The 230,005-nt window shown below is 65.5% G+C and carries 207 protein-coding genes (2 of these 207 only partly in view); 90 read left to right on the top strand and 117 right to left on the bottom strand.

What is annotated here, in order from left to right; genetic code table 11:
- The 4 genes from ACQR1X_RS06530 to ACQR1X_RS06515 form a co-directional block, all read right to left on the bottom strand.
- Positions 1–789: the 5' portion of an ABC transporter permease gene (locus tag ACQR1X_RS06530; protein ID WP_316177308.1), read on the bottom strand. It extends 171 nt beyond the left edge of the window; 789 of the gene's 960 nt are visible here — the first part of the coding sequence; it begins with the start codon at positions 787–789; its stop codon lies off the left edge, out of view.
- 40 nt (positions 790–829) lie between these two features.
- Positions 830–2,623, bottom strand: coding sequence for a peptide ABC transporter substrate-binding protein (locus tag ACQR1X_RS06525; RefSeq protein WP_434846219.1), 1,794 nt, complete (start codon positions 2,621–2,623; stop codon positions 830–832).
- A gap of 247 nt (positions 2,624–2,870) precedes the next feature.
- The gene (locus ACQR1X_RS06520; protein WP_434838594.1) at positions 2,871–4,664 is read right to left on the bottom strand and encodes a peptide ABC transporter substrate-binding protein; all 1,794 of its coding nucleotides are present in this window, start codon (positions 4,662–4,664) and stop codon (positions 2,871–2,873) included.
- Positions 4,665–4,783: 119 nt separating this feature from the next.
- Entirely contained in the window at positions 4,784–5,041 is a 258-nt protein-coding gene (locus ACQR1X_RS06515) for a DUF7662 domain-containing protein (RefSeq protein WP_316177305.1), read from the bottom strand.
- A 142-nt stretch (positions 5,042–5,183) separates the two neighbouring features.
- Here ACQR1X_RS06515 and ACQR1X_RS06510 point away from each other — a divergent pair, with 142 nt between their 5' ends.
- Positions 5,184–6,692: a sensor domain-containing diguanylate cyclase gene (locus ACQR1X_RS06510; protein WP_434898529.1), complete on the top strand. Its 1,509-nt coding sequence runs from the start codon at positions 5,184–5,186 to the stop codon at positions 6,690–6,692.
- 46 nt (positions 6,693–6,738) lie between these two features.
- Here ACQR1X_RS06510 and galU read toward each other — a convergent pair whose 3' ends face one another.
- On the bottom strand, positions 6,739–7,620 hold the full coding sequence (galU, locus tag ACQR1X_RS06505) for a UTP--glucose-1-phosphate uridylyltransferase GalU (protein ID WP_315804753.1): 882 nt from the start codon (positions 7,618–7,620) through the stop codon (positions 6,739–6,741).
- A 218-nt stretch (positions 7,621–7,838) separates the two neighbouring features.
- Here galU and ACQR1X_RS06500 point away from each other — a divergent pair, with 218 nt between their 5' ends.
- Complete coding sequence (locus ACQR1X_RS06500) at positions 7,839–9,233, top strand: lytic murein transglycosylase (protein WP_434898528.1); 1,395 nt, start codon at positions 7,839–7,841, stop codon at positions 9,231–9,233.
- A gap of 139 nt (positions 9,234–9,372) precedes the next feature.
- Positions 9,373–11,115, top strand: coding sequence for a DUF459 domain-containing protein (locus ACQR1X_RS06495; RefSeq protein WP_316177302.1), 1,743 nt, complete (start codon positions 9,373–9,375; stop codon positions 11,113–11,115).
- Between the two features lie 130 nt (positions 11,116–11,245).
- Here the strand turns inward: ACQR1X_RS06495 and ACQR1X_RS06490 are convergent, their stop codons facing one another.
- From ACQR1X_RS06490 to ACQR1X_RS06480, 3 genes are all read right to left on the bottom strand, one after another.
- Positions 11,246–11,617, bottom strand: coding sequence for a CsbD family protein (locus tag ACQR1X_RS06490; RefSeq protein ID WP_315804750.1), 372 nt, complete (start codon positions 11,615–11,617; stop codon positions 11,246–11,248).
- 74 nt (positions 11,618–11,691) lie between these two features.
- Positions 11,692–12,426: an SDR family NAD(P)-dependent oxidoreductase gene (locus ACQR1X_RS06485; RefSeq protein WP_434898527.1), complete on the bottom strand. Its 735-nt coding sequence runs from the start codon at positions 12,424–12,426 to the stop codon at positions 11,692–11,694.
- A gap of 121 nt (positions 12,427–12,547) precedes the next feature.
- On the bottom strand, positions 12,548–13,690 hold the full coding sequence (locus ACQR1X_RS06480) for a PQQ-dependent sugar dehydrogenase (protein ID WP_434898526.1): 1,143 nt from the start codon (positions 13,688–13,690) through the stop codon (positions 12,548–12,550).
- 136 nt (positions 13,691–13,826) lie between these two features.
- Here ACQR1X_RS06480 and ACQR1X_RS06475 point away from each other — a divergent pair, with 136 nt between their 5' ends.
- Both ACQR1X_RS06475 and ACQR1X_RS06470 read left to right on the top strand, forming a co-directional pair.
- Positions 13,827–14,606, top strand: coding sequence for an SDR family NAD(P)-dependent oxidoreductase (locus ACQR1X_RS06475; RefSeq protein ID WP_434846222.1), 780 nt, complete (start codon positions 13,827–13,829; stop codon positions 14,604–14,606).
- Between the two features lie 133 nt (positions 14,607–14,739).
- Positions 14,740–15,627: a TauD/TfdA dioxygenase family protein gene (locus tag ACQR1X_RS06470; protein WP_434898525.1), complete on the top strand. Its 888-nt coding sequence runs from the start codon at positions 14,740–14,742 to the stop codon at positions 15,625–15,627.
- Positions 15,628–15,808: 181 nt separating this feature from the next.
- Here ACQR1X_RS06470 and ACQR1X_RS06465 read toward each other — a convergent pair whose 3' ends face one another.
- Complete coding sequence (locus tag ACQR1X_RS06465; RefSeq protein ID WP_315713870.1) at positions 15,809–16,459, bottom strand: YqgE/AlgH family protein; 651 nt, start codon at positions 16,457–16,459, stop codon at positions 15,809–15,811.
- Between the two features lie 136 nt (positions 16,460–16,595).
- On the opposite strand from ACQR1X_RS06465, the gene ACQR1X_RS06460 reads away from it, so the two are divergent.
- From ACQR1X_RS06460 to ACQR1X_RS06450, 3 genes are all read left to right on the top strand, one after another.
- The gene (locus ACQR1X_RS06460; RefSeq protein WP_434838588.1) at positions 16,596–17,435 is read left to right on the top strand and encodes a protein-disulfide reductase DsbD domain-containing protein; all 840 of its coding nucleotides are present in this window, start codon (positions 16,596–16,598) and stop codon (positions 17,433–17,435) included.
- A 111-nt stretch (positions 17,436–17,546) separates the two neighbouring features.
- Positions 17,547–18,923, top strand: a complete 1,377-nt coding sequence (locus ACQR1X_RS06455) for a lipopolysaccharide biosynthesis protein (RefSeq protein WP_434898524.1) — start codon at positions 17,547–17,549, stop codon at positions 18,921–18,923.
- A 164-nt stretch (positions 18,924–19,087) separates the two neighbouring features.
- Entirely contained in the window at positions 19,088–19,747 is a 660-nt protein-coding gene (locus tag ACQR1X_RS06450; RefSeq protein ID WP_315804743.1) for a L,D-transpeptidase, read from the top strand.
- A 15-nt stretch (positions 19,748–19,762) separates the two neighbouring features.
- On the opposite strand, the gene ACQR1X_RS06445 is transcribed toward ACQR1X_RS06450, so the two are convergent.
- From ACQR1X_RS06445 to ACQR1X_RS06410, 8 genes are all read right to left on the bottom strand, one after another.
- Positions 19,763–20,014, bottom strand: a complete 252-nt coding sequence (locus tag ACQR1X_RS06445) for a SemiSWEET transporter (RefSeq protein WP_006614646.1) — start codon at positions 20,012–20,014, stop codon at positions 19,763–19,765.
- A 112-nt stretch (positions 20,015–20,126) separates the two neighbouring features.
- On the bottom strand, positions 20,127–20,918 hold the full coding sequence (locus tag ACQR1X_RS06440) for a 3-hydroxybutyrate dehydrogenase (RefSeq protein WP_315804742.1): 792 nt from the start codon (positions 20,916–20,918) through the stop codon (positions 20,127–20,129).
- 4 nt (positions 20,919–20,922) lie between these two features.
- On the bottom strand, positions 20,923–22,098 hold the full coding sequence (locus ACQR1X_RS06435; protein WP_315804741.1) for a patatin-like phospholipase family protein: 1,176 nt from the start codon (positions 22,096–22,098) through the stop codon (positions 20,923–20,925).
- A 145-nt stretch (positions 22,099–22,243) separates the two neighbouring features.
- Positions 22,244–22,759, bottom strand: a complete 516-nt coding sequence (locus ACQR1X_RS06430) for a CAP domain-containing protein (protein WP_315804740.1) — start codon at positions 22,757–22,759, stop codon at positions 22,244–22,246.
- A 445-nt stretch (positions 22,760–23,204) separates the two neighbouring features.
- A complete protein-coding gene (locus ACQR1X_RS06425) occupies positions 23,205–24,242 on the bottom strand; it encodes a sulfate/molybdate ABC transporter ATP-binding protein (protein ID WP_315804739.1) in 1,038 nt (345 codons plus the stop codon).
- Positions 24,232–25,140 carry a sulfate ABC transporter permease subunit CysW gene (gene cysW / locus ACQR1X_RS06420; protein WP_315804738.1) on the bottom strand — a complete coding sequence of 303 codons (909 nt, stop codon included), beginning with the start codon at positions 25,138–25,140 and terminating at the stop codon, positions 24,232–24,234. Before cysW ends, ACQR1X_RS06425 begins: the two co-directional genes overlap by 11 nt.
- A gap of 8 nt (positions 25,141–25,148) precedes the next feature.
- Complete coding sequence (gene cysT, locus ACQR1X_RS06415) at positions 25,149–25,985, bottom strand: sulfate ABC transporter permease subunit CysT (RefSeq protein ID WP_315804737.1); 837 nt, start codon at positions 25,983–25,985, stop codon at positions 25,149–25,151.
- Positions 25,986–26,192: 207 nt separating this feature from the next.
- Positions 26,193–27,182 (bottom strand): sulfate ABC transporter substrate-binding protein, encoded by a 990-nt coding sequence (locus ACQR1X_RS06410; protein WP_434838584.1) that lies wholly within the window; start codon positions 27,180–27,182, stop codon positions 26,193–26,195.
- A 152-nt stretch (positions 27,183–27,334) separates the two neighbouring features.
- On the opposite strand from ACQR1X_RS06410, the gene ACQR1X_RS06405 reads away from it, so the two are divergent.
- Positions 27,335–28,072, top strand: a complete 738-nt coding sequence (locus ACQR1X_RS06405; RefSeq protein ID WP_316177281.1) for a hypothetical protein — start codon at positions 27,335–27,337, stop codon at positions 28,070–28,072.
- On the opposite strand, the gene ACQR1X_RS06400 is transcribed toward ACQR1X_RS06405, so the two are convergent.
- From ACQR1X_RS06400 to cysG, 5 genes are read right to left on the bottom strand one after another with little or no spacing between them, the layout of a single operon-like run.
- Positions 28,069–28,794 carry a phosphoadenylyl-sulfate reductase gene (locus ACQR1X_RS06400; protein ID WP_316177279.1) on the bottom strand — a complete coding sequence of 242 codons (726 nt, stop codon included), beginning with the start codon at positions 28,792–28,794 and terminating at the stop codon, positions 28,069–28,071. The genes ACQR1X_RS06405 and ACQR1X_RS06400 overlap by 4 nt on opposite strands.
- Positions 28,791–29,309: a DUF934 domain-containing protein gene (locus tag ACQR1X_RS06395; RefSeq protein ID WP_315804733.1), complete on the bottom strand. Its 519-nt coding sequence runs from the start codon at positions 29,307–29,309 to the stop codon at positions 28,791–28,793. The genes ACQR1X_RS06400 and ACQR1X_RS06395 overlap by 4 nt, the downstream gene beginning before the upstream one ends.
- Positions 29,296–30,951 (bottom strand): nitrite/sulfite reductase, encoded by a 1,656-nt coding sequence (locus ACQR1X_RS06390; protein WP_316177275.1) that lies wholly within the window; start codon positions 30,949–30,951, stop codon positions 29,296–29,298. Before ACQR1X_RS06390 ends, ACQR1X_RS06395 begins: the two co-directional genes overlap by 14 nt.
- Positions 30,952–30,961: 10 nt before the next feature.
- Positions 30,962–31,276 (bottom strand): DUF2849 domain-containing protein, encoded by a 315-nt coding sequence (locus tag ACQR1X_RS06385; RefSeq protein ID WP_434886766.1) that lies wholly within the window; start codon positions 31,274–31,276, stop codon positions 30,962–30,964.
- A complete protein-coding gene (gene cysG / locus ACQR1X_RS06380) occupies positions 31,277–32,707 on the bottom strand; it encodes a siroheme synthase CysG (protein ID WP_434846226.1) in 1,431 nt (476 codons plus the stop codon).
- 204 nt (positions 32,708–32,911) lie between these two features.
- Here cysG and cysD point away from each other — a divergent pair, with 204 nt between their 5' ends.
- Together cysD and cysC are read left to right on the top strand one after the other, a co-directional pair.
- The gene (cysD, locus tag ACQR1X_RS06375) at positions 32,912–33,736 is read left to right on the top strand and encodes a sulfate adenylyltransferase subunit CysD (RefSeq protein ID WP_316216480.1); all 825 of its coding nucleotides are present in this window, start codon (positions 32,912–32,914) and stop codon (positions 33,734–33,736) included.
- 15 nt (positions 33,737–33,751) lie between these two features.
- On the top strand, positions 33,752–35,668 hold the full coding sequence (cysC, locus tag ACQR1X_RS06370; RefSeq protein ID WP_316216479.1) for an adenylyl-sulfate kinase: 1,917 nt from the start codon (positions 33,752–33,754) through the stop codon (positions 35,666–35,668).
- A gap of 27 nt (positions 35,669–35,695) precedes the next feature.
- On the opposite strand, the gene ACQR1X_RS06365 is transcribed toward cysC, so the two are convergent.
- Positions 35,696–36,685 carry a cytochrome c peroxidase gene (locus tag ACQR1X_RS06365; RefSeq protein WP_434898523.1) on the bottom strand — a complete coding sequence of 330 codons (990 nt, stop codon included), beginning with the start codon at positions 36,683–36,685 and terminating at the stop codon, positions 35,696–35,698.
- A gap of 382 nt (positions 36,686–37,067) precedes the next feature.
- Between ACQR1X_RS06365 and ACQR1X_RS06360 the strand changes: the two genes are divergently transcribed.
- The 4 genes from ACQR1X_RS06360 (at position 37,068) to ACQR1X_RS06345 (ending at position 39,400) form a co-directional block, all read left to right on the top strand.
- Positions 37,068–37,796 (top strand): MgtC/SapB family protein, encoded by a 729-nt coding sequence (locus ACQR1X_RS06360; RefSeq protein ID WP_315804727.1) that lies wholly within the window; start codon positions 37,068–37,070, stop codon positions 37,794–37,796.
- Positions 37,797–38,059: 263 nt separating this feature from the next.
- On the top strand, positions 38,060–38,383 hold the full coding sequence (locus tag ACQR1X_RS06355; RefSeq protein WP_434898522.1) for an NTF2 fold immunity protein: 324 nt from the start codon (positions 38,060–38,062) through the stop codon (positions 38,381–38,383).
- A gap of 18 nt (positions 38,384–38,401) precedes the next feature.
- A complete protein-coding gene (locus ACQR1X_RS06350) occupies positions 38,402–38,662 on the top strand; it encodes a hypothetical protein (protein ID WP_434898521.1) in 261 nt (86 codons plus the stop codon).
- 282 nt (positions 38,663–38,944) lie between these two features.
- A complete protein-coding gene (locus tag ACQR1X_RS06345; protein ID WP_434898520.1) occupies positions 38,945–39,400 on the top strand; it encodes a hypothetical protein in 456 nt (151 codons plus the stop codon).
- 160 nt (positions 39,401–39,560) lie between these two features.
- Here the strand turns inward: ACQR1X_RS06345 and ACQR1X_RS06340 are convergent, their stop codons facing one another.
- Positions 39,561–39,914, bottom strand: coding sequence for a hypothetical protein (locus ACQR1X_RS06340; RefSeq protein WP_316216472.1), 354 nt, complete (start codon positions 39,912–39,914; stop codon positions 39,561–39,563).
- Positions 39,915–40,953: 1,039 nt separating this feature from the next.
- On the opposite strand from ACQR1X_RS06340, the gene ACQR1X_RS06335 reads away from it, so the two are divergent.
- Positions 40,954–43,116 (top strand): malate synthase G, encoded by a 2,163-nt coding sequence (locus ACQR1X_RS06335; protein WP_434898519.1) that lies wholly within the window; start codon positions 40,954–40,956, stop codon positions 43,114–43,116.
- A gap of 64 nt (positions 43,117–43,180) precedes the next feature.
- Here the strand turns inward: ACQR1X_RS06335 and ACQR1X_RS06330 are convergent, their stop codons facing one another.
- Positions 43,181–43,336 (bottom strand): Thivi_2564 family membrane protein, encoded by a 156-nt coding sequence (locus tag ACQR1X_RS06330; protein ID WP_315804721.1) that lies wholly within the window; start codon positions 43,334–43,336, stop codon positions 43,181–43,183.
- Between the two features lie 175 nt (positions 43,337–43,511).
- Here ACQR1X_RS06330 and ACQR1X_RS06325 point away from each other — a divergent pair, with 175 nt between their 5' ends.
- On the top strand, positions 43,512–45,605 hold the full coding sequence (locus tag ACQR1X_RS06325; protein ID WP_434898518.1) for a methyl-accepting chemotaxis protein: 2,094 nt from the start codon (positions 43,512–43,514) through the stop codon (positions 45,603–45,605).
- Positions 45,606–45,618: 13 nt separating this feature from the next.
- Here the strand turns inward: ACQR1X_RS06325 and ACQR1X_RS06320 are convergent, their stop codons facing one another.
- Positions 45,619–46,278 carry a DUF2865 domain-containing protein gene (locus ACQR1X_RS06320; protein WP_316177259.1) on the bottom strand — a complete coding sequence of 220 codons (660 nt, stop codon included), beginning with the start codon at positions 46,276–46,278 and terminating at the stop codon, positions 45,619–45,621.
- A 15-nt stretch (positions 46,279–46,293) separates the two neighbouring features.
- Complete coding sequence (locus tag ACQR1X_RS06315; protein ID WP_316216469.1) at positions 46,294–47,046, bottom strand: L,D-transpeptidase; 753 nt, start codon at positions 47,044–47,046, stop codon at positions 46,294–46,296.
- Positions 47,047–47,269: 223 nt separating this feature from the next.
- Between ACQR1X_RS06315 and ACQR1X_RS06310 the strand changes: the two genes are divergently transcribed.
- The 3 genes from ACQR1X_RS06310 (at position 47,270) to ACQR1X_RS06300 (ending at position 49,387) form a co-directional block, all read left to right on the top strand.
- On the top strand, positions 47,270–48,388 hold the full coding sequence (locus tag ACQR1X_RS06310; protein WP_315804717.1) for an AI-2E family transporter: 1,119 nt from the start codon (positions 47,270–47,272) through the stop codon (positions 48,386–48,388).
- Positions 48,389–48,468: 80 nt separating this feature from the next.
- The gene (locus ACQR1X_RS06305; RefSeq protein WP_316238171.1) at positions 48,469–48,840 is read left to right on the top strand and encodes a DUF883 family protein; all 372 of its coding nucleotides are present in this window, start codon (positions 48,469–48,471) and stop codon (positions 48,838–48,840) included.
- Positions 48,841–48,943: 103 nt separating this feature from the next.
- Positions 48,944–49,387, top strand: a complete 444-nt coding sequence (locus tag ACQR1X_RS06300) for a hypothetical protein (protein WP_434898517.1) — start codon at positions 48,944–48,946, stop codon at positions 49,385–49,387.
- Positions 49,388–49,444: 57 nt separating this feature from the next.
- Here ACQR1X_RS06300 and ACQR1X_RS06295 read toward each other — a convergent pair whose 3' ends face one another.
- The gene (locus ACQR1X_RS06295; protein WP_316238172.1) at positions 49,445–49,885 is read right to left on the bottom strand and encodes a hypothetical protein; all 441 of its coding nucleotides are present in this window, start codon (positions 49,883–49,885) and stop codon (positions 49,445–49,447) included.
- A gap of 200 nt (positions 49,886–50,085) precedes the next feature.
- Between ACQR1X_RS06295 and ACQR1X_RS06290 the strand changes: the two genes are divergently transcribed.
- Complete coding sequence (locus ACQR1X_RS06290) at positions 50,086–50,715, top strand: energy transducer TonB family protein (protein WP_434898516.1); 630 nt, start codon at positions 50,086–50,088, stop codon at positions 50,713–50,715.
- Between the two features lie 81 nt (positions 50,716–50,796).
- Here the strand turns inward: ACQR1X_RS06290 and ACQR1X_RS06285 are convergent, their stop codons facing one another.
- The gene (locus ACQR1X_RS06285) at positions 50,797–51,600 is read right to left on the bottom strand and encodes a response regulator (RefSeq protein ID WP_315713838.1); all 804 of its coding nucleotides are present in this window, start codon (positions 51,598–51,600) and stop codon (positions 50,797–50,799) included.
- 195 nt (positions 51,601–51,795) lie between these two features.
- On the opposite strand from ACQR1X_RS06285, the gene ACQR1X_RS06280 reads away from it, so the two are divergent.
- Positions 51,796–52,032, top strand: a complete 237-nt coding sequence (locus tag ACQR1X_RS06280) for a NepR family anti-sigma factor (RefSeq protein ID WP_315713837.1) — start codon at positions 51,796–51,798, stop codon at positions 52,030–52,032.
- The gene (locus tag ACQR1X_RS06275) at positions 52,033–52,581 is read left to right on the top strand and encodes a sigma-70 family RNA polymerase sigma factor (protein ID WP_006612137.1); all 549 of its coding nucleotides are present in this window, start codon (positions 52,033–52,035) and stop codon (positions 52,579–52,581) included.
- Positions 52,582–52,707: 126 nt separating this feature from the next.
- Here the strand turns inward: ACQR1X_RS06275 and ACQR1X_RS06270 are convergent, their stop codons facing one another.
- From ACQR1X_RS06270 to urtA, 15 genes are all read right to left on the bottom strand, one after another.
- Complete coding sequence (locus ACQR1X_RS06270) at positions 52,708–54,363, bottom strand: CHASE domain-containing protein (RefSeq protein ID WP_315804712.1); 1,656 nt, start codon at positions 54,361–54,363, stop codon at positions 52,708–52,710.
- Positions 54,364–54,656: 293 nt separating this feature from the next.
- A complete protein-coding gene (gene ureG, locus ACQR1X_RS06265) occupies positions 54,657–55,280 on the bottom strand; it encodes an urease accessory protein UreG (RefSeq protein WP_315804711.1) in 624 nt (207 codons plus the stop codon).
- 69 nt (positions 55,281–55,349) lie between these two features.
- Positions 55,350–56,072: an urease accessory protein UreF gene (locus tag ACQR1X_RS06260; protein ID WP_434898605.1), complete on the bottom strand. Its 723-nt coding sequence runs from the start codon at positions 56,070–56,072 to the stop codon at positions 55,350–55,352.
- The gene (locus ACQR1X_RS06255) at positions 56,059–56,670 is read right to left on the bottom strand and encodes an urease accessory protein UreE (RefSeq protein ID WP_315804710.1); all 612 of its coding nucleotides are present in this window, start codon (positions 56,668–56,670) and stop codon (positions 56,059–56,061) included. The genes ACQR1X_RS06260 and ACQR1X_RS06255 overlap by 14 nt, the downstream gene beginning before the upstream one ends.
- Positions 56,671–56,712: 42 nt before the next feature.
- A complete protein-coding gene (locus ACQR1X_RS06250) occupies positions 56,713–57,012 on the bottom strand; it encodes a putative quinol monooxygenase (RefSeq protein ID WP_172243535.1) in 300 nt (99 codons plus the stop codon).
- 47 nt (positions 57,013–57,059) lie between these two features.
- Complete coding sequence (ureC, locus tag ACQR1X_RS06245; protein ID WP_434898515.1) at positions 57,060–58,775, bottom strand: urease subunit alpha; 1,716 nt, start codon at positions 58,773–58,775, stop codon at positions 57,060–57,062.
- Positions 58,776–58,829: 54 nt separating this feature from the next.
- Complete coding sequence (locus ACQR1X_RS06240) at positions 58,830–59,369, bottom strand: HD domain-containing protein (RefSeq protein WP_315804708.1); 540 nt, start codon at positions 59,367–59,369, stop codon at positions 58,830–58,832.
- Between the two features lie 3 nt (positions 59,370–59,372).
- On the bottom strand, positions 59,373–59,678 hold the full coding sequence (locus tag ACQR1X_RS06235; protein ID WP_315804707.1) for an urease subunit beta: 306 nt from the start codon (positions 59,676–59,678) through the stop codon (positions 59,373–59,375).
- A gap of 131 nt (positions 59,679–59,809) precedes the next feature.
- On the bottom strand, positions 59,810–60,112 hold the full coding sequence (locus tag ACQR1X_RS06230; RefSeq protein WP_015669637.1) for an urease subunit gamma: 303 nt from the start codon (positions 60,110–60,112) through the stop codon (positions 59,810–59,812).
- 48 nt (positions 60,113–60,160) lie between these two features.
- Positions 60,161–60,997: an urease accessory protein UreD gene (locus ACQR1X_RS06225; RefSeq protein WP_434898514.1), complete on the bottom strand. Its 837-nt coding sequence runs from the start codon at positions 60,995–60,997 to the stop codon at positions 60,161–60,163.
- A 58-nt stretch (positions 60,998–61,055) separates the two neighbouring features.
- Positions 61,056–61,751 carry an urea ABC transporter ATP-binding subunit UrtE gene (gene urtE, locus ACQR1X_RS06220; protein ID WP_008964718.1) on the bottom strand — a complete coding sequence of 232 codons (696 nt, stop codon included), beginning with the start codon at positions 61,749–61,751 and terminating at the stop codon, positions 61,056–61,058.
- Positions 61,752–61,754: 3 nt separating this feature from the next.
- On the bottom strand, positions 61,755–62,516 hold the full coding sequence (urtD, locus tag ACQR1X_RS06215) for an urea ABC transporter ATP-binding protein UrtD (protein WP_315804704.1): 762 nt from the start codon (positions 62,514–62,516) through the stop codon (positions 61,755–61,757).
- 4 nt (positions 62,517–62,520) lie between these two features.
- Positions 62,521–63,684 carry an urea ABC transporter permease subunit UrtC gene (gene urtC, locus ACQR1X_RS06210; RefSeq protein ID WP_315804703.1) on the bottom strand — a complete coding sequence of 388 codons (1,164 nt, stop codon included), beginning with the start codon at positions 63,682–63,684 and terminating at the stop codon, positions 62,521–62,523.
- Positions 63,681–65,294: an urea ABC transporter permease subunit UrtB gene (gene urtB, locus ACQR1X_RS06205; RefSeq protein ID WP_409997975.1), complete on the bottom strand. Its 1,614-nt coding sequence runs from the start codon at positions 65,292–65,294 to the stop codon at positions 63,681–63,683. Before urtB ends, urtC begins: the two co-directional genes overlap by 4 nt.
- An 88-nt stretch (positions 65,295–65,382) precedes the next feature.
- Entirely contained in the window at positions 65,383–66,705 is a 1,323-nt protein-coding gene (urtA, locus tag ACQR1X_RS06200; protein WP_315804702.1) for an urea ABC transporter substrate-binding protein, read from the bottom strand.
- A 508-nt stretch (positions 66,706–67,213) separates the two neighbouring features.
- On the opposite strand from urtA, the gene ACQR1X_RS06195 reads away from it, so the two are divergent.
- From ACQR1X_RS06195 to ACQR1X_RS06185, 3 genes are all read left to right on the top strand, one after another.
- Positions 67,214–68,623: a DEAD/DEAH box helicase gene (locus tag ACQR1X_RS06195; RefSeq protein ID WP_316238217.1), complete on the top strand. Its 1,410-nt coding sequence runs from the start codon at positions 67,214–67,216 to the stop codon at positions 68,621–68,623.
- Between the two features lie 24 nt (positions 68,624–68,647).
- Positions 68,648–68,938, top strand: a complete 291-nt coding sequence (infA, locus tag ACQR1X_RS06190) for a translation initiation factor IF-1 (RefSeq protein WP_315804701.1) — start codon at positions 68,648–68,650, stop codon at positions 68,936–68,938.
- A gap of 301 nt (positions 68,939–69,239) precedes the next feature.
- Complete coding sequence (locus ACQR1X_RS06185) at positions 69,240–69,452, top strand: cold-shock protein (protein ID WP_006612155.1); 213 nt, start codon at positions 69,240–69,242, stop codon at positions 69,450–69,452.
- 172 nt (positions 69,453–69,624) lie between these two features.
- On the opposite strand, the gene ACQR1X_RS06180 is transcribed toward ACQR1X_RS06185, so the two are convergent.
- From ACQR1X_RS06180 to ACQR1X_RS06165, 4 genes are all read right to left on the bottom strand, one after another.
- Positions 69,625–70,185: a TadE/TadG family type IV pilus assembly protein gene (locus ACQR1X_RS06180; RefSeq protein WP_315804700.1), complete on the bottom strand. Its 561-nt coding sequence runs from the start codon at positions 70,183–70,185 to the stop codon at positions 69,625–69,627.
- 68 nt (positions 70,186–70,253) lie between these two features.
- Positions 70,254–70,799 carry a TadE/TadG family type IV pilus assembly protein gene (locus ACQR1X_RS06175; RefSeq protein WP_315804699.1) on the bottom strand — a complete coding sequence of 182 codons (546 nt, stop codon included), beginning with the start codon at positions 70,797–70,799 and terminating at the stop codon, positions 70,254–70,256.
- A gap of 534 nt (positions 70,800–71,333) precedes the next feature.
- On the bottom strand, positions 71,334–71,834 hold the full coding sequence (locus ACQR1X_RS06170) for a pilus assembly protein N-terminal domain-containing protein (RefSeq protein ID WP_315804698.1): 501 nt from the start codon (positions 71,832–71,834) through the stop codon (positions 71,334–71,336).
- Positions 71,835–71,968: 134 nt separating this feature from the next.
- Positions 71,969–72,796 (bottom strand): sterol desaturase family protein, encoded by an 828-nt coding sequence (locus ACQR1X_RS06165; protein ID WP_315804697.1) that lies wholly within the window; start codon positions 72,794–72,796, stop codon positions 71,969–71,971.
- Between the two features lie 451 nt (positions 72,797–73,247).
- On the opposite strand from ACQR1X_RS06165, the gene ACQR1X_RS06160 reads away from it, so the two are divergent.
- The 10 genes from ACQR1X_RS06160 (at position 73,248) to ACQR1X_RS06115 (ending at position 83,497) form a co-directional block, all read left to right on the top strand.
- A complete protein-coding gene (locus tag ACQR1X_RS06160; protein ID WP_231317342.1) occupies positions 73,248–73,412 on the top strand; it encodes a Flp family type IVb pilin in 165 nt (54 codons plus the stop codon).
- A 326-nt stretch (positions 73,413–73,738) separates the two neighbouring features.
- Positions 73,739–74,263 (top strand): A24 family peptidase, encoded by a 525-nt coding sequence (locus ACQR1X_RS06155; protein WP_434898513.1) that lies wholly within the window; start codon positions 73,739–73,741, stop codon positions 74,261–74,263.
- A gap of 126 nt (positions 74,264–74,389) precedes the next feature.
- Positions 74,390–75,190, top strand: coding sequence for a Flp pilus assembly protein CpaB (gene cpaB / locus ACQR1X_RS06150; RefSeq protein WP_315713815.1), 801 nt, complete (start codon positions 74,390–74,392; stop codon positions 75,188–75,190).
- A gap of 17 nt (positions 75,191–75,207) precedes the next feature.
- Positions 75,208–76,689: a type II and III secretion system protein family protein gene (locus ACQR1X_RS06145; RefSeq protein WP_315804839.1), complete on the top strand. Its 1,482-nt coding sequence runs from the start codon at positions 75,208–75,210 to the stop codon at positions 76,687–76,689.
- Positions 76,690–76,711: 22 nt separating this feature from the next.
- Entirely contained in the window at positions 76,712–77,452 is a 741-nt protein-coding gene (locus ACQR1X_RS06140) for a CpaD family pilus assembly protein (protein ID WP_316177233.1), read from the top strand.
- A complete protein-coding gene (locus ACQR1X_RS06135; RefSeq protein WP_315804695.1) occupies positions 77,449–78,717 on the top strand; it encodes an AAA family ATPase in 1,269 nt (422 codons plus the stop codon). Before ACQR1X_RS06140 ends, ACQR1X_RS06135 begins: the two co-directional genes overlap by 4 nt.
- Positions 78,718–78,738: 21 nt before the next feature.
- Positions 78,739–80,202 (top strand): CpaF family protein, encoded by a 1,464-nt coding sequence (locus ACQR1X_RS06130; RefSeq protein ID WP_316177231.1) that lies wholly within the window; start codon positions 78,739–78,741, stop codon positions 80,200–80,202.
- An 11-nt stretch (positions 80,203–80,213) separates the two neighbouring features.
- Positions 80,214–81,188: a type II secretion system F family protein gene (locus ACQR1X_RS06125; protein ID WP_315804693.1), complete on the top strand. Its 975-nt coding sequence runs from the start codon at positions 80,214–80,216 to the stop codon at positions 81,186–81,188.
- A gap of 8 nt (positions 81,189–81,196) precedes the next feature.
- A complete protein-coding gene (locus tag ACQR1X_RS06120) occupies positions 81,197–82,171 on the top strand; it encodes a type II secretion system F family protein (RefSeq protein WP_315753445.1) in 975 nt (324 codons plus the stop codon).
- 84 nt (positions 82,172–82,255) lie between these two features.
- The gene (locus ACQR1X_RS06115) at positions 82,256–83,497 is read left to right on the top strand and encodes a Zn-dependent hydrolase (RefSeq protein WP_434898512.1); all 1,242 of its coding nucleotides are present in this window, start codon (positions 82,256–82,258) and stop codon (positions 83,495–83,497) included.
- A 25-nt stretch (positions 83,498–83,522) separates the two neighbouring features.
- Here ACQR1X_RS06115 and ACQR1X_RS06110 read toward each other — a convergent pair whose 3' ends face one another.
- Entirely contained in the window at positions 83,523–84,329 is an 807-nt protein-coding gene (locus ACQR1X_RS06110) for a tetratricopeptide repeat protein (RefSeq protein WP_315804691.1), read from the bottom strand.
- A 193-nt stretch (positions 84,330–84,522) separates the two neighbouring features.
- On the opposite strand from ACQR1X_RS06110, the gene ACQR1X_RS06105 reads away from it, so the two are divergent.
- From ACQR1X_RS06105 to ACQR1X_RS06095, 3 genes are all read left to right on the top strand, one after another.
- A complete protein-coding gene (locus tag ACQR1X_RS06105; RefSeq protein WP_434898511.1) occupies positions 84,523–85,905 on the top strand; it encodes a leucyl aminopeptidase family protein in 1,383 nt (460 codons plus the stop codon).
- Positions 85,898–86,737 (top strand): NlpC/P60 family protein, encoded by an 840-nt coding sequence (locus ACQR1X_RS06100; RefSeq protein ID WP_434898510.1) that lies wholly within the window; start codon positions 85,898–85,900, stop codon positions 86,735–86,737. Before ACQR1X_RS06105 ends, ACQR1X_RS06100 begins: the two co-directional genes overlap by 8 nt.
- A gap of 1,100 nt (positions 86,738–87,837) precedes the next feature.
- The gene (locus tag ACQR1X_RS06095; protein WP_316238183.1) at positions 87,838–88,854 is read left to right on the top strand and encodes a DUF4268 domain-containing protein; all 1,017 of its coding nucleotides are present in this window, start codon (positions 87,838–87,840) and stop codon (positions 88,852–88,854) included.
- A gap of 219 nt (positions 88,855–89,073) precedes the next feature.
- Here the strand turns inward: ACQR1X_RS06095 and ACQR1X_RS06090 are convergent, their stop codons facing one another.
- From ACQR1X_RS06090 to ACQR1X_RS06065, 6 genes are all read right to left on the bottom strand, one after another.
- A complete protein-coding gene (locus tag ACQR1X_RS06090; RefSeq protein WP_315805768.1) occupies positions 89,074–90,711 on the bottom strand; it encodes an ABC transporter ATP-binding protein in 1,638 nt (545 codons plus the stop codon).
- Positions 90,712–90,716: 5 nt separating this feature from the next.
- Entirely contained in the window at positions 90,717–91,895 is a 1,179-nt protein-coding gene (locus ACQR1X_RS06085) for an ABC transporter permease (RefSeq protein ID WP_315805767.1), read from the bottom strand.
- The gene (locus tag ACQR1X_RS06080) at positions 91,895–93,007 is read right to left on the bottom strand and encodes a microcin C ABC transporter permease YejB (protein WP_315805766.1); all 1,113 of its coding nucleotides are present in this window, start codon (positions 93,005–93,007) and stop codon (positions 91,895–91,897) included. The genes ACQR1X_RS06085 and ACQR1X_RS06080 overlap by 1 nt, the downstream gene beginning before the upstream one ends.
- 3 nt (positions 93,008–93,010) lie before the next feature.
- Entirely contained in the window at positions 93,011–94,888 is a 1,878-nt protein-coding gene (locus ACQR1X_RS06075; protein WP_434898509.1) for an extracellular solute-binding protein, read from the bottom strand.
- Positions 94,885–96,729 (bottom strand): extracellular solute-binding protein, encoded by a 1,845-nt coding sequence (locus ACQR1X_RS06070; protein ID WP_434898604.1) that lies wholly within the window; start codon positions 96,727–96,729, stop codon positions 94,885–94,887. Before ACQR1X_RS06070 ends, ACQR1X_RS06075 begins: the two co-directional genes overlap by 4 nt.
- 373 nt (positions 96,730–97,102) lie before the next feature.
- Entirely contained in the window at positions 97,103–97,651 is a 549-nt protein-coding gene (locus tag ACQR1X_RS06065) for a c-type cytochrome (protein ID WP_316177215.1), read from the bottom strand.
- Positions 97,652–97,901: 250 nt separating this feature from the next.
- Here ACQR1X_RS06065 and ACQR1X_RS06060 point away from each other — a divergent pair, with 250 nt between their 5' ends.
- Both ACQR1X_RS06060 and ACQR1X_RS06055 read left to right on the top strand, forming a co-directional pair.
- Complete coding sequence (locus tag ACQR1X_RS06060; protein WP_315805763.1) at positions 97,902–98,642, top strand: 3-deoxy-manno-octulosonate cytidylyltransferase; 741 nt, start codon at positions 97,902–97,904, stop codon at positions 98,640–98,642.
- Between the two features lie 33 nt (positions 98,643–98,675).
- The gene (locus ACQR1X_RS06055; RefSeq protein ID WP_315805762.1) at positions 98,676–99,536 is read left to right on the top strand and encodes a prephenate dehydratase; all 861 of its coding nucleotides are present in this window, start codon (positions 98,676–98,678) and stop codon (positions 99,534–99,536) included.
- Between the two features lie 7 nt (positions 99,537–99,543).
- Here ACQR1X_RS06055 and ACQR1X_RS06050 read toward each other — a convergent pair whose 3' ends face one another.
- On the bottom strand, positions 99,544–100,434 hold the full coding sequence (locus ACQR1X_RS06050; RefSeq protein WP_434898508.1) for a LysR family transcriptional regulator: 891 nt from the start codon (positions 100,432–100,434) through the stop codon (positions 99,544–99,546).
- Positions 100,435–100,536: 102 nt separating this feature from the next.
- Between ACQR1X_RS06050 and ACQR1X_RS06045 the strand changes: the two genes are divergently transcribed.
- Together ACQR1X_RS06045 and ACQR1X_RS06040 are read left to right on the top strand one after the other, a co-directional pair.
- Positions 100,537–101,406, top strand: coding sequence for an SDR family oxidoreductase (locus tag ACQR1X_RS06045; RefSeq protein WP_434894971.1), 870 nt, complete (start codon positions 100,537–100,539; stop codon positions 101,404–101,406).
- Positions 101,407–101,474: 68 nt separating this feature from the next.
- On the top strand, positions 101,475–102,140 hold the full coding sequence (locus ACQR1X_RS06040; protein ID WP_315805759.1) for an NAD(P)-dependent oxidoreductase: 666 nt from the start codon (positions 101,475–101,477) through the stop codon (positions 102,138–102,140).
- Positions 102,141–102,157: 17 nt separating this feature from the next.
- On the opposite strand, the gene ACQR1X_RS06035 is transcribed toward ACQR1X_RS06040, so the two are convergent.
- Positions 102,158–103,177 (bottom strand): LLM class flavin-dependent oxidoreductase, encoded by a 1,020-nt coding sequence (locus tag ACQR1X_RS06035; protein ID WP_315805758.1) that lies wholly within the window; start codon positions 103,175–103,177, stop codon positions 102,158–102,160.
- A gap of 372 nt (positions 103,178–103,549) precedes the next feature.
- Between ACQR1X_RS06035 and metF the strand changes: the two genes are divergently transcribed.
- The 5 genes from metF (at position 103,550) to ACQR1X_RS06010 (ending at position 111,542) form a co-directional block, all read left to right on the top strand.
- Positions 103,550–104,467, top strand: coding sequence for a methylenetetrahydrofolate reductase [NAD(P)H] (gene metF, locus ACQR1X_RS06030; protein ID WP_315805757.1), 918 nt, complete (start codon positions 103,550–103,552; stop codon positions 104,465–104,467).
- Positions 104,467–108,336, top strand: a complete 3,870-nt coding sequence (metH, locus tag ACQR1X_RS06025) for a methionine synthase (protein ID WP_434894970.1) — start codon at positions 104,467–104,469, stop codon at positions 108,334–108,336. The genes metF and metH overlap by 1 nt, the downstream gene beginning before the upstream one ends.
- Before the next feature lie 337 nt (positions 108,337–108,673).
- On the top strand, positions 108,674–109,807 hold the full coding sequence (locus ACQR1X_RS06020; RefSeq protein ID WP_434898507.1) for an ABC transporter permease: 1,134 nt from the start codon (positions 108,674–108,676) through the stop codon (positions 109,805–109,807).
- A complete protein-coding gene (locus ACQR1X_RS06015; RefSeq protein ID WP_315805754.1) occupies positions 109,804–110,523 on the top strand; it encodes an ABC transporter ATP-binding protein in 720 nt (239 codons plus the stop codon). Before ACQR1X_RS06020 ends, ACQR1X_RS06015 begins: the two co-directional genes overlap by 4 nt.
- Complete coding sequence (locus ACQR1X_RS06010) at positions 110,520–111,542, top strand: HlyD family secretion protein (RefSeq protein ID WP_434898506.1); 1,023 nt, start codon at positions 110,520–110,522, stop codon at positions 111,540–111,542. Before ACQR1X_RS06015 ends, ACQR1X_RS06010 begins: the two co-directional genes overlap by 4 nt.
- 255 nt (positions 111,543–111,797) lie before the next feature.
- On the opposite strand, the gene ACQR1X_RS06005 is transcribed toward ACQR1X_RS06010, so the two are convergent.
- The 9 genes from ACQR1X_RS06005 to ACQR1X_RS05965 all read right to left on the bottom strand — a co-directional run bounded on the left by ACQR1X_RS06005 (position 111,798) and on the right by ACQR1X_RS05965 (position 123,860).
- On the bottom strand, positions 111,798–112,430 hold the full coding sequence (locus tag ACQR1X_RS06005) for a glutathione S-transferase family protein (RefSeq protein WP_434894968.1): 633 nt from the start codon (positions 112,428–112,430) through the stop codon (positions 111,798–111,800).
- A 60-nt stretch (positions 112,431–112,490) separates the two neighbouring features.
- The gene (locus tag ACQR1X_RS06000) at positions 112,491–113,084 is read right to left on the bottom strand and encodes a GNAT family N-acetyltransferase (protein ID WP_315805751.1); all 594 of its coding nucleotides are present in this window, start codon (positions 113,082–113,084) and stop codon (positions 112,491–112,493) included.
- 9 nt (positions 113,085–113,093) lie between these two features.
- Positions 113,094–114,596: a glycerol kinase GlpK gene (gene glpK / locus ACQR1X_RS05995; protein WP_315805750.1), complete on the bottom strand. Its 1,503-nt coding sequence runs from the start codon at positions 114,594–114,596 to the stop codon at positions 113,094–113,096.
- A gap of 355 nt (positions 114,597–114,951) precedes the next feature.
- Positions 114,952–115,725 (bottom strand): SDR family NAD(P)-dependent oxidoreductase, encoded by a 774-nt coding sequence (locus tag ACQR1X_RS05990; RefSeq protein WP_315805749.1) that lies wholly within the window; start codon positions 115,723–115,725, stop codon positions 114,952–114,954.
- A 253-nt stretch (positions 115,726–115,978) separates the two neighbouring features.
- Positions 115,979–117,121: a pimeloyl-CoA dehydrogenase small subunit gene (gene pimD / locus ACQR1X_RS05985; RefSeq protein WP_434898505.1), complete on the bottom strand. Its 1,143-nt coding sequence runs from the start codon at positions 117,119–117,121 to the stop codon at positions 115,979–115,981.
- Positions 117,122–117,266: 145 nt separating this feature from the next.
- Complete coding sequence (pimC, locus tag ACQR1X_RS05980; protein WP_434898504.1) at positions 117,267–118,457, bottom strand: pimeloyl-CoA dehydrogenase large subunit; 1,191 nt, start codon at positions 118,455–118,457, stop codon at positions 117,267–117,269.
- Between the two features lie 262 nt (positions 118,458–118,719).
- On the bottom strand, positions 118,720–119,907 hold the full coding sequence (locus ACQR1X_RS05975; protein ID WP_315805746.1) for an acetyl-CoA C-acyltransferase: 1,188 nt from the start codon (positions 119,905–119,907) through the stop codon (positions 118,720–118,722).
- Positions 119,908–119,926: 19 nt separating this feature from the next.
- Positions 119,927–121,591: a dicarboxylate--CoA ligase PimA gene (gene pimA / locus ACQR1X_RS05970; protein ID WP_434890306.1), complete on the bottom strand. Its 1,665-nt coding sequence runs from the start codon at positions 121,589–121,591 to the stop codon at positions 119,927–119,929.
- A 175-nt stretch (positions 121,592–121,766) separates the two neighbouring features.
- The gene (locus ACQR1X_RS05965; protein ID WP_315805744.1) at positions 121,767–123,860 is read right to left on the bottom strand and encodes a 3-hydroxyacyl-CoA dehydrogenase NAD-binding domain-containing protein; all 2,094 of its coding nucleotides are present in this window, start codon (positions 123,858–123,860) and stop codon (positions 121,767–121,769) included.
- Positions 123,861–124,073: 213 nt separating this feature from the next.
- On the opposite strand from ACQR1X_RS05965, the gene ACQR1X_RS05960 reads away from it, so the two are divergent.
- From ACQR1X_RS05960 to ACQR1X_RS05920, 9 genes are all read left to right on the top strand, one after another.
- Entirely contained in the window at positions 124,074–124,970 is an 897-nt protein-coding gene (locus tag ACQR1X_RS05960; protein WP_315805743.1) for an IclR family transcriptional regulator, read from the top strand.
- A 66-nt stretch (positions 124,971–125,036) separates the two neighbouring features.
- Entirely contained in the window at positions 125,037–125,834 is a 798-nt protein-coding gene (locus ACQR1X_RS05955; RefSeq protein WP_316177188.1) for an ABC transporter ATP-binding protein, read from the top strand.
- Entirely contained in the window at positions 125,831–126,544 is a 714-nt protein-coding gene (locus ACQR1X_RS05950) for an ABC transporter ATP-binding protein (protein ID WP_315805741.1), read from the top strand. The genes ACQR1X_RS05955 and ACQR1X_RS05950 overlap by 4 nt, the downstream gene beginning before the upstream one ends.
- Positions 126,545–126,557: 13 nt before the next feature.
- Positions 126,558–127,436, top strand: coding sequence for a branched-chain amino acid ABC transporter permease (locus tag ACQR1X_RS05945; RefSeq protein ID WP_315805740.1), 879 nt, complete (start codon positions 126,558–126,560; stop codon positions 127,434–127,436).
- 2 nt (positions 127,437–127,438) lie between these two features.
- The gene (locus ACQR1X_RS05940; protein WP_315805739.1) at positions 127,439–128,455 is read left to right on the top strand and encodes a branched-chain amino acid ABC transporter permease; all 1,017 of its coding nucleotides are present in this window, start codon (positions 127,439–127,441) and stop codon (positions 128,453–128,455) included.
- A gap of 10 nt (positions 128,456–128,465) precedes the next feature.
- Positions 128,466–129,689: an ABC transporter substrate-binding protein gene (locus ACQR1X_RS05935; RefSeq protein ID WP_315805738.1), complete on the top strand. Its 1,224-nt coding sequence runs from the start codon at positions 128,466–128,468 to the stop codon at positions 129,687–129,689.
- 313 nt (positions 129,690–130,002) lie between these two features.
- A complete protein-coding gene (locus tag ACQR1X_RS05930; protein WP_315805737.1) occupies positions 130,003–131,226 on the top strand; it encodes an ABC transporter substrate-binding protein in 1,224 nt (407 codons plus the stop codon).
- 249 nt (positions 131,227–131,475) lie between these two features.
- Positions 131,476–132,699 (top strand): ABC transporter substrate-binding protein, encoded by a 1,224-nt coding sequence (locus ACQR1X_RS05925; RefSeq protein WP_315805736.1) that lies wholly within the window; start codon positions 131,476–131,478, stop codon positions 132,697–132,699.
- Between the two features lie 28 nt (positions 132,700–132,727).
- A complete protein-coding gene (locus ACQR1X_RS05920; protein WP_315805735.1) occupies positions 132,728–134,008 on the top strand; it encodes a glycerate kinase type-2 family protein in 1,281 nt (426 codons plus the stop codon).
- Positions 134,009–134,026: 18 nt separating this feature from the next.
- Here the strand turns inward: ACQR1X_RS05920 and ACQR1X_RS05915 are convergent, their stop codons facing one another.
- A complete protein-coding gene (locus ACQR1X_RS05915) occupies positions 134,027–134,533 on the bottom strand; it encodes a MarR family winged helix-turn-helix transcriptional regulator (protein WP_315713766.1) in 507 nt (168 codons plus the stop codon).
- A 196-nt stretch (positions 134,534–134,729) separates the two neighbouring features.
- Here ACQR1X_RS05915 and ACQR1X_RS05910 point away from each other — a divergent pair, with 196 nt between their 5' ends.
- From ACQR1X_RS05910 to ACQR1X_RS05900, 3 genes are read left to right on the top strand one after another with little or no spacing between them, the layout of a single operon-like run.
- Positions 134,730–135,770: a branched-chain amino acid ABC transporter permease gene (locus tag ACQR1X_RS05910; RefSeq protein WP_315805734.1), complete on the top strand. Its 1,041-nt coding sequence runs from the start codon at positions 134,730–134,732 to the stop codon at positions 135,768–135,770.
- 3 nt (positions 135,771–135,773) lie between these two features.
- A complete protein-coding gene (locus ACQR1X_RS05905; protein ID WP_316177175.1) occupies positions 135,774–137,543 on the top strand; it encodes a branched-chain amino acid ABC transporter ATP-binding protein/permease in 1,770 nt (589 codons plus the stop codon).
- The gene (locus ACQR1X_RS05900; RefSeq protein ID WP_316216437.1) at positions 137,540–138,265 is read left to right on the top strand and encodes an ABC transporter ATP-binding protein; all 726 of its coding nucleotides are present in this window, start codon (positions 137,540–137,542) and stop codon (positions 138,263–138,265) included. The genes ACQR1X_RS05905 and ACQR1X_RS05900 overlap by 4 nt, the downstream gene beginning before the upstream one ends.
- 29 nt (positions 138,266–138,294) lie before the next feature.
- On the opposite strand, the gene ACQR1X_RS05895 is transcribed toward ACQR1X_RS05900, so the two are convergent.
- The 6 genes from ACQR1X_RS05895 to ACQR1X_RS05870 form a co-directional block, all read right to left on the bottom strand.
- On the bottom strand, positions 138,295–139,101 hold the full coding sequence (locus ACQR1X_RS05895) for a shikimate dehydrogenase family protein (protein WP_434898503.1): 807 nt from the start codon (positions 139,099–139,101) through the stop codon (positions 138,295–138,297).
- A gap of 99 nt (positions 139,102–139,200) precedes the next feature.
- Positions 139,201–140,346, bottom strand: coding sequence for an ABC transporter substrate-binding protein (locus ACQR1X_RS05890; protein ID WP_315805730.1), 1,146 nt, complete (start codon positions 140,344–140,346; stop codon positions 139,201–139,203).
- Positions 140,347–140,561: 215 nt separating this feature from the next.
- On the bottom strand, positions 140,562–140,981 hold the full coding sequence (locus tag ACQR1X_RS05885) for an acyl-CoA thioesterase (protein ID WP_434898502.1): 420 nt from the start codon (positions 140,979–140,981) through the stop codon (positions 140,562–140,564).
- 209 nt (positions 140,982–141,190) lie between these two features.
- Entirely contained in the window at positions 141,191–141,955 is a 765-nt protein-coding gene (locus ACQR1X_RS05880) for an SDR family NAD(P)-dependent oxidoreductase (protein WP_434846259.1), read from the bottom strand.
- Between the two features lie 26 nt (positions 141,956–141,981).
- The gene (locus ACQR1X_RS05875; protein ID WP_434898501.1) at positions 141,982–143,883 is read right to left on the bottom strand and encodes a feruloyl-CoA synthase; all 1,902 of its coding nucleotides are present in this window, start codon (positions 143,881–143,883) and stop codon (positions 141,982–141,984) included.
- Between the two features lies 1 nt (position 143,884).
- Complete coding sequence (locus ACQR1X_RS05870) at positions 143,885–144,688, bottom strand: crotonase/enoyl-CoA hydratase family protein (RefSeq protein WP_434898500.1); 804 nt, start codon at positions 144,686–144,688, stop codon at positions 143,885–143,887.
- A gap of 923 nt (positions 144,689–145,611) precedes the next feature.
- Between ACQR1X_RS05870 and ACQR1X_RS05865 the strand changes: the two genes are divergently transcribed.
- Positions 145,612–145,938, top strand: a complete 327-nt coding sequence (locus ACQR1X_RS05865; RefSeq protein ID WP_315805725.1) for a hypothetical protein — start codon at positions 145,612–145,614, stop codon at positions 145,936–145,938.
- Positions 145,939–146,148: 210 nt separating this feature from the next.
- On the opposite strand, the gene ACQR1X_RS05860 is transcribed toward ACQR1X_RS05865, so the two are convergent.
- The 4 genes from ACQR1X_RS05860 to ACQR1X_RS05845 all read right to left on the bottom strand — a co-directional run bounded on the left by ACQR1X_RS05860 (position 146,149) and on the right by ACQR1X_RS05845 (position 149,627).
- A complete protein-coding gene (locus tag ACQR1X_RS05860) occupies positions 146,149–146,628 on the bottom strand; it encodes a DUF3237 domain-containing protein (protein WP_434898499.1) in 480 nt (159 codons plus the stop codon).
- On the bottom strand, positions 146,628–147,947 hold the full coding sequence (locus ACQR1X_RS05855; RefSeq protein WP_315805176.1) for a TRAP transporter large permease: 1,320 nt from the start codon (positions 147,945–147,947) through the stop codon (positions 146,628–146,630). Before ACQR1X_RS05855 ends, ACQR1X_RS05860 begins: the two co-directional genes overlap by 1 nt.
- A gap of 6 nt (positions 147,948–147,953) precedes the next feature.
- Positions 147,954–148,463: a TRAP transporter small permease gene (locus tag ACQR1X_RS05850; RefSeq protein WP_315805177.1), complete on the bottom strand. Its 510-nt coding sequence runs from the start codon at positions 148,461–148,463 to the stop codon at positions 147,954–147,956.
- A 144-nt stretch (positions 148,464–148,607) separates the two neighbouring features.
- Complete coding sequence (locus tag ACQR1X_RS05845; RefSeq protein WP_434898498.1) at positions 148,608–149,627, bottom strand: TRAP transporter substrate-binding protein; 1,020 nt, start codon at positions 149,625–149,627, stop codon at positions 148,608–148,610.
- Positions 149,628–150,034: 407 nt separating this feature from the next.
- Between ACQR1X_RS05845 and ACQR1X_RS05840 the strand changes: the two genes are divergently transcribed.
- Positions 150,035–150,448, top strand: coding sequence for a PaaI family thioesterase (locus tag ACQR1X_RS05840; protein WP_434898497.1), 414 nt, complete (start codon positions 150,035–150,037; stop codon positions 150,446–150,448).
- A 5-nt stretch (positions 150,449–150,453) separates the two neighbouring features.
- Here ACQR1X_RS05840 and ACQR1X_RS05835 read toward each other — a convergent pair whose 3' ends face one another.
- Positions 150,454–151,338, bottom strand: coding sequence for a LysR family transcriptional regulator (locus tag ACQR1X_RS05835; protein ID WP_434898496.1), 885 nt, complete (start codon positions 151,336–151,338; stop codon positions 150,454–150,456).
- Between the two features lie 120 nt (positions 151,339–151,458).
- On the opposite strand from ACQR1X_RS05835, the gene ACQR1X_RS05830 reads away from it, so the two are divergent.
- Positions 151,459–152,082: a pyridoxamine 5'-phosphate oxidase family protein gene (locus ACQR1X_RS05830; RefSeq protein WP_434863940.1), complete on the top strand. Its 624-nt coding sequence runs from the start codon at positions 151,459–151,461 to the stop codon at positions 152,080–152,082.
- A 190-nt stretch (positions 152,083–152,272) separates the two neighbouring features.
- Here the strand turns inward: ACQR1X_RS05830 and ACQR1X_RS05825 are convergent, their stop codons facing one another.
- Positions 152,273–153,001, bottom strand: coding sequence for a glutathione S-transferase family protein (locus ACQR1X_RS05825; protein ID WP_316182870.1), 729 nt, complete (start codon positions 152,999–153,001; stop codon positions 152,273–152,275).
- Between the two features lie 219 nt (positions 153,002–153,220).
- Here ACQR1X_RS05825 and ACQR1X_RS05820 point away from each other — a divergent pair, with 219 nt between their 5' ends.
- Together ACQR1X_RS05820 and ACQR1X_RS05815 are read left to right on the top strand one after the other, a co-directional pair.
- Positions 153,221–153,919, top strand: a complete 699-nt coding sequence (locus ACQR1X_RS05820; protein ID WP_315713748.1) for a helix-turn-helix transcriptional regulator — start codon at positions 153,221–153,223, stop codon at positions 153,917–153,919.
- Positions 153,912–154,232 (top strand): YkgJ family cysteine cluster protein, encoded by a 321-nt coding sequence (locus ACQR1X_RS05815; protein WP_434848588.1) that lies wholly within the window; start codon positions 153,912–153,914, stop codon positions 154,230–154,232. Before ACQR1X_RS05820 ends, ACQR1X_RS05815 begins: the two co-directional genes overlap by 8 nt.
- 24 nt (positions 154,233–154,256) lie before the next feature.
- Here the strand turns inward: ACQR1X_RS05815 and ACQR1X_RS05810 are convergent, their stop codons facing one another.
- The 4 genes from ACQR1X_RS05810 to ACQR1X_RS05795 form a co-directional block, all read right to left on the bottom strand.
- Entirely contained in the window at positions 154,257–154,649 is a 393-nt protein-coding gene (locus ACQR1X_RS05810) for a hypothetical protein (RefSeq protein ID WP_434898495.1), read from the bottom strand.
- 139 nt (positions 154,650–154,788) lie between these two features.
- A complete protein-coding gene (locus ACQR1X_RS05805; protein ID WP_315805268.1) occupies positions 154,789–155,139 on the bottom strand; it encodes a DUF3307 domain-containing protein in 351 nt (116 codons plus the stop codon).
- Positions 155,140–155,456: 317 nt separating this feature from the next.
- Positions 155,457–156,338, bottom strand: coding sequence for a DUF6537 domain-containing protein (locus tag ACQR1X_RS05800; protein ID WP_315805184.1), 882 nt, complete (start codon positions 156,336–156,338; stop codon positions 155,457–155,459).
- 20 nt (positions 156,339–156,358) lie between these two features.
- Positions 156,359–157,027 (bottom strand): Crp/Fnr family transcriptional regulator, encoded by a 669-nt coding sequence (locus tag ACQR1X_RS05795; protein ID WP_315713745.1) that lies wholly within the window; start codon positions 157,025–157,027, stop codon positions 156,359–156,361.
- A gap of 293 nt (positions 157,028–157,320) precedes the next feature.
- Here ACQR1X_RS05795 and ACQR1X_RS05790 point away from each other — a divergent pair, with 293 nt between their 5' ends.
- The 4 genes from ACQR1X_RS05790 to ACQR1X_RS05775 all read left to right on the top strand — a co-directional run bounded on the left by ACQR1X_RS05790 (position 157,321) and on the right by ACQR1X_RS05775 (position 160,883).
- The gene (locus ACQR1X_RS05790; protein WP_316182868.1) at positions 157,321–158,433 is read left to right on the top strand and encodes an ion transporter; all 1,113 of its coding nucleotides are present in this window, start codon (positions 157,321–157,323) and stop codon (positions 158,431–158,433) included.
- Complete coding sequence (locus ACQR1X_RS05785; protein ID WP_434898494.1) at positions 158,430–159,224, top strand: enoyl-CoA hydratase/isomerase family protein; 795 nt, start codon at positions 158,430–158,432, stop codon at positions 159,222–159,224. The genes ACQR1X_RS05790 and ACQR1X_RS05785 overlap by 4 nt, the downstream gene beginning before the upstream one ends.
- Positions 159,225–159,382: 158 nt before the next feature.
- Positions 159,383–160,117 carry a helix-turn-helix transcriptional regulator gene (locus ACQR1X_RS05780; RefSeq protein WP_316182866.1) on the top strand — a complete coding sequence of 245 codons (735 nt, stop codon included), beginning with the start codon at positions 159,383–159,385 and terminating at the stop codon, positions 160,115–160,117.
- Between the two features lie 82 nt (positions 160,118–160,199).
- Positions 160,200–160,883, top strand: a complete 684-nt coding sequence (locus tag ACQR1X_RS05775; protein ID WP_434898493.1) for an acyl-homoserine-lactone synthase — start codon at positions 160,200–160,202, stop codon at positions 160,881–160,883.
- Positions 160,884–161,519: 636 nt separating this feature from the next.
- Here the strand turns inward: ACQR1X_RS05775 and ACQR1X_RS05770 are convergent.
- The 8 genes from ACQR1X_RS05770 to ACQR1X_RS05735 all read right to left on the bottom strand — a co-directional run bounded on the left by ACQR1X_RS05770 (position 161,520) and on the right by ACQR1X_RS05735 (position 170,733).
- The gene (locus tag ACQR1X_RS05770; RefSeq protein WP_315805269.1) at positions 161,520–162,167 is read right to left on the bottom strand and encodes a nitroreductase; all 648 of its coding nucleotides are present in this window, start codon (positions 162,165–162,167) and stop codon (positions 161,520–161,522) included.
- Between the two features lie 184 nt (positions 162,168–162,351).
- A complete protein-coding gene (locus ACQR1X_RS05765; RefSeq protein WP_316216421.1) occupies positions 162,352–163,599 on the bottom strand; it encodes an acyl-CoA dehydrogenase in 1,248 nt (415 codons plus the stop codon).
- A gap of 122 nt (positions 163,600–163,721) precedes the next feature.
- Complete coding sequence (locus ACQR1X_RS05760) at positions 163,722–164,966, bottom strand: acyl-CoA dehydrogenase (protein WP_434898492.1); 1,245 nt, start codon at positions 164,964–164,966, stop codon at positions 163,722–163,724.
- Positions 164,967–165,088: 122 nt separating this feature from the next.
- On the bottom strand, positions 165,089–166,216 hold the full coding sequence (locus ACQR1X_RS05755; RefSeq protein WP_434892708.1) for an acyl-CoA dehydrogenase family protein: 1,128 nt from the start codon (positions 166,214–166,216) through the stop codon (positions 165,089–165,091).
- 135 nt (positions 166,217–166,351) lie between these two features.
- Entirely contained in the window at positions 166,352–168,220 is a 1,869-nt protein-coding gene (locus tag ACQR1X_RS05750) for an AMP-binding protein (RefSeq protein WP_434898491.1), read from the bottom strand.
- A gap of 41 nt (positions 168,221–168,261) precedes the next feature.
- Entirely contained in the window at positions 168,262–169,068 is an 807-nt protein-coding gene (locus ACQR1X_RS05745; RefSeq protein WP_434898490.1) for an enoyl-CoA hydratase/isomerase family protein, read from the bottom strand.
- A gap of 156 nt (positions 169,069–169,224) precedes the next feature.
- Complete coding sequence (locus tag ACQR1X_RS05740) at positions 169,225–169,983, bottom strand: SDR family NAD(P)-dependent oxidoreductase (RefSeq protein ID WP_315805194.1); 759 nt, start codon at positions 169,981–169,983, stop codon at positions 169,225–169,227.
- Positions 169,984–170,073: 90 nt separating this feature from the next.
- A complete protein-coding gene (locus tag ACQR1X_RS05735) occupies positions 170,074–170,733 on the bottom strand; it encodes a TetR family transcriptional regulator (RefSeq protein ID WP_315805195.1) in 660 nt (219 codons plus the stop codon).
- A 138-nt stretch (positions 170,734–170,871) separates the two neighbouring features.
- Here ACQR1X_RS05735 and ACQR1X_RS05730 point away from each other — a divergent pair, with 138 nt between their 5' ends.
- The 4 genes from ACQR1X_RS05730 (at position 170,872) to ACQR1X_RS05715 (ending at position 175,536) form a co-directional block, all read left to right on the top strand.
- The gene (locus tag ACQR1X_RS05730; protein WP_315805196.1) at positions 170,872–172,044 is read left to right on the top strand and encodes an acetyl-CoA C-acetyltransferase; all 1,173 of its coding nucleotides are present in this window, start codon (positions 170,872–170,874) and stop codon (positions 172,042–172,044) included.
- 170 nt (positions 172,045–172,214) lie between these two features.
- Positions 172,215–173,753 carry an acyl-CoA synthetase gene (locus ACQR1X_RS05725; protein ID WP_434898489.1) on the top strand — a complete coding sequence of 513 codons (1,539 nt, stop codon included), beginning with the start codon at positions 172,215–172,217 and terminating at the stop codon, positions 173,751–173,753.
- A gap of 230 nt (positions 173,754–173,983) precedes the next feature.
- Complete coding sequence (locus tag ACQR1X_RS05720) at positions 173,984–175,054, top strand: alpha/beta fold hydrolase (RefSeq protein WP_434898603.1); 1,071 nt, start codon at positions 173,984–173,986, stop codon at positions 175,052–175,054.
- A gap of 95 nt (positions 175,055–175,149) precedes the next feature.
- Positions 175,150–175,536, top strand: coding sequence for a hypothetical protein (locus ACQR1X_RS05715; protein WP_316216414.1), 387 nt, complete (start codon positions 175,150–175,152; stop codon positions 175,534–175,536).
- A gap of 73 nt (positions 175,537–175,609) precedes the next feature.
- Here the strand turns inward: ACQR1X_RS05715 and ACQR1X_RS05710 are convergent, their stop codons facing one another.
- Entirely contained in the window at positions 175,610–176,332 is a 723-nt protein-coding gene (locus tag ACQR1X_RS05710) for a hypothetical protein (protein ID WP_434838541.1), read from the bottom strand.
- Positions 176,333–176,533: 201 nt separating this feature from the next.
- Between ACQR1X_RS05710 and mbfA the strand changes: the two genes are divergently transcribed.
- The 3 genes from mbfA to ACQR1X_RS05695 all read left to right on the top strand — a co-directional run bounded on the left by mbfA (position 176,534) and on the right by ACQR1X_RS05695 (position 179,666).
- Entirely contained in the window at positions 176,534–177,505 is a 972-nt protein-coding gene (gene mbfA / locus ACQR1X_RS05705) for an iron exporter MbfA (protein ID WP_315805200.1), read from the top strand.
- Positions 177,506–177,582: 77 nt separating this feature from the next.
- The gene (locus ACQR1X_RS05700; RefSeq protein WP_315805201.1) at positions 177,583–178,113 is read left to right on the top strand and encodes a cytochrome b; all 531 of its coding nucleotides are present in this window, start codon (positions 177,583–177,585) and stop codon (positions 178,111–178,113) included.
- A gap of 83 nt (positions 178,114–178,196) precedes the next feature.
- The gene (locus ACQR1X_RS05695; RefSeq protein WP_434898488.1) at positions 178,197–179,666 is read left to right on the top strand and encodes an amidase; all 1,470 of its coding nucleotides are present in this window, start codon (positions 178,197–178,199) and stop codon (positions 179,664–179,666) included.
- A gap of 184 nt (positions 179,667–179,850) precedes the next feature.
- Here the strand turns inward: ACQR1X_RS05695 and ACQR1X_RS05690 are convergent, their stop codons facing one another.
- Both ACQR1X_RS05690 and ACQR1X_RS05685 read right to left on the bottom strand, forming a co-directional pair.
- Complete coding sequence (locus ACQR1X_RS05690; protein WP_434898487.1) at positions 179,851–180,939, bottom strand: Zn-dependent alcohol dehydrogenase; 1,089 nt, start codon at positions 180,937–180,939, stop codon at positions 179,851–179,853.
- Between the two features lie 220 nt (positions 180,940–181,159).
- Positions 181,160–182,944, bottom strand: a complete 1,785-nt coding sequence (locus ACQR1X_RS05685) for an acyl-CoA dehydrogenase family protein (RefSeq protein WP_434898486.1) — start codon at positions 182,942–182,944, stop codon at positions 181,160–181,162.
- 110 nt (positions 182,945–183,054) lie between these two features.
- Here ACQR1X_RS05685 and ACQR1X_RS05680 point away from each other — a divergent pair, with 110 nt between their 5' ends.
- Entirely contained in the window at positions 183,055–184,074 is a 1,020-nt protein-coding gene (locus ACQR1X_RS05680) for a glutathione S-transferase family protein (protein WP_434898485.1), read from the top strand.
- A 95-nt stretch (positions 184,075–184,169) separates the two neighbouring features.
- Positions 184,170–184,871 carry an SDR family NAD(P)-dependent oxidoreductase gene (locus tag ACQR1X_RS05675; protein WP_434898484.1) on the top strand — a complete coding sequence of 234 codons (702 nt, stop codon included), beginning with the start codon at positions 184,170–184,172 and terminating at the stop codon, positions 184,869–184,871.
- A gap of 254 nt (positions 184,872–185,125) precedes the next feature.
- Here ACQR1X_RS05675 and ACQR1X_RS05670 read toward each other — a convergent pair whose 3' ends face one another.
- Together ACQR1X_RS05670 and ACQR1X_RS05665 are read right to left on the bottom strand one after the other, a co-directional pair.
- Positions 185,126–185,722 (bottom strand): GNAT family N-acetyltransferase, encoded by a 597-nt coding sequence (locus ACQR1X_RS05670; protein WP_434898483.1) that lies wholly within the window; start codon positions 185,720–185,722, stop codon positions 185,126–185,128.
- 77 nt (positions 185,723–185,799) lie between these two features.
- On the bottom strand, positions 185,800–186,003 hold the full coding sequence (locus ACQR1X_RS05665; protein WP_434898482.1) for a DUF1127 domain-containing protein: 204 nt from the start codon (positions 186,001–186,003) through the stop codon (positions 185,800–185,802).
- Positions 186,004–186,116: 113 nt separating this feature from the next.
- Between ACQR1X_RS05665 and ACQR1X_RS05660 the strand changes: the two genes are divergently transcribed.
- The 3 genes from ACQR1X_RS05660 (at position 186,117) to ACQR1X_RS05650 (ending at position 189,037) form a co-directional block, all read left to right on the top strand.
- A complete protein-coding gene (locus ACQR1X_RS05660) occupies positions 186,117–187,037 on the top strand; it encodes a transcriptional regulator GcvA (protein ID WP_316239415.1) in 921 nt (306 codons plus the stop codon).
- 119 nt (positions 187,038–187,156) lie between these two features.
- Positions 187,157–188,467: an MFS transporter gene (locus ACQR1X_RS05655; RefSeq protein ID WP_434898481.1), complete on the top strand. Its 1,311-nt coding sequence runs from the start codon at positions 187,157–187,159 to the stop codon at positions 188,465–188,467.
- Between the two features lie 87 nt (positions 188,468–188,554).
- On the top strand, positions 188,555–189,037 hold the full coding sequence (locus ACQR1X_RS05650) for a CinA family protein (RefSeq protein ID WP_315805211.1): 483 nt from the start codon (positions 188,555–188,557) through the stop codon (positions 189,035–189,037).
- 211 nt (positions 189,038–189,248) lie between these two features.
- Here the strand turns inward: ACQR1X_RS05650 and ACQR1X_RS05645 are convergent, their stop codons facing one another.
- The 10 genes from ACQR1X_RS05645 to ACQR1X_RS05600 form a co-directional block, all read right to left on the bottom strand.
- Positions 189,249–190,589: an HlyD family type I secretion periplasmic adaptor subunit gene (locus ACQR1X_RS05645; RefSeq protein ID WP_315805212.1), complete on the bottom strand. Its 1,341-nt coding sequence runs from the start codon at positions 190,587–190,589 to the stop codon at positions 189,249–189,251.
- Positions 190,586–192,328 carry a type I secretion system permease/ATPase gene (locus ACQR1X_RS05640; protein ID WP_434898480.1) on the bottom strand — a complete coding sequence of 581 codons (1,743 nt, stop codon included), beginning with the start codon at positions 192,326–192,328 and terminating at the stop codon, positions 190,586–190,588. The genes ACQR1X_RS05645 and ACQR1X_RS05640 overlap by 4 nt, the downstream gene beginning before the upstream one ends.
- A 194-nt stretch (positions 192,329–192,522) precedes the next feature.
- Complete coding sequence (locus tag ACQR1X_RS05635) at positions 192,523–192,792, bottom strand: GlsB/YeaQ/YmgE family stress response membrane protein (protein ID WP_316182845.1); 270 nt, start codon at positions 192,790–192,792, stop codon at positions 192,523–192,525.
- 124 nt (positions 192,793–192,916) lie between these two features.
- Positions 192,917–193,900: an ABC transporter ATP-binding protein gene (locus tag ACQR1X_RS05630; RefSeq protein WP_315805215.1), complete on the bottom strand. Its 984-nt coding sequence runs from the start codon at positions 193,898–193,900 to the stop codon at positions 192,917–192,919.
- Positions 193,901–194,135: 235 nt separating this feature from the next.
- Complete coding sequence (locus ACQR1X_RS05625; protein ID WP_434898479.1) at positions 194,136–195,548, bottom strand: amidase; 1,413 nt, start codon at positions 195,546–195,548, stop codon at positions 194,136–194,138.
- Positions 195,545–195,742 carry a hypothetical protein gene (locus tag ACQR1X_RS05620; protein WP_434898478.1) on the bottom strand — a complete coding sequence of 66 codons (198 nt, stop codon included), beginning with the start codon at positions 195,740–195,742 and terminating at the stop codon, positions 195,545–195,547. Before ACQR1X_RS05620 ends, ACQR1X_RS05625 begins: the two co-directional genes overlap by 4 nt.
- A gap of 29 nt (positions 195,743–195,771) precedes the next feature.
- Positions 195,772–196,821, bottom strand: a complete 1,050-nt coding sequence (locus tag ACQR1X_RS05615) for an ABC transporter ATP-binding protein (RefSeq protein ID WP_434898477.1) — start codon at positions 196,819–196,821, stop codon at positions 195,772–195,774.
- 223 nt (positions 196,822–197,044) lie between these two features.
- Complete coding sequence (locus tag ACQR1X_RS05610) at positions 197,045–197,947, bottom strand: ABC transporter permease (protein WP_315805219.1); 903 nt, start codon at positions 197,945–197,947, stop codon at positions 197,045–197,047.
- Positions 197,948–197,949: 2 nt separating this feature from the next.
- Complete coding sequence (locus ACQR1X_RS05605; protein ID WP_315805220.1) at positions 197,950–198,903, bottom strand: ABC transporter permease; 954 nt, start codon at positions 198,901–198,903, stop codon at positions 197,950–197,952.
- Between the two features lie 129 nt (positions 198,904–199,032).
- Complete coding sequence (locus ACQR1X_RS05600) at positions 199,033–200,652, bottom strand: ABC transporter substrate-binding protein (RefSeq protein WP_434898476.1); 1,620 nt, start codon at positions 200,650–200,652, stop codon at positions 199,033–199,035.
- A 247-nt stretch (positions 200,653–200,899) separates the two neighbouring features.
- On the opposite strand from ACQR1X_RS05600, the gene ACQR1X_RS05595 reads away from it, so the two are divergent.
- Positions 200,900–202,495 carry an ABC transporter substrate-binding protein gene (locus ACQR1X_RS05595; RefSeq protein ID WP_434898475.1) on the top strand — a complete coding sequence of 532 codons (1,596 nt, stop codon included), beginning with the start codon at positions 200,900–200,902 and terminating at the stop codon, positions 202,493–202,495.
- A gap of 82 nt (positions 202,496–202,577) precedes the next feature.
- Here ACQR1X_RS05595 and ACQR1X_RS05590 read toward each other — a convergent pair whose 3' ends face one another.
- A complete protein-coding gene (locus ACQR1X_RS05590; protein WP_434873501.1) occupies positions 202,578–203,633 on the bottom strand; it encodes a hypothetical protein in 1,056 nt (351 codons plus the stop codon).
- A gap of 45 nt (positions 203,634–203,678) precedes the next feature.
- On the opposite strand from ACQR1X_RS05590, the gene ACQR1X_RS05585 reads away from it, so the two are divergent.
- Positions 203,679–204,074, top strand: a complete 396-nt coding sequence (locus tag ACQR1X_RS05585) for a hypothetical protein (RefSeq protein ID WP_315805224.1) — start codon at positions 203,679–203,681, stop codon at positions 204,072–204,074.
- Positions 204,075–204,133: 59 nt separating this feature from the next.
- On the opposite strand, the gene ACQR1X_RS05580 is transcribed toward ACQR1X_RS05585, so the two are convergent.
- Entirely contained in the window at positions 204,134–206,359 is a 2,226-nt protein-coding gene (locus ACQR1X_RS05580) for a CHASE2 domain-containing protein (protein WP_315805225.1), read from the bottom strand.
- Between the two features lie 47 nt (positions 206,360–206,406).
- Entirely contained in the window at positions 206,407–212,718 is a 6,312-nt protein-coding gene (locus ACQR1X_RS05575) for an Npun_F0296 family exosortase-dependent surface protein (protein ID WP_434898474.1), read from the bottom strand.
- Positions 212,719–213,324: 606 nt separating this feature from the next.
- Between ACQR1X_RS05575 and ACQR1X_RS05570 the strand changes: the two genes are divergently transcribed.
- From ACQR1X_RS05570 to ACQR1X_RS05560, 3 genes are all read left to right on the top strand, one after another.
- On the top strand, positions 213,325–214,080 hold the full coding sequence (locus ACQR1X_RS05570; RefSeq protein WP_434838532.1) for a transglutaminase-like cysteine peptidase: 756 nt from the start codon (positions 213,325–213,327) through the stop codon (positions 214,078–214,080).
- Positions 214,081–214,225: 145 nt separating this feature from the next.
- Entirely contained in the window at positions 214,226–214,975 is a 750-nt protein-coding gene (locus ACQR1X_RS05565) for an ABC transporter ATP-binding protein (protein ID WP_316182836.1), read from the top strand.
- Positions 214,972–216,498: a permease gene (locus ACQR1X_RS05560; RefSeq protein ID WP_316216684.1), complete on the top strand. Its 1,527-nt coding sequence runs from the start codon at positions 214,972–214,974 to the stop codon at positions 216,496–216,498. The genes ACQR1X_RS05565 and ACQR1X_RS05560 overlap by 4 nt, the downstream gene beginning before the upstream one ends.
- Positions 216,499–216,503: 5 nt before the next feature.
- On the opposite strand, the gene ACQR1X_RS05555 is transcribed toward ACQR1X_RS05560, so the two are convergent.
- Positions 216,504–217,409 (bottom strand): alpha/beta fold hydrolase, encoded by a 906-nt coding sequence (locus ACQR1X_RS05555; RefSeq protein WP_316182835.1) that lies wholly within the window; start codon positions 217,407–217,409, stop codon positions 216,504–216,506.
- 107 nt (positions 217,410–217,516) lie between these two features.
- On the opposite strand from ACQR1X_RS05555, the gene ACQR1X_RS05550 reads away from it, so the two are divergent.
- Positions 217,517–218,335, top strand: a complete 819-nt coding sequence (locus tag ACQR1X_RS05550; protein WP_316239427.1) for an MBL fold metallo-hydrolase — start codon at positions 217,517–217,519, stop codon at positions 218,333–218,335.
- Here ACQR1X_RS05550 and ACQR1X_RS05545 read toward each other — a convergent pair.
- Entirely contained in the window at positions 218,332–218,784 is a 453-nt protein-coding gene (locus tag ACQR1X_RS05545) for a cupin domain-containing protein (protein ID WP_316182833.1), read from the bottom strand. The genes ACQR1X_RS05550 and ACQR1X_RS05545 overlap by 4 nt on opposite strands.
- Positions 218,785–219,111: 327 nt before the next feature.
- On the opposite strand from ACQR1X_RS05545, the gene ACQR1X_RS05540 reads away from it, so the two are divergent.
- On the top strand, positions 219,112–219,576 hold the full coding sequence (locus tag ACQR1X_RS05540) for a DUF4399 domain-containing protein (protein WP_434892726.1): 465 nt from the start codon (positions 219,112–219,114) through the stop codon (positions 219,574–219,576).
- Between the two features lie 104 nt (positions 219,577–219,680).
- Here the strand turns inward: ACQR1X_RS05540 and ACQR1X_RS05535 are convergent, their stop codons facing one another.
- Positions 219,681–220,937, bottom strand: coding sequence for an aminopeptidase (locus ACQR1X_RS05535; RefSeq protein ID WP_434838529.1), 1,257 nt, complete (start codon positions 220,935–220,937; stop codon positions 219,681–219,683).
- 1,102 nt (positions 220,938–222,039) lie between these two features.
- A complete protein-coding gene (locus ACQR1X_RS05530; RefSeq protein ID WP_315805234.1) occupies positions 222,040–222,435 on the bottom strand; it encodes a GFA family protein in 396 nt (131 codons plus the stop codon).
- Between the two features lie 342 nt (positions 222,436–222,777).
- On the opposite strand from ACQR1X_RS05530, the gene ACQR1X_RS05525 reads away from it, so the two are divergent.
- Positions 222,778–223,344 (top strand): hypothetical protein, encoded by a 567-nt coding sequence (locus ACQR1X_RS05525; RefSeq protein WP_434892727.1) that lies wholly within the window; start codon positions 222,778–222,780, stop codon positions 223,342–223,344.
- 60 nt (positions 223,345–223,404) lie between these two features.
- On the opposite strand, the gene ACQR1X_RS05520 is transcribed toward ACQR1X_RS05525, so the two are convergent.
- From ACQR1X_RS05520 to ACQR1X_RS05505, 4 genes are read right to left on the bottom strand one after another with little or no spacing between them, the layout of a single operon-like run.
- Entirely contained in the window at positions 223,405–226,572 is a 3,168-nt protein-coding gene (locus ACQR1X_RS05520; RefSeq protein ID WP_434892728.1) for an efflux RND transporter permease subunit, read from the bottom strand.
- Positions 226,565–227,551 carry a divalent metal ion exporter adaptor subunit IhpB gene (ihpB, locus tag ACQR1X_RS05515; protein WP_434863992.1) on the bottom strand — a complete coding sequence of 329 codons (987 nt, stop codon included), beginning with the start codon at positions 227,549–227,551 and terminating at the stop codon, positions 226,565–226,567. The genes ACQR1X_RS05520 and ihpB overlap by 8 nt, the downstream gene beginning before the upstream one ends.
- Positions 227,548–228,816, bottom strand: coding sequence for a divalent metal ion exporter subunit IhpA (ihpA, locus tag ACQR1X_RS05510; protein ID WP_434892729.1), 1,269 nt, complete (start codon positions 228,814–228,816; stop codon positions 227,548–227,550). Before ihpA ends, ihpB begins: the two co-directional genes overlap by 4 nt.
- A gap of 58 nt (positions 228,817–228,874) precedes the next feature.
- Positions 228,875–229,297: a hypothetical protein gene (locus ACQR1X_RS05505; protein WP_434892730.1), complete on the bottom strand. Its 423-nt coding sequence runs from the start codon at positions 229,295–229,297 to the stop codon at positions 228,875–228,877.
- Between the two features lie 252 nt (positions 229,298–229,549).
- Between ACQR1X_RS05505 and ACQR1X_RS05500 the strand changes: the two genes are divergently transcribed.
- A protein-coding gene (locus ACQR1X_RS05500; RefSeq protein WP_434898473.1) for an amidase crosses the window boundary here: on the top strand, positions 229,550–230,005 show its start. It continues 1,020 nt past the right edge of the window; only the first 456 of its 1,476 coding nucleotides appear in the window; the start codon lies at positions 229,550–229,552; the stop codon falls past the right edge of the window.

Here is a 230,005-nt window from a genome sequence, read left to right as displayed (position 1 = left end):
CTCGGTAACGATGGCGCCGCCGAACACAGTCGGCATCTGCAGCGCCACCAGCGTCACCACCGGAATCAGCGCGTTGCGCACCACGTGCTTGACAATGACCTTGCTCTCGTCGAGCCCCTTGGAGCGCGCCGTCGTGACGTAATCGAGCTTGATGACGTCGAGCACGGCCGAACGCACGTAGCGCGTATACGACGCGGCCTGGTAGAGGCCGAGCACGGTAACCGGCATCACCGCCTGCTTGAAGTTTTCCCACCACCACATCCAGCCCGTGGCCTGGATGTCGGCACGATAGACGAATGGCAGCCAGCCGAGATTGACGCTGAAGATCAGGATCAGCAGCAGCCCGGTAAAAAAGGTCGGCAGCGAGAAGCCGATGAAGGCGAAGGTGTTGGCGATCTGGTCGAAGATCGAATAGGGCCGGCGTGCTGCAAGCACGCCGACCGGAATCGCCACGATCAGCGCGAGGAGCTGAGCGGTTCCGACCACGTAGAGCGTAGCCGGAATGCGCTGCAGGATCAGTGTGTCGACGTTGACGCGGCTGGCGAAGGAGAAGCCCCAGTCGCCATGCATCATCGCAATCAGCCAGTGGAAGTAGCGCACCATGATCGGGTCATCCATGCCGAACTTGACGCGCAGGGCCTCGCGGACCTCCGGGGGAATGTTCGGATTGCTCGCGAGCTCGCCGAACGGATCGCCCGGTGCGAGCGCCAGCAGCACGAACAGGATGACGCTGATGCCGAGCAGGCTCGGCACCGCGACGATGAGGCGCCTGAGGAGGTAGTTTCCCATCGCTCAGCCTCTCAGATGTCTAATCATGCTGGTGGCGCAATCAGGTCTCGCGATACCAGTTGGCGATCTGCCAGAGATCGTTGTCCCAACCGCTCTTGTTGGCGACCATCCCGTTCTTCAACCCGATGCAGTTGCGGCGATTGATCTCGGGCAGGATGTAATTGTCCTGAACGACGAGATCGTTGAGCTTGATGAACAGCGCCGCGCGCTTGACCGGGTCGAGCTCGCTCGAGGCCTGCTTGTAGGTCTCGTCATATTCCTTGTTCTGCCAGCGCGAGACATTGCGGCCCTGCCACTTGTTCTCCTTGTTCGAGACCTCCCACGAGGTGAACTGGTTCATGAAGAACTGCGGATCCGCCTGCGGCATGGTGGTCTGGTACATCTCCATGTCGCAGTAGAAATGGGTGTAGGTGTCGGGATTGGCCGCGTCGGAGGAGAAGAACACCGACGCGACGACCGATTTCAGCTCGACCTCGATGCCCGCCTTCTGAAAAGCCTGCTTGATGATCGCCTGGTTCTTCTGGCGCGGCGCGTTGATCGACGTCTGGAATACCAGCTTGATCGGCTTGCCATCCTTTTCGCGAATGCCGGACGAGTTCTTCTTCCAGCCCGCCTCCTCCAGGATCTGATTGGCCTTGTCGATGTTGAACTCGAACTTGTTGTTCGGCGAGCGGAAGCGCTCGGGATTGTTGAGGAAGTTCGGCGTCGCGACGCCAGCGCGCCCGTAGATGAACTTCTGCACCGAGGCGCGATCGATCAACAGGTTGATCGCCTTGCGCACGGCCGGATCGGAGAACACCGGATGCTTGGTCTTGATGCTCGCGCGCTCGCCGTCGACCTCGGTCCAGGGATCGGTGACGTTGAGCGCGATATATTCAATGTGACCGGTCACCGTGAGCTGCGCCTTGCCCTGGCCGCCGGCCTCCAGCTTGGTCAGGATCTCGTCCTCGACCTGGAGATTGTAGGCGTAGTCGTATTCACCGGTCTGCAGCACCGCGCGTGCCGCCGACACCGCGTCGCCGCCGCCCTTGACCTCGACCGTGTCGAAATAGGGCCGGTTTTCCTGATGATAATCGGGGTTGCGCTTGGCGGAGATGGAATCGCCGGGCTTGAAATCGACGTAGACGTACGGGCCGGTGCCCACCGGCTTCAGATTTGCCGGCGCCTCACGCGACTTGCCGCCGATATAGTCGGCGAACAGATGCTTCGGAATCACCGGACCGTAGGCTGCGACGAAGGCATCCGCCCAGAACGGCGTCGGCTGCTTGAACGTCAGCTTGACAGTATGGTCGTCGATCTTCTCTGCCGATTTGATACCCCGGTAGCTGCCGATCGAAACCGCAGCGGTGTCGGGATTGACGGAATATTCCCAGTTGAAGATCACGTCGTCTGCGGTGAACGGCTTGCCGTCGTGCCATTTCACGCCCTGCTTCAGCTTCCAGGTGACCGACAGGCCGTCGGCGCCGAGCAGGCCGTTCTCCTTGCTCGGAATCTCGGCCGCGAGAATCGGCACGAGATTGCCGTCGGCGTCCCAGCCGGCGAGCGGCTCGTAGAACAGCCGGCAGGCCTCCTGATCCTTGGTGCCGTTGGCGAAGTGCGGGTTGAGCAAAGTCGGCGCCTGCCAGAACAGCAGCTTGAGCGGGCCGCCGCCGCCGGCCTTGGTCGGCTTGTATGCGATCGGCTCGGCGGCCATCGCAACGCCGGAATGGGCGAGCATCGCGCCGGCCATCGGCGCGGTCAGCCCCACGGCAATCATCCGCTGCACAAATTCGCGCCGTGACAGGCGTCCTGCTTTGACATCAGCGATCTGGCTACGGAGGTCACGCTCGTTCATTCATCGACTCCAAGGTGGTGCTGAATGCCAAAAAACGCGTCCCCGTCATGCATCGATCGGGAACTGCACAAAATTGGATCAGCCTTCGAAGCGACTGTCAAAGCAGAATCCGGGCCAATTCCGCAATAAAGAATGGATCGATTGTCGCACTTCGCAGATGCGGGAAGAATGACTGCCAGGGCATCCCGGAAAATGGAACTACGTCGTCAACGACGGTCGCCCCGCACCGGGACGCCGTAAGGAGTGCTCAGCTCTCGCGATACCAGTTGGGCAGCTGCCAGAGGTCGTTGTCCCACCCCGAGGAATGGGTTTGCAGACCCTTGCGGATGCCGCTGACGCGCGGACGATTGAGCTCCGGCAGCACGTGACGACCGGCGCAGACCGTGTCGTTGAGCTTGATGTAGAGCGCCGCACGCTTCACCGGATCGAGCTCGCGCGTGAGCTCGTTGTAGAGATCGTCATACTCCTTGCTCTGCCAGCGCGAGATGTTGCGACCCTGCCATTTGTTGGCCTTGCTCGCCACTTCCCACGACACGTACTGAGTCATGAAGGCCTGCGGCTCGGGCGACGACATCGTGATCATCAGCATTTCCATGTCGCAATAGAAGTGCGTGTAGGTGTCGGGATTGGCGACGTCGCTGGAGAAGAACACCGAACCCACCACCGACTTCAGCTCGAGCTCGATGCCGGCCTTCTGGCAGGCCTGTTTGACGATCGCCTGGTTCTTTTGCCGCGGCCCGTTGGTGGAGGTCTGGAAGACGAGCTTCAGCGGCTTGCCGTCCTTCTCCCGAATCCCGCTCGTCCCCTTCTTCCAGCCGGCGTTCTCCAGGATCTCGTTCGCCTTGTCGATGTTGAACTCGAAGCGCGTGTTGGGCGAGCGATAGCGCGCGGGATTGTTGACGCAGTTCGCCGTGGCGATGCCGCCGCGGCCATAGACGAATTTCTGGATCGATGCGCGATCGATCAGGAGGTTGATGGCCTCGCGCACCGCCGGGTCCGAGAACAGCGGGTGCTTGGTCTTGAGGCTCGACCGCTCGCCGTCGACCTCGACATTGGGATCGGTGGCATTGAGCAGGATGAATTCGAGATTGCCGGTCGGCACGATCTCGGCGACCCCGGTCCCGCCGGTCTCCAGCTTGACGAGGATCTCGTCCTCGACCTGCAGATTCCAGGCGTAGTCATATTCGCCGGTCTGCAGCACGGCGCGTGCCGCCGATACCGCGTCGCCGCCGCCCTTGATCTCGAGCGTGTCGAAATGCGGCCGGTTCGGAACGTGGTAGTCGGGATTGAGCCTGCCGGTCAGGATGTCGCCCGGCTTGAAGTCGACGAACAGATAGGCACCGGTTCCGACCGGCTTGAGATTGTTCGGCGCCTCGCGCGACTTGGCGCCGATGTAGTCGCTGAACAGATGCTTCGGAATGATGGCACCCCGGCCGCCGACGAACGGCGTGAACCATTGCGGCGTCGGCCGGCTGAACACGAGGCGAACGGTGTGGTCGTCAAACTTCTCGATCGTCTTGAGGTCCCTGTAGTCGCCGATGGTGACTGCGGACGTCTCGGTATTGGTGGCATATTGCCAGTTGAAGATCACATCGTCCGCAGTGAACGGCTGGCCGTCGTGCCACTTCACGCCCTGCTTGAGCTTCCAGATGACCCAGGTGCCGTCGGCCGCGACGGTGCCGTTGGCCACGCTGGGAATCTCGCTCGCCAGCACCGGGACGAGATTGCCGTCGGCGTCCCAGCCGGCCAGCGGCTCGTAGAAGGCGCGCGCGGATTCCTGATCCTTGGAGCCGATGGCAAAATGCGGATTGAGCAGGGTTGGCGCCTGCCAGAACAGGAGCTTCAGCGCGCCGCCGCCACCCGCCTTGGTCGGCTTGTAGGGGAATTCCTGCGCCGCCATTGCCACTCCCGAATGCGCCAGCATCATGCCGGCCAGCGGCGCCGTCAGTCCGGCCGCCAGCATCCGCTGCACGAAGTCACGGCGCGATAGCCGCCCGTCCTTGACCGCGGCGATCTCGTGGCGCAGGTCCTGCTCGTTCATGTCCGTCTCTCCAGATCCTCGGTCACAATGCGGGCTCGATCGCGCTCTGAAAGCTCAACCACACTGCAGCACCGCCCGGAAAGCAGGATGTAGGCCAATTGCGCGGACACTGATGCAGCTCAGCGCTCCGGCTTCAGCTTGCGGAAGCGGACGCCCTTGCCATCGGGCAGCCGGGTCGCGACATAGCCTGCCGCCAGGCAGGCCTCGCGCTGCGGCATCTTCTCCTGCGGACTCCGCAGGCTGTCCCACCACGAGGCGCGCTGCGCGGCGCGCGGCAGGCCGTCGCCGATCAGCTCCTCGATCTCCTCGAGGCTGAGCACCAGTTCGGGGCGGGTCTGCCGCTTGAGATAGTCTCGAAGCGCATCATAGTCCGGCAAGTCTCGACTCCCTCATACCAGCGCGTGTGCGGCCGCCTTGACGACAGGCGCGGCGAACGCAACGGCTCGTTAACCTAACATGCGTTACTTCGGCCTGATCCGTCAGTCTACGGACGGGGTTTCACGGGGACGGGACGAACCGATGCGCTGGACACGCCGAACGGGCCGGGCGACGCAGCCTTGGCGGCTCTCGGCGCGCACGCTGATCACCTGGTCCATCTCGACCATCATCGGTTTCTCCGCCATCTGCGCCAGCGTCATGATCGACCTGCGCCGGAGCGAGGAGGTCCGCGCCCGGCAGGCGCTGGAGAACATGGCCGCAAGCATCGGCGCCGACATCAGCCGCAACGTCGAGCTCTACGATCTCTCGCTGCGGGCCGTGGCCAGCAACATGTTGCTGCCCGAAATCAACGAGGTCAGCAAGCCGGTCCGCCAATTGATCCTGTTCGACCGTTCGTCCACCGCGAAGAATTTCGGCACCATCCAGGTGTTCGATGCCCGCGGACGGCTGTCGCTCGAATCGTCGACGCTCGACCCGCTGCCGGAGGACCGCAGCGACGCCGATTTCTTCCAGGTGCATCGCGACGGGCCCGACACCGGGCTCTATGTCGGGCGGCCCGCCCAGCATCATGGCCAATATTCCATCGTTCTCAGTCGCCGCATCTCGACGCCGGACGGACGCTTCGCCGGCGTCGTCGCCGGCTCGATCCGCCTCGGCTATTTCCGCGACCTGTTCGCGCGGCTCACGCTCGGAACGGGCGACAACATCACCGTGCTCCGGCGCGACGGCACCGTCATCGTCGGCGCGCCATTCGATCCTGCCGCGATCGGACGCAACCTGGCGCGGGCGCCGGCCGTGACCCGCGCGCTCACCGAGCCGGCCGGCTGGTCGAGCAGCCATGGCGCGCTCGACGATCTGCCGCGGCTCCTGGTCTGGCGCAACGGCACCGAGCCGCTGGTCGTGATCGCCAGCAAGTCGTGGGACAGCGTCTTCGCCTATTGGCGCAACGAAGCTGCGCAGATCGGCGCGATGATGCTGGCGCTGATCGTGTTCGTCCTGGCCGCGACGCAGGTCGCCGCGCGCGAGATTCAGCTCAGGGCGAAGGTCGAATCCAGGCTGGAGCAGCTTGCCACCACGGATCCACTGACCGGCCTGAAGAATCGGCGCAAGTTCGACGAGACCATCGAGCTCGAATGGCGGCGGGCGCAGCGCGCCGGCGCGCCGCTGGGGCTCTTGATGATCGATGCCGATCACTTCAAGAGCTACAACGACACCCACGGGCACCAGGCCGGCGACCAGGTGCTGGTCGGCATTGCCGTGTGCATTTCCGATTCGGTGCGGCGCGCCGGCGATTGCGCCGCGCGCTATGGCGGCGAGGAGTTCGCGGTGCTGCTGCCGGGGACCTCGGAAGCGGATGCGCTGCGCGTCGCGGAGACGATCCGCAGCAAGGTCAAGCTGTGGGCGGGAGAGGCGTGCACCACCTCGATCAGCATCGGTGCCGCCAGTGTCACGCCGTCGCGCGACACGGATTGGACCGGCCTGCTCAATGCCGCCGACCGCGCCCTCTACATGGCCAAGGCCGCGGGCCGCAACCGCTGCGCCAGCGCAGCGGTGCATAACCCGTCACCCGCGGCCTCGCTGGCGGCGTGATGCCACCAACTGTCTCGAAGGCGCGGCATTTCTCGTCGGCTTGGCCTCAGCCCTTGCCGTCGAGATAGCGCTTCATGTCCTCGCGCAGGCCATCGCGCAGGTCGGGCCGCGCCATGGCGAAGGCGATGTTGGCCTTCAGGAAGCCGGACTTCGAGCCGCAATCGTGCCGCTCGCCGTCGAAATCCACGCCGTAGAATTTCTGCGTCTTGGACAACCCGATCATCGCGTCGGTGAGCTGGATCTCGCCGCCGGCGCCGCGCTCCTGCGTCGCCAGGATCTTGAAGATCTCCGGCTGCAGGATGTAGCGGCCGGTGATCGAGAAGTTCGACGGCGCGGTGCCCTTGGCCGGCTTCTCGACCATGCCGTCGACCTCGAAGATCTTGCCGTCACGCTTGCCGACGCCGCAGATGCCGTATTGATGGGTCTGGTCGGCCGGCACCTCCTGCACCGCGAGCACATTGCTCTTCTCGGGCAGCTTGTTCGCGGCGGCGATCATCTGCGCCAGGCACCCCGGCGCGTTCAGCACCAGTTCGTCCGGCAGCACCACCGCGAACGGCTCGTCGCCGACGATGTCGCGCGCGCACCACACGGCATGGCCGAGCCCGAGCGGGGCCTGCTGGCGGGTGAAGCTGACGGCTCCAGCCTCCGGCTGGTCGCGCGCCAGGATTTCCATCTCGGTCTTCTTGCCGCGCGCCGCGAGCGTCGCGTCGAGCTCGTACATGCGGTCGAAATGATCCTCGATCGCGGTCTTGTTTCGCCCGGTCACGAACACGAAATGCTCGATGCCCGCCTCCTTGGCTTCATCGAAGACGTATTGGATGAGCGGCTTGTCGACGATCGTCAGCATTTCCTTCGGCATCGCCTTGGTGGCGGGAAGGACGCGGGTGCCGAGACCGGCGACCGGAAAAACGGCTTTGCGGATCTTCATGGGGATGACTAGACCTTGTGGCGATATGAATGCGAAATCGATCGCATTTTAGGTAGCTCGTTTGCAGCCGAGAACAAAGGCGGATGTTGGTCCGGTGTTCCGCTCGACATGGACCGAACGGCTAAATTTCGCTGCGGAAATCGTTAACCTTGTTAATCTCCCGTTAAGCAGGACCGGGCCTCGTGGAGGCCGATCTTCCATGCGATCTGGATCGAGACATGATGCGACGGAACGTGATGCTGACAGCTCTGAAGGCGGGTGCCGGCGCGGCGGTTCTGGTCACGGCGTTGACGGTGGTGTCCGGTTCCGCTGTCGCGCAATCCGGCGGCGGGCCGCTGAACTTTCTCGACGGCCTGTTCACGGGCACCTTGACCAAGGGCAACCCCGCCCCCAACCAGCCCCCTGCCGCCGGCGGGCCGCAGCCGTGGAGCGGCGAGGACGGCGCCTCCGGCCATCCGCTGATGACGGCGGCGGCGATCCGCGAGGCCGCCGGCAATTTCGACAATTGCGTCGCCGGCATGTGGCCAGATGCCGCAAGGCGCAACATCACGCAGGACAATTTCCAGCGCTTTACCGCCGGCCTGTCGCCGGACCTGCGCATCATGGACCTGCTCGACGCGCAGCCCGAATTCACCAAATCGATCTGGGACTATCTCGACATCCTGGTGAACGACAACCGGCTGGCGAAGGGCCGCGAGGTGCTGGCGAAGTACAAGCCGCAGTTCGATGCGGCCGAGCGCGCCTACGGCGTCGACCGTTACATCGTCGCTTCGATCTGGGGCATCGAGTCCAACTACTCGACCCAGATCGGTGACCGCAGCGTGCTGCAGTCGACCGCGACGCTCGCCTGCATCGGCCGCCGCCAGGCCTATTTCAAGGATGAGTTCCTCTCCGCCCTGGAAATCCTCAATCGCGGCGATCTGCGCCCCGAGCAGCTGCGCGGCTCCTGGGCAGGCGCCTTCGGCCCGACCCAGTTCATGCCGACCGCGTTCAAGCGCTTCGCCGTCGATGCCGATGGTGACGGCCGCCGCGACGTCGTCGACAATCCGGCCGACCTGATCGCCTCGACCGCCAACAATCTGAAGAAGGACGGCTGGCAGAGCGGCCAGAGCTGGGGCTACGAGGTCGTGGTGCCCCAGGGCTTCAACTACATGCTCGCCGACCGCGCCAAGAGCATGAGCTTCCGCCAGTGGGAACAGCTCGGCCTGCGACGGGCCAATGGTCAGCCGTTCCCGGCTAGCGCCGAAAAGGCCTATCTGCTGGCGCCGGCCGGCGCCCAGGGCCCCGGCTTCCTGATGCTGCAGAACTTCCGCGTCATCATGAAATACAACCCTGCGGAAGCCTACGCGCTGGCGATCGGACACTTCGCTGACCGCCTGCGCGGCGCGCCGCCGTTCGTTCAGGCCTGGCCGCGCGAGGAGCGAACGCTGTCGCGCGGCGAACGGCTCGAGCTGCAGCAATTGCTCGCCGAGCGCGGATTTTACCGCGGAACGCCGGACGGCCAGTTCGGTGGCCAGACGCGCGAGGCGCTGCGGAACTTCCAGGCCTCGATCGGGGCGCCGGCGGACGGATTTGCCACCTCGGACGTGCTCGAACGGCTGCGGGCGCGCTGATCGCAGCCCAATCTGCCCTGCCGGTAACCTTCTGGGGTGATTACCGGCGCCGTCAACACCATCCGGTGAATGCCCGTTTGCGGCCTGATTCGCGTCCTATTATATGGATCGTCACGATCACGCCGCGCGACGGGTGCGCATGTCAAAGCTGAAGTCCATCCTCAAGCTGTTGAACGAGCCCGGCCCGCTGGTCGTGCTGGCGGTCGTCATCGCCATGCTCGTCGGCATCGCCGGCCCCGCCTCGGCCCAGTTCTTCAACTTCAACCCGTTCGCTTCGCCCCGCCCGGCCCCGCGCGGCGGTGGAGGTGGCGGAGGCTGGTTCGGCGGCGACTTCTTCGCTCCGTTCCCGCAGCAACAGCCCAAGCGGGTGATCCAGGACTATTCCAAGGCGCCGCCGCCGGAAAAGCGTGACGGCGCGCCGGACCGCTACGTGCTGGTGCTGGGCGACGCCATGGCCGACTGGCTCGCCTATGGCCTGGAAGAGGCCTATGCCGAGCAGCCCGACATGGGCGTGACCCGCAGGATCAGGACCACGTCGGGCCTCATCAAGTACCAGCCCAGGGGCGAGCCGGCCGACTGGGCCGCCGCCGCCAAGGGCATCCTGGCGACCGAGCGCGCCGACGCCATCGTCATCATGCTCGGCCTCAACGACCGCATCTCGCTGCGCGAGCCTGCGGTGGAGAAGACCGAGAAGCCGGACGACAAGAAGGGCGACAAGGCCAAGAAGGATGCCAAGGCCAAGCCCGGCGAGACAAAGCCCGGTGAGGCCAAGCCGGGCGAAGCCAAGCCGGACGGCAAGGCCGACACTGCGGCCAAGCCCGACGACAAGGCTGCCGATACCGATCTGCCGCAGGACGAGGTCGACAACGACACGCCCGCGGTCGCGGCACCGGAGAAGGCCGCCCGCTCGCCGGGCGGCCTCTATGAGTTCCGGGACGAGCGCTGGGTCGAGCTGTATGCGAAGAAGATCGAGGAGATGATCGCGATCGCCAAGAGCAAGGGCGTGCCCGTGCTCTGGGTCGGCCTGCCCGCGGTTCGCGGTCCCAAGGGCACCGCGGACACGCTGTTCCTCGACTCGCTGTATCGCGATGCCGCCGGCAAGGCCGGCATCACCTATGTCGATGTCTGGGACGGCTTCGTCGACGAGTCCGGCCGCTTCCTGCAGAAGGGCCCGGACTTCGAGGGCCAGATCCGCCAGTTGCGCTCCTATGACGGCGTCTATTTCACCAAGCCGGGCGCGCGCAAGCTCGCCCACTATGCCGAGCGAGAGATCAACCGGCTGCTCGCGGCCCGTTCTGCGCCGCTCGAGCTGCCAAACGAGCCGGCGACGCCGGACGCCAATGCCGTGCCCGGCCAGCCGGCGCCGCGGCCGGTCGCCGGCCCGATCCTGCCGCTGGTGGCGTCATCCGTCGGCACCGACCAGTTGCTGGGCGGCCCCGGCTCCCGACCTGCGGCGGTCGACGCGCTGGCGGCCCGAACCCTGGTCAAGGGCGAGGCCCTGAGCCCGCCGGCCGGCCGCGCCGACGATTTCGTCTGGCCCCGCCGCGAGGTCGGCCGCGAACAGGCCAAGGAGCCGCCGAAGGAGCTGACCCGGCCCGAAGCGCCGATGGCAGCGACCACGCCGGCGGAAGCAACGCCGGCCGCGCCGACACCGGCGCCACCGAGACAGAAGCGGCTGACCGCGCCGACGGCCCCCGGCCAGCAGCCGCCAGCCCAGGCACAGCAGCCGAATCAGCCAGGTCAGGGCGTCCGTGAATTCTTCGGCTTCGGCGCGCCGCAGCAGCCGGCACGGCCCCCTGCCGCGCGCAATCCGAACGTGCCGCCGCGGCCGCCAGCATCGGTCGGCCGCTCGGCGGCAGCGCTGGAGTCCCAGGGACGCTGATCGTGGCCGCGCCTGAGCGCCAGGGGTGATCGACGCGATCGTCCGAAACGAAATGCCCACAACAAGATCGGCCCGCATTCGCGGCGAATGCGGGCCGATTGTCATCTGATCGTCAGGGGGACTTACGGATTCAGTAGCGCCAGCGCTGCGGCGGCTGCGGCCGACTCGGCGAGCGCATCAGCATCGCCAGCAGGAAGCCGATGCCGCCGGCGACCAGGAGCGCGCCCATCGGATTGTCCTGAACCCGCTTGGTCAGGGCCTGCGTGCCGTCACGCAGCGTCTCGGAGCCGTTACCGAATTTATCCTTGGCGAAATCCATCGCCGCATCGCCGGCCTCGCGCGCCGCGTCCTTGGCCTGGCCATACATGTTCTGCACGACGCCCGCGGCCTCGCGTGCACGGCCCGAGGCCTGCGTGCTCTTGTCGCCCAACATCTCGCCGACGCCGCCCTCGATCTTGCCTGCGACATCCTTGGCCGTACCGGTCAGCCGATCCTGATCCATTGCCGCTCTCCTTCTCTGCACTGTGCGGGATTGCTGGCCTGCTAACCGGCCAGCGCGGCGCAGGTTCCGAACGACTACAAAATCAGGCCGCCGTCGACGACGAGGGTCTGGCCGATGATGTAGGACGACAGTGGCGAGGCCAGGAACAGCGCCGCACCGGCCATGTCCTGCGGCGTCCCCAGCCGCCGCAGCGGGATGCGCTGCAGCGCGCCCTCGAGGCGCTTCGGATTGGCGGTCGTCACTTTGGTCATCTTGGTGTCGACGAGCCCGGGCGCGATCCCGTTGACGCGGATGCCGTCTTCCGCCCACGCCTCAGCCAGGGTTCGCGTCAATCCCATCGCGCCGGTCTTCGAGGCGTTGTAGGCCGGATTGCCCATGGTCGAATGATAGGCCGCAGTCGACGAGACGGTGATGAGCGCGCCCCTGGCATCGCGCAGCAGGCCGTGAAATTTCGTCGCACAGGCCATCAGGCTGATGAGGTTGACCTCGACCACCTTGCGGAAGCCCTCCATGGCGAATTCGCCGCGGCGGTACAACACCGCGCCCTGCGCCAGCACCAGCACATCGAGCCGATCGAGCCGCGGCGCGAAGCTTTCGATCGCGCCGGGATCGCTCACATCGAGCTGATGGTAGTTCACCCCTGCGAGATCGGAGCCCTCTCCTTCGGCATAATCGGCGGCGCTCGCCCGCGTGCCGCTGATGTCGACGCGCGCGCCCTGCGCGCGAAACGCCTGCGCGATGCCGTTGCCGATGCCGCTCGATCCGCCGATCACCAGCACCGAACGTCCCGTGAAATCGAGTGCGTTCATCTCCCCACTCCTTCCATTGTTGTTTGTCGGATGGTGTGGGGATCGGCGCAGGCCCTGTCAACGGCATCGCGGCTGTGGCGACACCGGCATCGGCACCTTTCGCATCAATGCTGCTGCGCAGCTAATTCATCGGCGTCAGCCGCAGCAGGCGGCCGGGCGAATCGTCCTCGATCACCCAGACAGCGCCATCCGGCGCCACGGCGACATCTCGGATACGCTCGCCCATGTCCCAGCGCTCGGCCTCGTCAGGCTGACCATCGGGCCGGAAGGCAACGCGGACCAGCGCCTGCGCCCGCAAGCCTCCAATCAATGCCGATCCCTTCCATTGCGGAAACATCGGACCATCATAGAAGACGAGGCCGGCCGGCGCGATCACGGGATCCCAATACAGCGGCGGCGGCGCGAGGTCGGGCCGCGTCGCATGCCGCGGGATCGGCGTGCCGTCGTAGTTGTCGCCGTTGGACACCAGCGGCCAGCCGTAGTTCTTGCCCGGCTCGATCAGGTTCAGCTCGTCGCCGCCGCGCGGTCCCATCTCGTGCAGCCAGAGCTTGCCATCTGATGCGAAGGCGAGCCCGTACGGATTGCGGTGGCCGCTGGTCCACGTCTGGGCCGGCACGCCCTTGTCCTCGGCCATGGGATTGTCCGACGGAGTCGCGCCGTCGAGATTGAGCCTGAGCACTTTTCCGCGCGCCTGCCGTGGATCCTGCGCGCTGTTCGGCTGCATGCGGTCGCCGATGGTCAGGAACAGATGCGTTCCCGACGGATCGAACGCGATGATGCCGCCGGGCTGGCCGCCGCCGCCGGCCGGCGTCTGGCGCCAAATGACGACGGGGTCGGTCAGCGCGGCGTTGTCGTTCGCGAGCGACAGCACGGCGCGGGTCAGCACGAGCCGGCTGCCCTCGCTGCCCGGCTCGGTGTAGGTGAGATAGATCTGCGAGCTCGTCGCGAAGCTCGGCGACACCGCGATGTCGAGGAGGCCGTTCTGTCCGCGCGCCGCGACCGCAGGCACGTTGCCGATCTGGATCTTCTTCCCATCCTGCGTGACGAGAAAGATCCGGCCGGGCTTCTCCGTGATCAGCATCCGCCCGTCGGGCAGGAAGGCGATGGCCCAGGGCGTATCGAACTCGGCGACGGCGCGCGCCTCGAACGGCCGCACCGCGCTTGCCTTGCGATCGCCGGCGTTGATGCTCTCGGCTCGCGCAGCCGCGGTCGCAACGAGTCCCATCACCAATGCCAAGCGCATGAAGGTCGTGGAGAGCACCATGATCACTCCGGTTTGTTGTTCCGCGTCGTCAGCAACGAGAATTCGGCCATGCTGGATCGGTGCCTATCGAATGCGTCCGATCAGTGATAATCCCGACGGCGAGCATGCGATGCGCATTTTTCCGTGAGCCGCAAATATGCACCAGCACAGGCAACTCAGCCGCTCGGTCAAGGGATTGATCGTCCTGATCACCGGCGCAGCGTCGGGGATGGGGCGCGCGACCGCGCGCGTGTTCGCCGATGAAGGCGCCAGGGTCGCAGTCACCGATGTCGATGAGGACGGGGCCCGCGCCGTGGCGGCGGATATCCTGGCCGGCGGCGGAACGGCGCGTGGCTGGAGGCTCGACCTCGCCGACCGCGACGCCATCAGCGCCGTCGTCGGCGACGCTGCCGCGCATTTCGGCGGACTCGACATCGTCGTCAACAATGCCGGCATCTCGGTGCGCGTCGCGATCGACGACGAAGCCTACGACGAGGCCTGGGCCAGAGGGCTTGCCATCATGCTGACGGCGCAGCAGCGCGTCATCCGTGCCGCGCTGCCACATCTGCGCCGCTCGAACAGCCCGCGCATCGTCAACATCGCCTCGACCGAGGCGCTCGGCGCAACTGCGCTGCACAGCGCCTATTCGGCTGCAAAGGCCGGGGTGACCGGATTGACGCGCGCGCTCGCGGTCGAGCTCGGCCGCGATGGCATCACCGTCAACTGCATCTGTCCGGGACCGATCACGACCGCCATGACCGCGCGCATTCCGGACGAGCAAAAGGCGGTCTATGCGCGGCGCCGCACCGCGCTTGGCCGCTATGGTGACCCCGAAGAAGTGGCGCACATGACCTTGAGCCTGAGCCTGCCGGCCGCCTCGTTCCTCACCGGAGCGGTGATCCCGGTGGATGGCGGGCTGATGGCCCGCAATGCGTGATGTCTGCCGCCCCGGCATGACAGCCGTGCACGCGGCGCTCCGCGCCTTGCGTTGACTTCGCACATCGCCGGCGTAGCCTCCATCAGAAGAAGCGGACAGGAGTCCGCCCTCATGAGGACGCGAGGAGGACACCATGGCAATCGCCATCCGACAGCTGCACCCGCATTTCGTCGGCGAAGTGTCCGGTATCGATCTGCGCAAGCCTCTCGCCGGGGACGACGTCGCGCAGCTGCAGGCCGCGATCGATCACTACGCCGTTCTCGTATTTCATGATCAGGACCTCACCGACGCGCAGCAGCTCGGCTTTGCGCTCAGCTTCGGCGAGCGCGAGCAGGCGCGCGGCGGCACCGTCACCAAGAAGGAAGACTACCGCCTAACCACTGGCCTCAACGACGTCTCCAATCTCGGCAAGGATGGCAAGCCGCTGCCACCGGACCATCGCACGCATCTGTTCAATCTCGGCAACTGCCTGTGGCACTCCGACAGCTCGTTCCGGCCGATCCCAGCGAAATACTCGATTCTCTCCGCGCGCATCGTGAACCCGAAGGGCGGCAACACCGAATTCGCCGACATGCGCGCCGCCTATGACGCGCTCGACCAGGAGACCAGGGACGAGATCGAGGATCTCGTCTGCGAACATTCGCTGATGTATTCGCGCGGCGCGCTCGGCTTCCTCGACTACACGGACGAGGAGAAGGAGATGTTCAAGCCGGTCAGGCAGCGGCTTGTCCGCACTCATCCTGCCCATGGCCGCAAGTCGCTCTATCTGTCATCGCATGCCGGCGCCGTCATCGGCATGAGCATGCCGGAGGGCCGGCTGCTGCTGCGCGACCTCACCGAGCATGCCACGCAGCCCGAGTTCGTCTATGCGCACAAATGGGCGCCGCACGACCTGATCATGTGGGACAATCGCCAGACCATGCACCGCGTGCGCCGCTACGATCAGTCGCAACCGCGCGACATGCGCCGCGCCACGGTGGCCGGCACCGAACCGACGGTCGCGCAGCAGGCGGCGGAGTAGAGTTGGCTTCAGCGGCCTGGACACATCGTCATTGCGAGGAGCGGAGCGACGAAGCAATCCAGAATCCGCCCGCGGCCCTGGATTGCTTCGCTGCGCTCGCAATGACGGTGGAGGCAGAACGCCCCATCAGATTTTTATATGATCCGAGCGAGCGGCTGGGACTCCAACCGGACGATAACGCCTATGCATGCCCGGCGGCGTTGGACAGCATGCCGGGATCGATGCCGATCTTGCGCAGCGCGAGATCGTATTTGGCGTCGACATTGTCGCCGAAGATCAGCTCAGGATCGGCGTCGCAATGCAGCCAGCCATTGTCCTGGATCTCTTCCTCCAGCTGGCCGGCGCGCCAGCCGGCATAGCCGAGCGCGAGGATCGCGTGCTTTGGACCGTCGCCCTTGGCGATCGCCTTGAGGATGTCGATGGTCGTCGTCAGGCAGACGCCGTCGTTGATCTTCAAGGTCGCGTTGGCGATGAAGTAGTCGCTCGAATGCAGCACGAAGCCGCGGCCGGTATCGACAGGGCCGCCGCTCAGCACCTTCATCGTCTCGGCGCTGTCGGGCAGGCTGATCTGATCGCTCTTCTCGATGATATTCAGTTGCATCAGGAGCTGAGGGAAGTCGATGCTGCCCGCCGGCCGGTTCACCATGATACCCATGGCGCCCTCGGCCGAGTGCGCGCAGAGATAGATCACCGAGCGCTCGAACCGGGAATCGCCCATCACGGGCATTGCAACCAGCAGCTGGCCGTCGAGGTAACCACCGTGAGAGGTGTGATCCCCGATCCCCGTCACTTTGCGGCGAATGTCGCCCAGCCTTTTTGCCTCAGGATTCATCCGCAAGGACTCTCATGATCACCGATATCCTGATATTGGGATGCGCATCTGTCAATCAAGGTTCAGGTCCTCGCGAGGAAATCTGCTCACAAGCATTTCAATGGTTTGCGCCCGAACCGCACTCTAAAGACGTCTCATGTCCGCCTTGGTTCCTCACCACTCTGCCACACTGCTGGTCGCGACCGTCGTATCATCCTGCCTTGCGTTCGGCGCGCAGGCGCAGGATTCCTCGCCCTGGCAGCGCGACAGCCACTCCGCGGTGCGCCTGCTCGCGGGCTCGCGCAGCGGTCCGGTCATGCTGGGCGGCATCGCCCTTGCGCTGCAGCCGGGATGGAAGACCTATTGGCGGACGCCCGGCGATTCCGGCGTGCCGCCACGGTTCGACTTTTCCAAGTCGGAGAACGTCGAAGCGGTGACGGTTCTGTGGCCCGCGCCGACAAAGTTCGATGACGGCGCCGGTGGACACTCGCTCGGCTATCATGATCAGGTCGTGCTGCCGCTGCGCATCGTCGCCAAGAACCCCGACAAGCCGATGACCCTGCGCGCCGACATCAGCTACGCGGTTTGCGAGAAGATATGCATTCCCGTCGAGGCAAAGGCCGAGCTCGCCTTCACCAGCGTCGCCAGCACCGAAGATACGACGCTCTCGGCGGCCCTCGACACGGTGCCGAAGCCGGCCACTGTCGGCGATGCCAATCCCTTGACGATCCGCGACGTCAAGCGCGACGGCCAGAAGGACGTCGTCGTCGACGTCGCCGTCGCCGATCCGCGCAGCGTCCAGCTCTATGTCGAGGGTCCGACGCCCGACTGGGCGCTGCCGATCCCGACCGTGCGCGACAGCGGCATGCCGGGCATCAAGCGCTTCGCCTTCGAGCTCGACGGCGTTCCGCCGGGCGTGAAGCCGGACGGCGCGGCGCTGAAATTCACGCTGGTCGGCCCCGACAAGTCCTACGAGTTCAATTTCACTCTGCCGTGACGGCTGGTGCGCCGCGCGACCGACGCGGCGCCGGTCCAACTCAATCTTAACGTTGCGTTGATAGGGAGGACCATCGCCGCCATCCGCGCGGCCGTGGAGCCGGACCCCGCCGTGGCCGTGATGGATGCCCGCAACGCCCCCGCATCGACCGGCCTCGCGGCCCGCCTGAAGGCGCGCTTGGCCGCGCTCGGCGGCAGCGGCGAGGCATCGCTGACGCGCCGCCTGGCCGGCACCATCTTCCTGATCCGCGTGCTCAGCGCCGGCCTCGCCTATCTCAGCCAGATCCTGCTCGCGCGCTGGATGGGCGGCTCGGACTACGGCACCTACGTCTATGTCTGGACCTGGGTGCTGCTGCTCGGCAGCATGCTCGATGTCGGCATCGCCTCCTCGGCGCAGAAGATCATTCCGGACTACCGCACCTCGGGCCAGCAGGCGCTGCTGCGCGGCTTCCTCTCCGGCGGACGCTGGCTGACCTTGGCGACCTCCACGGCTGCCGCGCTGCTGCTCGCCGGCCTGGTCGCGCTGCTGTCGCCCTGGATCGACGCCGGCGAGCGCATGCCGCTCTATATCGGCTGTCTCACCCTGCCCGCCTTCGTCGTCGCCAACACCCAGGACGGCATCGCCCGCTCGCACGACTGGATGACGCTCGGGCTGATGCCGCAATTCATCATCCGCCAGACGCTGATCATCGGCTTCACCGCCGGCGCCGTCGTGCTCGGTCTCGATCTCGGCGCCACCGCGGCGATGGCCGCGAGCGCGGCCGCGGTGTGGCTCGCGATGCTCGGCCAGATGCTGGTGCTGAACGACAGGCTCCGCCTCCACATCGAACCGGGACCGAAGCAATATGATCTGCGCGGCTGGCTCGCGATCTCGCTGCCGATCCTCCTGGTCGAGAGCTTCTATCTGCTGCTGTCCTACACCGACGTGCTGGTGCTGCAGCAGTTCCGCTCTTCCGAGGAGGTCGGCATCTATTTCGCGGTGGTGAAGACGCTCGCGCTGGTGTCGTTCATCCACTACGCGATGTCGGCGACGACGGCGCATCGCTTCGCCGAATATCACGCGCTCGGCGACAAGGTGCGGCTGTCGGCCTATGTCGCGCATGCCATCAAGTGGACGTTCTGGCCGTCGCTCGCGGCGACGCTGGTGCTGCTCGCGCTCGGCAAGCCGCTGCTGTTTCTGTTCGGCGCGCAGTTCACCGCCGGCTACGACATCATGTTCATCGCCGCGATCGGCCTCGTCGTGCGCGCCGCGATCGGGCCGGTCGAGCGGCTCTTGAACATGCTGGGCCAGCAGCGCGCCTGCGCCATGGCCTATGCGGCGGCCTTCGTCATGAACCTCGTGCTCTGCATTCTGCTGGTGCCGCAGTTCGGCGGCCACGGCGCCGCGGCGGCGACCTCGCTGTCGCTGGCCTTCGAGACCGTGCTGCTGTTCCGGATCGTCAAGCAGCGGTTGGGGCTGCATGTCCTCGCCTTCGGCAAGGCATCTTGAGGAAACCATGTTGACGCATCTGTTGCGTCATCTTGTCCTCGTCTTGTCGGAACTGCGAGCGCAGCGCGCCGCGCGCGACGATCACGCAAGTGTTGGGTGCAACGCCTTGATATTGGCGCGATCCTCCAGGCACATGATTTGATCGCGCGCTGGGGGAGAATGAGATGTCGAGACTGGGGGTCGCACTCTCGCTGGCCGGAACCGTGATGCTGGCCGGCTGCATGGAAGCGACGCTGTCGCCGACGTCGGACGCGGCGTTGACGCCGCGCGACCGCCAGTTGCTGTCGCGCGCGCCTTATGCCGAGGCGCAGATCCCGCAACAGTTCCAGCGGCACATCGTCGACTACACAAGGCAGGAGCAGCCGGGCACGATCGTCGTCGATACCGATGCGCGCTTCCTGTACTACGTCCTGCCGGACCGCAAAGCGATCCGCTACGGCGTCGCCGTCGGCGAGGAGGCGATGGCATTCTCCGGCGTCGCCACGGTCGGCAAGCTCGCCGAATGGCCGGACTGGGTTCCGACCGCCGACATCCAGGCGCGCCTCGGGCCGTATCCCAAGCGCGTCGCCGGCGGCCCGGCGAATCCGCTTGGCGCCCGCGCGATCTATCTGTACGAGGGCAACAAGGACACCCTGTACCGCATCCACGGCACCAACCAGCCCGAATATATCGGCCAGGCGATCTCGTCGGGCTGCATCCGCATGACCAACACCGACGTCGCCGACCTCTACACCCACGTCCAGCTCGGCTCGACCGTGGTCGTGCTGCCTCCGGGCCAGAGCGTCGCCTCCACCACACCGAACGTCTTCGCGCGCCGTAGCTGATCGGCTGGCGTCCCGCTAGCCGTAGCGCAGCTTCAAGCCGAGGATCGCCGCCACCAGGCCGAGCGTGATGGCGTTGGCGACGACCAGCGGCAGATCGCTGATCAGCGCGCCGTACAGCAGCCACATCGAGTTGCCGGTGGTCTGCAGCACGAACATGCCCATCGAGATGTCATGGGTCGAGCGCGAGCGCCAGGCCTTGATGACCTGCGGCAGGAACGAGCATGTGGTGCAGGTGGCGGCGCCGAGGCCGATGATGGTGGTCAGCAAGGTGAGGTCCGTGGGCGTGCGTCCAAGAGAAGCACGCTTGTAGAACGGACCGCGCCGAAGCGAAACCCGCCTCGGCGCGAAACTGGCGCTTTGTCCGGCGCTTGCGCGGCGATCAAGCCGCGGTCCAGCCGCCGTCGATCGACAGATTGGTGCCGGTGATCTGAGCCGCATCGTCACCGCACAGGAACAGCGCCAGCGCCGCGACCTGCTCGGATGTCACGAACTCCTTGGTCGGCTGCGCCGCCAGCAGCACGTCGTTGATGACCTGCTCCTTGGTGAGGTTGCGCGCTTTCATCGTGTCCGGAATCTGCTTCTCGACCAGCGGCGTCCACACATAGCCCGGCGAGATGCAGTTGCAGGTGATCTTGAAGGTCGCGAGCTCGAGCGCCACGGTCTTGGTCAGGCCGGCAATGCCGTGCTTGGCCGAGACATAGGCCGACTTGAACGGCGAGGCGACCAGCGAGTGCGCGGACGCCGTGTTGATGATGCGGCCCCAGCCGCGCTTCTTCATGCCGGGCACCGCGGCGCGGATGCCGTAGAACGCCGAGGAGAGGTTGATCGCGATGATCTGCTCCCACTTCTCCGGCGGGAAGTCCTCGACCGGCGAGACGAACTGGATGCCGGCATTGTTGACGAGGATGTCGACCGCGCCGAACGTGGTCTCGCCGAGCGCGATCATGCCGGCGATCTCGGCCGGCTTGCTCATGTCCGCCGGCGAGTGCACGGCCTTGACCTTGTAGTCGCTCTCGATCGCCGCCCGCTCCTTCTCGATATCGGCAGGCGCGCCGAAGCCGTTGAGCACGATGTTGGCGCCGGCGGAGGCGAAGGCGCGTGCATAGGCCAGCCCGATGCCGCTGGTCGAGCCGGTCACGACCGCGGTCTTGCCCTTCAGGTTCGTCGTCATTGCTTCACTCCTTCTTGGCGGCAGCGGGACTGCCGTCCTGCGTGAGATCGTAGGTGACCATGGTCTCGCCGGACTGCGGCCGCTGCAGCCAGTCCTTGTGGCGCATCGACTGGTGGACGTCGCGCACGCCCGCCTCCCAATGCTCGACCATCGCGACATGGGAGAAGTCGTAGTCCTTCGATGAGCTCTCGTAGCTCTTGCTGCGATAGATCAGGTGCACCACCGTCACCGTGTTCTCCTGCGCCGCCTTGCACAGGATCTCGAGCGACGGATCGTTGCGCAGCTCGTCCGGCAGCCGGGCGTAGAGCTCGCGCAGCGCCTTGCGCGTGTTGTGGATCATGCGGTTCTTGTCGGTGTTCATCCGCGTCCGGCTGGAATAGCGAATGTCCTTCTCGCGCTCCGCGGCCTCCAGCAGCGTTCGCGGCAGATCGCCGCGCGCGGAGAACAGATCGACCTGGAAGATCAGGAGATCGCGATCGGTCTCCATGTCGAGCACGTAGTCGAGCGGCGTGTTGGAGGCGATGCCGCCATCCCAATAGTGCTCGCCATCGATCTCGACCGGCGGGAAGCCGGGCGGCAGCGCGCCCGACGCCATGATGTGCTCGGGCCCGATCCGCTTGCCCCGCTTGCTGAATTCGACATTGTCGAAATAGGTGAAATTGCCGGTGGTGACGCCGACGGCGCCGACGGAGAGCCGCGTCTTCAGATCGTTGATGCGGTCGAAATCCACCAGCCGCTCCAGGGTCCGCTTCAGCGGCGCGGTGTCGTAATAGCTGACCGACTGCGGCGTGCCCGACGGCCACAGCGGCGCCGGCGGAAAGCGCGGCGTGAAGAAGCCGGGCACGCCGAAGGCCGCGATCAGCCCGGCGCTGACTTCGTTGAAGGCCGAGCGGTGATGATCACCATTGAGCAGCGGCTTCCACGGCACCGGCGACGACACCATCTCCCAGAATTCCTTGAGACGGCCGATGCGTTTCTCGCGGTCGTTGCCGGCGATGATCGCGGCATTGATGGCGCCGATCGAGATACCGGCAACCCATTCCGGTTCGAAATCAAAATGGCACAGCGCCTGATAGGCGCCGGCCTGATAGGAGCCAAGCGCGCCACCGCCCTGCAGGACGAGCACGCGTTGCGATTCGGCTGGAGTTGCAGGCAGCGGGGGAAATGGATGTTGCGTCATCACTGCGGTCATTAGCAAAGCAAGGCGCCACCGTGGCGTCACTTCGCGGTGACGTCAATCCACCCCCAGGGATAGCACCCTGCACCGGGACGCGTGTCGGCGTCGAGCGAGCCTCCGCTGCACAGGCCCGGAGCGGGCCTGCCCGTTATGACGGCTTCTTGCCGTCCGGCGCGGCGAGGATCATGGTCCAGAACACCTTGTACTTGGTGTTCGGAGCATAGCTCGCGGCGATGCCTATTTTTGTGACACCGCTCTTGAGCATGTTGGCGCGGTGGGGCGGCGAGTCGCGCCAGCCGGAAAACGCTTCCGCCAGCGTGTGATAGCCGGCCGACACGTTCTCGACCGCGACGGTGGCGTCGTAGCCCGCGCCGTTCAGCCGCTTGGCCAGCGGGGCGCGCACGTCATGATCGAGCTTGTTCTTGTCGGCCATCGCCTGCGACTGCGACTCCGCCAGCCGCATCAGCTCGGGATCGACCTCGACCGTGCCGAGCCCGTTGTTCTGGCGGTATTGCGAGATCATCGTCGCGGCAGCGACAGCATCGAGCTTGGCGCCTGCGACCGCCATGTCGGCATACATCGTCGGCGCCTGCACGACCGGCGTCTCGGCCGCGCAGCCGGCGAGCAGGAATGCCAAGGAGAAAGCGAGTGCCCGATGCTTCAATGAACCAGTCCCTATGCCGATACGAGAGGCGGGTTGTTGCACATCAACCGTGGCTGAAAGGTGAATCGGCGGTAAGTTCCGTCGGTACAATTGCGGCCATTCCGGCCGGTTACGGTTCGTTGACCATAAGAGCGGCGCGGTCAAGCCTGCCGGGTGGGACAAAGCCTCTTTAGCCCTGCCAATCGTGTGACGAGCAAGGCGCCCCAAAGCCGGTGTCGTCCCGGCCTCCGCGCCGGGACCCATAACCCCAGGGAGTGGTTCGAGGCAGGCGGGACGACCAGCCGTTTCTAGCCGCGACATCACCCGGTATGGGTCCCGGCGTTCGCCGGGACGACAGCGGAGGCTACGGCGCGCAGCTGCGCCAATTAGGACGTTGCCGGGCTTCCTGTTTGGCCGACTGTCTTGGACCAACTACCTATAGTCGGGGGCTGAGCTCAGCGTGTCGTCACCCGCCCGCAAAAATCCGATAGTGCCGTGGCTTCAATCCGACCCGTTCGCCGATGCGGAGGTCGCGGTCGCGTGGCGCGTCGATCTCGATGGTGGATCCCTCCGTCAGCGCGATCTCGGCGCGCTGCACCGGGCCGAAGCTGCGGACGTGGGTCACGGCACCATGCAGCGTGCCGCTGTCAGCCGGACCGATCAGCATGTCGTGACGACGCACGAACAGAGTGGACGCGCCCGCGGCATCGCCAGGCGCAGCAATGTCCAGCGGCCGTCCGTTCAGATGCACGGCGCCGCCGGTGATCTCCACCGGCAGCATGATCGACTCGCCGATGAAGCCGTGGACGAAGGCGGTCGCCGGCGCGTCATAGACGTCGCTCGGCGAGCCGACCTGCTCGATGCGGCCCTTGTCCATCACCACCACGCGGTGCGCGACCTCGAGCGCCTCCTCCTGGTCGTGGGTGACGAAGATCGAGGTGACGTTGATGGAGTGATGCAGGGTGCGCAGCCATTGCCGCAGCTCCTTGCGTACCTTGGCATCGAGCGCGCCGAACGGCTCGTCGAGCAGGAGGATGCGCGGCTCGATCGCGAGCGCGCGCGCCAATGCGATGCGCTGGCGCTGGCCGCCGGAGAGCTGGCTCGGATAGCGGTCGGCGAGCCAGTCGAGCTGGACGAGATCGAGCAGCTCCTTCACGCGCGCGCGGATCTCGGCCTCGCTCTTGCGGATGCGGCGCGGCTGCACGCGCAGGCCGAAGGCGACGTTCTCGAACACGTTCATGTGCCGGAACAGCGCGTAGTGCTGAAACACGAAGCCGACGTGGCGCTCGCGCGCGCCGCGATCGAGCGCGCTCTCTCCGTCGAACAGGATCTCGCCGGAGTCGGGCCATTCCAGCCCCGCGATGATGCGCAGCAGGGTCGTCTTGCCCGATCCGGACGGTCCGAGCAGCGCCAGCAATTCGCCGTCAGCGACCTTGAGATCGACGCCGTCGAGCGCCTTGAAGGTGCCGAACGTCTTGACGACACCCCTGACTTCAATGGTCACGCGGACCTCCCTCATCGAGTTGCCGTTCGAGGACGGTTTTGACGACCAGCGTGATCAGCGCGAGCATCGCCAGCAGCGAGGCGATCGCGAACGAGGCGACCATCTGGTATTCGTTGTAGAGGATCTCGACCAGCAGCGGCATCGTGTTGGTCTCGCCGCGGATGTGGCCGGACACGACCGAGACGGCGCCGAACTCGCCCATCGCACGTGCGTTGCAGAGAAGCACGCCGTACAGCACGCCCCATTTGATGTTCGGTAAGGTGACGCGGAAGAAGGTCTGCAGGCCGGACGCGCCGAGCGAGACCGCCGCCTCCTCTTCCTGCGTGCCCTGCTCCTGCATCAGCGGAATCAGCGCGCGAGCGACGAACGGGAACGTCACGAACACGGTCGCGAGCGCGATGCCGGGAAAGGCGAACAGGATCTGCAGGCCATGGCGCTGCATCCATGGACCGAAGAAACCCTGCGCGCCGAACAACAGCACGAACACGAGGCCCGAGATCACCGGGCTCACCGAGAACGGCAGATCGATCAGGGTGATCAGGAACGTCTTGCCCGGGAAGTCGAACTTGGCGATCGCCCAGGCGGCGCACAGGCCGAACACGAGATTGGTCCCGACCGAGACCAGCGCCACCAGCAGGGTGAGGCGGATCGCGTCCCACGCCTCGGCATCGGCGAGCGCGCTGAAATAGGCCGCGATGCCCTTGCCGAACGCTTCCACGAACACGACGATCAGCGGCAGCACCACGAACACCGACAGGAACGCCAATGCCAGCGTCGTGATGACGATGCGGACCAGGCGCGGCTCGGTACGCGGATCGGGTCGGCCGGCCTGCGCGACGCGCCGGCTGGTCGCGGACGATGCCACGGACGGCGCCTGCAGGGTCATCTCCACGCTCATGTCGGGTCCTAGTTCAAGGGCGCCCGGCTCTGCGCCCAGCGCTGCAACCGGTTCACGGCAAAGATGATCAGGAACGCCACGACGAGCATCACCACCGCGATCGCGGTGGCATCGGCGTAGCGGAATTCGGACAGCCGGATCACGATCAGCAGCGGCGCGATCTCGGAGACGTTCGGCAGATTGCCGGCGATGAAGATCACCGATCCGTACTCGCCGACCGCGCGCGCAAAGGCGAGTGCGAAGCCAGTGAGCAGCGCCGGCGTCAAGCTCGGCAGGATCACGCGGGCCACGATCTGCCAGCGCCCGGCGCCGAGGCTCGCCGCCGCCTCCTCGATCTCCGGATCGAGATCGATCAGCACCGGCTGCACGGTGCGGACGACAAAGGGGATGCCGATGAAGATCATCGCAACGAAGATGCCGAGCGGCGTGAACGCCACCTTGATGCCCATTGCGGCGAGCGGCGCGCCGAGCCAGCCCTTCTGGGTGAACAGCGCCGTCAGCGCCACGCCCGCCACAGCGGTCGGCAGCGCAAAGGGAACGTCGACGATCGCGTCGAACAGGCGGCGCCCCGGAAAGCGGTAGCGCACCAGCGCCCACACGACGATGGTGCCCATCACCAGGTTCACGCAGGCCGCGGCGAAGGCGAGCCCGAACGAGATCTTGAGCGCGCTCAAGGTGCGCCGGCTGGTGACGATGCCCCAGAACTGGTCGAGGCTGAGATCAGTCGAGCGGACGAACAGTCCCGCCAGAGGAATCAGAACGATCAGCGACAGCCAGGTCAGCGTCAGTCCCATGGTGAGACCAAAGCCCGGCAAGGTGCTGCGGCGTGGTGCAAGTACGTTCAAAAAAAGGCCTGGTCCGTTGATGATCAGTGTCGATAGTCGGTGTCCGCCCGCGGCCCCCCGTCTCGTCTTGTCGATCGAGACCGGGGACAGCGTCTCACGCGCAATGTCGCAGATCGCCGCAACACCAGCTCACTGCCTTCGTTTTTTCTGCCTTGCCGTCGAGGCCGTAGCAGACCGGCGGTCACCAACTCGTTCCCTATGATTCGATCAATTCTTGTAGATTTGATCGAAGATCCCGCCTTCCGCAAAGTGTTCCTTCTGAGCCTTGGTCCAGCCGCCGAACACCTCGTCGATGGTGAACAGCTCGACCTTGGCAAAGTCAGCCTCATGCTTCTTCGCGACCTCAGGATCGCGCGGACGGTAGGAGTTGCGTGCGGCAATTTCCTGACCTTCCTTTGTATACCAGTATTTCAGGTAGGATTCAGCCACACTTCGCGTGCCCTTCTTGTCGGCCACCGAGTCGACCACCGCAACTGGCGGTTCGGCCAGGATGGAGAGCTGCGGCGCGACGATCTCGAACTTGTCCTTGCCGAACTCACGCAGGGCCAGATGCGCCTCGTTCTCCCAGGCAAGCAGAACGTCGCCGACCCCGCGCTCCACGAAGGTCACGGTGGCGCCGCGGGCGCCGGTATCGAGCACAGGGACGTGCTGATAGAGGTCGCCGACGAACTGCTTGGCCTTGTCGGCCGAGCCGAACTTCTTCAGCGCATAGCCCCAGGCGGCCAGGTAGTTCCAGCGCGCGCCGCCGGATGTCTTCGGATTGGGCGTGATGACGTCGACGCCCTTCTTGAGCAGATCGTCCCAGTCCTTGATGCCCTTGGGATTGCCTTTGCGCACCAGGAAAACGATGGTCGAGGTGTAGGGCGATGCATTCTGCGGCAGCCGCTTCTGCCACTCCTTGTCGAGCAGCCCCCTGCCGGCGATCGCGTCGATGTCATAGGCAAGCGCCAGAGTCACGACATCGGCCTGCAGCCCGTCGATGACGCTGCGGGCCTGCGCGCCGGAGCCGCCATGCGACTGCTTGACCTCGACGCTCTTGCCGGTCTCCTTCTGGTAGGCGGCCGAAAATGCCTTGTTGAACTCGACATAGAGCTCACGGGTCGGGTCGTAGGAGACGTTGAGCAGGGTGATGTCGGCCGCATAGGCCGAGCCTGCCCATGCCAGTCCCGCGACCACAGCCAGAACACGCCGCATCATTCGAGCACTCCATTTCCAGGCCTCGCGATGTTGCAGGCGCGCACGCCAGATCGCCGGATGTGCACGTCAGAGTCAACGAAAGCGGATTTTCTTGTTTCCGGCAGGACATGGGCATTTTGCTATGAAGCGCCGCGCAACGGGATTGGCATTCTTTGCCGCGACACATTGCCGTCATCGGCGCGCTGGTGACCACGATAGGGCGCGATCTCGAAAAGATTGCAACAGGGCGAGGCTTGACATTGTTCACTTTATGTTCGCAAAATAGCCGGCAACCTCAGCAGGAGAACAGAGCGGTGGCAACGAGGGACGTGATCGACGGGAGCGCACTCGCACGCTGGCTGAAGCTGGCCATCATGACAATCGTGTTGCCCGCTTTCCCCGCTCTGCTGGTGATGTCCACGGTCGCCCGGGCCGACGATCGGACCGGCTTCCGGGTCGGCGAGATCGACGGCGGCCCGGTTGCCCGGATCGACGTTCGGCTAAAGACGAAGAAATATCCGGGAATGCTGCGCTGCCTCGATCAATCCATAGCGCTCTATATCGTCGACCGCGATGGTGCTGTCCCTCCGCCTCTCCGCAATCTCAAGGACAGGCCCGCGGAATTGCAGGATGCCAAGCAGCGCACGCTGAAAGCGTCTGCGACCTATCTGCCCGGCAAGACGGCGAAGGACGGCGTCATGCTGTTCAAGGTTGAGGGGCTGAAGGCCTCGTCTTTCGCAGGCACCGGATTGATGCTCTGGGATCTCGCGCCGCCTGACTCTGCAGATCTCAGCGCGACCGCCGACAAGATCATATGGGCGGACACTGTGACCAACTTCACCTTTGTGATCCGGGCCGACAACGGCGAACAAGTGTTACCGACGGTCCTGAAATCCTGTGGTGTCTCTTAGCTCGACGACGTCACCACCGTGTGGATGCCGCATTCCGTCTTGCCGCGGCCCCGCCAGCGTCCGGCGCGGTCGTCCTCGCCGGTGTCGGAGCGGCTGGTGCAGGGCATGCAGCCGATCGAACGGAAGCCGGCGGCCATGAGCGGATGCTGCGGCAGGTTCGCGGAGCGATAGATGTCCGCGATGTCTTCGCGGGTGACATTGGCGAACGGGTTGAACTTCGCCCGGGCGCCGTCCTGCTCGACGACTTGAATCGCGGCACGCAGGCCGCCCTGGAAACGCTTGCGGCCATTGATCCAGGCCGTAAACGGCGCCAGCGCGCGCGCCAGCGGCTCGACTTTGCGGATCCGGCAGCAGGCGTCGGGGTCGGAGAACCACAGCTCGTTGTCGGCGTCCTCGCGCTTCAGTGCTGCGGCATCCGGCTTGATCGAGCGCACGTCGCGCAGGCCGAGGAGCTCGATCAGCTGGTCGCGATAGGCGAGCGTCTCTGCGAACATGTGCCCGGTGTCGAGGAAGATCACCGGAATCGCCGGATCGACATCGGCCGTGACCTTCAGCAGCGCCGCCGACTCCGTGCCGAACGACGACACCACGGCGAGCCGCTCGCGCCCGATCGCCCCGAGAGCGGCAGCAATGATCTCCTGCGGCGCAGCGGTGCGCAACGCGGCGTCGAGCGCCGCGACTGGGATCTCCGCAACGGAAGGCGATGCAGCCAGCGTGCTCACAGCCCGGCACTCTCCGAATGGCGCAGTTGCAGGCGCTGATGCAGCGCGGAGATCCGGCCGTCGCCGGCCGGCTGGTAGAACACCGAATAGCGCTTCACGGTCTCGGTGAAGGCCTCGGCGTCGGCCTGCTTCTTGACCTCGAAGGCGTCGAAGCCGGCGCGCAGCATGAACACGAACTGGTCGCGCAGCACTTGGCCCGTCGCGCGCAGCTCGCCGCGATAGCCATAGCGCTCGCGCAGCAGGCGCGCCTGGGTATAGGCGCGGCCGTCGCGGAAGCTCGGAAACACCAGCGCGACCAGCGCAAGGCGATCGAGGTATGGCACGAGATCGTCGACATCGCGATTGTTCGGCCAGATCACGCCGAGCTTGCCGAGGGCGCGGCTGACCAGCGCGTCGGGGCCGGCGAGGAAGCGCGTCTCCGGGACGAGGATCGCACCCTCTGCCGGCAGCTCGGCATCGTCGGTGATGCGGACGAACGCGTCCGCGATGATGTGTCCGCCCTTAACGAGTGGCATAAACCCGCTCCCTGAATGGTTCGACCCCGAGCCGCTTCACCGTGTCGACGAACAGCTCCTCAGGGTGCGCGCGCAGCGCAAGATAGGCTTCGACGATGTCCTCGACGACATCGGCCACTTCGGCATAGGGCACCGCGGGTCCGATCAGGGTGCCGAGCGCGGCGCCCTCGTCGGCACGGCCGCCGATCGTGATCTGATAGAATTCCTCGTTGTTCTTCTCGACGCCGAGGATGCCGATATGGCCGACATGGTGGTGGCCGCAGGCATTGATGCAGCCGGAGATGTTGATGTGCAGCCGGCCGATCAGGTTCGCCGTGTCGTGGTTGGCGAAGCGCCGCGTGATCTCCTGCGCGATCGGAATCGAGCGGGCGTTCGCCAGCGAGCAGTAGTCGAGCCCAGGGCAAGCGATGATGTCGGAGACGAGATTGACGTTGGGGATGGCGAGCCCGATCGCCTCGAGCGCCTTCCACACCGCCGGCAGATCACGCTTGCGGACATGCGGCAGCGCCAGGTTCTGCTCATGGCCGACGCGGATCTCGCCGAACGAGTATTTGTCGGCGATGTCGGCCAGCGCATCCATCTGGTCGGCGGTCGCATCGCCCGGCGGCTTGCCGATCGGCTTCAGCGACACGGTGACGATCGCATAACCCTGCACCTTGTGCGAGACCACCGAGTTCTTGCGCCAGGCCTCGAACTTCTGATCATGCGCGGCCTGCCTGAGCTCGTCCGGCATTGCTGGCTGCGTCTCATAGGCCGGATAGAAGAAGCGCGAGCGGATGTCCTCGACGATGCCGTCGTCCAGCTTGAGCACGCCGTCACGGATCTGCTGCCACTCCTCCTCGACCTCGGCCGCGAACTTCTCGATGCCGAGCTCATGGACCAGGATCTTGATGCGCGCCTTGTAGATGTTGTCGCGGCGGCCGTACTGGTTGTAGACGCGCAGGATCGCCTCGACATAGCTCAGGATGTCATGGCCGTGCACGAACGGCTTGACCGTCTTGGCGATGAAGGGCGAGCGTCCCAGGCCGCCGCCGACCAGCACCTCGAAGCCGGTCTCGCCCTGCTCGTTCTTCAGAAGCCGCAGGCCGATGTCGTGGATCTTGATCGCGGCGCGGTCGTGCTCGGACGCCGTGATCGCGATCTTGAACTTGCGCGGCAGGAATGAGAATTCCGGATGAAGCGTCGTGAACTGGCGCAGCAGCTCGGCCCAGATCCTGGGATCCTCGATCTCGCCCGGCGCGACGCCGGCCCATTGGTCGGAGGTCACGTTGCGCATGTTGTTGCCGGAGGTCTGCATCGACTGGATGCCCACTTCCGCCAGATCGGCCATCGCATCCGGCAGCTCGGCGAGCTTGATCCAGTTGAACTGGATGTTCTGCCGCGTCGTGAAGTGGCCATAGCCGCGATCGTAGCGCCGCGCGACATGCGCCAGCCTGCGCAGCTGGTTCGACGCCAGCGTGCCATAGGGGATGGCGACACGGTACATGTAGGCGTGCAGCTGCAGATAGACGCCGTTCTGCAGCCGCAGCATCTTGAACTCGTCCTCGGACAATTCGCCCGAGAGGCGCCGCTTCACCTGGTCGCGGAATTCGGCGACGCGCTCGTTGACCAAAGTGCGGTCGATTTCGTCATAAGCATACATGACAGGGCCTTCAGGCTTGAGCCGGGAGCGCGATGGAGGCGCCCGTCAGCCGGATGTGTTCGCGCATGTTGCCGGGCTTGACCGAACCGTCGGCGCTCACCTCGACCGGGGCGATGTAGGGACCGATCGCACCGAGATCGTCGGCCACCGCTTCGGTCAGCAGGGCGCGCGCCTCGTCGGCGGTGCGCACGATGGCCGCATCGGAGAGCTCATCCGACCAGCTCTTGGCGCCGGTGCGGTAGATCACCGCGCCGTCCCAGGTCCGGTTCGCGGTGATGATCGAGGGACCGGCGATCTTGATCTTCTGTTGCAGCGGGGAGGTCATTCAGACGGGTTCCAGGAGTTGTGCGATCACGCCACTGAGGGTCTGCTGACGCCACGGCGCGGAGTGCGCCACGACGTCGCCGATGATGAGGATGGCCGGGCCGCCATCGATTTGGCCGACGAGATCCGGCAACTGATCGAGCATGCCGACCGCGGCCTGCGCATCGGGGCGCGTCACCTTGGCGAACACGCCGACCGGCGTCTGCGGCGAGCGGCCGGCGGCGAGGAGCCCCGCGCGCACCGCCGGCGCCGCGGTCATGCCCATATAGACGACGACGGTCATCTTGGTGTCGGTCAGCGCAGACCAGTCGACCGCCTCGGCATCGCGCTCCTTGTGCGCGGTGAGGAAGGTGATGCGCAGCGCTTTGCTGCGGAAGGTCAAGGGCACCTCGAACTGCGCGGCGGCGCCGAGGCCGGCGGTGATGCCGGGCACGATGGTGTAGGACACGCCCGCCTTGCGCAGCGCGTCGACCTCCTCGCCGCCACGGCCGAACACGAAGCAATCGCCGCCCTTCAGCCGGACCGCGCGCTTGCCCTCGCGCGCCGCCTCGATCAAGAGCTTGTTGACGGCATCCTGGCCGATGCCGGGCTTGCCGACCCTGCGGCCGACCGGCACGCGCGAAGCATCGCGGCGAATGCGGTCGAGAATCTCGGGTGTGACGAGCTCGTCGTAGTACACGACGTCGGCGTCCTGCAGCGCCCGCAGCGCCTTGATGGTCAGAAGATCGGGATCGCCCGGACCGGCGCCGACCAGGGTCACATGCCCGTTGCTGCGGCCGGCATGATCGGCGCCCGCAAAAGCACTGGGATCGGCAATGCCGTGCAGCGCCGCCTCGGCCTCCTGCTTGCGCCCCGCCAGCACCAGCGCGCCGATCGGGCCGTCGACGATGCGCTCCCAGAAGCGGCGGCGCAGCGGCATCTCCGCAATCAGCGGATTGATGGTCTTGCGGAAGTCGCCGATGAAGCCCGCGAGCTCGCCGATCCGCGCCGGCAGCAGCGCCTCGATGCGCTCGCGCACGCGGCGTGCCACGACGGGCGACGAGCCGCCGGTGCCGATCGCCACGACGACATCGCCGCGATCGACGATCGCCGGGAAGATGAAGCTGGAATGCGCGAGGTCGTCCATCACGTTGACGGGCAGACCGACGCTGCGTGCCCGCGCCGACATCGCCACGCCGATGTCGCCGGCGCCTGCGCACAGCACGGCGATGACACTCGTGAGATCGGCGCTCAGCGGGTCGCCTTCGGCGCGCTCGATCTGGCCGTGCTCATCGCGCAGACCCGCGAGATCGAAGTCGCCGTCGGTGGCGAACCAACGAATCCGCGCGCCCGCGGACAGCAACACGCGAAGCTTGGCGCGCACGAGCTCGCCCGCGCCGATCAGCAGCACGGGGCCGGTCTTCAGGTCGAGAAACACCGGCAGATATTGCATTGCGTTCTTCAGCTTCGGCACTTCGGGGTTGACTGGAATTATTTTCTATATAAGTGTCTCGCCTACGACGTAAAGAGAAAATTATTCCTTGGCTTCGCCATAGAATTTTCTCCCAGGCAGGCGATGGCTGATAGCATGCACATTCTCACCAACGACGTTTCCAGAGATCGGTTGCCCTCCTCCGAGATCGAGCAAGCATCTTCCATGCCGCGCGTCCTCAACGCCGCGCCGACGATGGACCATCTCGATGAGCTGGAGGCGCAGAGCATCTACATCCTTCGCGAGGCCTTTGCACGGCTGAAGAAGCTGGCGCTGCTGTGGTCGCTGGGAAAAGATTCCAACGTGATGATCTGGCTGGCGCGCAAGGCGTTCTTCGGCCGCGTGCCGTTTCCGGCCATGCATGTCGATACGGCCAAGAAGTTTCCGGAGATGTACGCCTTCCGCGACACCTACGCGAAGGAATGGGGCCTGGACCTGAAGATCGAGCCGTGCCCGCCGATCGATGCGGTCGATCCGACCTTGCCGCCCGCGGCGCGCTCGGCTGCGCGCAAGACCGAAGGCCTGAAGATGGCGCTCGCCAAGCACGGCTTCGATGGCCTGATCGCCGGCATCCGCCGTGACGAAGAGGCGACGCGCGCCAAGGAGCGCGTGTTCTCGCCGCGCGGCGCCGAAGGCCATTGGGACGTGCGCGACCAGCCGCCGGAATTCTGGGATCACTTCAACGCCTCGCCGCCGCAGGGCGCCCACTTGCGCATCCATCCGATCCTGCATTGGACCGAGGCCGACATCTGGGCCTACACGGCGCGGGAGAACATCCCGATCATCCCGCTGTACCTGTCGAAGAACGGCAAGCGCTATCGCTCGCTCGGCGACCAGGACATCACCTTCCCCGTCGCGTCCAACGCCTCGAACATCCCCGAGATTCTCGCCGAACTCGAAAGCACCAAGGTGCCCGAGCGCGCCGGACGCGCGCTCGACCACGAGACCGAGGACGCCTTCGAGCGGCTGCGCGTCGCCGGCTATCTGTGAGCGGAGCCTGAGGCAATGAACATGAGAGTCCCGGCCGCCGCTCCCGCCACACCGAACGGCACCACCCGTCCCCAGGTCCGCATCGTGATCGTCGGCCATGTCGATCACGGCAAGTCGACCCTGGTCGGACGCCTGCTGCACGAGACCGGCAGCCTGCCCGAGGGCAAGCTCGAAATGCTGCAGGCCGTCTCGGCCCGCCGCGGCATGCCGTTCGAATGGTCGTTCCTGCTCGACGCGCTGCAGACCGAGCGCGACCAGGGCATCACCATCGACACCACGCAGATCCGCTTCCGCACCAATGCGCGCGAGGTCGTGCTGATCGACGCGCCCGGCCACGCCGAATTCCTGCGCAACATGATCACCGGCGCCGCGCAGGCCGACGGCGCGGTGCTGATCATCGACGCGCTCGAGGGCGTGCGCGACCAGACCCGCCGCCACGGCTATCTGCTGCATCTGCTCGGCGTGAAGCAGGTGGCGGTCGTCGTCAACAAGATGGACCGTGTCGATTTCGGCGAGGACCGCTTCGATGCGATCAAAGCCGAGATCTCGGCGCATCTCGAAGGCCTCGGCGTCAAGCCGGTCGCCGTGATCCCGATTTCCGCGCGCGACGGTGATGGCGTCGCCGCGCTAACGTCGCGGATCGGCTGGTACGACGGCCCGACCGTGGTCGAGGCGCTCGATGGGCTGGAGCCGGCCAAGCCGCTGTCGAGCCTGCCGCTGCGCCTGCCGGTGCAGGCGATCTACAAGTTCGACGATCGCCGCATCGTCGCCGGCCGCGTCGAGGCCGGGGAATTGCGCGCCGGCGACGAGATCGTGATCATGCCGGCCGGCAAGATCGCCAAGATCAAGACCGTCGAGGGCTGGCCGCAGACCCCCGTGACCACGCCGCAAGGCGCAGGCCGCTCGGTCGGCATCACCCTCGACCGCGAGCTGTTCATCGAGCGCGGCGACGTCATCGCCCATGTCGGCCGCGAGCCGCAGGCGGCGCGCCGGCTGCACGCCCGCATCTTCTGGCTGCACGACCAGCCGCTCGCCAAGGGCGACAACATCCTGGTCCGGCTCGGCACCCGCGAGGCGCGCGGCAGCGTGGTCGCGATCGAGAAAGCCGTCGATCCGGGCTCGCTGTCCAACGAGCAGAACGCGTCGATCGCGCGCAACCATGTCGGCGAGATCGAGATCGCGCTGACCCAGCCGGTCGCCGTCGATCCCTACACCGAGAATGCGCGCACCGGCCGCCTCGTCATCGAGGTGCAGGGCCGCATCGCCGGCGGCGGACTGGTGCTGTCGATCGCAGCCGGCAAGCGCGCCGCGCCGGTCGACATCATGCCGGTGGAATCGGCCCTGCAGCCGCAGGAGCGCGCCGACCGCTATCGCCACAAGGGCGCGGTGGTCTGGATGACCGGCCTGCCCGGCGCCGGCAAGTCGACCTTGGCGCGTGCGCTGGAGCGGCGGCTGTTCAGCCGCGGCGGCGCGCCCGTGCTGCTCGATGGCGACACCGTGCGCGCCGGCCTCAACAAGGATCTCGGCTTCACGCCGGAGGACCGCGCCGAGAACATCCGCCGCCTCGCCGAGGTCGCGACCCATCTCGCCCGCAACGGCCACATCGCGATCGTCGCCGCGGTGTCGCCGGCGCGCGAGGACCGCGCGGCTGCGCGCCGCGTGGCCGGCGACCTGTTCCGTGAGGTCTACGTCGCCACCGCCGCCGAGATCTGCGAGAGCCGCGACCCCAAGGGCCACTACGCCAAGGCCCGCGCCGGCGCCTTGCAGAACTTCACCGGCATCGGCACCGACTACGAGCCGCCGCTCGATGCGGAGCTCGTCATCGACACCGCGACGCGCGGGATCGCCGATGCGACCGACGAGCTCGAGGCGCTGCTGTCGCGAACGGGAGTGCTGTTCGACGACATCGCCGATCTCGGCGCCAACATCTAAGATCTCATGCCGCTTGTGTCCGGCGCGTCAGAGCGCGCCGACATAGGCGGTGAGATCGTCGAGTTCGGCCTCGGTCGGCAGCCGCGTCTCCATCTTCTTGGCATAGAACTCCCACATCAGCTTGACGGCGTCGCGCAGCGAAGCCGTGCGGCCGTCATGGAAATACGGCGCGGTCGACGCGGCCGCATGCAGGGTCGGCACCTTGAACTTGCCGCCGGTGCCGATGTCGTCCTTGCTCTTCTTGTCGAAGCTCGGCAGCTGGTGACAGGTGCCGCAGCCGCCGTCGCCGATATAGAGTTCATAGCCGCGCCTGACGGCCGCGCTGGCATCCTCCCGCGGCGTGCCGTCTTCCTTGACCTGCCAGTTGGCCGGATAGTTCAGCGTGCGCACATAGGCGACCAGCGCCGCCAAGGTCTCCGGCGACGGCTCCGGCCCCTTCATGCGGTTGACGATGATGCCGCGGATGCTGTCCTCCAGGGTCGGCGCCTGGCCGGCCCAGCCGAACACCGCACGCTCGCCGACACCCCACAGCGTCGGCGTATTGCGGCCGTTGGGATCGCCGTCGGCGACCACGTCGAGGCCGACATAGGTCTTGTTGTTGGTGTGCCCGGTCGAGAAGTGGCAGGTGGCGCATGATGCCTTGCCGCCGCCGGAAAGGCTTGCGTCGTTGAACAGCTCCAGCCCCTTGGCGGCGAGCTCGGCTTCGGAGAGCTGGGCAGGTGCCGCCACGGCCGCACCGACCGTGGTGGGCTCGGCCGGCGCCTCGGTCACAGCAGGTGCTGACGGCGCCTTCGGCTTCTTCCTCACCGCCGCGGTGGCGTGGCGGATTCTCGGCCTGTGCTCGGACGGCGCCGCGTGCGCCGATTTCGGCTTCAACACTGAAGCCAGCATTTGCAGCAAGGTCGGCTTTTGCGGAGCTGCCGCGAGATAGGGCGCTACGGATTTGTCCGCCGCAAGCGCCGGCAGGGCAAGCAGGCCAAGACACAAGACGACAGACCGCAGGCCCGTGAACGACATCGCCCGTCTCCCCCAACATCCGCTAGATGCAAATCGTTATCGATAGCTTTTACGTCCGAAGTGGGACTGTGCAGGGGCAATGAATCGGCGCAGGCGGGATTGAGCGGCTTCAGTGCGCCGGCCTGACCGCCATCGGCGGACGCGATGCCGGCGTGCGTCGAGAACAGCCGGCGCGGCGAATGTGAGAACCTGCTGCCTCCATCGAACGACGGCGCGTCGGCGCGTCAGGCGCTGTGCGCATCCTGCCCGAAGAACTACGGAGGAATGCGCCGGTTCGTGCGTGGACGGTCGCTTGCCCACGGCGCGACCGCCGCATCGGCAAGCAGAAATTAGCACTTGATCCGCACAGTTCACGGCACGCGCAGCAACGCTGTCGAGGCGCATGATGGAGCATCTGGCGGCCTATTGGTCGAGGGCGGAGCTGGAGACGAACGGAATTCTGCTGCTGCACCTGATGGGTGCTGCGGCCGTCGGCCTGTTGCTGGGCTACGAGCGCACCTATCACGGACGCGCGGCCGGCATGCGGACCTATGCGCTGGTCTGCGTCGCATCGACCTTGCTGACGGCGATCAACGGTTTTCCCGGCAGCTGGTATGGCGGCATCGCGGTGTCGCCGACCGTGTCCGATCCGACACGCGTGATCCAGGGCCTGATGACCGGCATCGGCTTCCTCGGCGCTGGCGTCATCATCAAGGACGGCTTCACCATCCGCGGCGTGTCGACCGCCGCCTCGATCTGGATGACGTCGGCGATCGGCATCATCATCGGCATCGGCCTCTACGGCACCGCGCTGTGCGCTACGGCCTTGTCTCTGGCCGCGATGACCCTGCTCGGCGCGGTCGAGCAATGGCTGCCGCACCAGACCACGCTGTCGCTGTCGGTCGTCTATCGCCACGGCCTGCAGCCGAGCGAGGCCGAATTGCGCGAATGCATGCGGGCTTATGGCTTCGACGTGCTGGACTGGTGCTACGAATACAGCGAGACGAAGCGCCAATTCCATTTCGAGCTGGTGCTACAGGCCGCCGGCCGGTTCGAAACCGCGCAGATGGCGCGCGACCTGTCCGGCGCCGAAGACGTCGTCGAATTCCGCTTGGCGCCGTCAAGGGCGTGAGTTGAGGGCAGGACGGGACAAAGCCGGTCTCGTCTACTAGGCGGACCGAAAAAGCCCCGCGGCGAGCCGCCCTCGATGTGGCTTGAATTTCGGCCAGGTCACGTCGGCCCGCTCAAGCGCTGCCTTGTGTCGTAGGGGGACAAGGCGGCGCCGGCAGGCGCCGTGTGCCCACCGCTTCAAACCGAGCAACCAGATGGTAGACGAAGCGCGCATCACGCGCGATATAGCGGATCATCAGAGCAATCTTACAAGCGAGCCAAACTATGAAAGCCGGCACGACAAGGCTGATCGCTGCGGCACTCATGCTGAATATCTCTTCTCTGTCAGCGCAGACGACATTCTTCCCTCCAAAGGAGTTCGTTGCTGATGCCGACACGGCGATCGCGATCGCTCGCGCAGTTCTGATCCCGATCTATGGAGCCGAGGCGATCCAACGTGAAGAGCCGCTGACGGCACGACGCCAAGGTGGCACGTGGATCGTGGAAGGTACTCTTTGCGGCGGGGCGCCGAATTGCCTTGGAGGCGTGGCCGAACTGCACCTTTCTGCTCAAGACGGGCGGATCATCTACGTCATTCATGGTCAATAGCGGGATGAATGCCTCGGCATGGCGCGCATAGCGCCTCTTATGCGCGCGTTTCAGCGCGCCTTCGAGGTCGACCTGTCCGGCTTCGAATTTGACAGCCACTTTGGACCGGAGGGCCTGTCGCTGACCCGGCTTGTCCTGACCGTTCTTCGCCTGCGCCGCCCCCAGTTGCCGCTGACGATCGCCACACTCGTCGATGCCGCGAGACAGAAGCGCTGGCCCAATGAAGCGACATCGATCGCCGTCTCGCCGGAAGGCCGCACGGCACCGCCGGAGATGTGAGCCTGACCGCCGCGTTCCAAATCCAAGTCTGCCCCTATTGCGGAACAAGGCTATCGACCCTGGTCAAACCGTCGACCCTCAGGGCGTTCCGCGCATTAGCGCAGGATCATGGGCGGACGATTTCTGATAGGATTGAATCACGTCGTGCCAGGCATTGCGCTACATCATCATGGAAGACTGAGGAGTCTTGCGACATCGCTGGACTGACAAAGCGACACCAAAGGCGGCGCGTGACCACAGTGCCAGAGCAAGCAAGCCCTGACGTCCAACAGGGGAGGCCAAATGAGCCAATCATCGCACGTGGCTGCTGATGCCGTGTCATCGCAGGCGAAGACCTTGATGACATTGCTCGCGAGCATCAACCGCGAAATGGCGAAGCTGGCACACGATCTTCGCCAGCGTCCATCAGTCGCTGAGGTCAGGCACGGCTGCGATCTCCGCGAGTACAAGGATGCGTTTCGTTATGAGGATCAACCCTTTTGCGCGTTCGAAGTCTATGTTGAAGCCGATCTTGTGGACGGCACTGCCCGCTGGTGGCTCCTCGATGTCAACTGCACCCCAACGGGATGGGAACTCAGTCGCTCCATCACCCATGATAGCGCCGCGGGACAAGACACCGAAATGCTGAAGATGCTTTCCTCACCTCACTTCACCAAATTTGCTGCGCGAGCGCCCGTTGCGCTGTTCGAGCTGCTAGAACTCGCGCGGTCGGGTATCCCCGGCTCTGAGCAGGCATAGCACGGACGGCCCGGATCGACGCAGCGGCCCGTCTGACGGTCACGAATGCTGGCATTTGGGAGCACGGAGGGGAGTCGCTAGCAAGTCAATTCCGGACGCCGCCATCGACCTGAGGAGCGGCCAAGCCCGCTTCCGGACCACGCCTACAGAGCACCCGCGCTCACGAGCGCGGTGCGGAGGTCGATCCGAGCAGCTTCCTCGCCTGTTCAGCGGCGCGATCCAATCTGATCCGGTCCTTGCCCTGGCCGATCTCATGGCGAAATTCCTTTAAGCTCTGAATTCTGACTTCTGTCAGAATCATCGGATCACGCCCGCGCGGCACATCGAAGCTCACGACAGAATGATCATCGACAAGGATGGTATAGACGTCTTCAGCCTGCTCGGGGATATGCCACAGCACATGATGGATTGATCCTCCCGGACAGAGGCGATCAATCAGTGTCAGGAGCTCCGCACGACGTGCATCTTCCGGCAGCAGCGCATTGAGTTCGTATCGATCTTTCAGGCGAGCCATCGACGTGGACTCCGTTGTGCGAACACTCTGCCGGCGCGGACGTCATATTCGAAGGTTCTCACAAAGCCAACAGGCGAGACCAGATGGAAGCTCGGTCGGCACTAGCTCGCCAGCTTGCCATGCCCCGAAGTCCGCAAAATCTGCCTGCGCCGAAAAGCCGAATTCTCGAACCGCATCAACCTGATTTGCCCTGTCCAGTCCCAAGCGCAAAAATTTTCTTCTTTCTTTTTTTCAGAATTGATGTTTATCTCTCTGCATCCCGTCCCACACGAGGGACAGTTCGCGACCGTCACGGACGTCGGGTGCGGGATGCGGTGGGCGCCTTGGGCTGCGGCGTGAGCGATCATGCTGGCGGACAGTTCCGAGGCGCACGGCCAAGCCGTGGGGTCCTGGCATCCCGACGCTGATGCCACGCAAGCTGCGACGCCGACGCGTCGCGCGGGCAACGGTGACCAGAAAGCCCGGCGCACCGGGGAGACCACGGAGCAACCGTAAGACCATCGCGCAGGGAAGGCCGGATGTCCGGCTCGTACCTGTGGTGACTGCCGCCTGCATTTTTTTCTGCAGGCGGGCCATGGGTGCAGCCTGCACCCGGCCTTCCCTGCGCCTCTCGTTAGCAGAGGCGTTCAACTGGCAAAGCTCGGACGCCAACAGGCGCCGCGAGAACGTTGGCGACTGTTCGCAAGCGCACGATCCAAATGAGCAGCGAGATGCAACCTCAGGCGTCGTTGCGAGCGAAGCGAAGCAATCCAGACCATCTCCGCAGCGACAGTCTGGATTGCTTCGTCGCTTCGCTCCTCGCAATGACGGCGGAGGCCGGAGCAAATGCCGCGGACTTCCGCAACACCGGATCGACAGGATCGGCCCCTCGCCCCCGATCTCGGAACCGACGCCCTCCCCCGACCAACTGCGATACCCCTCCCCCCTTTCGTGACCTCCGCTTTGGCGCTAAATGCACTGCACACGCCGCCTTCGAGGCGGCCATTCAGCATGCCCAATTCGCGCGCAACGTCGCCCTATTCGAGAGAAACGTCTCATCATGACCCGTATCGACGCCCATGGACTGAAGATCGCCCCCGTTCTGTTCGACTTCATCGCCAAGGAGGCCGCGCCGAAGACCGGGATCGATCCGGACGCGTTCTGGGCCGGCGTGGCCGCGATCCTGCGCGATCTCGGCCCTAAAAACCGCGAACTGCTCGCGGTCCGCGACGCCCTGCAGGACAAGATCGACGCCTGGCACCTCGCCAACAAGGGCAAGGCGTTCGACCTCGGCGCCTACACGGCGTTTTTGCAGGAGATCGGCTACCTGCTGCCCGAGCCGGCGACCCACAAGGTCGAGACCGCCAATATCGACGAGGAGATCGGCAAGATCTGCGGACCGCAGCTGGTGGTGCCGCTGACCAACGCCCGCTACGCGCTGAACGCGGCGAATGCGCGCTGGGGCTCGCTGTACGACGCGTTCTACGGCACCGACGCCATCCCGCATGACCCGAGCGAAGCGGGCAAGGGCTACAACAAGGCCCGCGGCGACAAGGTGATCGCCAAGGCCAAGGCCTTCCTCGATACGGCCGCGCCGCTCGCCACCGGCAGCCACACCGACGTCACCGCCTACAGCGTCATTGCCGGTCAGCTCTCGGCCAAGCTGAAGAGCGGCAACGCCACCGCGCTGAAGGACGCCGCGCAGTTCGCCGGCTATCAGGGCTCGGCGGAGACGCCGTCCGTGATCCTGCTCGCCAACAACGGCCTGCACGTCGAGGTCGTGATCGACCGCAGCCATGTCATCGGCAAGGACGATCCGGCGGGGGTCTCCGACATGATCCTGGAAGCCGCGGTCTCGACCATCCTCGACATGGAGGACTCGGTCGCCGCCGTCGACGCCGAGGACAAGGTGCTGGTCTACCGCAACACGCTCGGCCTGATGAACGGCACGCTGTCGGCCGATTTCGAGAAGGGTGGCAAGACGCTGACGCGCGCCCTGAACAGCGACCGCAGCTACACCACGCCGACCGGCGGCACGCTCACCCTGCACGGCCGCAGCCTGCTGCTGATCCGCAACTGCGGGCACCACATGTTCACCGACGCCGTGCTCGACTCCGAGGGCAAGGAGGTGCCGGAGGGCATTCTCGACGCCGCCGTCACCGGCCTGCTCGCGATGCATGACCTCAAGGGTCTCTCCAAGGTCAAGAACAGCCGCACCGGCTCGATCTACATCGTCAAGCCGAAGATGCACGGCCCGGACGAGGTCGCGCTGACGGTCGAGCTGTTCGCGCGCGTCGAGAAGATGCTCGGCCTGCCGGAGAACAGCATGAAGGTCGGCATCATGGACGAGGAGCGCCGGACCACGGTCAACCTCAAGGCCTGCATCCAGCAGGCGTCGAAGCGCATCGTCTTCATCAACACCGGCTTCCTCGACCGCACCGGCGACGAGATCCACACCTCGATGGAAGCGGGTCCGATGATCCGCAAGAACGAGATGAAGGCGCAGCCCTGGATCAAGGCCTATGAGGACTGGAACGTCGACATGGGCCTGATCGACGGTCTCCCCGGCCACGCCCAGATCGGCAAGGGCATGTGGGCCGCGCCGGACAAGATGGCGGACATGCTGGCGCAGAAGATCGGCCACCCGCAGGCCGGCGCCACCACCGCCTGGGTGCCGTCGCCGACCGCGGCGACCCTGCACGCCCTGCATTATCATCAGGTCAACGTGCACGCCCGCCAGGCCGAGCTCACCAAGGGTGGCCCGCGCGCCAAGCTCGGCGACATCCTCACCATCCCTGTGTCGAACTCGAACTGGGCGCCGGACGACGTCCGCCAGGAGATCGACAACAACTGCCAGGGCATTCTCGGCTACGTCGTGCGCTGGATCGACCAGGGCGTCGGCTGCTCCAAGGTGCCGGACATCCACGATGTCGGCCTGATGGAGGACCGCGCGACGTTGCGCATCTCCAGCCAGCATCTCGCGAACTGGCTGCACCACGGCGTGGTCAGCAAGGAGCAGGTGATGGACTCGCTGAAGCGCATGGCCGTCGTGGTCGACAAGCAGAATGCCGGCGATGCGCTCTATCAGCCGATGGCGCCGTCGTTCGACGGCGTGGCGTTCAAGGCGGCCTGCGACCTCGTGTTCGAAGGCCGCACCCAACCGAACGGCTACACCGAATACATCCTCACGGCGCGGCGCCGTGAGGCGAAGGCAAACGCCTGATGCGAAAAGCCCCGGCCATCCGCCGGGGCTTTTTTTGATCAGTCGGAGGTAACATGATGCCGTATCATATCACCGCGATGAAGCGGAGCAGCGAGATCACACCGAGCACGATGACGATGACCCGGCAGATCTGCTTGGCGCGGCCGTCGATCGGCAGCAGGTTGATCAAATAGAGAATGAGGATGACGACGAGAAAGGTGACGAGTGCACTGATCAGCATGACGAGCCCCTTGGCGAGAAAGATGCGCTGGCGTTGGTCAGCTAACCCGCTTGCGGGCTGGTAGTTCCGCACCCGGAACCGTGAGCCCTCTGGGCCGCCTCCGTAGTTCCACGGAGCCACCCCTCATCCAGATTTTTACCGGTTTGCGGTCAGATACGGTGAATCGGAGATCAACATGCTGAACCGCCTGACCATTTCCACGACGTTGAAGGCTATCATCCTTGTGACGGCATGCCTGTTTGTCGGCCTGTTCGCCTCGCGGGCCTATTTTTCGTGGCAGCAGCTCAAGCTCACTGCGCGCATCACCTCCATCGTCGATGCCTCCGAAAGCATGTTCAAGGCGATGGACAAGCTGCGGGCTGACCGCTCCACCTCGAACCGCATGGTGACCGTGGACGAGAAGGTCGAACCGGAGACTGAGCGGTACGTCCGCGGCCTGCGTGACGTTGCCATGCCGTCCATGGGCCGCGCGCTCGGCATCCTTCCGGGCATCGCGTTTGCCGACAAGGGGGCGCTGCTCTCGCAATTCCAGCAATTGCTGGCGACGCTGAGCGATCAGCAGAAGGAATTCTGGCTGGAGGTCGCCAAGCCGAAGGCGTCGCGCCGATTGGCGCTCGGCAAGGAATACATGCAGACCGAGGACAGGCTGCTGGAGACGCTGGAGAAGATCCAGGCCATTCTCGCCGCCGAGGTCAACCATGCGGACCCGACCATCGATCAGCTGCTGCAGATCAAGCAGATCGCATGGCTGCTGCGCAACACCGCCGGCGACGCCTCCTTCCTGGTTTCGAACGGGCTCGCCGCAGGCAAGATCACGCCCGAGGCGCGGCTGAACTATACCAAGGCGGTCGGCGGCGCCGAGGCCGCATGGAAGGCGCTCGAACTGGCGACCACCGGCGCAAAATGGCCGACCGCGATGACGGCGGCGCTGGAGGCCACGCGCAAGGCCTATTTCGACGCGGAATACACCGCGTTGAGGGATCGCCTCGTCAACGCGGTCGCGAGCGGCGAGACGCCGGAGATGGTCGCCAACAAATGGAGCCCGTTCACGGTCGGGCGCCTCAATGCCGCGGTTGCGGTCGCCGAGACCGCGCTTGAAACCGCAAGGACCTATATCGAGGAGCAGCATGCGGCCGCCATGCGGACCCTCGGCATCGAACTCTGCCTCCTCATCGCGGCGACCGGGATCGGCGGCGCCGCGCTGATGCTGGTGAGCCGCCGGGTGATCCAGCCGCTCAACAGAATGCGCGATGCCATGCTGGCGGTTGCGGGCGGCGACCTCAGCGTCGAGACGGGCTACATGCAGCGCCAGGACGAGATCGGTGCACTGGCGGGCGCGCTCGAGACGTTCAAGCAGCAGGCCAAGGACAAGCTCGCGATCGAAGCCCAGGAGCGCCAACGCAACGAAACGACGGTTGCGCGCCAGCGGGCGATCGAAAGCTATGTGAGCGAGTTCGAGGGGCTGGTGCGCGATTCGCTCGAGCAGCTTGGCCGCGCCTCCACCGACATGCAGGCGACGTCCGCCGGCCTGACCAACGTATCGCGGCAGACCAACGCCCGCGCCGAGGAGGCCTCGAAGGCCTCCAGCGATGCCTCGATGAGCGTGCAGACGGTGGCCTCCGCCGCGGAGGAATTGAACGCCTCGATCGCCGACATCAGCAAGCAGGCGTCGCATGCGGCCGGGATCGCCAGCCGCGCGGTGGAGCAGGCCCGCATGACCGACGGCACCGTGCAGGGGCTGGCGCAGTCGGCAAACCGGATCGGCGAGGTGGTCGGGCTGATCAACAGCATCGCCTCGCAGACCAATCTGCTGGCGCTGAACGCCACCATCGAGGCGGCGCGCGCCGGCGAGGCCGGCAAGGGTTTCGCCGTCGTCGCCTCCGAGGTGAAGACGCTGGCGAGCCAGACCGCAAAGGCGACCGACGATATCTCCGAGCAGATCGCCGACATCCAGCGTGTCGCCAATGACGCGATCGACGCGATCAAGCGCATCGGCGGCATCATCGGCGAGGTCAACGAGGTGGCGACCGCGATCGCCGCGGCGGTGCAGGAGCAAGGGGCGGCGACGCAGGAAATCTCGCGCAGCACCCAGTTCGCGGCCGACGGCACCAAGCACGTCTCCGACAACATCACCGGCGTGAAGTCGGACGCCGATGCGGCTGCGGCGGCCGCCGACAACGTGCGCAATGCCTCAGAGACGCTGGAGAGCCAGAGCAGGAACCTCGGTCATCAGGTCACGGACTTCCTCGGCAAGATCCGCGCGGCCTGACGGCCTCGCGGGATCAGTCGGACGCCATCACCGGCGCGCGCTCGTACTTCGCGCGCAGTGCCGCGGGCGCCGGCGAGAAGTTCAGCTCGGCACGCTTGCCGCTGCCGGTCCGGTTGGCGACCTTGAGGCCGTCGTCGCTCGCGACGACGTCCCCCTTGCGCAGGGTCGGATCGTTGTCGATCGACACCTTGGCAAGGCCGAATTGGTCCTTGCCGTTGCAGGTGCAGCCGTCGACGATCTCGGTGCGATACTTGAAGGCGTTGGGCAGCGCCGAATATGGCTTGCCGCCATCCGTCTCGGCGGCGTCGATCGAGCTGCCGTAGACCACCTCAGTCTTGGACGCCGGGCAGAAGCTGTTGCAAGCAGCTTCCTTGCTCTGGTCGCCGGTGGCTCCGAGCGGGAAGTAGCGGCCGTCGCAGGTGCGGACGCACCAGGCGACGCTGCTGCTGCCGCCGCGATAGCTGACATCGCCCCGCGGGGCCGGCCGTGGCGCCGGAGGCGCCTCGTCGGCGAACGGCATCCGGATATAGGGCGCCTGGCGTTGCGGCGCGTTGAAGCCGCCGAACAGCGCGGAGAAGAAATCCTGCGCCCCCGCCGAGGTCGGCGCCGCCAACGCACCCGCGGTTGCCATGGTTGCCACTGCGATCGCGGCGAGTGCACGTCGACCTTTCATCGTCCCACTCCCAGATCAGTTGATGGCCGAGACCGGCAGCGACATCGCCTGACGCCCCGACGGCAGCGAGGTCACGCGCGGCGCCCGGTCGAAATTCGCGCGCGCCTGCAGCGATGCGGCCTTGGGCAGCACGACGACCTTCGTCCCCACCTGCACGCGGCTGAACAGGTCGCTCACGTCCTCATTGGTCAGGCGGATGCAGCCCGAGGACACGAACTTGCCGATCGTGGTCGGATCGTTGGTGCCGTGGATGCGATACTCGCTGGAGCCGAGATACATGGCCCGCGCGCCGAGCGGATTGCCGGGACCGCCAGCCATGAAACGCGGCAGATAGGGCTGGCGCGCGATCATCTGCGCCGGCGGATGCCAGTCCGGCCATTCCGCCTTGCGGGTCACCGTCTGCACACCCGACCAGGTGAAGCCCTCGCGCCCGACGCCAACGCCATAGCGCAGCGCGCGACCGCCGCCGAGCACGTAGTACAGGTAGGTATTGGCGGTATCGATGATGATCGTCCCCGGCGCTTCCCGCGTATCCAGATTGACGATCGTGCGACGCAGCCGGTCCGGAAGCTGGCTGTCCTCGTCCTGCTCCACGGCGGGTGCAGTCGCCTGGTCGGGCGGGAAGGCCTGCTGCTGCTCGACCGGCGCATAGCCGAGGCTCTGCGCGTGAGACGCGGCGGGACCCGCGACGAGAAGAACCGCGACGCCGACGATCAGCGAAGCGGTCCGCCGCGAAAGGTTGCGATGGCCGGAAACGAGCTGTGTCATGGAGTGCCCCTGTCAGACGAGCATCGCGGTGCGATGCGTGATTGCCTTCCAAACGCCGAACGGCTCGCCGCAGTTCCGGCTCCGCTGTGGTCGCCCTGCGTCAGTCAAGCGTAGAGGCTGTCACGTTCTCGCGACGGAACCCGGCGCCGTCTCGCCAGTTAGGGGAAAGAAGAACGTCATCACGCGAACTGTGCACGAACGACCCGATCGGGGGGGACCTATGGTGCGAGTACTTCCCACCGAGCGGCTGCTCGCGAGCGGGAGCGAAGGCGCGGCGCTGGATGAAAGCCGCCACGAGCTTCCTCCTGTGATCAGGCGGGCCGAAGTCGTCGCCATCGCGCTCGTGATTCTTACCGCGATCTGTGTCACCGGCGTTCTCTACGTCGCCCGCGGGTTCTTTCTGCCGATCGTGATGGCGTTCGTGGTCGGCACCATGCTGTCGCCGGCCGCCAACTTTCTCGAACGCCACCACGTGCCGCGCGGCGTCGGCGCCGTGCTGATCGTGATCGCCGTTGCCGCGGGACTGGCCTTCATCATCGGCCTGATCTCGGCGCCGGTCCTCGACTGGACCAATCGCCTTCCCGAGCTCGCCACGACGCTCAAGGCCAAGCTGCACGTCTTCGATCGGCCGCTGGCGCTGTGGCACGAAATGCAGGCGGCGATCGGCGGTGGAAGCGGGCAGGCCTCGACCAGCCTGGAGCTGCCCAAGTTCGATTGGGTTCAGCCGACGATCGAATTCCTGTCGCCGACCTTCACGGAATTCCTGCTGTTCTTCGCCACGCTGGTGCTGTTCATCGCGAGCTGGCGGGACCTGCGGCGCACCTTGATCATGACCTTCGGTGATCATGAGGCCCGGCTTCGGACGCTGCGCATCCTGAACGAGCTCGAACTGCACCTCGGCAACTATCTGCTGACGGTCACGCTCATCAACACCGGGGTCGGCATCGCCGCAGGCCTCGCCTGCGCCATCGCCGGCATGCCAAACCCCGCCGGGCTCGGCGCGCTCGCAGCGACGCTGAACTTCATCCCCATCATCGGCCCGATCGCAATGTTTGCGGTGCTCGTCCTGGTCGGCGCGGTCGCATTCCCGACCCTGAGCGCCGGCATGGTCGCGCCCGCCATCTTCGCCGTGATCACCTTCATGGAAGGCCATTTCGTCACGCCGACCATCATCGGCAGGCGGCTCGCGCTCAACGCACTCGCGGTGTTCATTGCGCTGGCATTCTGGACCTGGCTGTGGGGCCCGATGGGAGCCTTCCTCGCCTCGCCGCTGCTGATCGTCGCCCTCATCGTCAAGGAGCATCTGCTGCCGGACGATACGCCGCAACTGCCGGCGGACTAATTCGGTTTCCAGCGTCGGAACTTCGGCTGAGACCCCGCGTTTGTCGAGCAGACGCAATCACCTTGCTCCGGGAGCTTGCCATGCCACCGACTGACGGTGAGACCGCCCTGAAAGATCTCGTCGACAAAGCGAACTACGAACGCCTGCAGAAGGATGTCCACGCCGTGAAAAACGATATCGCAGCTCTCACCGAACAGATCACCGACGCGCTGAATGCTTTCGCCGGGCAGGCGAGCAAGCAGGCCCGCAGCGGCTATCGACAGGCGCGCGAGAACGTGGACCAGACGTTCGACGACATGTCCGAGCGCGGCACGGCCATGTTTGGTGCGGCCCAGGAGGCCGCGAACTCGCTGGAGGAGCGCCTCGAGGACGTGATCTCGCAGCGTCCGCTCGCCACCGTGGGTCTCGCGCTCGGACTTGGATTTCTCATCGGCGCCGCCTGGAGACGCTGAGGATTTGGCCCCTGAAATCCAGAGGCTTGTCTCGTTTCGGCGCCGCGTCTTCGGCGCCGATTTGAGTCTGTTGCGCAGATGAATGAGATCGGGAGGGAATGACATGCTGCAGCGCCTGATTGCGGACTTCCAGGAATCGACCGGGCATGCCGTTAGGCTCACGTCGCTCGCAATCGCTGCAGCGGTCGGACTGTTCGTAACCACGAGCTTTCTGTGCGCCGCCGCTTTCGTCGCCGTCCTGGATCGATACGGGCTCGTGGCCGCGTGCCTCACCGGTGCCGCCATCTTCTTCGTGGTGACGTTGATCGCCGCGATCAGCTACATGGCGCGCAAGCGCGCGATCGAGAGCCGTGCCGCGCGAAGCGCGGAAACGGCGCGGTCGGCAGTCCAATCGGCTTTTGCAGACCCGATGCTGCTGGCCAGCGGCTTGCAGGTCGTCCGCATGATCGGCATCAAGCGGCTGATTCCCATTCTGGCCGTCGGCGGTCTGGCGCTCGGATTCATGGTCAGCCGCCCAGCGGCGGAGGAGCAAACGCCCGCAGAGTGAGGATCCAAGGCGTTGATCGAGTGCTTAGGCGGCGGATCGGGTGCAAGCTGCTATCAACTAAGTCACACACCGTCCCGGTTGCAGGCGCTTGGCGATCTCCGTCAGCACCGACACCGACGGCTCGCACGCCACCGGATGCTTGACGCCCTGCCGCTCGTTGCCGGTGGTGATGAGCTGCGATCCCTGCGGCGACGGCAACGAGCCCGCGCTCACAGCGGCGGGGTTGACGGGAAGCCGCACCAGGAAGGACGTCTCCGCGAAGGCTGCCAGCTTGATCGACACAGTTTGTGACGGCGCCACAGTACCGCTTTGTTGCGCGCGGTCAGACTTGGCGGCCCGGTTCACGTCGTTCGCGGTCGCGACGATCGTCTCGCGGGCGGAGTTCTGGAGCGGCAGGTTGGCGCCAAGATCATGGCCGGAGGCCAGTTGCATTGCACCCACGAGCATTGCGGAAGCCGCAAGCGAACCCAAAACGATAACCTTCCTGGTCTGCGACATGTCTCTGCTCCCCTCGCCGCAAGGCGATCGGCATACCAACGTAAGTCGCAGGAACTGGGTTCTCGGTCGGGCAAATCACTTAACCGTGTGTAAACTGCGGCGACATTCTTCAAATTCGTGGCGTCAAAAAATTCGATCTCACGCGGAACGACTTTTTGGGTCGCGCGTCATCTTGGCAGCCGGTTATTCCCCCTGCCCCATTGACCGGCGACGCGGGGCACCGCCGTGGTGATGCCGGCGGTGCCCCGCATTCTTTTCTGATCCATCTGCTCGATCGGATCCCAGCCCGACATTCCCGGCGCTTTATCCGCTTTCCCCTGAGGTATATGTGGCAGTGGCGCGGCCACGTTCATCGTCCGCGCATGGGGGCGGAGATGCTGAGCTCGTTGGATGGCGTGCGGAAGGGGCTTGGGCTGGCGCTGGCTCTCCTGTGCCTGTTTCCCGCGATGGGAGCGGCTGAGAGCGCCAAGGATACCTGGATCAAGAATCTCGTCGCACAATTGAAGATTCAGCGCCGTTATCCACTGCGGGCTTCGGATGAGGGCGGGACGGCCAAGGTCCTGTTCCACATCGACCGCGAGGGTCATCTCATCTCGGCGGTGCTGGCGGAAACGACCGGCGATCCCGCGCTTGACCAGGAGGCGCTCGCCATGGTCCGGCGCGCCCAGCCATTCGCCCCACCTCCGCCGGAGCTGGCGGATGGGGATCTGACGTTTCTCGTGCCGATCGTTTTCGCGCCCCGGCGGACGTCGCAAATCTTGCAGACGGACATCGATCCGAGTGACGCGGTCCTGAAGGCACGACTCGGCGGGGTGTGCCGCGGCTGCTGATCTCGCAATTCGATGCTGCAAAAGAAGCCGGCGCGCTCCACGAGGAACGCGCCGGAACAGGATCGTGCACGCGTGGCCTGATCAGGCTGCCGGCTTCGGCATCCGGTTGCGCGAATTGCGCTGGAAGAACAGCGCCTGGCTCGCCACCGCCGACACCATGGCCGGCTGGAACGGCTTGGAGATCAGGAACGCCGGCTCGGGCCGCTCACCGGTGAGGAAGCGCTCCGGATAGGCGGTGATGAAGACCACCGGTACCTCGAAGGTGCGCAGCAGCTCGTTGACAGCGTCCAGGCCGGACGAACCATCGGCGAGCTGAATATCAGCCAGGATCAGACCGGGCTTCTTGTTCTTTGCGAGAGCCACCGCATCGGCATGAGTGCGGGCCACGCCGATGACGTTGTGGCCGAGATTCTTGACGAGGCTCTCGAGGTCCATCGCGATAAAGGTCTCGTCCTCGATGATCAGCACATCGGTAGCGATTTCGGCGGCGAGCTCCCGTCCGGCAGCATCCGCCAGCCGGCGGGTTTCAGCGACGTCGATGTCGAGGATGAAGGCCACTTCCTCCTCGGGAAAACCCTCGAGCGAGAGCAGCAGGAAGGCCTGGCGTGGTAAGGGGGTGATATTCGAGAGCCGCCGTTCCGGCGGCATCGGCAGGGTCGCCACTTCTGCGTCGTCGTTGAGCGCCACCGAATTCCAGATCTGCGTGAACAGGCGGAACAGGGCCGCCCGCGGTCCATAGCGCTCGTCCAGCAGCGCCGGATCCTGAATCAGGGCCTCGAGCATCGCTCCGACATAGGCGTCTCCGGAACCCTGGCTGCCGGTGAGGGCCCTCGCATACCGGCGCAACAGCGGCAAATGTTCAGCAACAAGCTGTGATCGGCTCATCCCCACTCCATTCGGTCATCTGGGCTTCCGCCCGGGTTCCATAATGCGCTGATTACGCCTGAAGCGACGAAAAGTTCCCCAAACGCGTGGAACTTTTATCGCCCCGTCGCATTAGTTCCCGACAGACCCTCTCGGTGGCGAGAATAATTCTTGAAGCTTCAGGGACTTAACTCTCGGGGAAACGTGGAAAAGGTCATGAAAGATGTAAAGTCTCAAGCCAGCAAGAATGCGGCACCGCGCAAGCCCGGCGGACTGAACGCGGAAATTCAATCCAGAATCGGTCATCAACTCCGCGCGATGTACGACGACGTCGTCCGTCAGGGAGTGCCGGACCGCTTCGCGGATCTGGTGCGGAAGCTTGATGCGCCGGCAGCACAGTCCCACGTGGAGAACGGCGGGGGATCCAACGACCAAACCGACGGGAGGGAGTGAATGCCTCTCACTGATTCCTTGCGGGACGATATCCTCGCGGCCGTCCCCAGCCTTCGCGCATTTGCGATTTCCTTGAGTGGTAACAGCGATCGTGCCGACGACCTCGTGCAGGAAACTCTGCTCCGGGCGCTGGCCAACATCGACTCGTTTCAACCGGGATCGAATCTGCCTGCCTGGCTGTTCACGATCCTGCGCAACCTGTTCCGATCCGACTACCGCAAACGTCGGCGCGAAGTGGAAGATGCCGAAGGCAACTACGCCAAGACGCTCAAGACACATCCCTCGCAGGGCGCGCATCTCGAGTTCGAGGAGTTCCGCGCGGCGCTCGAGAAGCTGCCTCAGGACCAGCGCGAGGCACTGATCCTGGTCGGTGCATCGGGCTTTTCCTACGAGGATGCGGCAGCGATCTGCGGCTGCGCGGTGGGCACCATCAAGAGCCGCGTGAACCGCGCGCGCTCGAAGCTGGCAGCGCTGCTCTACGTCGAAGGCGCCGAGGATTTCGGCCCGGACGAGACCGTGCGGGCGGTGATCGGCGGCAGCGGCGGCTGATAAGCCAAGCCGTCGCAAACGAACCAGCAAAGAGGCGGCTCCTCAGCGAGCCGCCTCTTCTTGTTGTTGATCTCTTGTGCCCGGGATCGTACGCCCCGGCAGCCTGTTCGCCGACCAGCGCTGCGGCTATCGCGCCGGATGCAGTGGTGCGGAGAACTGCTCGGTCCGATCGCGCTCGGTCATGTCGATGACCGTCTCCATCGGCGCGCTCAGCTCATAGACATAGCTCGCCTCGGTGAAGAAGCGCTTTGACGTGCCGCCGAGCGCCTCCGGCGCAACGCGATCGAGCAGGATCAGTCCGAAATCGCTGTCCGGCCGCCGCGTTGCTTCACTGGTGTTCAATTCCTCCCAACGGAAGTGGAAGACGGCATTCGGCTCCTCGCCAGTCACCTCCCATTTGGCGGTGATGTGCGGGTGCTTTCCCACCAGCGAGAGGCCTTCGTCCGAGTGCGAGGCGAGTTCAAAGAACAGCAGCGACAGGCTCTGCGCGGCACGCGCGCTCACGGTGATGTCGGGTCCGTTGACCGCAATCCTGTCGGCATGCGGGATGGCGCGAGCTTCGAACAGTCCGCGCAATTGCACGCCCTGCCATTGACTCTCGCTGAGCAGCGTGACGACGTTCGACATCGCATGGATCCGCCCGATCAGCAGCTCGCGCGCGACATCGATGTCGCTGCCATGACGCAGCGTGCGCGTCACAATGGACTGGATCACCGCCAGGATGTTCTTGACCCGGTGGTTCAGCTCGTCGATGACCGCCGTCAGTCGGCGCTCGAAGCCGATCCGCACCTGGATTTCGCGACTCAGGCGCAGATTATTGTAGGCGACGTAGCCGAACAGGCCGCAGATGATACCGGTCAGCGCCATCCCGATGACGCCGACGATCGCCGCGGTCTGTTGCGCACGCCGGACCGCATTGCTCTTGGCGTAATAGACCAGCGACCAGTCGTGATTGCCGAAGGCGACGGTGCGGGTCGACGACGGAGCAGGATCGTCCGGCCCCCGGGTCCGGCTCGTCACCGCGCCCTGATCATTGGCAACCAGCTCGTCCGAGGCGTTGCGCGGATCCTTCAACGCCACCGAGAACAACGACAGATCGTCATTGGTGAGCAGCAGCGGCCCGATCTCGTAGGAAAACGTCACGAAGCCCGCCGGCGCAGTGGCACCTTGCGGGACGACCGGGGCTGCCAGCACGATCCCGATCGGACCGTCGCTCCGCACCAGCGGGGTGGGGTCGGAAGCGACCGGCTTGCCCTCGGCCATGGCGCGCGCAAGCATCGGTCCGACGATCGGCTGCCGGTCGAGTGCGATGCCGGGAAGCCTGGAGGTCTCGGCATTGCGTGGCTCGAGATCCATCAGAACGTCCAACGGACGATCGACGTTCGGCCCCAGCGGCGTGTCGTCGAAATTGCGAATGGTTGGATTCGGGAAGCCAGCCTGGCGCAGCTCGGTTTGCGCGATGGAGAGCTCATCCGGCCGCAGCCGCGCGATCCACGATGCCACCACGAAGTCGGTCTTGAACGCGTAGATCGACGATCGCAGCGGCTCCAGCATATTGGCCTTGATCACCGAGGGAGCGCGGAACAGCCCGGAGGCCACCCGGGCCAGCAGCTCACGTTCGGTCAGCCGGTCCTGGACGAGGCTGGCATGGACGTCGATGGCACGGGCGAGCGCAATGCGATCGAGCGCCAGCTCCTGGTCGTGTACGCGATAGGCGGCCAAGCCGGACAGCGCCGTCCCGACCAGCGCGATCAAACCGATGATGACACCCAGCCGGAGCACTCGTTTACTCTGAAGTAAAGGGTTGGCGAAGGAGGAGACGAGTCATCCAATAACCGGGCCTGCAACTCAAGGACGCACCTCGGGGCGATCGGAAGTGATCGGAGCGATCCGTGGATAGCGATCCCAGGATACCGGTGGATCGGCGCCGAGACGCCTTGGGCAAGGCGCACCCCGGGTCGAGGAAACACCCGAGGGCTCAAGTTGTTCCGGCCGGATGAGGCTTTTTTGCGTCTGTCATTGCAGCAGACGCATCGAGCAACGAAGAACGCTGCGACGCAGATCAGTCCCGGCGCTCAGGCCGACGGCTTCAGACCGCCCTTGGCTTCGATGAAGCCGATGATCCGGTCAAGCCCCTGGCTCTTCTTCAGATTGGTCATGACGAAGGGCCGTGCGCCGCGCATGCGCTTGGCATCCGTCTCCATCTTCTCCAGAGAAGCGCCCACATGGGGTGCCAAGTCAATCTTGTTGATCACCAGAAGGTCGGAGCGGGTGATACCCGGTCCGCCCTTCGACGGGATCTTGTCGCCCGCCGCGACGTCGATGACGTAGATCGTGATATCGGCGAGTTCCGGAGAGAACGTTGCCGCGAGGTTGTCGCCGCCCGACTCGATCAACACCAAGTCGAGTCCGGGAAACTTGGCCCGCATGTCGGCCACTGCGGCGAGGTTCATGGAAGCGTCCTCGCGGATCGCAGTGTGCGGGCAGCCGCCGGTCTCCACGCCGGCGATACGATCCGGGGTGAGCGATCCCGAGCGAACGAGAAACTCCGCGTCCCATTTGGTGTAGATGTCGTTGGTGATCGCGGCGATGTCGTAGCGCTCCCGCATCGATTTGCACAGGAGATCCATCAGCGCAGTCTTGCCGGACCCGACCGGGCCACCGACGCCAACGCGGAGCGGACCGTGAGACGATGCCATGTCATTTACCCTTCTGTCGTGCGCGCGACCGCGCGGGGCCGTGATCGGAGCAGCCGTTGCCCCGCTTCATCACGACCGAAACAGCCTTGTGTATTGCGTCTCGTGATGAAGGCTTGCGAGATCGGCGCGAAATGTTGCGCCGCCGATGTCGTCGAGCGAGGCGAGCAGAGCGCGGTCCGCCGTCGCGGCAACGACAGGTTCCAACGCGGCAAGCACGCGCTGGCTGTCGGTCTGCCCCAACGGTACGAGACGACTGCCGGCGGAAATCCAGTTCGACGTCAGGGCGTGCAGGAAGCCGTGCAGCAGGGGTCCCAGAGGAACGCCGTGAACAACGCCGACCAGCCCCACGGCGACCGGATAGACGATGCTCGCACATCGTGCCACCGCCTCGTCGAGGCCTGCGCAGTTCCAGGCGGACCGCGCGATCTCGATGAAGGCACGGCCCTGCGCCGTGGTTTCGAGCTGACGCTCGCGCGACGGTACGAAAGCGGCGGCAAGCTCGGCCACCTCGCGGAGGCTTGCCATATCGTCGAGCTCAACCGCGCGATACGCGTGCGCGAGGAAAGCCGCGTCGCAGAAGCCGGAACCGTTCGTCAGCATCGTCGCGAGCCAGCCGCGCAGCGCCGCCGCATCGCCGATGTCGCCCGCCTCGACCGCCCATTCGATGCCGCTCGAATAGGAGAATCCGCCAATCGGAAACGCCGGCGACAGCCATGTCAGCAGCCGATACAGCGCAGCCGGATCCGCGGCGCTGATCGCAGCCGGCCGAGCCCCCTCCTCACTTGTGCTCATGAGCATGGGAATGACCGTGATCGTGATGGTCATGGCCGCAGTGCTCGTCATGCACGTGATGATCATGTGCATGGCCGTGGTCGTGATGCGCGTGATCGTGCCCGGCATGATCGTGATGATGATCGTGGCCGTGGTGATCATGATCATCATGGCCATGCGCATGGCTGGGCTCGGCGTAAGCACCGCCCTCCGGATCGAACGGCGCCTCGATCTCGATCACGCGCGCGCCGAGGCCCTTGACCATGGCCTCGATCACGTGGTCGCGGCGAATGCGCAGGCTCTTGGGCATGAGCTGCGTCGGCAGGTGCCGGTTGCCGAGATGCCAGGCGAGCCGCACCAGATGATGCGGATCGGAAGCCCGGATCTCGAGCAGCGGCTCGGCCGCCGCCACGACCTCGATCAGCCGGCCGTCCTCCAGCACCAGGGCATCGCCACCGCGCAAGGCGGTGGCGTGCTCGAGGTCCAACAGAAACTCCAGCCCACGCGTTCCGGTCATCACCAGCCGCCGCCGGTGCCGGTCATCGAAATCGAGCAGGACGGAATCGGCGGCGGCCTCTTTCCAACGATGCTGCCCGAGCACGCGTGTCGCGCGGATCATGCTGAAACTCTCATTCTCTTATTCCGCTCACTCTTATTCCGCTCAGCGGACATCGACCTTCTCAGGCGTAATGATCTCGATCTTCGGCGGGGCCGCCATGCATTTGACCGCGACGCGCCCGAACGTCTTCATGTGCTCGGTCGCGCGGTGCGGCACCAAGGCCTCGGCGTTCTCCCACTGCTCGACGAAGACCATCCTGCTCGGGTCGGTGACGCTCTCATGCAAATCATAAGCGATATTGCCGGGTTCTTTGCGGGTCCCCGCAATGCAGGCAGTCGCTGCGGCAATGAATTCCGCACGGGTTTCGGGCTTGATGGTCAAGGTGGCAACGACATAGATCACGCAGCAATCCTCCCGGTACGTTTCTGGTTCTGGGTACCGGGCGGAGCTTAGAACATGAAGTAGCGCTGCGCCATGGGCAGCACCTCGGCCGGCTCGCAGGTCAGGAGCTCGCCATCGGCGCGGACCTCATAGGTCTCCGGATCGACCTCGATCTTCGGCGTCGCGTCGTTGTGGATCATGCTCTTCTTCGAGATCCTGCCGCGGGTGTTCTGCACGGCGTAGAGCTTCTTGGACAGGCCGAGCTTGCGCGCGAGCCCGCCGGTGACGGCAGCCTTCGAAGTGAAGATCACCGAGGAGGCCGTCAGCGACTTGCCGAACGCGCCGAACATCGGCTGGTAATGCACCGGCTGCGGCGTCGGGATCGAGGCGTTGGGATCGCCCATCGGAGCTGCGACGATGGTGCCGCCCTTGATGACGCAGTCGGGCTTGACGCCGAAGAAGGCGGGCGACCACAGCACGAGATCGGCGAGCTTGCCCTTCTCGACCGAGCCGATCAGCTTCGACACGCCATGCGCAATCGCCGGGTTGATCGTGTACTTGGCGATGTAGCGCTTGACGCGAAAATTGTCGTTGTCCTGGCCCTTGTCCTGCGGCAGCGCGCCGCGCTGCTTCTTCATCTTGTCGGCGGTCTGCCATGTGCGGATGATGACCTCGCCGAGCCGGCCCATCGCCTGAGAATCCGATGACATCATCGAGAGCGCGCCGAGATCGTGCAGGATGTCCTCGGCCGCGATCGTCTCCTTGCGGATGCGGCTTTCGGCAAAGGCGAGATCCTCGGCGATCGACGGATCGAGATGGTGACACACCATCAGCATGTCCAGATGCTCATCGATCGTGTTGCGCGTGAACGGCCGCGTCGGATTGGTCGACGACGGCAGCACGTTCTTCAGGCCCGCAACCTTGATGATATCAGGCGCGTGGCCACCGCCGGCGCCTTCGGTGTGGAAGGCGTGGATCGTGCGGCCCTTGAAGGCCTTGATCGTGTCCTCGACGAAGCCGGATTCGTTGAGCGTGTCCGAGTGCAGCATCACCTGGACGTCGTAGTCGTCAGCCACTGACAAGCAATTGTCGATCGCCGCCGGCGTCGTGCCCCAATCCTCGTGCAGCTTGAGCGCGCAGGCGCCGGCCTTGATCATCTCGACCAGCGCGGCCGGGCGCGAGGCGCTGCCCTTGCCGGAAATGCCGAGGTTCACCGGAAAGGCGTCGAACGACTGCATCATCCGGCCGATGTGCCATGGGCCGGGCGTGCAGGTCGTCGCGAAGGTGCCGTGCGACGGACCGGTGCCGCCGCCGAGCAGCGAGGTGACGCCACTCATCAGCGCATGCTCGATCTGCTGCGGGCAGATGAAGTGGATGTGGCTGTCGAAGCCGCCGGCGGTGAGGATCTTGCCCTCGCCCGCGATCACGTCGGTGCCCGGGCCGATCACGATGGTCACGCCGGGCTGGATGTCGGGATTGCCGGCCTTGCCGATCGCCGAGATCATGCCGTCCTTGATCGCGACGTCGGCCTTGACGACGCCCCAGTGGTCCACGATGAGCGCATTGGTGATGACGGTGTCGGCGGCGCCCTGCTTGTTGGTCGCCTGCGACTGGCCCATGCCGTCGCGGATGACCTTGCCGCCGCCGAACTTCACCTCCTCGCCATAGACGGTGAAGTCCTTCTCGACCTCGATGATCAGGTCCGTGTCGGCGAGCCGGACCTTGTCGCCGGTCGTGGGACCGAACATGTCGGCGTAGACGGAACGCTTGATCTTGACGGACATCGTTGGCCCCCAATTAGCTCTGCTTGTCTTGTTCTCGCAACGCCGACGGTCCGCTCACAGCGTCCCCCGCGCGTTCGCAACGGTCTCGTCGAACAGCGCGTCCAGCGCCACATTCACACCGCGGCAGCCTGCGACGACCTGCTCGGCCCAGCCAAGATACTCCATCAGTTCGAGCTGCTGCTCGAGATCCGGCTCGAACACAATGCGGGCGCGGATGTTGCTGATCTTGTCGGCGATCTTGATCTGCTTGGCGCCATCAGACTTGCCGGGAGCCGCGATGACCTGGACCGCGCGCCGCTCGCTCTTCGGCAGGGTCATGTCGTCGGTGACCTCCTCGACCAGCCCGGCGACGCGCGAGCCGAAACGCTGCATCAGCTCGTCGTGGCTGGTGTCGGTGTCCTCGATGCTGTCGTGGAGCCAGCCGGCCGCGACGAGCTCGGCGTCCTCGCCGTTGCAGGCGACCGCGAGGATGTTGGCGACCTCAGCGAGATGATTGATGTACGGCTCCTCGTCGCGGCCCTTGCGCTGCTGGCCGGCATGACGGCGCGCCGCCAGCTCGGCCGCTTCGGAGACGAGGCGCAATCCGGTCAGCATCGTCTACAGCTTGCCCATCACGTCGCCGCGGAAGCCGTAGACCGTGCGCTTGCCGCCGAGCGCGACCAGTTGCACCTCGCGGGTCTGGCCGGGCTCGAAGCGCACCGCCGTGCCGGCTGCGATGTCGAGGCGCATGCCCCTGGCCTTCTTGCGGTCGAACTTCAGCGCCGGATTGGTCTCGAAGAAATGGTAGTGCGAGCCGACCTGGATCGGCCGGTCGCCGGTGTTGGCGACCGACAGAGTCACGGTCTTGCGGCCGGCATTGAGCTCGATCTCGCCGTCCTGGATGAAAAATTCGCCGGGGATCATGTGTTACCTCGCCTATGTCAACTGCGTCATAACCGGGCTTGACCCGGCCATCCACGTCTCACCGTTTGGAGCAAGGCGCATGGATGCCCGGGTCAAGCCCGGGCATGACGACCGAAAGAGTCGGGCTCGCCTCACCGGATCGGCTCGTGCACCGTGACCAGCTTGGTGCCGTCCGGAAACGTCGCCTCGACCTGGATGTCGTGGATCATCTCGGGGATGCCCGGCATCACCTGATCGCGGGTCAGGACCTGGGCGCCGGCCTGCATCAGCTCGGCCACGGTGCGGCCGTCACGCGCGCCTTCCAGAATGAAGTCGGAGATGATCGCGACCGCTTCGGGATGGTTCAGCTTGACGCCGCGCTCGAGCCTGCGGCGGGCCACGATGGCGGCCATCGAGATCAGGAGCTTGTCCTTTTCGCGGGGAGACAGGTTCATGCGGACTCTCTGGTGATCGTCTTCTAATGATCGTCAGTTGGTAAACGTCTAGTTGAGCCACAGCCGCGGCAGCGGTCCGGCCGATGCGCAGCCGAGCACCGCCATCATGTCGGCGCGCAGGCTCGCGGCATCTTGGGCACAGAAGCGCGCCATTGCAAATCCATTCCAGGCGGACAGTCCGGCCTCGCCCCGAAACGCCGGCAGGCTCTCCCTGATGCGCTCCACCAGCGCGGCGTCGCCGGGCACGATCAGCGCAGTCCCGATGGCCGCGGCGCCCTTGGCGATCGCGGGCTGCGCCAGCTTGTCGCCGATGTCGCCGTCGAGGCGGACCGTCTCGGCGAACACCAGCTTGCCGCCGCGCTTGAGCCGCCAGCGATCGACGAACTCGCCCTCGCGCATGCGCTCGCCCATGGCCGTGCGGCCGAACACGACGATCTCGCACAACAATAGCGAGGCGGTGTCGGCGAGGTCGACGTCGATGCGGCGATGAATGCGGGCGCGGTCGAACAGGATGGTCTCCTGCGGCAGCCACGAGATGTGCGCGCCGGCATGAGCCGTCAGCGCGATATCGAGCTCGGCTGGCTTGCCCGGCGCGCGATAGACCTTCTCGGCCGCGGCGCTCGACAGCGTGACTCGGCTGCCTTCGCCGGCCGCGACCTCGATCCCGAAATGGTCGCCGCCGGCGATTCCGCCCGCGGTGTTGACGAACATCGCCGACAGACCGTCGTCCTCGGGCGAGGGAAAGCGGACGCGCAGCGAGCCGGATTCATGCAGGTGATGGCGCCGCGTCACGCCGTCCTGCAGCCGCACGTCGAAGCGCACCGCGCCGCGGGCGCGGTTGGCCTCGAAGATGTCGGCAGCGGCGTTGGCGGGATCGGCCCGCATCGATCCCCTCCCCTGGGACCAGACGCGGGCGAGACCGCGTCGAGAAGCTACGTGATGATCACAGCGCCATCTGGCGGCTGATCTCGGCCTGGTCGAGATTGGCGCGGGTGCAGGTGAACTTCACCGCGCCGCGATCCATGACGGCGAAGTTGTCGCCGAGTTCGCAGGCAAAGTCGAGATATTGCTCGACCAGGACGATGGCGATGTTGCCGAGATTGCGGAGGTACGAAATCGCCCGGCCGATGTCCTTGATGATCGACGGCTGGATGCCCTCGGTCGGCTCGTCGAGAAGCAGGAGTTTTGGCCGCATCACCATCGCCCGGCCGATCGCAAGCTGCTGCTGCTGGCCGCCGGAAAGGTCGCCGCCGCGGCGGCCGAGCATCGATTCCAGCACCGGAAACAGTGAGAACACGTCGTCCGGGATGCTGCGATCGGCGCGCTTGAGCGGTCCGAAGCCGGTCTTGAGATTCTCCTCGACCGTCAGCAGCGGGAAGATCTCGCGGCCCTGCGGCACGAAGCCGATGCCCTTGCGCGCCCGCTCATACGGCTTCAGGTGGGTGATATCGGCGCCATCGAAGGTGATGCTGCCCGATGCCAGCGGATACTGCCCGACCAGCGCCCGCAGCAGCGACGTCTTGCCGACACCGTTACGGCCGAGCACGCAGGTGACCTTGCCGGGCTCCGCCGCGATCGAGACGCCGCGCAGCGCCTGGGCGGCGCCGTAATAGAGGTTGATGTCCTTGACGTCCAACATCGCCTAGCGTCCCAGATACACTTCGATCACCCGATCGTTCGACGACACCTGATCGATGGTGCCCTCGGCCAGCACCGTGCCTTCGTGCAGGCAAGTGACCTTGACGCCGAGCTCGCGAACGAAAGTCATGTCATGCTCGACGACCATGACGGTATGATCCTTGTTGATCTCTTTGAGCAGCTCAGCCGTCTGATGCGTCTCGACGTCGGTCATGCCGGCGACCGGCTCGTCGACCAGCAGCAGCTTCGGGTCCTGTGCCAGGAGCATGCCGATCTCCAGCCACTGCTTCTGGCCGTGCGAGAGGCTGCCGGCGAGCTTGCGTCGGGCATCCTTGAGCCGCACCGTCTCGAGCACCCGGTCGATCTGCTCGGCCTCGCCCCTCGAGCCGCGCCAGAACAGCGTGCCCTTGACGCTGTGGTCGACATTGAGCGCAAGCAGCAGATTGTCCTCGACCGACTGGCTCTCGAACACCGTCGGTTTCTGGAACTTGCGGCCGATGCCGAGCTCGGCGATCCGCGTTTCGTCGAGCCGGGTCAGGTCGGTCTTGCCGTCGAACAGCACCGTGCCCTCGTCGGGCTTGGTCTTGCCGGTGATGATGTCCATCATCGTGGTCTTGCCGGCACCGTTCGGGCCGATGATGGCGCGCATCTCGCCGGGCTCGAGCGTCAGCGAAAGATTGTTGATGGCGTGGAAGCCGTCGAACGAGACGTGCACGCCGTCGAGATAGAGTAGCGACGACGTCGCGCGGGTGTCCATCACGTTCATGCGCTCACTCCGCCATCTTGGGTTCGGTGACGCCGTCCTCGCGGGCGGCGCTCTCGGCGTTCAGCCTCCTGCTGCCGAGCTGATCCCACCAGGAATTGAAGGTGCCGATAATGCCTTTGGGCAACAGCAGAGTGACGAGCACGAACAATGCGCCGAGCATGAACAGCCAGTAGGGCGCCAGCACGCCCGAAGTGAAGAAGGTCTTGGCGTAGTTCACGACGACGGCGCCAAGCGCAGCCCCGACCAGCGTGCCGCGGCCGCCGACCGCGACCCAGATCACGGCCTCGATCGAATTGCCGGGCGCGAACTCGGAGGGGTTGATGATGCCGACCTGCGGGACGTAGAGCGCGCCGGCGACGCCGGCCATGCAGGCCGACAGCGTGAACACGAACAGCTTGTAGGACTCGACGCGGTAGCCGAGGAAGCGCGTCCGCGACTCGGCGTCGCGGATCGCTATCAGCACCTTGCCGAGCTTCGATGACACGACCGCCCGGCAGATCAGGAACGCCAGAATGAGCGCAAGGCAGCTCAGCGCGAACAGCGCGGCGCGGGTGCCTTCCGCCTGGACGTTGAAGCCGAGAATGTCCTTGAAGTCGGTCAGGCCGTTGTTGCCGCCGAAGCCGAAATCATTGCGGAAGAAGGCGAGCAGCAGCGCGTAGGTCATCGCCTGGGTGATGATCGACAGATACACGCCGGTGACGCGCGAGCGGAAGGCGAGCCAGCCGAAGCAGAAGGCGAGCAGGCCGGGCACCACGAGCACCATCAAAGCTGCAAACCAGAACATGTCGAAGCCGTGCCAGTACCAGGGCAGCTTGGAATAGTTCAGGAACACCATGAAGTCCGGCAGGATCGGGTTGCCATAGACGCCCCGGGTGCCGATCTGGCGCATCAGATACATGCCCATCGCGTAGCCGCCGAGCGCGAAGAACGCGCCATGGCCAAGCGAGAGAATGCCGCAATAGCCCCAGATCAGGTCGATCGAGAGCGCCAGGATCGCGTAGCAGACATATTTGCCCCACAGCGCGACCAGATAGGTCGGCACCTGCAAGGCCGAGCCGGCCGGCAGCAGCAGGTTGGACAGCGGGATCAGCACGCCGCAGGCGGCGACCACGAGCACGAAGATGGTTGCGGCGCGATCGAGCGACCGGGTGAGGACGTGCGGCATCATGCTTCCACCGCCCGGCCCTTGAGCGCGAACAAGCCGCGCGGGCGCTTCTGAATGAACAGGATGATCAGCACCAGGATCGCGATCTTGCCGAGCACGGCGCCGGCGACCGGCTCCAGGAACTTGTTGGCGATGCCCAGCGTGAAGGCGCCGACCAGCGTGCCCCAGAGATTGCCGACGCCGCCGAACACCACGACCATGAAGGAATCGATGATGTAGCTCTGGCCGAGGTTCGGGCTGACATTGTCGATCTGCGACAGCGCCACGCCGGCGATGCCGGCAATGCCTGAGCCGAGCCCGAAGGTGAGCGCATCGACCCGCGAGGTCGCGATGCCCATCGAGGCCGCCATGCGCCGGTTCTGTGTCACCGCGCGCATCTCCAGACCAAGCGCAGTGTAGCGCAGCATCGCCAGCAGGATGGCGAACACGGCCATCGTGAAGCAGAGGATCCAGAGCCGGTTGTAGGTGATGGTGATCTGGCCGAGCTCGAACGCACCGCTCATCCAGGAGGGATTGCCGACCTCGCGGTTGGTCGGACCGAACGCCGTGCGCACCGCCTGCTGCAGGATCAGCGACAGGCCCCAAGTCGCGAGCAAGGTTTCCAACGGACGCCCGTAGAGGAAGCGAATGATGGTGCGCTCGATCAGCACGCCGATCGCGCCGGCGACCAGGAAGGCGAGCGGGACGGCAATCAGCAGCGAATAGTCGAACAGCGCCGGGTACCGCGTGCGGATGACCTCCTGCACGACAAAGGTGGTGTAGGCGCCGAGCATCACCATCTCGCCATGGGCCATGTTGATGACGCCCATCACCCCGAAGGTGATGGCGAGGCCGATGGCGGCGAGCAGCAGCACCGAGCCGAGCGACAGGCCGTACCAGGCGTTCTGCACGCCGGACCAGATTGCGAGCGAACTCTGGATCGATGAGATCGCGCTGGCAGCAGCCTTGGTGACAGTGGCCGGCTGGTCGCCGCCGCTGATCTCGGTCAGCAGCGCAAGCGCCTCCTGGTCGCCGCGCGACCTGATGGTGGCGACCGCTTCAAGCTTGTCCACCTCGCTCGCGTCGGACTTGAACAGGAGGATGGCAGCCCGCGCCTCGGTCAACGCCTGCTTGACCGCGCGATTGGTTTCCTTGGCGAGCGCCGATTCCACCGTCGGCAGCGTCGCCTCCTCATGCGACTTGAACACCGATTTGGCGGCGGTCAGGCGTGTGTTGGTATCCGGCGACAACAGCGTCAGGCCACCCAGCGCAGCATCCACGCTGCGCCGGAGCCGGTTGTTGAGGCTGACCGCCGCGGCATTGTCCGGAAGCTTGTCGACGGCAGCGCCGGTCGCGGCATCGATGATCTTGCCGTCGGTCTGCTTGACATAGACCTTCTTCGTTTCGGCATCGAACATCAGCCGCTCGTCCTGGAGCGCGCTGATGATCGGAAAAGCCAGCGGGTTGCCCGACACCGCGATCTCGCCGACGGCCTCGTCCGTGTCCGAGAAATCATCGTTCGCGAGCTTCGCGACCGACTCTTCGAAACTGGCTGCGAAGGCGGGAACGGAAACGGCGATCAGGGCGAGCAAAACAAGCAGACGGCGAATGATCGCCAGAAAAACAGCAGGCACTGGACAACCCCGGCAGGAGTTCAGGAGGTCAAGAGAAGGCGGCAACATCGCCGCCTTCTCCTGTCGTCATGGTCGCGTCAGGTCGGGATCACGAGCCCGAGCCCAGGCACTTGTTGGTCTTGACGTTGAAGTTGCCGCACTTCTTGCCGACCCAATCGCCGATCAGGTCCTTCGAGCCCTCGAGCTCCTTCGACCAGGCGTCGCCCGGGACGAGATCCTTGGTCTTGTAGACGACGCTGAACTGGCCATCGCCCTTGATCTCGCCGATGAACACCGGCTTGGTGATGTGGTGGTTCGGCAGCATCTTCGACACGCCGCCGGTCAGGTTCGGCGCCTCGATGCCCGGGAGCGCGTCGATGACCTTGTCCGGATCGGTCGACTTCGCCTTCTCGACCGCCTTCACCCACATGTTGAAGCCGATATAGTGGGCCTCCATCGGGTCGTTGGTCACGCGCTTCGGGTTCTTGGTGTAGGCCTGCCACTCCTTGATGAACTTCTCGTTCGCCGGGGTCTTGATCGACTCGAAATAGTTCCAGGCAGCGAGATGGCCGACCAACGGCTTGGTGTCGATGCCGGCGAGCTCTTCCTCACCCACCGAGAACGCGACCACCGGGATGTCCTTGGCCTTGATGCCCTGGTTGCCGAGCTCCTTGTAGAACGGAACGTTGGCGTCGCCGTTGATGGTCGAGACCACGGCGGTCTTCTTGCCGGCCGAGCCGAACTTCTTGATGTCGGCCACGATCGTCTGCCAGTCGGAGTGACCGAACGGCGTGTAGTTGATCATGATGTCGTCCTGAGCCACGCCCTTCGACTTCAGGTAGGCTTCCAGGATCTTGTTGGTGGTGCGCGGATAGACGTAGTCGGTGCCGGCCAGCACCCAGCGCTTCACCTTCTCTTCCTTCATCAGGTAGTCGACCGCCGGGATCGCCTGCTGGTTCGGCGCCGCACCGGTGTAGAACACGTTGCGCTCGCTCTCCTCGCCCTCGTACTGGACCGGGTAGAACAGGATGCTGTTGAGCTCCTTGAACACCGGCAGCACCGACTTGCGCGACACCGAGGTCCAGCAGCCGAACACGACCGCGACCTTGTCCTTGGTGATCAGCTCGCGCGCCTTCTCGGCGAACAGCGGCCAGTTCGAAGCGGGGTCGACGACGACGGCCTCGAGCTTCTTGCCGAGCACGCCGCCCTTCTTGTTCTGTTCGTCGATCAGGAACAAGATCGTATCCTTCAGCGTGGTCTCGCTGATGGCCATGGTGCCGGACAGAGAATGCAGAACGCCAATCTTGATGGTGTCGTCAGCGGCCTTGGCCGGGCCAAAGCCGGCTGCGCCGAGCGCCAGGCCGGCAGCAGCAGCCAGCCAGCGACGGCGGCTGAACGGCGCCGTTAATTCCTGAGTGAGTCGAGTAAGCATGAGGTAATATCTCCCTGACGCAGACGTGCTTCGCAGCCAAGGCGGCCGGCGGTCTGCGGCGGAAGAATCGCAAGAAGTGTGCCATGCCGTGCACATCTGGTAAGGCATTGACACAGAAGTGGAACTTCGCGCTCTCGTGGCGCGAGGTCGCAGCCTTCTGCTATCGAATTGAGCAAGCTCGATGATTAATCAGATAGCACGTAGCGCAGGATTTGTGCACTTTGTTTTGAATGGCTAAATTTAAAGCAGCCGGGCACCACCCGGAAAGCCGATCCGTTGCGCAGCGGCCTTGCATGTGCCGTCCACCTGTTCCATATATCTGGTAGATCGAGGCGAATCGGCCGGATCTTTGCAAGCCGCGTGTTCTTTAGCTCGACCCGAGCTTCTGGCTTTGCATTCTCACCCATCCAATCTAGGCGCTCCAAACACGCGGGTGTCTCTCAACCACCCACCCGCGTCCGGCTGCCTGCCGACACGGGCCTTATCCTCTTATGGAAAGCCCAATCTTTTGACATCCTTCCAGGATTTTAACCTCGCCGACGCGCTGACGCGCGCGCTGAAGGAAGAGAACTACACCACCCCCACCCCGATCCAGGCCCAGACCATCCCGCTCGCGCTCGAAGGCCGCGACGTGATCGGCATCGCCCAGACGGGAACCGGCAAGACGGCCTCGTTTGCGCTGCCGATCCTGCACCGCCTGCTGCAGAACCGGATCAAGCCGCAGCCGAAGACGGCACGCGTGCTGGTGCTGAGCCCGACCCGCGAATTGTCGGGTCAGATCCTCGACAGCTTCAACACCTACGGCCGGCACATCCGCCTGAGCTCGGCGCTCGCGATCGGCGGCGTGCCGATGGGACGCCAGGTCCGCGCTGTGATGCCCGGCCTCGAAGTGCTGGTTGCCACCCCTGGCCGGCTGCTCGATCTGGTCCAGAGCAACGCTTTGAAGCTGACCCATGTCGAGTTCCTTGTGCTCGACGAAGCCGACCGCATGCTCGACATGGGCTTCATCAACGACATCCGGAAGATCGTGGCCAAGCTGCCGATCAAGCGCCAGACGCTATTCTTCTCGGCCACCATGCCTAAGGACATCGCCGAGCTCGCGGACGCCATGCTGCGCGACCCCGCGCGGGTCGCGGTGACCCCCGTCTCCTCGACGGTCGAGCGCATTGCCCAGCGCGTGATCCACGTCGACCACTCGGCCAAGCCGAACCTTCTGGCTCAGTTGCTCAAGCAGGAGCCAGTCAACCGCGCGCTGGTGTTCACCCGGACCAAGCACGGCGCCGACAAGGTCGTGAAGAGCCTGGAAAAGGCCGGCATCCCGTCCCAGGCGATCCACGGCAACAAGTCGCAAAATCACCGCGAGCGCACTCTGGCCGCCTTCCGCTCCGGCGAGATCCGCACCCTCGTCGCGACCGACATCGCGGCGCGCGGCATCGACGTCGACGGCGTCAGCCATGTCGTCAATTTCGACCTGCCGAACGTGCCCGAAACCTACGTCCACCGGATCGGCCGCACGGCGCGCGCCGGTGCCGAGGGCGTTGCGATTTCGCTCGTGGCGGGATCGGACGAGCTGTCCTATCTTCGCGACATCGAACGGCTGATCAAGATCTCGCTGCCGCGCGACGATCGCCGCACGCCCGGCCTCCGCGAAGCTGCAGCACCGGCCAAACCGCCTCAGCGCGGTGGCCGTCCTGGCATGCAGAACGCGCGGACCAACGAGGGTGGCACCGCTGCAAAAGGCCCTCGCCGTCGCCGTCGTTCCAATGCTAAGATGGCGCCTCTGCCAGGCAATCGTCAGGAGCCCCAGCGGCCGTCGCAAGGCGGCGGCAAGGCCGGGTCGATTCAAGGCGTTGCTTTCCTGCATCGCGAGGGCAGACCCAAAAACCACGCTCACAACCGCAACCAACGGCCAAACTAGACGTCTATCGATCTGGAGAAAGACATGGCTAAGGAAGAGCTGATCCAGTTCGAAGGGCTGGTCACCGAAATCCTTCCCGATGCACGCTATCGGGTACAACTCGACGCGGGGCACGAGATCGTTGCCTACACCGCCGGCAAGATGAAAAAGAATCGCATCAAGACGCTCGCGGGAGACCGCGTGACCGTCGAGATGTCGCCCTACGACCTCGAAAAGGGCCGGCTGATCTTCCGCCACAAGGACGAGCGTCCCAGCTCGCCCGGCGGTCCTCCGCGTGGCGCAGCGCAGCGCGGCGGCCAGTTCCGTCGGCGCTAGGGGGATTGGGCGGAGCAATGTTCCGCCCGGCCCGGCGGATTGATCAAGCCTTGCGCAATCAGCGACAATTCAGCGCGTCGGCATCGAGCCGGCGCGTCAAAAAATCATGCACTCTCGCGCAGCTCAGGATTGTTTTGCGCGGGCATTTCCAATAATATATCCCGCAATCGATTTTCGGCCGGACGAGATTAGCTATTACCGGTACAGCCGGTTCAGACGCTGACGACCCTTCCAAAAATTCGATCTAACCAGCCCAGGAGACTGGGTTACGCATTTGGTATCTGAGAAGGGAACTACCCCCGTGAGCATGGGAACCGTGAAGTGGTTTAACGCAACCAAGGGCTATGGCTTCATTCAGCCGGACGACGGCGGCAACGACGTGTTCGTGCACATCAGCGCCGTCGAGCGCGCTGGTCTCGGCACGCTGCGCGAAGGCCAGAAGATCTCCTACGAGATCGTGGCGGACCGCCGTTCGGGCAAGTCGTCGGCCGACAATCTCCGCGCCGCCAATTGAGCGACGCCAGGGCAATCGCCTACGATTGCCCACCTGGACAACGAAAGGCCGCCTTGTGCGGCCTTTTTTATTTGCCGGCTGTTCGCCGTCGGATTGTGATCGCCCTGGAACGCGGTCTGTTGCCCGCGCGCAAGCGGACCCGGCACCGCGCAGGATTAGTCCGGCGCTCAGCTCAGCAGGAGGTCGCCGGGCTATACATCACACAGGTCGACTGCCGCGGCCGGGTATAGGCGACGTCGCTGAGATTGACGCCCGTCTTGCCCATGACGTAGCCGATCGTCGGAACGTATTGGTAGTTCACTTCGCTGAAAATCAGATAGGTGCCGGACACCAGCAATTCGGCCGGCACGCCGACCGTCATGCCCACGGTCCGCGGCGTCGACCCCTTACTCCACTTCACCGTCGCCTGCATGGTGGTGGGATCGACATAGAGTTCGGTGATCGTCGCATTCACCGGCGTGGTCGAGTACGGATACATGATGCCGGTCGAGGCGGCGAAGAAGTTCGACATGTCGCTGTCGCCGACCGTGGTCGACTGCGACGTCAGATCGGACAGGGTGCGCGCCATCAAAGTGACCTTGCGGTCGACGGCGATGGCCGAGCAGAATTCGACCGTGCCGAAGAACATCACCAGCATCAGCGGCACGATGAATGCGAACTCGGTGGCCGCGACACCGCGACAATCGGCAGCGAAGGCGTCGATGCGACGCCACAGGCGCAGGCGCGAAGACATACCCGGCATTCTTCCCAACGGCATGATGAATTCCTGGTGTCCCTCAGAAGCAGCTCGCGAGGTCCGTGTTATGAATACGGCTCGTTCTTGAATGCGGCCGTACCCACCAGCAGCCGCTTGCTGCCGCTCAGGTTGGCGATGTTGTAGCCGAGGCCGGTCACGAAGATCGGCCACTGATAGAACAGCCTGACGACGACAATGTCTCCGGCGGCGCCCGGACTGTAGGTCATGTTGTTGACGAAGTTGCCGCTGTTGTCGATCTGGTTGCTGATCGAGACGCTCCCGAACGAGGAGTAGCTCTTCACGTCGATATAGATCTTGTTGCAGTCGAACAGCGCGGGAACCTGGGTGCAGACGTAGCTCGCGAATTGCGACTGCGTATAGGAGCCCTGTTGCGCCTGTCCGGTCAGGATCATGCGCGCCGAGTCCTGCGTGATGGTCTCGAGCACCTGGCCGGCAAAGAACATCAGCGCCGTTTCGATGATCGCGAACAGCAGCGCAAAGAAGACCGGCGCGACCAGCGCGAATTCGAGCGCGGCCGATGCCCGCCTGTTGCGCCGGAAGCGGCGCAGCAGCCGGCGCATCGAAGCGGTCGAGGAGACGGAGGCTTGCATGGGGTCATCCGGACTGGAAAGGCACATCAACCTGAGTGAAACGAATAGCGGAAACTCCTTGGGAAAGAGTTTCCTACGATACGGACAGTATGGCCCGCCGCATCAACCTCCCGCTAACCATGCTTGGGCAGGGCGATCGCATATGGTGAAAGAGGCTGGGCGCGCAGTCTTTTCGCGACCATCCTTCGAGACGCCCGCCTTCGGCGGGCTCCTCAGGATGAGGGCCTTTCTCCGCCGCAAAGCTGTTGATCCTCATGGTGAGGAGCGTCGCTCTTGCGACGCGTCTCGAACCATGAGGCCATGAAAGGTCCGCCCGGGAAAACTATATGCGATCGCCCTGCATGCTTGGGGGTGGCTCGCAGTCAGCCCTTCGAGGCAGCGCGCCACCTGTCCGACCCGATCATCGAAACCAAACGAATCGGGCTATCGAGCCGCAGCGCCAGCGGCAAGGCTCACCGCATCGTCGGTGCGGACGCGCGTGGAGAGGCGGTCAGACGTCGCCATCGACCCGGCCAGGCATGGCCAAGCCAGCGCTCAGTTGGTCTTCGACGCCGCTGCCGCGTTGCCGCTCGCCGTGCTGGACATCGTTCCAGCCTGGTCGAGCACCGATTTGAAGTAGTTGTCGCCGTCGCCCAAGGTCACCCGGCGCTGGCAGATCGGCATGCAGCTATAGGTCTCACGATCGACGCCGCGATACACCGTGACGAGCTGGTCGGTGGGTCCGGCGACCTGGATCTGGCGATCGATCAGCACCTGTCCGCCGCGATCCATCGCAATGAAGTTGGTGGCACCGTAGCTCTTGCCGGTGACGACGATGATGCCGCCGCTCTGCAAGGTCACATCGGCGATCATCGGATTGCCGACGACGAGGGTCGCGACCCGGTCGGGCAACTTGACCAGCTTGGCCTGGTCGACATTCACGGCGATGGCAGGATCGGGTTCCGCCGAGGCGGCAGCCGGCCACAGCAGCACGGCGGCGACAGCCGCCCGCAATGCGAAGGAAACAGAAGGACGACGCGATACACAGAACGACATACTCAACCCCGGGACCTTGACGAGCCGTCTCAAGCGATACGCAGCGGTGACGGCGCCCGACGCGGCAAATCTGCGCTCAATTGGTGAACGTTCTGCAAACGCCGCCATCTCAGCTCGGGCGGTTGCAGAACACGTCATCTTCGGAACGGAAACGCGAGCTGACCGCCGAACTCACCGGGCATCGTCGCCTCATCCTTGCCGTAGGCCATGGGCAACTGCCCCTCCGGCATCCGGAACGTGCCGAACAGGATGTCCCAGATCGGGAACGTGCCGGCGAAATTGGTGTTGCCGCCCTGCTCCATCGACGTGTGGTGCCAGCGATGGAAGACGGGCGTGGCGAGGACATATTTCAGCGGGCCCAGCGTCCAGTTGAGATTGGCGTGGACGAAGGCCGAATGGAACGTCGTGAACGGTCCAACCCAGATCATGACATTGGGCGAGATGCCGGCCATCAGGAGGATGACGTCGACCGCGATCGTGCCGAGGATCAGGTTGATGGGATGGAAGCGGGCCGCCGAAATCCACTCCAGATCTTCCGAGGAGTGGTGGACCGCGTGGTATTTCCAGAACTCGCCGCCATGGAACAGACGATGCGTCCAGTACAGCATGAAGTCGGAGAGCACGAGAAAGAGCAGCCCCTGCAGCCATTCCGGAAGCTGCGCCAGCGGGCCGTGCCCGTTCTCATAGAAGGCGATCAACTCGTCGGCGTCGCGGATCTTGAAGAGAACGCTGGCGCCGAGCACGAGAAAGCCGATGCGGAGCACCCGCGCGAAAACCGGCACGAAGAACCAGTAGACCACGTCGGTGACGAGCTCGCGCTTCTGCCACCACGGCTTGCCGGGATTGCAGGCCCAGAAGTGGCTGAGCACCGAGAACACCACTGCCAGCACCAAGGTGATCGGCAGCACCTTCTCGATGGTCTGGCCGAGCATCAGCGCGACTTCCCATGGCAGACCGGACATCACATTCCTCATCTCATGAACTGTTCCGAGGGGTACTCCTTGGCGCTTAAGGAGCCGTGAACCTCGTGGCCGGCCGAGCTGGGCTGCCGATCGGTCCAGCACGATCGACGCGGAGCCAAGGGCTCGCCGGCCAGGTCGACGGGACGATATGCCTATGGTGCGGAATGCGGCGCAGGCTCCTGCGCTGGAAACATTGGGCGCGGCAGTGGAAGCTCGCGCTCATCTTTTCAGCGAGATTGGCACGGCGCGTGCCGTGGATCATTTAGAATGATCACGGTCCGCTTCATCCTACGTTTACTCTGCACAATAACAGCCATTTGTCGCCGGGTTTCGGCGACCGAATTAACTACGCCGAAATTCCTGCCCCCTAGGGTGGCCGCATGGTCACGGTGCTGAGAACGCCGCAACGACCAGAGTTTGTTCGACCAGCCACGTGTACATGGAGTTACCTATGAAGAATCTTCTTGCTCGCTTCGTGAAGGATGAATCCGGCGCGACCGCGATCGAATACGGTCTGATCGCCGCCGGCATCTCGCTCGCGATCATTGCCGCGGTGAACGGTCTCGGCTCCAGCCTGAGCTCCAAGTTCGGCGCGATCAACACCTCGCTGAAGTAAGCGGTCGTCACGGCCGAGCAAAGAAGGCCCCGGACATCCGGGGCCTTTATCATTTCCACCTTCAGCTCCGCGGCGTTCAGTGATGCGTAACCACGTTTTGTCCGCAGCCGCGTCCCGGCCCTCGCCCAGCCCGGCAGACGTCGCCTTGCGCTGGATCTGCGGCGGCCTCGGCCTGTCCATCCTCGCTCTGGCGGCCCGCATCGTCAGCGTCTGGTGAGATCGACAACCGGCCGGCCATTCCGGCTGTTTCCCGATCATTTATTTCTTGCATCTAGACTCTGGCGCAGCGGCGCACCCATGCCCCGCGTCGATGCCATTGAGAGCCCATGACCCTCGATCTCGCGCGCCTTCTGCTGTTTCCGGCCCTGATGGCCTTTGCCGCGGCGAGCGACCTGTTCACGATGACCATCTCGAACCGGGTCTCCCTGGCGCTCGTCGCCGGCTTCCTGGTTCTGGCGCCGCTGAGCGGGATGAGCATGGCTGAAATGCTGATGCATCTCGGCGCCGGCGCGACCCTGCTGGTGATTGCTTTCACCTGCTTTGCATTCGGCTGGATCGGCGGCGGTGACGCCAAGGTCGCATCCGCCGCCGCCCTGTGGTTCGGCTTCGCCCACCTGATGAACTATCTGTTGTACGCCTCGATCTTCGGCGGCGTGCTCACCCTCGCTCTCATGCAGTTCCGGCAATGGCCGTTGCCCTACATGCTGGCGGGGCAACCCTGGCTTGCACGCCTGCACGCCAAGGAGAGCGGCGTGCCCTATGGCATCGCGCTCGCCCTGGGCGCTCTGATGGTCTATCCGGAGACCGATTGGGTGAAGGCGATCGACGCTGCGCGTCTTGCATTGCTCTGAACACACCGTGTCAACGCGGTGTTAAGGCGATTTAGATACGCCTCATTAACCATGCTTTGACGAATAACTGCTCAACTCCCATCACGGCGGCGGAAACGTCGCGGCGTCATGTGGAAAGTGAAGCGTATGAATACCGCACGCATTGTGGTTCTGACCATCGCTGTAGGCGCTGGCGGCGTGGCCGCATATCTCGCGAGCGGGTCCGACGACCGGCCGGCTCAAGTCGCCGCGCCCGCGCCGCAGATGCCGACCGTCGACGTTCTCGTCGCCAAGGGCGACATCGCCCTCGGCCAATCCCTCAAGCCCGAAGATCTGCAGTGGCAGAGCTGGCCGGCGGCCACGGCCAGCGCCAGCTTCATCCGCCGCAACGAGCGGCCCGAAGGACAGACGCAGATCACCGGCACGATCGCGCGGGCGCCGTTCATTGCCGGCGAGCCCATCCGCGAACAGAAGCTCGTCAAGGCCGACGGCTCGGGCTTCATGGCCGCGATCCTGCCGGCCGGCATGCGCGCCGTGTCCACCGAGATTTCGCCGGAAACAGGCGCCGGCGGCTTCATCCTGCCGAACGATCGCGTCGACGTGATCCTGTCCAAGCGCGAACGCAATCCGGATCAGCCCAACGCGGGCGACGTCGTCAGCTCCGATATCATCCTGTCGAACATCCGTGTGCTGGCGATCGATCAGGCCCCGAAGGAAAAGGACGGCCAGACCACGGTGGTCGGCAAGACGGTCACGCTGGAGCTGAAGCCGGAACAGGCCGAGACGCTCGCGCGTGCCCGTCAAACCGGAACGCTGTCCCTGGCGCTCCGCAGCATCGCCGACGTCAACGTGGCCGAGCGCCGCACGGACGAGACCAGCCGCAAGCGCAGCGACAGCGTTGCCGTCGTCCGCTTCGGCATCCCCAGCACGATGACGACGCAGAAGTGAGCAAGAGGACCACCAAGATGACCTGCAGCGAAAATCAGCGGAAGATGCGGACCCTGCTGGTCCGCGCGCTGTCGTTTTCGGCCGCCGCTGCGCTGACCCTCAATCCGGCGATCGCGCCGGTGATCGCGGCAGACTATCGCCCGGCGACTGCAGCCGCCGCCGCGGACGGTCAGATCAATGCACGTTTCCTTGCGCTCGGCATCGGCAAGTCCGTCGTCATCGATCTGCCGCGCGATATCAAGGACGTTCTTGTTGCCGATCCGAAGATCGCGAATGCCGTCGTGCGCTCCTCTCAGCGCGCCTACATCATCGGTGCGGCGATCGGTCAGACGAATATCGTCTTCTTCGACGCGCAGGGCCAGCAGATCGCGGCCTACGACATCGCGGTCAAGCGCGACCTGAACGGCGCGCGGGCGGCGCTGAAGCAGTTGCTGCCGAATGCCGATATCCAGATCGAGGGCCTCGCCGACAGCATCGTGCTGACCGGCTCGGCGTCGAGCCAGATCGAAGCCCAGCAGGCCGGCGAACTGGCCGCCCGGCTCGCCGGCGGCGCCGACAAGGTCGTCAACTCGATCACCGTGCGCGGCCGGGACCAGGTCATGCTGAAGGTGACTGTCGCCGAGGTACAGCGCTCGGTCGTCAAGCAGCTCGGCATCGATCTCTCCGGCCAGCTCAACTACGGAACGGCTGTTATCAAATACGCGAACTCCAATCCGTTCACCGCCTACGGCAGCAATCTCGTCTCCAACAACGCCGTGACCGCGTCGTTAGGCGGAGCGACCCCGACGGTGCAGGCGACACTGCGCGCGATGGAGAACGCGGGCGTGATCCGTACGCTCGCGGAACCCAATCTGACCGCCATCTCGGGCGAGTCCGCGACCTTCATCGCCGGTGGCGAGTTTCCGGTTCCCGCCGGTTACTCCTGCGATCCGACGACCCATGTCTGTACGACGCAGATCAGCTTCAAGAAGTTCGGCATCTCGCTCAACTTCACGCCCGTCGTGCTCAGCGAGGGCCGGATCTCGATGCGGGTGATGACCGAGGTCTCCGAGCTCTCAAACGAGAATTCGATCACGCTGTCGCAAGCCGTCAGCGCGTCGACGGTCAACTCGTTGACGGTTCCCTCGATCAAGACCCGCCGCGCCGAGACCACGCTGGAGATTCCTTCCGGCGGCGCCATGGCGATGGCCGGCCTGATCCAGCAGCAGACCAAGCAGGCGATCAGCGGCATGCCGGGCCTGATGCAGCTGCCGGTCCTCGGCGCGCTGTTCCGCAGCCGCGACTACGTCAACAACCAGACCGAGCTGATGGTTCTGGTGACGCCGTTCGTCGTCCGCGCCGTGGCACAGAAGGATCTCTCCCGCCCAGACGACGGCTTTGCGGCCGCCTCCGATCCCCAGGCCGATCTCCTGGGCAGCATCAACCGCATCTACGGCGTACCCGGCCGGGTCGAACCCGGCCGCAACTATCGCGGCACCTATGGCTTCATCACGGACTGAGCCGGGACAAGGACCTGCAACGATGACCACGAAACCCAGCCCCGCTCGACACCGCCGACTGCAACTTGCCGTGGCCCTGGCCGGCGCAGCGGTCCTGCTCGGCGCTTGCAACTTCCGCAGAGATCCGGCCGTCACGGCCAGCATCCCCGACGACTACCGGCTACGCCACCCGATCGCGATCCAGGAGGCCCCGGACTCCCTGGTCGTCTTCGTCGGCCAGGGCCGTGGCGGCCTGACGGCCGAGCAGCGCGCCGACGTGATGGGACTGGCGCAGAGCTGGATTCGCCAAGGCACGGGCGCGATCAGCGCCGACGTGCCGAGCGGCACCCCCAACGCACGGGCGGCCGCCGACTCGATGCGGGAGATCCACTCCCTGCTGGCGGCCGCCGGAGTCCCGCCGCACGGCATCACCGTACGCAACTATCAGCCGAAGGACCCGCGCCAGATGGCCGCGATCCGGCTGAGCTATCCAAAACTGTCGGCCACGGCGGGGCCCTGCGGGCTCTGGCCGGACGACCTCGGGCCGTCGATCAAGAACAAGAACTGGTTCGACAACAAGCCTGACTGGAACTACGGCTGCGCCTACCAGCGCAACATGGCGGCAATGGTCGCAAACCCGTCGGATCTCGTGCAGCCGCGATCCGAAACGCCGTCCTATACCACCCGGCGCACGGCGTTATTCGACAAATATCGCAAGGGACAATCAACCGCGATCACGTATCCAGAGGCCGACAAGGCCAAACTCAGCGACACAGGCAAATGATCAGCTACGCCCGACAGACCCAAGAGGAGCAGCCTGACGTCGTGCCGCCGCCGGCCGACGATCACATCGCGCCCGCGCCGCGCGTGTCCGTGCAGGCGTTCTGTGAGACGGTGGAAACCGCCGCGACGGTTCAGGCCGCCGGTGAGGACCGGCGCCTCGGCAAGGCCCATCTGAAGGTTCAGATGGGTGGCATGGCGGCCGCGATCGAGGCCTACCGGTCTGCCCCGACCCCGAACGTCATCATCCTGGAGACGGATGCACGCACCGACATCCTGGCCGGCCTGGATCAGCTCGCTACGGTTTGCGACCCCGGCACGCGCGTCGTCGTGATCGGCCGCGTCAACGACGTCACGCTGTATCGCGAGCTGGTTCGTCGCGGCGTCAGCGACTATGTGCTGTCGCCAGTGACGCCGATCGACGTCGTCCGCTCGATCTGCAACCTGTTCTCGGCGCCGGAAGCCAAGGCCGTCGGGCGCATCATTGCCGTCGTCGGCGCCAAGGGCGGCGTCGGAGCCTCGACCCTGGCCCATAACATCGCCTGGGCGATCGCGCGCGACCTGGCGATGGACTCCGTGGTGGCAGATCTTGATTTGGCGTTCGGCACCGCCGGCCTCGACTACAACCAGGATCCTGCGCAGGGCATCGCGGACGCCGTGTTCTCACCGGACCGGATCGACATCGCCTTCATGGACCGGCTGTTGTCGAAATGCACCGATCATCTGAGCCTGCTGGCCGCGCCTGCGACGCTCGACCGGGTCTATGATTTCGGCGCTGAGGCATTCGATGCGGTGTTCGACACGCTGCGGGCCTCGATGCCCTGCATCGTGCTCGATGTTCCGCATCAATGGGCAGGCTGGACCAAGCGGGCGCTGATCTCCGCGGACGACATCCTGATCGTCGCGGCGCCGGATCTCGCCTCGCTGCGCAACACCAAGAACATGTTCGATCTCCTCAAGGCCGCCCGGCCGAACGATCGCATGCCGCTCTACTGCTTGAACCAGGTCGGCGTTCCCAAGCGACCCGAGATCAATGCGAGCGAGTTCGCCAAGGCGATCGAAAGCCCACCGATCGCAACGATCCCGTTCGAGCCGCAGATCTTCGGCGCGGCCGCCAACAACGGCCAGATGATTGCGGAAATGTCGCCCAGCCATCGGACGACGGAGATGTTTCTCCAGATCGCGCAGCGGCTCACCGGCCGCAGCGAGACAAAGAAGCCGAAAGGCTCCTTCCTGTCGCCTCTGCTGGACAAGCTGAGGGCGAAGTAAGCACGCGTGGAGTTCTAAGTCGTGTTTGGTAAGCGTAGCGGATTGGACAACGATACCAGGGCCCTCAGGCCGGCCGCGCCGGCGCCCGAGCCGGCGCCGGCTGCGCCACGCGCGGCGGCTCCGGCCGTGCCGTCGCCACCTCTGGCTCCGACCCGGCAGGCTCCGCCGCCGCCGCCACCGGTTGTCGAGGCCCGGCGCTCGGACAGTTACTATCAGGTCAAGGCGACGATCTTCGGAGCGCTGATCGAAGCGATCGATCTCGCTCAGCTGGCCAAGCTCGACGGCGAATCCGCGCGCGAGGAAATCCGCGACATCGTCAACGAGATCATCGCGATCAAGAATATCGTGATGTCGATCGCCGAGCAGGAAGAGCTGCTCGACGATATCTGCAACGACGTGCTCGGCTATGGCCCGCTGGAGCCGCTGCTGTCGCGCGACGACATCGCCGACATCATGGTCAACGGTGCCGGCACGGTCTTCATCGAAGTCAACGGCAAGATCCAGCGCACGGGCATCCGGTTCCGCGACAACCAGCAGCTCCTGAACATCTGCCAGCGCATCGTCAGCCAGGTCGGCCGCCGCGTCGACGAATCCTCGCCGATCTGCGACGCGCGTCTCGCCGACGGCTCGCGCGTCAACGCCATCGTTCCGCCGCTGGCGATCGACGGCCCCGCGCTCACCATTCGTAAGTTCAAGAAGGACAAGCTGACCCTCGATCAGCTGGTCAAGTTCGGCGCGATTTCGCCGGAGGGCGCGGAGATCCTGCAGATCATCGGTCGCGTCCGCTGCAACGTGCTGATCTCCGGCGGTACCGGTTCGGGCAAGACCACGTTGTTGAACTGTCTGACCAACTACATCGATCACGACGAGCGCGTCATCACCTGCGAGGACGCCGCCGAACTCCAACTGCAGCAGCCGCACGTGGTTCGCCTCGAAACCCGCCCGCCCAACATCGAAGGCGAAGGCCAGGTGACCATGCGTGAGCTGGTGAGAAACTGCCTGCGTATGCGGCCCGAGCGCATCATCGTCGGCGAGGTCCGCGGCCCTGAAGCATTCGACCTGCTGCAGGCCATGAACACCGGTCACGACGGATCGATGGGCACGCTGCACGCCAACAACCCGCGCGAAGCGTTGTCCCGCTGCGAATCCATGATCACAATGGGCGGCTTCTCGCTGCCGTCGCGGACCATCCGTGAGATGATCTGCGCCTCGATCGACGTCATCGTCCAGGCGGCGCGCCTGCGCGACGGCTCCCGCCGCATCACGCACATCACCGAGGTGATGGGCATGGAAGGCGACACCATCATCACCCAGGACATCTTCCTCTACGACATGATCGGCGAGGACGCGAACGGCAAGATCATCGGGCGCCACCGCTCGACCGGAATCGGCCGGCCGCGGTTCTGGGAGCGCGCGCGCTACTACGGCGAAGAGAAGCGGCTTGCGGCTGCGCTCGACGCCGCCGAAGTCGCGAGCAAGGACTGAGGAGAGACCCCATGAAGCTGCAGGCTCTCGCCCTTGCCTTCCTCGCCGCCACCGCGATCGGCGGCATCGCCTGGGTGTTCCTCTACCCCCTGCTGTCTGGCGAGCGGAAGGCCGAGCAACGGCGTAGCACCGTCGCCAAGTCCGAGCCGGTGGTCCGCCAGGCCGAACGCAGTCAGCGCTCGCGCCGCGAGCAGGTCGAATCCTCGCTGAAGGACCTCGAAGCGAAGGCCCAGAAGCAGAGCAAAGTCCCGCTGAACATGCGGATTTCGCAGGCTGGGCTCGACTGGACCGTGCAGAAATTCTGGATCGTTTCCGGTGTCCTCGGCTTCGTCGTCTGCGCCGTTGCCTTCTTCGCCGGCGGCGGCCCGCTCGGCGCGCTCGGGCTTGGCTTCGCCGCCGGTCTCGGTCTGCCGCGCTGGATCCTCGGCTACCTCAAGAAGCGGCGCGAGAAGAAATTCCTGGCGGCATTGCCGGACGCCGTCGACGTGATCGTGCGCGGCATCAAGGCCGGCCTGCCGCTGTTCGAATCCATCAAGGTCGTCGCCGCCGACGCGCCGGAGCCTTTGCGCAGCGAGTTCCTCGGGATCATCGAGACCCAGGCGATCGGCATGCCGCTCGGCGAGGCTTGTGCGCGGCTCTATGAACGGATGCCGCTTCCCGAAGCCAACTTCTTCGGCATCGTCATCGCGATCCAGCAGAAGTCGGGCGGCAATCTCTCCGAGGCGCTCGGCAACCTCTCGAAGGTGCTGCGCGACCGCAAGAAGATGAGCGAGAAGATCCAGGCGATGTCGATGGAGGCCAAGGCGTCCGCGGGCATCATCGGATCGCTGCCGCCGATCGTGATGCTGCTGGTCTATCTGAGCACGCCCGAGTACATCTCGTTGCTCTGGACCCATCCGACCGGCCAGCTGATGCTGGTCGGCTGCGTGATCTGGATGTCGATGGGCATCCTGGTCATGAAGAAGATGATCAATTTCGATTTCTGAGGTGGACCATGGTCGACATTCTGGTCTCCAAGCTGCACGACCCGCACTTCATGACGATGTTCTTCGCCGCCATCGCGGCGACGGCCACCGTCTATACGCTGATCATGCCGCTGTTCGCAGGCGAGAACCTGAACAAGCGCATGAAGGCGGTCGCCAGCGAACGCGAGCGGATCAAGCAGCGCGAGCGCGAGCGGTTGAACGCCGGCGAGAAGGTCTCGCTGCGGCAGACGCCGAAGCAGCTCATCTCTCGCGTGGTGGAGGATTTCAACCTCACCAAATGGCTCGCCCAGGAGGCGGCCCGCGAGAAGCTCATCATGGCGGGCTACCGCGGCCAGGCGCCCTACATCACCTTCCTGTTCGCGCGCCTGGTGACGCCGCTGGTGCTGTTCGTCGGGTCCGTGCTGTACGTCTTCGTGATCGCGCATCTGCAGAAGTCGATGCCGGTCAAGATCGGCATCTGCGTCGGCATGGCCTATCTCGGCCTGCAGGCGCCGATGCTGTTCCTCAGCAATGCGATCTCCAAGCGCCAGCTGTCGATCAAGCGCGCGTTTCCCGACGCGCTCGACCTGCTGCTGATCTGCATCGAATCCGGCATGTCCATCGAAGCCGCCTTCCGCAGGGTTGCCATCGAAATCTCGAGCCAGTCGATCGCATTGTCGGAGGAGTTCACGCTGACCACCGCGGAGCTCTCCTATCTGCAGGACCGCAAGGTCGCCTATGAGAACCTCGCCCGCCGCACCGGCCTCGAGGGCGTGAAGTCGGTCTGCCTCGCGCTCCAGCAATCGGAGCGCTACGGCACCCCGCTCGGGCAATCGCTGCGCGTGATGGCGCAGGAAAATCGCGACATGCGCATGAACGAGGCCGAGAAGAAGGCCGCGGCGCTGCCGCCGAAGCTGACGGTGCCGATGATCCTGTTCTTCCTGCCGGTGCTGTTCGTGGTCATTCTGGGACCGACCGGCATCAAGGTCGCGGCCATGCAGTAGACGTAGACCGCTCGCGAGAAATTTCGCTTGCGGTCAGGGCTCTACCCTGGAAGCTAGGCGGAGCATGATCGAGGTCTCCGCCTGATGTCCGACAAGCTCCGCCGCGCCGACGGCGCCCGCGTCCTGGCCGATCTGAACGCACTGCGCGCCTTCGGCACCTACAAGACCGGCGTGCACCGGCCGACCTTCTCCGACGCCCATCGTCAATCGCTCGCTTGGCTCGCCGAGCGCCTGCCCGATGCGCAGCTGACGCCTGATATCGACGGCATCGGCAACGTGCTGGGCACCAGCGCCAAGCCCGGCCCCAAGCTGCTGGCCGGATCGCATCTGGAGAGCCAGAATCAGGCTGGCTGGCTCGACGGCCCGCTCGGCGTCGTCTACGCGCTGGAGGCGGCGCGCGTGCTCAATCCCGATCCGTCTATTGTCGGTGCGGTGGAGGTCGCCTCCTGGTGCGACGAGGAGGGCCATTTCGGCAGCATGCTCGGCAGCCGCTCCTATGTCGGCGACGTCAGCGAGGCCGAAATCGATGCTGCCCGTGACCGCAGCAGCCCGCGCACGCTGCGGGAGGCGCTTGCCGAGATGGGCCTTGCCGGACGGCCGCGCCTGCAGGCCGAGCCCGGCCGGCATATCGGCTATCTCGAAGCTCATATCGAGCAGGGCGACACGCTCGAGGCGGGCGAGCTCAGGATCGGCGTCGTCACCTCGATCGTCGGCATCTGGCAATACCGCATCACCTTCACCGGCGAGCAGAACCATGCCGGCACGACGCGGATGGCGGTGCGCAAGGATGCCGGGCTCGCGCTCGCCAAGTTCTGCGTCGCGATCGACGCGCGCTTTCCGGCCGCCTGCGGCCCGCGCACGGTGTGGACCACGGGACGCATCACGCTCGATCCGGGCGCACCGAGCATCATCCCCGGCCAGGCCGAGATGCTGTTCCAGATCCGCGACGACAATGCCGCCGTGGTCGACCGGCTCGAAGAGCTGCTGCGCGAGATGGCTGCGCAGGCTTCAGACGCAGGTCCCTGCCATGTCGCCGTCGAGCGCATCCGTACCGGCGCGCCAGCCATGATGGACGGCACGTTCCAGGATGCGGTCGAGGCCGCCAGCCGCGATCTCGCCGCCGGCAAGTCGCTGCGGATGCCGAGCGGCGCCGGACACGACGCGCAGGTGCTCGCGACCATCATGCCGGCCGGCATGCTGTTCGTGCCGTCGATCGGCGGCATCAGCCATCACTGGACCGAGAACACCGCCGATGCCGACATCGTCACCGGCGCCGACGCGTTCGTCGATACCTGCCGCCGCCTGCTGGCGGGCGCCACACGATAAGGCCCGCGATCAGCGAGGCACGTCGTCAGTCCGGCGGATTGAGCGCGGCCATCGGCGCCGCGTTGCGCGCCTTGCCCTTGCTTTGGCTCTGCCCCTGGATCATCTGCTTCAGGTAGGCGACGTTGGCGGCGGCCTCGTCCGGCGGCAGATCGGCCCGCGCGATCTGCTCGGCCTCCGCGAAGCGTCCCTGCAGGCCGACGACGAGCGCGAGGTTCTGACGCACCCGTGCGTCCGCCCGCTGCGAGCCGTAGGCCTGGCGCAGCACCTCCTCGGCCTTCGGCAGCTCCCGCGTCAGCATGTAGGACAGGCCGAGATTGGAGAGCACCGAGGGCTCGCCGGGCACGATCTTCAGCGCGCTGTCGTAATAGCGCCGCGCCTCCTCGTGGCGGCCCATCTGGTCCAGCGCGGTGCCCTGCACCGACAGCAGCTTCCAATCGGGATTGTCGGGCGAATGCGCGCGCGACAGCACGTCGAATGCGAGCTTGAAATTGCCGTTGTCGGCCAGCGCTCGGCCATAGGCCGCGAGCACGGTCTTGTTGCCGGCGTTGGCGAGCGTGGCCTGCTCCAGCACCGCAACCGCCTGCTCACGCTGGCCGTTGTTGCGCAGTGCCTGGCCATAGGCGACGGCAATGGCCGCATCCTTGGGATTGGCGCGGTAGCGCTCGCCATAGACCTCGACCGCGCGCTGCGGGGTCGCGGGCGGCGGCTCGGCGCGACTGCCTAGCGAGCCCGTGACGTCGGACATGGTCTGGCAGCCGCCGAGTCCCGCAGCGACGAGCGCGGCGAAGGCGACGGACGCGAGGAGCCGGGGAATGGAAGGCGGTTGACGCATGTCACTTGGACTCGACCGGGCGAATTGAACGCGCCAGCAATAAACTGTTAACGCTAACAGCCGGTTAATGGCGCGATCCCGGCGCAGCCGTCACATTTGCGTCGGCTTGCGGGCGAGGCGCCCGGCGCGATTGCGGCGGCCTTCAAACTCTGCGAAGTCTGGCTCAAGCGCGCCAGTTAGGGAACCATTAGGCATGCCGTCGATGTTCGAGACCGCCTCCACAACGTCCGCCATCCCGATCACCTTCGTGACGAAGGCGAGCTGGCCGGGGATCAAGGAGAGCCTGTCGGCTGAAGCGCGCAACTTCGCCGAGGCCAACGTCTACACCGCCAAGCCCGGCAGCTATCTGGCGCTGCCCGGCGCGGACGGGCGCATCGCTCAGGTGCTGTTCGGCATCGAGGACGACGACGCCAAGCACCGTGACCTGTTCCGGCCGGGCGCCCTGCCCGGCCTGCTGCCCGCCGGCACCTATCGCTTCGCCAATGCGCCGCATGATAGCAGGCTCGCTGCGCTGGCGTTTGCGCTCGGCAGCTACCGCTTCGGCCGCTACCGCAAGGCCGAGACGCCGGAGGTCCGCCTCGTTCCGCCGGACGGCGTCGACGCCGCCGAGCTGAGCCGCCTGGCCGACGCGGCGACATTGGCGCGCGACCTCGTCAACACGCCGTCGAACGACATGGGACCCGAGGAGCTCGAGGCCGCCGCGAGGCAGGTCGCCGACCGCTTCGGCGCACGCTTCACCAGCATCGTCGGAGACGATCTGCTGCAGCAGAACCATCCGCTGATCCACGCCGTCGGCCGCGCCTCGACGCGCGCGCCGCGGCTGATCGAGCTGGTTTGGGGCGACGCATCGCATCCCAAGGTCACGCTGGTCGGCAAGGGCGTCTGCTTCGACACCGGCGGGCTCGACCTGAAGCCGTCGAGCAGCATGCTGCTGATGAAGAAGGACATGGGCGGCGCCGCCAATGTGCTGGCGCTGGCGCAGATGGTGATGGACGCCGGGCTCAAGCTGCATCTGCGCGTGCTGATTCCGGCGGTCGAGAACGCGGTCGCCGGCAACGCCTTCCGTCCGATGGACGTGTTTCCGTCGCGCAAGGGCATCACGGTCGAGATCGGCAACACCGATGCCGAGGGCCGGCTGATCCTCGCCGATGCGCTGGCGCTGGCCGACGAGGACAAGCCGGACCTGCTGATCGACATGGGCACGCTGACCGGCGCGGCGCGCGTCGCGCTCGGTCCCGAGCTGCCGCCGTTCTACACCCAGGACGAGGCGCTCGCCGCCGATGTCGCGCGCTGCGCTGCCGCCGAGAACGATCCGCTGTGGCGGATGCCGCTGTGGGCGCCGTATGACTCGTGGCTCGACTCCAAGGTCGCGACCATCAACAACGCGCCATCGGGCGGCTTCGCCGGCTCGATCACCTGCGCGCTGTTCCTGCAACGCTTCGTCGAGCACGCCAGGAGCTGGCTGCATCTCGACATCTTCGCCTGGACGCCGTCGGCCAAGCCCGGCCGCCCCGAGGGCGGCGAGTGCCAGGCCGCGCGCGCGCTCTACAAGCTCTTGAGCGAGCGCTATGGCTGATCCGAGGCTCACGCCGGCGCGCGGCGATATCGCGGCCAGGCATCTCCAGGGACAGGTGACGGCTGCGCGCTTCGTCGACGGCGAGACCCTCGTCGTCGTCGATCCGATCGCGCCACTGCGGCTGCAGCCGCATTCCGGCGCCGAGCAGGCGACGCAGGCGCTGAAGGGCGAGCGCGTCACGATCTACGATCGTGATGGCGAGGGATGGGCGTGGGGCCAGCTCGCAAGCGACGGCTATGTCGGCTGGCTGCCGGAGGCGTCGCTCGCGGCCCCCTCGGCCGCGCCGACGCGCCGGATCAGCGCGCTCCGCAGCTTCGCCTTCCCCGGGCCATCCATCAAACTGCCGCCGGTCGAGACGCTGCTGATGGGATCGACCATCGCGGTGGTCCGCGACGAGGCGAGCTTCGTCGTGACGGCCGAGGGCTGGTTCATCCCGAAGCAGCACGTCGCCGGTCTCGACCATGTCGAGCCGGACTACGTCGCCATCGCCGAGCGCTTCGTCGGCACGCCCTACCTCTGGGGCGGCAAGAGCAGCCTCGGCATCGACTGCTCCGGGCTGGTGCAGGTGTCCTTGAATGCTGCCGGCGTGGCATGCCCGCGAGACAGCGACATGCAGCTGGCGGCGCTCGGACGCGTGCTCGCTGACGATGAGAAGCCGGCTCGCGGCGATCTCATCTTCTGGAAAGGCCACGTCGCGATCATCAGCGATGCCGACACGATCGTGCACGCCAACGCGTTCCACATGGCCACGCAGATCGAGCCGATCGGCGAAGCGATTGCCCGCATCAAGGCGAGCGGCAGTGACGTGCTCGCGATCAAGCGGCTGAATTGATGACGGCGAAACGAGCTCATCACATCAATATGTCGCGATCGCGCAACGAGTCGCGATGCTAGTGACTGCGCCCTCTCCCCTTGTGGGAGAGGGCATGTAGGACAGAGCTGCAAGCGCGGTCGGGTGAGGGGTCTGTATCTACGAGTGAGATTGCGGAGAGATACCCCTCACCCGACCGAGTACGTAGATCCGCCGAACATGCCCTCTCCCACAAGGGGCGAGGGCGCAGTCATGAGCAGCGTGCCGAGAGCACCAGTATTGCTGCAACTGCGCGTGCAATGGCGCGTTGCCCGCCGATGCGAGCGTTGCGTCGGATTCACATCTCAAACAGCATGGCGACAAGCGTCAGCACTCTCGCGGCCTCACTGGCCCGAGCTCTGCGACATTCATCCGCCCTCGAAAAATGAGAGGGCGCAGGGAAGGCCGGGTGCCGAGCGCACCCGTGGTTGCGTGCAAGAAAGCACGCGGTAGTCACCACAGGTACGGGCCGAACATCCGGCCTCCCCTGCGCGATGGGCTGCGTCTTATACGTGCTCTCCCCAGGGACCGGCGTTCTTGCCCCTGTCGGCCACGGGCTCATCGACCCGCAACCTTGACGCCAGCATCGGGGCGCCAGGACCACACGACTTCGTCGCCCGCCTGATGCCGTTCGTCCGTGCGCACATGCACACGCAGCATCAAAGCGGCCATCGCATCCCGCACCCGACGCCTGTGACGACGCGTACGTCCCTCTCGTGGGGCAGGACGGGGCGGAGTATGCACGAATTCCGAAAATAAGAAACCGGAATATTTTAACCGCGAGGGCTGGACAGATATTTGCAGACGCTGCCCGTCGGGCAAATCAATTCGCAATCATGCGACACATGAAAGAGCTAAAGAGCAGGTTCTACCTTGCTGGTTTTTCCATCCGCGCTGCTCGGCTCGGCTTAAAAAACTCCCCTACCCGGTCGGCTGTTCCAAAGAATCCCAAATTCGCACTGAAGCAAGCTGCCGTCAGCCCCTCGTATTCCCGCAGGATAATTAGTACGATATACGTATTCGACATTCTGATTCCCGTTCTGCTCATTTGATGACCACCACCGCAACGGCGAGTACTGACGATGAATTCCATCATCCCCCTTGGAAAATTTGAGAATGTACCCGTTAGAGAGGCTTGGCCAGCTGAGGACGATAACTTCACGCCGTGGCTTGCACAGCCGGACGCCATTACGATCCTTGGCAAAGCCTTAAACCTCGAACTGGAGGTTGAGGCGGTTGAACACTGGGTTGGCGCCTTCAAGGCGGATATTCTTGCGCGCATCGCAGATGAGCAAGACGACCATCGCGTGATCATCGAGAACCAATTCGAGCGAACAGATCACAAGCATCTAGGACAAATCCTGACCTATCTTGCCGGCATTGAAGGAGCAAAGACCATAATTTGGATTGCCGAGGTGATTCAGCCCGATCATCGCGCTGCAATAGATTGGCTCAACACGAACACCGCCGAGGACTTTTCATTCTTTGCGGTCGAGGTTGAACTCTGGCGTATTGGCAATTCGCCGCCGGCTCCTCGCTTCAACGTAATCGCTAGTCCGAACGACTGGACTCGATCGGCGCGGACAGCAACCCGCCAAGTCGCAGGGGCCGTTCGAGCGCAGAGTGATGCTGTTCGTCTGGGCTACTGGTCTTCATTTTCTGAGTATCTCAAGAAAAATGGCTCGGCATTTCAGCTCAAACGCCCCAATAGTAGACACTATTACAATTTTCCAACCGGACGATCTGGAATCCCGATCACCGTCACGTTCAGTACCGACAAAGAGAGAATCGGGGTCGAGCTGTACGTCTACAACGACGTAGAGAAGGCCGTCTTTCGCACTTTGCTCGCGGACAAGCAGACAATTGACGCAGAATTTGGGGAACAGCTCGATTGGCAGGAGCTCCCCCAGAGAAAGGCCTCGCGCATCGCGCTATTTCGTTCGGACATCAATCCTACGGACGAGAAGCAATATCTAGAACTCCATGCTTGGATGCTCGACAAGATGAATCGGTTCTGGAGAGTCTTCGTCCCCCGCGTGAAGTCAATGCGGCCAAGCGGCGAGGCCGGCTCGGTCGGACAGGAAGCAGAGGACGATTAGCCGTCAGGCTTCGGTCTTCCCCGGTCAAATTTCCGTCCCCAGCACGGGCGCCAATGGGGGTGAGTAACGGGCCAAAGGGGACGCCACTGAGAACAGTACTCAAGGCTCTGCCCGGCTTCGCTGATCGGAATCCGATCGAGGACGGCCTACCCAGCTTCATCAGTAAGTCAGTAGGCGCTCAGTCTCAAAGCGCTGAACGAACCGACCGCGCTCCATCCCCTAGCTCGCTGCCGCCCCATTCCCCGCCGTCTCGTTCCTGAACGCGGCCGCGAACAGTGCGCGGGTGTAGTCGGTCTTCGGCGCCTTGAACAATTGCGCGGCCGGCCCCTCCTCCACCACCTTGCCATGGCGCATCACGATGAGATGGCTGGCGAGGGCGGCAACGACGCGGAGGTCGTGCGAGATGAACATGTAGGTCAGCTCGCGCTTGCGCTGCAGCTCGCGCAACAGCTCAACCATCTGCGACTGGAACAGCATGTCGAGCGCCGAGGTCGGCTCGTCCAGCACGACGAAGCTCGGCTCAAGCACGACGGCGCGCGCCACCGAGATGCGCTGGCGCTGGCCGCCGGAGAACTCGTGCGGATAGCGGAAGCGCGTCTCCGGATCGAGCCCGACATCGGTGAGCGCCTTGACGACCTTCGCCTCGGACTGCTCCTCCGACAGGTCAGGCTGATGCACGCTCAGGCCCTCGGCGATGATGTCGCCGACCGACATGCGCGGACTGAGCGCGCCGAACGGGTCCTGAAAGACGATCTGCATGTCGCGGCGGAACGGGCGCACCTGCTTGAAGGTCAGCCCCTGGATCTCGTTGCCAAGGAACACGATCGGACCGTCGGAGGAGATCAGCCGCAGCAGCGCCAGCCCCAGCGTGGTCTTGCCGGAGCCGGACTCGCCGACCACGCCGAGCGTCTCGCCCTTGCGCACGGCGATGCTGACGCCGTCGACCGCCTTGATGTGGCCGACGGTGGAGCGGAACAGGCCGCGCTTGATCGGAAACCAGACCTTGAGATCCTTGGCCTGCATCACCACCGGTGCGTCGGGCCGCGGCGGCGCGGGGTCCGGCTTCGGCTCGGCGGCGAGGAGCGCCCTGGTGTAGGGATGCGACGGCGCGGTGAACACCTGCTCGACCGGACCCTGCTCGACGATCTTGCCACCGTTCATGACGCAGACACGATCGGCGATGCGGCGGACGATGCCGAGGTCATGGGTGATGAACAGCAGGCTCATGCCGAGCCGGGCGCGGATGTCGGCGAGCAGCGCCAGGATCTGCGCCTGCACGGTGACGTCGAGCGCGGTGGTCGGCTCGTCGGCGATCAGCAGATCGGGCTCGTTGGCGAGCGCCATCGCGATCATCACGCGCTGGCGCTGGCCGCCGGAGAGCTGATGCGGATAGCTGCCGAGCCGCGTCTCCGGCTCGGGGATGCCGACTTGCGTCAGCAGTTCGAGCACGCGCGCCCGCGCCGCGCCGTTCGAGATCGGTCGGTGCAGATGCAGAATCTCGCTGATCTGCCGCTCGATCGTGTGCAGCGGATTGAGCGAGGTCATCGGCTCCTGGAAGATGATGGAGATGTCGCTGCCCCGGATGCCGCGCATCTCGCCTTCCGACAGCGGCAGCAGATCGCGGCCCTTGAAGCGGATGCTGCCCGACGGATGCGAGGCGACCGGATAGGGCAGCAGCTTCAGCACCGACAGCGCGCTGACCGACTTGCCCGAGCCGGACTCGCCGACCAGGGCGACGCACTCGCCGCGCTTGATGTCGAACGAGACGTGGTCGACGGCGGTCGACAGGCGGCCCTGCTGGTGGAAGGCCACCGAGAGATCGCTGACCGAAAGCAGCGGCTGGCTGATCGCATCCATGTCGGTCACCTGAACGTCTTGCGCGGATCGAACGCGTCGCGCACGGCCTCGCCGATGAAGATCAAGAGCGACAGCATGATCGCGACCGAGAAGAAGCCGGTGAGACCGAGCCACGGCGCCTGCACGTTGGACTTGGCCTGCGACAGCATCTCGCCCAGCGACGGCGATCCCGGCGGCAGGCCAAAGCCGAGGAAGTCGAGCGCGGTCAGGGTCATCACCGAGCTCGACACGATGAAGGGCAGGAAGGTCATGGTCGCGACCATCGCGTTCGGCAGGAGATGGCGGACCATGATGACGGCGTTGGAGACGCCGAGCGCGCGCGCCGCCTGGATGTACTCGAAATTGCGGCCGCGCAGGAATTCAGCGCGCACCAGGCCGACCAGCGAGACCCAAGAGAACAGCAGCATGATCCCGAGCAGCGTGAAGAAGCCGGGCACCAGCACCGCCGACAGGATCAGGAGCAGATAGAGATAGGGAATCGCGTTCCAGATCTCGATGAAGCGCTGGAACAACAGATCGACCCAGCCGCCGAAATAACCCTGCACGCCGCCGGCGGCGATGCCGATGATCGAGGAGAAGAACGTCAGCGACAGGCCGAACAAAACGGAGATGCGGAAGCCGTAGATCAGCCGTGCGACGACGTCGCGGCCCTGGTCGTCGGTGCCGAGCCAGTTGTATTCGAGATCCCGGCAGCTCTTCAGCCCCTTCTTCTCGACCACGGATTTGCACTGTGCCTCCGTCAGCATCCAGGTCGGCGGCGATGGCGCCGGCGTCGGCAGATCGAGATTGTGCGTGGCGTAGGAGTAGCGGACCAGCGGCCAGATCACCGTGCCGCCCTTGTCCGCAATCAGCTTCTGCAGATACGGATCACGATAGTCCGCGGCGGTCTCGAAGTCGCCACCGAATGCCGTTTCCGGATAGGTGACGAACGCCGGGAAGTACAGGTGGCCGTCGAACTTGATCAGGAACGGCCGATCATTGGCGATCAGCTCGGCGAACAGCGACACCACGAACAGGAACAGGAAGATCCACAGCGACCAGTAGCCGCGGCGGTTGGCCTTGAAGTTCTGCCAGCGGCGCTGATTGAGCGGCGACGGCCGGAAGCGGTGCCGCGTCGGCGGCACGGCCTCGCCGAGCGGGGCCTGCGCCTTGGTCTCGACCGGAGGGGTGGCTGTGATCGTCATCAGACCTCCCGCGCCTCGAAGTCGATCCGCGGATCGATCCACATGTAGGTCAGATCCGAGATCAGGTTGATCGCGAGGCCGAGCAGCGAAAAGATGAAGAGATTGCCGAACACAACGGGATAATCACGATTGAGAATGCTCTCGAACGAGAGCAGGCCGAGCCCATCCAGCGAGAAGATGGTCTCGATCAGCAGCGAGCCGGAGAAGAAGGCGTTGATGAAGGTGCCTGGAAAGCCGGCGATCACGATCAGCATGGCGTTGCGGAACACGTGGCCGTACAGAACCTGGTTCTCGCTGCAGCCCTTGGCGCGCGCGGTCATGACATATTGCTTGCGGATCTCGTCGAGGAACGAGTTCTTGGTCAGCAGCGTCATGGTCGCGAAGGCGCCGAGCGCCATCGATACCAGCGGCAAAGTGAGATGCCAGAAATAGTCGATGATCTTCCAGTACCACGGGAAGTCCGACCAGCCATCCGACGTCAGCCCGCGCAGCGGGAAGATGTTGAGAAACGAGCCGCCAGCGAACAGGATGATGAGCAGGATCGCGAACAGGAAGCCCGGAATGGCGTAGCCGATGATGATCACGGCCGAGGTCCAGACGTCGAAGCGCGAGCCGTCCTGCACCGCCTTGCGGATCCCCAGCGGGATCGAGATCAGGTAGGTCAGCAGGGTCATCCAGATGCCGAGCGACATCGACACCGGCAGCTTCTCCTTGATGAGCTGCAGCACGCTCGTGTCGCGGAAATAGCTCTTGCCGAAATCGAAGCGCGCGAAATTCCACACCATCAGCGCGAACCGCTCCGGCGCCGGCTTGTCGAAGCCGAACTGCTTTTCGAGCTGCTTGATGAAGGCGGGATCGAGCCCCTGCGCACCGCGATATTTCGAGTTCAGTTCGCCGCCGGATCCCACCTGTCCCGGCGGCCGCGCGCCGAAATCCGAACCACTGCCGCCCGAGATGCGCGAGGTGCCGCCGGTGTCGGCGCCGGTCAGTTGCGCGATGACGCGCTCGACCGGGCCGCCCGGCGCGAACTGCACCACGACGAAGGAGATGAAGAGGATCCCGAGCAGGGTCGGGAGCATCAGCAGGATGCGACGGGCGATATAGGCGGCCATGAACTACTTCGCCTGCTCCAGCTTTGCGGCTTTGGCGGCATCGTACCACCAGATGTCGGGGGCGCCGACGCCCGAGGCGTATTTCGGCGGCTTCGGCGGGTGGCTGAACTGATCCCAATAGGCGATCGGGTGGGTCTGGCGATACCATTGCGGTATCCAGTAGTGGCCGGCGCGGAACACGCGATCAAGCGCCCGGCAGGCCAAGGTCAGCTCGATGCGGGTCTCCGCCGAAATCGCCTTGTTGACCAGCGCGTCGATCGCGGGATTGCTGATGCCGCCGAGATTGTAGGAGCCCTTGGTCTTGGCCGCGTCCGAGGTGAAATACGGCCGCAGGCTGTCGCCGGGGGTCGGCGACATCGACAACCGCTGCACCGTGATGTCGAAATCGAAATCCTCGACGCGGGCGCGATACTGCACAGCGTCGACGATGCGCAGATCGGCGTCGATGCCGAGCGTCTGCAGGTTCTTGATCAGGGTGCCGTGATGCGGCTTGAACGAGACCTCGTCGATCAGGAACTCGATCGCGAACACCTCGCCATTCGGTAGCAGCCGCTTGCCGTCCTTCACCGGCAGGCCGGCCTGCTGCAGCAGTTGCGTGGCCTTGCGCAGCAGCGTGCGATCCTGCCCCGAGCCATCGGAGACGGGAGGGACAAAGGGCTCGCCAAAGACATCGTCGGGCACCTGGCCGCGGAACGGCTCCAGCAGCTTCAGCTCCTCCGGCGACGGCGGCCCGACCGCGACCATGTCGGAGTTCTGGAACGGCGACACGGTGCGCGCATAGGCGCCGTACATGATGGTCTTGTTGGTCCATTCGAAGTCGAACGCGTAGGTCAGCGCCTGGCGGACGCGCGGGTCCTTGAACTTGTCGCGGCGGGTGTTGATGAACCAGCCCTGTCCGCCGGACGGCGTCTCGTCCGGCAGCAGCTCGCGCTTGACGCGGCCGTCCTTGATCGCCGGGAAATCGTAGCGCGTCGCCCAGATGCGCGAGGTGAACTCCTCGCGGAACAGATAGCTCTTGGCGGTGAAGCCCTCGAAGGCGACGTCGCGGTCGCGATAGAACTCGTAGCGGACGATGTCGAAATTATACATGCCGCGGCTGACCGGCAGATCGGCGGCCCACCAGTCCTTGACGCGCTCGAACTCGACATAGCGGTTGATCTCGTATTTGCCGACCTTGTACGGGCCGGAGCCGAGCGGCACGTCGAGCGGGTTCTCGTCGAAGGCGCGGTTGGCGTACCAGGCCTTGGAGAAGATCGGCAGGGTCACGACATAGAGCGGCACGTCGCGCGCGCGCTTCTCGACGAAGCTCACCACGACGGTCGCATCGTCGAGCGCCTCGGCCTTGATGAAGTCGCGCAGCTGCACGACGATCAGCGGGTGGCCCTTTTCCTTCAAGGTGTTCAGCGAGAAGGCGACGTCATGTGCCGTGATCTTCGTGCCGTCGTGGAAGCACGCCTCGGGACGGAGCGTGAAACGATAGCTCAGCTTGTCCGCTGATATCGCGACGGACTTCGCGACCAGCCCATACACCGCGTCCGGCTCGTCGCTCGCGCGCACCATCAAGGTCGCGAACGTCATGTCCATGCCCTGGGCGCCCTCGCCCTTCAAAACGTAAGCGTTGAAGGAGTTGAACGTCTGATAGGACTGGTTATAGGCGCGCACCGACGGGATCAGCGAGAACAGCCCGCCCTTCGGCGCATCGGGATTGACGTAGTCGAACTGCCGGAAGTCGGCGGGATATTTCAAATCGCCGAACGCCGACATGCCGTGGGCCTCGGCGCCGAATTCCGCGGCCTTGGCCGGCGTGAGCAACGGCGCCGCGAGCGCGCCGAGCCCAAGCCCGAGCACGCCGCGCCGCGACAAATGAGAAAGCCGGCTCAAGAGCGCTTCACCTTGGCGGCCTTGTCGGCATCGTACCACCACAGATTCGGCCAGCCGGACCGCGCATATTTCGGGAATGGCGTGAAATGGCTGAAGCGGTCCCAGCGCGCGCTGCGCGAAAACGGATAGGTGAACTGCGGGACGACGTAGAAATTCCACAGCAGCACCCGATCCAGCGCATGCGTCGCGGCTTCCAGCGAGGCGCGATCCTTGGCGTAGATGATCTTCTCGATCAGCGCGTCGACGGCGGGATTCTTGATGCCAATCGTGTTCTTCGAGCCGGGCTCGTCGGCGGCCTTCGAGCCCCAGAAATCGCGCTGCTCGTTGCCGGGTGACAGCGACTGCCCCCAGACATCGATGATCATGTCGTAGTCGAAGGTGCGCACCCGGTTCTCATACTGGACGTTGTCGACCTGGCGGACCGTCACCGCGACGCCGAGGCGCTCCAGCGACGGCTTGTAGAACAGCACGATGCGCTCGGACGACGGGTCCTGGACCAGGAGCTCGACCGTGACCGGCTTGCCGGCGGGATCGACGAGCTTGCGGTCCTTGATCTCGAAGCCGGCGTCCTTCAGCAGCCTGGTGGCCTCTCGCAGATTGGCGCGAACGTTCTCGGGATTGCCGCCCACCGGGGCCTGGTAGACCGTGGTGAACACGTCCGGCGGCACCTTGTCGCACAGCTCCTCGAGGATCTGCAGCTCCTGGCCCTGCGGCAGCCCGGAACAGGCCAGATCGGTGCCTTCGAAATAGCTGTTGATCCGCTTGTACTGGCCGTAGAACAGCTGCTTGTTCATCTCCTCGAAATCGAAGGCGTAGTTGAAGGCACGCCGCAGCCGCGCGTCCTGGAATTGCGGACGCCGCAGGTTGAAGGCGAAGCCCTGCATGCGGCCGGAATCGCTGATCGGGAATTCGTCCTTGACCACACGCTTGTCATTGATGGCGGGGAAGTCGTAGGCCGTCGCCCATTGCTTGGCGGAATTCTCGTTGATCCAGTCGGCCTGGTCGGCCTTGAAGGCTTCGAGGGCAACGATGTTGTCGCGGAAATATTCGAACTGCAGCTCGTCGAAATTGTTCTGGCCGATCTGGACCGGCAGGCTGGCGCCCCAGTAGTCCTTGACGCGCTCCATCTTGATCGAGCGGCCGGGCACGAACTCCTTGACGCGATACGGGCTCGACCCGAGTGGCGGCTCCAGGGTCGTCGCGGTGACGTCGCGCTTGCGGCCCTGCGCGTCGGTGCCTTCCCACCAGTGCTTCGGCAGCACCAGCAGCTCGCCGACGATGTGCGGCAGCTCGCGATTGCCCGGGCCGTCGAAGGTGAACTTGACCTCGAGATCGCCGGTCTTCTCGGCCTTCACGACATGGCGATAATAGGACGAATAGTGCGGGCTGTTCTTCTTCAGGACGTCCAGCGAGAAGATGACGTCCTCGGGCGTCACCGGCTTGCCGTCGTTCCAGCGCGCTTCCTTGCGCAGGCGGTAGATGACCCAGGAGTAGTCGTCCGGATACGCCGCCGACTCGGCGAGCAGGCCGTATTCGGTCGAGACCTCGTCCTGCGACCGCGTCATCAGGGTCTCGTAGACCAGCCCCGCCGCGGCGGCGATGTTGCCCTTCACATACATCACGACGATGTTGAAATTATCGAAGGTGCCGAGCGAGATCATCCGCGCTGTGCCGCCCTTGGGCGCGTCGGGATTGACGTAGTCGAAGCGCTTGAAGTCGGCCGGGTACTTGATCTCGCCGAACAGCGACAGGCCGTGGCGCCAGACCAGTTGCTCGCCGGCCTGCGCCTGCGCGGCGTCGAGCGGGGCGAGGCTGGCGGCGGTTCCGAGCGCCGGGGTCATCGCAGCGAAGACGCTGCTCTGCAGGAGCTGTCGTCGGGTAATCGTCAAATGAGACTTCCTCTGAATAAGACCGCTTGAAGCAGGTGGTCGGCCGTGGCCGCTGCTGCTCAAAGATCCAACGTTCGATCGTAACCCAATTCGCAAGGGCAGGTTTCGCCGGCCTCAGCCAGGGTGCTCCAGCCCGTGAACCCGTTCCATTCAGGGGACCAATATACGGCAAGGTTTCGACCAATAACCTTGCTTTTTCCTCATGATACCGGGTTGTGAACGAGGTGGATGCGACCAAAGGTCCCAAATGCGGCGAAATTCGCCCCGCAAAGCAAAACGGCCGGGCTTGGGGCCCGGCCGTCGGAAATTGGGGATCAGCAGCCGATCACTTGGCTGCGGTCGGCAGCGGCGCCGGATTGTCCGACAGCGAGTTCAGATAGGCCAGCACGTCGGCGCGCTCCGAGTCCTTCTGGATGCCGGCAAACCCCATCGCGGTGCCCGGGATGTAACCCTTCGGATTGGCGATGAAGTGGTTGAGTTCCTCGATCGTCCAAGTGCCGCCCTTGGCCGCCATCGCTGCCGAGAATTTGAAGCCGCGGCCTTCGCCGACCTTGTCGCCGACGATGCCGTAGAGGTTCGGGCCGACGGCATTCTTGCCGCCCTTGTCGAAGGTGTGGCAGGCCGCGCACTTCTTGGCAGCGGCGGCGCCCTTCTCGACCGAGGCGGTCTGCAGCAGCTTCTCGATCGGCTCGGCCGCGGCCGGCGCAGCGGCTTCCTTGCCTGCGCCCTCGGCCTCCTTCACCGCGATCTCGAAACCCGGCTTCTCCGGCATTTTCGGCGCGAACAGCGCGCCGGCGGAAAAGCTCGTGACCAGCACGACCAGACAGGCGGCCAGGACGGCGCCGAGGATTTTGTTCAGTTCGAAGGAGTCCATTTTGGAATCAGGCTCCGAGGGCGGATTTCATTGCTTGGGGGCCGCGGGGCCGCGACCGTGAGTCGCCCCAGGATTCGAGAAAGGACTCGTGAAGGCATCGAGCGGAATCGAGCCGTCGCGCCTCCCCCTGCGGCAGAAGTGAGATATCGGTTTGCCCGTGCTCTGGCAACCCGTATAAGCGGGCCGCTTTCGCTGTCCCCATCAAGCCCGGCCGCGCTGTTGCGACCGGCTCCGACCTGCCGTTTTCCGGATGACCAAGTCCAAAATCCTCGTGCTGATCCCGGCCCGCATGGCCTCGACCCGCCTGCCCGGCAAGCCGCTGCTCGACATCGCCGGCCAGCCGATGATCGTGCAGGTGCTCCGGCGCGCGCAGGAGGCGGGAATCGGCCGGGTGGCCGTGGCAACGGACACGCCGGAGATTGCTGCGGCCGTCGCTGCCGCGGGCGGCGAAGTGGTCATGACCAGGCCGGATCATCCCTCGGGGTCAGACCGCATCTACGAGGCCATGTGCAAGCTCGACCCTGCCCGCGAGGCCGAGATCGTGGTCAACCTGCAGGGCGATTTCCCGACCATCGACCCGCAGAACATCAGCGACGTGCTGCCGCCGCTGGAGGATCCCGCGGTCGACATCGCGACCCTTGCCGCGCAGATCCATACCGAGGAGGAGAGCCTCAACCCGAACGTCGTCAAGGCGGTCGGCTCGCCTGTCGGTGGACGGCGCCTGCGCGCGCTGTATTTCACCCGGGCCACGGCGCCGCATGGCGACGGACCGAGGTACCATCACATCGGCCTCTACGCCTACCGCCGGGCGGCGCTGGAGCGCTTCGTCAGCCTGCCGCCATCGCCGCTGGAGCAGCAGGAGAAGCTGGAACAGCTGCGGGCGCTGGAGGACGGCATGCGCATCGACGTGATGGTGGTCGACGCCGTGCCGCGCGGCGTCGACACCGCGGCCGACCTCGAAACCGCACGCCGGCTGCTGTCCAAGGCTTAATTGACAAAGGCTCGAGCTGCTAGAAGGCCCACCATGAGCAAGATCTTGAAAATCGCATTCCAGGGCGAGCCGGGAGCCAATTCCCACATCGCCATCTCCGAGGCCTATCCGACCGCCGAGGCCATGCCCTGCGCGACCTTCGAGGACGCGCTGAGCGCGATCTCCTCCGGCGAGGCCGATCTCGGCATGATCCCGATCGAGAACTCGGTCGCCGGCCGCGTCGCCGACATCCACCATCTGCTGCCGGCCTCTGGCCTCTACATCATCGGCGAATGGTTCCTGCCGGTGCGCCACCAGCTGATGGCGCTGAAGGGCACCAAGCTCGCCGACATCAAGACGGTCGAGAGCCATGTCCACGCGCTCGGCCAGTGCCGCCGCATCATCCGCCAGCTCGGCGTCCGGCCGATCGTGGCCGGCGACACCGCGGGCAGCGCGCGGGACGTCTCGCAGCGCGGCGACAAGAGCGTGGCGGCGATCGCCTCGCGGCTGGCCGCCGAGATCTACGGCCTCGACATCCTCGCCGAGGACATCGAGGACGAGGCCCACAACACCACCCGCTTCGTCGTGCTGGCGCGCCAGGAGCAGTGGGCCGAGCAGAATTCCGGGCCGCTGGTGACGAGCTTCGTGTTCCGCGTCCGCAACCTGCCGGCCGCGCTGTACAAGGCGCTCGGCGGCTTCGCCACCAACGGCGTCAACATGACCAAGCTCGAGAGCTACATGGTCGACGGCAACTTCTTCGCGACGCAGTTCTACGCCGACGTCGACGGCCATCCCAACGACAAGGGGCTGGCCTTCGCGCTGGAGGAGCTGAAGTTCTTCTCGCGCGAGCTGCGCATCGTCGGCGTCTATCCGGCGCATCCGTTCCGCGCGACGTTCAGCGAGCGGATGGAGTGATCGGGGCTCACGCTTCGATATAGGCCGCCAGCTCAGCGGGCGTTCCCGTCGGGAACGCCTCCTTCAGATGCTCGAGGAAGGCGGAGACGCGCGCGCTCAGCAGCCGGCGTGACGGATAGAGCGTCCATAGCGCAATCGCGGGCGCGTCCAGATCGCCCCAATGCGCCAGCCGGCCGGCCGCCAGATCGTGGCTGACGAGCGACAGCGGCAGGCACGCAGCGCCGACGCCCGCGCGGACCGCATCGCGAACCATGATCAGCGACGACAGGCGAAGGATGGGGGCGAACGCGATGCGCGATCGTGCCGCCGGCGCTTTCACCTCCCAGACTGCGTTCTGATCGCTGCCGCGCACGACCGCTGGAACGACGGCGTGATCCGCCGGCCGCGTCAGGCCTGGGCTCGCCACGACCACCAGTCGGTCGCGCAGGAAGATGCGTCCAACCAGGCTTTCATCGGGATCGGGATTGACCCGGATCACCAGGTCATAGCCTTCCTCGACCATGTCGACGGTGCGGTCGTCGGTGGTCACGTCCAGCCGGACCTCGGGATATCGGAGCGCGAACGCGGCGGCGAGCTTGCCCATCGCGGTCTGCGAGAACAGCAGCGGCGCACTGATCCGCAACCGGCCGCGCGGCTTGTCGCCGCCGGAGGAAATGGCGGCGACCGTCTCGTCGAGCTCGGTCAGCAGCGCCCCCGCGCGCTCGAACAGCGCCCGCCCCTCCTCGGTCAGCTTCAGCGCGCGTCCGCCGCGCTCGATGAGCCTGAGATCCAGGCTCGCTTCCAGCTCGCCGACCCGGCGGGACAGCGTTGCCTTGGGACGACCGCTGGCGCGGGCGGCACGGCCGAAGCCGCCGTGGCGGGCGACGAGGTTGAAATCGGCGAGCGCAAGCAGATCCATCCGTTCCACCAGTGAGACGACCTGTCCAGATATAGCGTCTATTGGCTCGCGTGTGGATCGATATCTTCCGGGTGTCCCAACAACCAACCCGGAGTGATCCCCATGACCATCCTCGTGACCGGCGCCACTGGAAATGTCGGCCGCCGCGTCGTCGAACAGCTCGTCAAGCGCGGCGCCGATGTCCGCGCCCTCGTCCGCGATCCCGCCAAGGCCAACTTTCCAGCGGGCGTTCAGATCGCCCAAGGCGACCTGCTCGACATCGATTCGCTCCGCGGCGCGTTCTCTGGCGTCTCGACGCTGTTTCTGCTCAACGCCGTCACATCAGACGAATTCACCCAGGCGCTGGTCGCGCTCAACATCGCTCGCGAGGCCGGCATCGAGCGGATCGTCTATCTCTCGGTGATCCACAGCGACGTCTACGTCAACGTGCCGCACTTCGCCGGCAAATTCGCCGTCGAGCGGATGATCGAGCAGATGGGCCTCAACGCCACCATCCTGCGGCCGGCCTACTTCATGAACAACGATCTCACGATCAGGGACGTCGTGCGCGGCTACGGCGTGTACCCGATGCCGATCGGCAGCAAAGGCCTCGCCATGATCGATGCCCGTGACATCGGCGAGATCGCGGCCATCGAGCTGATCCGCCGCGAGCAGTCCTCGACGCCGCTGCCGCTGACGCGGATCAACCTTGTCGGCCCCGACACGCTGAACGGCGCCGATGCCGCCGCTGTCTGGTCCGAGGTGCTGGGGCGTCCGATCGGCTATGGCGGCGACAACACCGCGGGCTTCGAGACCAACCTGCGGCAGCTCATGCCGAGCTGGATGGCGTTCGACATGCGGCTGATGAGCGAGCGCTTTCAGACCGACGGCATGGTGCCGGACGATGGCGACGTCGCCCGCCTGACCGCGCTGCTCGGCCGCCCCTTGCGCTCCTATCGCGACTTCGTCGCCGAGAGCGCGACCGTCGCCTGACGGCACACACCCCATGCGTCTGCGGGACGTCTCCATGAGAGCGTCCCGCGCAATCCAAGGAGGTCATCATGACCAATCAAACGAACGATGGCGTCACCATGAAGCCCAACATCCTCGTGCTCGGCGCGACCGGCGGCACCGGACGGCTGATCGTGCGCGACGCGCTGGCGCGCGGCCATCACGTCACCGCGCTGGTGCGCTCGCCGGAGAGGGCCGGGGATCTGCAAGGCGCGCAATTGATCGTCGGCGATGCCCGCGACGAAGCTACGCTGCGCAAGGCGCTCAAGGGACAGAACGCCGTGATCAGCTCACTGGGCACACCGCTCAGTCCGTTCCGCGAGGTCACGACCCTCTCGACCTCGACGCGCGCGCTCGTCAACGCGATGAAGGCCGAGCATGTCGCGCGTCTGGTCGCCATCACCGGCATCGGCGCCGGCGACAGCCGCGGCCATGGCGGCTTCGTCTACGACCGGCTGATCCTGCCGCTGCTGCTGCGCAACGTCTACGCGGACAAGAACCGGCAGGAGGCCGTCATTCGCGACAGCGGGCTCGATTGGCTCATCGTTCGCCCCGCCATGCTGAACGACAAGCCTGGCGGGCAGAAGCTGCGTGCACTGACGGATCTCGCCGGCTTTCACGGCGGCACGATTGCGCGGGCCGACGTCGCGCGCTTCGTGGTGGACCAGGTGAGCGACGACAGCTTTCTGCATCGCGCGCCGCTGATCACATGGTGAGACCAGCGCCGTCCTGCTTATGCCGCCGCCTTCCGCTCGAGGCCGAAGGCGTCGGCGAGCAGGCTGTAGGAGCGCTTGCGGGCGTCGTGATCGTAGATCGCGGTGATCACCATCAGCTCGTCGGCCTGGCTCGCTGCGATCATCGGATCGAGCTTGGCCCGCACCGTCGCCGGCGCGCCCACGAACAGCCGCGAGCGGTTGCGCGCGATCGAGGCCCGGTCCGCGTCTGTATACATGTACGCCGCCGCTTCCTCCGGGCTCGGCAGCGGCAGGAACTGGCCGCGGTCGCGCCGCAAGCGGTTGAGGTCCATCGACGACGCCAGCCGCTCGGCCTCGGCGTCGGTCTCGGCTGTCACCACTGCGACTGCCAGGATCGCATGCGGCTGCGAGCGCCAGCGCGACGGTGTGAAATGCGCGCGGTAGGTCCGCATCGCATCCACGGCATCGTGGCTCGCGAAATGATGCGCGAAGCCGAACCCCATGCCGAGCTGCGCCGCCAGCTCGCTGGAATAGTCGCTGGAGCCGAGCAGCCAGATCGGCGGCAGCGGCGCATCATCGGGCATGGCGATCACGTTGTTGTAGGGATGGCCGGCGGGGAACTCGCGGGTCTCCCACAGCATCAGCTCATGCAGCCGCTCCAGGAAGTCATCGCCCTCACGACGGTCGAGCCGGCTGCGCAGCGCATAGGCCGTGGTGCCGTCGGTGCCGGGCGCGCGGCCCAGGCCGAGATCGATCCGGCCGGGAAACAGTGCCTCCAGCATCTTGAAGCGCTCCGCGACCACCAGCGGCGCATGGTTGGGCAGCATCACGCCGCCGGAGCCGACGCGGATGTGCTGCGTCGCTGCCGCGATCTGCCCAATCATGATGTCGGGCGACGGGCTCGCCACCGACGGCAGGCTGTGGTGCTCGGCCAGCCAGTAGCGGACGTAGCCGAGCTGATCGACGTGACGGGCCAGGTCGATGCTGTTACGCAGCGCCACTGACGCCGGCGTGGCGGTGGTGGTGACGGAGAGGTCGAGGACTGAAATCGGGATCATGGCTTCAACCTAATGACTGCGAGGCGCGCCACAATGGGCTGGAAGCGATGGTGACCTGCCGGAAATGCAGTGGATGGCTGGACCTAATGTTGGGACAATACGATTGTATACATCAACGAAACCAAACTATCCCACATTCAGAATTGATAAAAACCCCTTCGCCATAATCGATAACCTTTGATATTGTTTACCTTTATCGTCCCACTTTGCATTTCCAATAGCTCCTCAAAAATCCGCTTCTTGCCATATCAGTGGGCCAAATCCCATTTCTGGTGGGCTGTTTATTGCAGCGCCCTTCCCTTATCTTGGCACATCCAGAGGCCGATCCCCTCTTGAGTTGAAATTTACGCCCCAGCCGGAACCTGCGTTGCCATGACCGACCTCGCCACCGCCATTGCCGACGGCCACACCGCGATTCCCCGGCCGAAGATCTCGTTCGAGTTCTTCCCGCCGAAGACCGAGGAGATGGACCGGACGCTGTGGGCCTCGATCGAGCGCCTCGCCCCGCTGGAGCCGAGCTTCGTCTCGGTGACCTATGGTGCCGGCGGCTCGACGCGCGAGCGCACCCACGCCACGATCGCGCGCATCCTGAAGGAAACCGCGCTGCTGCCGGCGGCGCATCTCACCTGCGTCGGCGCTTCGCGCCACGAGATCGACGAGGTCGTCGACCGCTATCACGAGGTCGGCGTCCGCCACATTGTGGCGCTGCGCGGCGATCCGCCCGGCGGCATCGGCACGCCCTACTACACCCATGCCGAAGGCTATCAGAGCTCGCCCGAGCTGATCGCCGGCATCAAGAAGCGCCATCCCGATATCGAGGTCTCGGTCTCGGCCTATCCGGAGAAGCACCCCGAGAGCCGCGACTTCGACGCCGACATCGACATGCTCAAGGCCAAGGTTGACGCCGGCGCCACCCGCGCCATCACCCAGGTGTTCTTCGACAACGATCTCTACTTCCGATACCTCGACCGTGTCCGCGCCCGCGGCATCACGATCCCGATCGTGCCCGGCATCATGCCGATGCACAATTTCAAGCAGGCGCGCGGCTTCGTGACCCGCGCCGGCACGACGGTGCCGGACTGGCTGGCCGAAAAATTCGACGGTCTCGACGACGATCCCGAGACCCGCAAGCTGGTCGCGGCGACCGTCGCCGCAGGCCAGGTGCAAAAGCTCGCCAAGCATGGCGTCGACACCTTCCATTTCTACACCATGAACCGCGCCGACCTCGTGTTCGCGATCAGCCATCTGCTCGGCATCCGTCCGAAGTCCGCCAACAAGGCTGCCGCCTGATGTCCGCCCCTGTATCTCCAGCGCGTACCGCCTTCCTTGCCGCTGCCCGCGAGCGCATCCTGATTCTCGACGGCGCCATGGGCACGATGATCCAGGCGCTGCAGCTCGACGAGGCCGCCTTCCGCAGCGAGCGGTTCCGCGACTTCCATCGTGACCTCCGCGGCAACAACGACCTGCTGATCCTCACCCAGCCCGACGCCATCGAGGACATCCACGCGCAATATCTGCGCGCCGGGGCCGATATCGTCGCCACCAATACGTTCTCGGCGACCTCGATCGCGCAGGCCGATTACGACCTCTCCGACATCATCTACGAGCTCAACCGCGAGGGCGCCCGGCTCGCGCGCAATGCGGCGACCCGCGTCGCCGCCGAGGACGGCAAACAGCGCTTCGTTGCCGGCGCGATGGGTCCGACCAACCGCACCGCCTCGATCTCGCCTGACGTGTCGAACCCCGGCTACCGCGCCGTGACCTTCGACGATCTCCGGCTCGCCTATGGCGAGCAGGCGCGCGGGCTCTTGGATGGCGGCGCCGACATCCTGCTGCTCGAGACCATCTTCGACACGCTCAACGCCAAGGCGGCGCTGTACGCCATCGCCGAGCTCTGCGAGGAGCGCGGCATCGACGTGCCCGTGATGATCTCGGGCACCATTACCGACAAGTCCGGCCGCCTGCTCTCGGGCCAGATGCCGGAGGCGTTCTGGAATTCGGTCCGTCATGCCAAGCCGCTGACCATCGGCTTCAACTGTGCGCTCGGCGCCGAGGATCTGCGCGCGCATGTCGCCGACATCGGCCGCGTCGCCGACACGCTGGTCTGCGCCTATCCCAATGCCGGCCTGCCCAACGAGTTCGGCCAGTATGACGAGACGCCGGCCTACATGGCGCGACTGATCGGCGAGTTCGCGTCGGCCGGCCTCGTCAACATCGTCGGCGGCTGCTGCGGCACCACCCCCGACCATATCGCCGCGATCGCCGCCGCCGTTGCCCCGCACAAGCCGCGCGCCGTGCCCGAGATCGCGCCGCGGCTGCGGCTGTCGGGCCTGGAGCCGTTCGAGCTGACGCCCGCCATTCCCTTCGTCAATGTCGGCGAGCGCACCAACGTCACCGGCTCGGCGAAATTCCGCAAGCTGATCACCGCCGGCGACTACACCGCGGCGCTGCAGGTCGCGCGCGACCAGGTCGAGAACGGCGCCCAGGTCATCGACGTCAACATGGACGAGGGCCTGCTCGATTCGGAAGCCGCGATGCGGACCTTCCTCAACCTCGTCGCCGCCGAGCCGGACATCGCCCGCGTGCCCGTGATGGTCGACTCCTCGAAATTCCACGTCATCGAGGCCGGCCTGAAATGCGTGCAGGGCAAGCCGGTGGTGAACTCGATCTCGCTCAAGGAGGGCGAGGAGAAGTTCATTCACGAGGCCAAGATCGCGCGCCGGCACGGCGCCGCCGTCGTGGTGATGGCATTCGACGAGACCGGCCAGGCGGATACCTACCAGCGTAAGACCGAGATCTGCGCCCGCGCCTACGAGATCCTGGTCGAGCAGATCGGCTTTCCGCCCGAGGACATCATCTTCGATCCGAACATCTTTGCGATCGCCACCGGACTCGAGGAACACAACAATTACGGCGTCGACTTCATCGAAGCGACACGCTGGATCCGCTCGAACCTGCCGCATGCGCATGTCTCGGGCGGCGTCTCCAATCTCTCCTTCTCGTTCCGGGGCAACGAGCCGGTGCGCGAAGCCATGCATTCGGTGTTCCTGTATCACGCCATCAAGGCGGGCATGGACATGGGCATCGTCAATGCCGGTCAGATGATCGTGTATGACGACATCGATCCGGAGCTGCGCCAGGTGTGCGAGGACGTCGTGCTCAACCGCGACCCCGGCGCCTCCGAGCGGCTGCTGGCACTGGCGGAGAAATTCCGCGGCCAGGGCAAGCAGACCAAGGAGGCCGATCTCGCCTGGCGCGAATGGCCGGTCGACAAGCGGCTGAGCCATGCGCTGGTGCACGGGATCACCGAGTTCATCGATGTGGACACCGAAGAGGCCCGCGCCGCCGCGAGCCGGCCGCTCGACGTCATCGAAGGCCCGCTGATGGCCGGCATGAACGTGGTCGGCGACCTCTTCGGCGACGGCAAGATGTTCCTGCCGCAGGTGGTGAAGTCGGCGCGCGTGATGAAGCAGGCGGTGGCCTATCTGATGCCGTTCATGGAGGCGGAGAAGGCCGCCAACAAGGGCCGCGGCAATGAGCGCTCCAACGCCGGCAAGATCGTGCTCGCCACCGTCAAGGGCGACGTGCACGACATCGGCAAGAACATCGTCGGCATCGTGCTCCAGTGCAACAATTTCGAGGTCATCGACCTCGGCGTCATGGTGCCCGCGGCCAGGATCATCGAGACGGCGAAGGCCGAGAACGCCGACATCGTCGGCCTGTCCGGCCTGATCACGCCTTCGCTCGACGAGATGGCCTATCTGGCGTCCGAGCTGGAGCGCCAGGGTCTCAATGTGCCGCTGCTGATCGGCGGCGCCACGACGAGCCGCGTCCATACTGCGGTCAAGATCGATCCGAACTACCAGAATGGCCCGGTCGTTCACGTCAACGACGCCAGCCGCGCCGTCGGCGTCGCCTCCTCACTGCTGTCGCCGGAGCGCAAGGATGCCTACGCCACGGAGGTTCGCAGCGAGTATCAGAAGATCGCCGCGGCGCATCTGCGCGGCCAGGCCGACAAGAAGCGGCTGAAGCTCGCGGACGCCCGCGCCAACGCGCCGAAGATCGACTTCGCCAAGGCGAAGCCGGTGAAGCCGACCTTCCTCGGCACCAAGACGTTCGTCGACTATGACCTCGCCGAGCTCGTGCCCTATATCGACTGGACTCCGTTCTTCCAGACCTGGGAGCTCGCCGGTCGTTTTCCTGGCATCCTCGACGATGCCAAGGTCGGCGAGGCCGCGCGGGCGCTGTATGACGACGCGCTGAAGATGCTCGAGCGCATCGTCGACGAGAAGTGGTTCACGGCGCGCGCCGTGATCGGCTTCTGGCCGGCGAACGCCGTCGGCGACGACATCGTGCTCTATGCCGACGACGGCCGCACCCAGGAGATCGCGACGCTGCACACGCTGCGGCAGCAACTCGAGAAGCGCGAGGGCCGCTTCAACACCGCGTTGTCCGATTTCGTCGCGCCTGTGGATGCCGGCGTGCCGGACTATGTCGGCGGCTTCGTCGTCACGACGGGCCTCGGCGAGGACGCCGTCGCCGACCGCTTCAAGAACGCCAATGACGACTACTCCTCGATCCTGGTCAAGGCACTGGCCGACCGCCTCGCCGAAGCCTTTGCCGAACGCCTGCATGCCCGCGTCCGCCGCGAGTTCTGGGCCTACGCCCCGGACGAGGCGCTCTCCGCCGATGACCTGATCCTGGAGAAGTATCAGGGCATCCGCCCGGCCCCCGGCTATCCGGCGCAGCCCGACCACACCGAGAAGGCGACCTTGTTCGAGCTGCTCGATGCCGAGAAGAATGCCGGCGTCCGCTTGACCGAGAGCTTTGCGATGTGGCCGGGCTCGTCGGTCTCGGGCCTCTATTTCGCCTCGCCGGAGAGCTTCTACTTCGGCGTCGGCAAGATCGAGCGCGACCAGGTCGAGGACTACGCCGCGCGCAAGGGCATGACGGTGACCGAGGTCGAGCGCTGGCTGGCGCCGATCCTGAACTACATCCCGGCGAGGGGCGGCCAGCAGGCAGAGACGCCTCGCGCAACCGCTGCGCCCGCTCCCGCAGCAGCCAACGACGCCGCGCCCGCGGAGCTCGCCAGTCATCCGGCCGGCTGCACCTGCGCCGTGCATCTGGCCTGGCGCAAGAAGGCGGTCGGCGCGAAGTAGCCGGCGCAGTCACCACGCCCACAACTGTCGTCCCGGCGAACGCGGGGACCCATACCGCGTGATGTATCGGTCGTACGCGATGGCGGAGACCGAGCTCACCAACAACTTTCCGGGGTTATGGGTCCCTGCGTTCGCCGGGACGACACCTCGTGGTGGCGGACGGCTCTCGCCTCTCATCGGCGTTCGCGACACCGAGGGTTGGAGCCATCCTCCGTGTCTCCGGCGCCACGACCGCTCCGAATGACAAGGCGCCACAGTCGCCGCCAGCCGATGCGGCGTGGACATCGCCGCCGTAACCGGCTGAAATAGGCCCGGGGCCTTCGGGTGGTTTTGGTTCATGTCGTTGCAGTTCAGGCTTGCGTCGCGAAACCTGTTCCATGACAGGCTGCGCTTCATCGCGACCATCATCGGCATCATCTTCTCGATCGTGCTGGTGACCGTGCAGATGGGTCTCTATGTCGGCTTCCGCCGGATGGTCACGACCATGATCGACCACTCCCCGGCCGAGCTGTGGATCATGCCAGTCGGCACCAAATGCTTCGAGGACCCCTCGCTGCTCGACGAGCGGCAGCGGTTTCGCGCGCTTGCGGTTCCCGGCGTGGCGGAGGCGACGCCGCTGGTGATCGGCTATGCGCAATGGCGGCTGCCGCAGGGCACGACGACGCCGGTCTTCGTGGTCGGCTCGGAGCTGCGCGGACTCGGGCTGCATCCCTGGAACGTGGTGGAGGGACGGCTGGACGACCTGTCGGTGCCGGGCGCGGTTGCGATCGACCGGACCTATTTCGAGCGGCTCGGCATCACCGGCGTCGAGCAGGCCGCGGAGCTGCGCGATCACAAGGTGCAGGTGATGGCGGTGACCAAGGGCATCCGCTCGTTCACGACGACGCCTTACGTTTTTACCGACGTGGAGCGCGCGCGGACCTATACCGGCATCGCGCCGAACAAGGCGTCCTATCTGCTGGTGAAGCTGACGCCCGATGCCGATCTCGGCACGGTGCAGCAGGCGCTGCGCGGCAATCTCGGAAACGTCGACGTGCTGACCGCAGCCGAGTTCCGCAGCCGCAGCCGCTCGTTCTGGCTGTTCGGCACCGGCGCCGGCGCGGCGCTGTTCGCCGGCGCGCTGCTGGGACTGATCGTCGGCACCGTGATCGTGGCGCAGACGCTCTATTCCAGCACAAAGGATCATATCAACGAGTTCGCGACGCTGCGCGCGATCGGCTCGACCAGCCGCTACATCTACACCGTCATCATCTGGCAGGCGCTGCTCAGCGCCATCGTCGGCTTCGCCGGAGCCGCCGGCATCGGCAAGATCGTGGCGGCGGCGACGGCGGAATCGGCGCTGCCGGTCATCATGACGCCGGCGCTGACGGTCGCGCTGTTCGTGCTGACGGTGACGATGTGCATCGGCTCGGCGATCGCGGCGATCCTCAAGGTCATGCGCATCGATCCGACGCTGGTGTTCTCGCGATGACCGAGACCGTGCTCGAGGCCACCGATCTCGTGCATCACCTCGGCCAGGGGGCCGGCCGGGTGCAGGCGCTGAAGGGCGTGAGCCTGTCGCTGAAGGGCGGCGAGCTGGCGCTGCTGATGGGTCCCTCGGGCAGCGGCAAGACGACGCTGCTGTCGATCCTGGGCTGCCTGATGACGCCGGATGGCGGAACCGTGCGGGTTGCCAGCCAGCCGGTCGCGGGGCTCGATCCCGAGGCGCTGGCGAAGCTGCGCCGCGAGCGCATCGGCTTCATCTTCCAATCCTATCATCTGTTTCCGACGCTGAACGCCGAGGACAACGTCCGGCTCGCGCTCGACGTACGCGGCGAGCGCGCGCGGGCGGCGAAGAAGGCGGCGCGCGAGGTGCTCGACAGGGTCGGCCTCGGCCCGAAGAAGCGGTCGTTCCCGCGCCAGCTCTCGGGCGGCGAGCAGCAGCGCGTCGCGATCGCCCGCGCCATCGTCGGCAAGACGCAGGTCATTCTCGCCGACGAGCCGACCGGCGCACTCGATACCGCCAACGGCCAGGCGATCATGACCCTGCTCGCCGATATCGCCAGGGATCCGTCGCGCGCGGTGCTGGTGGTGACGCACGATCCGCGCATTCTGCCGTTTGCCAATCGCGTCATCCACATCGAGGACGGCCGCATCGTCCGCGAGGAGAGCGGCGGCGAGTCCATGAAGAAAGTCTCGCACGCATGATATCGGGAATTCCAGAACGCGCTCACCTGCTCGGGCTCGTCGCCGCGGCTGCATTGGCGATCATCGTCACGCCGACCTCGATTCCACCGACAGCGCGCGCCGCCAATGCCCAGGAGGAACGCTGGCTGGCCGTCGCACCCGGCCGGGTCGAGCCGGCATCCGGCCTGATCAAGCTTGGCGCGCCTGTGGTCGGGCCGATCCAGGAGGTGCTGGTCAAGCCGAACGAGACCGTGTTCGCCGGCCAGGCGCTGGTGCGGCTCGGCGACGCCGAAGCCCGCGCGCAGCTCGCCAGCGCCGAGGCGCAGGTCGCGATGCGCAAGCGCGTGCGCAACAAGGAGTCGACGCCGTCTGGCGCGGGTCCGCGGCGCCGCGCCGAAGACGGCCTCGCCGATGCGCAGGCGGCGGTGTTCGACGCGCGTGTTGCGCTCGACAAGGCCGTGGCCGAGCGGCGCGCCGGGCGCGGCGCCGATGCCGATGTCGACACCGCACGCACGCAACTGACAGCCGCGCAGGCGAAGCTGGAGCAGCAGGCCGACGAACTGCGCAAGGTCACCGCGGATGCGCCGCTGCCGGTCAGCGCCGAGGGCCAGCTCAACATTGCCCGCAGCGATCTGCAGGGCGCCCGCGCCACGTTGGAAAAGCTCACCATCCGCGCGCCGCTCGACGGCGCGGTGCTGCAGGTCAATGCGCGCACCGGCGAGATCGCTTCGCCGCAGACAACGCCACCGCTGGTGCTGCTCGGCGATACGTCCTCGCTGCGCGTGCGCGCCGAGCTCGACCAGCGCGACCTCGACAAGATCAAGGTCGGCCAGCAGGCCGTGGTCCGCTCCGACGCCTTCCGCGGCCGCGACGTGGCCGGCAAGGTCGCCGCCATCGCCCCGCTGGTCGAGAGCAGCCGCACGGCTGCGCTCAGCCAGCGCAACATGACCGATGTCGACGTGGTGGAAGTGCTGGTCGATCTCGCCGAGCCGGGTCCGTTCGCGGTGGGCATGAAGGTGGACGTGTATTTCAGGCCGTGAGGGCTGGTGGCTCGACTGCGCTCCGCGCCTGGCTGCACAGCTTCTCTTGGCGGGCTGAGGTGAGAACATCTCTCGCCGCTGGCGCGGTGCACCTCGCCCCGCTTGCGGGGAGAGGTCGGATTGCATCGCCAGATGCAATCCGGGTGAGGGGGTGCAGGTCTTTCCGCTGACACTTCTCGTGCGGCTGCCCCTCTCCCCGTGAGGAACGGGAGAAGGAGCGCACCATCGCCGGGGCGACGGCTCGCTCCAACGAGCTCAATCCCCGCTCGGCGGCGCCAGTGGCTGGACGAAAGCCTGGAATGGCGACAGCGCCTCACAGCGGGCGGCGTGCGTAGCCAGCGCCGGGTAACGCGTCGCGTCGAACAGATGCGGATGCGCCTCGCGGGTGAAGCGCAGGACGCAGGCGACGGCGATGTCCGCGTGGCCGATGCGCTCGCCATACCAATAATCCGTCGTCGCGGCGGCGCGCTCCGCCTCCAGCATCGCCAGCACGCCGGAGATCTGCGTCTCGCAACGCGCGACCCACAGGGCCAGGCGGTCCTTGCGCAGCACGCGCTCATAGATCAGGCTGACGGCCTTGTCGCCGAGACCGGTCGCGAGCGCGATCGTATGCAGCTGCCTGCGGCGCGGCGCGCCGCTGCGCGCCAGCATGGCACGCTCGGGCCCGACGGCCTCATCGAGGTGATCGAGGATCGCCGCCGAATCGATCAGCGCATCGCCGTCATCGAGCACCAGCACCGGCACCCGGAGCAGCGGATTGTACGGCGCGATCTTGTCGGCATCGCCGAAGGTCGACCACGGCTTGTGCTCGAACGGGATGCCGTAGAGCTCGAGTGCGATCGCGGTGCGGCGGACGAAAGGCGAGTCGTATTGGCCGATCAGGAACATCGGTTATCCTCCTGTGCGGCGCATTGAAGCGCCGTTCGGCGCCGTTGTCAGCTGCCACGTTCAGGCGAGCAGCGGCACATGCGCGGCGACAGAACGCGGCAGGGTACCGTCGAGGCGGGGATCGGGGGCGATCTCGATCTGGCGGCGATAGGGGCGGAAGCCGGAGCGCTGGTAGAAGGCCAGCGCGCGCGGATGATCGAAGCTGCAGGTGTGGACCCAGAGCCGCGTCAGCGGCTGCGCCCAGGCGCGGCGCAGCGCATGGTTCATCAGCAGGCGTCCGGCGCCGGTGCCGATCAGCCTGTCGGTGACGCCGAACAGCACCAGCTCGCAATCGGTCTTGTTGCGGAAGTCGAGCTCCAGCAGGGCTTCGTCACCGCCGTCATGCGCCAAGGTGTAGATCTCGACTCCGTCGGCGCGAACTGTCTTGGCAAGCTCCGCATCGCTCATCCGCGTGCGCTGCGACCACAGCCACTCCCAGCCGACGCGGGCATAGAGGTCGCGGTACCAATCGAGATCGGGCTGCGCGACGCGGCGAATGCTCCAGTCGCCGATCGGATCCGGCGGCAACACCGGCGGCGCCACCATTTCCAGCGAGGTCACCACGGCCGCGACCTTGCCGTGTGGAACGTCGTAGTGGCCGTCGGGGACCGACATGCCGTTCACCTACTCGCCCTCGTCGCTCGCCAGCACGCCCTTCACGGCGCGGGCCCAGCCGGCGAGCTTGCGCTCCCGCGTGGCCGCGCTCATCGCCGGCCGGAAGCGGTGCTCGAGCCGCCAATTGTCGGCGAACTTTTCCGGCTCCGGATAGACGCCGGCGTTGAGGCCGGCGAGATAAGCGGCGCCGAGCGCGGTGGTCTCCTGAATCATCGGACGGTCGACTGGTGCGTCGAGCAGGTCGGCGAGACGCTGCATGGTCCAGTCCGATGCGGTCATGCCGCCGTCGACGCGCAGCACGATCGTGGCTGCGGACGCATCGGGCCAGTCGGCGCGCATCGCGGCCCACAGATCGTAGGTCTGGTAGCACACGCTCTCCAGCGTGGCATGCGCGAGCTCGGCCGGGCCGGTATTGCGGGTCAGGCCGAACAGCGCGCCGCGCACGCGCGGATTCCAATACGGGGCGCCGAGGCCGACGAAGGCCGGCACCAGATAGACCGACTGCATGGAATCGGACTTGTCAGCGAGCGGGCCGGTCTCGGCGGCATGCTTGATGATCCCGAGCCCGTCGCGCAGCCATTGCACGGCCGAGCCGGCGACGAAGATCGAGCCTTCGAGCGCGTAGGTCCGGACGCCGTCGAGCTGATAGGCGATGGTGGTCAGCAGCTTGTTGTTCGACTTCACCGGCGTGGCACCGGTGTTGAGCAGCGCGAAGCAGCCGGTGCCGTAGGTGGACTTCATCATGCCCGGCGTGAAGCAGGCCTGGCCGATGGTCGCCGCCTGCTGGTCGCCGGCGATGCCCGCGACCTTGATCGGGCCGCCGAACAGCTCGGGCGTGGTGGTGCCGAAATCGGCCGAGGAGTCCTTCACCTCGGGCAGCATCGAGCGCGGCACGCGCAGCAGCTTCAGCAAGGTGTCGTCCCACTGCCCGGTGTGAATGTTGAACAGCAGCGTGCGCGAGGCGTTGGTGGCATCGGTGGCGTGGACCCGTCCGCCCGTCAGCCGCCACAGCAAATAACAGTCGACGGTGCCGAACATCAGCTCGCCACGCTCGGCGCGCTCGCGCGCGCCCGGCACGTGATCGAGGATCCAGGCGACCTTCGTGCCTGAGAAATAGGGATCGATGATCAGGCCGGTCTTCGCGCTGACCTCCGGCTCATGGCCTTCGGCTTTGAGACGCGCGCAGATGTCGGCGGTGCGGCGGTCCTGCCAGACGATGGCACGGTGGACGGCCTGGCCGGTGGCACGGTCCCACACCACGGTGGTCTCGCGCTGGTTGGTGATGCCGATCGCCGCGATGTCCTTCGCCGTCAGTCCCGCCTTCTCCAGCGCGTCGCGGCAGGTCATCACCGTCGAGGTCCAGATGTCCTCCGGCTCGTGCTCGACCCAGCCCGAGGCCGGGAAATGCTGCGGAAATTCCTGCTGCGCGACCGCGGCGATCGAGATGTCGGAGCGGAACACGATCGCGCGCGAGGACGTGGTGCCCTGATCGATGGCCAGCACGAAGGACATGGGGTTTCTTCCCGGGAGTTGACGACGTTGGGCCGACAAGCAAGCGGATTGGCGGGGGAAGGTCAAGGAGGTTGGGAGCGCGCGACGTCCTTCTGGAAAAAGTGGAGAGTTCGCACCTTACGAGCATCCAACCCCGTGTCCGAACTTGGCTGGGACCACTGCGCTGCGCATGGCTGGGCCCTCTCCCCTTGTGGGAGAGGGCCACACCGCCGACAGCCGCAAGCTCACTCGGGTGAGCGGTTGGCGCCACATGCGCGCTCTGAGTACGCGGAGAGAGACACCTCACCCGGTTGCGCTTCGCGCAACCACCCTCTCCCACAAGGGGAGAGGGTGCGGCTATCGTGTGGAGAGATTTTTACACCGCCGCCGTCGTGACGCCGCCGTCGACCACGATGGTCTGCCCCGTCATGAAGGTCGAGGCATCCGACGCCAGATACGCCACCGCGCCGGCGATCTCATGCGGCTCGCCGATGCGGCGGAGCGGGGTCGTCGCGCAGCGCTGTTTCAGGCGGGCTTCGTCCTCCCACAGCGCGCGGGCGAAGTCGGTCTTGATCAGGCCCGGCGCGACGCAGTTGATGCGCACGCCTTGCGGGCCCCATTCGCCGGCAAGGCTGCGGCACAGCGCGAAGTCGGCGGCCTTGGAGATGCCGTAGGCGCCGATCACGGTCGAGCCGCGCAGTCCTCCGATCGAGGACACGATGACGACCGAGCCTTTGCCGCGCGCGGCCATCGGCGGGATCGCCTTGGCGCAGAGCCAGAGATTGCTCTTCACGTTGGAGGCCATGATCTTGTCGAAGGCCTCGTCGGTGATGTCAAGCAGCGGACCGTAATACGGGTTGACCGCAGCATTGCAGACGAGGATGTCGACCTGGCCGTATTGGCTGACGGCGCCGTCGATCAGCGCATCGACCTCGGCGCGGCGCGAGATGTTGCAGGGGATGACGCGGGCCTCGCCACCGCTCGCGCGGATGCCGCTTGCCACTTCCTCGCAGGCGTCGGCCTTGCGGCTGGAGATCACGACCTTGGCGCCGAGCTGCGCCAGCAGCTCCGCGGAAGCACGGCCGATGCCACGGCTCGAGCCGGTGATGACGGCGACCTGGCCGGAGAGGTTGAAGGGATTGGGGATCATATTCTGCGTCCTCCGAGTCATTGCGAGGAGCGAAGCGACGAGGCAATCCAGGGCGACGCGTGACGCCCTGGATTGCTTCGCTACGCTCGCAATGACGGCTCAAAACACCCGAGCCGGCGTAGGCTCTCACGCTCGTCATGCGCGGGCTTGACCCGCCTGCGGGGCCGAAGCCCCTTCGGCGCGGCGTAGGCCCGCGCATCCATCATCAAGGAGCGATGGGTTGCCGGGTCAAGCCCGGCAACGACGGACCATCTCAGATCAACCCACCCGCCTCGCTGACGCGGCGCGTGTGGTAGTCGGTGTCACCGAAGGTGCTCTCGATCATGGTCAGGCGCTTGAAGTAGTGGCCGATCTTGGCCTCCATCGTCATGCCGATGCCGCCGTGGAGCTGGATCGCCTGCTGGCCGACGAACTTGGCCGACTTGCCGATCTGCACCTTGGCCGCGGCGATCGAGGTGGCGCGCTCCTTGGCGTCGTCGAAGTCGGCGGCCATGGTGGCGAACATCGACATCGAGCGGGCCTGCTCCAGCGCGACGAACATGTCGGAGGCGCGGTGCTGCAGCGACTGGAACGAGCCGATCGCGACGCCGAACTGCTTGCGCGTCTTGATGTACTCGACCGTGGTCTTGAGCGACTCGTCCATCAGGCCGACGGCTTCCGCACACAGTGCGATGCGGGCCTCGTCGACGACGCGCTCGATCAGCGGCAGAGCGTTGGCAGGATCGCCGATCGCGGCGTCGGCGCCCACTTCCACACCGGTGAAGGTGATGTCCGCCGCGTGCAGGCCGTCCTGGGTCGGATAGCCCTTGCGGGTGACGCCCTTCGCGTCGGCCGGCACGATGAACACGCCGATGCCCGACTTGTCGCGCTGGCCACCGGAGGTGCGCGCGGAGACGATCAGGGTGTCGGCATTCTCGCCGTTGAGCACGACGAACTTCTCGCCGTCGATGACCCAGCCGTCGCCCTTCTTCTTGGCGGAGGTGGCGACATCGAACAGGTCGTAGCGCGACTGCTTCTCGAGCTGCGCGAACGCAAACGTCTTGCTGCCGTCGATGATTCCGGGCAGATGCGCGGCCTTCTGCGCCGCCGATCCGCCATGACGGAGGAAACCGCCGGCAAGCACGACCGTGGCGAGGTAAGGCTCGAGCACCAGCGCGCGGCCCATCGCCTCCATCACGATCATGGTCTCGACGCCGCCGGCGCCGAAGCCGCCGTCTTGCTCGGAGAACGGCAGACCGAGCAGGCCCTGCTCGGCGAGCTTGGACCACATCGCGCGGCTCCAGCCGCCCTTCTCCTTCATGTAGAGCTTGCGCTTGTCGAAATCGTAGGCATCCGCCAGCAGGCCGTCGATGCTGTCCTTGAGGAGACGCTGCTCCTCGGTGAGATCAAAATCCATTGGTTGACTCTCCAGTATCCCCATTCTCCGTCATGCCCGCGCTCGTCGCGGGCATCCACGTCGTGCCCGGGCAGGGCTGCGCGTGGATGGCCGGGTCAAGCCCGGCCATGACGGCGTGCGTTGTCGAAGCGCTGCGGCTCACAGGTCAGAGCCCCAGCACCGCCTTGGCGATGATGTTGCGCTGGATCTCGTTGGAGCCGCCGTAGATCGAGACCTTGCGGTTGTTGAAATAGCTCGGCGCGATCTGGGCGGTCCAATCCATGGTCTCGTTGCTGTCGTCGTCGCCATGGACGTCGTAGGGCGCGGCGAACGGGCCGATCACCTCCATCAGCAGCTCGGTAGTGGTCTGCTGGATCTCGGAGCCCTTGATCTTCAGCACCGAAGACGCCGGATTGGGCTTGCCCTTGCCGTGCTTGCCCTCGTCGGCGACGACGCGCAGCTGCGTCAGCTCCAGCGCCTTGAGCTCGACCTCGCATGCGGTGAGCTTCTCGCGGAACGACGGATCCTCCAGCACCGGACGGCCGCCCGCCTCGATCTTGGCGGCGAGCTCCTTGATGCGGCGGATGCGCTCCTTGGAGACGCCGACGCGGGCGATTCCGGTGCGCTCATTGCCGAGCAGGAACTTGGCGTAGTCCCAGCCCTTGTTCTCCTCGCCGATCAGGTTCTCATAGGGTACCTCGACGTCGTCGAAGAACACCTCGTTGACCTCGTGGCCGCCGTCGATGGTCTGGATCGGACGCACGGTGACGCCCTTCGACTTCATGCTGAAGACGATGAAGGAGATGCCCATCTGCTTCTTCGCGGAGGGATCGGTGCGGCACAGGCAGAAGATCATGTCGGCGTGCTGGGCCAGCGTGGTCCAGGTCTTCTGGCCGTTGATGATCCACTTGTCGCCGCGGCGCTCGGCCTTGGTCTTCAGCGAGGCCAGGTCGGAGCCGGAGCCCGGCTCCGAGAAGCCCTGGCACCACCAGTCGTCGACATTGGCGATGCGCGGCAGATACTGCTTCTTCTGCGCCTCGTTGCCGAAGGTGTAGATCACCGGGCCGACCATGCTGACGCCGAAGGCGAGCGGCTGCGGCGCCGGATAGGCCTGCAGCTCCTCGTTGAAGATGTAGTGCTGCACCGAGGTCCAGCCGGTGCCGCCATATTCCGTCGGCCAGTGCGAGACGCCCCAACCCTTCTTGTTGAGGATGCGCCACCAGGTCACCATCTCGTCCTTCGACAGATGGCGGCCCTCGATCATCTTCCGCCGTGTCTCCGGCGGCACGTTGTCCTTGAAGAACTGCCGGACTTCCTCGCGGAACGCCTGCTCTTCCTTCGTGAATGCAAGATCCATTGGATCGCTCCCTTAGGTACTCGAATGGTTCGTTTCGCTCCGCTGTCGTCCCTGCCTAGTGCGCAATTGCGCACGCGGCGCAAGCGACCCATAACCACCGGCTAACGTTGGAGGCACAGGCGACTGCCGTTGTGCCCCAAGCAACATCACGCGGTATGGGTCCCGGGTCTGCGCCCGCGAGCGCTGTTGCGCGCGCGGGCTTGCCCGGGACGACAGCTGTTTGAAATCCCGCGCGACGCTCGCCCGGGATGACGGCTGTTGTTTACTGCAGCACCTCGAACAGGCCGGCGGCGCCCATGCCGCCGCCGACGCACATGGTGACGACGGCGTACTTGGCCTTGCGGCGGCGGCCTTCGATCAGGGCGTGGCCGGTGAGCCGCGCGCCCGACATGCCGTAGGGATGGCCGACCGCGATGGCGCCGCCATTGACGTTGATCTTGTCGGGGTCGATGCCGAGCTTGTCGCGGCAGTACAGCACCTGCACGGCGAACGCCTCGTTGAGCTCCCACAGGCCGATGTCGTCGACGGTCAGCCCGTGGCGCTTGAGCAGGCGCGGCACCGCGAACACCGGGCCGATGCCCATCTCGTCGGGCTCGCAGCCATGCGCGACGAAGCCGCGGAAGATGCCGAGCGGCTGCAGGCCGCGCTTCGCCGCAGTGGCGTCGCTCATGATGACGCAGGCCGAGGCGCCGTCGGAGAGCTGGCTGGCATTACCCGCGGTGATCGAGAAGCCGTCGCCGCGCACGGCCTTGAGGCCGGCAAGACCTTCGGCGGTCGTCTCGGGACGCGGCCCCTCGTCCTGCGACAAGGTGACGTCCTTGAACGAGACATTGCCGGTGGCCTTGTCGGTGACCGCCATCTTGGTGGTGATCGGCGCCAGCTCGTCGTTGAACTTGCCGCCCTGCTGCGCGGCCGCGGTGCGGCGCTGGCTCTCCAGCGCATATTCGTCCTGCCGTTCGCGGGAGATGCCGTAGCGCTTGGCGACGATCTCGGCGGTGTCGATCATCGGCATGTAGACGTCGCCCTTGATCTCGAGCAGCGCCGGATCGGTGGCCTGGAAGCTGTTCATCTTGTCGTTCTGGACCAGCGAGATCGATTCGCCGCCGCCGCCGACTGCGATCTCGACACCGTCGAAGATCACCGAGCGCGCCGCGAGCGCAATCGCCTGCAGACCGGAGGCGCATTGGCGGTCGATCGTGGTGCCGCCGACCGACACCGGCAGGCCGGCACGCAGCAGCGCCTTGCGCGCGATGTTGCCGCCGGTCGAGCCCTGCTGCAAGGCCGCGCCCATCACGACATCCTCGACCTCTGCCGGATCGACCTTGGCGCGCTTGACCGCCTCGCCGATGGCGTGGCCGAGCAGCGTCGCGCCGCCGGTGGCATTGAGCGCGCCGCGATAGGCCTTGCCGATCGGCGTGCGGGCGGTGGAAACGATGACGGCATCGGTCATGGGCGACCTCCTGTTGTTGTCACTGATGTTTGATGTGAGACGCGGGTGATTGCTGCTGGCGCAGTTCGTGACGCGACAGCTTGCCGACCGGCGTGCGCGGCAGCTCGTCGACGAACTCGACCGCCGCCGGCAGCTCGTGCTTGCCGAGCTTGCCGGTGAGGAAGGCGCGGAGATCCTCGACCGGGAACGGCGCAAAGCCGTCGCGCAGCTTGATGAAGGCCTTGGCCGCCTCGCCGCGATAGGCGTCGGGAATACCGATCACGATGACCTCCTGCACCGCCGGATGGGTGTAGATCGCCTGCTCGATCATCTGCGGATAGACGTTGAAGCCGCCGGAAATGATCATGTCCTTCTTGCGGTCGACCAGGAAGTAGAAGCCGTCGGCGTCGACATAGCCGATGTCGCCGGTCAGGAAATGATCGCCGACGAACGACTGCGCCGTTTCCTCCGGCCGGTTCCAATAGCCCTTGGTGACGTTCGGCCCCTTGATCCGGATCTCGCCGACCTCATTCACGCCGAGCACCTTTGCGGGATCCTCGAGCGACACGACGTCCATCTCGATGCCGGGCAGCGTGATCCCGATCGAGCCGGGCTTGTCCGGGCCACCCTTGGGATGGGCGGTGCCGGGCGAGCAGGTCTCGGTCATGCCCCAGCCGCTCTTCAGCTTCATGCCGACGCGTCGCTCCAGGATGCGCGCGACCTCGACCGGCAGCGGCGCGCCGCCGGAGCCGACGCTGGTCAGCGACGACAGATCACGCTTGTCGAGATCGGGCAGGTTGGCGATCGCGATCCACATCGTCGGCACGCCGGGAAAATAGGTCGCGCGCTTGACCTCGATGTCGCGCATCACGGCGTCGAGATCGAAGCGCTGGTGCAGCGAGATCAGGCTGCCGAGGCGCAGCGAGGTCAGCAGCACCACCGTCAGTGCATAGATGTGGAACAGCGGCAAGACGCAGATCACGCGGTCGGAGCCGTTACCGTTTGCACGCGTCGCGCGGCCCCAGACTTCGGCGATCGACACCGCGGAGGTGAGATTGCCATGGGTCAGCATCGCACCCTTGGGCAGGCCGGTGGTGCCGCCGGTATATTGCAGCAGGGCGATGTCGTCTGGCGAGATCGAAGGCCACGCCATAGGCGCAACGGCGCCTTCGACGAAGGCGCGGTGCGTGATCACCGCGGGATTGTCCGGCAGCGCCGTCTGCGGCGTGCCGACTTTGCCCCAATCATCATCCTCGCAGACGATCAGGCGATCGATCAGTCCCTTGGCGAGGAACTTCAACGCGGTCGGCAGCAGCGCTGATAGGTTCGACGTGACGAGAATGCGCGCGCCGGAATCGCTGAGCTTGTGCGACAAGGCGATCTCGCCATCGAGCGGCGACAGGTGCACCACGCGGGCGCCGGCCTTGAGCGCGCCGAAGAAGTTGATCGGATGATCCGGCGTATTGCCGAGGAACAGCGCGATCGACGCGCCCTTGCCGAAGCCGGCGCGCAGGAACGCGGCGGCGGCCTGGTCGACGAGCGCCGCGAGTTGCTTGAAAGTGATGGGGCGGTCGCGGAATTCCAGCGCGTCGCCATCGCCGAAGTCACTGACCGCCTTTGCCAGCAGATCCGGCAAGGTGCCACGCGCGATCGGCGCGTCCCAGCGGACGCCTTCGGGATAGAACTGTTCGCCAGGATGGGTCATGCGAGCTCAATGTCCGTTGGCGTAAGACGGCCCCGCTGTCTCCGTTCCCTCCCCCCTTGTGGGGGAGGGTCAGGGAGGGGGGTGGCCCCGGGCGAGACTGCCCGTGTGGACCCCCAACCCCTCCCCGCAAGTGGGAGGGGAGCGCAGCCGGGCGCAGAGTGATAGTTGGGCCGCCTCAAGCGGCCTTCCCCTGCGCCAGCGAGGCGAAGGTCTTGCCTTCGTCGGCGAGCTTCTTCAGCAGCGGCGCTGGCTCCAGCGACGGGTCATTGGTCTCCTTGGCATAGAACGCCAGCCGCTCGGCAATGTGCTTCAGGCCGACGCTGTCGGCCCAGTACATCGGGCCGCCGCGATAGATCGGCCAGCCATAGCCGTAGAGCCAGACAACGTCGATGTCGGACGGACGCGCGGCGATGCCCTCGGCGAGGATCTTCGCGCCCTCGTTGATCATCGGATACATCATGCGCTCGAGGATCTCCTCGTCGCTGACCGCGCGGCGCTTGAGGCCGAGCTTGGCGAGCGTCTCGTCGATCAACTTCTCGACATCGGGATCCGGCAGCGGCGCACGCGAGCCGGCCTCGTATTTGTAGTAGCCCTTGCCGGTCTTCTGGCCGAAGCGGCCGGCTTCGCACAGCGCATCCGCGATCTCGCTCTTGATGCCGCGGTCCTTGCGCGAGCGCCAGCCGATGTCGAGGCCGGCGAGATCGCCCATCGCGAACGGGCCCATCGGCATGCCGAACTTGGTGACGACGGCATCGACCTGCTGCGGCAGCGCGCCTTCGAACAACAGCTTCTCGGCCTGCTTGCCACGCTGCGCCAGCATGCGGTTGCCGACGAAGCCGTCGCAGACGCCGACCACGGCCGGCACCTTGGCGATCTTGCGGGCGATCGACACGGCGGTGACGAGCGCATCCGGCGCGGTCTTCTCCGCGCGCACGATCTCGCACAGCTTCATGACGTTGGCCGGCGAGAAGAAATGCATGCCGAGCACGTCCTGCGGACGGCTGGTCTCGGCGGCGATTGCGTCGATGTTCAGATACGAAGTGTTCGAGGCCAGCACCGCGCCCGGCTTGGCATATTGATCGAGCTTGCCGAACACTTCCTTCTTCACGGCCATGGTCTCGAACACCGCCTCGATGACGAGGTCGGCGTCCTTGACGTTCTCGAGACCGACCTTGCCGTCGATCAGCGCCATGCGCTTGGCCGGGGCGTCCGCCGGAATGCCGCCGCGCGCGGCGGTCGCCTCCCAGTTCTTCTGCATGATGCCCATGCCGCGCTTGAGCTGCTCCTCGGCGGTCTCGATCAGGGTGACCGGGATGCCGGCATTGGCGAACGACATCGCGATGCCGCCGCCCATGGTGCCGGCGCCGATGATGGCGACGCGCTCGACCTTGCGGCCCTTCGTGCCCTCGGGCACGCCGGCAATCTTGGCCGCCTCGCGCTCGGCGAAGAACGCGTAGCGCTGCGCCTTGGACTGGTCGCTGGTGAGCAGCTTGAGGAAGCCCTCGCGCTCCCGCTTCAAGCCCTCGTCGAACGGCAGATCGATCGCATAGCCGACCGCATCGGCCGCCGCGAACGGCGCCTCCAGCCCGCGCGACTTCTTGGTGATCGCAGCGACCGCATTGGTGAAGATCGAGCGATCGGCCTTGGCCGCGGCGATCTTGGAGTCATCGTCGCGCAGCTTGCGCAGCGGACGGTTCTCCGCCACCACCTTGCGCGCGAAGGCTTCGCCGCCCGATGCCGGCCCCTCGACGATCTCCTCGATCAGGCCCGCCTTCAGCGCTTCGGCTGCGCCGATCGGATCACCGGCGACGATCATCTTGACCGCGAGCTCCGGCCCCACCGCGCGCGGCAGGCGCTGCGTTCCGCCCGCGCCCGGCAGCAGGCCGAGCTTCACCTCGGGCAGGCCGAGCTTCGCCTCCTTGGTGGCGACACGATAATGACAGGCGAGCGCCACTTCGAGACCACCGCCCAGCGCCGTTCCATGAATCGCCGCGATGACCGGCTTGGGGCTGTTCTCGATCGTGCTCAGCACGTCGTTGAGCGCCGGCGGCTTCGGCGGCTTGCCGAACTCGGTGATATCGGCGCCGGCAATGAAGGTGCGTCCGCCGCAGGTCAGCACGATGGCCTTGATTGCGGGATCGTCGATCGCCGCCTTGACGTTGTCCAGGATGCCGCCGCGAACTGCGGCACTCAGCGCATTGACGGGCGGACTGTCGATGGTGACGATGCCGATGATGTCATGACGATCAAGCTTTGCCACTTCGCTCACGCGTAAGCTCCTTGGGATGTCGTTTCTTTGCGGCCGGTTAACGTTCCGACCCCTTCTTGGCTCTTCATTTGCGCAGAGGTTCAGCCTTGCTTGCGTCTACCCGCTGCCGGACATCAATTCCGCAGTGCGAAATCTAATTCCACATCTTGACAGCCAGGGTTATTTTGAAGCACGAGCGTTGTCAACGAGGCTCATCAATCAACAGCCGATGACATGAAACGCCCAGGGAAGAAAGCTGCGACCGATCGCAACTTCGTCGTTGCGCTGTCGCGCGGCCTCGAGGTGCTCAGGGCTTTCCGGCCCAATGACGGCCTGCTGGGCAACCAGGAGATCGCGGCGCGCACCAACCTGCCCAAGCCGACCGTGTCGCGCCTGACCTACACGCTGACCAAGCTCGGCTATCTCACGCCCGTTCCCCGCTTCGAGAAATATCAGCTGGCGCCGTCAGCGCTGCTGCTCGGCTACGCCGCGCTCGCCAATCTCGGCGTGCGCCAGCTCTCCGAGCCGTTCCGCGAGCAGCTGATGCGCGAGACCGGCGGTGCGGTGGCAATCGGCGGCCGCGACCGGCTCAGCATGATCTATATCGGCCAGAGCCGGCACGGCGTCGTCAACGTCGAGCTCGACGTGGGCTCGCGCATTCCGATTGCGACCACCGCGATGGGCCGGGCCTATCTCTGGGCGCTGCCCGAAGAGGAACGCGCCGTGCTGATGCGCGAGATGCGCGAGCATTACGGCAACCGCTGGCCCAAGATCCGTGACGGGATCGAGCGCGCCGGCGAAACCGTCGCCAAGTACGGCTTCACGATCTCGGCCGGCGAATGGCAGGATGACGTTCACGCCGTCGGCGCGGCGTTGAGGCTCAACGATGGAACGGGTCCTTACGCGATCAATTGCGGCGCGCCTGCATTCCGCTTCACGGAAGAGCGCCTGCTCACCGACATTGGACCTCGTCTCGTGGCGATGGTAAGGAAAATCGAAGCAGCGCTTGGCGGACTTGCGCCGCAAACTAATCAGACGAATGTTCATGCGAACAATTCGTCTCACAAAGAACTCAATAAAAAGCCGAAGCCAGGAGGAAAAGTTGCCCGTGTTGCCGAGGGTATCAGATAGCCTGCATCATCGCGGTCGGCTGGCGCCGCGTCCTGACCTGAACGATTTCGGGAGGGGCGAGACGAGATGACGCAGGCACAACTCGCCCAGACCAACGATCCGCTGCTCGCCGTCCGCGACGTCAGCGTCGTGTTCGGCGGCATCGTGGCGCTCAACGGCGTCTCGTTCGACATGCGCCAGGGCCAGATCCTCGGCCTCATCGGCCCGAACGGCGCCGGCAAGACCACGCTATTCAACTGCCTCAGCCGGCTCTACCAGCCGAGCTCCGGCGACATCCTGATGGAAGGCCACAGCATCCTGAAGCGGCCGCCACACCGCATCGCCGAGATCGGCATCGGCCGCACCTTCCAGAACGTGGCGCTGTTCCCGAACTTGTCGGTGCTCGACAACGTCCGCGTCGGCACGCATGCGCGGACCTCGAGCGACATCATCTCCGATTCGCTTCGTCTCGCCTGGATCCGCCGCAGCGAGACTTCGGTGAATACCAAGGTTCACGAGATTCTCGCCTATCTCAACCTCGAGGAGGTCGCGCACAAGACCGTGTCCGGGCTGCCGTTCGGCACCCAGAAGCGCGTCGAGCTGGCGCGCGCGCTCGCCGCTGACCCGAAGATCCTGCTACTTGACGAGCCCGCCGGCGGCCTCAATCACGAGGAAGTCTATGTGCTCGGCGACCTGATCCGTCGCATCCGCGACGAGCGCCATGTCACCGTGCTGCTGGTCGAGCATCACATGGGACTGGTGATGTCGATCGCCGACCACGTGGTGGCGCTGAATTTCGGCCGCAAGCTCGCCGAGGGCACGCCCGCGCAGGTGCAGGCCGATCCCGACGTCATCAAGGCCTATCTCGGGAGCAAGGATCAATGACGGCGCTGCTCAACGTCAAGGACCTGCGCGCCTATTACGGCCAGGTCCAGGCCCTGCACGGCCTCTCCTTCTCGCTCAACGAAGGCTCGCTGACGACCCTGCTCGGCGCCAATGGCGCCGGCAAGACCACCACCCTGCGCGCGATCTGCAACATGGTGCGCTCGACCGGTGCGATCGAGTTCGAGGGCAAGCCGCTCAACAACAAGTCGACCGAGAGCATCGTCCGCTTCGGCATCGCGCACGTCCCGCAGGGTCGCGGCACCTTCACCAACATGACGGTGGAGGAAAACCTGCAGCTCGGCGCCATCACCCGCTCCGACAAGGCGGGCATCGTCGCCGACATCGAGCGGATGTATTCCTACTTCCCCAAGCTGAAGGAGCGTCATACGCAGCAGGCCGGCACCCTGTCCGGCGGCGAGCAGCAGATGCTGGCCGTGGCGCGGGCGCTAATGCTGCGTCCCAGGTTGATGCTGCTCGACGAGCCGTCGTTCGGCCTCGCGCCGCTGGTGGTCCGCGACCTCTTCGGCATCCTCGGCAAGATCAACCGCGAGGAAAAGGTCTCGATCCTCGTCGTCGAGCAGAACGCGCAGCTCGCGCTGGAGCTCGCCGATCAGGCCTATGTGATCGAGACCGGCCGCATCGTCATGTCCGGCGCGGCCTCGGACATCGCGAACGACGAGAACGTCCGCAAATCCTATTTGGGCTACTAACGGAGGCGGGACAATGGAGCTGTTCACCAACCAGGTCCTGGCCGGCATTGCGACTGGCGCGATCTACGCCTGCATGGCGCTCGCGGTCGTGATGATCTACCAGGCGATCGACCATCTCAACTTCGCGCAAGGCGAGATGGCGATGTTCTCGACATTCATCTCCTGGCAGCTGATGCAATGGGGCCTGCCCTACTGGGTCGCCTTCGTGGCGACGCTGGCCCTCTCCTTTGCCGGTGGCATCGCGATCGAGCGCGTGCTGTTCAAGCCGCTCACCAAGGCGCCGATCCTGACCCAGGTCGCCGGCTTCATCGCGCTGTACTCGATCATCAACTCCTTTGCCGGACTGACCTGGGACTTCACCATCAAGCAGTATCCGACGCCGTTCGGATCGTCGCCGTTCCTGGGCAGCCAGCTGATCTCGACGCACCAGGCCGGCATGATCGGCATCACCTTGCTGCTGCTGATCGGCCTGTACTTCTTCTTCCAGTACACCAGGGTCGGGCTTGCGATGCGTGCGGCGGCGGCGGTGCCCGAGTCGGCGCGGCTGGTCGGCATCAACACGTCGTGGATGATCGCGCTCGGCTGGGGCATGGCGGCAGCGATCGGCTCGATCGCCGGCATGCTGATCGCGCCGGTGGTCTTCCTCGAGCCGAACATGATGGGCGGCGTGCTGATCTACGGGTTCGCCGCCGCCGTGCTCGGCGGCCTGACCAGCCCGTTCGGCGCGGTGCTCGGCGGCTTCCTGGTCGGCATCTTCGAAAATCTCGCCGGAACCTACATCCCGCATGTGGGCAACGAGATGAAGCTGCCGATCGCTCTGGCCCTCATCATCTCCGTCCTGGTCATCAAGCCCGCCGGCCTGTTCGGCCGCAACATCGTGAAGCGAGTCTGATCATGAGCGCAATCGAGGACATCACATCCCAGGCGCCCGCGGTCGAGGCCGTTCCGAAGCGGGCCATGACCCTGAGCTCCGGCACCACATTCGTGGTCGTGCTGCTGCTCCTGATAGTGCCGCTGTTCGTCAAGAACTTCATCATCTTCCAGATGACGATGCTGCTGATCTACGGGCTGGCCGTGCTGGCGCTGAACATCCTGACCGGCGGATCCGGCCAGTTCTCGCTCGGCAACAGCGCCTTCTACGCCATCGGAGCCTATACGTCGGCGATCCTGATGGAGCAGTACAATGTCAACTACGCGCTGACCCTGCCGGTCGCCGGCGTGATCTGCTTCGGCGCCGGCTTCCTGTTCGGCCAGCCGGCGCTGCGGCTCTCGGGCGTGTATCTCGCGCTCGCCACCTTCGCGCTCGCCACCGCGATGCCGCAGATCCTCAAGCTCGGCTTCTTCGAGGAATGGACCGGCGGCGTGCAGGGCCTCGTCGTCACCAAGCCGGACGCGCCGTTCGGCCTGCCGATGTCGCAGGACATGTGGCTGTACTACTTCACGCTGGCGATCACGATCGCGATCTACGTGTTCTCGGTGAACCTCCTGCGCTCGCGGTCGGGGCGGGCTTTCATGGCGATCCGCGACAACGAGATCGCGGCATCCGCCATGGGCATCGACGTCGCGACCTACAAGACGCTGGCGTTCGGCGTCAGCGCCGGCATCACCGGCGTCGCCGGCGGCCTCGGCGCCATCGCCGTGCAGTTCGTGGCACCCGACAGCTACACGATCGTGCTCGCGATCTCGCTGTTCCTCGGCATGGTCGTCGGCGGCGTCGGCTGGCTGCCCGGATCGTTCGTCGGCGCGGCCTTCATCATCTTCGTTCCCAACATCGCCGAAGGCATTTCGAAGGGCCTGTCCGGCGCGGTGTTCGGCGTGCTGCTGTTCCTCGTCATCTTCCTCGTGCCGCACGGCTCGCGGCAGGTGGCGATGGTGGCGCAGCAGCTGCTCGGCAAACTCAGAAAGAACTAAGGAGGAACTCTTGCAGGTCGTTCAACAACTACGAATCGCCGCGATCGCGACGGCGGTCATCGCCCTCACCTCGGGCGCAGCACTCGCCCAGAAGAAATACGATACCGGCGCGTCGGATACCGAGATCAAGATCGGCAACATCATGCCCTATAGCGGACCGGCGTCCGCCTACGGCGTGATCGGAAAGACCGAGGAGGCGTATTTCAAGAAGATCAACGCCGAGGGCGGCATCAACGGCCGCAAGATCAACTTCGTCAGCTATGACGACGCCTATTCGCCGCCCAAGGCGGTCGAGCAAGTGCGCAAGCTGGTCGAAAGCGACGAGGTCCTGTTCGTCTTCAACCCGCTCGGCACGCCCTCGAACTCGGCGATCCAGAAATATCTCAACGGCAAGAAGATCCCGCAACTGTTCGTCGCCACCGGCGCCACCAAGTGGAACGACCCGAAGAACTTCCCCTGGACCATGGGCTGGCAGCCGAGCTACCAGAGCGAGGGCCGCATCTACGCGAAGTACCTGCTCAAGGACAAGCCCGGCGCCAAGGTCGGCGTGCTGTTCCAGAACGACGATTTCGGCAAGGACTATCTGAAGGGCCTCAAGGACGGCCTCGGCGACAAGGCCGCGTCCATGATCGTCATGGAAGAGAGCTACGAGACGTCCGAACCCTCGATCGACGGCCACATCGTCAAGCTGAAGGCCTCCGGCGCCGACGTCTTCTTCAGCGTCACCACGCCCAAGTTCGCGGCGCAGGCAATCAAGAAGCTTGCCGAGATCGACTGGCATCCAACGCATCTGGTCGTCAACGTGTCGGCCTCGGTCGGCAGCGTGATCAAGCCGGCCGGCTTCGAGAACTCGCAAGGGATTCTTTCGGCCGCCTACGCCAAGGATGCTGCGGATCCGCAGTGGAACGATGATCCCGGCATGAAGAAGTTCTTCGACTTCCTCGCGCAGTACTATCCCGACGCCAACAAGCTCGACAGCTCGACCGTCTACGGCTACGGCGCCGCGCAGACGCTGGTGAAGGTGCTGCAGATGTGCGGTGACGACCTGACCCGCGCCAACGTGATGAAGCAGGCCGCGAGCCTGAAGGACTTCGCGCCCGACACGCTGCTGCCGGGCGTCAAGATCAACACCTCGGCTACCGACTTCGCGCCCATCGAGCAATTGCAGATGATGCGGTTCAAGGGCGAGAAGTGGGAGCTGTTCGGCGAGGCGATCAGCGGCGCCATCGAGTAATCGCGCATCGCCGCAGAAAGCGGTGCCGATCTCCACTGGCCCTCCGCGCCATCGGCGCGGAGGGCTTTTTCATATCTGGATCGGCGTCGAACTATTCATCTCAGGCTGTTCTTGCAGAGCACTCACCCGCCGAGATTGCGGAGACCTCTCGCAGTTGCACATGATATGGACCGCCAAGGCACCGCGAAAACACGGACCGTGCCGTGATGTCGCAACCACCCCGGTGCAGCTCTGCTATAGTTCCAGCCAGAACAAGAGCCGCCATCAAGGCGGCCGAGACACGTCAACCAAACCAACACGGGAGAAACGCACCATGATGATCACGCGAAGGGCCGCCCTCGCCTCGGCTGCCGCCATCGTTCTCGCCTCGAGCTCCGCAATCGCCGCCGACAAGAAATACGATACCGGCGCCTCCGACACCGAGATCAAGATCGGCAACATCATGCCCTATAGCGGGCCGGCCTCGGCCTACGGCATCATCGGCAAGACGGAAGCGGCCTACTTCAAGAAGATCAACGCCGAGGGAGGCATCAACGGTCGCAAGATCAACTTCATCTCCTATGACGACGCCTATTCGCCGCCGAAGACGGTCGAACAGGCACGCAAGCTGGTCGAGAGCGATGAAGTGCTGTTCATCTTCAATTCGCTGGGCACGCCGCCGAACTCGGCGATCCACAAATACATGAACTCGAAGAAGGTCCCGCAGCTGTTCGTCGCCACCGGCGCCACCAAATGGAACGATCCGAAGGACTTCCCCTGGACCATGGGCTGGCAGCCCAACTACCAGAGCGAATCCAGAATCTACGCAAAATATCTGCTGAAGGAAAAGCCGGACGCGAAGATCGCGGTGCTGTATCAGAACGATGATTACGGCAAGGACTATCTGAAAGGGCTGAAGGATGGGCTTGGAGCCAAGGCCGCCTCAATGATCGTCATGGAGGAGAGCTACGAGACCGCCGAACCCTCGATCGACAATCACATCGTCAAGCTCAAGTCCACCGGCGCCGACGTATTCGTGAACATCACCACGCCGAAATTTGCGGCGCAGGCAATTAAGAAGGTCAAGGAGATCGAGTGGAAGACGCTGCATATCCTCAACAACGTCTCCGCCTCCGTCGGCAGCGTGCTGAAACCGGCCGGCTATGAGAATTCACAGGACATCCTCTCGGCGGCCTATCTCAAGGACGTCTCCGATCCGCAATGGAAGGATGATGCCGGGATGAAACAGTTCCTCGACTTCATGGCGAAGGATTTCCCGGATGGCGACAAGCTCGATGGCGGCACCGTCGTCGGCTACAGCGTGGCCCAGACGCTTGTGCAGGTGCTGAAGCAGTGCGGCGACAACCTCACCCGCGAGAACGTCATGAAGCAGGCCGCATCCCTGCGCAACTTCCGCACCGAGATGCTGCTGCCTGGCATCACGATCAACACCTCGGCAACCGACTTCGCGCCCGTCAGCCAGTTGCAGCTGATGCGCTTCAAGGGCGAGAAGTGGGAGCTGTTCGGCGACGTGATTTCCGCCGACGTCGGCGGCTAACGACGGAACGCAATTGAAACCGCCTCCTGCGGCTTCGCGCCGCAGGAGGCGCTCTCTCCAGGCATCTTTGCTGTCTTTGCCAAGAATTTCTTAAGCTAGGAGTTGAAAGAGAGGCGGTCATGCAGCGGCGGCGGTTACGCCGAGCGCGCGGCTGCGCTATGGGGACTCGTCCGGAGTGAAACGAGTCGCCCGTGCTGCGGGCGAATCCAACAACAAGGCCAAGCTCCAAGGCCGAGAAGGAGTCCCCACGTGACCACTGCCCTCACCCGCCGCACGCTCTCCAGCCTGCTCGGCCTCGCCTTGGTTGGCGCCGCTGCCGGCAGCGCCTATGCCGACAAGAAATACGACACCGGCGCCAGCGACACCGAGATCAAGATCGGCAACATCGTGCCCTATAGCGGCCCGGCCTCGGCCTACGGCTCGGTCGGCAAGGCGATGTCGGCTGTGTTCAAGAAGGTCAATGATGAGGGCGGCATCAACGGCCGCAGGATCAATTTCATCTCGTACGACGACGCCTATTCGCCGCCGAAGACGGTGGAGCAGGCACGCAAGCTGGTGGAGAGCGACGAGGTGCTGTTCCTGTTCGGCGTGCTCGGCACTGCGCCCAACACGGCGATCCAGAAATACATGAACGCCAAGAAGGTGCCGCAGCTGTTCGTCGCGACCGGCGCCACCAAGTGGAACGAGCCCAAGACCAATCCGTGGACCATGGGCTGGCTGCCGAGCTATCAGTCGGAAGCCCGCATCTACGCCAAATACCTCACCGCGCAGCAGCCGACCGGCAAGATCGCGGTGCTCTACCAGAACGACGACATGGGCAAGGACTATCTGAAGGGTCTCAAGGACGGCCTTGGCGACACCTCCCGCGTCGTGCTGGAGGAGAGCTATGAGATCGCCGAACCCACGGTCGAGTCGCACATCGTCAAGATGAAGTCGGCCAATCCCGACATCGTCGTGCTGTTCACCACACCGAAGTCCGGCGCCCAGGCGATCAAGAAGCTCGGCGAGATGAACTGGAAGCCGCTGACCATCATCTCGAACGTCAGCGCCTCGACCGCGGCCGTGATGCGGCCGGCCGGCGTCGAGAACTCGCAAGGGGTGATCTCGGCCGCCTATGCCAAGGATGCCTCCGATCCGCAATGGGCCAACGACCCCGGTCTCGGCGCGTTCAGGGAACTGCTCGCCAAATATCTGCCGGAGATCAACCCCGTGGATTCGTCGGCGCTGACCGGTTACAACATCGCCACCACGATGGTCGAGGTGCTGAAGCGATGCGGCGACGAACTGACCCGCGCCAATGTCATGAAGCAGGCGGCAAGCCTGAAGCAGTTTGCGCAGGGCGGGCTGTTGCCCGGCATCACGCTGACCACCGGTCCGGACGACTTCCAGCCGATCGAGCAGCTGCAGCTGATGCAGTTCAAGGGCGAGCGCTGGCAGTTGTTCGGCGAGGTCATGAGCGGCGAACTGAAATAGGCTGCGCACGGCACGCGGGCGGCGCCGCATGACCAGCCGCCGTCCGTTGTTGCGCGCGATCTTCGATGCCGCGGTCGCCGCGGCGCATCCTGACATGGTGCTGCCGGCATTCCTGCCGGCGGCTCCCAAAGGACGAATCATCTGTCTCGCCGCCGGCAAGGGCGCGGCCGCGATGGCGGTCGCGGCCGAGCGCCACTACCTGGACACGCTGGGATTCGATCCCGCGAAGCTGACCGGCATCGCAACCACCCGCCATGGCCATGGCGTGCCGACCCGGCGGGTGAAGGTCATCGAGGCCGGACATCCGATGCCAGACGAGGCCGGGCTGAAGGCCGCCGACGAGACGCTGCAACTGGCGGCAACCGCCGAGCCCGGCGACCTGATGCTGGTGCTGCTCTCCGGTGGTGGGTCCGCCAATTGGGTCGCGCCGGTGAACGGCGTCAGCTTCGCGCAGAAGCAGCAACTGACCCGCGCGCTGCTCCGCTCGGGCGCACCGATCGGCGAAATGAATACGGTCCGCAAGCATCTGTCGCGGATCAAGGGCGGCCGGCTGGCGCGGGCCGGGCAGAAGGCCGAGATCGTGACCCTGGCGATCTCCGACGTGCCGCATGACGATCCCTCGGCGATCGCATCGGGTCCGACGGTGCCCGATCCGACCACGCTGGCCGATGCCCGCGGCATCGTCGCCAAATACAAGCTCGAGGTCGACCCGGCGATCAGCCGGGCGCTCGATGATGCCGCCAATGAGAGCTGCAAGCCCGGCGATGCCGCCTTCGCCCGCGCCTCGTTCGAGCTGATCGCGCGCCCCGCCAGCTCGCTCGAGGCCGCCGTGGCCAGCGTCAAGGCGGCGGGCTACGACGTGCTCGATCTCGGCGCCGATCTCGAGGGTGAGGCCCGCGATGTCGCGGCCGATCACGCCAAGCTGGCGCGCGAGGCCCGCGCGCTCGGCCGCCGCATGGCGATCATCTCCGGCGGCGAGCTCACCGTGACGGTGCGCGGCCAGGGCCGCGGCGGCCCGAACCAGGAATATGCCTTGGCGCTCGCCGACCTCCTCAAGGACATGGAGGGCATAGCGGCGCTCGCCGGCGACACCGACGGCGCCGATGGCGGCGGCGGCAGCGCCTCCGATCCGGCCGGTGCGCTTGTCGATGCCGAGGTCATCGCCGCGATGCGGGCGCAGGGGCTGGATCCGCAGGCCTATCTCGCCAACAACGACGCCACCGCATTTTTCGCCGCGACCGGCGGCCTGCTGCAGACCGGACCGACGCTCACCAACGTGAACGACGTCAGGGTCATCCTGGTCGATTGAGGGGCGCGCCTGCGTCCTTCAGAACTCCTCCGCGATCTTGGTGAGCATCGCCAGTAGCGCGTCGCGCCCATCCGGGCCCAGCAGCTCGTTGAGCCGCGCCTCGTGCTTCGACACCACCAGCTTCTTGGCGCGGGCCAGCACGGCGCGGCCCTTCTCGGTCAGCATCAGGATGTGCGAGCGCCGGTCGTTGGCCGAACGCACTCGCGCACACAGGTCGCGGCTCTCGAGGCTGTCCAGCAGGGACACGAAGTTCGGCCGCAGGATGCCCAGGGTGTTGGCGATCTCGGTCTGGTTCCGGCCCGGATTGGCGTCGAGCAGCAGCAGCACCGAGAACTGGGCCGGCGTCAGTTGCAGCGGCGCGACGCAGCGCAGGAAGTCCTCGAACACCTTCAACTGCGCCCGTTTCAGCACATAGCCAAGCAGATCCGACAGCTCGCCGAGCTGGACCGCTTGCGTCTCATCGGCCGCTACGGCAGCTTCCTTGCGGCTTTCCCTCTTGCTGACGGGCTTGGCGCTATCGGCCATCACGGTCCGCCAAATTCATCGCATTTGCTTCCATCCCTGGTCTCGAACGCCGCAGCCGGAACAGCGGCCTTGAGATTATAATCGATAATTGTTATCCACTATATCAAACACGGGCAGCCCAATTCAACTGCCCCGACCTGCGGACGGCGCATGGCGTCGCCCGCATCCGGTCACCACAGAGGGGGAGCGTCCGGTCTTGAACACAACGATCCTGCTGTTCCTGTTGCAGGACGGCATTACCAATGGCGCGATCTACGCGCTGCTCGGGCTGGCGCTCGTGCTGGTGTTTGCCGTCACCCGGGTGATCCTGATCCCGCAGGGCGAATTCGTCACCTACGGCGCCCTCACCTATGCCTCGCTCGCTGCCGGCCAAATGCCGGGCACGGCGAAGCTCGCCGTCGTGATCGGGCTCGCGGCCTTCGCCTTCGACCTTTACGCCATGCGCAAGACGCTGCACGCGCCGAAGATCGCGCGCACCTTCGGCCTCAACGTGGTCCTCCCGGTGGCCATTCTGCTCGCCAGCATGTGGGCGGCGAACCAGCGCATGCCCGCCGGCGTCAGCCTGGTGCTGTCGCTGCTGATCGTGGCCAGCATCGGCCTGTCGCTCTACCGCATCGTGTTCCAGCCGCTCGCGCACACCTCGGTGCTGGTGCTGCTGATCGCCTCGGTCGGCGTTCACCTGGCGCTGCAGGGCCTCGGCCTGCTGTTCTTCGGCGCCGAAGGCCAGCGTGGCCCGACGCTGCTGAATGCCAGCGCGACGCTCGGCTCGCTGCGCTTTACCGGACAGGGCATGGCGGTCTACGGCATCACCATCGCCTTCATCGTCGGCCTCTGGCTGTTCTTCGGCCTGACCCTCTACGGCAAGGCGCTGCGCGCCACCGCCGTCAACCGGCTCGGCGCCCGCCTCGTCGGCATCCGCACCACGCTGTCCGGCCAGATCGCCTTCCTGCTGGCCTCCAGCATCGGCGCGCTCTCGGGCATCCTGATCGTCCCGATCACGACGCTCTATTACGACACCGGCTTCCTGATCGGCCTCAAAGGCTTCATCGCCGCGATCATCGGCGGCCTGATCAGCTATCCCCTGACCGCCGTCGCCGCGCTCGTCGTCGGCATCGTCGAGGCGTTCTCCTCGTTCTACGCCTCGAACTTCAAGGAAGTGATCGTCTTCACGCTGCTGATCCCGGTCCTGCTGCTGCGTTCGCTCGCCGCGCCCGCGGTCGAAGAAGAGAAGGATTGAGCCGTGCGCGAGCGTTGGCCTCTCATCATCTTTGCCGTCATCGTTGCGGCGATCCCGTTCATTCCGGGCATGCCGCCGTTCTGGATCGTGCTGCTCGACAATATCGGCCTGTCCGCGCTGGTCGCGATGGGCCTGGTGCTGCTGACCGGCGTCGGCGGCCTCACCTCGTTCGGCCAGGCCGCCTTCGTCGGCTTCGGCGCCTACACGACCGCGGTGCTCTCGGCGCAGTATGGCATCTCGCCCTGGCTGACCTTGCCACTGTCGCTGCTGGTCTCCGGCCTCGCCGCGGTGCTGCTCGGCCTCGTCACGGTCAGGCTGTCCGGCCACTATCTGCCGCTCGGCACGCTGGCCTGGGGTCTCGGCCTCTATTATCTCTTCAGCAAGCTTGCCTTCCTCGGCCGCAATGACGGCATCTCCGGCATCCCGCCGCTGTCGATCGGCAGCCTCAAGATGCTCGATCCCGGCACGATCTATTTCGCGATCTGGGCCGCCGTTCTGATCTCTGCGCTGCTGACGATGAACCTGCTGGACTCCCGCACCGGCCGCGCCATTCGCGCCCTGCGCCGCGGCCACATCGCGGCGGAAGCGTTCGGCGTCTACGCACCCCGCGCCAAGCTGCTGGTGTTCATCTATGCCGCCGTGCTCGCCGGCCTCTCGGGCTGGCTCTATGCGCACTTCACCCGCGCCGTGAACCCGACGCCGTTCGGCGCCCAGGCCGGCATCGAATATCTGTTCGTCGCCGTCGTCGGCGGCGCCGGCTATGTCTGGGGCGGCGTGCTGGGTGCTGCGATCGTCGTTGTGCTGAAGGAGGTCCTGCAAAGCTACCTCCCGCTGCTGCTGCATGGCGAGGGCCAGCTCGAGACCATCGTGTTCGGCATCCTGCTCGTGACGCTCCTCCAGCTCGCTCCGACCGGCCTGTGGCCGTGGCTGACGGCGCGCCTGCCGTTCAAGCCGCTGGCGAAGAAGCCGGACACCACAATCAAGCTGCCGGCCCGCGAGCGGTCCGCGACGACGCCCAACGTCCTGCTGCAGGTCGACAACGCGCGAAAGCAGTTCGGCGGCGTGGTTGCGGTCAACAACGTCTCCTTCGACGTCCAGGCCCGCGAGATCGTCGCGCTGATCGGCCCGAACGGCGCCGGCAAGAGCACGACCTTCAACCTGATCACCGGCGTGCTGCCGCCGACCTCCGGCAACATCTCGGTGCTCGGCAAGGCCGTCGGCAACGCCCCGCCGCAGGACGTCGTCAAGCTCGGCATTTCCCGCACCTTCCAGCACGTCAAGCTGGTGCCGGACATGACGGTGCTGGAGAACGTCGCGATCGGCGCCCATCTGCGCGGCCATTCCAATGCGCTTACCAGCATGTTCCGGCTCGATCGCGCCGACGAGGCCAAGCTGCTCGCGGAAGCCGCGCGCCAGATCGAGCGCGTCGGGCTCGGCGACCAGATGCACCAGCTTGCTGGCTCGTTGTCTCTCGGCCAGCAGCGCATCGTCGAGATCGCCCGCGCGCTGTGCGTCGATCCGATGCTGCTCTTGCTCGACGAGCCGGCCGCGGGATTGCGCCACATGGAGAAGCAGCGCCTCGGCGCGCTGCTGCGCGACCTCCGCGCCGGCGGCATGTCGGTGCTGCTGGTCGAACACGACATGGGATTTGTCATGGATCTCGCCGACCGCATCGTGGTGCTCGATTTCGGCACCAAGATCGCCGAGGGCACACCAGCCGCGATCAAGACCAATCCCGAGGTGATCAAGGCATATCTCGGAGCCGCTGCATGAGCACCTTGCTGGAAGTCGCCGACGTCCACGTCTCCTACGGCAAGGTCGAGGCTGTCAGATCGGTCTCGCTGACCGTCGCCGAGAACGAGATCGTCACCATCATCGGCGCCAACGGCGCCGGCAAGACTACGCTGCTCAGCGCCATCATGGGCGTGTTTCCGCTGAAGGGCCGCGTCTCCTTCCTGGGCGAGGACCTGGCACGCTATGAGATCGAGGACCGCGTCGCGCGTGGACTGTGCCTGGTGCCGGAGCATCGCGAGCTGTTCGCCACCATGAACGTCGAGGACAATCTGCAGCTCGGCGCGTTCCGCATGAGCAAGGCGCACGCCGCGCGCGGCTTCGAGCACGTCTACACGCTGTTTCCGAAGCTCAAGGAGCGGCGCAAGCAGCTTGCCGGCACGCTCTCCGGCGGCGAGCAGCAGATGCTGGCGATGGGCCGGGCGCTGATGGGCGCGCCGAAGATGCTGATGCTGGACGAGCCCAGCCTCGGTCTGGCGCCGATCATCGTCGCCGGCATCTTCGAGATCGTCGCCAGGCTGCGCCAGGAAGGCGTCTCGGTGCTGCTGGTCGAGCAGAACGCCAAGGCCGCGCTCAAGGTCGCCGACCGCGCCTATGTCATGGAGCTCGGCGAGTTCGTGCTCAACGGCAAGGCCAGCGAGATCGCCACCGACGAGCGCGTGGCGGCGAGCTATCTCGGCTTCGCCGAGGCGGCTGCGAGCTGAGCCTGATGTCGATGGGGTGAGGCGCTGCTTCAGGAGGGCGCCTCCTTCGACAGCAGGAAATCGACCATCACGCGCTCCAGCGCCCGGTACATGTCGGTGCCGGTCGCCGTCAGGCAGCCGCGCTGGCGCGCAGCGGCGATGAACGGCGACACCTCCGGCCGGGTGATCACGCAGCCGCAATAGGTCGACGGGCTGACGGTCGCCATGTCGACCGGCAAGGGATCGCCGGGCTGCATGCCCGCCGGCGTCGCATTCGCGACCAGGTCCAAGCCGCTGGCATCGGTGCCGCCGACAACGGCGCGGCCTTTGCCCCGCTCGTTGAGGCGCGCGATCAGCACATCGCGGCGTCCGGGATCGCTGTCGTGAATGGCAAGCTCGCGCACGCCGGCATCGATCAGCGCCAGCGCAATCGCCGAACCCGCTCCGCCCGCGCCGATCTGCAACGCCCGGCAGCCTGCGGGATCGAAGTCCTTGGCTTTCGCCGCGCCGACGAAGCCGAGGCCATCGACCATGTCACCGTGCCACCCGCCGCTTTCACCACGCCGCATCAAGTTGACGGCGCCGATGAACTGCGCACGCTCGGTGGCGGTCGCGCAGGCGCGGTAGCAGGCGAACTTGTGCGGGATCGTCGCGACGATGCCGTCGAGATTCCTGACCCGAGTCATTGCCGCCAGGAAGTCCGCGAGATCGCCCGGCGCGACCTGGACCGGGACGAGGATCGCATCGCTGCCCTGCTCGGCAAACGCCTGGCTCACGCCGGCCGGCGCACGCACCTGTGCGATCGGATCGCCGATGATGATGTGGAGCCTTGTGGCGCCGGTGGGGGCTGGGATCATGGCGGGCCTCTCGGAAAACTACAAAGATCCTCGTCCAAATGGCCGAAAGGCCGGCTCACGGAGCCGGCCTTTCTCAATCAGAAGCTATGGTCTCGCGGCTCACTTCGCCGGGACGTACTTCCCGTCCTTCACGGTCAGGATGATGCGGGAGCGGTCGTCGAGGCCCGAGCGATCCTTTTCGGTGAAGTTGTAGACGCCCTGCGAGGCCGCCATGTCCTTCTCGGTCATCAGCGCCTGGCGGATGGCTTCGCGGAACTCCGGCGTGCCGGGCTTGGCGGTCTTCAGCGCCACCGGGATGACGCGCTTGAGGATCTCGAACGCATCGAAGGAGTGACCGGCGAACTGGCTGCGGCTGTTCGGGCCATACTTGGCTTCATAGGCCTTGTTCAGCTCGAGGCCGGGCTTCTTGGTCAGCGCGCTGTCGTCCTGCGTCTCCGGCGACATCACCGGGCCGGAGGCCATGATCACGCCCTCCGCCGCCTTGCCGGCGATGCGGATGAAGTCCATGCTCGCGGCGCCGTGGGTCTGATAGATCAGGCCGGTGTAGCCGCGCTCGCGCAGCTCGGTCTGCGGCAGCGCCGCCGCGGTGCCGGAGGCGCCGACCAGGATCGCGTCCGGATTGGCGGCGACCAGCTTCAGCACCTGGCCGGTGACCGACGTATCGGGGCGCGCGAACCGCTCCTCGTCGGCAATCGTGATGCCCATCGGCACCGCCTGGTTCTTCAGATCGTTGAACCAGAGATCGCCGTAGGAGTCGGAGTAGCCGATGTAGCCGACGGTCTTGATGTTGTGCGCCTTCATGTGCTCGTACAGCACCTTGCCCATGATCGGCACCGGCTGCGGCATCACCACCGACCATTTCATCCGCTCAGGCGTGACCGGGAACGGCGCCAGGCCGAAATGCGGAATGCCGGCCTCGTTGGCGACGTTGGACACCGCGATGGTCGGCGGCGTCAGCGCCGAGCCCATGATGATGTCGGCTTTCGACTCCGTCACGAAGCGGCGCGCATTCGTCGTCGCCGTGGTCGGATCGCCGCCATCGTCGAGCACGATCACCTTGAGCGGCACGCCGCCGATCTCCTTCGGCACGAACTCGAGCGCATTGCGCTCGGGGATGCCGAGCGCCGCGCCCGGCCCCGTCGTGGTCGTGGTGATGCCGATGGTGATCTCGCTGGTCTGCGCCAGCGCAGGAGCAGCTGCGAGCATCGCGATGACGCCTGCCGCCGCCAGATAGGCCTTCCTCATAAAATCCTCCCTTGATCTTTTCGGTTCAGCTCGTGATCCGCCGATCCTGTTTGCAGTCCCGCCCCGTGTCCGGGGCGCCTTCCAACACGGCCGGCCGATATGTGTCCAAACGTGATCATAGCATTGAACACGAGAAGATCACTCCTCACCAGTCGACCAAAGCATGACAGCTGAACATCCTTAAGACGGTCGCATGTCGCACCCATTTCCGCGCCTCATTCCCCGAGAAACTTGGCTCGCATCTCCTCCGGGAAAGGCGCCGATTTCAGCTTGTCCGGGTCGGCCGGATCGCGCCCGACCAGCACCCGGGTCTCGAATCCCTCGATCGCCAGCGCCTCGCCCTTGAACACCTTATGGGTGACGTCGAAGGACGAGCGCTTGATGCTCTCGATCCGGCTCTCGATCGTGATCCAGTCGCCATAGGTCGATGGGATGTAGAACTTGGCGCGGGTGTCGACCATGGGGATGCCGACCAGGCCGTAGCGACGGACGATGTCCTGCTTGGAGAACCCGGCCGCCTCGAACATGACGGAGGTCGCATCGTCGAACATCGCGAAGTAGCGCGGGTAGTAGACGATGTTGGCGGGATCGCAGTCGCCCCACTGGATCTGCACGTCGCGGCGGTTGACGAACATACTTTGAAAGCCTCACTTCGTCGCCGGTAGCGGTCCGTAGGGTGGGCAAAGGCGCGGAGCGCCGTGCCCACCATTTTCATCGGCGGTGGGCACGCTGCGCTTTGCCCACCCTACGTTTCTCTCCGTCAATGCGAGCGCAGCGAAGCAATCCAGGGCCCGGTCGGGACTCTGGATTGCTTCGTCGCTTCGCTCCTCGCAATGACGATGTCTCACTTCGGCGCCATGCGCAGCGAGCCGTCGAGGCGGACGACTTCGCCGTTGAGGTAGGCGTTCTCGACCATGTGCAGCGCCAGCGCGGCAAACTCGTCGGCGTGGCCGAGACGGCGCGGGAACGGGATCGCGGCGGCGAGCGAGTCCTGGGCCTCCTGCGGCAGGTTGGCGAGCAGCGGCGTCAGGAACAGGCCGGGCGCGATGGTCAGCACGCGAATGCCGAACTGTGCGAGCTCGCGCGCGATCGGCAGAGTCATGCCGACGATGCCGCCCTTGGAGGCCGAATAGGCCGACTGTCCGATCTGGCCGTCATAGGCGGCAACGGACGCGGTGTTGATGACGACGCCGCGCTCGCCGGTCGCCTGCGGCTCCAGCTTGGTCATGCCGTTGGTGACCAGGCGCAGCATGTTGAACGAGCCGATCAGGTTGACCTTGATGACCTTCTCGAAATCGGCCAGTGGCATCGGGCCGTCGCGGCCGACGACGCGCTTGGCGACGCCGATGCCGGCGCAGTTCACCAGCACGCGCGGCTGCTGCCCGAGCGCCTTGACCGCCTCGGCGACGCCGGCTTCGGCGCCCGCGGCGTCAGAGACGTCGCAGACCACCGAGACGCCCTTGATCTCAGCGGCGACCTCGGCCGCCAGCTTGGCGTTGAGGTCGAACACGGCGACCTTGGCGCCCTGCGAGGCGAGCTTGCGGGCGGTGGCGGCCCCGAGGCCGGAGGCGCCGCCGGTGACGATGGCGGCCTGATCCTTCAACAACATTGTCGTTTCTCCCTTGGATGCGTCGATCAGCCGGCGATGATGATGTCGTCGTCCGGCGTCGCGGCGTAGATGCGTTCGATCAGGTCCTTGCGGTTCTCCAGCACGGCGCGCTGGTTGATCGATCCCTTGTCGGTGACCTCGCCCTTGTCGATCGACAGCGGCTCGCCGAGCAGCACGGCGCGCGTGATCCGCGTCGACGAGCCGGTCGCGGTCTGCAGGAATTTTGCGAAGCGCTGACGGAAGGCCTCGATGATCAGCGGATCGGCCGCCGTGGCGGCGAGGTCGTCGAACGGCAAGGTCGCGTTGATCAGGCGGCAACCATCGAGATCGAGCACGACGATGGCCGCGATCTCGTCGCGGTTGATGCCGGCGATGATCACGTCGCGCGCCAGCGGCGCGCACGCAGCCACGAAGCGGGCCCGCAACGGGCCGACGGAAACCCAGGTGCCGCTCGCCAGCTTGAAGTCCTCGGCAACACGACCGTCAAAATCGAAGCCGGCATTGAAGTCGTCGGGATCGACGGGCTTCAGCGCGTCGCCCATCTTGTAGTAGCCTTCGTCATCAAAGGCCGCGGCCGAGACCTCCGGCAGGCGCCAATAGCCCGGCGTCACGTTCGGCCCCTTGGCGCGCACTTCCATCTTGCCGTTGTTGGGAACGAGCTTGGCCTCGTTGCCGGAGACGGGCAGGCCGACATGGCCGGAGCGGCTGGTGCGCGGATTGACCGACATGAAGAACGGTGCGGTCTCGGTGGAGCCGAGGCCCGTCAGCATCGGCACGCGAGTGCCCGTCTCGGCCACCGAGAGTTCGTCGAGCTCGTTCCAGACATGCGGCGCCAGTGCGGCGCCGGAGAAGAACATCGCGTGCAGCCGCTGGAAGAAGGACTTCCGCAGCGCCGGGTCCTCGCGGAAATAGGGCAGCAGCGACTCGTAGCCCTTGGGGACGTTGAAATAGACCGTCGGCGAGATCTCGCGCAGGTTTCGCACGGTCTCCTCGATGCCGCCGGGCACCGGCTTGCCCTGGTCGAGATACATCGAGCCGCCGTTGAACAGGGTCAGGCCGATGTTGTGGTTGCCGCCGAATGTGTGATTCCAGGGCAGCCAGTCGATGATCACAGGCGGCTCGTCCTTCAGGAAGGCGAGCGTCTCGCGGATCATCACCTGGTTGGCACAGATCATCCGCTGGGTGTTGATCACGGCCTTCGGATTGCCGGTCGAGCCCGAGGTCAGCAGGAATTTCGCGATCGTGTCCGGGCCGATCTTGTCATGGGCGGCGTCGAGGCCAGGAAACAGCGGCGATGCGATCAGATCGGCGAGCATCGTGATCTTGCGGCCCGGCACCGAGCCGAACGACGCCACGATCTCGGCGCCTTCGGGTACGTTGGCGATGAGCGCGTCGGCGAACTTGTCGGCGTCGTCGACGAAGACGAGGCCCGGCGTTAGCAGCTTCATCAGGTAGGCGAGCTTGCCGTAGTCGCGCGACACCAGCGAATAGGCCGGCGACACCGGACAGAACGGCACGCCGGCATAGAGCGCGCCGAACGCGACCAGCGCATGGTCGATCGAATTGCCCGACAGGATCATGACCGGTCGGTCCGGCGACAGCCCGCGCGCGAGCAGCCCCGACGCGATGTGCCGGCTCGCCGCCAGCAGCGTGGCATAGGTCAGCTCGCGCCAGCCCTCGGGCCCGACGCGCTCGGCCATGAACACGCGCTCTGGTGTGGCTTTGGCGAAGTGATGCAGCCGATCCGTGATCCGCTGCGGATAGTCGCCGAGCGGCTGCTTCGGACGGAGATAGATGGTGCCGTCGTCGCGGCGATCGACGGTGACCGCGGGATCGTTGAACGAGATCGCGCGCAACGGATGAACACTGGCGGTGCGCGCCGTGTCGTCCGTTCCTCCCTGTGTGCTTCTTATTGTTTGTGTGGTCATGTCACGTCGGCTTCACTTTGGCGGTCTTGTGATCGAGGAAGGCGCGGATGCGACTCTTGGCCTCCTTGTCGCTCTGCGCGACGGTGGCCATCAGCGATTCCATCAGCAGGCCGGTCTGCGGATTGGCCTCCGCGATCATCGGCAGCGCCTGCAGCACCGCGAAATTCGTCAGCGGCGCGTTACCCGCGATCTTGGCGGCCAACTCCATGGCCTTGGTCATCGAGGCACCGGCCTCGACGAGATATTGGGCGAAGCCGTAGGACGAGCCTTCGGTCGCGGAATAGACGCGCCCGGTCAGCATCATGTCCATCATGCGGGCGACGCCGATCAGGCGCGGCAGCCGCACCGAGCCGCCGCCTCCGACGAAGATGCCGCGCTGGCCCTCGGGCAGCGCGAAGTAGGCCGACGGCTCGGCGACACGGATATGCGCGGCGCAGGCGAGCTCGAGACCGCCACCGATGACGGCCCCCTTCAGTGCGGCGATCACCGGCACGCGGCAATACTGGATGCGGTCGAACACGCGATGCCACATCTGCGAGTGCGCCAGGCCCTCGGTCGCGTCGCGCTCGCGCAATTCGGAGAGATCGAGGCCGGAGGAGAAATTGTCGCCGAGGCCGTGGATCACGACGCAGCGGACGTCGTCGGGCAGGCTGGTGAAGCGCTCGCCGATGGCGAGGATGATGCCGTCATTCAGCGCGTTGCGCTTGGCCGGGCGGTTGAGCCCGATCGTCAGGACGGCGCCCTGCTGTTCGATCTGCAGCAGAGACGGATCGCCCGCTGGCGTGGCGGTGTCGGCGTTTCCCATCGCTTGATTGTGTCCTGTTCAGAATAGTTATGTTTTATAACGATCTTCGCGGGAGTCAATAAGCGGCGCCCGACATCATGTTGTGCGATGCAAAACAACAAGCCGCGGGGGGCGCGGCCAGACGCAGCATGGTAAGGCCCGCCTGCGCGCAAAGGCAAATGGCATGATCCGGCATTCCCGCGGCGAAATCACGCCCGGGGCTTTGCTGATCGTGTTCACCCTCCGGTGCGGAGGGCGCAGGGAAGGCCAGGCGTCGGCTGACGCCTGCGGCCCGCCTGCGAAAAGAATGCAGGCGGCAGGTACCACAGGTGCAGCCGAGAACGCCCGGCCTTCCCTGCGCGATGGTCTTCACGCTTATACGCAGTCTCCCTGGTGCGCCGGGCTTTTTGGCCACCATCACCGCGCAGCGCCTGCGGCGCCATCACGGCTTGATACCAGCGTCGGGGTATCAGGACGCTGCGATTTCACGTCCGCGTCACATCGTTCGTCCGCGCGCCCGAAGACACGCTGCGACATGATCGCGGCCACCGCTCCCCGCCCCGCGTGTCGTGACGATCGCGCGCTACGCCCCTCGGCTTGGGACGGGATGGCGCGATATGATCACAACTTCTGGAAAAACGCAAGATATTTTTGTTTTGCAAAAATCAAGGATCGGAGGCAACGGCGCCTCACCGCTCTCCGCTGTCGTCCCTGCGAACGCAGGGACCCATAACCACCGGCCCTCGTGAGATGAGGACTGCCAGTTATGCCCAACCGACAGATTCCGCGGTATGGGTCCCTGCGTTCGCAGGGACGACACCGCCGTTGCGGCGGGCAGCGTGGCCGACAGCAAAGTGAACGGCCGACAACATCGCATTCAGGGTGCCTTCAAAGCGCGCGCTGTAGAACCTCTACCGTCACCACACTTCCCAATGGAGGGGATCATGGTTTCGCTGAAGACATCTCTCGCAGGCGGCATCGCCGCGCTCGCCGTGACCACCACCCTGCTCGCCGGCGTGGCGCCGGCTCAGGCCCATGACGGCCGCAACGCGGCGCTTATCGGTGGTCTCTTGGTCGGCGCTCTCGTCGGCGGCGCGCTGGCGTCGGAAGCGCAAGCCTATGAGCCCGCGCCGGTCTACCGGTCGCACTATCGCGACGCGGCGTATGACGGCTACGGCTACGAGCGCTACCGTTACGTGCCGGCCCAGCGCTATCGCAATTGCGACCACGGCGGCTATGGCCGGGCGGCGGATTGGGACGACGAGGATTAGTCGCCGGCCTTCCCGAATACGAAGCTGTCGCGACGAACGACCCGGTCAGCCAATAACTCCGTCATGCCCGGGCTTGTCCCGGGCATCCACGTCGTTCTCCGCAGCCGGAGGACGTGGATGGCCGGGACAAGCCCGGCCATGACGACGTGGCGACAGGCTACCGCCAAACTCAGGCCGCCTGATGCGATCGCACTACGCAGGCCGATGGGCCTACAACACCACGTGGACGTCGATGATGACGCGGTCGGCGTGCCTCGCGGCGGAGCCGACGAAGACGTGCTCCATCAGCCAGCGATATCTCTCGTGGCCGGTCTCGAAGCGCGGATGGGTGCGGAAGTAGATCAGCTTGGGGTCCACGGGCTCGCCGCGCTTGAGCTTCTGCAAGAGGTCGACCGGCCCGAAGCGGATGCCGCGGTTCTCGACGTAGATGGTGGCGCCGTCGTCGGTCTCGAAGCCGTATTTCGCTTCGAGGTCGATCAGCTCGTTCGGGCGGATGACCTGGAAGTCGGCGCCGAAGTTGCAGATCCTGCCCCTGATGCCCTCACCGGCGCGGCCGGGGCCCTTCACCTCGCCGCCATGGATCGGGATGATCCGGCGCACGCCGATGCCGGTCTCGCCGGCACTGGTGACGTCGCCGATCATCACGGTGAGGGTGAAGACGTAGCGGGTCTCGAGGATCGGGGTCGTCATCAGCGGGCCATCATCTGTTGCGGCAGCCAGGTGGCCAGCAGCGGGAAGGCGATCAGGATCACCAGGCGGATCAGGTCGGTGACGACGAAGGGCAGCACGCCCTTGAAGATCGTCGAGAACGACACGTCCTTCACCACGCTCTTGATGACGAAGACGTTCATGCCGACCGGCGGATGGATCAGGCCGAGCTCGACGGTCATCACGATGATGACGCCGAACCAGATCGGATCGAAGCCGAGATGGGAGATGACCGGGAAGATGATCGGCACGGTCAGGATGATCATCGCCATCGCATCCATCAGGCAGCCGAGCACGAGATACATCACCATGATCAGCGCCAGCACCCCGTAGGGGCCGAGGCCGAGGCCGGTGAGGAACTCCGTCACCTTCTGCGGCGTCTGCGTCACCGTCAGGAAGTAGCCGAAGATCAGCGCGCCGATCAGCACGGTGAACACCGCGGCCGCGGTGCGCGTGGCCTGCAGCAGCGAAGCCAGGATCTTGTCCTTGTCGAGCCGGCCGGTGAACACGCCGATCAGGAATGCGCCGGTGGCGCCGACGCCGCCGGCTTCCGTCGGCGTGAAGCGCGGCAGGAACGGCAGACCATAGAGACCGCCGATCACGAACAGGAACAGGAGCACCGGCGCCCAGATGCCTTTCAGGCCCGCGATGCGCTCGCGCCACGGCGGCGCCTCGCCCTTCGGGAGAAAATCCGGCCTGACACGGCCGATCACCGTGATGGTGATCATGTACATGGTCATCGCCAACAGGCCGGGGATGATGCCGGCGATGAACAGCTTGCCGATGTCCTGCTCGGTGATGATGCCGTAGACGGCGAGCACGGTCGACGGCGGCAGCATCGCGCCGAGCGTGCCGCCCGCGGCGATGACGCCGGTGGCGAAGGACTGCGGATAGCCGAAGCGGCGCATCTCGGGATAGGCCACCGCCGAGAACGTCGCGGCGGTCGCCACGGACGAGCCGCAGATCGCAGCGAAGCCGCCGCAGGCGGCGACGGTGGCGATGCCGAGCCCGCCGCGCAGATGGCCGACGAAGCCGTTGGCGGCGCGGAACAGCTCGCGGCTCATGCCGGAGTTGGACACGAACGTTCCCATCAGCAGGAACATCGGGATCACGCCGAACGTGTAGTCCGTGACCGTGCGCATCGAGGTCTGGCCGACCAGCTTCAACGCCGCCGTGCCGTTGACGAGATAGGCGAAGCCGGACACGCCGACGAGTCCCATCGCCATGCCGACGGGCACGCGCAGCAGCATCAGCGCAAACAGCGCAACGAAGCCGATGACGGCAACCGCATCCGTGCTCATGCGGCACTACTCCGTGGGCTTGACGTGAGGGTCATGAATCTCCTCGGGGTGGAAGATCAGGCGATAGGTCCGGATGGCGATCAGGAGCACCGCCGAAACATCGCCGATCCAGGCGATGGCGAAGAACGGCCAGGTCGGCATGTGCAGATCGAAGGTGAGGACGTTGTCCTCATAGGTGCCGCGCACCTTGTCGAACAGGGTCCAGGTCTGCACCGTGACGACGAACAGCAGCACCAGCGTTGCGAAGATGTCGATCCAGCGCTGATAGCGCGGGCCGACATTGCCCCAGATGAGGTCCACGGTGATGTGGGTGCCGCGATAGGATGTCGCAGCGATGCCCCAGAAGATCAGGATGCCGAGCAGCATGCGCCCGATGTCGAAGGAATCGGGGATCGAATAGTTCAGCGTGTTGCGGAGCAGCACCGACAGGAAGATGTCGAGCGCGACGATGCCGACGAAGAACGCCGCGATCCATTCGATCGCATCGATGATCCGGTCCATGTAGGCGCGCTGCATGGCGTCCCCGTGTCAGAAAGGCTTGGCGTGGAGATTGAAGAACGAGAGCGAGCTGCTGCGCGGCCGGCGGTGAACTCCCTTTCCCCGTAAGAACGGGGAGAGGGATTTCACCGTCCGCCGCGCAAGAGCTTGGGTCTGAAGAAGCTACTGCGCCAGCGCCTTGTACTTGGCGAGCGAGGCCTTCAGCTCGGTCATGGCGGCCTCGGCGTCGACGCCGGTCTTCTTGACGCCATCGGCCCAGGTCTTGAACAGCGGCTCGGAGGCCTTCTTCCACAAAGCGGTCTGCTCCGGCGTCAGCTTGTAGACCTCCTGGCCGGACTCGGCCTTGATCTTGTCGACGCCGGCGTCCTCGAACTTGCCCCAGGGCTCGCCGACCTTGCCGGCGGTCTCCGTGTTGCAATTGTCGTCGATCGCCTTCTTCTGCATCGCCGACATCTGGTTGTACTTGTCCTTGTTCATGACGAACACGAAGGTCGTCACGTAGAACGGCGCGTCCATGTGGTACTTCGTGACCTTGTCGACTCCGAACAGCACCAGCGAGCCCGCCGGAAAGGTGACGCCGTCAGCGACGCCGCGCTCGATGATGTCGCGCACTTCCGGCGCCGACGACTGCACATTGGTGCCGCCGAGCAGGGTGACGAAATTGGCGATCGTCGCATCGGCCGGGCGGATCTTCATGCCCTTGACGTCCTCGGGCACGACGACCTTCTTGGTGCGGGTGTGGAAAGCCGAGGGCGTGTGGACGAAGGCGAGGCAATACTTGACGTCCTTCATCTCCTTCTCGGCATATTTGCGGTACCACGCGTCCAGACCTTCCGAGCCGCCCTTGGCGTCGGAGACTAGGAACGGCAGCTCGCCGGCGCCGATGATCGGGAAACGGCCGGGCTGATAGCCGGGATTCACATAGGTGACATCGGCGATGCCGTCGCGCGCCATGTCGTAATGGTCGAAGGCCTTGCCGAGCTGCTGGGCCGGGAACACCTTGCCCTTGATGGTGCCGCCCGAGGCCTTTTCGACCGATGCGGCCCAATCCTCCAGCGCCTTCTGCAGCGGATGGCTGGCGGGCACCCAATGCGAAATCTTCAGCTCGAACGTCTTGTCCTGCGCGAGCGCGGGGGTGGTCACACCGGCAGCCAGCGCCAACGCCAGAAGCGTCTTCCTCATCGGGATCCTCTCCTTCCATCATGGGCCTTCGAGGGCCCTTTGCTTCATTGTTATAGCATATAACCATCATTGCAAGCGTGACGGCAGACCCGCCGTCGCGGCACGCGCGAGCCTGCCCCTATCGCGCCAGCCAGCGCAAGCCTGGCAGACGAAAGTTGCAGCCGCGCGACCAATTCATTAACACGTTAAGCATCTTGAGTGCACCCGAAATTGCACGGCTGCGTCGGCACACCGCGAAATTGCCACGAGGGGTCGAGCGGCTCTGCGGCATCGTGCGCCATCTCCGCCGGCGTCGGCGCGCACCGTTTCAAACATCGGCGCAAAACACGTTTGAAACTTTGTAGGCGGTGCAAAACGCGCGGAGACGTCGTTGACTGCGGACATCGCCAGCAACAATCGAGACACGCATGCGCAGCGTCCCCGCCGGATTCGAACCGCATTTCCGCAAGAGCCCGTTCACCGATCCCTGGGAGCCGCTCTATGCCAGGAGAACCGACAAGGCCGTCATCCTCGGCCTGCGGCTTGCCGTGCCGCACACCAATTCGCGCGGGCTGATCCATGGCGGCCTGATCGCATCGCTGGCCGACAATGCGATGGGCTATAGCTGCGCCCAGGCGCTGGGCTGGGAGGCATCGCTGGTGACGATCAACCTCGCGGTCGACTACATCGGCAGCGCCGGGATCGGACAATGGCTCAGCGTCGAGAGCGACGTCATCAAGAGCGGACGCACCGTCTGCTTCGTCCAGAGCCTGGTGCTGGCGGATGACGCCGTAATCGCGCGGGCGAACGCGACGTTTCGCGTGGTGCCGAAGAAGGAGTGACGTCGTCAGTCGAAACGCCAGTCGCAGGTTGCGGTGATCAGGTCGATGAAGGCGCGCACTTTGGCGGAGAGCAGGCGGGAGCTCGGAAACACGATGTGGATCGGGAGCGGCGGAGGCTCGTATTTCGCCAGCACCCGCTTGAGGCGGCCGCCGCGCAAGCCGTCCGCAGCCTGATAGGCCATCACCCGTGTCACGCCGCCGCCCGCCTCGGCATACTGGATCGCGGCGTCGGCATTGTTGGTGACGAGCCGCGGGCTGACCGCAATCCGCAGTTCCCTGCCCTCCCTGACGAAGCGCCATTCATCGGCCGGGCCGAACTGGATGGTCTGGTGCTTCGTCAGCGCATCGGGCGTCCGCGGCTCACCATGGAGCTTGAAATAGGCGGGAGCCCCGACCACGATCCGGCGCATGCTGCCGACCTGGCGGGCCACGAGCGACGAATCGCCGAGATGGCCGATCCGAACGGCGCAGTCGACGCCGTCCTCCACCAGATTGATCTGGCGGTCCTCGAGGCGCAGCTCGGCCGCGACCTCGGCATAGCGGCTCAGATAGGCGGCCATGACCGGACCGACATGGAGCCGGCCGAAGCCGACCGGCGCCGAGACCACCAACCGCCCCACCGGCTGTAGCCGCTCGCTCTCCGCGGCGCGCTCCGCCTCCGCCAGATCGGCCAGGATGCGGCCAGCGCGTTCCAGATAGCGTCGTCCGGAATCGGTCAGCGTCACCGAGCGCGTCGTCCGCTGCAGCAGGCGGACGCCAAGATGCGCTTCGAGCGCGGCGACCAAACGGGTGACCGCCGATGGTGACAGCTTGAGCCGGCGCGCCGCCGGTGCGAAGCTGTTCAGCTCGGCGACGGTGACGAACGCCTGCATGGCATCGATGCGGTCCATGGGATTATTGCAACATCTGCAACGATCCAATGTCAACTGGTCAGATTATTTCCCTGGGGGATTGGGACCATATTGCCTTCACGGCGGCAGTCACGGCCGCAGCGACAAGGAGTCATTGCGATGACCCAGCCAACCATCCAGGCACCCGGCGACGTCATGTTCTCACCCGCCGTCAAGGCGATCCAGGCCCGCAAGGGGTCGCGCGAGAGCTACGCGCATGTGGAGCAGAGCCGCGGCTTTCGCCACGAGGTCGACGACGATCTCGCCGGCCGCCTCGCCGAGGCCACGAGCTTCTATCTCGCGACCGCCTCGGCCGACGGCCAGCCCTATATCCAGCATCGCGGCGGACCGAAGGGCTTTCTCAAGGTGCTTGACAGCCACACGCTGGCGTTCGCCGACTTCAGCGGCAACCGGCAGTACATCACCCAGGGCAATCTGTCGGAGAACCCGCACGCCTACATCTTCGTCATGGACTACGCGCATCGCCGCCGGGTGAAGATCTGGGGGACGGCGCGAGTGGTCGAGGATGATGCCGCGCTGACGGGCTCGCTGATTCCGAGAGGCTACAAGGCGCGGCCCGAGCAGGTCATGCTGTTCACGATCAGCGCCTGGGACACCAACTGCCCGCAGCACATCCCGCAGAAGTTCGACGCGGCCGACGTCGCGGAAGCGCTGGCCGTGCGCGATGCGCGCATCGCGGAGCTGGAGGCGGAGGTGACGCGGTTGAAGGGCGAGGCCCTCTGACGAAGTCCTCTGCCTTCAGCACTGTGGACCTGTGCTTGGTCGTCATTCCGGGGCAAATCGTTCGTGCGCGGTAGTGCACGGGCGATTGAACCCGGAATCTCGACATGAGTAGAGCGCAAAACAATCTCGGGATTCCGGGTTCAAGGCCTGCGGCCTTGAACCCGGAATGACGTGGGTGGGGCTTAAGAACTCAGGCGGCCTCGGCCGCCCTGCCCCAATCGAACTCGGGATAGTACTGCGCCATCATGCGCTCGGCATAGGCGACGAGATTGCCGAAGCTTTCGGTCCTGCGGCGGAGCTCGGAGTCGAAGAACGGCGTGAGAATGCCGGCGATGACGGCGAACGCGGTCGCGTCGGTGCCGCATGGGCGATCACCCATCAGATAAGGCCGGTCGCCGAGCTGCACCGACAGCGCGCGCAGCGAGCGCGCGGCGAGATCGACGTCCTCGTCCGGCGCGTGCCGGCCGAGCCCGGAGATCAGATAGTTCTCGGCGACACGAAACTGCGCGTCCTCGCGCAGCTTCTCGCGCTTGTCGGCCGGCACGCCGTCGAAGAAATGCGCCGGCCCCTTGGCGAAGTTGACCGGATCGACCCAGCGCGCCCCGACCAGCGCGAAATACAGATGATGCTCGATCATGCGCTCGAACCCCCAGGCCTGCGCCCGCGCGCGCACGTCGAGTCCGGAATCGAAGTCGAAGCCGTATTTGCGCTCGATGTGGGCACGGATGAAGGTCGAATCGGCAATCAGCTCGCCGCCATCGTCGATGAAGGGCAGTTGCCCCTTCGGCGACGCCGGCGGCATCGCCCGCTGCTTCCGATAGTCGAGGCCCGCCATCTTCAATTGCACCTCCGTCTTGGTGACGAAGGGGCTGATCTCCGGCAGGCCGAAGCCCGCGCCCAAACCGAACAATGTGATCATGACAGCACTCCCGACTTCCTGAGCAGACGCCGGACGCTACGAACGTGCTGCTGCCACCATGGTGTCAGCAGCGGCAGTAGCGTGGTGGCCAGGCCAAGGCCATAAAACATCATCATCGACATCACCCCTTCAATCTCGTTGTTGGCCCGGTATAAGGACAGGCTGCTGCCAGCATCCTGTCAGCATCGGCGGGGGTGCTCGCCGCTCGCAGGACACACCATGAGACGCGCCGACCGGCTGTTCCAGATCATCCAGGTGCTGAGACGCACGCGCCGCCCATTGACGGCGGATGCGATCGCGGCCGAGCTCGAGACCTCGAAGCGCACGATCTATCGCGACATCGCCACCCTGATCGGGCAGCGCGTGCCGATCCGCGGCGAGGCCGGCATGGGCTACATCCTGGAGAAGGGTTTCGATCTGCCGCCCTTGATGCTGACGCCGGACGAGATCGAGGCGGCGGTGCTTGGCGCGCAATGGGTCGCGGTCAACGCCGACCCGGTGCTGGCGCGCGCGGCGGAAGACCTGATGGCCAAGATCGCCGACACCGTGCCGGAGCGCTTAAGGCCATTCGTGCTGGAGCCGGCGAGCCGCGCGCCGCGGCCGTGGATGCGCGAGCCGGACCGCATCGACATGTCACGCACGCGCTCGCAGATCCACGAGGGACGCAAGATCCGCTTACGCTATCGCGACGAGCAGGGCCGCGACAGCGAGCGCGTGATCTGGCCGATCGCGATCGGCTATCATGACGCGGTGCGCATCCTCGCCGCCTGGTGCGAGCTGCGTCGCGACTTCCGCAGCTTCAGGACCGACCGTGTCGTCGAGGCGGATTATCTCGACGACAAATATCCTGAAAGGCGCGAGGCGCTGCGCGCCAAATGGCGGCGCAGCCTGGTGTGGGAGGTTCCCAAGGATGTCTGAACCGGTGTCTGGCGAGACTGACAGCAGCCCCTGTCAGAGCTGCGGCGCGTGCTGCGCCTATTCGTCGAACTGGCCGCGCTTCACGATCGAGGAGGATGAAGCCCTCGACCTGATCCCGGCCGAGCTGGTCAACGAGCGGCTGTCGGGCATGCGCTGCGACGGCGACCGCTGCTGCGGGCTCGATGGCGAGATCGCGCGCGCGGTCTCGTGCCGGATCTACGCGATCCGCCCTGAGGTGTGCCGCATCTGCATGCCGGGTGACGCCGAATGCGCGATGGCCCGGCGCAAGTTCGGGCTGCCCGTGCTCGCCTGAGCCAAAGGCCAGGAAGACGGGGAGTCAGGCCGTGACCGGCTCGGGGCTGTCGTCGAGATCGTCCTCGAACGGCTTCATCACCGAGAGCGGCTTGGTCGACAGCGAGATCGGCTTGCGGCTCGAGGTCGCGCTGGCCGGACCCGCCCGACCGCCGCGGGACTGCGCATACAGCGCCGATCCGACCCGGCCGCCGAACTGCGACAGGTTCTGCTCGCTGCAGGTGGATGCAATCGCAAGCGCCAGCGGGTGAAGATGCGTGCGCCTGTAACAGAACAGCGCCAGCATGGCCCTCACATCGGCGGAGACGCTCTCGACCAGCGCGGGCAGCCCGTTGGCGTCGGCACGGTAGAGCTCGCCGAGAAGCTCGTCGCCGACCGGGCACGAATCGCTGTCGAACGCATCGCGACTTTGAAGCATCTGTTTGATTGCCATGGCGCGACGATGCGGCGCGAATCGCTAACGTCCGGTTAACCAAACCGAACGGTCGTCCCACCCCCGGCTTGACACGGGGCTGCCGCCGTCGGCGCAGCTTCGCCGCGACGCACCGCGACCGGACTCAGCCGTTCGCGGCCATGAAGATCGAGAGCCCGAATCCGGTGAGGTGATGCAGCGCCTGGTCGACGCCGATCAGGGTCCAGAACCATCGGTGCTCGGTGTTCATGCCGAACCGCGACGAGCAGATGCCCTTGATGCGATCGATGGTGATGTGAATGGCGAAGTCGATCACGGCGACGAACCAGAATCTCGGCGCGACGATCAGGATCAGAACCATGGCGACGGCGAGATGGATCAGGCAGTGCACCAACAGCGGCAGCGCCCAGCCCTTCCGTTGGTCCTTGCCATAGGCCATCCAGGCGTTCTGCAGAACGAAGTCGCCAATGATGTGCTTGAAGGTCAGCAGCAGCATCCAGCCGACCAGCGCACCAACCGGAACCTGCGACGACAAAGAAGGAAAAGACAAAGCTGACGCTCTCGCTACGACTAACCCTTGGAACCAACCCTGGGAACCAACCCTTGGACGCACGGGGAACTGGAGGCGTTCAGCGCAATCTGATGAGAATACCCGGCCAATTCGACGCGTATGCGACGCTTATGACATCTCCGGTAGCGAATTGCACGCGAAAGGGAACCTCAAATCGCGCCCTGCTACCCTTCCCGGCAATTCCGCGGGGGGTAAGGTTACCCGCCACCGTGCATCTGCGAACCGGCCGCAGTCGCGGCGTTTCATTCAGCGGCGTCGGTCTTCGGTGCTGACAGCGCCCTCGCCCGGATCTGCGCGATGGCCCGCTTCAGCGCGCCCTGTCCCGGCTCTGCCAGCGCAACGGCGCGCGCCTCGGCGATGGCGGAGGCGAGATCCGAGATCGGCAGCACGCCATCGAAGGTGGGCTTGGCCAGGCCATCGATGATGGCATGCCAATCGGCGAGACCCTGCCGGTAGCCGTCGCCCTGCCCCTGGATCATGGTCGCCGTGCCGATCACGGCGGACGCCGCCGCAGGCTGCTTGTCCAGCGCGCGCGCGATCATGTGCAGCCACCGTTCGGCCCAGGCGCGCTCCTCGCCATAGCGCACCGACTGCAGCCGCCAGCGCCGCAGGCCGGCCATCAGCTTGAGACGGCGAATGGCGAGCGGCGATCGAACCGAGAAGCGGACCTTGACCCGGCGCCGGCCCAGCCAGCCGACCTGCTCGAAGGCTGCCAGCAACGATTCCGCCACGGCCTGCGGCAGCGCACCGATCAGTTCGTCGAGGCGAAACCGCCGCACGTCATCGCTCTCGCGTCCCCCCGGGCGCTGCCCCATGTCGAGGCTGATCAATCTGAGCTGGGCGATCCGGATCGGATCCTCGTAGGCCATGCGGGCGGCCAGCAGCTGCGCGATCTGAGACAGCATGCCGGCATCGACGTTCGATCTGCGCACGAATCGCTTGATGCGATCGACGTAGAGCTGCGCATAGCTCGCGCCCTGATACTCCATCAGCAGATGGATGCCATCGCTCACCGTCGGCACGGCGGCGTCAGGCAGGCCCTGAGGCAGAAAAGGCGGCTCGCCATCGTCGTCGCCGATGACGTCGGCGAACAGATATCGCAGCGAGGACCGGACGCTTTCCACTGGGCTTCAGGCTCCCCGGATCACGCCGGCTTGGCGACGGGCGCCGGCGCGGTGGTCTGTTGCGCCAGCCGCCGCTCGAGCGTTTCGATGTTCTGGAACAGCCGGGCGCTGGCGAGGCGCAGGAAGTAGAAGGCGAAGGCGGGGTTCTGGACGTAGAGCTGCTCGACCTGGTCGTAGGACACCGACAGGATCAGCCCGCCCTCGACGCATTCCAGCGTCTGCGTGCGCGTATTGGACGGGGAGATCATGCCGAACTCGCCGACGATCGCGCCCACCGGCAGCTCGATGCCGGATTCGACCAGGCGGAAGCGGCCGCTGACGATGTAGTACATGCTGTCGGCCTTCTCGTCCTTGTAGAACAGCACCTCGCCGGGACCGCATTTGCGCTCGGTCATGAACGGCTTCAGCCATTCCATGGAGAGGTCGCTGTTGACCGACTGCTTCACGTCGCGGACCAGTTGCAGCATCTGGTGGAGCCGGTAACTGTTGAGCGGCAGCAGCACCCCGTGCAGGATCAGGACCGGATAGTTGTGCATCGGCACCGCGGTCGCGATCAGGACGATGTTGGTGAGGATGGCGAAAACCCGCAGCGGAATCATGGTCCGCATCGACAGCGTGGCGACCACGAAGATCGAGGCGAAGAGGCTGCCGGCGGCGCCCGCATGTTCGACCAGGTGTGAGGTATCCATTGGGATCAACCAGACTCTTGGGACGCAGGAGGGCGGACGCTCGGTTCCGGCCTCCTTTTGCCTAATTTAGCGTGTCCATGCCGACCTCTGATATACGGCGAACAGACGACGTTTGAACCGGTATTTGAGCCGACACTCAAAAATTCCCGCTCGAAGTAGGACGGCTTGGACCTGCCGGAGGCACCCGCGCAACCGACCGGCCCGCATCGTTGACGGGATTCCCCCGATCGGGGCACCTTGCCGCCGCCGCGATCTCCTGCGGCTCTGAGATCAGCGACCGACGCCCGCCAGCAATGACCAAACCGCAGCACCCTGCCCTGGCGGCATTTGTCACCGCGCTGGCCGGACGCAACATGACCAAGGCGGCCTTTGCGGCCGTGGCGCTCGGCATGAGCGCCATGGTGCTGTTGACGATGGACCCGGCCTACGAGGCCGGACGGCGCTGGATCATCGCCCTGCTGTGCGGATGCCTTGTCTTTTTCGTCGTCGAATGGGCGGTTCGGGTTCAGCAGGCGGCCCGGGCGCATCGCGTCGCCGCCTACCTCATGTCGGGCCGGGGACTGCTGGACACGATCTCCGCTCTCGCCGTGCCGACCGCGCTGGTCTCGGGCATGGAGGCCCGCACGGCGTGGCTGCTGGCGGTCATCTGGGTGCTCAAGGTGATCCCCGGCGTGCCCGGCCTGCGCCGGCTCCGCCGGGTGCTGGTGTTGGAAGCGCGCCCGCTGCTGTCGGTGCTGGTGCTGTTCCTGGTGGTGCTGTTTGTCGGATCGGTCGCCGAATACGCGCTCGAACATGACGAGCAGCCGGCCACCTTCGGCAGCATCCCGTCCGCGCTGTGGTGGGCGGTCGTGACCCTCACCACCACGGGCTATGGCGACGTGGTGCCGGTCACGCCGCTCGGGCGGGTGGTCGCCGCCACGGTGATGATCTCCGGCCTCGGCGTGTTCGGCCTATGGACCGGCATCCTGGCGACCGGCTTCGCCGCGGAAACCCGGCGCGACAACTTTCTCAAGACCTGGGAATCAGTCAGCAAGGTACCGTTCTTCGCCAGCCTCGGGCCCTCGACGATCGCCGACGTCACGCAGATGCTGCGCACCATCGACCTGCCGCCCCGCGCCACCGTGATCCGCAAGGGCGAGCCGGGCGACTGCATGTATTTCATCGCCTCCGGCGAGGTCGAGGTCGACCTTCCCGGCAAGAAGGTCCGGCTCGGCGAGGGCGCGTTCTTCGGCGAGATGGCCTTGCTCGGGAACAACCTGCGCTCGGCCGACATCAGCACGACAGGGCTGTCGAAGCTGCTGGTCCTCGACCTCGTCGATTTCCGCGTGCTGATGGCACGCCACCCCGATCTGGCGCAGAGCATCGCTGCCGAGGCGAGGCGCCGAACCATGGAGAACAGGACATGACGACCGGACGGACCACCCAGGCCGATGACGCGCCGAGCATGCCGCTCCTGACCATCGACGGCGCCCGCGCCACCATTCGGCTCAATCGTCCGCGCCATCTCAACCGGCTCCAGCCGGAGGACCTCGCCGAGCTGCTGGCGCTGTTCGACCGGGTCGAGGCCAACGCCGCCTTGCGCGTGCTGGTCTTGACCGGCACCGGGCGGGCGTTCAGCGCCGGCTTCGACCTTGGCGCCATCGGCGCAACGCCGGCGGATAAGGCCGAGGCTTCCAGCCCGGCATTCGAGGAGGTCGTCGACCGGCTTGAGGACCTCGCCCTGCCGACGATCTGCCGGCTCAACGGCGGGGTCTATGGCGGCTCGACCGATCTGGCGCTGGCCTGCGATTTCCGGATCGGAGTCGATACCAGCGAGATGTTCATGCCGGCGGCGCGGCTCGGGCTGCACTATTACCCCAACGGCATCAAGCGCTACGTGTCCCGCCTCGGCGTCGATAATGCGAAGCGTCTGTTCCTGACGGCGGAGAAGATCGGCGCGGCCGAGATGCTGCGCATCGGCTATCTCACCGGCATGGTGACGGCCGATGCGCTCGATGCGGAGGTCGACCGGCTGGCGACGGTCCTGGCCGGCAACGCCCCCCAGGCCGTGCGCGGCATGAAGCGCGCCATCAACGAGTTTGCACGCGGAGCCCTCGACGATGCGGCGGCTCGCCGCAGGCATCGGGACAGCATGAGCGGAGCCGAGATCCGCGAAGGTATGAAATCGTTTGCAGAGAAGAGAACGCCGAAATTCTGAGCGCAGCCATGCTCCGAACTGATAAAATTTTGCATGCAAATTGCTGTATCCAGCCGGTGTTCTGACACACGCTCAACGAACTATCGACGTAAAGCCCCAATTTGCGGTTGACAGCTTTTTGTCCGTGGCTAGCTTGAACCACGGGCGGAGACTTTCACATGCAAGTGATGGACGCGTATTGGGGACGACGAGCTCTGGAGTACGTCGATGCGATCGAAGCGTCGAAGACCAGCGCGAGCGTGCTCTCCCAGTTCGAGAAGATGATCAGCGACCTGGGCTTTCACGCCTACATCATGGCCGGCGTGCCGACCTCGGGCCAATCGCTGCAGCAAACCATTCTCGCCAACGGCTGGCCGCGGGAATGGTTCGACATGTATGCGCGCGAGCAGTTTCACCGCTGCGATCCTATTCCGCGGCACTGCATCTCGACATTGAATCCATTCGCGTGGTCGGAGGCTCCCTATGACCGCGAGGACGAGCCCGGCGCGCATGAGGTGATGATGCGCGCGAAGGACTTCCGATTGAACGAAGGCTTCTGCGTCCCCATCCACTACGACGATGCCGTGGGGGCCGTCAGCCTTGCAGGCGAAAATCCGAATCTCGCTCCGGACGCGCGGGGCGCGCTGCACCTGATCAGCATCTTCACCCACAGCCGGCTGCGCGCGCTGGCGCGCTCCGCCGCGAGCAACCAGGGCCGACGCCTGTCGCGGATCGAGGCCGAGGTGCTGGGCTGGGCGGCGCGCGGCAAGACCGCGTGGGAGACGGCGCGCATCCTCGGCGTCTCCGAACGCAACGTCAGGTGGCATCTGGAAGAAGCGCAGCGCAAGCTAGCAACCAAGAACAAGACGGCGACGGTTGCGACCGCTCTTGTCAACGGCGAGATCTCGATCTGATCTGTCGTTTCTCCCACTGGATCAATTCGAGCGCATCGGCAATCTGCAAACCCCAATTTGATTCAGACGACCGGGGGTTTCGATGCCTGAGATTCATGTCGTTCGAAAAGATAATCGCGCTCTGTACGAGAAATATTTCGATTCGTATTACCGTCTGCGCCACGAGATCTACGTCAAGCAGCGCAAGTGGATGGCGCTCGATCGTCCGGACGGGCGCGAGATCGATCAGTTCGACACCGAGGATTCGGTCTATCTGTTCTGCATCGACAAGGGCCAGTTGATCGGCTCGATGCGCGCGGTGCCGACGCTGCTGCCGACGCTGATGAGCGACATCTTCCCGTATCTGAATCTGCGCGGCCCGATCCAGCGCCCCGACGTCTACGAACTGTCGCGCATCTTCGTGATCCCGGAGCGCCGCGGCGAGCATGCCGGCCCGCGGATCGACATGCTGCTGCTCACTGCAATCATGGAATACGGCATCTCGATCGGGTTGACCGGCTTTTCGATCGTGCTCGAAACCTGGTGGCTGCCGCGGTTCGAGAAGTGCGGCTGGAAGGCGCGGCCGCTCGGCGTACCTCACATGATGGACGGGATGTCGGTAATGGCCGTACTCGTCGACTGCGATGAAACGACTTGGAAGTCACTCTGCAAGCAGATCGGCCTGACGCGGCCAACCCTCACGTGGCGGGGGCTCGAAGACGTCAGCCGCCAGGCCCTGCCGGATATCTTTCTTCATCTTCCACCAGCCTCTCAGCCAGCGCAATGAGCTGTTCCCGGTGCCGCTTCAGCCTGAGCTTATGGAAGGCCTTCAAGAGGCGGTGACCAAGGAGCGTCGCCTCATCCACCTCGAGGGCATAAAGGTTGGACGGCGTGTTCATGGAATCCATCGCTGACACTTCAGGTTTCGAGCCGTGACTGAACCTTCAATCGAGAAGATCATCGAGCGTCTGCAATTTTGCATCGTTGACGCTCGGGCGATGCAACTCAAAATGTTAGAGAGAATTTTGTCAATATCATTGCTTGAAGCCCACGAGCTGAAGGAAAAGTGCGCGCCCAATTCGACAAACAGCAGCCATTAGCGCTCCTGCACCGACTCTCGCAACACGTCTGGTCCCCGTAGCAACGCGTCTCGGTTGGCGCATCACAGACACAAACTGTTGATTTCAGGGCGGCTTTCGATGTGAAGGTCGGACAGGAGAGCGCGCGCATCGTTGCCGAAACGCGCTTGCCGAACTCGGACGACACCTCGGCAAAATCATGGCGCCGCCGCCCGAGCTGCTCCTTGTTCAGCAAACTCGGTTTACAAAAATGGACTCGCGGGTCGTCTCGCCCTCCTCCGGAGTCCCGGATAACGGAACTCCACCGGCAAACAATAGGCGCGCGCGACCCCACGGACGGGACGTTATTTGTCGTGAAAGCGGACGGTCTCCGCGACCGTGGCGCGGCGGGTGCGGTAGGAGTTGGCCTTGTCACCGAGATCGGGATGGCCGAACGAGATGCCGCAGACCACCTTGCGGTCGGCGCCGAGCCCGAAGTGCTGCCGCACCACGTCGGAATGAAACGCGAGCGCCGCCTGCGGCACGGTGGCGATGCCGAGCGCCTGCGCCGCCAGCATGAAGCTCGTGACGTAGCCGCCGCAATCGATCGCGCCATAGGTGCCGAGCGCCTCGTCGCTGTGGATGATCGCCACATGCGGCGCGCCGAAGAAATTGTAGTTCTCCAGCGCCTGCCGGGCATAGCCCGCCTTGTCGCCGCGCGGGATGTCGAGCGCGTTGTAGAGCTGGAAACCGCTCTCGCGCCGCCGTTCGAGATAGACACCGGTGTATTCGCGCGGGAAAGGAAAGTCGCCTGACGCCGCCTTGCCGCTGGAGGCCGCCGCATACATCACCTTCCGGAACGCCTCGGTCGCCACACCGGAGGTGATCTCGACACGCCACGGCTGGCTGTTGCACCACGACGCGGTTTTCTGCGCCGCCTCCAGGATGCGCTCGATGGTGGCGCGCGGCACGGGCTCGGGCAGGAACCTGCGACAGGAGAAGCGCGCGGCCATCAGCTCTTCGAGAACGGTGATGGGAGTGGCCTGTGCGGCTGCGGCGTCAGCTTTCATTTATGGTTCTCACTACAACGGAGAAACGTCCCTTCATGATGAGGCGCGCAGCGCCGTCTCGAACCATGAGGCCCGGATATCGGCCTCATCCTTCAAGACGCTGCTGCGCAGCTCCTCAGCATGAGGGTTAGCTACGTCCCTTGGTCGGCACCTTGTTGAACGGCACGTCCTTGTCGACCCGGATGTCACCGGGCAGGCCGAGCACGCGCTCGGCGATGATGTTGCGCAGGATCTCGTCGGTGCCGCCGGCGATGCGCATCGAGGGCGAGGTCAGCAGCATCTGCTGAAACTGGCCCTGCGTCACCGCCTCGTCCGCGCCGGTCAGCACGCCGGCGCCGCCTTCGAGATCCATCGCGTAGGTCGCGATATCCTGCAGCATGACGCCGGCGACCAGCTTGCCGATGGAATTCTCAGGTCCCGGCCGCTCGCCCTTGGACAGCGCCGAGATGGCGCGATAGCTCGTGTATTTCAGCCCGCTCGCCTTGACCGCCCACGACGCCAGTTTCGAGCGCGTGGCGCGATCGTCGATGGCGAGCCCGTTGTCGGTCATCAGGTTCGCGCAGAACTCGAACATTTCGGGGAAGCCGGTCGCCAGCCGCGCGCCGATCGACATGCGCTCGTTCATCAAGGTCGTGAGCGACACGTTCCAGCCGTCGCCGACGGCGCCGAGCCGCTGGCTGTCCGGGATCACCACGTCGGTGAAATAGACCTCGTTGAACTCCTGCATTCCGTTGGCCTGCTTGATCGGACGGACCTCGACGCCCGGGCTCTTCATGTCCAGGAAGAACATGGTGAGACCCTTGTGCTTCGGCACGGTGGGATCAGTGCGCGTGATCAGCAGGCCGTAGTCCGAGTAATGCGCACCCGATGTCCAGATCTTCTGGCCGTTGATGACCCAGTCGTCGCCGCGCTTCTCGGCGCGGGTGCGCAGGCCCGCGACATCCGAGCCGCCGGCGGGCTCGGAGAACAGCTGGCACCAGATCTCCTCGCCCGAGGCGAGCTTGGGCAGATAGCGCCGCTTATGCTCCTCGCTGCCATAGGCCATCACGGTCGGGCCGCACATGCCCTCGCCGATCTGGAACGGCTGCGTCAGCTTGCCATAGACGCCCTCCTCCTGCTGCCAGATCACGCGCTCGATCGGCGTCGCACCGCGGCCGCCATACGCTTTCGGCCAGTGCAGGCAGGCCCAGCCGGCATCGGACTTCTTCTTCTGCCAGGCCTTGCCGACCTCGACGATGTCGGCGTGCTTGAGCCTGATGCGGCCGAGCGAGGAGCTCGCCAGCTCGCCCTCGAGCTCCTTCGGCGCGTTGGCCGCGATCCAGGCGCGCGCGGTGTCGCGAAAGGCGGCTTCTTCAGGGGTGTCGTCGAAGTTCATGGTCTAACCTCGCTTCGTATGCGTAGGGCGGGTTAGCCGAAGGCGTAACCCGCCGCTTTGATCAGCATTGCACGAGCCAAGGGCGGGTTACGCTGCGCTAACCCGCCCTACGACTCCGCTTGTTAGGCACGTCCCTTGGTCGGCACCTGGTTGAACGGCACGTCCTTGTCGACACGGATGTCGCCGGGCAGGCCGAGCACGCGCTCGGCGATGATGTTGCGCATGATCTCGTCGGTGCCGCCTTCGACACGGGTGCCGGGCGCGCGCAGCAGCATCGCCTGGAATTTTCCCGCAAGCTCGGCCTCGGGACCGCTGAGCACGCCGGCCGCCCCCTGCAGGTCGAGCGCGTAGGCTGCGACGTCCTGGATCATCGGTCCGGCGACCAGCTTGCCGATCGAGTTCTCAGGTCCCGGCCGCTCGCCCTTCGACAGCGCCGAGATGGCGCGCATGCTGGTGTATTTCAGCCCACTCGCCTTCACCGCCCAGCTCGCGAGCTTGGAGCGCACGTTGCGGTCCTCGATCGCGGGGCGATCGTCCAGCATCAGGTTGGAGCAGAAGTCGAACAGCTCCGGGAAGCCGGTGGCGACGCCGGCGCCGATCGACATGCGCTCGTTCATCAAGGTGGTGAGCGCGACGTTCCAGCCGTCATCGACGGCGCCGAGCCGCTGCGAGTCCGGAATCACGACGTCGGTGAAATAGACCTCGTTGAAATCCGAGTGCCCGCTCGCCTGCTTGATCGGCCGGACCTCGACACCAGGGCTCTTCATGTCCAGGAAGAACATCGTCAGGCCCTTGTGCTTCGGCACGGTCGGATCGGTGCGCGTCAGCAGGATGCCGTAGTCGGAATAATGCGCCCCCGAGGTCCAGATCTTCTGGCCGTTGATCACCCAATCGTCGCCGCGCTTTTCGGCGCGGGTACGCAGGCCGGCGACGTCGGAGCCGCCGGCCGGCTCGGAGAACAGCTGGCACCAGACCTTTTCGCCGGAGGCGAGCGGCGGCAGATACTGCCGTTTATGATCTTCCGAGGCGTAGGCCATCATGGTCGGCCCGCACATGCCGTGGCCGATGATGAACAGGCCGGAGAGCTTGCCGTAGGGCCCCTCCTCCTGCTGCCAGATCACGCGCTCGATCGGCGAGGCGCCGCGTCCGCCATAGTCCTTCGGCCAGTGCAGGCAGGCCCAGCCGGCATCAGCCTTCTTTTTCTGCCACGCCTTGGCAACCTCGAGGATATTGGCGTCCTTCAGCGCGACGCGGCCGAGCGAGGTCGCGCGCAGCTCGTCTTCATACTGCTTCGGCGCGTTGGCGGCGATCCAGGCCCGCGCCTGGCTGCGAAACGCGGCCTCCTGCGGAGTGTCATCGAAGTTCATCGGCAAGCCTCTCATCTCGTAGGGTGGGCGAAGGCGCAACGCGCCGTGGCCACCGATTCAATCCTGCGCCACCGATGGTGGGCACGCTTCGCTTTGCCCACCCTACGGATTCCCATCGTGCGTCACGCCGCATTGCGCTTGCGCATGCGGTCGATCAGCTGGTCCTCCCAATAGGACAGGCTGCCGAGACCGAGCGCGAGCGCGTTGGCGCGGCGGTAGTACATGTGGCAGTCGAACTCCCAGGTGAAGCCCATGCCGCCATGGACCTGGATGTTGTTCTTGGCGCAGTGCTGGAACGCCTGCGTCGCGCTGATGCGCGCCGAGGCCGCGGCTTCAGGCAGCTCCGGGGCGTTGGTCGAGAGCGCCCACGCGCCGTAGTAGGAATTCGAGCGCGCCAGGGTCGCAGACACATACATGTCGGCCAGCATGTGCTTGACCGCCTGGAACGAGCCGATCGGACGGCCAAAGGCGATGCGATCGAGCGCGTAGTCGCGGCCCATCTCCAGCGCGCGGTCGGAGCCGCCGACCTGCTCGAACGCCGTCAGCACCGCGGCGCGGTCGAGCACCTGGGTGATGATGCTCCAGCCCTCGCCGGCGGCGCCGAGCGGCTCCGCCTTGCAGTTCTTGAAGGTGAGCTCGGCCTGGCCGCGCGTCGGATCGAGATTGGTCAGCGCCTTGGCTTCGACGCCGCCCGCCTTGGGGTCGACCAGGAACAGCGAGATGTCGCTGTCGCGGCCGGTCGAGCCGGTACGCGCGGCAACGATGACGAGATCGGCGATGGCGCCGTCGGCGACGGGCTTCTTGGTGCCGTTGAGCACGCCATTGGCAGCCTCGAGCCTGATCGCCTTCGGCGACGGATTGCCGGTGCCCTCGAACAGCGCCAAGGTGCCGATCGTCTCGCCGTTCGCGATCTTCGGCAGCCAGGCCTGCTTCTGCGCATCGCTGCCGGCCAGCATCAGCGCCTCCGCGGCAAGATACACGGTCGATGAGAACGGCACCGGCGCCAGCGCGCGGCCGACCTCCTCGGCGATCACACAAAGCTCGAGATGGCCGGCGCCCGCACCGCCATACTCCTCCGGAATGGCGACGCCGAGGAAGCCCATCTCGGCAAAGCCTTTCCACAACGCGCGGTCATACGGCTCCTTGCCGTCGAGCACCACGCGCACCGCCTTGGGCGGGCACTTCTCGGCGAGGAATTTCCGCGCCTGGTCCCGCAACTGCTTCTGGTCGTCGGAGAAATCGAAGTTCATGGCCTCACCTGCTTCCTGATCGTCATTCCGGGGCGATGCGCAGCATCGAACCCGGAATCTCGATCTGATTCATCTTTGGATTCCGGGTTCACTCGCTTCGCGAGTGCCCCGGAATGACGGTTCTAAAATTCCGCATCACAGCACGATCACGTCGCTGTCGGGCGTAGCCGCATAAAGCCGCTCGACCAGCGCGGCGCGGCGCTCGAGGCCGGCGCGCTGGTTGATGTAGCCTTTGTCGGTCAGCTCGTGCCCGTCGATCGACGGCGGCTCGACCATCAGCATCGCGCGACCGATTCGCCGGCTGCTCGCGCCTTCGCAGTCCTTGTTGTGCGCCTGAAGGCCGCGGCGGACGCAGTCGATGACCCCGGGATGCTTCACCACATCCTCGAACGTCGCATTGGGATCGCCGACCAACTGGCGGCAGGCGTGCAGGTTCGGCCACGCCAGCAGACCAACATATTCGCGGTCCTGCCCGGTCACCAGTGCATCGTGGATCGCCGGCGTTGCGGCTGCGATCGCATCGGTGCGCAGCGAGCCGACATGGACGAAGGTGCCGGTCGTGAGCTTGAAATCCTCGACGACGCGGCCGGCGAAGATGATGCCTTGCGCCGGATCATTGGGATCGACGAATATGCCGGCGTCGCCGATGCAGTAGAAGCCCTCCTCGTCGAACGCCTTCTTCGTCAGCTCGGGCTGACCGAAATAGCCAGGCATCACGTTGATGCCGCGCAGGCGCAGCTCGTATTTGTCGCCGACAGGCACCATCTTCAGCTCGACGCCGGGGAACGGCAGGCCGATCAGGCCAACGCGCTCGGTGTTCCAATAGGTGCCGGTCGAGGTCGGCGCGGTCTCGGTTGAGCCCCAGCCGGTGTAGAACACGATGCGCTCACCGGTGGTCTTCACCGCCAGCGCCTGCATGCGCTCATAGAGATCGTCCGGCAGCCGCGCGCCGCCATAGGCCATGATGCCCAGATCCTTGAAGAACGAGCGGCACAGCGCGTCGTCCTTCTCCATCGCCGCCGCCAGCGCCGCATAGCCGGCGGGCACATTGGCGTAATAGGTCGGCGACACCTCGCGCAGGTTCCGGATGGTTTCGTCGAACATGCCGGGCATCGGCCGGCCGTCGTCGATGTAGAGCGTGCCGCCCTCGATCAGCAGCGGATTGAACAGCGCATTGCCGCCCATGGTGTGATTCCACGGCATCCAGTCGAGCACCGTGGAGATCGGCGCCTCCGGTCCACGCGGCCGCGTCTGCATCATCATCGCCGCATTGGCGCACATCATGCGCTGGGTGTTGATGACCGCCTTGGGCATGCCGGTGGAGCCGGAGGTGAACAGCAGCTTGCCGACCGTGTCCGGTGTGATCTGCGCAATCGACGCGTCGACCGCGCCGGTGACCGGCGTCGCGGCGAGATCAGCGAAGCTGATGCTCGCAACGCCCTCGCACGGACGCGCGACATGAACGACGGTGACGCCGTCGAGATCGAGCGCCTTCAGCGCCTTCTCGAAGGTCGGGCCGTCCTGCACCATGACCACGCCCGGCTTCACCAGTCCGAACAGGTATTTCAGCTTGAGGTGATCGTGACTCATCAACGAGTAGGCCGGAGACACTGGCGCCGCCGGCGACCGTGCCTGCATGGCCGCGAACGTCATCAGCGCATGCTCGATCGAATTGCCGGAGAGGATCGCGACGGGCCGGCCGTCCAGCCTCAAATTGAGCAGGCCCTGCGTCAGCCCATCGACGGTGCGCTTGGCCTCGGCATAGGACAGCTTGCGCCATTGCCGCTCGGCCCCGCTGCGTTGCGCGAGCCAGGTCCGCGTCGGCGCCTCCTTGGCCCAGCGGGCGAGCGGCGCCGCCAGATGCGGCTCATAGGCCTGCAGCGGAATGCGCGACTTGATGACGATGACGCCGTCACCGCGCCGCTCGATATCGATGTCGCGCGCCAGCCAGTTGACCTTGCGGAATGCCGGCTTCTCCAACACCTTCGCTGCCGTCCCGTCCATTTTGCGTCTCCCGAAATATCGTCCTTTGCGGATCTTGATATCTAGCGGTTGGTATAGACCGGCTTTCGCTTCTCGAGGAAGGCTGTAATGCCTTCCTTGAAATCCTCCGAGCGGCTGCACAGCACCTGGTTGCGATCTTCCATCGCGATGACGGCTTCGATCGACGACGCATCGACGCTCATGTTGAGACATTCCTTCGACAGTCGAAGTCCGACCGGCGAGGCCGTCATCATCGCGTCGACGAACGGCGCGGCCGCGTTCTCGAGCATATCGTCCTCGACGATCTCCGACACCAGGCCGACCATGAGCGCGCGCTCGGCGCCGATGAAGCGGCCGGTGAGAATCAGCTCCGATGCGACGGAGACGCCGACGAGGCGCGGCAGGAAGTAGCTGGTGCCGATGTCGCAGCCCCCCAGGCCGAGCTTGATGAAGGCACAGTTCATCCGCGCCGAGCGCGCGGCGATGCGGATGTCGGCCGCGAGCGCCAGCGCGAAGCCGCCGCCGGCCGCCGCGCCCTGCACCAGCGCAATGATCGGCTGCGGGCAGCGCCGCATCAGCATCACGATGTCGGCGATGCGCCGCTGCGAGTCCAGGGATTCGGTCACGCTCGGCGGCTCGTTGACACCGCCGCGCCGCTGCATCGCAGCCTTGAGATCGAGCCCTGCGCAGAAATTCTTGCCGGCCCCCCTGAGCACGACCACGCGCGTGGTGCGATTGCGCTGCAGGCCTTCGAAATAAATGTTGAGCGCATCGATCAAGGCCGGGTCGAGCGCATTCAGGCTCTCCGGACGATTGAGCGTCACCCGGTCGACACCATTGTCGTGTTCGATCAGCAGCGGTTGGGACATGGCGCGCGCTCCAGCCTCAGTGTCATCCCGGCGAACGCCGGAATCCATAGCCACCGGCCTGATTGGTTAGAGCGCGGCGTCTGCCAGAGTGCCTCTCACAGACGCCGCGGAGTATGGGTCCCGGCTCAAGGCCGGGACGACAGCGGAGAATGCCGCCTAGCGCGGGGCCATGCGGATGGCGCCGTCGAGGCGGATGGTCTCGCCGTTCAGCATCGGGTTCTCGACGATGTGGACGGCGAGGTTGCCGTACTCGGAGGCGTCGCCGAGCCGGGCCGGATGCGGCACCTGGGCGCCCAGGCTCTTGCGGGCCTCTTCGTTCAGGCCCATCAGCAGCGGTGTCAGGAACAGGCCGGGCGCGATGGTGTTGACGCGGATCTTCTGGCTGGCGAGATCGCGCGCGGCAGGCAGGGTCAGGCCGACGACACCACCCTTCGACGCCGAATAGGCGATCTGGCCGATCTGGCCTTCATAGGCCGCGACGCTGGCGGTGTTGATGGCGACGCCGCGCTCCTCGCCGATCGGCTCGGCGGTGACGAGGCGCTCGGCGAACAGGCGCAGCACGTTGAAGGTGCCGATCAGGTTGACGTTGATGATGCGCGCGAACTTGGCGAGCGGATAGACGCCGTCCTTGCCAACGATGCGCTGCGAGCCGCCGATGCCGGCGCAGTTGACCAGCACGCGCGCGATGCCGTGGGCGGCCTCGGCCTTGGCGATGCCGGCCTTGACCTGCTCCTCGTCGGTGACGTCGGCATGAATGGCGACGCCGTTGAGCTCGGCCGCCACCTTCTCCGCGTTCTCCTTGCTCTGGTCGAGCACGGCGATCTTCGCGCCCTTGGCGGCCATGGCGCGCGCCGTGGCGGCGCCGAGGCCCGAGCCACCGCCGGTGATCAGAACGGCAACGTTGTTGAGTTGCATGGTGCGTTTCCTCCGTTTGTTTGTTGTTGGCGAATGGCGAGTAGGGAGTAGCGAACAGGGAAGGTAGGGCATCCCCCTATTCGCTACTCCCTATTCGCCATTCGCGCGTTTCAATATGCCGCCGCAGATCAGCGCCTCCATATGGGCGATGTACTGGCGGCAGACGTCATCGGTGACGGGGCCGACGCCGATCGCGCGCGACATGGCGTGGCGGCCGAAGAACAAATGATCGCAGGCGCCGATCAGGCTGGTGTAGAACAGCACCGGGTCGACGGCGCGGAAGTCGCCCTCGGCGACGCCCTGCTCGATCAGCCTGTGATGGAAATCGAGCAGCGGGGCCACGAAGAACTTCGACACCTCGTCGGCCGCTTCGGCGCTGCTCTCGTGCAGCAGATAATGGATCAGCCGGTTCATGTAGGGAAACCGGTGATAGGCGCGGATGATGCCGCTGATGTGCAGCTTCAGCTTGGCCGTCGGCGGCAGCGGCTGCGCCAGCAGATATTCGAGATTGGCGACCTCGGTCGCGGCGTCACGGGCGAGCAGCGCCAGCAGCAGGCCGTCCTTGTTGCCGAAATGGTATTTGACCAGCGCAGCGTTTGCCCCGGACTTCTGCGCGATGTCGCTCAGCGAGATCTCGATCGAGGACCTCGCGATCATCAGCTCGCTGGCGGCGTCCAGCAGCTTCTCTGCTGTCGCATTCCGCCCCGCGGGAAGTTTCTCCGGCACACTGTTCTGAAGCTGGGGTCCCAAGACATGTCTCGCGCTTGATCGAGGCAGATAAGCCGAAGCCGGAGTTGATCTCAAGAGTTAATTGATCGATTGACTAAGGCTCAATCGCGCATTTAAATCGCAGCCAATCACGAACACCAAGTCTAGGGAGGACACGTCATGGCGGAAGCCTACATCGTCGCGGCTGCACGCACGGCCGGCGGCCGCAAGGGAGGCCGCCTGGCCGGCTGGCATCCGGCCGACCTCGCTGCGAAGGTGCTGGACGCGCTGGTCGAGCGCTCCGGCGCCGCGCCGGACCAGGTCGAGGACGTGATCATGGGCTGCGTGATGCAGACCGGCGAGCAGTCGAACAACATCGCGCGCAATGCGGTGATGGCCTCGAAGCTGCCGGAGAGCGTGCCTGGCACTTCGATCGACCGGCAGTGCGGCTCGTCGCAGCAGGCGCTGCATTTCGCGGCGCAGGCAGTGATGTCGGGCGCGATGGATGTCGTGATCGCCGCCGGCGTGGAGTCGATGACCCGGGTGCCGATGGGTCTCTCCTCCACGCTTCCGGCGAAGAACGGCTTCGGACACTACAAGAGCCCTGGCATCGAGAGCCGCTATCCGAACATCCAGTTCAGCCAGTTCACCGGCGCGGAAATGATGGCGGAGAAGTACGGTCTCTCCAAGGATGAGCTCGACGAATACGCCTATAACAGCCATCAGCGCGCGATTGCCGCCACGCAGGCAGGCCACTTCAAGGACGAGATCATCCCGCTCGAGATCGTCAGGGCCGACGGCTCGACCGACACCCATCACATCGACGAAGGCATCCGCTTCGATGTCACCCTCGACGGCATCAAGGGCGTCAAGCTGATCGCCGAGAACGGCAAGCTCAGCGCGGCGACCGCGAGCCAGATCTGCGACGGCGCCTCGGGCGTGATGGTCGTCAACGAGCGCGGCCTGAAGTCGCTCGGCGTCAAGCCAATCGCCCGTGTCCACCACATGACGATGATGGGCGGCGATCCCGTGATCATGCTGGAGGCGCCGCTGCCGGCCACGCAGCGCGCGCTGCAGAAGGCCGGCATGTCGATCGACGACATCGACCTCTACGAGGTCAACGAGGCATTCGCTTCCGTGCCGACCGCGTGGCTGAAGACCACTGGCGCCGATCCCAGCCGGCTCAACGTCAATGGCGGCGCGATCGCGCTCGGCCATCCGCTCGGCGGCTCCGGCACCAAGCTGATGACCACGCTGCTGCATGCGCTGAAGCAGCGCAACAAGCGCTACGGCCTGCAGACCATGTGCGAAGGCGGCGGCATGGCGAATGTGACGATCGTCGAGCGGCTGTAAGTCGCGCCCCAATAACGGTGTCGTCCCGGCGAACGCCGGGACCCATAGCCACCGAATTGAATGTCGGGCGAGCTGGAGCCACAGCTCGCTCTCACCACACGCCCCTGTGGTTATGGGTCCCGGCTCAAGGCCGGGACGACACCATTTTCCTAATTTAGCGGTGAGCCCTCATGACCCACCCCTCCATTCACGCCAAGAGCCATCCGGACAAGATCGCCTATCAGATGGCCGGCACCGGCAAGGCCATCACCTATCGCGAGCTCGACGAGCTCTCGAACCAGGGCGCTCATCTATTTCGTGCGCTGGGCTTGAAGGCCGGCGATCACGTCGCCTTCCTGATGGAGAACCGGCTCGCCTTCATGGAGATCGCCTGGGCCGCGCAGCGCTCCGGCCTCTACTACACCGCGATCAGCCGCTATCTCACCAAGGACGAGATCGCCTACATCATCAGGGATTGCGGCGCCAAGGTCTTCATCACCTCGCCGAAATGCGCCGAGCAGGTGCGCGATCTCGCGACCGCCAAGGACGGTCCGCTGTTCTTCATGGTCGACGAGCCCGAGCCGGGCTTCCGCTCCTGGGACAAGGAGGCCGGCGCCCAGCCCAAGACGCCGATCCCCGACCAGGTCGCCGGTTACGACATGCTGTATTCGTCGGGCACGACCGGGCGTCCCAAGGGCATCAAGAAGGATTTCGAAGGCAATCCGATCGATCAGCCCAACCAGTTCCTGCGCGTGCTCTGCGCCGACATGTGCGGCATGAATGCCGAGAGCATCTACCTGTCGCCGGCGCCGCTCTATCATGCAGCTCCCCTGCGCTTCAACATGATGGTCTCGGTGCTCGGCGGCACCTCCATCATCATGGAGCATTTCGACGCCGAGGAGTTCCTGAAACTGGTCGAGAAATACAAGGTCACGCAGTCCCAGCTGGTGCCGACCATGTTCGTGCGCATGCTGAAGCTGCCGGAGGACGTCCGCAAGAGCTATGACGTCTCCACGCTCAAGGGCGCCATCCATGCTGCGGCCCCCTGCCCGGTCGACGTCAAGGCCAGGATGATCGAGTGGTGGGGCCCGATCCTGATCGAGTATTATGCCGGCTCTGAGGGCAACGGCGTCACCGTGTGCACCTCGAAGCAGTGGCTGGAGCATCGCGGCAGCGTCGGGCGTGCCGTGGTCGGCAAGATCAAGATCCTCGGCGAAGACGATCAGGAGATGCCGACCGGCGAGATCGGCACGGTCTATTTCGCCGACGCGCCGGTGTTCTCCTATCACAACGATCCGGAGAAGACGAAGCGCGCCTACAACGACAAGGGATGGTCAACGCTCGGCGACGTCGGCTATCTCGATGCCGACGGCTTTCTCTATCTGACCGACCGCAAGTCCTACATGATCATCTCCGGCGGCGTGAACATCTACCCGCAGGAGACCGAGGACGTCCTCATCACGCATCCCGACGTCGCCGATGTCGCCGTGTTCGGCGTGCCGAACGAGGAGATGGGCGAGGAGGTCAAGGCGGTGGTGCAGCCACACGACATGGCGCGCGCCGGCAAGGAGCTCGAGCAGCAATTGATGCTGTTCTGCCGCCAGCATCTGTCACCGATCAAATGCCCGCGCTCGATCGACTTCGAGCCGGAGCTGCCGCGCACACCGACCGGCAAGCTGGTCAAGCGGCATCTGCGCGAGCGCTATTGGCCGAAGAAGGGCGCGGCTTAGCCCCACCAACGGTGTCGTCCCGGCCTTGAGCCGGGACCCATAGTCACCGTCTTGAGTTTTGCGAAGGCTGGAGCTGCCAGTTAGCCTCACCACATTGTCCTGTGGTTATGGATCCCGGCGTTCGCCGTGACGACGCGAGGAGAGTACACGCCGTGTCTCAGTCTCTTCCCCCGCTCCCCCTTCCGCCCACCATCCGCTCGCGCTTCGTCGACGGCATCAACGGCCTGCGCATGCATGTGCTGGAAGCCGGGTTCGAGACGCCCGGCCGTCCCTGCGTGCTGCTGCTGCACGGCTTTCCCGAGCTCGCCTATAGCTGGCGCAAGGTGATGCCGGCGCTGGCGGCGGCCGGCTATCACGTGCTGGCGCCGGACCAGCGCGGCTATGGCCGCACCACCGGGTGGAGCGCCGACTATGACGGTGATCTCGCGCCGTTTCGATTCACCAATCTGGTCCGTGATGCGCTCGGCGTCGTCTATGCCTTCGGCCATCGCCATGTCGCTTCCGTCATCGGGCACGACTTCGGCAGCCCCGTCGCGGCGTGGTGCGCTGTGATCCGCCCCGATGTCTTTCGATCGGTCGCGATGATGAGCGCGCCGTTCCCGGGGCCACCCGCAGCGCCGTTCGACATCGCCAGCCACCCCCTCGCGCCGCAGGAGGATCCGGTGCATCGCGAACTGGCGGCGCTGCCGCGGCCGCGCAAGCACTATCAATGGTACTACGCGACGCGGCAGGCCAGTACGGACATGCATCGCGCGCCGCAGGGGCTGCATGATTTCCTGCGCGCCTATTATCATCACAAGAGTGCGGACTGGGCAGGCAACGTCCCTTACCCCCTGCAGGCCTGGGACACGACCGAGCTCGCCAAGCTGCCGACCTACTACGTAATGGACCTCGGCAAGACGATGGCCGAGACCGCCGCCGAGGAGATGCCTGACGCGGCGGCGATCGCGGCCAATCGCTGGCTGCCTGACAGCGAGCTCGCGGTCTATACCGCCGAATATGAACGGACCGGCTTCCAGGGCGCGCTGCAATGGTATCGCTGCGGCACGTCAGGCCTGTTCGAAGCGGAATTGCAGACGTGGTCGGATCGCACCATCGACGTTCCGTCTGCATTCATCTCCGGCCTGCAAGACTGGGGCATCTACCAACGGCCCGGCGTGTTCGAAGCGATGCAATCCCGAGTGTGCACCAACATGATGCTGTGCGAGCTGATCGATCGTGCCGGTCATTGGGTGCAGCAGGAGCAACATGAACGAGTCAATGAGCTCCTGTTAACGTTCCTGAACAGACTGACAGCCTGATTTCGGACGCCGTTTCGAACTATCAGGCGAATCGAGGAACGAACATTCGGGGTTGACGTTTCCGCATCCGGGCAATGCGCATCAGGAGATGATTTATGGATAAGAAGATCGCAGGCTTGTTGGGCGCCGTCGCCGCTGTCGGCGCGCTCGGCACGGTGCAGGCGTCGGCGGCTCCGGCCCCGACCGATGTCCTGAAGGCCAATTCCTACGCCGACCTGCTCGAGCCGATCCCCGATGCCGCCAGGGTGCTGCAGGCGCTCGACGAGCAGGGACCGCCGGCGGCCGAGCCGAAGGTGCAGCTCGCGCAGTGGTACCATCACCACCATCATCATCACCATCACCACCATGGCTATTGGCGCGGCTATGGCTACGGCCCCGGCTATGGGTACGGCTACGGCCCCCGGGTCTATGTGGTGCCGCGCCGGTACTACCATCACCACCACCATCATCACCATCACCACTGGTACTACGATCGCTATTGATCGTTGAGAGGTGACAGCTCGGGGGGCGCCGACCATGAGGTCGGCGCTCTTTCGTTTGAGGACGACGGAAGGGTCAGGCCTTGCGCGCCTTGTCCTTTGCCGCGCGATGCAGATGGCGATAAGTGCCGTCAAACACGGTGTCGGTGCTCGACACCCATTCGGTCTCCTTGGCGAGCACGGGCCGGCTGGCGTGGATGCGGCGTGACTGCAGCTCGCGCTCGGCTGCCTCGTCCGGGCTCATCGGCTCCACCGTGAAGTTCGCCTCCTCCGGAATCACGATCACCTGCGCGAACGGCTCGCCCGGACGGAAGATGTGCGTCCGCCCTTCCGCGGGCGCCTTGAAGACGCAGAAGAACAGCATCGGCCAGAAATTGCGCACCAATGCCGGCACCGCGATCGGGCAGGTATCGGTGCGATCGGTGTAGAAGCGGGGATGCGGCTCGGTCCGGATCGCAAAGCCCTTGGGCACCTTGAGATCGAGCAGGATCTGGTAGGTGTAGAAGGCATCGCCGAAATTGCGGAATGGCGGCCATTGCAGGCTCGGGCTCGGCGGCTCGCCCCAGTCGCCGGACAGTTCCAGCTTGCCGTCGCGCGTGGTGACCTGCAGCTCGAAGTCGTAGGGATAAAATAGCTCGATGCCATATTGCGCACCTTCCGAGAATGGTACGCAATGCCAGACCTGCTCATGCGAGCCATTCGCGCGTGGCTGGCGTTCGCCTGCCCAACCCGGGATATCCATCCGGGTGCGGCGCGGCGCCAACCCTGGATCGTTGAGCCGGTATTTGACGCTGTCCATTGGAACTCCTTAGGTGGCTGAGCGGAACGCGAACGACGGACTATCCTCGCAGTTCCATGACTGGAGCTTGAATGCGGGGTCACGAAAGCGTTCGCGACCAATCGGCGGCCGGAGTTTGACCGCGGTGCGGCAAATCCATATAGACTTTAGAAACGTTCTAAACAGCCGAATGTTGAGAGCGAGAGATCCGGGGACCTTGGAATGAAGAACTTCGCCGACCTCACCGAGCGCGAGATCCTGGCAATCGCGATCTCGGCCGAAGAGGAAGACGGCCGCATCTATATGAGCTTCGCGGAGGACTTGGCAGAACGCTATCCGGACTCGGCGAAGCTGTTCGAGCAGATGGCCGAGGAGGAGAAGGGCCACCGCCACATGCTGCTCGAGCTCTATGAGGAGCGCTTCGGCAAGAACCTGCCGCCGATCCGGCGCGAGAACGTCAAGGGCTTCCTGCAGCGCCGGCCGATCTGGCTGACCAAGAACCTGTCGCTCGACGCCATCCGCCGCGAGGTCGGCACGATGGAGTTCGAGGCCGAGCGCTTCTACGCCAAGGCCGCCGAGCAGGCCAAGGATGTCGGCGTGCGCCGGCTGCTCGGCGATCTCGCCGAGGCCGAGAAGGGCCACGAGAAGGTTGCGGCGAAACTGACCGACAAGATCCTCAGTCCGGACGTCCGGCACAAGGAGGATGAGACGCGGCGGCGCGTGTTCGTGCTGCAATATGTCCAGCCCGGTCTCGCCGGCCTGATGGACGGCTCGGTGTCGACCTTGGCGCCGCTGTTCGCCGCCGCCTTCGCCACGCATCAGAACTTCCAGACCTTCCTGGTCGGCCTTGCCGCCTCGATCGGCGCCGGCATCAGCATGGGCTTTGCCGAGGCGCTGTCCGACGACGGCTCACTGACGGGACGCGGCTCGCCGTGGCTGCGCGGCGCCGTCTGCGGCGCGATGACGACGCTCGGCGGACTGGGGCACACGATGCCCTATCTCGTCCCGGACTCCTGGACCAACGCGTTCTGGATCGCGACCGCGATCGCGAGCCTCGTGGTGTTCTTCGAGCTGTGGGCGATCGCCTATATCCGCGCGCGCTACATGGACACGCCGTTCCTGCAGGCGGTGTTCCAGATCGTGCTCGGCGGCATCATCGTGCTCGGCGTCGGAATTCTCATAGGAGCGGCCTAGCCTCCGCACCCCGGCGTCTTGCAAAACGTCCAGCCGCGAGGCTGATGGCGCCGGACCGATCACAACGGAAAATCGTCATGACGCCACGCTTGCATTACGGCACGCCCGCGAAGATCCTGCACTGGCTGGTGGTGGCGCTGCTCGCCATCCAGTATCCGATCGGCTGGCTGATGCCGGACCTGCATGCCAACACGCCCCCCGGCGCGCCGATGATCCTGCACATTTCGTTCGGCCTCACCATTCTGGCATTGATCGCCGTGCGCTTCGTCTGGCGGCTCACCCATCCGGTCGCGCCGGAGAGTTCGCTGCCGCCCTGGCAGCGGCTGAGCTCGGAGGTCGTGCACTGGATGCTCTATGTGATGGTGATGGCGAGCACCATCACCGGCTGGCTGTTCGCCTCCTTCCGCGGCTGGAGCGTGTCGTTCTTCTACCTGCTTCCGTTGCCGATGCTGGCGGCGCGCAACCCGGCCGGTAACCGCGCCATCGACGGGCTGCACCAGGCATCCGAATGGCTGCTGCTGATCCTGATCGTCGCTCACGTCGCCGCAGCAATCGCGCACGTCTTCATCTATCGCGACCGCGTCATGCAGCGGATGCTGCCGGGCTAAAGGATAGTCCGCAATTTCGGTCAAGTGATCGCCATCCGCATCGGTTAAGATTCCCGGCAAACATCGCACCGGGAGGATCGACATTGGCCGCACCGCAATGGACATTCGCAACCGCCGTCGACACGGCGAAGGCATTGGCAGATCGTCAGATCTCGTCGGTCGAGCTGACCAGGCTCGCCATCGATCGAATCGAACGTCATGACTCCAAGATCAACGCCGTCTGCGTGCGCGATTTCGAGCGCGCGCTCGCTGCCGCTGACGTCGCCGACGCGGCACTGGCGCGCGGCGAACGGCGGCCTTTGCTCGGCCTGCCGCTCACGGTGAAGGAATCCTACAACGTCGCCGGCCTGCCGACGACCTGGGGCTTTCCGCAGCACAGGGATTTCATCGCAGCGGAGGATGCGCTGACGGTGACGCGCGTGAAGGATGCCGGCGGCATCGTGCTCGGCAAGACCAACGTGCCGCTCGGGCTCGGCGACTGGCAGAGCTACAACGACATCTACGGCATCACCAACAATCCCTACGATCTCGGCCGCACGCCAGGCGGTTCGTCAGGCGGATCGGCCGCGGCCCTGGCCGCCGGCTACGGCTCGCTGTCGCTCGGGTCCGATATCGGCGGCTCGCTGCGGGTCCCCGCGTTTCACTGCGGCGTCACCGCGCACAAGCCGAGCTACGGCCTGGTGGCCTCGCGCGGCCACACGCCGCCGCCATTTCAGCCGCTGCCCGGCGAGGCCGACCTCGCCGTCGTCGGCCCGATGGCCCGTTCGGCCGCCGATCTGTCGCTGCTGCTCGATGTGATCGCAGGCCCCGACCCGCTCGAGGCCGGCAAGGCGTATCGCCTCGACCTGCCGCCGGCGCGTCACGGTCGCCTGCAGGATTTCCGCGTGCTGGTGGTCGCGAGCGATCCGCTGCTGCCGACCGACAGCGCCGTGCGCGGCGCGATCGAGCGGCTGACGGCCGACCTGGCACGGGCCGGCGTCAACGTCGCGACAGAGAGCCCGCTGCTGCCGGACTTCGCCGCATCGAGCCGGCTCTACATGCGCCTGCTGCTCGGCTTCATCGGCGCCACCATGCCGGCGGAGGTCCACGCCGGCGCCAGCCAGGCGGCCGCGCAATTGCCGAAGGAGGCGGCGAGCCTCGCGGCCGAGCGACTGCGCGGCATCGCGCTCAGCCATCGCGACTGGGTTCAGGCCGGCGGGTCGCGGGCGCGGCTGCGCGCGCAATGGCGAACGCTGTTCGAGCAGTTCGACGCCGTGATCTGCCCGATCATGCCGACTCCGGCCTATCCGCACGATCATTCGCCCGACCAGGAGCAGCGCCGCATCAGCATCGACGGCGTCGAGCATTGCTACGCCGATCAGCTCGCTTGGCCGGGCATCGCCACCTTGCCCGGACTGCCGGCGACCGCGATCCCGCTCGGCCTCGCCAACGGCTTGCCGGTGGGCGTGCAGATCGTCGGCCCATTCCTCGAAGACCGCACGCCGCTCAAGCTCGCCGACCTGGTCGAGCGCGAGTTCGGCGGCTTCGTTCCGCCGCCACGGTTCGCGAATTAGTTAGTGCTTCGGCTTCTTCAACAGCGCCTCACCAAATTCCGCCGTCCTACATCGTCATGGCCGGCCTTGACCCGGCCATCCATCTTCCAGAGGCTGGATGCCCGGGGTCAAGCCCGGGCATGACGAGTGACTAGTAGGCAGACCCGCCGAACCCCATCAACTTCCTCACACCCGACCGTGTCCCTCATGCATCGAACATGATCACGCTGCGCAGCGTCTTGCCGGCCTTCATGTTGGCGAAGCCCTCGTTGATCTCCGACAGCTTCAGCTTGGCGGAGATCCAGTCCTCCAGATGCAGCTTGCCGCGCAGATAGAACTCGACGAGGCGGGGCATGTCGACGCGGAAGTGGTTGGAGCCCATCGACGAGCCCTGGATGCGGCGCTCGCGCAGGAAGTCGAAGCCGTGCAGCTCGATCTTCTGGCCGAACGGGATCATGCCGACGATGGTCGCGGTGCCGCCCGGCGCCAGCATCGCGAACGCCTGCTCGGCGGTCTCCTTGCGCCCAAGCACCTCGAAGGCGTGATGCACGCCGCCCTTGGTGAGCTCGCGCACCTGGGCCACGACGTCGCCCTCAATGGGATTGATGATGTCGGTTGCGCCCAGTTTCGTCGCAAGCTGCAGCTTGGCCGGATTGGTGTCGATGGCGATGATGCGGCCCGCGCCCGCGATCTCCGCCCCGTTGATCGCGGCCATGCCGACGCCGCCGCATCCGATCACGGCCACCGTCTCGCCGGCCGTTACCCGCGCCGTGTTGACGACGGCGCCATAGCCGGTGATGACGCCGCAGCCGATCAGCGCGGCGAGGTCGAGCGGCATATCGTTGCGGATCTTCACGATCGCATTCTCGTGCACCAGCATCTGTTCAGCGAAGGACGACAGGTTCAGGAACTGGTGCAGCTTCTCAGCTCTCGCCCATGACAGCCGGTTGGAGGCGCCCGGCGGCATCTTCACCGTGGTGTCGGTGCACAGCACCGGACGTCCCGTGGTGCAGTTGTCGCACGTGCCACAGAACACCGAGAGGCAGGTGACGACATGATCACCCGGCTTCACATAGGTGACGTCGGCGCCGACCTGCTCGACGATCCCAGCGGATTCATGGCCCAGTACCGCGGGCAGCGGATGCGGATAGAGGCCCTCGATGAAATGCAGATCGGAATGGCAGAGCCCAGCCACCGCCGTGCGGATCAGCACTTCCCGCGGCCCCGGCTTGGGCACGCTGACGTCCTCGATGACGAGCGGCTTGTTGACCTCCATCAGCACGGCGGCTTTCATTGGCGTTCTCCCTGTCTTGTTTATTGTGAGTTGTTACCCGGCTGTTTCGACGTAGCCGCTGCGCTCCCTCTCCCCGTTCTTCACGGGGAGAGGGTTGGGGTGAGGGGCAGCCGCACGGGTGGTGCAAATGATTGGACCTGTACCCCCAGCCTGTTCGCTCATCACTCGCACAAAGCAGAAGCCATGAGCTCGCGATCCATCTTCGTGACATTCCACAAGACTACGCCGCCGAAATCAGTTCGCCAACCTCATCCATACCTGCGACGCGATCGCCGAGCAGCAACGTCGCCATCGCGTCGTCCGTCTCGTTTTCCGCGAGCCGGAACGGATCGGACGGCGTCAGACGATGATCGACGACGAGCTTCGCCAATAGCAACCGCCGTGCGTCGCCGCGCATCGCGTGGATGCGCGCGCTTTCCCAGGTCAGCGAGACCGCGCTGGCTGTGTGATACAGCAGGCTGGTGGCGCGGCGCGCTTCCGACTCCTTGTCGGCGCGTCCCGCGACCTCGCGCGCAAAGCCCACGGCACGATCCACGAGCCGATGTAGCCGGTCGCTCCAGGCCTGCGGCACGGCGGCGCTGTCGTCGAGCCGCGCATGCAGGTCGGCGGCCAGCGCGGCCTCCGCACCGTGCCGGCCTACGGCGCGCTTTAGCGCATCGAGCGCGACGATGTTGCCGGTGCCCTCCCAGATCGAGCCGAGATGGGCGTCGCGCAGCAGCCGCGCGGTGACGAACTCCTCGACATAGCCGATCCCGCCGCGCATCTCCAACGCATCGCCGCAGACCTTGCGCGCGTCGCGCGTGGCACGGAATTTCAATGTCGGCGTCAGAATGCGCAGCATCGCCGCGGCATCCTGGCTGCCGGCCTCGGCACGGTCGAGCGCGTCGGCGGTAAGGAAGCTCAGCGACAGCGCCTGCTCGGTCGCGAGCAGGATCTTCAGCAGTTGTCGCCGCCCGAGCGGCAGGTCGACGATGCGTTTTCCGAACACCACGCGGTTGCGCGCGACCGTGATCGCGTCGTGCCAGGCCCGCCGCATCAGCGCCGTCGACTTGACGCCGTTGGAGAGACGCGACGAGTTGACCATCTCGGCCATCTGCACGAAGCCGCGATCGAGCCTCCCGACCGCATAGGCGACGGCGCCCTCCAGCTTGATCTCGCCCGAGGCCATCGAGCGCGTTCCGAGCTTGTCCTTCAGGCGCACGATCCGATAGTGGTTCTGGCTGCCGTCATCGAGGAAGCGCGGCATCAGGAAAAGGCCGACGCCGCGCGTTCCCGCTTCGGCACCTTGCGGCCGCGCCAGCAGCATCACCACTTTCGCATCGGCATTGGAGCAGAACCATTTCTCGCCATGCAGGCGCCAATGGTCGCCCTCCGGCACGGCAACCGTCGTCAACGTGCCGACATCGGAGCCGCCCTCCTTCTCGGTCATGAACTGGCCACCCTGGGTCAGCTTTCTCATGTCGGTCTGGGTCAGGCCATCGAGGTACTTGGCCTTGAGCCCGTCGCTGCCGAAGCTCGCCAGCAGCTTGGCGCAGCCGTCGGTGACGTTGATCGGACAGCCCAGACCGAACTCCGCCTGGTTGAACAGGAAGGTGAAGGCGTGCTTGGCCGTGACCGGATATCTGGTCGGCCAGCCGAGAATGCCCTTGCGGATCGACATCGCGTGGATGCCGAACTCGCCAAAGGCGGCGCGCTCGAGCTCGCGATACGCCGGATGGTACTCGACCCACTGCACGTCGCGGCCGAAGCGGTCGCGCTGGTGCAGCACAGGGCCATGGCGGTCAGCCAGGCGGGCGCATTCGTCGAGATAGGAGCCGGCGAGCTCGCCGAGGCGGTCGAGATGCGGCACGAGGTGCCGAAACAGCGCCTCGGGCAGATGGATGCGCAAGAGATCGGCGAGCGCGGGGTCGGCGCGATAGAAGTTCAGCCCGGTGGTATCGGGCGCCAGCAGCTCCGGCCTCGCGCCGCCGGTCATCACGTCATCGCGCTTCAGGAACTGATGCATGATCGTTAAGCCCTCGTTCGTTTCCGCAAGTCTCTGATGGACTCTTCGACAGGTTGCGCCTGATCGGATACACAACAGGCAGCGGCGTGCGCCGAACCGGGAGCAGATCCATGACCAATCAGCCGACGGAGGTTTATCGCATCTTCGGGGCGGAGATGTCGCCCTATTCGGTCAAGGTGCGATCGTATCTGCGTTACAAGGGCATTCCGCATCACTGGATATTGCGCAACGCGGAAAGCGAGACCGAGTTCGCGCGGCACGCCAAGATGCCGATCATTCCGCTGGTGGTCGCTCCCGACGAGGTACCGATGCAGGATTCGACGCCGATCATCGATGCGCTCGAGCTCGACTTTCCGCAGCCGACGATTCATCCAGGCGACGCGCTGACGAGCTTCATCTCGGCCCTGATCGAGGAGTTCGGCGACGAGTGGGGCAACAAGTGGATGTTCCACTATCGCTGGGCTCGCGATCTCGACCAGCGCGCCTCAGCCGGGCGCATCGCCCGCATCCGCGCCCCCAAGGCGGACGAGATCGAGGTCGGCGAACTGGCCGAGAAGATCCGCGCGCGCATGGTCGAGCGGCTGTGGTACGTCGGCTCGAACGAGATCAACGCGCCGCAGATCGAGCAGGGCTTTGCCGAAATGCTCGACCTGCTCGAACGGCATCTCTCAGTCAGGCCGTATCTGTTCGGCCGGCGTCCGGCCTACGGCGATTTCGGACTGTGGGGCCAGTTCTACGAGCTGTGGACCGATCCGACCGCAGGCGCTTTGATCGAGGGCCGCGCGCCGCACGTGCTGGCCTGGATCCACCGCATGCTGTGGCCGCGCGCCGAAGGCGAGTTCGAGCTGTGGCCGGAACTGTCGCTGACCCTGATGCCGATCCTGACCCGCCAGGTCGGCGCGCTGTTCATGCCGTGGACGCTCGCCAATGAACAGGCGCTGGCCGAGAAACGCGATGCCTTTCGCGTCCAGTTCGGCGACTTCACCTGGATGCAGAAGCCGCAGAAATATCATGCGCGCTCGCTGGCGATGCTCCGCGGCAAATATGCCTTCCTGCACGATCGCAGCCGGCTCGATGTCGTGCTGGAGGAGATCGGCTGCCTCGCCGGATTGCAGCCGCGTCCCACCTGAGGACGCGCAGCAAAAATGTGGGGACGAGCCGTAGGAAGTCGGCCGCCGGTGCACTAGCTTGATGTCTGCGGACGCTCTGGCTCAAGGACATGCCCATGGACATCCCTGCCTACAAGATCGCCCTCATCGTCGGCGCCGGCGAAGGGCTCTCGGCCTCGCTGGCGCGGCTGTTCGCGCGCGAGAAGATCCGCGTGGCGCTGGCCGCCCGCAAGATCGAGAAGCTCGGCGCGCTCTGCAACGAGACCGGCGCCCGCGCCTACCCCTGCGATGCGACCAATCCGGAGGAGGTCGAGCGGCTGTTCGGCATCGTCGAGCGCGAGATCGGCGCGCCCGATCTCGTGGTCTACAATGCCAGCGCGCGGGCGCGCGGAGCGCTCACCGATCTCGTACCGGCCGACGTGCAGCAGTCGATTGCCGTCAGCGCCTTCGGCGGCTTCCTGGTGGCGCAGCAGGCGGCACAGCGCATGCTGCCGAACAAGCACGGCGCAATCCTGTTCACCGGCGCCTCCGCCAGCATCAAGGGCTACGCCCAGTCGGCGCCGTTCGCGATGGGCAAGTTCGCGCTGCGCGGCCTCGCCCAGAGCATGGCGCGCGAACTGTCGCCGCAGGGCATCCACGTCGCGCATTTCGTCATCGACGGCGCGATCAGGAGCGCGGAACGCCAGGAGCCGGCGGAGCGACCGAATTCGATGCTCGATCCGGATGCCATCGCCGCGAGTTATTGGAGTGTGCTGCAGCAGCCGCGCAGCGCCTGGAGCTGGGAGATGGAGCTGCGGCCATGGGTGGAGACGTTTTGAGCCGAAAGGCGACCCGCGAGTCTCGTCATTGCGAGCGAAGCAATCCAGGGCTGGGCAAGGACTCCGGATTGCTTCGCTTGCGCTCGCAATGACGTGGATGGATGGTCGTATGGTAACAACCTATCGTCGCCCGGCGTGACCGGGCGATCCAGTGGCCGCAACTGATAGCTGGTGACAAGGTGCGGCGGCGGCGTACTGGACGTCGCGCCTTGGCGGGGTAATGACATCCATCCATTGATCTCGGACGTTGGGACTTAGGACTCGCGACCGACCACGTGTAAATCTGCCCCCACTAAATGAGCCACCGCTCCGCTCAGAGCCTTCTCGAACCGCACCAGGGTCCAATCGTCCGCATGCGGCTTGATCGTGAAACCGGCCTTGCGGGCCAATGCAATCATCACGTCGTTGGTGCGCAGCGCATCGCCCGACAGGGTCACGCCACCCAACGCGAGCGCGCGTCCGTCCAGATTCGCGATAAGCGCCGGACCGATGCCGTGGCCTTGCCAGCGGTCATGGACCGACAGGCCAAACTCGACACGACCGGTGCCGCGATCGAATGCATAGCGCGCCTCGGCCACGATGCCGTCGACACCGTCATGGTCCATCGTCGCGATCAGGCTGTAGCGGTCGTTGCGGCCGAGCGCGACGAAATCCTCGAGCACCGTCTTCGGCAGCTCGTTGAGCGCGCCGAGGAAACGCTTGTGCCGCGAGCGTTGGCTCAAGGACCGAACATAGCTCTGCAGCGCCTCCGCGTCGTCAGGTGTGACGAAACGCAGGCGCACCTCCTCACCGCGCCGCGTGTGAATGATGTTGGAGCCGGCAGCGAGATCGGCAATGGCGGGCGTCGGCATGCGCGGCTCCAACCGGGAAGCTTGCCGGCGCCCTCCTTTGCGGAGCGGCGCCAGCGCGGCGGGATGAGTGAGGGGGATCAACCCCGCCAGAACGGCTTATCGATCTCGGCGGCGATATCGCTGCGGGACAGGCCGAGGTCGTGCAGGTCGCGCTCCGACCACTGCGCGAGCTCGTGCCGGGTCCGGTAGCGGAAGCGCCAGGCCACAAGCAGCTCCACGACGCCGGACCAGAACCCCGGGCCATGATGTTTCGTCATTGAAGAGGAGACGTAGACGGACATGAAAGCCTCCTGAAAATTCCTTGAGGGTGCAATATCGAGCGCTTGCGCTTCATCCACAAACGACATTTACTACCGTTTCGGATGAAATAACGTCATGAACCGGGAGGCCGCGAATGGCCAGGCTACCGTCGCTGAATGGATTGCGGGCGTTCGAGGCTGCGGCGCGGCATCTGAGCTTCACCCGCGCGGCCTCCGAGCTGAACGTGACGCAGACCGCCATCAGCCATCAGATCAAGCGCTTGGAAGACGAGCTTGGCATCCGCCTGTTCGTCCGCCAGAACCGCAGTCTCGCGCTGACGCCACAGGCCCGCGACTATCTTCCGCTCGTGCGCGCCGCATTCGACGATCTCCGGCTGGCAACGGAACGGCTGGTTCGCAAGGACAACGCCAAGGTGCTGACGGTCTCGACCATCGCCTCGCTGGCGGCGAAATGGCTACTGCCGCGGCTGACGGCCTTTCAGGAGGCCCATCCCGGCATCGACGTGCGCATCACGACCTCGACCGGCCTGGTCGATTTTCGCAAGGACGACGTCGACGCCGCGATCCGCTATGGCCGCGGCCACTGGCCGGGCGTGCGGGCGGAATGGCTGATGGCCGACGAGCTGTTTCCGGTCTGCAGTCCGGCGCTGCTGCAGGGCGACAAGCCGCTGCGCTGTCCGGAGGACCTCGCGCATCACACGCTGCTGCAGGCCAGCGGAGGTTATGACGACGATTGGCGGCTCTGGCTGACCGCGGCGGGTCTGCCGGTCGAGATGTCGAGGCAGGGCCGGCTGAGCTTCGACCTGTCGCTGATGACCGTCCAGGCCGCGATCGACGGCCTCGGCGTTGCGATCGGGCGGACCGCCTACGTCCAGGACGACATCGCCAAGGGCCGGCTGGTGGTGCCGTTCAAGATGACGCTGCCGAGCGATGCCGGCTTCTATCTGGTGACGCCGGAGGGTCGGACCGATCCGCCGAAGCTGAAGGCGTTCCGGCAATGGCTGAAGGGTGCAATGCAGCAGAAATCGGCCGCCGCCAATTCTGTTCAAGCCTAGGCTCCTTCGGCGCAAAGCTATTGGCCGCCAGGGCTCGACGTGGCAGATTGTCGCACCTTTCCCATCGGCCGGCGTAGAAATCCTCCGCACGAGCCTCTCGACGGTAGGAGTCTCCCCGCGTGTCCTCAACGTCAATCCCGCAGCCGGCTACGATCCATTCGCGCATCGGCGCGATCCTGCGCGCGACCAGCGGCAATTTCCTCGAGCAGTTCGACTTCTTCCTGTTCGGCTTCTACGCGCCGATCATCGCCAAGGCGTTCTTCCCATCGGAGAACGAGACTGCATCGCTGCTCAATGCCTATGGCGTGTTCTGGCTCGGCGCCCTGATGCGACCGGTCGGCGCTATCGTGCTCGGCGCCTATGTCGACAAGATCGGCCGACGCCAGGGCCTGATCGTGACGCTCGGCATCATGGCGATCGGCACGATCGTCATCGCGTTCTGCCCGACCTATGCGACGATCGGCATCGCGGCCCCGATCATCGTGCTGCTCGGCCGGCTGTTGCAGGGCTTCTCAGCCGGTGTCGAACTCGGCGGCGTGTCGGTCTATCTGTCCGAGATCTCCACGCCCGGCAATCGCGGCCTCTACACCTCGTTCCAGTCGTCGAGCCAGCAGGTCGCGATCTTCGTCGCCTCGGTCATCGGCTACGTGCTCAACCAGGCCATGCCGGCGGACGTGGTGGCCGCCTGGGGCTGGCGCATTCCCTTCTTCATCGGCTGCCTGATCATTCCGCTGATCTTCTTCCTGCGCCGCACGCTGGAGGAGACGCCGGCCTTCCTCGCGATGAAGAAGCACCCGACCGCGCGCGAAGTATTCGCCTCGGCACTGGAGAACTGGCGCATCGTGATCCTCGGCATGATGATCGCCGTGCTGACCACGACGATGTTCTACTTCATCACCGTCTACGGTCCCGGCTTCGGTAAGCAGCTGAAGCTGTCGGCGTCGGATTCACTGCTCGTCACTTTGCTGGTCGCCGTGACCAACTTTCTCTGGAATCCGGTCGGCGGCGCGGTGTCGGATCGGATCGGACGCAAGCCGGTGCTCGTGACCATCGCGGCGCTGGCATTCCTCACCGCCTACCCGGCGTTGCACTGGCTCGCGGCGGCGCCGAGCTTCGGCAAGCTGCTCGCTGTCGAAATGCTGTTCTCGTTCTATTTCGGCGTCTATAGCGGCACCATGCTGGGCTGCCTGGTCGAGATCGTGCCTGCGCATGTCCGCACCACCTGCTTCTCGATCGCCTTTGCGCTGGCAGCTGGGCTGTTCGGCACCGCGACGCCGGCGGTCTCGACCTGGCTCATCAACAAGACCGGCGACAAGGCCTCGCCCGGCTACTGGCTGATGTGCGCCGCCGTGCTCGGCATCATCGCGGCAATGACGGTCTATCGCGGCGGCCGCCAGGCGGTCGCGGCGCGCGAACCCGTGGCCGCCTGATCGGGTTGTCTGTTCACGTCGCGGGCGGCATCATCGGATGCCGCCCATTTTTTTGACGGTGCGGCGGGAGCCGGAGTGAGGTTTGCCATGGATGAACTGATTGCCATCGCCGGTCAGGTCGGCGCGCGGCTGGTCGCACGCAAGCAGACGATCGCGGTGGCGGAATCCTCCGCCGGCGGCCTGATCGCGGCGTCGCTGCTCGCGGTGCCCGGCGCCTCGGCCTATTTCCTCGGCGGCGCCGTGGTCTATACCCGCGACGCGCGTCGCGTGCTGATGGACATTCCGGACGACGCGATGAAAGGGATCCGCTCGGCGTCCGAGCCGTATGCGGAGCTGCTGGCGCGGCAGATCAGGACGCGCTTTGCCACTGATTGGGGAGTGTCGGAGACCGGCGCCGCGGGTCCTGCCGGCAATCGCTACGGGGATGCGGCGGGCCATGCGTGTTTTGCCGTGGCCGGGCCAGCGTCGGCGGTGGTGACACTGGAAAGCGGCAGCAACGACCGCTTCGCCAATATGCGTCTTTTCGCGAAGAGCGCGCTGGAGTTGTTGCTGGAGAAGCTCGGCGAATAGCCTCCGCTGTCGTCCCGGGCAAGCCCGGCGACGCGAAGCGGCGGCGGGCGCCGACCCGGGACCCATAGCGCGTGATCTGTCTTGGGGCAGGCTGCGTGTTGCGCCGACTGCGCAAACCGACTTCCGCCTGTGGCTATGGATCCACGCATTCGCGGGGATGACACCGAAATTGGGGCGCCGCCAGTGGCCACTCAGCGACCGGCCGACGACCTCACTTCTCCCGGAACGCGCGCATCAGCTGGTCGTGCAGTGGCTTCATCAGGTAGGAGATCACGGTGCGGTCGCCGGTCTGGACGAAGGCTTCCACCGGCATGCCCGGGATCAGCTTGACGTCGCCGAGCCGTGCGATCTCCTCCGGCGGCATCGACACGCGGATGGTGTAGTAGCTCTGGCCGGTCCGCTGGTCGGTGGTGACATCCGGCGAGACGCGGCTGACGACGCCGTTCAGCTCCGGCGTGGTGCGCTGGTTGAAGGCGGACAGCCGCAGCAGGGTCTTCTGGCCGACCTGCAGCTTGTCGATGTCCTGCGGGTTGACCTTGGCCTCGACCTGGAGATCGTCGCTCTGCGGAACGATCAGCATGATGGTATCGCCGGCGGTGATGACGCCGCCAACGGTGTGCACCGACGACTGCAGCACCATGCCGTCCTGCGGCGCGCGGATGTCGACGCGGCGGAGCTGATCCTCGGCGGTCACCTTGCGCTCGACGAACTCGCCGATCTTGTCGGTGGTCTCGCGCAGATCCTTGGACACCTCGCTCACCATGTCCTTATCGACCTGGATGATCTGCAGCTCGGTCTCGCTGATCTTGCCCTTGGCCTGCGCCCGCGCCGCGATGAACTGCGCACGCTCGCCGTTGAGGCGGGCGGCGTCGCGCTCCAAGGTGGTCAGGCGCGACAGCTGCACCAGATGCTGCTCATAGAGCTGGCGCACGCCGTCGAGCTCCTTCTGCACCAGCGCGATCTCCTGGTCCTTGGCACTGACCTGCGCCGAGAGCCCCTCGATCTCCTCGTTCAGCTGGGTGACCCGCTCGCGCAGCTGCGCCTTCTGGCCGATGCGGCCGTTGACGCGGACCTCGAACAGCTTGGTCTCGCTCGCCGTCAGGCTCTTGACCTCGGGATCGCTCATGCGCTGCAGCAGCTGCGGCGGAAACAGGATCTTGGCCCAGCCGCGCTGCTCGGCCTCCAGCCGCGCGGCGCGGGCCTGCAGCGCATCGAGATTCTTGGTGACGATGGCGAGACTTGCCTTGGTCACGGTGTCGTCGAGCCTGACAACGATGTCGCCGGACTTGACGACGTCGCCGTCGCGCGCCCGGAGCTCGCCGACCACGCCGCCGGTCGGATGCTGCACCTTCTTGACGTTGGATTCGACCACGATCTGGCCGGGCGCGATCAGCGCGCCGGAGATCTGCTGCGTTGCCGCCCAGCCGCCGAACCCGCCGGCGACCGCGACGACGACGCCCATGCCGATCAGCAGGTGGCGGCGGATCGACTCGCGCACACTTTCCGTCTTGCGGCCGCCAGGAAGTGGACCGGCAATGACCTGACTGCTCATGGCTTCGCCACCCCGGCTTCCGACACGATCTTGATCGGCGACGGCGCACGCGGCTGCAGCACCTGCGCCAGCACCGTCTCCTTCGGACCGAACGCCTGGGCCCGGCCGTCCTTCATCACCAGCACCTGATCGACCGCCTCGATGCCGATCGGCCGGTGCGCGACGACGACGACGATGGCGCCGCGCGCCCGCGCCGAGCGCACGGCGCGCGACAGCGCCTCGTCGCCCTCGGTGTCGAGATTGGAGTTGGGCTCGTCGAGCACGATCAGGAACGGGTTGCCATAGAGCGCACGCGCCAGCGCCACACGCTGCGCCTGCCCTGCGGAGAGCGCCGCGCCCTGCTCGCCGATCTCTGTGTCGTAGCCCTCGCGCATCTTGATGATCATGTCATGCACGCCGGCCTCCTTGGCGGCGGCGATGATGCCGTCGGCCGAGGCATTCGGGTCGAAGCGGCAGATGTTCTGCGCCACGGTGCCGGCGAACAGCTCGACGTCCTGCGGCAGATAGCCGACATGGCGGCCAAGCTCATCCGTCGACCATTGGTCGAGCGCGGCGCCGTCCAGCCGGACATGGCCGCGCACCGGACGCCAGACACCGACGAGCGCGCGGACCAGAGAGGACTTGCCCGACGCGCTCGGACCGATGATGCCGAGGCCGTTGCCGGCCGACAGCGCGAAGCTGACGTCCTGCACGATCGCCTTCTGGTCGCCCGGGGCCACGATCGAGATGCCCTCGACCGAGAGCTTGCCGACCGGCGGCTGCAGCAGGGTCGGCGCCGATCGCTGCGGCATCGTCTGCAACAGATGGCTGAGACGGCGCCAGCTCTGGCGCGCGGCGACGAAACTCTTCCAATGCGCGATCGCGAGATCGACCGGCGCCAGCGCCCGCGCGCTCAGGATCGAGCCGGCGATGATGATGCCGGCGGTCGCCTCCTGGTGGATCACGAGATAGGCGCCGACCGCGAGCACCGCCGATTGCAGCATCATGCGCAGCACCTTGGCGATGGCGCCGAGGCCGCCGGCGACATCGCTGGCGCGCTGGTTGCCGGCGAGATATTTCTCGTTGGTTTCGCTCCAGCGCGACAGCATGCGCCCGGTCATGCCCATCGCGACCAGGACCTCGGCGTTGCGGCGGCTTGCGGTGACCAGATCGTTGCGGCGCGCGGCGAGCCCCATCGCCTCCTTGGCCGGCGAGCGGGTGAGGAATTCGGTGATCAGCGTCAAGGTGACGAGGATGATGGCGCCGGCGAGCGCGGTGACGCCGAGCATGACGTGGAAGGCGAAGCAGATCGCCAGATACAGCGGCAGCCACGGCAGGTCGAAGAATGCGCCCGGCCCCTGGCTGCCGAGGAAGCTCCTGATGTTGTCGAGGTCGCGCAGCGGCTGCAGCCCCTCGTTGCGGCCGCCCGCCGACAGCGGCAGCCGCACCACGGTGTCGAACACCCGCGCGTTCAGGCTCTCGTCGAGCGCGGTGCCGATCCGGCCGAGAATGCGGCTGCGGATCATGTCGAGTGCGCCCTGGGCGGCGTACAGCCCGGCGGCGATGATGATGAGGCCGATCAGCGTCGGCACGGACCGGCTCGGCAGCACCCGGTCGTAGACCTCGAGCATGAAGATCGAGCCGGTGAGATACAGCAGGTTGATGATGCAGCTCATCACCCCGACGCCGATGAAGGCGCTGCGGCAACCGCGCAAGGCATCGCTGAGCTCGGATTGCCTCACGTGAGGTGCGGCCGCCATCACCACCATCTCTTCAATTGATCAAATGAGCTGCATGACCGCCGATCAAAGGCACAAACTGGCGGCAAACAAGGCGAAATATACTGATTCCCGCGGTGAGCGTCCAACGATGCTCACTTTAGCGTAAATTAGTGATGTGTTCGGGTATGTCGCATAGCCCGGTGCAAACGTTCAGCCGCGCAGGATCGCGAGCCCTAGAGCCGCCCGCCGGTCCGCACCAGCCGCACCACCAGCAGGAGAATGATGGCGCCGAGCGCGGAATAGACGATTTCCGACACGAGGCCGGTCCCGATCCGGATTCCGAGCCGCGGGAAGATCAGGCTCGCGACCAAGGCGCCGAGCACCCCGATCACGATGTCGCCGACCAGGCCGAAGCCGGTGCCGCGGACGATCTTGCCAGCCAGCCAGCCAGCGATCAGACCGACAAACAGGATGACCAAGATACCTTCGTTCGATACGTGCATGGCATGTCCTCAACCGGCGCGGCCGATCGAGGGCGCGCATTGCCGCACCTTAGCGAGGCGACCGCGACGCTTCGACACGCGATGCACAGTTCCGGCCTGGGAATGGAGCGTTTCGGGCCAACCGTTACGTTGCCGCCACACTTGCCGAAGCTTCCGCGAGGATGCAGCGCGCCAGCCGCTGCGGGCCGAGCGCGACGTTCGGCGGCGGCGCCTCCGCGCAGCGCGGCTGCGCCAGGCCGCAGCGCGGTGCGAACGAGCAGCTCCGCGGCGCCTGGTCGAGCGAGGGCGGCGTGCCCGGGATGGTCTGCAGCCGCTCGCCGCGTTTTGCGCCGTGAATGGTCGAAGCCAGCAGGCCCCGGGCATAGGGGTGCACGGGCTGACGGACGATATCGCGCAAGCTGCCCTGCTCCACGATCTCTCCGGCATACATCACGGCAACGCGGTCGCAGATCTCGATGGCGACGCCGATGTCGTGGGTGACGAAGATGACGGACATGCCGAACTCGCGCTGCAGCTCGCGCAGCAGCAGCAGGATCTGGATCTGAACAGTGGCGTCGAGCGCGGTGGTGGGCTCGTCGGCGAGCAGCACCTTCGGCCGGCACGCCAGCGCCAGCGCGATCATCGCGCGCTGCCGCATGCCGCCGGACATCTCGTGCGGGTAGGACTCCAGCCGCCGCTTGGCCGAGGGAATGCGGACGACGTCGAGCATCTCCAGCGCCCGCGCGGAGGCTTCCACGTAGCTCTTGCCCTCGTGGCGCATCACGGTCTCGGCGATCTGCCGGCCGATCGTATAGACCGGATCGAGCGCCAGCCCCGGCTCCTGGAAGATCATCGACACCGAGCGGCCGCGAAACTGCGACAGCTCGTCATCGCTCATCGCCAGCACGTCCCGGCCCAGCACCTTGACGTGGCCTGCGATCTGGGTGCGCTTCTTCGGCAACAACCGCATCAGCGCCCGCATCGTCACGCTCTTGCCCGAGCCGGACTCGCCGAGCAGCCCGAGCACCTCGCCATCGCCGAGCGACAGGCTGACATCGTTCACCGCATGCACGGTGCGCTCGCCGGTGAAGCGGATGGTGAGGTTGTCGATCTCGACGAGGTTGGTCATGGCAATCTGATCCTGACAAACTCGGTGTCGTCCCGGGCAAGCACGGCGGCGCAACGCGCCGTCGCGCGCCGACCCGGGACCCATACTCCCGATCCACAATTGCGGCACCATCGCCACTCCGAGCCATCGCAAAACGACGGCCGGTGGCTATGGATCCCGGCTCTGCGCCTGCCGTCGCTGCGCGACGTCAGGCTTGGCCGGGACGACACCGAATGTGAGGAGCGAGCGCTACGCTTCATGGCAGCGTCGGCACCCTGGCGTGGAAATCCGTCGCGCGCTGGAACGCGGCGCCGATGGTCAGGATGGTGGCTTCATCGAAGGAGCGGCCGATCAATTGCATGCCGACCGGAAGTCCCGTCGACGTGAAGCCGGTCGGGATCGCCAGCGACGGCAGGCCGAGATAGTTCACCGGGCGCGTGAAGCGGGTGATGCGCTGGATCACGGCTTCCGCGCCGGGCGCGCCGCCGACATCGCTGTCGGCGATCGACGGCGTCACCAGCGGCGACACCGGCGCGATCACGGCATCGACGCCGGAGGTTGCCGCGACATGCGCCGCCAGGGCCGCACCGCGCCAGCGCAACGCTTCGAGATAGGCGACGCCGGAGACGGCGAGCGCGTTCTGCAGCCGCATCAGCACCTGCGGGCCATAGTCCTGCGGACGCTCGATCATCCAGCGCTTATGGAAGGCCGCCGCTTCGACCGCGAGCACGAGCTGGCAGGCTGCGGTGAGCTGGCGCTGATCCGGCAGCTCGACCTGAACCACATCGGCACCCTCGGTCTTCAGCACCGCGATGGTCGCATCGAGACAGCGCGCCACCTCAGGATCGAGGTCGTCGACATAGAACGCCTTGGGCACACCGATCCTGAGACCCTTGATCGAGGCCTGGGTGGCGGCGACATAGTCCGACACGGGCGCCGCGCTGGCGGTGGGATCCTCCGGATCGGGACCAGCCATCAGCCCGAGCATCAGCGCACAATCCTCCGCCGTCTGCGCCAGCGGCCCGACCGTGTCGAGCGATTGCGACAGCGGCATCGCACCGGCGCGGCTGACGCGGCCCCAGGTCACCTTCAGGCCGGTGACGCCGCAGAAATTCGCGGGCATGCGGATCGAGCCGCCGGTGTCGGAGCCGAGCGCCGCAAACGTCAGGCGCGCGCCGACCGCCGAGCCGGAGCCGGACGACGAGCCGCCGGTGACGTAGCCGAGCTTCCAGGGATTGTGCACCGGACCGTAATGCGCGTTGTGCCCGGTCGGGCCGTAGGCGAATTCGGCCATCTGCAAGGTGCCGAGCCGGATCGAACCGGCATCCTTCAGCCGCTGCAGCGCGGTCGAGGTCGTCGTTGCGACGAAGTCGCGCCGGATCAGCGAGCCGCAGGTCGAGATGTGGCCGGCCTCGTAATACATGTCCTTGTGCGCGAGCGGAACGCCGTGCAGCGGACCCTTGGGGCCGTCCTTGGCAAGCGCGGCATCGGCCTCGGCGGCGGCCTTCAGCGCCGGCTCGGACTCGATCGCCATGAAGGCGTTCAGCTTCGGCTGCCACTGCGCAATGCGATGCAGACAGGAGCGCGTCACCTCGACCGAAGAGAGCTTCCTGTCCGCGATCGCCTTCGCGACGTCCATCAGGGTCATCAAGCCAGGTTCGGTGCTCATCGGCCCACCTTCAGCGTCTGCGCCACGACATAGCTCGCCGGCTCCAGGTCGAACGGCAGCGTGCCGGCAACGGCCGCGAAGTTGTCGAACGCCGGTCCGATCGAGTCGGCGATCCGGGTTGCAACCTCCTTGTCGATCGGCAGGCCGGAGGCCTCCGCGATGGCACTGACTTGCTGGGGCGTGGGTCTGGTCATTGACGCTTCTCGCTGCTGGTGTCCGCTCGTCAGGCGGCCGGCGCCCGGCTGTGTCCCGAGCCGGGGATCGCCATGTGGCAGGCGGCCTGATGTCCCATTGTATCCAGCTCCGTCAGTCTTGGCGCGACATTCGCGCATGGCGCCTCGGCGAACGGGCAGCGGGTGTGGAAGCGGCAGCCGGAAGGCGGATCGATCGGGTTCGGCGGATCGCCCGAGATCGGCGGCACCTCGGTGCGCCGGTCGGGATCGGAGGACGGCATCGCAGCGAGCAGCGCGCGCGTGTAGGGATGCGCGGGCTTGGCCCAGACCTGCTCGACGGGGCCGAGCTCGACCACCTCGCCGAGATACATCACCAGCACGCGGTCGGAGATGTAGTTGATGACGTTGAGGTCGTGGCTGATGAACAGATAGGTCAAGCCGAACTCGCGCTTCAGGTCCATCAGCAGGTTCAGCACCTGCGCCTCGACCGACTTGTCGAGCGCCGACACCGCCTCATCGAGGATGACGAGCCGTGGCGAGAGAGCCAGCGCGCGCGCGATGTTGACACGCTGGCGCTGACCGCCGGAGATCTCGTGCGGATAGCGGTTGGCGAAGGTTGCGGGCCGCAGCCCGACCTTGCCGAGCAGATCGCGGGCAAGCGCGCGCGCCGCGCCATCCGCCATGCCATGCACCTTCGGCCCGAACGCGATCGACTCCTCGATCGTCAGTCGCGGATTGAGCGAAGCATAGGAGTCCTGGAACACCATCTGCATGCCGCGGCGCAGCTCGCGCAGGGACATCTCTTGGCCGACCTGCCGGCCGTCGAAGATGATCTCGCCGGCATCGCGGTCCATCAGATGCATCAGGAGCCGCGCCGTCGTCGACTTGCCACAGCCGGACTCGCCGACGATGCCGACCGTCTCGCCCTTGCCGATCGCGAACGAGACATCATCGACCGCGCGCACCGTCTTGCGCGCGCCGAACAGGCCACCGCGCACCGGGAAGTGCTTCGTGAGCCCATCAACGCGCAGCAATGGCTGCGCCTTGCCGCCGAGATCCTCGATCGGGGCAAGACCCATGACAGCTGTTGCTTCACTCATAGCGATAGACCCAGGTAGGTGCGGCAGATGCCGCTGCGCTCCCTCTCCCCGTTCTTACGGGGAGAGGGTTGGGGTGAGGGGCAGCCGCACGGGAAGTGTATGTGGTGAGACCTGTACCCCCTCACCCGGATCGCATCTTGCGATGCGATCCGACCTCTCCCCGCAGGCGGGGAGAGGTGCACTGCCGATGCCGTTCGACCGTTGTTTAAAATGGCCATGCCCATCAGCTCCGGATATCCATCGCACTGCGCAGGCCGTCGCTCAGCAGATTGAAGCAGATCGAGACCGCGAAGATCATCACGCCGGGCAGCGCCGCCACCCAGGGGTTGACGTAGATCGCGGTACGCAAGGTGTTCAGCATCAGGCCCCATTCCGGCTCCGGCGGCTTGGTACCGAGGCCGAGGAAGGAGAGACCGGCGGCGAGGATCATCGACACCGAGATCAGGCCGGTCGCGTAGACGAAGATCGGCCCGAGCACATTGCCGAGCATATGCGCGCGCATGATCGTGAAGGCATTCGCGCCGGAGGCCCGCGCAGCCTCGACAAAGTCGCGGTTTCGCACGCCCGTGGTGACGCTCTCGGCGACGCGGGTGATCTGCGGCACGAACACGATGGTCAAGGAGACGATGGAGTTGGTGATGCCGGCGCCGAGCGCGCCGGAGATCGCGATCGCCAGCAGCACCGAGGGGAACGCGTAGAACACATCGATGGTGCGCATGATCGCGGTGTTGACCCAGCCGCCGACATAGCCGGCGACGAGGCCCAGCATGGTGCCGATGCCGAACGCGAGAATGACCGGCGAGATGCCGATCAGCAGCGACAGCCGGCCGCCATAGATCAGCCGCGCCAGCATGTCGCGTCCCAGCTCGTCGGTGCCGAGCGGATAGTTCGGCGTGCCGATGTGGCGCAGGCGCCGGATCATCGAGCCCTGATAGGGATCAGCGAGATGCAGATAGGGCGCTGATAGCGCCGAGAGAAAGATCAGCAGCAGGATCGCGACGCAGACCATGCTGACCTTGTCGCGGACGATCCGGCGACCGACGGTCGCCCAATAGCCGCGTGCGTTCGCGACCGGCGCGGCCTGCAGCGAGGCGTCGTCGATGGCGCCGGGGGGACTGACGCTCATCGTTAGCCTCGCTTGATGCGCGGATCGATCGCGGCCTGCGCGATGTCGACCACGAGATTGAGGATGACGAAGAACATCGCCAGCACCAGGATCGTGCCCTGCAAGAGCGGAAGGTCACGCTGGAAGATCGCCGAGTTCAACAGCAGGCCCGAGCCGGGCCAAGAGAACACCGTCTCGATCAGGATCGAGCCGCCCAGCATGTAGCCGAGCTGCAGGCCCATGACCGCCAGCGCGGTCGGCGCGGCGTTCTTCAGCACATGGCGGAACACCTGGGTTTCGCGCAGGCCCTTCGCGCGCAACGCCTCGACGAAATCCTGGCTGAGGATGTCGCCGGTCAGCGCGCGCACGGTGCGGGTGATGATGCCCATCGGAATCACCGATGTTGTGATCGCGGGCAGGACCAGGAAGCGGATATGGGCCCAGTCCCACGACCATGCGCCCGAACCGGACGGACCGGCGCCGACCGCGGGCAGCCAGTTCAGCTCGACCGAGAAGATGATGACAAGCACCATGCCGAGCCAGTAATGCGGCACCGACACGCCGGCGATCGCGATCGAGGTCGCGACCTTGTCGATCCAGCTGTCGCGGAAATAGCCGGCGACGAGGCCGAAGAACAGGCCGAGCGAGAAGCCGATGATGGCCGCTGCGATCGCCAGGGTCACGGTGTTGGACACCGCGCGCAGCACCTCGGCGAGCACGGGCCGGCCGGTCGCGATCGAGCTGCCGAGATCGCCATTGACGGCGCGCCACAGCCACAGCCCGAACTGCACCGGCAGCGGCTTGTCGAAGCCGTAGGCGACGCGCAGCTGCTGCGCGAGCTCCTGCGACGCGTCGGCCGGCAGCACCGCGACGAGCGGATCACCGGGCGTGATGTGAACGAGCATGAAGCAGACCAGCGCTACGCCGATGATGATCGGGATCGCATAGACCATCCGCCTGGCAGCATAAGAAAGCACGAGTCACCTATTGAAGGTCTATCGATCGTCATGCCCGGGCTTGACCCGGCCATCCACGCCGTCCACCGAGGATCGAAACGTGGATGGCCGGGTCAAGCCCGGCCATGACGAGGAGTTGAGGATGGAGCCTTAAGGCTCCACCGAGATCGGCGAGAAGTCGATGAACCAGCTCTTCGGCTGAACCACGCCTTTCACCTTCGGGCTCATCGCGCGCGGACCGACGTCATGCGCCACGTAGAGGAACGCGGCGTCATCGACCGAAGCCGCATGCAGCTCCGCCAGCGCCTTGTCGCGCTCGGCCGGATCGAAGGTCTGGCGCGCCTTCTTCACCAGCTCATCGAACTTCGGATTGTTGATGAAGCCCCAATTGTTGGAGACGGGAGGCGCCATCGACGACTGCAGGAAGCGCACCAGCGCGAAGAACGGATCCATCGCAGCATAGGTCACGTTGGTGGCATTGGCGCCGTTGGCGGACGGATCCTTGGCGCCGCGCCGCCAGTTGGTGAACAGCGTATTCCACTCGATGACGTCGAGCTTGACGTCGAAATAGCACTCCGCCAGCGCCTGCTGCAGGTATTCGTTCATCGGCAGCGGCTGCATCTGGCCCGAGCCCGACGCCGAGGTCTGGATCTTGACCTCGAGCTTCTTGTTCGGCCCGAAGCCCGCCTCCTGCATCAGCTTCTGCGCGGCCGCCTTGTCGTATTTGATCTCGAAGGTGACGTTGCCGCGCCAGGGATGGCCCTTCTCGAACGTGCCGGTCGCCGGCACCATCAGGCCGGCAAGCAGCCCGTCGCGCAGACCCTCGCGATCGACGCAGAGATTGGCGGCTTTGCGGACGCGGATGTCGTTCCACGGCGAGCCTTCGATGCGCGAGAACTGCCACGGCCAGACATGCGGCTGCTCATTGGCGTAGAGCTTGAAGCCGCGCTGCTTGATCTCGGGCAGCGCATCAGGCGCCGGCGCCTCGACCCAGTCGACCTGGCCGGACAGCAGCGCCGCGGTGCGCGCGTTCGCCTCCGGCATCGGCAGCAGGATCATCTTGTCGGACTTGGGAATGCGTGCCTTGTCCCAGTAGGCCTCGTTCCTGACGAGCTCCAGCCGCTCGCGTGGCGTGAACTTCGCCATCTTCCACGGACCGGTGCCTGAGGCGTCCTTGGCGAAGGCGGCCCAGGCGGCTTGCGACTTCGCCTTGTCGTCGGCGCCGGTCGCGGACTCATAGAGCTTCTGCCACTTCGTCGGGCTCGCCATGAACAGATTGGTGAGGTTGATCGGCAGGAAGCTGTCCGGCTCCTTGGTCGTCAGCTCGACGGTGAGATCATCGATCTTGCGCGCCGACGCCAACGTCGGCATGCGCGAGGCGGTGACGCCGACCTGGCTCGGATCGAACTGCGGCGCGTCCTGCTTCAGCACCTTCTCGACGTTCCACACCACGGCGTCGGCATTGAACGGCGCACCGTCATGGAAGGTGACGCCGGGACGCAGCTTGAACGTCCACTTGGTCTTGTCGGCATCGTCGACCTTCCACTCGCTGGCGAGGCCGGGAATGACGACGCTCGGCTTGTCCGCCGACGACAGATCCCACATCGTCAGCGCGTCGTACATCGTGAGGCCGGTGAAACGGTTGCCCTCGAAGCCCTGATCGGGCTGGCCGAGCGTCCGCGGAATGTCTGCCGCAGTCATGCCGATGCGCAGCACCGATTCCGCGCCGGCCGTTGCCGGTAGCGCGAGGACCGCTACGGTCGTCATCATCGCGGCCGCAACGGCTGCATGTTTGTCGATTGAAGTCGCAATACGCGAGAGCACGATCTTATCTCCGATCAGCTGGCTAAATTCTGTGCAGCGTTATGCAACGGCTATGCCAGCGCTGCGCCGGACCGTCGCCCTGCGACGCGAGGTCACAACGTTTGTACTCAAATGATCCGTTTTGAGCTTTGGCACCCGGATTGCAGGATTTTGGCATTGAATTTGATCCGGGTCCCCACGGAGCTTCATCCTGATGCGTACTAGATTGTCCCTGCTCGCCACGGCGCTTGCCCTCGGCCTCTCCATGGTTGCCGCGCGCGCCGAAACCGTCCTGCGTTACGGCATCTCGATGGCGGACATTCCGCTGACGACGGGCCAGCCCGATCGCGGCGCCGGCGCCTATCAGTTTACCGGCTACACGATCTATGATCCGCTAGTGGCCTGGGACATGAGCGTCGCCGACAAACCGGGCAAGCTCGTTCCGGGCCTCGCCAGCGAATGGAAGGTCGACGACGCCGACAAGACGAAGTGGCGCTTCACCCTGCGCAAGGGCGTCAAGTTCCACGACGGCAGCGACTTCAATGCCGATGCGGTGATCTGGAATCTGGACAAGGTGCTCAACGATAAGGCACCTCAGTTCGACAAGCGGCAGAGCGCGCAGGTGAAGACGCGGCTTCCGTCGGTGGCGAGCTACGCCAAGATCGACGACTCCACAGTGGAGATCACGACCAAGACGGTCGACTCGTTCTTCCCCTATCAGATGCTGTGGTTCCTGATTTCGAGCCCGGCGCAATACGAGAAGCTCGGCAAGGACTGGGACAAGTTCGCCAGCCAGCCCTCGGGCACCGGTCCATTCAAGCTGACCAAGCTGGTGCCGCGCGAGTTGGCCGAGCTCACGAAGAATTCCGAATATTGGAACAAGGATCGCATCCCGAAGACGGACAAGCTCGTGCTGGTGCCGATGCCCGAGGCGCTGACGCGCACCAACGCGCTGCTGGCCGGCCAAGTCGATCTGATCGAGACGCCGGCGCCCGACGCCGTGCCGCAGCTCAAGGCCGCCGGCATGAAGCTGGTCGACAACGTCACGCCGCACGTCTGGAACTATCATCTCAGCGTGCTGCCGGGATCGCCCTGGACCGACATCCGGCTGCGCAAGGCGCTCAACCTCGCGATCAATCGCGACGAGGTGGTCGGTCTGATGAACGGCCTGGCGAAGCCCGCCAAGGGCCAGGTCGACCCGTCGAGCCCGTGGTTCGGCAAGCCCACCTTCGACCTGAAATATGATCTCGCCGCAGCAAAGAAGCTGGTCGAGGATGCCGGCTACTCCAAGGACAAGCCGCTGAAGACGACCTTCATCATCGCACAGGGCGGCACGGGCCAGATGCTGTCGCTGCCGATGAACGAATATCTGCAGCAGAGCTTCAAGGAGATCGGCATCGACATCGACTTCAAGGTCGTCGAGCTGGAGACGCTGTACACGCATTGGCGCAAGGGCGCCGCCGACGAGATGAACGCCGGCATCACCGCCAACAACATCGCCTATGTGACCTCCGATCCGCTCTACGCGATCGTGCGCTTCTTCGCCTCCGACCAGATCGCGCCCACCGGCGTCAACTGGGGCGGCTACAAGAACCCGAAGGTCGATGCGCTGATCAGCGAGGCGAAGCAGACCTTCGATCCGGCGAAGCAGGACGAGCTGATCGCACAGGCGCATGCGCTGGTCGTCGACGACGCCGCGCTGGTGTGGGTCGTCCATGACACCAACCCGCACGCGCTGTCGCCCAAAGTGAAGAAGTTCGTGCAGGCCCAGCACTGGTTCCAGGACCTGACCACGATCGGCGTGGAGTAGCGGTTCGGCGCCGGTTGCCGTCGCACTCGCAAAGAAGCCCGGCCGTCTGCCGGGCTTCTTCTTCAGCACAACAGCCAATATGTCATTTGCCGACGACGAACGCGCCCGAGTCAAATTTGTATGATGCTTGGAGAAAGCCGCCGTACCGCTCGTAGCTGAATGTCGTGGGCGATCCCGGGACGCCCGGGAATTGCGTGGTCCCGGATGTCGTCCGAGCGTACCAATAGCGCCCCCCGAGACCGACGCTGAAGTTTCTCGTCACGTCGTAAGACACGATACCTTCGAGCTGATAGCCCCAGCCGTTTCCGGACTGCGGAAGCGGATTGATGTCGGGCCGCAGCCAATGATTATCGAATCCGCTCAGCCGGACATAGGGCAGAACGGCGCCATCGAGGGTGACGTTCCAGTTCTGACCCAGATGGAAGACGCCGTTCAACCCCACACGAAGCGAGTCCCAGTTCTCGGTCTTGCTGAGCACCAGCACGCCTCCGGCAACCGGAGCGAGACCACAGATGAACGGGTTGGTCGCGACCTGAGTACATCCGTACGCGTTGACGGTCTCATAGAAATGGTTGTAGCCGATGAAGGCGCCGACCTTGAACGCAGGCCCTCTCCAGAAATTGTAGCCGGCGTCGATCGTGCCGTACCACAGCCTGCCGCTGTTCACGTCGCTGACCGTGTTTGAGTATGGAATGACTGCCGGCGGATAGTCTTCGTCGTTGAGCGTGCCGCTGAAGATGTTTCCGCCGCCAGCAAAGCCCTTGGCGAAGAAGCCGACATTGTGATCGACCCTGGCGAAGCCTTCGCCGGCATGGCTGTTGAGATTCTTATAGGTCAGCTGGGAATTGATCTGGCCTGCGACGAAAGGATCACCCAGCGTGTAACGGGTACGGCCCGAACTGTAGAAATAGCGAGCGCCGACCTCGAACTCCCACAGCGAAACCGGCGCCGGCGGCGCCTTGACCGGAAGATCCGCAGCGGACACCCCGCTGGCCCCAAGCACACACGCTGCCGCCGCGATGAGGCTGCCCCAGTGTGGCCGAGTGAAACGATATGGCGGAGCGAAACGCTTGACTGGCCCCCATGCCGGCTTCTCCTTCATTGGAGCAGCCGCACTTGTATCCTCGAAAGACTGCATCAGTGCCCCCCATTTGCAGCATTTTACCACCTTAAGTGGTTCATTATGGTATTGCACGTCTATAACGAGTACAATCCGACGCACATGCTCCCGAATCTTTCCTATCCCGCTGTTGCAGCCGCGCAACAAACGCCAAGCGCTCGACATCTGCTGGATCGCGCCGACGCCGTGCCGATCCTGCAGCGCCGGAGGCGCTTTCGTTCAGTCAAACTCGTTGTCGTCACGCTCGCGCTTGCCGGCAACATCGCGGTGGTGGACGCGCAGACATCCTCCACGAAGCCTGGCAACGTCGTCGCGCCATCGCCGCTGGCGCACGAGGGAGGCAAGCCACCGCGTATCAAACGGAGCCTTCCGCCGTCGCGTCCCGCCCGCCACGCTCCCGGCACGGAGAAACGCAGCACGCGTTGCCCGCCCTATTCGGCCTATGTGATCTGCAATTGATTACCATCGTCGCCGCGCCATGCCCGTCAGCGCGGCCGGGTCCATCCTTCGACGGATTGCTACTTCGTCAACAGCGCGTAGGCGCCGTTCCAATCCTCGGGCGGCGGATCGACCCGATAGTGGCGGATGCGCGCCTCGTAGAGATCGTAGAGCTTAGCCAGCTCCTTCGCCTCGTCCTTCCTCCGCCCTCGTTCGATTGCAGCCAGCGCCTCGTCCCAGTCGCAGTTGCGATAGGCGGCCAGCATCTCGATGGTGAGGTTGCGCAGCAGCTGGAAGCGCTCGGAATGCATCACGTCCTCGCGGCCGGTGATGGCATAGATCACCTCCGGCTCGGTCTTGCCCTTCACCATGATGAAGTCGAGCTCGAGGATGGCGAGCCTGTCCTTGACTGCCATGGCCGTCGCCGAGCCGACGATGATCGGGAAGCCGTATTCCTTGGATTGTCCTTCGAGGCGGGAGGCGAGGTTGACGCTGTCGCCGAGCGCCGAATAGTTGAACTTCAGATCGGAGCCCATGTTGCCGACCACGCCGATGCCGGTGTTGAGGCCGATGCCGACCTTGAGCGGAATGTAGACGTGGCCGCCATGCGCGGCCTCCTGCTCGCGCTCGCCGTTCACCCGGTCGATCCGGTCGAGCATGTCGAGCGCGGCTTCGCAGGCGTTGATCTGATGGTCCTTGTCGGCGAGCGGCGCGTTCCAGAACGCCATGATGGCGTCGCCCATATATTTGTCGACATAGCCCTTGCGGGCGATGATGGCGTCGGTGAGCGGCGTCAGGAACCGGTTCATGAGCTGGGTCAGGCCTTGCGGATCGTGCTTGTAGCTCTCCGAGATCGTGGTGAAACCGCGCACGTCCGAGAACATGACCGTGATCTCGCGCTCCTCGCCGCCGAGCTTGGGCGGCGAGTCCGCCAACTGCTCGACCAGAACGGGCGACAGATATTGCCCGAACACGGAGCGCATCTGCCGGCGCTGCTCCTGCTCGCGGACGAAATTGGCGAAGATCAGCGTCAGGTAGACCGCGGTTGTCGACAGCATCGGATAGGTGAAGTCGATCATCAGCCGGTGCTGGGTGTAGAAGTACCAGGAGAGGCCGAGCAGCGCGCTCGCGAACAGTCCCCCAACCATCACCAGGGTGATGGCGCCGAGCTGCGGCGCGAACACAATGACGAGAAAACCGAGCAGGACGGCCCCAAGGAACTCGACCACAACGCCCCAATAAGGCCGTGTCAGAATTGAGCCTGTCAGCACCGACTCCAGCACCTGGGCGTGTACCTCGACGCCCGGCATGGCCGAGTACACCGGAGTGGTCTTGATGTCGTTCAACCCGATGGCGGACGGGCCGATCAGGATCAGCTTCCGCGCAATCTTCTCCGGTGACACGCGGCCTTCGAGCACGTCGATGGCAGAGACATAGATGGATGGATCATGATTGGCGTAGTGCACCCAGATCTTGCCGTTGCCGTCGGTCGGAATCTGAAACCCACGCAGGCCAAGGCTGGTGATGCCGCCCTCCTCAGCCTTGACGAACACCGTGTCCGTGGCGGTCAGAACCCGCAGCATCTCGAAGCTCAGCGCCAGCATCGTGACGTCCTGTGCCCGCATGATCATCGGCACCCGGCGGATGATGCCGTCGCGCTCGGGCGGGATCGTGAACAGGCCACGCCCCGCCGCCGCATGCTCGATCACCGGCACGTTGCGCAGCAGCCCAGGAAACGGCTCCATGAACGGGATCGGGTCACCCAGCATCGCAAAGCCGGTCACGGGCAGTGTCTTGTCCAGATCGGTGCGCTTCTCGAGGCTGGCCGTCTCACCGAGCACGATGCGCGATCTTCGCAAGGTCTCGGCGAACACCTGATCGTTTGACGGCAACGCCTTCAGCTTCTCACGTGTCACCTCATCCAGACCGGGGAAGGTATCCGCCGCGATAGCCGGATTGAGCCGGTCGGGCTCGGCAAACACGACGTCGAAGGCGATGACAAGGGCGCCGAGCTGGGTCAGTTTCTCGATGATCTCGGCGATGCGCGTCCGCGGCCATGGCCACTGGCCGAGCTTGGGATCAGCGAGGCTCTTCTCGTCGATGTCGACAATGGTGACCGGGCGAACCGTCTTGGGCCGCGGACTGAGCGCCTGGAAATTATCGAAGGTGCGAAGACGCAACTCCTGCACCAGGGCCGGATCAGCGACGCGCAGCGCCGCGAACGCGACCAGCAGCAGCAGGCAGATCAGGCGCGCATAGCCAAACCTGCGTGCAAACCACCGGGGAACTGCTCTCAATCGCTTCATGCAGCAACCGATATCACACCGTGGCCTGCAGCCCGAACGCCGCGGACTCAGACCAGGTGAAAGCCGTCGTGATGCGCCTTGAATTGATCCAGCGTCACGCCCTTGAGCGTGAGCGTATCATGCGCCGCATCGGTGATGACGGTGTCGTGGCCGTTGTTGGCCGACTGCGCGGCGGCCACCATCGCGTCCACGCTGGCGAACAGCGAATGATCGAGCTCGACGATGTCCTTGTTGAGATCGAAATCGCCGATCGTGGCGCTGCCGAAATGCGGATTGAAGACGAAGGTGTCGTTACCGCCCTTGCCGAAGATCGTGACACCGCCGCCGACATTGACGAAATTGTCGTTCTGATCGGTGCCGTTGATCGTCGAGGCGCTGTTGCCGGCCAACGTGACGGTCAGTGCCTTGCTCGCAGTGCCGCCGTGGCCGTCGCTGACCTCCGCCTGATAGGTCACGGTCAGCGTGTCGCCGGGATTGAGGAAATCCAGGTTCACGTCGGCCGGATGATACGTCCAGTGCAGGACATCGGCACCGCCATCGGATGTCGCGCTGTCGAAGGTGATCGCGTGGGCATCGGCCAGCGCCTGGACATGGGCATTCGAGGGCAGGCTGAGAGAGCCATTGTATTTGATCACGCCATTGTCGTGCACCGAAGCGGTCAGCGTGTCGCCGACATCCTTGTCGAGCACCGTCAAGGTGCCGGACATGTCGCTCGCCGATTTCACCGGCTGATCGGCGATGGTGCCCGCCGAGACGTTGTCGAGCTCGAACGCATTCTGGCTGCTGGCGAGCACCACCTTGTTGAACGGCGACAGCCCGAGAAACTCGACATAGCCGTTCGAGGCCAGCGACGCCTGCCCGCCATTGGCGAGCAGCGGCGCGACGTCGCTGCCCGAGTAGGACGCCACCAGCTTGTTGCCGTTGTAGAACGAGATGCTGTTGTAGCTGTCGACCGACCCCCAATACAGCCCGAAGCTGTTCTTGACGCTGTCGAAGGTGATCGTCTCCTGGGCTTGGCTGCCGATGCTGAGATAGTTGGTCTTGTCCGCACCGTCGACCATGTAGGGCGCCGCGGATACCGGCGACGAGCCGTGCACGATTCCCGCATTGCCGGAGGCCGTGAACGTCGCGTGCAGCGCCTCGCTGTAGAAGCTGCCGTGGCCGCGTCCGTTGTCGGAGATCGCGCCTTCCGACACGTGATCGAACGTCTCGGTGGGCATGCCCTCCGTGTTCGTTTTGGCGGAGCTCGCCAGCACCCTCGCCTGCTCTGCCAAGATGACAGTCTGGACCGGCGGGTTCGTCTCACCGGTGATGACGGGCGCATCCTCGGCACCATTGACGGTGATGGTGACGGGCACCTCGACCACGAGGCCATGGCCGTCATCGATGGCAACCGTGTAGGTCAGCGTCACGTGCTGGCCGACGCCGAGGTAGTCGAACGCCTTGTCGCCGGCAGCGAAGCTCCAGGCCTGCGACCCCGCACCCTTGCCGGATTCGGTGAGCGCGCCGAGCGACAGCCAGCTCTTGAGCACGGACATGTCCGACGGCAGGCCGCCGTCGTTACCCGAGGTCGCGACGTCGCCGATCACCTTCAGGACATGCGTGTCGGTGATATCAGCGTCCGTGAAAGTGATGGTGCCGCTCGCGGTGTCGGGCAGGTCCGATCCTGACTTGGCCGTGCGCTCCGCGATGACGGCCGCCTGCGCATCGCTCGTCACGACCGGCAGATCGTTGGTGCCCGTGATGGTGACGACGATCGTCGACGTCGCGGTCCCGCCTTCATGATGATCGTCGAGCGTCACCGTGGTGGTGACCTTGATGGTCTGCCCGGCGCCAAGAAAATCGAGCTTGCCGTCGGCGATGGCATAGGTCCAGCCGACCTTGCCATTGTTGGCATTGCCGCCCTGGCTCAGTTGCAGCGCCTGCTCGAACGCGGCGATCTGCTCCGGCGTGAGCTGGCTGGACAAGTCGGTGTGCCCATCGGCCGCGACCCATGTCACGCTCTGCGCATGAGGCAGGATCGACGCTGTCGGGCGATCGGTGAGGTCAACGTCGCTGAAATGAATGGTCCCGGTGACGCTTTGCAGATCAGACGAGCCCGTCTGAGCCCCCGTTTCGGTCAACGCACCCGGCTTGCCGGGATCTGTAACCACCGGCACGTCGTCCTTGGCCGTCACCGTGATCAACGTCCCGCCATTGGCGTCTTTGCTGCCGGCGAAATGCAAGTCGCTGAAATCGCCGACGAGGGTCAGAGCGATGCTGTGCCCTTCGCCGTCGATGACGGTGAGCACGCCCGTGTCAGCATCATAGGACGCCGTCGTCGCGTCACTCCATTTGATTGTCTGCAGATCGATCTTGTCGTCTGCTCCGAGGCCGGCGAGTTTGGCGGAGAAGCTGGCGTCGTCGATGACAATCTCGCTGCTCCCTTTGCTGCTGAAGTCGATGACCTGATCGACGTGGCCATCGACGGTCAGCGTCGCGCCGGCATCGACCTTGATCAGTCCCGAGCCGGTGACATCGCCGTTGATCTCGAACGTCCCGGCCGTGATCTCGATCGTGCCGTCGTTGTAGATCGTTCCGCTGAGTCCACTCGTGCCGCTCGCCGTGATCGCCCCATAGATATAGAGCTTGCCATCACCGCTCACCGTGGTGCCGGCGAGATCGAGGATCGCGCCGAGATCGACGGTCATTTTGCCGACGTTGGCGACCTCCATGCCCGCCAAGGTCACCACGTCATGGCCGGCGATCTCCAGCGTGCCGGCGATCCGGATTTCCAACGTGCCGCCGGTGAGAGTCGTGCTCCCATCGAGCACCAGGGTCGATTCCACCGGGACCGTACCATCCTCATCGATGATGATCTGACCATTGGTGTTATCGATGGTGACATTGTCGAAGGTGGTCGCCGCCTCGGTCTCGACATGCACGATGCCGTGGTTGATGAGATCGCCGCCGGTGATCGTGCTGTGCTCGATCAGCAGCAGCGCGGCTTCGTCCACCTGGACCGTGCCGAAATTGTCGACGGTGACGCCGACCAGGTTGGCGCTCTCCTCTGCGGCGACCTCGAGCCTCGACCCGTCGCCGATCGTGACGTCGACGCCGGTCAACGACGCGCCACCCTGGACGGTGAGGATGGCCGTCATCTCCGCGAGCGGACCGGTCTCGCCGATCAATAGCGCGCCGCCCGCGACGGCGCTGCCGTCGATCGTGCTGTCGCCATCGACGGAGACCGTCCCGTCGTTGCTGATAGCGCCGCCGGCGATGCTCGTGCCGGACAGAGACAACGCGCTGCTCACCGCAATAGTGATCGCGGCGGCACTCGCATTCGTGATCGTCTCGTCTTCGAACGTATTGCCGCTGCCGGACACGGCGACGATGCCGGAATTGTCGAGCGTGCCGCCGATCAGCGCGGCTGCGCCGGTCAGGGCGACGGTTCCACCGGACTCATTGGTCAGCGTGCCGCCGCTGATGCGCGCCTGCGAGAGGGTCAGCGTCGCGCCGTCTTCGACCGTGATCGTACCGTCGGTATTGTCGACGCTGGTGTCGTCGTCGAGCGCGAGCGCGCCATCCGGCTTGATGTCGATCAGGCCGGCGTTCGTGACGATCTCGTTCGAGATGGCATTTCCGGCGCCAGACACATCGATCGTACCGAAATTGGTCAGTTCGCCATTGCTGATCTCGGCCCCGTCTTTCAGGGCGAGCAGGCCGTTGGCTTGCGGTGGCGTCTGCCCACCTTCGTCCAGCGTGCCGATATTTTGAACGATCGGCACGCCATCGATCAGGATGGTGCCGCCGTCGATGCTGCCGCCGTCGAGTGTCAGGGTGGCGCCCAGGTCGACCCTGATCAAGCCGGAGCTGTCCTGATCGGCATTCGCGACGTTGCCATGCACGGTCAGCGTGCCAGCCGACAGCTCGACCGTCCCGGTGTTGATGATGCTGGCCGCAGCCCCGAATACGCCGCCGCCATCCAGCACCACAGCGCCGACATTGTGCAGCTCGCTCTGGTCCAGCATCTGCGCCGAACCATTCACCGTAATCGTGGCGCCCGAGAAGTTAACGATGCGAGAGTCGGCCTTTGCCGTCAGCGCGCCGCCGATCGTCAGCAAGCCGTGATTGTCGAGTTCGGGGACGGCGCCGCCGCCAAAGTCATTCAGCGTGACCGATTTGGCGGAGGCGTAGGCGCCGTCATCGATCGTCACCGGGAAGGCCGGCGTCAGGCCGTGCAGCTGATCGGTGATGATGATGACGTCATCATCGGCGGTCGGAGCCAGACCGGTTGCCCAGTTCGCGCCGTCGCTCCACAGATGAACCTGCCCGCCGCTGCTCTCGCCAGGCTGCGTCGTGGCAATCCAGACCACCGCCGGATCGTCGGTGCCGGTGATCGTGACCGTGACCGTCTGCGTCGATGTCGCGCCTTGCGAGTCCGTCACGGTCACCGTGTAGGTGAGCGTCAGCGTCTGGCCTGCGGGGATGAAATCCGCGACATAGACCGGCAGGCTGGCGAAGCTCCAATTGATCTTGCCGGTGCCGCTCCCGGTGCTATCGGAGGCCAGCGACGCCGTCAGCGCCTGTTCGAACAGCGCCAGTGGGGCCGGCGGAATGCTACCGCCGCCTTCCAGAGCCGCGCCGGTCAGCTTGGCCGAGACGGTATGGCTGTCGGTGAGGTCGACATCCTTGAAGGTCAGCGTGCCCGAGGTCGGATCGTCCGAGGTCAGCGGCCCGCCGGGCACGCTGGTGCCGCCCTCGAACGCGATCGTCTGCACGGTTGCGACGATCTCGGGCTTGTCATTGGTGCCCGTCACCGTGATCGTGATCGGCACCACGGTGAATTCATTGGACGGCGCGAAATTGTTGTCGACGCGTACGAGGTAGGTCAGCGTGAGCGTCTCGCCTGCCGCGAGAAAGTCGAAGTAGTTGTCGGGAACGCTGTAGGTCAGCGTCGCCGTGCCATAGTTCTTGTTGTTCGGATCTGGCGTGACCGCGATCTTCACGGCCGTCGCCATGACGTCCTGCAGTTGCAGGGCGTTCAACGAGCCCGTGACATCAGTCTGCTGCGCGCTCTTGTAGGCATAGGACTTGAAGCTCACCGACACCGTCGGCCGGTCGATGCCGTTGATGTCGACGAAATTGATGCGGCTGAGAACGGTGTCGAGATCGGTGCCGTTCCCGGTCTGACCGGCACGCTCCATCAATCCGAAGGCCGTCGTCAGCCGGCCGCCAGCATCGAGAATCCTGACGTCCGGCGGACCTGGGATGTGCGACGGCTGCTCGCCGGTCTGGCCAGTCCCGGTCGTCGGGCCGGAGTCGTCGACCACGCGAACCACCGGCGTTGCGCTGGTGCCGTTGGGCAAGGTCAGCGGCGTCAGCGTCTGCGGCACCCCGATATCGGTGAAGTGGGTGTTCGACTTCGGATTGGTGTTGTCGGTGAACTTGATCGAGAAGACGTCGTTGATGAGCTTCTGGATGTCCGGCGTGAGCGGGACAGCGCTCTGATTCACGATTCCGTTGCTGATCTGGATCTGCTGTCCGGCCTGATTCACCACAGCGATCGGCTGCAGCGTCGTCTTGTCGAACAGGACGTAGGAGCCGGTGTGGCCGTCCGGCTCGACCAGCACCTGGAACTTGGCATCGGGCAGACTGCCCTGCCCCGGCACTGTGAAATCGATCTCGACCAGCACCGCCGTGCCGCGAATGCCCATGGTCGCCACGGGCGTGTCGACCTTCATGTCGCCGTGCTTGGCGGTCTCGCCGGCCACGAACGAGATCGTGCCGGCGACGAGGCTGATCAGCGAGGAATTGTTCGACCCATTGGGGTCGTACACCATCTCATTCAGCACCATCCGCGCATTGGACGACAGGCCGAACACGGTGCCGTCGATGAAGGTGATGCCGAGCGTCGAATCCGATCCCGACTGGACGACGTCGCCCTTCTCGACGTTGTCGCCGTTGTGCAGGAGAATCGAAACGCCGTTGCGGATGACCGTCGCGGTGCCCTGCAGCTTGGTCACATGGCCGATGACCTTGCTCACACTCGCAGCCGCCCCGGCCTGGCTGACCTGCACCGCGCCGGAGAGCGCATTGACGAGGTCGCCGGTCAGATGCGCACCATCGGGTGACGCCAGGGGCGCCCGTTTCTCGCCCTTGAAATAGTCCGGCAGCACCATCTCGCGCCCATCGGACGAGAGGATCAGGTCGAGGCCGGACCGCTTGAAATCGGCGTTGAACAGAAAATGCGCGTCCGGAACGACGATCGCGTCCGTCGGCGCATGGGCGTGCGGCGCCTCCAGCCGCACGTGACCGTGCGAGGAGGCGCCCCGGCCGTCGGAGAAAAGCGCGGCGTCAGAATTGCCAGCGTAATTCACGGGGCCACCGACTATGGTTAATGAATACATAAGAATGAGTGTTCAAGGCGTGCATATCACTGGCAAGTGTCTGGCGGAACCACCTTCAGCTTGTGCTTCAGGTGGCCAAAAACGGCGGCTTCCGCGGGATCGCTACGATGTTGTCGAGTTTCTGCCCTCTTTACAGCTGGCTCCGGGCGGAACCGGCCAAGTCAAAATTCATGTCTCTCCAGAAAATAGAAGTAATTCCAAGTATTCATAGACCAGCCAATACCTTTGCCGACATCGACATCCGCACCGGCTTACCCCTGACAACGGATTTCAAGTGCAGGACTGTGGGTGGGAGAACAAGAATCGACGAATTGCATCAATTTGGCGGGAGCGGCGGCTGAGTTCAAAGCACAACTTCACCGCGAACCCTTCCGACCTTCGCGACCATCGCTCAGCTTTCGCTAGGATTTGTCGCATCGGAGCAACACAACGTTCAGCGTAAATCCTGCGATTTGATCGCCCGCGTGCCGGTTTTAAGCAGAGGCCAAGCCTCCACATCCATGCTGACCGCCAACAAGCATCCGGTTCCGTCAGGCGCTGCATCGCGCCGACCGAGATCCGGGCACGGGGCGTCACATGAATTTTCTCGCGCTGATGCGCGCATCGCTGGCGGCCGCGGCCGCCAGCGCCGCCATGTGGATCGGCAGTCCGGCGAGCGCCGGTCCTGCCGCGCGGCCATTGGGGCTCGCCGCCATCGAGGATGCGGAGCCTTTCGCCCTGCCGCGGGTGGTCCTCGATGCCGGCGCGTTGCGCGACAAGTGGCTGGCGCTCGCGCGCAAGCTCGAGGACGAGCGCGTGCAGCTTGCGCTGTGCGATGGCGACCGCGAGCGCTGCGTTTCCCCCGCCGCCCTCAGCCTGCTCACGATCATCGATCAGGGCCGTCTCCGCGAGGGGCGGGCACGGCTCGGCCAGATCAATCGCGCGATCAACCTGGCCATCCGCCCCGCCAGCGACCTCGCCCAATATGGCCAGATGGATGTCTGGGCCTCTCCTCTTGTGACGTTCGAGCACCGGGCCGGCGACTGTGAGGACTACGCGATCGCCAAGTTCGTCGCGCTTCAGATGGCCGGCATTGCCGCCGACGATCTGCGGATCGTGATCCTGCACGACGTCGTGCGCGGCGAAGATCACGCCGTCGCGGCCGCGCGCCTCGACGGGCGCTGGCTCATGCTCGACAATCAGCGCATGGCGATGGTCCAGGACAGCGACGCGCGGCAGGTACGGCCGCTGTTCGTGATCGACGAGACCGGCATCTCCCGTTATCAGCCGTTGCCGCTGATGGCAGAGGCCCAGGCGCTGTCGCCAGACAGCACGGGTTCCGTGAACCATTGACCATCGCCCGCAGCGGTGCAGCTCTCCAATGGCGCAGGACCACGGCGGGAGCGCGGAACCGGTCGGCACCGCGGGTCCGTTCACCACGCCGCAACGAGTTGCATCCACATTGCAGACGCCAACCGAACGAGGCGATAGTGCCGTCATGATCCCAGGCAGCCCCGCCCTCGCCGTGCGAGGACTGACGAAATGTTTCGAGCGGCCGGCGGTCGATGCGCTCGACCTCGTGGTGCGCTCGGGTGAATTCTACGCACTGGTCGGCCCGAACGGCGCCGGCAAGACGACCACGCTGCGCATGGTCGCGGGCCTGCTGCGGCCGGATGCCGGGCGGATCGAGATCTTCGGCATCGACGCGCTGCGCGACCCGATCGCGGCCAAGCAGGTGATGGCCTGGGTCTCCGACGAGCCCATGATCTACGACAAGCTCACGCCGCTCGAATATCTCGAATTCGTCGCCGGACTGTGGGGCATCGATCCCGCGAGATCAGGTGAGGCGGCAACCGAGCTTCTGGTCTCGCTCGGGCTGGAGCCGCATCTGCACGAGCGCTGCGAAGGCTTTTCCAAGGGCATGCGCCAGAAGGTGGCGCTCGCCGGCGCGCTGATCCACGACCCGCGGCTGATCATCCTGGACGAGCCGCTGACCGGCCTGGACGCGGTGTCGGCGCGGCACGTCAAGGGCCTGCTGGCCGAGCGCGTCCGCCGCGGCGGCACGGTGATCATGACCACGCACATTCTCGAAGTCGCCGAGCGCATGGCCGACCGGATTGGCGTCATCGCCGCCGGACGCGTCGTCGCCGAGGGCACGCTCGCCGAGCTCCGCCAGCAGAACGGGCGCACCGACACCAGCCTGGAGGAGCTGTTCATCGCGCTGGTCGACGTCGAGTCCGCGGCATGACGCGGGCGGCGACGCTCGCCTGGTTCGCCCGTCACGAGCTCCGGCTCGCCTGGCGGGAATGGCTCGGCATGATCACGGCCGGCCGGCGGCGCCGCACGCGGGCCGCCATCATCGGTCTCGTGCTGTTCGGCGCCCTCATGCATCTGCCGGCCTGGGTCGTGGTCGGCCGCTACGCCGATCTCGCGCCGCCGCTCGACAAGACCGCGCTGATCGTCATCACCGCGACCATCATGCTGTCCTGGGCCTTGATGCTGTCGCAGGCGATCGAGTCTGTCACCCGCGTGTTCTACGCCCGAGCCGACCTCGATCTCATCATGTCGTCGCCGGTGCGGCTGGCCGAGATCTTCTCCGTCCGGATCGCGGCGATCGCACTCTCCGTGACCAGCATGGCGCTGCTGCTCGCGACCCCCTTCGTCGACGTGCTGCTGATCGAGGGTGGCGCCCGCTGGCTCGCCGCGTTCGTCGTGGTCGCGGCCGTCGGCCTGTCGGCGGCGGCGATCGCCATCGCCATCACGATCGTCCTGTTCCGCCTCATTGGTCCGGCGCGGACGCGGCTGGTCGCCCAGATCCTGGCGGCCGTGATCGGTGCCGGCTTCGTCATCGTGCTGCAGATCGCGGCGATCGTGTCCTATGGCACGCTGTCGCGCTTCGCCGTCCTCACCTCGGATGCCGCGGCCGCCATCGCGCCCGATCCCGACAGTCTTGTCTGGCTGCCGGCCCGCGCCGCGCTCGGCGACGGTCAGGCGCTCCTGATCCTGCTGGCCGCCGGACTGTTGCTGCTCGGTGTCGTCATGATCGTGTTCTCGCCGCGCTTCGCCGACACCGCGATCAGCGCCGCGGCCCAGGGCATCTCCAGCCGCGCCGGCGCACGCGTCAGGTCGTTTCGCGGCGGCTCGCGGCAGCAGGCACTGCGGCGCAAGGAGTTCATGCTGCTGCGGCGCGATCCCTGGCTGATCTCGCAGACGCTGATGCAACTGCTCTATCTGGTGCCGCCGGCGCTGCTGCTGTGGCGCAGCTACTCCGACAGCTCGCAGGCGGTGTTCCTGATCACGCCGGTCGTCGTGATGGCGGCGGGCCAGCTCGCGGGCGGCCTCGCCTGGCTCACCATCTCCGGCGAGGATGCGCCCGAACTGGTGGCGACGGCGCCGCTGCCGGGGACGCGCATCGTGCGCGCCAAGGTCGAGGTCGTGCTGATCACGATCGCAATGATCTTTGCGCCTCTCGTGCTCGCGCTCGGCTGGGTCGCGCCGGCGCAGGCGGTGGTCACGGCGGTGGCCGTGCTGGTCGCGACCGTCTCCTCCACGGCCATCCAGCTCTGGTTCCGGATCCAGGCGCGGCGCAGCCAGTTCCGGCGCCGCCAGACCTCGTCGCGGCTGGCGACCTTTGCCGAGGCCTTCTCCTCGATCGGCTGGGCGGCGACCGCGGCGCTGGCGCTCGCGCTGCCCGAGGCTGCGATCGTCTGCGGCCTGATGACCGCGGGCCTCTTGCTCGCGGCCTGGAAGCTGAGCCCGGCACGGACCTGAAGCGTTCAGCGCAGCACCTCCATCACGGCGGCGGCGAACGCCGCCGGCTCTTCCTGCGGCAAATTGTGGCCGGCCCGAGGGATCACGCGATGGCCGATCCGGTTGCTGAACTTCGCAGCATGCGCCTGGCCGTCCGTCGCCGGGATCACGCCGTCGGCGTCGCCATCGAGCGTGATCGTGGGCACCGCGATGACAGGCAGGCTCGCCAGCCGCTGCTCGATGTCCTGATAGCGCGGGTCCCCCTCGGCCAGCCCGTAGCGATGCCGATAGCTGTGGATCACGACATCGACGTGATCGGGATTGTCGAACGCCTCCGCCGCGCGCGCGAAGGTCGCATCGTCGAAGCGCCAGTGCGGTGACCATTGCTGCCACAGCAGCCGTGCAATTTCGGCGCGGTGGGCCGCGAGCCCGGCCCGTCCGCGCTCGGTCTGGAAGTACCATTGATACCAGAACGCGAACTCGCGCGGCACCGGCGCCGGCTCCAGCGCCCGCGCGATGTCCTGGATCAGGTAGCCGTTCACGGAGACCAGGCCCGTGCAGCGCTCGGCCCACAGCGCCGCGCCGACGCAGGCCGCGCGGCCACCCCAATCATAACCGGCGAACACCGCGCGAGGGATCGCCAGCGCATCCATCAGCGCGACCAGGTCGGCGCCGACCGCGGCCTGCTGGCCCGAGCGCGGCGTCGATGCGTCGCGGAAACGAGTGGGTCCATAGCCGCGCAGATAGGGTACGATGACGCGGCAGCCTTGTGCCGCGAGCCGCGGCGCGACCTCGACATAGGAGTGGATATCGTAGGGATAACCGTGCAGCAGGATGACGACGGGACCGTCGGCCGGCCCGCTCTCGACATAGGCAATGCGGAGCACGCCAGCGTCGATCTCCCGTAGCGGCCGCAACACCTGATCCGTCATGCCATCCTCCCGCATCGCGCCGCGCTCTCGAGCCGGGCGCAGCGCCGAGGATAGTTCTGATCGAAATTCCCCGCTACACTCGCACGCGCTGTTGGAGGGGAACTGCCATGCTGCGCTCGCTGGTCTCGCTGCTTGCCGTCCTGGTCGCATTCGCATCGCCCGCGGTGGCGCAATCGGGGCCGCGCACCAGCGAGTGCCTGGCGATGGCCGGCGGCCCGCCGCGCGCCGTGCCGGTCAGCCTGCGCCGGACGGCGGCGGCCGGCAACGAGGTGACAATCACCTATGCCGGCCACTCGACCTACTTCATCGACACGCCGATGGGCATCCGCATCGCCACCGACTACAGCGGCGCCTATCAGGTCGGGCGGCTGCCCGACGTCATCACCATGAACCGGGCGCATTCGACGCACTACACGCTGGCGCCCGATCCGCGCATCCCGCACGTGCTGCATGGCTGGGGCGACGACGGCAAGCCGGCCCAGATCTACGAGCGGATCGGCGACGTGCTGATCCGCAACATTACCACCGACATCCGCCGCTATTTCGGAGATTCCATCGGCATCGACATGATCAAGGACGGCAACTCGATCTTCATCTTCGAGGTTGCCGGCCTGTGCATCGGCCATCTCGGCCATCTGCACGTCAAGCTGGACGAGACGCATTTCGCCGCGATCGGCCGGCTCGACGTGGTGATGGTGCCGATCGACGGCACCTACACGATGTCGCTCGACGGCATCTCCGAGATCACCAAGCGTCTGCGCGCCTCGGTGGTGCTGCCGATGCACCGCTTCGCGACGCCGCTCGACGAGTTCATGCGCAAGATCGGCCAGCAGTTCGAGATCGACCGGCGCGGCGAGCGGACGTTGAAGATGTCGCGCGAGCTGCTGCCGTCGATGCCGACGGTGATCATCCTCGACGGCGTCTAGGCGCCCGCGAGGCTGGTGCCGCGACGGCCTTCCGGCGTCAGGAACATGCGCTTGAGCTTGTTGATCACGCGCACCGCGAGGCCGAGCACATAGGGCTGCGTCTTCAGGCAGAAGGCCAGCTTCTTGACGTGGCCCTCGACATGCCATTTGGCATGCGCGCCATCGCGGAAGAAGATCACGTCGCCCGGCCCATAGCGCTTCGCCGGGAGCCCATCGCTCTCCAGCACGATCGCGCCTTCGAGGATCAGGATGGTCTCGTCGAAATCGTAGTACCAGTTGAACTTGCCCTCGGTGCAATGCCAGACGATGGTCGAGCCCAGCCCGTCGCTGCTGCGCGCGATGGTGCAGGAGGTCGCGGTCGGAGTGCCCTCGATGATCCAGGACGGCTCGATCGGAGCGGGCGCCAGGTCGACGGTGAGGTTGGCGGTTTCGATCAAGGACGGCGACATCGTGGACCTCAAATGCATGGGACTGAAATGACCGGGCGAACGCCGGCATGAGCCTGCGACCGTAGCCGGTTGCACCTAATGGCTGCTTTCCGCAGTCGTTAAGATTTGAACCAATCGCCGCGACCAGCCGTCGCATCACAACCACGCCAGCGCTATAAACTTCACGCGAACGCCGCAATTTGTTCGCGGCCTCGCCAAACCTGCTGATCTACTGTTTAGCCGCACTGCAAGATGCGGACAGGCGCCCCTCCGGTCGCCCTGCCCATCCTGAGTTGTGCCGTCACCTTTAGAGATTTGCCGCCTTCGCAGAGATAAGGATTTCCCAGGATGCGCCGACTGAACCTCGCCTTCGCCCTCACGCTGTCTGCCGCCACTCTTGCAACCACCGGCGTCGTCATGGCGGGCGAAACGCCCGCCCCCGAGAATGCCAAGGCCTACTTCATCAACCTCAAGGACGGCGACACCGTCTCCTCGCCGGTGCTGATCCGCTTCGGCCTGTCCGGCATGGGCGTCGCGCCGTCCGGCACCGAGGCTCCCAACACCGGCCACCACCATCTGCTGATCGACGCGCCCGCGCTCGAGGGCGATGCGCTCAACGAGGCGATCCCGGTCGATGCCGGCCACGTGCATTTCGGGAAGGGCCAGACCGAAGCCTCGGTCAATCTCACGCCGGGCAAGCACACCTTGCAGCTCGTGCTCGGCGACTGGAGCCACATCCCGCACAACAAGCCGGTCATGTCGGAACGGATCACGATCGACGTGCAGGCCACCACCGGCAGCGCCAAGCAGTAGGACCGTTCGACCGACGACGACCCCGCCGCGAGCATCGCTCGCGGCCCGCTTCGGGCCGGTGCACGCGTGGCGCCGGCCCGTCATGCGTCAGGCCCACTCGTCCTTCAAGCCCACTCGCCCTTGCGGAACACCGGCACGCGGCGGCCGTCTTCATGGAGGCCGTCGATGTCGGTGTCGGCCGAGCCTATCATCCAGTCGATGTGGATCAGGCTCTGGTTGCCGCCCTGGGCGGCGATCTGCTGCGGCGACAGCGACGTTCCGTTGACGAAGCACTTCGAGTAGCACTGGCCGAGCGCGATGTGCGAGGCGGCGTTCTCGTCGAACAGCGTGTTGTAGAACAACAGGCCGCTCTTGGAGATCGGCGAGGAGTGCGGCACCAGCGCGACTTCGCCGAGCCGGCGCGCGCCCTCGTCGGTGTCGAGCACCTTGTTCAGCACTTCCTCGCCCTTCGAGGCCTTGGCCTCGACGATGCGGCCCTCCTCGAACTTTACCTGGATGTTGTCGATCAGCGTGCCCTGATAGGACAGCGGCTTGGAGCTGACGACGTGACCCGACACGCGACGGCAATGCGGCGTCGTGAACACTTCCTCGGTCGGGATGTTGGCATTGCAGGTGATGCCGTTCTTGGCGGTCGAGGCGCCGCCCTCCCATTCATGGCCGTCGGCGAGACCGATCGTCAGGTCCATGCCGGGTCCGGTGTAATGCAGCGCACTGAAGCGCTGGCCGTTGAGCCATTCGGTGCGCTCGCGCAGCACCGCGTTGTGGCGCTCCCAGGCCGACACCGCATCCTCGCGATCGACGCGCGACGCCGCGAAGATCGCGTCCGCGAGCTTCGCCACCGCGACCTCTTCCGGGACATCCGGGAAGACCAGCTTGGCCCAGGAGAGGCTCGGATAGGCGATGATGTTCCAGTTGGTCTCGAAATTCGTGATCTTCTCCAGCGCCGGCTGATAGGCCTTGGAGTTGGCCTTGCTGGCGCGCGCCACCTTGGCCGGATCCTGGCCGGACAGCAGCATCGGATTGTCGCCGACGATGGCGAGCCGCGCGGTGTTCTCCGAGAACGCCTTGGCCATGCCCTGATAGAGCCAGTCGGCGGCGCGATCGAAGCTGTTGTCATGGCCGAAACGATAGCGCGCCAAGGTCAGCTCCTCGTCGGAGAAGAACGAGGTCACGATCCCCGCGCCGGCCTTGTAGGCGTGCTCGGCGACCTTGCGCACCAGCGGCAGCGCCACCGACGGCGCGGTCAGCAGCAGATCCTGACCGGGCCGAAGCTGCAAGCCGACCTTCACCGCGACCTCGGCCAGGCGGTCGAGCTTCACGGGATCGATGGCGGCATCGAAGTTGCTGAAATGTGCGGTCATCAGGAGGGTCCAGTTCCGTTTCTTTGCAGTGTTGAAGAGATAGGCCAAACGGTCGGGCGGTCAATGGCGAACGGGGGCGACTCCGGCATCGCCTCTCCGCCCTTGTCGCCGCCGAGCATGGCGCTGACAACTGCCGTGAAGGCGTTCGGAGACATGGCTGACACCTCAAAACGGCCCTGTGGGTCCGCACCCGTCGCTTTCCAAAGCTGAGCCGCGAGCTCGGTGCCGCTCTCCCTCGGAGGGCAGGGCTATCACATATGGCGATCGAGGTTTTGCGCTTACCTCTCTCCGCGTCATCATGCTGAGAACGACGTGGATGCCCGGGCAAGGCGGGCATGACGGAGTAACTAACCTGCAGAATCGTTCATCGCGATGGCCCTGTATCTCCATATGCGATAGCCCTGCCCTGGAGGGGGAGGGTCGGCACTGAGCCAGTGGCGCGTCGTGATCAACAATTTTGAGCGGCATATGGGGATGTGCGTCCATGGCCTCGCGGCGCCCCAGGCGTCCGAGTGATACAGTGGTCTCACCCTCTTCAAACGAAAGGGTGCAGGGAAGGCCGGACCTCGACTGAGGCCCGTGGCCCGCCTGCTCAAAAAATGCAGGCGGCAGGTACCACAGGTCCAGCCGGATGATCCGGCCCTCCCTGCGCGATGGCTTTACGGCTGCTTCGCGTTCTCCCCGGTGCGCCGGGCTTTTTGGTCACCGTCACCCACGCGGCGCCATCGGCGCCAACGCAGGCTTGATACTGGCATCGGAGTATCAGGACCACGCGACTTGACCGTGCGAGCCGATGTTGTTCGTCCGCGCGAATGACCACGCTGCAAACCGGCCCGCCCATCACATCCCGCCTCCACGTGTCGTGACGACCGCGATACGCCCCTCGTCGATGAGGCGGGACAGCGACAAACAATCATGATTTTCCGAAACCGCCAAGCAGGATATTTTTTCTGCCGGGACTGGACAGCCCAAATCAGCCTGAACCTGCTCAGGAAATCAGTCTCCAGACGCAGCGGCGATCGAACGGATCAGGGGCAGGAACAGGCCTGTTCATCACAGCACAACGACATGAGTCGCCCGACGGGCGGCATTCTCGATCGCGTCAGTCGTCGACATGCAGCCCACCACCATCGACGTACCAGTCGGCACGTGACGCCCAGTGCACGTGGCGATCGGGTACGGCGCCGAGCGGCTCATCGAAGCCGCCGGCAGGAATGATCGCCTCGTGGCCGCTGCGCGTCAGATGCGGCATAGGGCTGCCGCACGTGCTGCAGAAGGCCGTGGCGAAGCTGCGCGCCTGCGGCAGGTCGAACCGCGTGACGCTCGCCTCGCCGCGCAGCCAGCGCAGCGCCGCCGCCTTGACGACGACCTCACAGGAGTGCGCCGTGCCGCTGGCCTTGCGACAGCGCGAGCAATGGCAATTGAGGAATTTGTCGAACGGCCCCTCGACCTCGAAGCCGACGCGGCCGCAGAGGCAACTGCCGCGGAACGTGGTCATGACGATCTCCTATGAGTGCGCTGGAATGTCCAAGAGCGCCACACGCGTGGAGGATGTTACTTATGCTGACTGCATCCTTGCAGCTATCAGGACGACTGAAGGCCAGCCTCGGTCGCCGCATTGTTAGTAGGTAGCATGGTCTTCCCACGCGGAACATTCGACTGTTTGTGAGTCATCCTCGACATCGAGAGTCAATCACTCCTGATGAATTGGAACCGGGATGACCGGACAGCGCTGTCGCGCAAATGCATGGCTCACAGGGGATTCGGTCACTTTGAGGACATGTTTAGAGGTTGATTGGCGCGCGGCAGGGGGATTTCACAGTGTACAGGAGTCCTCCAAATGTACCGCGTTGTTATTGTCGTCGCCGCATTACTGGCTCTCTCCGTTCAAGCCGAGGCGCGTCCTCGTCACCATCATCATCACTACTCGTACCGTCACCATCACTCCGTCATGAACGCCATGGCCTCGATCCCCGGCGAGGGCCGCGTTGTCGGTGGCCGGCCGTCGGGATGCCCGCATGCCTTCTGTGGCTGCGAAGCGTCGCTCTACACGTTCGGCCGGGTCATTCCCGAGTTGAATCTCGCATCCAACTGGCGTCGCTTTCCACGCGCGGCTCCCGCACCGGGCATGGCGGCGGTCCGCTCCGGCCACGTCATGATCCTGCAGCAGCAGGTCGCGGGCAACATCTGGTATGTGCACGACGGCAATTCCGGCGGTCACGTCACCCGCGAGCATCCGCGCTCGATTGCCGGCTACACGATCGTGAACCCGACGGGCGGTTCCACGATGTTCGGCGCAGCGGCGCGTGTCACGCGCGAAGCCCGTGCGCCGAGATATCAGCGGCTCGCCCGCAACGCGCGGCCGGACGGCTGGATGGCCAGCGCGGCGCCGATGGCGTTCAACTAGGTTCGACGCCAGCGCGCGCGGCATGCAGCGACGAAGTCGCGAGCTGCATGCCGCTTCCGCCTACACGCTCCGCGCCTCGCGTCTGAACAGCACGTACAGCGCCGGCAGCACCAGCAGCGTCAGCACCGTCGACGAGATGATGCCGCCGATCACGACAGTGGCGAGCGGGCGCTGGACCTCGGCGCCGGCGCCGGTCGCGATCGCCATCGGCACGAAGCCGAGCGAGGCGACGAGCGCCGTCATCAGCACCGGCCGCAATCGCGCCAGCGCGCCCTCCTCCACCGCGGCCCGCACCGAGCGTCCCTCCCGGCGTAGCCGTTCGATGAAGGCGATGATGACCAGGCCGTTGAGCACGGCGACGCCGGACAGCGCGATGAAGCCGACGCCGGCCGAGATCGACAGCGGCAGGCCGCGCAGCAGCAGCGCGGCGATGCCGCCGGTCAGCGCCAATGGCACGCCGGAGAACACCAGCGCGGCGTCGGCAAACGAGCCCATGCTCATGAACAGCAGCAGGAACACCAGCGCCAGCGCGATCGGCACCACGATCGTGAGACGCTTGGTCGCCGACACCAGTTGCTCGAACTGGCCGCCCCAGCCGATCCAATAGCCCGGCGGCAGCTTGACCTTCTCGGCGACCGCGGCCTGCGCGTCGGTCACGAACGAGCCGAGGTCGCGGGCGCGAACATTGGCTGACACGACGATCCGCCGCTTGCCGTTCTCGCGGCTGACCTGGTTCGGCCCCGGCGCCGAGGCGACCGCGGCCACCGACGACAGCGGCACGTAGCGCGGCTGTGCCGCCGAGGAGAAGGCGGTGCGCAGCGGCGCGACATTCGCCTCCTCACCCGCCGGCAGCGGAATCGGGATCGCGCGGATCGCATCGAGATTGCCGCGGAGACGCTCGGGGAGCCTGACGACGATGTCGAAGCGGCGGTCGCCGTCGAACAGCTTCCCAGCAGCCTTGCCGCCGATCGCGATCTCCACCACGCTCTGCACCTCAGCAACGCTGAGGCCGTAGCGCGACAACGCCTGGCGGTCGATCCTGACCGTCAGGATCGGCAGCCCCGCGACCTGCTCGGTCTTGACGTCGGTGGCGCCATTGACGCCACGGATCGCGGCTTCGACCTGGCGAGCCGCCCCCTGCAGGATGTCGAGGTCGTCGCCGAAGATCTTGATGCCGACGTCGCTGCGCACGCCGGAGATCAGCTCGTTGAAGCGCAACTGGATCGGCTGCGAGATCTCGTAGTTGCTGCCTGGGATCTCGTCGGCCGCCGCCTCGATCTCGGCGACGAGCTGCGCCTTCGGCTTCGCAGGGTCGGGCCACTCCTCGCGCGGCTTCAGCATGATGTAACCGTCACCCTGCGACGGCGCCATCGGATCGGTCGCCACCTCCGCCGTGCCGATGCGGGTGAAGACGTCCTTCACTTCGGGTATCAGCCGCAGCCGCGCCTCCAGCGCCTTCTGCAGATCGACCGAGAGGGTCAGGCTCGTTCCGGGGATGCGCAACGCCGCGAGCGCGACGTCGCCCTCGTCGAGGCTCGGGATGAACTCGCCACCCATGCGCGTCGCGGCAAAGCCGGTCGCCGCGACGATCATCACGGCGACCGCCGCGACCATCAGGCGGTGCGCGATCACGCCGCGCAGCAGCGGCGCGTAGATCCGCCGCGCGCCGCGCATGACGAGATTCTCCTGTTCGGAGACTTTGCCGGTGACGAAGATCGCGATCGCAGCCGGCACGAAGGTGATGGAAAACAGCACGGCGGCGGCGAGCGCCATCAGCACCGTCAGCGCCATCGGCGTGAACATCTTGCCCTCGACGCCGGTCAGGGTCAGCACTGGCAGATAGACCACGGCGATGATGCCGGTGCCGAACAGGCTCGGGCCGATCACCTCGCGCGCGCCGCTGACGATGGCCTGCAACCGCTCGGCGGTCGTGAGCAGTCCGCCCTTGCGATGCTGCGCCTGGGCCAGCAGCCGCAGGCAGTTCTCGACGATGATGACGGCGCCATCGACGATGATGCCGAAATCGATCGCGCCAAGACTCATCAGGTTGGCGCTGACCTTGCTCTCGACCATGCCGGTGATGGTCATCGCCATCGACAGCGGGATGATGCAGGCGGTGACCAGCGCGGCCCGGATGTTGCCGAGCAGCAGGAACAGCACGACGACGACCAGCGCGGCGCCTTCGAGCAGGTTCTTCTCCACGGTGCGGATCGTCGCTTCGACCAGATGGGTGCGGTCGTAGAGCGTGCGCGTGACCACGCCTTCGGGCAGCGATTTGGCGATGTCGTCAAGCCGGGCCGCGACGCGACGCGCCACGGCGCGGCTGTTCTCGCCGATCAGGAGCATCGCCGTGCCCAGGATCGTCTCCTCGCCGTTGAGCGTCGCGGCGCCCGTGCGCAGGTCGCGCCCTTCGCTGACCTCGGCGACGTCGCCGATGCGCACCGGCGTGCCGCCGCGGGCGCCGATCACGATGTCCTTGAGCTCGGCGGCGCTGCCGACCTGGCCCGGCGCACGCACCAGATATTGCTCGCCATTGCGCTCGATATAGCCGGCGCCGACATTGGCGTTGTTGGACGCCAGCGCGGCGATGACGTCGCGGAAGCTGATCTTGTAGGCCATTAGGCGGCCGGGATCGGGCAGCACGTGGAACTGGCGCTCGAAGCCGCCGATGGTGTTGACCTCGATCACGCCCGGCACGCCGCGCAGCTGTGGCCGGATGATCCAGTCCTGAATGGTGCGCAGATCGGTCGGCGAGTAGTCCGCGCCGTCGGGCGTCTTGGCGCCGGGCCTGGCTTCGACCGCATACATGAAGATCTCGCCGAGCCCGGTCGAGAGCGGTCCCATCGCCACCTCGACGCCCGGCGGCAGTTGATCCTTGATCTGCTGGATGCGCTCGTTGACGAGTTGGCGGGCGAAATAGATGTCGGTGCCGTCCTGGAACACGACGGTGACCTGGCTCAGCCCATAGCGCGACAGCGATCGGGTGTAGTCCAACTTCGGCAGGCCGCCCATCGCGGTCTCGACCGGGAAGGTGATGCGCTGCTCGGTCTCGAGCGGCGAGTAGCCGGGCGCCTTGGTGTTGATCTGCACCTGCACGTTGGTGATATCTGGCACGGCGTCGATCGGCAGCCGGGTGAAATTCCAGGCGCCGAAGCCGGCCGCAGCGAGCGCGACGAGCAGCACCAGCCAACGCTGGCGCACGGCGAAGGCGAGGATCTCGTCAATCATGCTCGGCCTCCCCCTTGCCCATCTCCGCCTTCACCACAAAGCTGTTCTCGGCGACGTAGTGTTCGCCGGCAGAGAGACCGTCACGGATTTCGACATAGGTCGGATCCGATTCGCCGAGCGCGACGGGACGCGCCTCGATCTTGTCGCCCTCCTCGCGCACGAACACGACGGTCTTGTTCTCCAGGGTCTGGATCGCGCTGGCGCGGACCGCCACGGCGACGCTGCGCTTGGCCAGAACCAGCCGCGCAGTGACGAACAGGCCCGGACGCAGCCGGCCGTCGGGATTGGCCAGCACGACGCGGGCGAGCGCGGTCTGCGTTTCGCTGGCGCCGACCGGCGCGATGTAGGAGACGTGGCCGCGGATCGCGCCGCGGCCGTCATCGGGGTCGATCAGCACCTCGTCGTCGAGGCGGACGCGCCGGAGATCCTGGCGGTAGATCGACAGGTCGACCCAGATCGTCGAGAGATCGGCGACCACGAAGGCCGGCTTCTGCTCGGAGGCGTATTCGCCGAGCGAGATCTGGCGGTCGATGATGGTGCCGCCGATCGGCGCCTTGAGATCATACGCCGTCAGGCTCTGATTGCTCTCGATCGCGGCGAGCAGCTCGTCCTTGGCGACGGTGTCGCCGATGCGCTTCTTGATGGCACGGACGATGCCGGGAAAGCGCGGCGTCACCTGCACCAATGCTTCCTGGTTGGCGCGCAGCACGCCGTTGAACGATAGCGTATCCGACAAGGTCGCGGGTCCGGCTTCGGCGAGCGCGACGCCGGCCGCGGCGAGCTTCACGTCGCTGATGCGGATGCGGTCGGCGCCATGTTCGTCCTGCTCGACATGATCCTTCGGCGCCGCCTTCTCGGCATGATCGGCATGGCCGACCGTTGCGTCGGCATGCGGCTCCGCCTCGCCCAGCAGGCGCGATGCGCCGGCGCCGGCCGCGGCGGCGAGGACGGCAATCAGGATGACGGTGAATGGTCTCATCGCGCGGTCTCCCGTGCCAGGGTGAAGGGACGGCCGACCAGGCCTTCGATCGTCGCCACGGCGACATGGATGTTCTGCAGCGCCTCCTGCTCGCGCAGCCGCGCCTGCGCCACGCTCGCCTGCGCGTCCAGCACTTCGAGCAAAGAGAAGCGGCCGGCGCTGTAGCCCTGCGCGATCTCGTCGGCGGCCTCCTGCGCCTTCGGGATCGCGATCTCGCGCAACACCGACAATTCCCGCAGCGAGCCTTGCAGCGAATCGTAGGCGCGGCCGGCGATCACCAGCAGCGCGTTGCGGTTGGCCTTGCGCTCGGCTTCGGTCTTGGCGAGGCTTTCCTGCGCCGAGAGGATGTTGCCCTGGTTCTGGTCGAACACCGGGATCGGCACGGAGACGCTGAGCCTGACGGCATCATCCTGGGTGTCGTTGAAGTGCCGCCATCCGGCACCGATGCGGACGTCGGGATAGGGCTTGAGCCGGGCCAGCAGCAGCTCGGCATTGCGCTGGGCGTAGACCGCGGTCCAGCGGACGAGCTGCGGATTGGCATCGACGGCCGCGATCACGGTTTGGAACGCCGGCGGCTGGCCGGTCGCATCGAAACGGCCGGTGACGGCCGGGAGCTTCGCCGAGCTGTCGCCGATCAGCACGGCGAGCTCGCGGCGCGCGCTCGACAGCGTCGCCTTGACGCGCTCGCGATCGGCTCGCACCAGCGCCGAGGCAACCTCGGCGCGGCCGGTCTCCGCCGGCGACGACGCGCCGGCCTCGACGCGACGGCGCAGCAGCGGCGTCAGGCGATCGAGCGCTGCGACCTGATCGTCGAGGATCTGGATGCGCCGCTGCGTGGCGAGCACCGTCACGAAGGCGATCGCCGTCTCCGACAGCACTTCCAGCCGCACCGCCTGGCGCTGGATCTCGGCGACCCGTACGCCGGCCTGGCCGGCGGCGATGCGCGCGTCGCGCTTGCCGAACCATTCGAACGCCTGGCTGATCTGCAACGTGGTCTCGGCCGACCGCGTGCCGCGATATTGACCCGAGCCGAATGAATTGTCCTGCTCATAGGACAGCTCGGGATTGAGCAGCGCGCCCGCCTGCAGCCGCTGGCCGGAGGCGATGCCGATGTCGCGGTCGGCGGCGGACAGCCGTGGATTGGCGGCGAGCGCGCGCGACAGCGCCGCGCGGAGGGTCAGCGTCTGCGCCGCGGACGCGTGCACGGACAGAACGAGCAGGGCCGCGGCGCCGATGGCGCGCGCAGCCATCCCGGGGAATGGCATGAGATGAACCTGTCTGGACGGGCAAGGATGGACGGCGTCGGCCGTCCGGCACGTTGCGTCAGCTCAGGTGTCTTGGCGGCGGAGACTCGGACTCGGGAAGGATGCCTGCACTGAGCAGGGGAACGGCCCAGCCGGTCGCGGCCACGACCTCGGCCGGGACGGCGGCAAACTGCGGCTGCGGCACGGCCACCGAGAAGCAGCCATGGCAATGATGGTCGGCGACGCCGCGCTGATCGGTGTGGCCCGCCCGGTCGAGCAGCGACGCGATCTCCGGCTTGCCGGCGAAGGGATGGGCGACGTCGATGTCACAGGCGCCGTGCAGCGCGCCGGCGAGAACATAGGCGAGCATCAGGCAGGCAGCCACGATCCGGCGCAGCATGCGCGGACGGCTCGTGATGTCTCGTTTGCCAATGCTGCGCACCGCACCCCCTGTTCGGCCAGCGGATAGCACGCGGCCGGCGCGGTTGTCGATCAGCAACAATGTAACAACCGGAACCGCTCACAGCGCGCATGGTGCTGTGAGCGGCCGAAGCAGCGCCCGAGTGCCGATTTCCGGAACGGGCTTGGCTCCACGCGATCACCGGTAAGCCGTGGCGCATGAGCGCGCCGTATTGGCGGCATGCAGCGTGCTTGATTGACTCGCCGCCTTCGCAAACTAAGGTTCGCGTCGCGGAACATGCAAGGCGCGAACTCATCGAACACGCGATGCGCCGCGCGAAAGATCGGAAGACAGATGACGTTGGCGATGAGCTGGGACGAGTGGGCCCGGCATGATGGCATGGCGCTGGCGGCGCGCGTTCGCAATGGCGAACTGACGGCGGCGGAGCTGGCGCGGCAGGCGGCTGAAGGCATTGCCAAGGTCGATCCCGCGCTGTCGGGCGTGGTCGAGGTCTTTGCCGACGCCGTCGAAGATCCCATCAAGGCGGGCGCCAATGCCGACGGCGCCTTCGCCGGCCTGCCGTTCCTGATGAAGGATCTCGGACCGACCATGGCCGGGCGGCTGCAGGAGCAGGGCTCGCTCTACATGCGCGGCAACCGCCCCGCCGCCGATACGCATCTCACGGGGAAGATGCGCAAGGCCGGCCTCAACCTGATGGGGCGCACCACGACGCCGGAGTTCGGCGTCTGCAGCTCGGCGGAGAACCCGGCCGTCTATGTCACGCGCAATCCCTGGAACACGGACTACACG

The sequence above is a fragment of the Bradyrhizobium sp. HKCCYLRH3073 genome, from assembly GCF_051167995.1.
Lineage (GTDB): Bacteria > Pseudomonadota > Alphaproteobacteria > Rhizobiales > Xanthobacteraceae > Bradyrhizobium.
This window is presented reverse-complemented; position numbering and strand designations above follow the sequence as displayed.

Coding starts and splice junctions, on each gene's coding strand:
- ACQR1X_RS06525 (WP_434846219.1), bottom strand. CDS start 2,623: ATGAACGAGCGTGACCTCCGTAGCCAGATCGCTGATGTCAAAGCAGGA.
- ACQR1X_RS06520 (WP_434838594.1), bottom strand. CDS start 4,664: ATGAACGAGCAGGACCTGCGCCACGAGATCGCCGCGGTCAAGGACGGG.
- ACQR1X_RS06510 (WP_434898529.1), top strand. CDS start 5,184: ATGCGCTGGACACGCCGAACGGGCCGGGCGACGCAGCCTTGGCGGCTC.
- galU (WP_315804753.1), bottom strand. CDS start 7,620: ATGAAGATCCGCAAAGCCGTTTTTCCGGTCGCCGGTCTCGGCACCCGC.
- ACQR1X_RS06500 (WP_434898528.1), top strand. CDS start 7,839: ATGATGCGACGGAACGTGATGCTGACAGCTCTGAAGGCGGGTGCCGGC.
- ACQR1X_RS06495 (WP_316177302.1), top strand. CDS start 9,373: ATGTCAAAGCTGAAGTCCATCCTCAAGCTGTTGAACGAGCCCGGCCCG.
- ACQR1X_RS06490 (WP_315804750.1), bottom strand. CDS start 11,617: ATGGATCAGGATCGGCTGACCGGTACGGCCAAGGATGTCGCAGGCAAG.
- ACQR1X_RS06485 (WP_434898527.1), bottom strand. CDS start 12,426: ATGAACGCACTCGATTTCACGGGACGTTCGGTGCTGGTGATCGGCGGA.
- ACQR1X_RS06480 (WP_434898526.1), bottom strand. CDS start 13,690: ATGGTGCTCTCCACGACCTTCATGCGCTTGGCATTGGTGATGGGACTC.
- ACQR1X_RS06475 (WP_434846222.1), top strand. CDS start 13,827: ATGCACCAGCACAGGCAACTCAGCCGCTCGGTCAAGGGATTGATCGTC.
- ACQR1X_RS06470 (WP_434898525.1), top strand. CDS start 14,740: ATGGCAATCGCCATCCGACAGCTGCACCCGCATTTCGTCGGCGAAGTG.
- ACQR1X_RS06465 (WP_315713870.1), bottom strand. CDS start 16,459: ATGAATCCTGAGGCAAAAAGGCTGGGCGACATTCGCCGCAAAGTGACG.
- ACQR1X_RS06460 (WP_434838588.1), top strand. CDS start 16,596: ATGTCCGCCTTGGTTCCTCACCACTCTGCCACACTGCTGGTCGCGACC.
- ACQR1X_RS06450 (WP_315804743.1), top strand. CDS start 19,088: ATGTCGAGACTGGGGGTCGCACTCTCGCTGGCCGGAACCGTGATGCTG.
- ACQR1X_RS06440 (WP_315804742.1), bottom strand. CDS start 20,918: ATGACGACGAACCTGAAGGGCAAGACCGCGGTCGTGACCGGCTCGACC.
- ACQR1X_RS06435 (WP_315804741.1), bottom strand. CDS start 22,098: ATGACGCAACATCCATTTCCCCCGCTGCCTGCAACTCCAGCCGAATCG.
- cysW (WP_315804738.1), bottom strand. CDS start 25,140: ATGAGCGTGGAGATGACCCTGCAGGCGCCGTCCGTGGCATCGTCCGCG.
- ACQR1X_RS06410 (WP_434838584.1), bottom strand. CDS start 27,182: ATGATGCGGCGTGTTCTGGCTGTGGTCGCGGGACTGGCATGGGCAGGC.
- ACQR1X_RS06395 (WP_315804733.1), bottom strand. CDS start 29,309: ATGCCACTCGTTAAGGGCGGACACATCATCGCGGACGCGTTCGTCCGC.
- ACQR1X_RS06390 (WP_316177275.1), bottom strand. CDS start 30,951: ATGTATGCTTATGACGAAATCGACCGCACTTTGGTCAACGAGCGCGTC.
- ACQR1X_RS06385 (WP_434886766.1), bottom strand. CDS start 31,276: ATGACCTCCCCGCTGCAACAGAAGATCAAGATCGCCGGTCCCTCGATC.
- cysG (WP_434846226.1), bottom strand. CDS start 32,707: ATGCAATATCTGCCGGTGTTTCTCGACCTGAAGACCGGCCCCGTGCTG.
- cysD (WP_316216480.1), top strand. CDS start 32,912: ATGCCGCGCGTCCTCAACGCCGCGCCGACGATGGACCATCTCGATGAG.
- cysC (WP_316216479.1), top strand. CDS start 33,752: ATGAACATGAGAGTCCCGGCCGCCGCTCCCGCCACACCGAACGGCACC.
- ACQR1X_RS06365 (WP_434898523.1), bottom strand. CDS start 36,685: ATGTCGTTCACGGGCCTGCGGTCTGTCGTCTTGTGTCTTGGCCTGCTT.
- ACQR1X_RS06360 (WP_315804727.1), top strand. CDS start 37,068: ATGATGGAGCATCTGGCGGCCTATTGGTCGAGGGCGGAGCTGGAGACG.
- ACQR1X_RS06355 (WP_434898522.1), top strand. CDS start 38,060: ATGAAAGCCGGCACGACAAGGCTGATCGCTGCGGCACTCATGCTGAAT.
- ACQR1X_RS06350 (WP_434898521.1), top strand. CDS start 38,402: ATGGCGCGCATAGCGCCTCTTATGCGCGCGTTTCAGCGCGCCTTCGAG.
- ACQR1X_RS06345 (WP_434898520.1), top strand. CDS start 38,945: ATGAGCCAATCATCGCACGTGGCTGCTGATGCCGTGTCATCGCAGGCG.
- ACQR1X_RS06340 (WP_316216472.1), bottom strand. CDS start 39,914: ATGGCTCGCCTGAAAGATCGATACGAACTCAATGCGCTGCTGCCGGAA.
- ACQR1X_RS06335 (WP_434898519.1), top strand. CDS start 40,954: ATGACCCGTATCGACGCCCATGGACTGAAGATCGCCCCCGTTCTGTTC.
- ACQR1X_RS06330 (WP_315804721.1), bottom strand. CDS start 43,336: ATGCTGATCAGTGCACTCGTCACCTTTCTCGTCGTCATCCTCATTCTC.
- ACQR1X_RS06325 (WP_434898518.1), top strand. CDS start 43,512: ATGCTGAACCGCCTGACCATTTCCACGACGTTGAAGGCTATCATCCTT.
- ACQR1X_RS06320 (WP_316177259.1), bottom strand. CDS start 46,278: ATGAAAGGTCGACGTGCACTCGCCGCGATCGCAGTGGCAACCATGGCA.
- ACQR1X_RS06315 (WP_316216469.1), bottom strand. CDS start 47,046: ATGACACAGCTCGTTTCCGGCCATCGCAACCTTTCGCGGCGGACCGCT.
- ACQR1X_RS06305 (WP_316238171.1), top strand. CDS start 48,469: ATGCCACCGACTGACGGTGAGACCGCCCTGAAAGATCTCGTCGACAAA.
- ACQR1X_RS06300 (WP_434898517.1), top strand. CDS start 48,944: ATGCTGCAGCGCCTGATTGCGGACTTCCAGGAATCGACCGGGCATGCC.
- ACQR1X_RS06295 (WP_316238172.1), bottom strand. CDS start 49,885: ATGTCGCAGACCAGGAAGGTTATCGTTTTGGGTTCGCTTGCGGCTTCC.
- ACQR1X_RS06285 (WP_315713838.1), bottom strand. CDS start 51,600: ATGAGCCGATCACAGCTTGTTGCTGAACATTTGCCGCTGTTGCGCCGG.
- ACQR1X_RS06280 (WP_315713837.1), top strand. CDS start 51,796: ATGAAAGATGTAAAGTCTCAAGCCAGCAAGAATGCGGCACCGCGCAAG.
- ACQR1X_RS06275 (WP_006612137.1), top strand. CDS start 52,033: ATGCCTCTCACTGATTCCTTGCGGGACGATATCCTCGCGGCCGTCCCC.
- ureG (WP_315804711.1), bottom strand. CDS start 55,280: ATGGCATCGTCTCACGGTCCGCTCCGCGTTGGCGTCGGTGGCCCGGTC.
- ACQR1X_RS06260 (WP_434898605.1), bottom strand. CDS start 56,072: ATGAGCACAAGTGAGGAGGGGGCTCGGCCGGCTGCGATCAGCGCCGCG.
- ACQR1X_RS06255 (WP_315804710.1), bottom strand. CDS start 56,670: ATGATCCGCGCGACACGCGTGCTCGGGCAGCATCGTTGGAAAGAGGCC.
- ureC (WP_434898515.1), bottom strand. CDS start 58,775: ATGTCCGTCAAGATCAAGCGTTCCGTCTACGCCGACATGTTCGGTCCC.
- ACQR1X_RS06240 (WP_315804708.1), bottom strand. CDS start 59,369: ATGCTGACCGGATTGCGCCTCGTCTCCGAAGCGGCCGAGCTGGCGGCG.
- ACQR1X_RS06235 (WP_315804707.1), bottom strand. CDS start 59,678: ATGATCCCCGGCGAATTTTTCATCCAGGACGGCGAGATCGAGCTCAAT.
- ACQR1X_RS06230 (WP_015669637.1), bottom strand. CDS start 60,112: ATGAACCTGTCTCCCCGCGAAAAGGACAAGCTCCTGATCTCGATGGCC.
- ACQR1X_RS06225 (WP_434898514.1), bottom strand. CDS start 60,997: ATGCGGGCCGATCCCGCCAACGCCGCTGCCGACATCTTCGAGGCCAAC.
- urtE (WP_008964718.1), bottom strand. CDS start 61,751: ATGTTGGACGTCAAGGACATCAACCTCTATTACGGCGCCGCCCAGGCG.
- urtD (WP_315804704.1), bottom strand. CDS start 62,516: ATGAACGTGATGGACACCCGCGCGACGTCGTCGCTACTCTATCTCGAC.
- urtC (WP_315804703.1), bottom strand. CDS start 63,684: ATGATGCCGCACGTCCTCACCCGGTCGCTCGATCGCGCCGCAACCATC.
- urtA (WP_315804702.1), bottom strand. CDS start 66,705: ATGCTTACTCGACTCACTCAGGAATTAACGGCGCCGTTCAGCCGCCGT.
- infA (WP_315804701.1), top strand. CDS start 68,648: ATGGCTAAGGAAGAGCTGATCCAGTTCGAAGGGCTGGTCACCGAAATC.
- ACQR1X_RS06180 (WP_315804700.1), bottom strand. CDS start 70,185: ATGTCTTCGCGCCTGCGCCTGTGGCGTCGCATCGACGCCTTCGCTGCC.
- ACQR1X_RS06175 (WP_315804699.1), bottom strand. CDS start 70,799: ATGCAAGCCTCCGTCTCCTCGACCGCTTCGATGCGCCGGCTGCTGCGC.
- ACQR1X_RS06170 (WP_315804698.1), bottom strand. CDS start 71,834: ATGTCGTTCTGTGTATCGCGTCGTCCTTCTGTTTCCTTCGCATTGCGG.
- ACQR1X_RS06165 (WP_315804697.1), bottom strand. CDS start 72,796: ATGTCCGGTCTGCCATGGGAAGTCGCGCTGATGCTCGGCCAGACCATC.
- ACQR1X_RS06160 (WP_231317342.1), top strand. CDS start 73,248: ATGAAGAATCTTCTTGCTCGCTTCGTGAAGGATGAATCCGGCGCGACC.
- ACQR1X_RS06155 (WP_434898513.1), top strand. CDS start 73,739: ATGACCCTCGATCTCGCGCGCCTTCTGCTGTTTCCGGCCCTGATGGCC.
- cpaB (WP_315713815.1), top strand. CDS start 74,390: ATGAATACCGCACGCATTGTGGTTCTGACCATCGCTGTAGGCGCTGGC.
- ACQR1X_RS06145 (WP_315804839.1), top strand. CDS start 75,208: ATGACCTGCAGCGAAAATCAGCGGAAGATGCGGACCCTGCTGGTCCGC.
- ACQR1X_RS06140 (WP_316177233.1), top strand. CDS start 76,712: ATGACCACGAAACCCAGCCCCGCTCGACACCGCCGACTGCAACTTGCC.
- ACQR1X_RS06135 (WP_315804695.1), top strand. CDS start 77,449: ATGATCAGCTACGCCCGACAGACCCAAGAGGAGCAGCCTGACGTCGTG.
- ACQR1X_RS06125 (WP_315804693.1), top strand. CDS start 80,214: ATGAAGCTGCAGGCTCTCGCCCTTGCCTTCCTCGCCGCCACCGCGATC.
- ACQR1X_RS06120 (WP_315753445.1), top strand. CDS start 81,197: ATGGTCGACATTCTGGTCTCCAAGCTGCACGACCCGCACTTCATGACG.
- ACQR1X_RS06115 (WP_434898512.1), top strand. CDS start 82,256: ATGTCCGACAAGCTCCGCCGCGCCGACGGCGCCCGCGTCCTGGCCGAT.
- ACQR1X_RS06110 (WP_315804691.1), bottom strand. CDS start 84,329: ATGCGTCAACCGCCTTCCATTCCCCGGCTCCTCGCGTCCGTCGCCTTC.
- ACQR1X_RS06105 (WP_434898511.1), top strand. CDS start 84,523: ATGCCGTCGATGTTCGAGACCGCCTCCACAACGTCCGCCATCCCGATC.
- ACQR1X_RS06100 (WP_434898510.1), top strand. CDS start 85,898: ATGGCTGATCCGAGGCTCACGCCGGCGCGCGGCGATATCGCGGCCAGG.
- ACQR1X_RS06095 (WP_316238183.1), top strand. CDS start 87,838: ATGAATTCCATCATCCCCCTTGGAAAATTTGAGAATGTACCCGTTAGA.
- ACQR1X_RS06090 (WP_315805768.1), bottom strand. CDS start 90,711: ATGGATGCGATCAGCCAGCCGCTGCTTTCGGTCAGCGATCTCTCGGTG.
- ACQR1X_RS06085 (WP_315805767.1), bottom strand. CDS start 91,895: ATGACGATCACAGCCACCCCTCCGGTCGAGACCAAGGCGCAGGCCCCG.
- ACQR1X_RS06080 (WP_315805766.1), bottom strand. CDS start 93,007: ATGGCCGCCTATATCGCCCGTCGCATCCTGCTGATGCTCCCGACCCTG.
- ACQR1X_RS06070 (WP_434898604.1), bottom strand. CDS start 96,729: ATGACCCCGGCGCTCGGAACCGCCGCCAGCCTCGCCCCGCTCGACGCC.
- ACQR1X_RS06065 (WP_316177215.1), bottom strand. CDS start 97,651: ATGGACTCCTTCGAACTGAACAAAATCCTCGGCGCCGTCCTGGCCGCC.
- ACQR1X_RS06060 (WP_315805763.1), top strand. CDS start 97,902: ATGACCAAGTCCAAAATCCTCGTGCTGATCCCGGCCCGCATGGCCTCG.
- ACQR1X_RS06055 (WP_315805762.1), top strand. CDS start 98,676: ATGAGCAAGATCTTGAAAATCGCATTCCAGGGCGAGCCGGGAGCCAAT.
- ACQR1X_RS06050 (WP_434898508.1), bottom strand. CDS start 100,434: ATGGATCTGCTTGCGCTCGCCGATTTCAACCTCGTCGCCCGCCACGGC.
- ACQR1X_RS06045 (WP_434894971.1), top strand. CDS start 100,537: ATGACCATCCTCGTGACCGGCGCCACTGGAAATGTCGGCCGCCGCGTC.
- ACQR1X_RS06040 (WP_315805759.1), top strand. CDS start 101,475: ATGACCAATCAAACGAACGATGGCGTCACCATGAAGCCCAACATCCTC.
- ACQR1X_RS06035 (WP_315805758.1), bottom strand. CDS start 103,177: ATGATCCCGATTTCAGTCCTCGACCTCTCCGTCACCACCACCGCCACG.
- metF (WP_315805757.1), top strand. CDS start 103,550: ATGACCGACCTCGCCACCGCCATTGCCGACGGCCACACCGCGATTCCC.
- metH (WP_434894970.1), top strand. CDS start 104,467: ATGTCCGCCCCTGTATCTCCAGCGCGTACCGCCTTCCTTGCCGCTGCC.
- ACQR1X_RS06020 (WP_434898507.1), top strand. CDS start 108,674: ATGTCGTTGCAGTTCAGGCTTGCGTCGCGAAACCTGTTCCATGACAGG.
- ACQR1X_RS06015 (WP_315805754.1), top strand. CDS start 109,804: ATGACCGAGACCGTGCTCGAGGCCACCGATCTCGTGCATCACCTCGGC.
- ACQR1X_RS06010 (WP_434898506.1), top strand. CDS start 110,520: ATGATATCGGGAATTCCAGAACGCGCTCACCTGCTCGGGCTCGTCGCC.
- ACQR1X_RS06005 (WP_434894968.1), bottom strand. CDS start 112,430: ATGTTCCTGATCGGCCAATACGACTCGCCTTTCGTCCGCCGCACCGCG.
- ACQR1X_RS06000 (WP_315805751.1), bottom strand. CDS start 113,084: ATGTCGGTCCCCGACGGCCACTACGACGTTCCACACGGCAAGGTCGCG.
- glpK (WP_315805750.1), bottom strand. CDS start 114,596: ATGTCCTTCGTGCTGGCCATCGATCAGGGCACCACGTCCTCGCGCGCG.
- ACQR1X_RS05990 (WP_315805749.1), bottom strand. CDS start 115,725: ATGATCCCCAATCCCTTCAACCTCTCCGGCCAGGTCGCCGTCATCACC.
- pimD (WP_434898505.1), bottom strand. CDS start 117,121: ATGGATTTTGATCTCACCGAGGAGCAGCGTCTCCTCAAGGACAGCATC.
- pimC (WP_434898504.1), bottom strand. CDS start 118,457: ATGGATCTTGCATTCACGAAGGAAGAGCAGGCGTTCCGCGAGGAAGTC.
- ACQR1X_RS05975 (WP_315805746.1), bottom strand. CDS start 119,907: ATGACCGATGCCGTCATCGTTTCCACCGCCCGCACGCCGATCGGCAAG.
- pimA (WP_434890306.1), bottom strand. CDS start 121,591: ATGACCCATCCTGGCGAACAGTTCTATCCCGAAGGCGTCCGCTGGGAC.
- ACQR1X_RS05960 (WP_315805743.1), top strand. CDS start 124,074: ATGAAACGCCCAGGGAAGAAAGCTGCGACCGATCGCAACTTCGTCGTT.
- ACQR1X_RS05955 (WP_316177188.1), top strand. CDS start 125,037: ATGACGCAGGCACAACTCGCCCAGACCAACGATCCGCTGCTCGCCGTC.
- ACQR1X_RS05950 (WP_315805741.1), top strand. CDS start 125,831: ATGACGGCGCTGCTCAACGTCAAGGACCTGCGCGCCTATTACGGCCAG.
- ACQR1X_RS05945 (WP_315805740.1), top strand. CDS start 126,558: ATGGAGCTGTTCACCAACCAGGTCCTGGCCGGCATTGCGACTGGCGCG.
- ACQR1X_RS05940 (WP_315805739.1), top strand. CDS start 127,439: ATGAGCGCAATCGAGGACATCACATCCCAGGCGCCCGCGGTCGAGGCC.
- ACQR1X_RS05930 (WP_315805737.1), top strand. CDS start 130,003: ATGATGATCACGCGAAGGGCCGCCCTCGCCTCGGCTGCCGCCATCGTT.
- ACQR1X_RS05920 (WP_315805735.1), top strand. CDS start 132,728: ATGACCAGCCGCCGTCCGTTGTTGCGCGCGATCTTCGATGCCGCGGTC.
- ACQR1X_RS05915 (WP_315713766.1), bottom strand. CDS start 134,533: ATGGCCGATAGCGCCAAGCCCGTCAGCAAGAGGGAAAGCCGCAAGGAA.
- ACQR1X_RS05900 (WP_316216437.1), top strand. CDS start 137,540: ATGAGCACCTTGCTGGAAGTCGCCGACGTCCACGTCTCCTACGGCAAG.
- ACQR1X_RS05895 (WP_434898503.1), bottom strand. CDS start 139,101: ATGATCCCAGCCCCCACCGGCGCCACAAGGCTCCACATCATCATCGGC.
- ACQR1X_RS05890 (WP_315805730.1), bottom strand. CDS start 140,346: ATGAGGAAGGCCTATCTGGCGGCGGCAGGCGTCATCGCGATGCTCGCA.
- ACQR1X_RS05885 (WP_434898502.1), bottom strand. CDS start 140,981: ATGTTCGTCAACCGCCGCGACGTGCAGATCCAGTGGGGCGACTGCGAT.
- ACQR1X_RS05880 (WP_434846259.1), bottom strand. CDS start 141,955: ATGTTGTTGAAGGATCAGGCCGCCATCGTCACCGGCGGCGCCTCCGGC.
- ACQR1X_RS05875 (WP_434898501.1), bottom strand. CDS start 143,883: ATGACCACACAAACAATAAGAAGCACACAGGGAGGAACGGACGACACG.
- ACQR1X_RS05870 (WP_434898500.1), bottom strand. CDS start 144,688: ATGGGAAACGCCGACACCGCCACGCCAGCGGGCGATCCGTCTCTGCTG.
- ACQR1X_RS05865 (WP_315805725.1), top strand. CDS start 145,612: ATGGTTTCGCTGAAGACATCTCTCGCAGGCGGCATCGCCGCGCTCGCC.
- ACQR1X_RS05860 (WP_434898499.1), bottom strand. CDS start 146,628: ATGACGACCCCGATCCTCGAGACCCGCTACGTCTTCACCCTCACCGTG.
- ACQR1X_RS05855 (WP_315805176.1), bottom strand. CDS start 147,947: ATGAGCACGGATGCGGTTGCCGTCATCGGCTTCGTTGCGCTGTTTGCG.
- ACQR1X_RS05850 (WP_315805177.1), bottom strand. CDS start 148,463: ATGCAGCGCGCCTACATGGACCGGATCATCGATGCGATCGAATGGATC.
- ACQR1X_RS05845 (WP_434898498.1), bottom strand. CDS start 149,627: ATGAGGAAGACGCTTCTGGCGTTGGCGCTGGCTGCCGGTGTGACCACC.
- ACQR1X_RS05840 (WP_434898497.1), top strand. CDS start 150,035: ATGCGCAGCGTCCCCGCCGGATTCGAACCGCATTTCCGCAAGAGCCCG.
- ACQR1X_RS05835 (WP_434898496.1), bottom strand. CDS start 151,338: ATGGACCGCATCGATGCCATGCAGGCGTTCGTCACCGTCGCCGAGCTG.
- ACQR1X_RS05830 (WP_434863940.1), top strand. CDS start 151,459: ATGACCCAGCCAACCATCCAGGCACCCGGCGACGTCATGTTCTCACCC.
- ACQR1X_RS05825 (WP_316182870.1), bottom strand. CDS start 153,001: ATGATCACATTGTTCGGTTTGGGCGCGGGCTTCGGCCTGCCGGAGATC.
- ACQR1X_RS05820 (WP_315713748.1), top strand. CDS start 153,221: ATGAGACGCGCCGACCGGCTGTTCCAGATCATCCAGGTGCTGAGACGC.
- ACQR1X_RS05815 (WP_434848588.1), top strand. CDS start 153,912: ATGTCTGAACCGGTGTCTGGCGAGACTGACAGCAGCCCCTGTCAGAGC.
- ACQR1X_RS05810 (WP_434898495.1), bottom strand. CDS start 154,649: ATGCTTCAAAGTCGCGATGCGTTCGACAGCGATTCGTGCCCGGTCGGC.
- ACQR1X_RS05805 (WP_315805268.1), bottom strand. CDS start 155,139: ATGCTGCTGCTGACCTTCAAGCACATCATTGGCGACTTCGTTCTGCAG.
- ACQR1X_RS05795 (WP_315713745.1), bottom strand. CDS start 157,027: ATGGATACCTCACACCTGGTCGAACATGCGGGCGCCGCCGGCAGCCTC.
- ACQR1X_RS05790 (WP_316182868.1), top strand. CDS start 157,321: ATGACCAAACCGCAGCACCCTGCCCTGGCGGCATTTGTCACCGCGCTG.
- ACQR1X_RS05785 (WP_434898494.1), top strand. CDS start 158,430: ATGACGACCGGACGGACCACCCAGGCCGATGACGCGCCGAGCATGCCG.
- ACQR1X_RS05780 (WP_316182866.1), top strand. CDS start 159,383: ATGCAAGTGATGGACGCGTATTGGGGACGACGAGCTCTGGAGTACGTC.
- ACQR1X_RS05775 (WP_434898493.1), top strand. CDS start 160,200: ATGCCTGAGATTCATGTCGTTCGAAAAGATAATCGCGCTCTGTACGAG.
- ACQR1X_RS05770 (WP_315805269.1), bottom strand. CDS start 162,167: ATGGCCGCGCGCTTCTCCTGTCGCAGGTTCCTGCCCGAGCCCGTGCCG.
- ACQR1X_RS05765 (WP_316216421.1), bottom strand. CDS start 163,599: ATGAACTTCGACGACACCCCTGAAGAAGCCGCCTTTCGCGACACCGCG.
- ACQR1X_RS05760 (WP_434898492.1), bottom strand. CDS start 164,966: ATGAACTTCGATGACACTCCGCAGGAGGCCGCGTTTCGCAGCCAGGCG.
- ACQR1X_RS05755 (WP_434892708.1), bottom strand. CDS start 166,216: ATGAACTTCGATTTCTCCGACGACCAGAAGCAGTTGCGGGACCAGGCG.
- ACQR1X_RS05750 (WP_434898491.1), bottom strand. CDS start 168,220: ATGGACGGGACGGCAGCGAAGGTGTTGGAGAAGCCGGCATTCCGCAAG.
- ACQR1X_RS05745 (WP_434898490.1), bottom strand. CDS start 169,068: ATGTCCCAACCGCTGCTGATCGAACACGACAATGGTGTCGACCGGGTG.
- ACQR1X_RS05740 (WP_315805194.1), bottom strand. CDS start 169,983: ATGCAACTCAACAACGTTGCCGTTCTGATCACCGGCGGTGGCTCGGGC.
- ACQR1X_RS05730 (WP_315805196.1), top strand. CDS start 170,872: ATGGCGGAAGCCTACATCGTCGCGGCTGCACGCACGGCCGGCGGCCGC.
- ACQR1X_RS05725 (WP_434898489.1), top strand. CDS start 172,215: ATGACCCACCCCTCCATTCACGCCAAGAGCCATCCGGACAAGATCGCC.
- ACQR1X_RS05720 (WP_434898603.1), top strand. CDS start 173,984: ATGCATGTGCTGGAAGCCGGGTTCGAGACGCCCGGCCGTCCCTGCGTG.
- ACQR1X_RS05715 (WP_316216414.1), top strand. CDS start 175,150: ATGGATAAGAAGATCGCAGGCTTGTTGGGCGCCGTCGCCGCTGTCGGC.
- ACQR1X_RS05710 (WP_434838541.1), bottom strand. CDS start 176,332: ATGGACAGCGTCAAATACCGGCTCAACGATCCAGGGTTGGCGCCGCGC.
- mbfA (WP_315805200.1), top strand. CDS start 176,534: ATGAAGAACTTCGCCGACCTCACCGAGCGCGAGATCCTGGCAATCGCG.
- ACQR1X_RS05700 (WP_315805201.1), top strand. CDS start 177,583: ATGACGCCACGCTTGCATTACGGCACGCCCGCGAAGATCCTGCACTGG.
- ACQR1X_RS05690 (WP_434898487.1), bottom strand. CDS start 180,939: ATGAAAGCCGCCGTGCTGATGGAGGTCAACAAGCCGCTCGTCATCGAG.
- ACQR1X_RS05685 (WP_434898486.1), bottom strand. CDS start 182,944: ATGCATCAGTTCCTGAAGCGCGATGACGTGATGACCGGCGGCGCGAGG.
- ACQR1X_RS05680 (WP_434898485.1), top strand. CDS start 183,055: ATGACCAATCAGCCGACGGAGGTTTATCGCATCTTCGGGGCGGAGATG.
- ACQR1X_RS05675 (WP_434898484.1), top strand. CDS start 184,170: ATGGACATCCCTGCCTACAAGATCGCCCTCATCGTCGGCGCCGGCGAA.
- ACQR1X_RS05670 (WP_434898483.1), bottom strand. CDS start 185,722: ATGCCGACGCCCGCCATTGCCGATCTCGCTGCCGGCTCCAACATCATT.
- ACQR1X_RS05665 (WP_434898482.1), bottom strand. CDS start 186,003: ATGTCCGTCTACGTCTCCTCTTCAATGACGAAACATCATGGCCCGGGG.
- ACQR1X_RS05660 (WP_316239415.1), top strand. CDS start 186,117: ATGGCCAGGCTACCGTCGCTGAATGGATTGCGGGCGTTCGAGGCTGCG.
- ACQR1X_RS05650 (WP_315805211.1), top strand. CDS start 188,555: ATGGATGAACTGATTGCCATCGCCGGTCAGGTCGGCGCGCGGCTGGTC.
- ACQR1X_RS05645 (WP_315805212.1), bottom strand. CDS start 190,589: ATGAGCAGTCAGGTCATTGCCGGTCCACTTCCTGGCGGCCGCAAGACG.
- ACQR1X_RS05640 (WP_434898480.1), bottom strand. CDS start 192,328: ATGGCGGCCGCACCTCACGTGAGGCAATCCGAGCTCAGCGATGCCTTG.
- ACQR1X_RS05635 (WP_316182845.1), bottom strand. CDS start 192,792: ATGCACGTATCGAACGAAGGTATCTTGGTCATCCTGTTTGTCGGTCTG.
- ACQR1X_RS05630 (WP_315805215.1), bottom strand. CDS start 193,900: ATGACCAACCTCGTCGAGATCGACAACCTCACCATCCGCTTCACCGGC.
- ACQR1X_RS05625 (WP_434898479.1), bottom strand. CDS start 195,548: ATGAGCACCGAACCTGGCTTGATGACCCTGATGGACGTCGCGAAGGCG.
- ACQR1X_RS05620 (WP_434898478.1), bottom strand. CDS start 195,742: ATGACCAGACCCACGCCCCAGCAAGTCAGTGCCATCGCGGAGGCCTCC.
- ACQR1X_RS05615 (WP_434898477.1), bottom strand. CDS start 196,821: ATGAGTGAAGCAACAGCTGTCATGGGTCTTGCCCCGATCGAGGATCTC.
- ACQR1X_RS05610 (WP_315805219.1), bottom strand. CDS start 197,947: ATGAGCGTCAGTCCCCCCGGCGCCATCGACGACGCCTCGCTGCAGGCC.
- ACQR1X_RS05600 (WP_434898476.1), bottom strand. CDS start 200,652: ATGATGACGACCGTAGCGGTCCTCGCGCTACCGGCAACGGCCGGCGCG.
- ACQR1X_RS05595 (WP_434898475.1), top strand. CDS start 200,900: ATGCGTACTAGATTGTCCCTGCTCGCCACGGCGCTTGCCCTCGGCCTC.
- ACQR1X_RS05590 (WP_434873501.1), bottom strand. CDS start 203,633: ATGCAGTCTTTCGAGGATACAAGTGCGGCTGCTCCAATGAAGGAGAAG.
- ACQR1X_RS05585 (WP_315805224.1), top strand. CDS start 203,679: ATGGTATTGCACGTCTATAACGAGTACAATCCGACGCACATGCTCCCG.
- ACQR1X_RS05580 (WP_315805225.1), bottom strand. CDS start 206,359: ATGAAGCGATTGAGAGCAGTTCCCCGGTGGTTTGCACGCAGGTTTGGC.
- ACQR1X_RS05570 (WP_434838532.1), top strand. CDS start 213,325: ATGAATTTTCTCGCGCTGATGCGCGCATCGCTGGCGGCCGCGGCCGCC.
- ACQR1X_RS05565 (WP_316182836.1), top strand. CDS start 214,226: ATGATCCCAGGCAGCCCCGCCCTCGCCGTGCGAGGACTGACGAAATGT.
- ACQR1X_RS05560 (WP_316216684.1), top strand. CDS start 214,972: ATGACGCGGGCGGCGACGCTCGCCTGGTTCGCCCGTCACGAGCTCCGG.
- ACQR1X_RS05555 (WP_316182835.1), bottom strand. CDS start 217,409: ATGACGGATCAGGTGTTGCGGCCGCTACGGGAGATCGACGCTGGCGTG.
- ACQR1X_RS05550 (WP_316239427.1), top strand. CDS start 217,517: ATGCTGCGCTCGCTGGTCTCGCTGCTTGCCGTCCTGGTCGCATTCGCA.
- ACQR1X_RS05545 (WP_316182833.1), bottom strand. CDS start 218,784: ATGTCGCCGTCCTTGATCGAAACCGCCAACCTCACCGTCGACCTGGCG.
- ACQR1X_RS05540 (WP_434892726.1), top strand. CDS start 219,112: ATGCGCCGACTGAACCTCGCCTTCGCCCTCACGCTGTCTGCCGCCACT.
- ACQR1X_RS05535 (WP_434838529.1), bottom strand. CDS start 220,937: ATGACCGCACATTTCAGCAACTTCGATGCCGCCATCGATCCCGTGAAG.
- ACQR1X_RS05530 (WP_315805234.1), bottom strand. CDS start 222,435: ATGACCACGTTCCGCGGCAGTTGCCTCTGCGGCCGCGTCGGCTTCGAG.
- ACQR1X_RS05525 (WP_434892727.1), top strand. CDS start 222,778: ATGTACCGCGTTGTTATTGTCGTCGCCGCATTACTGGCTCTCTCCGTT.
- ACQR1X_RS05520 (WP_434892728.1), bottom strand. CDS start 226,572: ATGATTGACGAGATCCTCGCCTTCGCCGTGCGCCAGCGTTGGCTGGTG.
- ihpB (WP_434863992.1), bottom strand. CDS start 227,551: ATGAGACCATTCACCGTCATCCTGATTGCCGTCCTCGCCGCCGCGGCC.
- ihpA (WP_434892729.1), bottom strand. CDS start 228,816: ATGCCATTCCCCGGGATGGCTGCGCGCGCCATCGGCGCCGCGGCCCTG.